This is a genomic window from Vallitalea guaymasensis (assembly GCF_018141425.1).
GTDB lineage: Bacteria > Bacillota > Clostridia > Lachnospirales > Vallitaleaceae > Vallitalea > Vallitalea guaymasensis.
The window spans coordinates 5,363,448-5,594,133 of record NZ_CP058561.1 but is presented as its reverse complement, the minus strand read 5'-3'; the positions used below and the strand labels follow the sequence as shown (position 1 = coordinate 5,594,133).

Sequence of the window (230,686 nt, the reverse complement as noted above, 5' to 3'; positions counted from 1 at the left end):
ACAGTAATTGGAGTTCCTCAGACTTTTGAATATTTTGATAAGATGCAGGATAGAATAGTGGATTTCATTACTAGAAATTCCAAGATAAGTAGAGATAGATTAAAACAGCTTATGTTAGATACTGGAAAATTAGCTAAAGATGTTGGAACAATAATTGTGGGAGAAGAAGCTGTTGAAGAAGGGATTATTGATGAATTAGGTGGCATAGACAAAGCTATAAAAAAACTATATGATATGATTGAAGAGAATAAAAAAGAAGGTGAAGAGTCCTAATGTATTATTCTATAATACCTTATGAGGAGTTATTTCCCACTACTGAAGATGATTTCAAATATGAAGAAGTGACATATGAAGGGAATACGGTTCAAGTATATAAAAAAGATGACAAATATATTGTAAAAAGAGTCATATCTACTGATTTAAAAGTATATCTTAATAAAGAACTAAGTCCTGGAAGTGAATTAAAAATGTAGCTATGCTTTATTCTTGGGTTGAAATAATATGGTAAAAGGGTTAAAATATAACATGCATAGGTATGAGGGGGATTTTTATGTCATTTTTTGAGGCAATTCTTATGGGAATTGTTCAAGGGGTAACTGAGTTTTTACCTATCAGCAGCTCTGGTCATTTGGCTATATCAAGACATATATTAGGCTTACAGCTGGATAACATTCTATTTGAGGTTTTACTACATATTGGAACACTCGTAGCAATTATTGCAGTTTATTATAAAGATGTCATTGATTTAATAGTCAGCGGGTTAGGATTAATAGGTCGTCTATTCAAATACATAATTATAAGTATAGGGAATTTGATTTACAAGAATAATAAGAAGGTTCCACAGATTATTGATAATGATAAGAAGAAATTCGTGATGCTTATCATTGTTGCCAGTATTCCCACAGCAATTATCGGATTAATATTAGAAGAAAAAATCATTGAATCTTTTGATATATTATTAGTTCCGGGAATCTGTTTGATTATTACTGGATTTTTACTATATTCAACTATAAAACTGAAATCAGGTACTAAGAAGGAAGGTAAGACTTCATATAAAGACGCTATAATAATAGGTACTTTTCAAGGATTCGCTGGACTTCCAGGTATATCACGCTCTGGTTCAACAATTGTTGCTTCGCTTCTTAGAGGGTTGAATAAAGAATTTGCTGTTAAATTTTCTTTTTTGATGTCCTTACCAGCAGTAATTGGAGCAATGATATTACAAATAAAAGATTTAGAGTGGGATACACTTTCTACTATTATAACAGCACCTTATGTGGTAGGAATGGCTGTATCTGCTTTTGTTGGATACATATGTATCAAATTTTTGATTAAGTTGATTAAACAGAATAAATTGCACTATTTCGCATATTATTGTTTTGTGATTGGCATAATCATAATAATTTCCCATTTTGTCTTATAGACAACAAGGGACTTGGTAATGATTTTAAGAGAATACTTAAGATTAGGGTACAAATAAACATAAAGAAGAGGGGGTAGTGATATGGCACCTAAGAAGAAAACATCTACTAAATCACCTAAGAAAAAGACATCTACTAAAAAAACTACAACAAAGAAAAAAGATGAAGAATTAATTTCCAATGATATAAAATACGAAATAATAGCTTTAACATTTTTTGCTTTTTCATTACTCATGTTTGTTAGTGTTTATTTTGATAAAGCAGGAGCATTAGGAAGAATCATTAATAATCTGTTCTTTGGATTATTTGGAGTAAGTGCGTATTTAATACCAATAATAATATTTTTGGCTTCATTTTTTAAAATATTTAATAAAGGAAATAAATTACTGAATAATCGAATATATCTAGGTTGTATTTTATTATTGACCATATCCATATTTGCACATGTTACACATATTAAAGGAGTGCAGATTTTAAAAGTAATTGGCTTAAAAGGGTTTTTACCAACCTTGGCTAATTATTACAAATTATCTACAACTAGAGTAGCAGGAGGATATTTAGGCGGATTGTTTGGTGATTTACTTATTTTATTTATTGGAAAGATAGGAACTTATATAGTACTTATTTTACTACTGATAATAATTATTATCCTATTAACTCAAAAATCTTTATTCAAATTTATCAAGAATATTGGTAAGAAAGTAAAAGACGGTAGTCAAAATGTAATTGAAAAATCAAGAGAAGCTAGAGAAAATATGATTGAAGAATATTCTAAATATGATGAAGAAGATGAAAAAGAAGATAATAATGAGAAGGTCAGTTTTCTCAGTAAGGTATCACTTAGCATTGATGATGAGCCAATAGAGAATTTTCTAGAAGAAGAAAAAGAAGTAGTACATAAACCTATTGAAGAAAAATATGTACCACAAAAAGAAGAAATTAAACAGGTTGAGGTAATTCAAGCTAAAGAACCTACTAAATCAATAGAATCAACAGATAAGACTATTGAAGAAGAAATTCAAAAAGATCAACCAGAAAATGTAGAATATAAATTCCCATCCATTGACTTATTAAAGAAAAATCCTTTGGGTGGTAATAAAGGTTCCAAAAGTGCAATTCTCAAAAATGCTGATAAGCTAGAGAAGACTCTTGAGAGTTTTGGTGTTAGAGCTAAAGTGCTAAATGTTAGTTGCGGTCCTACAGTAACCAGATATGAATTACAACCTGAACAAGGTGTAAAAGTTAGTAAAATAGTATCTTTGGCAGATGATATTGCATTGAATCTTGCGGCATCAGGTATAAGGATTGAAGCTCCTATCCCTGGTAAATCAGCAGTAGGTATTGAAGTACCTAATAAAGAAGTTAGTTCAGTATATTTACGAGAGGTTATAGATACAGAAGATTTCAAGCAATTTCCATCCAACGTTGCATTTGCTCTTGGTAAAGATATAGCAGGCAAAGTAATCGTTGCAGATATTGGACGTATGCCTCATATGTTGATTGCTGGTGCAACTGGTTCTGGTAAAAGTGTATGTATAAATACTTTGATTACAAGTATTATTTATAAATCAACTCCAGAACAGGTTAAGTTAGTAATGATTGATCCAAAAGTAGTTGAACTTAGTGTTTATAATGGCATTCCACATCTATTAATACCTGTTGTAACAGATCCTAAAAAAGCAGCAGGTGCACTTAACTGGGCAGTAAGTGAAATGTCAGATAGATATAAATTATTTGCTGCATCGAATGTAAGAGATGTAAAAGGTTATAATAAACTTGTAGCCAAAACTGGCGAAGGTTCCTCATTACCACATATCATAATTATAGTTGATGAATTGGCTGACTTGATGATGGTTGCTCCAAATGATGTTGAAGATGCAATTTGTAGGCTGGCGCAAATGGCAAGAGCCGCTGGTATACATCTGATCATTGCGACTCAAAGACCTTCTGTAGATGTAATTACAGGACTAATCAAAGCAAATATACCATCAAGAATAGCTTTTTCAGTATCTTCAGGTACTGATTCAAGAACTATCATTGATATGAATGGTGCAGAAAAACTCCTTGGTAAAGGTGATATGTTATTCTATCCTGTAGGAGTTCAAAAGCCTCTAAGGGTACAAGGAGCATTTATATCAGATAAAGAAGTTGAACATATTGTAGAATTCTTGAAAGAGAGCAGGAAAACCATTTATAATGATAAGATTATAAGTCAGATTTCATCTGACAAAGCTGTTCTTGGAAAACAAGACGATAAAGATGACTATTATAATGAAGCATTGGAATTAGTTATTGAAAAGCAGAAAGCTTCTGCTTCCATGATACAAAGACGATTCAGAGTTGGTTATAACAGAGCAGCTAGAATTGTTGACCAACTACATGAATCAGGTATAGTAGGTGGTGAGGAAGGAAGTAAACCTAGAAAAGTTTTAATAACAAAAGAAGAATATGAAGAAATGAAAAATCAAGTATCAGCAACATCAGAAGACGAGTAATAACTAAAAGTTATAAATATTTACTTTAATAATGACTAATTTTTATTAGAAGGAGAAATGGAAATGAAAACAGATATTCAAATAGCTAATGAAGCTAAAATGGAACCGATTAGTGTAATAGCTGGAAAATTAGGTATGACAGAAGATGACATTGAATTTTACGGTAAATATAAAGCTAAAGTAACTGATGAGTTATATAAAAAAGTAGAAAGTAATGAAGATGGAAAACTCATACTTGTAACAGCTATCAATCCAACTCCAGCTGGTGAAGGTAAAACAACTACAACAGTAGGTCTTGGTCAGGCTATGGGAGAATTGGGAAAGAATGCTATCATCGCACTTAGAGAACCTTCATTAGGTCCTTGTATGGGTATAAAAGGTGGTGCAGCTGGTGGTGGTTATGCACAAGTTGTACCTATGGAAGATATCAATTTACATTTTACTGGTGATATTCACGCTGTCAGTATTGCTCATAATTTATTGTCGGCGATGCTTGATAATCATCTGCAGCAAGGTAATACCTTGGGGATTGATCCAAGACAGATAGTATGGAAAAGAGTAGTTGATATGAATGATAGAGCTCTTAGAAGTATTGTTGTCGGTCTAGGTGGTAAAATGCAAGGAGTTCCAAGAGAAGATGGATTCATGATTACTGTTGCATCAGAAGTAATGGCTATATTATGTCTAGCTAGTGACTTAGAAGATCTTAAGAATAGATTAAGTAGAATCATAGTTGCCTATACATATAATGGTGACCCAGTGACTGCTGGTGATCTGAATGCACAAGGTGCTATGACAGCATTATTGAAAGATGCCATTAAACCTAATCTTGTTCAAACTCTAGAAAATACACCTGCTCTTATGCATGGTGGACCTTTTGCAAATATTGCTCATGGTTGCAATAGTATAAGAGCTACAAAATTGGCATTGAAGCTTGGTGATATTGTTATTACAGAAGCTGGATTTGGTGCTGATCTTGGAGCTGAAAAGTTTTTGGATATTAAATGTAGAAAGGGTAATCTTAAGCCAGATGCTATTGTTATTGTAGCAACTATAAGAGCGTTGAAGTATAATGGTGGAATAAGAAAACAAGAGCTTGGGACTGCTAATGTTTCGGCAGTAGAAAAAGGTTTTGTTAATCTAGAAAAACATATAGAGAATCTACAACAGTATAACGTACCTATTGTTGTTACCCTTAATTCATTTGTAACAGATTCCGATGAAGAAATTTCTCTAGTAAAAGAGAAATGCGAAGGTATGGGATGCGAATTTGCTATTTCAGAAGTTTGGGAAAAAGGTGGTAAAGGCGGTATAGAATTAGCTCAGAAAGTACTTGAGACACTAGAAACGAAACAAAGCAATTTTACACCTTTATATGATGAGAATGATAGTATAGAAGATAAAATCATGTGTGTAGCTACTAAGATATATGGAGCAAGCAATGTTAATTATACACCAAAAGCAAAGAAATCTATTAAGAAGATAATTGATATGGGACTTGATAAATTACCTGTTTGTATAGCAAAAACACAGTATTCATTTTCTGATAATGCTAAGTTATTAGGTAGACCAGAAGGTTTTGATATAACTGTTAGGGAAATTAACATATCAGCTGGAGCAGGTTTTATTGTAGCTATAACTGGAAATGTTATGACTATGCCAGGATTACCTAAAAAACCGGCAGCAGAAAATATTGATGTAGATGAGACTGGAAAGATAAGTGGATTATTCTAGACAAAGAGAAGAGGCTATGCCTCGTTTTCTGTAGGACTTTCCCATAAGATAAATAAGGAGGAATCACTAATGAATGCTATCATAATTGATGGAAAGAAAACATCCAAAGACATTAAGGATGAGCTTATTATAAAAGTAGAAGAATTGAAGAATAAGGGTGTAGAGCCTACTCTTGCAGTTGTTTTGGTTGGTAAAGACCCTGCTTCACAAGTTTATGTGAAGCATAAGAAGAAAGCTTGTGAATACGTTGGAATGAGATCTCTGGCTTATGAATTAGATGAAAAGACTACTGAAGAAGCACTTCTTGAGTTAATTAATGAATTGAATGACAGAGATGACGTACACGGAATTCTAGTTCAGTTGCCATTACCAAAACATATTGATGAAGAGAAGATTCTGTTGGCTATAGATCCATCAAAAGATGTAGACGGTTTTCATCCATATAGTGTAGGAAACCTTAGTATAGGCAGAGATGGTTTTGTTTCATGTACCCCAGCAGGTATTATAGAGCTGATTAAGAGGTATAATATAGAGATAGAAGGAAAAAATTGTGTAGTTATAGGAAGAAGTAATATTGTTGGTAAACCAGTATCCATGTTATTATTAAAAGAAAATGGTACTGTTACAATATGTCATTCTAGAACTAAAAACATTAAAGAGATATGTAAAAATGCTGATATATTAGTTGTTGCAATAGGTAGAGCCAACTTTGTTACAAAAGATTTTGTAAAAGAAGGTGCTACAGTTATTGATGTAGGAATGAATAGACTTGATAATGGTAAATTATGTGGAGATGTTAAATATGACGAATGTTCTGCAATAGCAGGTGCCATAACTCCTGTACCAGGTGGTGTTGGTCCTATGACAATAGCAATGCTTATGAGCAATTGCGTAAAATCAGCCAATAATATGTTAAAATAATAGTTATATTCTATGACAGAGATTAAATAACTTGAAGAAAAAGGAGTGTTCTTATTGAACATAAAAATTTCATTTATTTCACTTGGTTGTGATAAGAATCTTGTGGATAGTGAAGTCATGTTAGGATTATTAAGAGACAAGGGATATACATTAATAAATGATGAAACAGAAGCAGATGTTATAGTTGTAAATACATGTGGATTCATTCAAGATGCAAAAGAAGAGAGTATAGGCACAATCATAGAGATGGGGCAATACAAAGAAAATGGAAAATGTAAAGCTTTGATTGTAACAGGTTGTCTTGCTCAGAGATATCAAGATGAACTTATAAAAGAAATGCCTGAGATAGATGCTATTTTAGGAGTTTCTAATTACGACAAAGTGATTGAAGCAGTTGAATCAGTACTTGATAACAAGAAATATGTGGCTTTTGAAGATAACGACCATGTTCCTGAAGAATATATTAACAGAGTAATCAGTTCTACAGGGTATTCTGCTTATCTTAAAATTGCTGAAGGCTGCGATAATCATTGTACTTACTGTATTATTCCTAAAATCAGAGGAAAGATAAAAAGCAGAACAATGGAAAGTCTTATAGAAGAGACTAAGTATTTAGCGCAAAATGGTGTGAAAGAGTTAATACTGGTTGCTCAAGATACAACAAAATATGGTATTGACATTTATGGAGAAAAAAAATTACCAGCTTTACTGAGAGAGTTATGTAGGGTGGATGGTATTGAATGGATTAGATTATTATACTGTTATCCAGAAGAAATAACAGACGAATTAATTGAAGTAATGAGAGATGAAGAAAAAGTTCTTAATTATTTAGATATGCCTATTCAACATGCCAATAATGATATATTAAGAAGAATGGCAAGAAAAGGCACAAAAGAAATGATTACAGACGCCATATCTAAACTTAGAAAAGCAATACCGGATATTTGCCTTAGAACTACACTTATTACAGGTTTCCCTGGAGAGACTAGAGAACAATTTGAAGATATGAAAGAATTTGTACAAGATGTTAGATTTGATAGATTAGGAGTTTTTTCATATTCGCCGGAAGAAGGTACACCTGCTGCTTTATTTGAAGATCAGATAGATGATGATATAAAAGAAGCTAGAAAAGATGAAATAATGGCACTGCAGCAAGGGATATCCAAGTCTATTAACGAAGAGTTGGTAGGTAAAACCTATTCTGTCATTATTGAAGGATATATGCCAGAGGATAGAGTATACTGTGGAAGGACTTATCGTGATGCTCCTGATGTAGATGGCATGATATTTGTAAGTTGTCCTTATGAATTAATGTCGGGAGATATAATTAATGTTAGAGTTAGTTCATCTAATGAATATGATTTAATAGGAGAGATTATCAATGAATATAGCGAATAAGTTAACTTTGTTTCGTGTTATATTAATTCCATTTTTTTTATTGTCACTATATATAATTGAAGCACCATATGGCAATATCATAGGTGTCATAATATTTATAATAGCAAGTTTAACAGATTTTCTTGATGGACATTTAGCTAGATCAAGAAATCTAGTAACTGATTTTGGAAAATTCATGGACCCACTGGCTGATAAGTTATTAGTGGCATCAGCACTCATTTATCTAGTAGAAGTTAAAGAATTGGCTGCATGGATTGTTATAGTAATTATCGGTAGAGAATTCATAATCAGTGGAGTTCGCCTTGTTGCTGCCAATAAAGGTATTGTTATTGCAGCAGGATGGTGGGGAAAGATAAAAACCATGATTACAATGATTATGATTATAGTTATTCTATGTAATTTTAATTTTGAAGGTATAGTTGTTATTGAACAAATACTTATCTATGCATCTTTATTATTTACAGTAATATCTGCCCTTGATTATATAACAAAGAATATTAATATATTTAAGGAATAAATTTAATGCTTAAAGGAATTTTGAAAGGATGATACCATATGACTGCTGAAATAATAGCCATTGGAACAGAATTACTACTCGGAGATATTTTGAATACTAACGCAAGGTACTTATCAAGACAATTGGCAGATATGGGTATTTCTGTTTACTACCAATCAGTTGTAGGCGATAATGTTGATAGATTACAAGAAACAATAGAAAATGCTATGAATAGGACTAGCATCATTATCACAACTGGGGGGTTGGGGCCTACAACTGATGATTTATCTAAAGAAACTATTGCACAAGTGTTAGGTTTACCTCTTATTGAACACGAGGAATCCAAAAAGAGGATAGTTGATTTCTTCAAACAACGAGATATACCTATGACAGAAAATAATTTAAAACAGGCATATATACCAGAAGGGGCTATTGTTCTTGAAAATGATAATGGAACGGCTCCAGGATTTATTGTAAAAACAAAAAACAATATAATCATTGTATTACCTGGACCACCAAGTGAAATGGTACCCATGTTTGAAAAGGGAGTCAAAAAAGAATTGAAAAAGTTAAATGAAGGTGTTATTTTCTCAAGGACTTTAAAATTATGTGGTATAGGAGAAAGTACGGTTGCAAACATATTGCAAGACGTTATAGATAACCAAACCAATCCTACCATTGCTCCTTATGCAAAAGATGGAGAGGTTCATCTTAGGATAACAGCCAAGACCAATGAAGAATCAAAAGCTATCAAATTAATTGATGCTATGGAACAAAAAGTGGCTGATCATGTTGGAGAATATATATATACTACTGATGAAAAGACTCTTGAGGAAACAATTGTTCATATAATGAAGAATAAGAATCTGACTCTGTCTGTAGCTGAATCCTGTACTGGTGGACTGCTAAGCGGCAGAATCATTAATTGTTCTGGAGTTTCTGATGTATATAAGGAAGGATTTATTACTTACTCCAATGAAGCGAAAATGAAATATCTTGGGGTTAGAAAAGATACCCTTGAAGAATTTGGTGCAGTCAGTGAAGAAACAGCAAGGGAAATGGCAGAAGGACTAATTGACAAATGCGATACGTCTGCCTCTATATCCATTACAGGCATTGCAGGACCCACTGGAGGCACAGAAGAAAAGCCTATAGGACTTGTTTACATAGGGGTATCATATAAAGGTGTTACTACAGTCAAAAAGTGCAATTTTTACGGTAATAGACAGAAAATCAGAACGAGAGCTGTAGTAGAGAGCCTTATAATGTTATGGAACAAAATCAAATAGTGATATATCTAAATTAAGTCTATGATTAACATAGGCTTAATTTTAAACTATAAGAACTATATGGATTATTGAAATATTTGTAAAAAATGTATTGACGTAATTAAAATAATATATTATAATTATAAACGAACATAAGTTCGGTTTTTTAATTTGAAAGGGGGAACCTAGTTAATAGGGACTATATGAAAGATGATAAAAAAAGAGCGTTAGAGGCAGCGATATCCAATATTGAGAAGCAATATGGTAAAGGTTCCATAATGAAGTTAGGTGAATCCAGAGAGAATATGAACATTGAAACTATTCCTACAGGGTCACTTAGTTTAGATATAGCACTTGGTGCTGGAGGTATACCAAAAGGAAGAATCATTGAAGTTTATGGGCCAGAATCAAGTGGTAAAACAACTGTTGCATTACATATGGTAGCAGAAGCACAAAAAAAAGGTGGAATAGCTGGTTTTGTGGATGCTGAGCATGCATTAGACCCTGAGTATGCAAAAAAGATAGGTGTAGATATAGATAATTTATATATATCACAGCCAGACAATGGAGAACAAGCTCTTGAGATAACAGAAACAATGGTACGTTCTGGTGCAATTGATATTGTTATAGTGGACTCTGTTGCCGCCCTTGTACCAAGAGCAGAAATTGAAGGAGAAATGGGAGATTCTCATGTGGGGCTTCAAGCAAGACTTATGTCTCAAGCACTAAGAAAGCTGACAGCAGTAATAAACAGGTCAAAATGTGTTGTTATCTTCATTAATCAGTTGCGTGAAAAAGTTGGAGTAATGTTCGGTAATCCAGAAACTACAACTGGAGGTAGAGCGCTTAAGTTTTATTCATCAGTCAGACTTGATGTTAGAAGAATAGAAACACTGAAACAAAGTACTGATTTCATTGGAAATAGAGTTAGAGTAAAAGTAGTCAAAAATAAAATAGCGCCACCATTCAAAACAGCCGAATTTGATATAATGTTCGGAAAAGGTATATCAAAAGTAGGAGATATATTAGACTTGGCAACTCAAGAAAATATTGTTAATAAAAGCGGTGCTTGGTATTCTTATAATGAGACTAGATTAGGACAAGGTAGAGAAAATGCAAAACAATATTTAAGTGATAATACTGAATTATTGACGGAGATAGAGAATTTGGTAAGAAAGCATTTTGAGATACCAGTAGATGGAGAACAGGACACAAATAAAAAGAATAGCGAGCCTAAAAAAGAAAAAGAAACAACTGACACAAAAAAAGCTAAGAAGTAATTAGTTGTGTTTTATTAAATATACTTGATTGAATTATAATGATAGATGATAAGGGGCTTCTCATAATCCATTTTTACATCAATGTAGGTGTAAGGACAGTGACTATCTTACAACTTATTGATAGGCATGAAAATAGATTATAAGACAGCCTCTTTTTAAGGATAGATATATTATACTAATGTATCCTAAGAAAGGATATTTATGATTATTACAAATATTATTCAGAATAAAAGATTTAAAAATTATTATGATATATATATAGATGATGAATATTTGTTTTTTGTTACCTATAAGGAACTAAAGTTCTTGAAATTAAAAGAAAATGATTTGTTATCAGAAGAAATATTACACAAAATATATAGAGATTATGTATATCCTAGGGCTAAAAATAGGGCTTTTAGACTATTACAAAGAAGAGATATGCCTAAGAAAGAAATTATAAAAAAACTTAAAGAGACAGGTTATAATCAATATATAATTAATAAAGTTATTGAGTTTTTGGAAGAGTACAACTTTATTGATGATAGAAAATATACGGAAAAATACATAAATTATAACAAAACGAAGAAAAGTTTGAAACAAATCAATATAGAACTTATAAGAAAAGGCATATCAAAAGATATAGTTGAAGAATTTGCAGATTATACAGAAATTTGCGAAGAAGATATAGCATATAATTTGATTTATAAAAAATATAAAAATCTAGATACTATAGATAATAAAATCAAAAGAAGAATGATAAGTTATTTAATGAGAAAAGGTTATAATTATGGTTTAATTAGTAAAGTAATTAATCAATTTATACAAAATGAAAAGTTAACGAATACATAATAAATATGTAAAAAACGTTATGGAATATGTATATTATTTAAAAGAGTTTTCATTAAAACTTGACATAATATCTAAAACGTTATAAAATTTATATGTTATGGAAAATAACATCATGCACAATGAAAAATAAATAATGAGGAGGTGTTACCATTTGTTAGACGTTACTATAAATATAATATTACTAGTATTGTTAATACTTGTCGTTGCAGTTGTAGTTGGAGTAATAACTTTTAAGCTTGGTGTTTCTTATAGAAAGAAAGTGGCGGAATCACAATATGGATCAGCTGAACAAAAAGCTAGAAAAATTGTTGATGATGCTATAAAAGAAGCAGAATCTATTAAACGGGAAAGTCGTTTAGAGGTTAAAGAAGAAACTTATAAAATCAAAAGTGATCTAGATAAAGAAGTTAAAGAGCGAAGAAATGAATTACAACGCCTTGAGCGACGACTTCTTCAAAAAGAAGAATCTTTAGACAAAAAAGCTGAAAGCTTTGAAAGAAAAGAAAATCAGTTAACATCTAGAGAAGAACAATTAGCAAAAATAAAAGCAGAAGTATCTGAATTACAGAAAAAACATGTCAAAGAGTTAGAAAAAATTTCTGGCCTCACCTCCAATCAAGCAAAAGAATACCTTTTAAAATCTGTTGAAAATGAAGTCAAACATGAAACAGCAATTTTAATTAAAGAATTGGAAGTAAAAGCAAAAGAAGAGGTTAACAAAAAATCTAAAGAAATATTGGCGAATGTAATACAAAAATGCGCAGTTGACCATGTTGCCGAAACTACTGTATCAGTAGTACCTCTTCCAAGTGATGAAATGAAAGGAAGAATAATAGGTCGAGAAGGAAGAAACATTAGAACCTTGGAGACTTTAACAGGAATAGATCTTATTATTGATGATACGCCTGAAGCAGTTATACTTTCTGGATTTGATCCAATAAGAAGAGAAGTTGCAAGAATTGCACTTGAAAAATTAATTGTTGATGGAAGAATCCATCCTGCAAGAATTGAAGAAATGGTAGAAAAAGCAAGAAAAGAAGTTGAGAATATTATTCGTGAAGAAGGTGAAATGGCCACTTTCGACACAGGTGTTCATGGCTTACACCATGAATTAACGAGATTGTTAGGTAAGATGAAGTTTAGAACAAGTTATGGACAGAGTGTTTTAAAACATTCAATCGAGGTATCTCATTTAAGTGGATTAATTGCCGGTGAAATCGGAGTAGATGTAAGAGTAGCTAAACGTGCTGGTTTATTACATGATATTGGTAAATCAGTTGACCATGAAATGGAAGGTTCACATGTTTCCATAGGTGCAGACTTATGTAGGAAATATAAAGAATCAGATGTGATTGTCAATGCTGTTGAAGCACATCACGGTGATGTAGAACCTACTAGTCTAGTTGCTGTCATTGTACAAGCAGCTGATGCTATATCTGCTGCAAGACCAGGTGCACGACGTGAAACATTAGAAACATATATTAAGAGACTTCAACGTCTTGAAGAGATTGCTGATGAATTTAAAGGTGTCGATAAATCTTTTGCTATTCAAGCAGGTAGAGAAATTAGAATAATGGTTGTTCCTGATCAAACAAGTGATGAAGAAATGGTATTACTTGCAAGAGAAATTTCTAAGAAAATAGAGGATGAATTGGAATACCCAGGACAAATTAAAGTTAATGTTATAAGAGAAACAAGAGCAGTTGAATATGCTAAATAATAAAAAGCGTGAGAAATCACGCTTTTTTGTGTTTTAGTTAACTATTTTGTAGAAATTTTGTATTTGATATTAATTGAAAAAAATAAAAATTAATATTGTCCATAAAAATTGATTGAAAAAAAGGAAAACAGAATTTCTTATTGAATTAATAACTATAACCAAAAAAAGGGGGTCTTTTAGAGTGGAAGTTTTAAAAGTTGCTGCAAAATCTAATCCCAATTCGGTAGCTGGTGCTCTTGCTAATACTATCCGTGAACAAGGCGGTGCTGAATTACAAGCAATCGGGGCAGGCGCATTAAATCAAGCAATAAAAGCAATAATAATTGCAAGAGGATATGTGGCTCCATCGGGTATCGATTTAGTTTGTATTCCAGCTTTCACTGATATTGATATTAACGGAGAAGAAAGAACGGCGATTAAATTAATCGTTCAATCAAAAAATTAGTTTAAAAAGTGTGCATGTCACACTTTTCTTTTTTATTTCTTTTTAAGGATATAATTAAAATAATTAATCCTGTCATATGATATTCTATTTATTCTATTAAGTTTATCATAAATTCCTTGATTTTATAAGTTTTTAATGGTTTAATAGATTCGAATGAAGTAAAGCCTTACAACTTTACCATAATAATACAATATTATTCTTTACTGCTTCATAGCGATAAATTTCCATTAATCATTAACATATTCCAAAACCTTGAATTTATTTTCAAAAATGATGTATATAAATTAATACTAACACAAAAAATAATTGCAACTATAATTATGAAATGAAGATATTTATGATTGATATTGCAAAAATAAATGTTAAATGTTAATTTATATAAAAGAAAACATTAAAAAACGAATAAATTTAAAACAGAACTTGCAAAATTACATAAAATATATTACAATATGTTTAATGCAAAATGTAATAATAATAAAAGGGTGGTGTTTGTACATGATATTATCAAGTAAAGGTCTAGATATAAAACCTTCATCAACATTAGAAATAACAGCAAAGGCCAAGCAAATGAAAGCTGATGGAATAGATGTAGTAGGATTTGGTGCAGGCGAACCAGATTTTGATACACCGGATCATATAAAACAAGCTGCTATAGAGGCAATAAATGAAGGATTTACTAAATATACACCTGCTTCAGGTATACTTCCATTGAAAAAGGCTATATGCAAGAAGTTAGAAGCAGACAACAAGGTTTCATATAAACCAAGCCAAATTGTTGTAAGTAATGGAGCAAAGCATTCCTTAACTAACACATTTATGGCAATTTTAAATCCTGGTGATGAAGTTATTATACCAGCTCCATTCTGGTTGAGTTACGTTCAAATGGTTAAGATAGCTGATGGAGTACCAGTAGTAGTAAAGACAAGTAAAGAAAATAATTATAAAGCAACTATGGATGATCTAAAAAATGCATTAACTGATAAGACAAAAGCTATTTTAATTAATAGTCCAAGTAATCCAACAGGTATGGTGTATTCAGCGGAAGAGCTTAAACAAGTTGCTGAATTTGCAGTGGAGAATGATTTATTCGTCATATCCGATGAAATCTATGAAAAACTTATTTATGGTGATGAGAAGCATATAAGCATAGCTTCATTTAATGAAGATATCTATAATAGAACAATAATTATAAATGGTGTTTCTAAGAGTTATGCTATGACTGGCTGGAGAATTGGTTATGCAGCTGCTCCAGAACAAATAGCCAAAATTATGTCTAATATTCAAAGCCATGCTTCATCTAATCCAAACTCAATTGCTCAGAAAGCTGCTTTAGCTGCAATTAGTGGTTCACAAGAATGTGTGGATAAAATGAAAACTCAATTTGATAAAAGAAGAGAATATATGTATGATAGAGTATCCAAAATGCCATATGTATCTGCAATCAAACCTCAAGGTGCATTTTATGTTTTTGTTGATTTGGACAGTGCACTAGGAAAGAAATACAAAGGTGAAGTTATTGAAAATGCCAATATCTTTGCAAAGCTGTTGTTGGATAATGAAAAGGTTGCTGCAGTACCATGTACTGATTTTGGATATGACACTCATTTTAGACTATCTTATGCTATAGCTATGGAAAATATAGAAAAAGGTCTAGATAGAATAGAAAATTTCCTTAATAATTTACAATAAAGATAAGATTCTATATAAAAAGGGCAGTTTCAATTTTGAAACCGCTCTTTTGTTTTGGCTGTTTTTTGTGATAAAACAAACTTTTTACTTGCCTAACTTATGTTTTTATTTTATGATATAATAGGTTATGGAAAATATTTAATAATACATGCAAGATTCATTTTAAGAAGTAAAATATAGATTTAATTTATTTAGTGGATTAATTATATTAATAATATACTGAAAGGATGATATAGTTGTATAATGTTTATGAAACCCCATTAGGAGCTAGATATGCAAGTAAAGAAATGTTATATCTCTTTTCTCCAGACAAGAAATTCAAAACGTGGAGAAAGTTATGGATAGCACTTGCAGAAGCTGAAAAAGAGTTAGGTATTGATATTAGCGATGAGCAAATAAATGAATTAAAGAAGTTTAAGGATGATATTAATTATGATGTAGCAAAAGAAAGAGAAAAAATCGTTCGTCATGACGTTATGTCACATGTTTATGCCTATGGGTGCCAAGCACAGGCAGCTAAACCTATAATTCATTTAGGAGCCACTAGCTGTTATGTAGGAGATAATACAGATATAATAATTATGACAGAAGCACTAAAACTGATAAAAGATAAATTGGTCAACGTTATAGATAAATTAGCGAAATTCGCTATAGAATATAAAGATATGCCTACACTAGGATTTACTCATTATCAACCAGCTCAGTTAACTACTGTTGGTAAAAGAGCATGCTTATGGTTGGAAGATTTGCTAATGGATTATGAAGATGTTGAACATCAGTTGAATAAAGCTAAGCTCAGAGGGGTAAAAGGTACTACTGGTACTCAAGCAAGTTTCCTGAACCTTTTTGAAGGCAATCATGAAAAAGTTAAAGAATTAGACAAACTAGTTGCATCGAAATTAGGATATGATGATGCATTCCCTGTAACAGGACAAACTTATCCAAGAAAACTTGATTCTCAAATGTTGAATGTATTAAGTACCATTGCACAATCAGCATATAAATTCAGTAATGATATCAGATTATTACAGAATCTAAAGGAAATAGAAGAACCATTTGAAAAAAGTCAAATAGGCTCATCTGCTATGGCTTACAAAAGAAATCCTATGAGAAGCGAAAGGATATCATCTTTAGCTAGACATATCATATGTAATGCACTTAATCCAGCTATCACAGCTTCAACACAATGGTTTGAGAGAACTCTTGATGATAGTGCTAATAAAAGATTATCTGTTCCAGAAGCATTCTTGGCTACAGATGCAGTTTTAGAGATATTCATGAATGTAGTTGATGGTCTTGTAGTATATGATAAAGTAATTCATCAAAGAATCATGAGTGAGTTACCTTTTATGGCTACTGAAACTATTCTCATGGAAGGTGTAAAACGTGGTGGAGATAGACAAGAATTACATGAGAAGATAAGAGTATTATCTATGGAAGCTGGTAAACAGGTTAAGATGGAAGGTAAGAAAAATGACCTGATAGAGCGTATTTTAGCTGATGGAACATTTGGAATGAGTGAAGAGGAAATATTATCAATCTTACAACCAGAAAATTTCATTGGAAGAGCTCCAGAGCAAGTTGAAGATTTTATCGCTAACTATGTTAAAGCCATATTAGATCAAAACAAAGATATATTAGGAAAAACTGCTGAGTTAAGTGTTTAATACACTTATCTAATAGACAGATGAATGTACTAGTTCAATTATAAATAGCAGAATTAAATATTAATAGTATATGGAAAAGAGGATGGGTATGGGTAAAGTAGGATTTATTGGTACAGGAAATATGGGCTATGCTATGATGAAAGGAATTGTAGATAGTCTTAAGGATGTAGAATTATTATATACAGATGTTAATAAAAAAAGATTAGAAGAAATTAAGTCAGATATTGGATTTAATTATGTGAATAGTAATAGTGAGTGTGTGGAAAAATCAAAGTATATTGTATTAGCTGTTAAACCACAGTATTATACACAAGTACTTGATGATATTAAAGAAGTTATTACTAATCAGCATATAATTATATCTATAGCACCTGGTATTAAGATTGATGATCTAAAAAATAAACTTGGTAATGAAACAAAAATCGTTAGAGCTATGCCTAATACACCAGCTTTGGTAGGACAAGGCATGAGTGCTGTAAGTTTTTCTGATGATGATTATGCTACTGATGAGAAAGACATGGTAACTAGTATTTTCAAGTCTTTTGGTGAGATGGTAGAACTGCCAGAACATCTAATGAATGCAGTGGTAGCAGTGTCAGGAAGTTCACCAGCATATGTATATATGTTTATTGAAGCTATGGCGGATGCAGGAGTTTTATTTGGATTACCTAGGGATACATCATACAAATTGGCAGCTGGGGCTGTTCTTGGTTCAGCTAAGATGGTTTTAGAAACAGGTAAACATCCTGGAGAATTAAAGGATGCCGTATGTTCACCAGGTGGAACAACTATAGAAGCCGTATCAGAACTTGAAAAAAATGGTTTTAGAAGTGCTGTAATCGAGGCTATGAAGTCATGCTATAATAAAACCATGTCATTTTAGATTAAGTAAAGATTGAGAGATGAAACAAATGGATAAAAAAATCAAACGATTAGATAGAAAAGAAGTATTTAACGGAAAAAGAGTAAGATTAGTAATAGATAAACTAAAAATGCCTAATGACAAAGAAGTTAATTGGGAACTTATTACTCACCCTGGTGCAGCAGCAGTAATACCTGTTGATAATGATGGCAATGTAATCATGGTCAGACAATATAGAAACGCTGCAGATGAATATGTACTTGAAATTCCAGCTGGTGGAGTTGAAGAAGGCGAAGACCCTAGTATATGTGCTAAGAGAGAGTTGGAAGAAGAAACAGGTTATAAGTCTGATAACATCGAGTATCTATTAAAGTTTTACTCAAGCATCGGTATAACAGATGAGATGATAAGTATCTATGTAGCAACAGATTTGCAAGAATCACAACAGAATCTTGATGATGATGAATACGTAACTATTGAAAAATATAAGCTTGATGAATTGGTTGATATGATTTATTCAGGTCAGATAACAGATGGTAAAACCATATCAGGATTGTTAGCTTACAAATGCAAGTTAAATGATATGAAATAATAATATTAGATAATTTTGAAAAGTCTTAGATTGTTAATATAATTGGAATTATATTATTCTAAGACTTTTTTACTATATTCATAGATTTTATTAAAATTTTATTTTCTAAGTACAAGCACTCATATAATTAATTTTTTGCTCATATATTAGTTTATATACAGAATGATTATTCAATAAAAAATAAGAATGAAGATATCAATAAAGTTATATAAATTAAGGAGAGATTTGAGTGACTAATGTATTAGGAAGATATAGAAAGAAAATAAGCGTTTTTAAAATACAATTCATACTATTTTTGATAGCTATTGCAGTAGGGTCATTGTTTGCCAATAATCTAAATGGTAATCGGATTGAAGAATACAAGTTGCTGTCAGGCTATTTTATTACTAAATTTCCATCTAGTGATTATCTTAATATTGAATTATTCAAATTTATCATATGGAAAAGGATCAAGTTGATTCTTGGCATTTGGATACTTGGATTTACGTTTTTTGAGATTATAATAAATTATATTATAGTCATATATTTTGGCTTCAGTATTGGCTTTATATTTTCCATAGGACTTATGACTAACGGATTCAAAGGTTATTTGATGTACATAATACTTTTATTGCCTCAATACATATTTTATATTCCAGTTATGATATATCTCATAGTTAAAAGTACTAATTTCTGTTCTAATTTGTATAGTCATAGAAGTAGAACAAGAGGTTTTAATATAAATAAACAAATGTTTATAGAATATTTTTTTGTCCTTGTAATATGCATAATATTCACCATTGTAGGGGGTATCATGGAAACTTACGTAAACCCTCAATTAGTAAAATGGTACATTTCTGCCATAAATTTGTAAAAAATATTCGACTTTTGGAGTAAAATATATTATAATCAAATGTATATGAAGTACTGCAAAGGAAGAAAATAATGAGAGAAACAGTATCTAAGTTCTTAGACTATTTAAAAACTGAAAAGGGTTCATCCCAAAACACTATAGCATCCTATGAAAGGGATGTTAATAATTTGATTAACTACCTAGAATCCAATTCTTTGACCATTGGTAAAATAACTAATACTAATCTTAATTCTTATTTAATTAATTTAGAGAAGATGGGTAGAGCGCCATCAACAATATCTAGAAATGTTGCTTCAATCCATAGCTATTTTAGATATCTTTATAAAAATGATATGATAAAACAAGATCCTTCTAGTAATTTGCTGTCTCCAAAGATAGAAAAAAAATTACCGGAAGTATTAACTATGGAAGAAGTAGATATTTTATTAAGTCAGCCAAGTGATAATGACTGCAAAGGTATACGAGACAAGGCGATGTTGGAAGTTTTGTATGCAACGGGTATACGTGTATCTGAATTAATTAACTTAAAAAAAGATGATATTAATATTAACTTAGGTTATATTAAATGCAATGATAAGAAAAAAGAACGTATTATTCCAATGGGACAAGTATCCAAAGATGCTCTTTCCAATTATTTGGATCATGCAAGAGAGATAATGATAAAAGATCCAGGTGAGGACATCTTATTCGTTAGCTGCTTAGGTCATAAAATGAGCAGACAGGGATTTTGGAAGATAGTTAAATCATATGCAAATAAAGCTGGTATATACAAAAAGATTACACCGCATATACTTAGGCATTCTTTTGCTACACATCTTGTTGAAAACGGAGCGGATCTTCGTTCAGTACAAGAAATGTTAGGTCACTCGGATATATCTACTACTCAGATATATGCTAAGATGTCTAATAATAGATTAAAAGAAGTGTATTCAAAAGCTCATCCTAGAGCTTAGATATATGATTGATATATGATTATAGATATTACACATGGCTGCCAAAAGGCAGCCTTTTATTATGCCAAAAAAAGATTATTAAAAACAACTATATCTGCAATAATAATTATTAAAAAATTAGATATTACAGAATTATATAATATATTAAAATATTGCGTATTTCAGTTGATTATATATATATATGTTGTATAATAGAATATGTAATAATATATTGTGGATAAGGAGGAGAAAATAAAGAAAAATTAAATAATATAAATAATTACACCTATTATATATTGAATAATATATAGATGCTTACTAACATTGATGAATGCAGTAATATCGAAGCAAATATTAAAAATTACATAATGAAAATTTATTACTAGGAGGTTTAAAAGATGAAATTAAGAAAATATAAAAAAGTGATTAGTATTATGTTAGTAATAGGTATGGTATTCTCGCTTACATTGACCAGTTTTGCTTCTGAAGATTCAAGTATGTATGATGCCTTTAATTTTACTAATGGTTATGGATATGTTGGTATGGTTGGGGTAAGAGTAACAATAGGAGCAGAAGCGGATATTAACGTTAAAATGAGAGTTAGAACAGTAACTCAAGATCAAATAATAGACTTGATACAAGAATATAAAAGTTACTTTACTAACGAACAATATAATAAAATTATTAGTGATGAATCATATAGGGAAAACGGGAATGGTGCAAAACTTTTATGTTGCCTCTTAGAGACAAAATATGGTGATGGTTCTGATAACTGCTTTGCAAAAGTGAAAGATCAAGAAGTAAGGGCAGAAAATCCAGAAGATCAAGCTTTGTTAAGAGCAATCAAAGATTTGACTGAACAAGAATATATATTGTCAGGAAACCTTAAGGTTAAAGGCTTGAGCTATACACCTACAGAAGCCTGCTGTTTCGTAAAAGTAGCAAGAATAAGATTTAAAGATGGATCAACATTAAATGTAATTAACACAAACGGTACAATAGCTGAACCTGATGGAACTAGAGATAGTATTACAGGTTCAGATGAAAATACCCCATTAGACTTAATTCCTTTACATGAATAAAATAATCATCTTGATATAAAAGTAAGTCTCATTTAGTTAATATAATTTAAAAAGATCCAAGACAGAAAACAAATTGTTTTCAATCTTGGATTTTTCTCATTAAGCAATCAAACGATATCCATTTAAAAAACGATTCTGATATCCCTTATACTTGATAATAATCTATATATTTGATATGCTAATATAGTAACTGTTAGCTTTGAATAATTAGAAAAGAGGAACTATTATGTATAAGTTAGTTATACTTGATGCTGATGGAACACTGTTTAACTATGAAGAAGCTGAGAAATATGCATTAAGGGAGTCTTTCAAACTATTTTCTTTTGAAGGAGATATTTTAGGCATAAGTAATTGCTATAAAGAGATTAATTTGAATCTATGGTTAGAATTAGAAAAAGGCAATATAACTAAAGAAAAGTTAAGATACGAGAGATTCAGTAGATTATTCAAAAAATATAAGCTTGAATATGATGTCAATAAATTCAGTGACCAATATTTATTGAAATTAGGAGAAAGCAATTTTCTAATAGACGAAGCTGAAGAAGTATGTAAATATCTTAAAAATAAAGGTTATAAGATAATAATACTAACAAATGGAATAAAAAAAGTACAAGTATCAAGGCTAGAGAAATCTAATATAAAAGATTACATAGACAATATGATAGTTTCAGAAGAAGTAGGAGCTAATAAACCAGACCCAGTCATTTTTGACTATACATTCAATTTGATTGGTCATAACGATAAGAATAATGTAATCATGATAGGTGATTCTCTTACTGCTGACATCCAGGGAGGAATCAATCATGGAATTGATACATGCTGGGTCAACTTGAATAAAATAGAAAATACAACAAATATAATTCCAAAATACGAAATACATACTTTGGGAGAATTAACAACCATATTATAATCTTAAGTTCAGTTTCTATGGATTATTTAATCTTTAATTATAAATAACTGAGTTTATGAATAGATATTAGGCTAAATGTAAATATTTTTATAATAGAGATTAATATAAGGAGCTAAACGATGAATAAAGATATTTTAAAGAGGATACCAAAACATATAGGGATTATACCAGATGGTAATAGAAGATGGGCTGTAGGTCATAATATGGACAAAAAAGACGGGTATTTTTATGGCATAGACCCGGGATTCCAGCTATATGAAACAATGCTTGAGTATGGTGTAAAGGAAGCAACATTTTATGGTTTTACTCAGGATAATACAAAAAGACCATCTAATCAAAAAGCAGCATTCATAGAAGCATGTGTTAGTGCTGTTAATAACCTAGCCAATAGAGATGCCAATCTATTAATAGTGGGTAACAGTAAATCAGATGTATTTCCAAAAGAACTATTGAAATATGCTAATAAAAGAGTGAAATTCGGTAAAGGTCTTATGAACATTAATTTCCTTGTTAATTATGACTGGAAATGGGATTTGAATAATGGTATTAACAATATTGCTTCATCAGATATATCAAGAATAGACCTAATCATCAGATGGGGAGGCAGAAGACGTTTAAGTGGTTTTTTACCTGTACAATCAGTATATTCTGATATATATGTCATTGATGAGTATTGGCCTGATTTCAAGAAAGATCATTTTAAGGAAGCTCTTAGATGGTATCAAACAACAGATGTTACATTAGGCGGTTAATAAGGGAGGAGCAATGGAATTTTATTATAATTCTAGAAAGATTGAATATACCATCAAATATAGTAAGCGTAAAACGATTGCAATTCATATTGAACCTTCAAACAATATCATTGTAAAAGCTCCAATAGGTATGGATAGTAACAGGCTCAAGGAATTAGTGGAGAGCAAGGGTAAATGGATTTCTAACAAATTGAAAGAATCCAATGATTATAAGATACAAGAGAGGACTTATAAAAATGGTGAATTATTTTTATTTCTAGGTAAAGAATATCCATTAGAGCTGATAATAGATGAAACAGCTAGTGTTATGAGCGTAGAGATTATAAATAATTCACTTAGAATAATTACCAATACTGAAGATAAAGACAGTATAAAGAATCTATTAGAAGAATTTTATAAAAAGCAAACCAGAATAATTATTCAAGATAGAATAAAATATTACCAAAATTATTTTATTGTCAGACCTAATAATATTAGAATCAAGAAACAGAAAACTAGATGGGGAAGTTGTAGTTCATTGAAAAACCTGAATTTCAATCTAAAATTATCAATGGCTAAACTCTCTGTTATTGATTACATAGTAGTTCATGAGATGAGTCATTTGATACACCTTAATCATTCAAAAGACTTTTGGAACTTAGTAAAAAGTGTTTTACCTAATTATAGGGATGAAAAACATTGGTTAAAACATAATGGTAGAAGATTAACGTTAGATTAAATATAATATGACTGCATGAAATTGAAAGTGGGAAAGTTGAGTTAATTACAATAGAAAAGGGGAGTAACATAAATTATGATTAAAAAAAGAGGTTTAAGGATTATTTTAACTATTTTATTAGTTACGTGCTTAATTCCAGTAAGCATTTCTTCTAATGCAAAGGGTTTGTCTGGGTCAATAGAAGAATTTATAGAAACATATACCATATCTACTGAAGATGAAGATAAAAGCGAAGAGATACCTAGCATTGAATATGATAATAAATTATTTTTACCAATTCAGGATATAGCACGTATATTAGGTAAAAATATAATAACTAAGGGTCAAACAATTAAAATATCTGATGAAAACAAAGAACAAGATTTTACATTGAAAGATGGATTTTTACTACATGGTTTCTATGCCTTAAATTCATATGATCAGTTTGAGGAATTACGCAGAGGCAAGACACTTTCAAATTTTGACTCTCTATCTTTTGGATGGAGTAGGATAGATCAAGTTGGTGATGGGGTAGAATTAACCTTTGACGGTAGAGATTTTCGTATTCCAAATGCTTATGATGAGACACTTCATAAGGCAAATGATATACCTAAGCAGTTAATGATATTTGCTGATGATAGTAGCAATAGAAACGATTATTTCAAAGCTATTTTCAAAGATATGGATAATATAATTAGTCAAATAGCTGATACAGTCAATGGCAAAAATAATGTATATAAAAAATTAGCATTTGATGGGGTGACAATCGACTTTGAAACTGTTAACAAAGAAGATCAAGATTCATTTATAACTTTCCTTAAAAAATTAAGGACCAAACTTGGCAAGGATAAAACAATTTATGTAGCCATACCATCGGTTAAATACTATAGTTATTACAAGTACAAAGAAATTCTGGAAATAGTTAATTATGTAATACTTATGGAACATGATTTCGATATTAAAGTTAGACAAAGTACCTATAGTGATATAATTAAAAGTCCAGTTAGTCCAATTGCTCTTATAGAACAAGATATAAAGACATTGGTAGAAAAAGTAGGAGATAAATATAAGGATAAAATAGTATTACAGATTAGTTTCGGTAGTTCTCAATGGATCAGCAATAAAGATAATACATATAGAAGGGTAATGTCCTCACCATCTTACAATCTAATTTATGACCGTATTTGTAAGGAATTGGATAATAAGGTTAAAAAAGAAGATTTGCTATTTTATAATAAATTATATGATAACCCATATCTGATATACATTAATGATAAAAAAGAGAAAAACTATATTTGGTATGAAAACTGGGATAGTGTATTTGCTAAGATTAAATTAGCTAGTGATTATAACCTAGGTGGAATTTCCTTATGGAGATTAGGAACTGTTCCTAACTATTACAGCAAATATGGAAAAGAGGCTGGTTTTGATATCTGGTATAGAATAAGTAATTTATTTGACAAGTAAATATAAGTGTAAAAGAGATAACCTCTTAAGTAGATATCAATACTTAAGAGGTTTATTATTATTGTAATTTCTCCAACACCTTCTATTTTTTCAAGAGCATTTTTAATATGTTGCTTTTCAGTATCATTCCTTATTCCGTCTACATGAATATTCAGACTCTGCAAATTCATCAACCTTTCATTAAATTTATATCATTATTTTGGACTATATTGTAAATAATATACTTCTTTTTATGATGCTTAGTAATATCTTGCGCTCATGACAAGATATTACTAATATTATCTAAATACACAACAAAAATGTAACAAAAAATGCAAGATATTACTAAAGATTGAGGGCTGTTTTCTATAATTGGATGTTATAATTGAACAGAAAAATAAAGAGAAAGGAGATAAAAATGTTAAAAAGCAATAAAAACACAACTGTGAGAGGTTTCTTACAATCATTCTTAGCAAAGCAAGAAAGCAGCATTATCATTGCTACAGTAATTTACGCAGTTTTTGTAACCATGGTTAATGGTACATTCTTTACGTCAGGTAATATATTCAATATATTTCGTTCTACCGGTTTTACTCTAATAACAACAGTTGGTATGACATTTATATTAATTACAGCAGGTCTTGACCTTTCAGTAGGTTCAGTATTAGCCCTAGGAGGGGTAGTAACTGGATTAGCATTCAAAGCTGGAATGCCAGTTCCAATAGCAATATTAGCTGGACTATCGGTAGGGGCTGTAATTGGAGCTATCAATGGAGCAATTATTGTAAAAGCAGGTATTCCTCCACTTATTGTTACATTAGGTATGCAGTATGTAGCAAGAGGATTAGTTTCTGTAATTACTCAAGGAGTTCCTATATATCCTTTACCTGAAAGTTTTCAAAGATTGGAACAATCTAAGTTCCTTGGAATTTCCTTGGTTATATATGTAGCATTTATAATAGCTGTAATAGGTCATTTAATACTGAAAAGAACTGCATTTGGACGGTCAATATATGCAGTTGGAGGGAATACGGAAGCAGCACGTATATCTGGTATAAATACTAAGAAAGTCACTTTTAGTATTTACGTCATAACTTCTACATTGGCAGCACTTGCTGGGATTTTAATGGCAGCCAGATTAGGTTCTGCAGAGGCTGCAGCTGGTACAGGATATGAATTAACTGTTATCTGTGCATCTATTATTGGAGGTACATCTACTTTTGGAGGAATGGGTTCAATAATTGGAGCAACTGTGGGAGCTCTATTCATGGAAATATTAACTAATAGTTTGACTTTGATGAGGATTTCTGTCTATTGGCAAAATCTAGTTGTAGGTGTTATATTGATTCTTGCTGTATTACTAGACCAATATAAGAGAAATGCTATGTTAAGGAAATCAATTAAAAAGTGATGAAAGGGGCGTTTTGATTGTCACAACAAGATATTGTACTGTCAATGAAAAACATAACAAAGAGATTTACAGGCACAATCGCCCTTGATGATGTATCTATAAATCTTTATCGTAATGAGATATTAGCTGTAATGGGTGAAAATGGAGCAGGTAAATCAACACTAATGAAAGTTCTAAGTGGTTCTTATTCATGTAAAGAATATGAAGGTACAATTATATGTAATGGAGATGAGTGTAAATTTTATGCTACTCATGATTCTGAAAATGCTGGAATTGCTATGATTCATCAAGAATTGAATTTAGAACTTGATTTGAGTGTAGCTGAAAATATCATGCTTGGACGTTTGCCCAAGAATAATTTAGGCTTTATTGATTGGAAAAAGACTAAGGAATGTGCAAAAGAAGCACTAGACATGTTAAAAGCCAATATTGATGTCAACGTGACTGTTAGGAGTCTCAGTCCATCAATGCAGCAATTAGTCAGCATAGCAAGAGCCTTAGTAAGAAAACCAAAAATATTGATATTAGACGAACCTACATCAGTTCTTACTGAGGGCGAAACGAAAAACCTTATGGTTATATTAAGATCCTTGAAGAAACAAGGATTATCATGTATATATATTTCCCATAAATTAGCAGAAGTCTTTGAGTTGTGTGACAGGATAGATGTTATGAGAGATGGTCGTTATATAAATACATATTTCAAGAGTGAAGGTTACAATAGCGAAAACATAATAAGTGATATGATAGGCAGAAAACTGGATGTTATGTATCCTACTATTGAAAAGAGTATAGGGGAAGAAATTATGAGAGTAGAGAATTTTAAAGTACCTCACCCTTATGCTTATGGTAAAAATATTATTGAGGATGTAAGTTTTACCTTGAAAAAAGGAGAAATTGTAGGACTTGGAGGACTGGTAGGAGCAGGAAGGTCAGAATTGATTAATGCAATATTTGGTGTAATCCCTAAGATTCAAGGGAAAGTCTTTATGGAAGATAAAGAAATCAATATTAAGAATCCTTGGGATGCCAAATCATATGGAATAGGATTGCTGACAGAAGATAGAAAGAAAAATGGCTTTATATATTCAATGAGTATCAAAGAGAATATGACCTTAACTATTATAGATAAGTTGGTCAAAAAATTATTCATAGATAAAAGTGAGGAAAACAAGAAGGCTAAATCCTACTATGATGCACTACAAGTGAAAGCTCCTAATATGGATACTCTAATAACTTCATTATCAGGAGGTAACCAGCAAAAGGTTATATTGGCAAAATGGCTAATTACCAATCTGAAAGTTCTATTTCTTGATGAACCTACACGAGGAATAGATGTAGGTACCAAATCTGAAATATATAAGCTTATTGGTGACTTGGCTAAAAAAGGTATTAGCATAGTGATGATATCATCAGAATTACCAGAGCTCATAGAGATATGTGACAGAGTTATAGTACTAGCAAATGGTAGAGTCATGGAGGATATACCTAAGAAAGAGTTGAGCGAAGTAAGGATATTGAGATCTGCTTCCAATACTTAATATATTCTAAAAATAGCATATCCATGCTATAATATAAAAGCAAAGGAGAATTTAATTATGAAAAGATTTTTAGCGTTAATATTATCGTTGACTATGATAGTTGCAATGATGGGTGGTTGTAGTAAAAAGTCAGAAACAACATCTAAAGAGGAAGATAAGAATGACAATGAACTTTTCTTTGTTTATGTGTCTCCATTATTAGCACATCCAATTTGGCTTATAGCTAAAGAGGGATTCGATGCGGCAGTTGAAGAGCTTGGAATAAGAGGTGACTGGGTAGGACCACAAAACATATCACCAGAAGAGATGGCAAAACTTATTGAAACAGCCATTGCACAGAAAGCTGATGCAATAATAACACAAGGTCTAGTACCTACAGGACCTCTAAAACTAGCAGAAGAAGCAGGAATACCAGTACTGATTGTAGATTCAGATGTTCCTGATGCTGAGAAGTTAGCATATTTTGGTAAGGACGAGACTCGTCAAGCTGAACTTCTATTAGAAGCTGCCCAAAAGAAATATGGTAAAGATACGAAATTGAATATTGGAGTAATGGTTGCTGCACTTAACTATAAGATAGCACAAGATCAAATTAGTGCTATAGAAAAAGTATTTGAAAACCATCCTGGAGGATATAGTATAGTTAATAGAGCAGAATCCAAATCAGATAAAATGAAAGCAACAACAGAATGGCAAAATACATTCAAGGCATATCCAGAAATCAATGTAGCCATTAATCTAGCGGCGGAAGCAGGACCAGCATGTGCTAAAGTCGTACAAGAGATGGAGCTCTCAGACAAAGTGGCTGTATTTGGTGTTGATGATGTTGAAGAAACCCTTGACCTTGTCAAAACTGGTGAGATTGATGGAACTATAGTAACTTCATTTTATAATTATGGATACCAAGCAACCTATTGGTTATATCAACATGTAACAGAAGGTAAGACACCAGAGAATGTACATAATGATGCTGGTACTATAATAGTGACTAAAGAAAACGTAGATACATATGGTGATGCTCTTAGAGAAAAAGTTGATCTTAAATAATATATAGACTTAGATATAAGCAATAGACTTATAATTATCTTAAAACAATATTTGAGGTGATGGACATGAATGCAATTGTACATAAACTAAAATCAAGATTAAAGATATTTGATAGTATTAAGAATAAATTGATTCTGTATGTTACAATTGTATTCATTCTAGTAATAGGTAGTATCTTACTTGCAAACATCAATTTTAAAACATTTTTTGGAGAGTATAATAGTCTGTATAATAAGTACAATGCACTAAATAGCTTTTATAGTAATATCAATGAATCTACAGAGCATATTAAAAGCTATTATTATAACAAGGATAAAGAAGATCTGGATAAATATTTGGTTAATATTTCTATAGCTTCAAGAAAGATAAAGTATCTACAATCTACATCAGTAGATGAAGATACTAGATGGGAATATAAAAAGTTATCCAATATGCTTGATACATATAAAGAAAAAATAGATTTGGCTCTAGAAGATAGTTTTTCAAATAATATTGTTCATTATGAAACAATCGTTAATATCAATGAATTAATAAATAGAACTATGATAAAATATTACAATGTAATAATAGATGAGATGAATGCTAGTGGGGAAACTTTACAGGCTAATTGGCAGACCCAAAGATATACTACTTCAATTATTATATTGATAATAATTATTTTCTGTATTGTTTTTTCAATTCTTTTTATACGTGGAATCAACAAGCCTATAGGACAACTTGTCAGAGGTGTCAAAAAAATTCTTCGCGGTAATTACAATATTCCGAAAATCAAAGGTGGAGGAGAAGAAATCCAAATATTGGCTAACGCTTTTAATAAGATGGCTTCAAGTCTAGGATATTATGTTAGAGAAATGCAGGAAAAAGCAAAACTCCAAGGGCGATTGTTGGAACAAGAAAATGATAATCTAAAGATGCAGCATATAATAAGGGAAACAGAATTGCGTGCACTACAGAGTCAAATGAATCCACATTTTTTATTTAATACTCTAAGTATCATCAGCAAAATGGCTTATATTGAAAGTGCGCCTAAAACTTGTGAATTGATGGAAGCTACTACAGAATTACTTAGATACAATATTGATAAAAGTAGTAAGGTATCTGATCTTAATAGTGAAATCCAGTGCCTAAAGAACTATTTATATATACAACGCAAGCGATTTGGTGAAAGAATCAAATTTGAACTAGATTGTGAAAAAGACTTACCTAATGTGAAAATGCCTGCTCTAATCATTCAACCCATTGTTGAGAATGCTATTGTACATGGAGTTGACAACATGGTAAGTGATGGCTTGATAAGTATTAATATATTTATGGTTAAGGATGTTATTTGTATCAGTGTTGAAGATAATGGGATTGGAATTGATAGTGAAAAAATAGATAGTATTCTATCTTTTGAAAAAGATGATGAGGATAGTTCTGGAATTGGAGTAATCAATGTGAAAAAACGTCTGGAGATGTTTTTTGGCATGAAAAAGGTTTTTAATATTGAAAGTAGTTCTGGGTGCGGAACTGTTGTTACAATAAATTTACCATTAACTGCAAATTCGGAGGAATTATTGTCATGTATAAGATTATGATTGTTGATGATGAACCAATTGAAAGAGAAGCATTTGCGCTTGTTATAAAAAACAATATTACAGATTTGATTTTGGCAGGTAAGGCTTCTAATGGATTTGATGCTATTGAACTTAGTACAAAAATCAAACCTGATATAATTGTCATGGATATAAAGATGCCTGGACTTACAGGACTTGATGCTATCAAAGAGATCAAGAAAAAACTTCCTTTCGTTAAGTTTTTAATACTATCTTCATATAATGAATTTGAATATGCCCAACAAGCATTGAAGCTTGGAGCAGAAGATTTTATAGTAAAACCTGCAAAGATAAATGTTCTAGTTGATTCTATCAAGAATATTATCAATAAACTGGATAATGAACATGATAAAAGAAATGTTAATACTGTTTTGCAAAATAGAGTAGAAGCTATAAAACCTATTGTAGAAAATGACACTGTTTATACCATTATATCTGGTTGTAATGATAAAGAGCTTAATAAACTTCTAGGGTTCTTTGAAGTAAATCTGAGCAGTGGATTTTGTATGGCTGTAATTGGGAAAACCATAAGTGAAATGATGGTTAATAGAATAAGAAAGAGCCTATTAGGCATTGGTATCAAAAGCATTGGTGCTCATATAAACAGTATGATTATATTCTTTATCCCATGTTCTGATTACGAAAATGAAAATGAAAAAGAGAAATATATTAATGAAGTTGCTATGTATATTAAAAATACTATGGATGGTAGTGACATGAGGAAGCTTGTAATAGGCACAGGTAATGTCCATTATACCAGTGAAGGTCTAAAAGAATCTTATATTGAAGCTGTAGAAGCATTGAGAACAGCAGAAACACTGGATAAAGATTATATTCATTATGATAGTATAGATAAGAGTATAGTAACAAATAAAATAGATATTAATGATTGGTCAATAAAATTCTACGATAACATTTGCAAGGGAAATATTAAATCTACAATAAAAATGGTTGATACATTTTTAGGTGAATTATCTTCAACATATCAAAGTAATGAAACATCAATAAAAGATAAAGTATATAAATTAATGGTTTTATTGGATAAAAATCTGACAGATATTATAGGGAATAAGGAAGTAAGTTATGAACTAACGTCTATATTGGAAGAGATAACTGAACTATCGCATGCTAAGGAATTAAGGTATTGGATGATTATTCGTATGCAGAACTATATTGTTAAAATTAATGATACTAAGAATGTCACAAGCTCCAAGACTATAGTTTTAGAAGCTATAGAATTTATTAATAATAATTATGCCGAGAATATTACTTTGGATTATGTAGCGGAAAAACTGAAGATTAGTCCTTATTATCTAAGTAAAATACTTAAAAAGCATACTAACAAGAATTATACGGATATAGTTGCAGAGACACGTATCAATAAAGCGAAGGAAATGCTTTCTAATAGTCAATATAATATCAAGGAAATAACATATAAAACAGGATTCAATACCCAGAATTATTTTTCTAAGATATTTAGAAAGATAGTCGGAATAACTCCTACAGAATACAAAAATATGCAATATGAGAAAAACACGGAGGAATAGATATGAACGGATATGAGAGAATTATGAAAGTTCTCAATGGTGAAAAGCCTGATAGGGTTCCGATGATGTTGCATAATTTTATGTCAGCATCCAAAGAGTTTGGATATACCATGAAAGAATTTAGATCAGACCCTAGAGTAATATCAAAGGTATTTGTTGATGCGGCCATTAAATACGGATTGGATGGTATTTTGACAGACATAGATACTGCTATTGAGGCTCATGCTATGGGAGCATTAGTTGATTTTCCTGACGATGAACCAGCAAGAGTGATTGGACCAGCGGGTAAGGATTTCAATGAGATCTTTGCTAAGGTTACTCCTGAAAGGTTGATAGCTGATGAAAGGGTACAGATATATCTTGAGGCTATAAGACTTATGAGAAAACAAGTTGGTGGTGAAATACTTATACGAGGAAATGCTGACCAAGGACCTTATAGTCTAGCCATGTTAATCTATGGTATGGAAAGTTTCCTTATGGATTTGATGGATGAAGACAGACAAGAGTACATAATTAAGTTGATTGATAAATGTTATGATGTGCATTTGACTTTTCATAAGCTAATCAAAGATGCTGGAGCAGATATTACAAGTTTTGGTGACAGTTCATGTGGTCCCGATTTGATTTCTAGGGATATGTATATGACTTATGCTAATCCATATCATAGAAAGCTTAGAAATGACCTAATGGATGATAAGACAAAATGTATATGTCATATATGTGGTAATCTTGATAATATTTTACCTGATGTGGCTGATGTAAGATTTGCTGGTATCGAGGTTGATTATAAAACAAATAAAACAAGGGCACATGATATATTAAAAGGTAAATCGGTTATGTCTGGACCGATTGATCCATCAGGAGTTTTTGCTTTTGGTAATACCAGTACAGTAATTAGAGAAACTGAAAATGTTCTTGAGATTTTTAAAGACGGTAATATAATAATTGGGGCAGGATGTGCTTTACCAGATATCACATCAGAAGCTAATATCAGAGCTTTTGTGAATACTGTTAAGGAAAAAGGGAAGTATTAGTTAAATAAGGGGCTGTACCATAATACATTTCATCTTACGAATCTTAATATCAATAAAAATGTATTGTGAGACAGCCCCAATAAACTTATTCTATATTTTCTATGATGCTAATTACTTGTTTTTGGGAAAGACCTTGTTTTGAATATATAGAAAATGATTGATTGTTGTGTTTCCATGATGCTAGATGAATCTTGTCATCGTTACCTTTAATAGTGATATCATTATTATCTATTTGGATTTGTTTAACATTTTCATAATTTGTAAAATCACCACTAATATCTTCAGTACCTTCAGAAGTCCTATAATTTATTTTTTCTGAAGCAGTTTCATAGTCAATAGATAATATTGTATCATTTATTAATACTATATTAGAGAGAGTATACTCTTCAGGCATTTTAGCAGGCACCATAGCGTCATAGCCTAATTCTTCTATAGCAGTGGCTACATCATTATATTCAATATAAGGATTTGCAATTTTTGTAGGCTGATCTATATGTTCAATAATCTTTGGAACAGAAATACTTATGCTTAATACTAATGCAAAACAGGCAGCAACAAGACCAGATGCTATTTTCCAGTTGAAAAATCTTTTTGATACTTTTGCTTTCTTAGATTTTATTTTTTCTAATTCCAATTTATGAATTTTTTGTAATTCGTCTTTGCTCAGTTCCACAGAATATATCTCCATTTCATCTAGATACTCTAATAGATTATCATTTGAGTTAGTATCATTGTCTTTCATAGTGTTATACCCCTTTCTATAAGTTGTTTTTTTAGCTTTTGTTTTCCTCTGAAAAGCTTATTATCAACAGTTTTGATTGTTAATTGCAATCTGTTAGCTATATCTTTAACTCGTTCAAACAGGAAAAATCTTCTGATAAATATTTCTTTATCTGGTTCACCCATATTGCTTATAAGTTCTTGCAAAATGACTGAATCAGATTTTCTTGCTATTTCATCTTCTAAGGCTTCTTCAGATACAAAATCATTGTTCTGAATATAATCAGTTTGTTCACGCTTTAATTTATTATAACGATTAATTGCGGTGTTTCTTGCTATAGAAGCAATATAACCTTTTAATGCCCCTTTATTAAAGTCAATAGAATTAACATTTTTCCATAGACTAACAAAAGTATCTGCTATACATTCTTCTATATCTTCTACACGATTATGGAGTATCTTTATACATATCCCTTTAACAAGTCCACCATATTTTTTAGTAGCTTCGTATAAACCTTGTGAGGCATCAGTTTTTAGTAATAAAATTATAGTATTATCTTCCATTTTTTCTCCCTTCTAAAAGGCTTTATGTATATATACAATGGAAAAATTATTTTCACTCACTTATTTTAACAAAAAATCATGAATTTAAATATAAAAACTTAAATTCATGATTAATATTATTATCAAAGAGATGTTTTATAATCCATTACGTTAACATTTATATTACTAGATATTATTTTTGCCTAACCCAATATACCCATAAACCAATTGAAAATACCATTGAAAAATGTACCTATTGAATTCAAAACGGTTGTATTATTATCCTCAATTTCTTTATCTACAATATTAGGATTAGGAGCTAGAAGCATCCCGTTATCAGGAGCTTCCTCATAGAGTTCAAATATATCTTGTAATTCTTTATCATCAGCATAAGGGTCAGTTTCTGCTTCCAATTCATCAGCGTAAGGATTAGGAGCTAGAAGCATACCATTATCTGGAGCTTCTTCATATACTTTAAATATATCTTGTAAATCCTTGTCGTTAGCATAAGGATCTGTTTCTGCTGCAAAAGCTGAAGTTGATAGAGTCAGTGCCATAAGTCCTACTATTGTCATTCCTTTTAATTTACCTATTTTATTTTTCATTATTCATCATCCTTTTATTTTTTATTAAGACATAGTCAGTTAAAATATTCGTACGCAATATTTTGGGGTTAACTTTGCCTGTCATATAAATATACAATCCAAATGTAGTTTTCACTCACAATAAATTATAATAATTGACATTTTATAAATAAATTGTTAATCTGTATCACTAGAGGAGGATAATAATAGTATGAAAATATTAAAAGTAATACCACGTCAAAGTATTGGAAGAATTAAAATTGGAATGAATAGAGAAGAAGTCTATAGTATCTTGGGTATGCCTAAGAAGCAGGAAACAATTGAATGGATAGGTGATTATCATATTGAATATGATAACGATAAAGTAGTTTTTATTGAAGTACCTAACTCTATTGCAGATACTCATTTCGTACTTTTTAATGGAGTTGACCTTTTTGGTACAGAAGCAAAGTTGTTGGTTAAGTACATATCAGAGTATGGTAAATATGATGAAACAGATGAGGAACTAGGTTACTCCTATAGCTTTAAAACATTAGGGATAGGATTATGGAGACCTTCCATTTTTGAATATGAGATGATTAATAGCGAAGAATTTCAAGAATTAGATGAAGAAAATCAACTTGATGAGATTCAAAATTTATATTTTGAATCAGTTTGTGTTTTCCAAGAAAATTACTACGATTAAGATTGATAATTCTAAATCTACATTTTGACATTTTAGGAATATTGAGTAAAATATATTTATGAAGTAAAATATTGAAGATAAAAACACAGTTTTGGTTGGTAGTCCAAACGTATCTTATATGATATCAGTAACCTGCCCCCCCTGGGGTTGTCCATTCTTCATAATAATATTACAGGGGGAATTATCATGGAAATTAAGTTAACGGTATTATTTAAAGACTCTTTTTGGATAGGTATCTTTGAAGAAAATGTTGATGGTAACTATTCAGCATGCAAATATTTATTTGGAAGTGAACCAAAGGATTATGAAATCTATGATATTATATCAAGAGAGTTTTATAACTTAAACTTTTCTAGGCATATGAAAGATACAAAAAAATCATCTGATGCAAGTAAAAAAATAAGTCCTAAAAGGATGCAAAGACTAATAAAAAAGGAAATCAACGATGTAGGCATAGGCACAAAAGCTCAACGAGCCATCAACGCCGAAAGAGAGTCTAATAAAGTTCAGAGAAAAAAACTTTCTAAAGATAGAAAAGAAGAGCTTAAAAAAGTTAAATATGATAAAAAGCAACTTAAGAAGAAACAGAAAAAAAGAGGACATTAAACAAACAGAGGCAAATGATTATTAGTCATTTGCCTCTTGAATGTGTAGTTTTGATTTTTCCACAATTGCTAATTTATTGCCATTATCTATAACGTATTGAAAATTTTTATTTGCATCTTCTATATTACCTTCTTGCTTATTAATTAAGCCTAAGATATATAATAGAGATAGTTTTTGACGTTTGGAAAGATAAGGAGCTTTTAATATTAAAGATAATTTTTCTTTTGCATGTTGGTAATCTTCATTGGCATAATATCTCTCTATTATCACAATCTCAGTTGCAGTAACCAATCGTTTGTTAATTGGTGATAGTGTACTTATCTTATTATCAAATAATTCTTCAGCTTTTTCTTTTTCGCCTAACTCATAGTAACATCCTATTAGATTAATATAATAGACTAGTTGAATACCGTTTTTGGTTGATAGGCGTGATTTATCTACTGAATCTAAGATAGAGGCAGCTTCCTGGTATTTTCCTAAGCACATTAAACCAGCAGCTTCGTCAATATCAAAGAAAGTACTTACTCTTTTATTTCTTCCAGTTATTTTTCTTTGTTTAGCTGTTTGCGCCAAAAAGGCTTCAGGGTCACAATCTTCATCTAATAGATTGATTCTTTTCTTGTGTCTATAGAGACTTATTACAAGATATAAGGTCATTACTAAAATTACTGTTAATATCCATGCAATTAAAGGGTTTAATCCTGTCATTAGCAGTGCGATAATTATTATTATAGTAAATAGATAAAAAACTACATTGTACATGAATCTATTCATAATTGTCCTCCTTTAGTATATCAAAGTTGTAAGTAGGATTACATCATATTTTTATATTTTTTATGGGCTCTATATGCGTTAAAAAAACATAATATACTAGTAAAACCATTAAGTATTAGAACGGATTGCTGATTAGAAGATAATCACCTCTAGTGTATTTTATATTATTGAGGGGATAATAGCAATAAGAAATTTATGTATAAATAGTGTAATATTTTTTAATTAAAGACAGGTTCCTTTTTTTCTTATTATTTAATTATCTGTTAACATATGTCGGGAAATGTGTTATAATGTAGATTAAAATTACATTTAGTTAATATTTAAGGTTATTAAAAAATTAGGGTGAATAAAATGACATGTAACAATAATTCATTTAAGAATGAATTCAGCAATGTATTATTATTTCTATACTTTTTAGTTATTATTATAATATTAATATTACAAATACCTGAAGCAGGAACTATAGAAAAACTAATCTATTTATCAGGAGCAATTACAGGAGTAGCTATTAAAACAATTATTATATTTTTATATTGGTATACAATTATGCCAAAATATATTGATGATGATAATAAAATAAATATCGTAAAATTATCAGTAGGTATATTATTAGTTTTATTAGCTTTTTATGTATTTGATTTTAACTTTATTGTGACATTTATTATTTTATCTATAGTGATTATATTAAAAAAAGATTATCATATATTTAATTAGCTTTTTTACAAGTATTCATATTTATGTCAAAGGGGTAATGAAGTAATATTATTGTAAATTAAGATTAGTTAACTAGAGCATAGTTAAAAGTATATTTAGCCTATGAAAGGGGAATGGGTAATGAATGAAAAAAAGGTAGTAAAATACTCAAAAATTTTATTAGTACTATTTATAGTTGGAGTTATTTTAATATTATGTGCACCAGGGATAGGAGAAGGAATAGGAGAAAGTATTTTAAGTAAAAGTGGGAGTATGGATACTCAAAGATTTTATATGATTATTGAAGCTTACACATCCAGTTTTAGAACTGTTGGGGTAGTCTTATCTTTAATAGGTGGTGCAGGAACATTACTAAGTGGATATGTATTGTATAGAGAGAACAAAGATAAAAGCACTGATTAGTATATAAAAGCCCATATTTATTAATTATTATTAATATCGTTATATTTTTCTCCAATAAGGAAATAAGTTTAACTTACAAAATAGTAATATCAATAATAATTGTAGTATTAGGTATTATAGTTGGTTGCTTAAATGACTATTATGAAGGTCAAGGGTATACAAGAGGAATGGAATCAAGATTAAAAACATATGATTTGTTTTTTTGCATAAGCTTTCCAGCTTCATTAGTAGCATATATTATATATAAAATATACTTATATAATTTAAAGAAAAAAGGATACGGAAACGATGATTATAATAAAGAGGATTAAGCTTTTTCATATATACTAATATTAATTTACCCAATTATAGTTGGAAGGGGTGTATAATCATTTTAAATGATTTGTTATGGTTTATAGTATTTTATCCGATGTTACTTTTTATATATTATTTGACTAGACGAATAAAAATAAAATTAAAAGAGTTTTTAGGTATTACTATTATAAGTATAATATTATATTCGATTTATTTAATTCTATCGTATAACAATATGATTATATAAAAATATAATTAAACTTAGTTTACCTTTTCTTTTGTTAATTAAACTTAATATAGATGATAGAAAATTTTTTAACATTTAGTATTGATGACGATTATAAACCTAAGGTATATTCCTCATAAATTATAAGTGAATCTTTTAATATATAATGTAAACTGTATAAGGATATTACATATAATATATTATAATATGTCAAGAAAGGAAACAAGGCTCTAAATGTTTATTAATGAAATGAATAATCGTAATGAATTTCCTATGGATACAGTTACTTTAGTTGATCCATATGTAGTTCAAACTTTACAAACAGTAATTGGAAACAGAATACTCGTAGATACACTTAGAGGAGCTATTCAAGGAACGCTAGTTGATGTAAAACCAGATCATATAGTCTTAAAGGAACGGGAAGATGATCAACCTGTTTTTGTTCGTATTCAACAGATTGTCTTTGTAATGCCTATTTCTGAATAAAATCTCAACTTCAATTATTCATTAATATAAAAATAAAGATTAAGTATAATTTTGTAGAACAAGTCATAATGCTTGTTCTTTTTTGCGAATTCTATTACTAATAATTGACAGACTTTTTTACTAAAAAGGCATATACTTCTTATTGTATTAAATAATAAAAGGAGGAAAAAAATAATGAAAAAACAAGTATTTGCAAAACAAGTATTGATTTTATGCTTATTACTAGGAATTATGTTCACGCACGAAGGAGTTGTATATGCTGCTAATGCAAACGATGTTGATTGTTATGCTTATCAAAATGATAATGATATTGTAGCATCAATATCAGGTATAGGGGGCAAGGATTGCATCATTGCTATAAAATATTATGATGGAAATGATACATATTTAAAAACTAAAGCATACTATAGGGAACAAGTGGATAGATTTAAAATTTATGATAGAATACCTTGGAATGCAGACCATGCAATTGTTCAATTTTATTTAAATGAAGTTGAGGTAGGATATAGATATATACATTTAGATTAGAAATATAAATTGTATTTTAGAAAATAATCAAAAACATATAAAAATTGTGATTAAAAAAAGCCCCTAACCCTTATAAAATAAAGGTTTGGGGCTTCATATTATTCTTATCCAAAGTATCTATCAAGTAATCCCTTGAAAGCCATACCATGTCTAGCTTCATCTTTGCACATTTCATGAACTGTATCATGAATAGCATCATAGCCTAATTTTTTCGCTTTTGTTGCAATATCTTTTTTACCAGCGCAAGCACCATGTTCTGCATCAACTCTCATTTGAAGATTAGTTTTAGTGTCAGCTGTTACAACTTCACCTAATAATTCAGCAAACTTTGCTGCATGTTCTGCTTCTTCCCAAGCAATACGCTTGTAAGCTTCAGCAACTTCAGGATAACCTTCTCTATCTGCTTGTCTAGCCATAGCAAGATACATACCAACCTCAGTACATTCTCCTGTAAAATTCATTTTAAGACCTTCTAAGATCTCTGGGTCAACATCTTTAGCTACTCCAATTCTATGTTCATCAGCCCAAGTCATTTCTGTATCATCTTGTTCTACAAACTTACTAGCTGGTGCATTACATTGTGGACATTTCTCTGGTGCACTATCTCCTTCGTGAACATAACCGCAAATTGTACAAACATATTTTTTCATATCTAATATCCTCCTTGGAATTTATATTGATAATAATTGTTAGTGGATAATTATTATCTTATGGTAATATTATAACATAAAAAAATTGGTTGTCAATATAAAATAAAAAATAAATTTGAATATTTTTTTGCAGTAAGGGTAATATAATTTTGTGAGTAATTGTTACTCGCAATACTTGTAAGTGAATATTTGCCATTTTACATCATGATTTATGACAGAAGTCTTAAATGAAAGGTGTGGTTAGGGTGAAAGGACATTTATAAGTAATATATGATAGAGACTAGTAGCCGTTAGGTTACTAGTCTTTTGACTATGTAAATTTTAATATACTTAATTGACTATTATGGTCAATAGATATATAATTATATTAACATGTTAAAGGTATTTTGTGATATATAGGAGAGGTAATTATGTATGAAGCATTTAATAAGATTAAAAAAGAAAAACAAAATAAGATAATAAATAGTGCTATGGAAGAATTTAGTAAATATGGATATGAAAAAGCATCTACTAATAATATTGTAGCCAATGCTAATATTTCAAAAGGATTATTATTTCATTATTTTAGCAACAAACAAGGATTATTTGACTTCTTGATAAATTATAGTTTTGAAGTCATGATAAATGAAATTAATGAGAAAGTCAATTGGGAAGAAATGGACATATTTGATCGTTTGAAGGAGATTTTTATGATAAAGATGAAAGTATCCAGGAAATATCCACGTATTTTCCACTTTTTCAATATTATGTTAGAATACAAGAGTGTTGAAGAAATAATGAAAGAAGAGAGAGTAAGTAATCTATTATCAAAGATATACTTTCAAGATATTGATTATACAAAATTCATGGAAGATATTGATCCAGTAAAAGCTCTAAATATTATTAAATGGACTTTTGAAAAATATGGCGATGAAAATCTAAAAAAATTCCAGACAGATGGATTAATAGATTTTGATAAGATATCAACAGAAATAGATGAATACATCGATATTCTTAGATTAGCATTCTATAGATAGTTTTTTATAATGTTTTTAGGTAACATATTTAATATATCAGGCATAAACATGTATAAAATAGGTTAATGGGGGACTACTTGTGTGGGGTGTCGTAATTGGACTATTATTAATTTTCTATGCTTTATTTATCTTATATGTTAGTGTAAAAAGACCTGAACTAGTATGGGATACTTATAAAATAAAATATTTTAGAAGAATATTTGGTGAAAAAGGAGCAAGTGTATTCTTATTTATATGTTTTGTGATTATAGCAATCATAGGTATAGTGTTGCTAAATAAATAGTATTATATTATAAAAATGTTGGATATTTGATTTATTCCAGCATTTTTTATTGTAGTAAACTTTCTTACTACAAATTTGTTTAAACTATGTGGTGTAATACCTTTGGATATTGCTATGATATAGTTTTAAAAAAATTTTCATGATTATATATGAAAAATTTGGTATAATATACTATGGCAATGTTTTTTCTTTTGTATTAAAGTTTTCTAAAACATGTATTATCTCAATATGCTTTTTAATTAAAAAACAGACATGTGTCGTTTATAAGTCATTATCTGTATTATATAATTAATTTAGAGTAGATTTTATATCTACAATAGATGTTAAATAATATTTATAATTAATATAATAAGGAGGTTTTTATTATGATAAACAGAGTAATATGGATAATTTTAGACAGCGTAGGTATGGGTGAATTACCAGATGCAGACAAATTCGGTGACAGAGGAAGCAATACTATAGGTAATATTGCAAAACAACTAAAATTAGACGTGCCTAATATGAGAAAACTTGGACTAGCAAATATAGAAGGAATGGTTAATTTAGAAAAAGTAGAAGAGCCAGAAGGTGTTTATGGTAGGATCGGTGAATTATCTAACGGAAAAGATACAACTATTGGTCATTGGGAAATGGTTGGTATCTATTCTCCTATAGCGTTTCCAACTTATCCAGATGGATTTCCTGGGGAAGTCACTGATAAATTTGAAGCGTATGTTGGTAAAAAAATATTAGGTAATAAACCTGCTTCAGGAACTGCAATACTAGAGGAATTAGGTAAGGAACATATGGAAACAGGACGTCCTATAGTTTATACTTCAGCAGACAGTGTTTTTCAAATTGCAGCTCATGAAGATATAATACCAATAGAAAAATTGTATGATATGTGTAGAGAGGCTAGAAAAATATTATCTAATGAACATGCTGTTGCAAGAGTAATTGCTAGACCTTTTCTAGGTGAACCAGGATCATTTTATAGAACTGCTAATAGAAGAGACTTTTCTTTGGTACCACCAAAAGATACTTTACTTGATATTCTACAACAGAGTGGAAAAGATGTTATAGGAGTAGGTAAAATAGAAGATATCTTTTCAGGTAAAGGTATAACAGAAGCTATTCATACTAAAGATAATATGGATGGTGTGGACAAAACCATTGAATATATGAACAAGGATAACAAAGGCTTAATATTTACTAATTTAGTCGAGTTTGATTCTAAATGGGGACATAGAAATAATGTAGAGGGATATGCAAAAGGTTTGGAAGAGTTTGATATGAGACTTCCAGAGATTATTAAGAACATGAAAGATACAGATGTACTGATGATTAATGCTGATCACGGCTGTGATCCAACAACACCAAGTACAGATCATTCAAGAGAATATGTACCTTTCTTGGCTTATGGAAAAGAACTTAAGAATAATGCTGATTTAAAGACTAGAAAAACATTTTCAGATATTGGACAGACGATAGCAGAAATTTTAGATGTAAAACAACTTGAAATAGGTGAAAGTTTTTTAAAGGATATTAAAAGATAGTTAATTCATTAAATGTTAACTGCTACATTATGAACCAATTTTCGTCATAGAAGGGATGATGTAATCATGAGAATGTATGATATAATAGAAAAGAAAAAATTAGGTATGGTGCTTTCAGAGGATGAAATAAAATATTTTGTTAATGGTTATACAGAGGGGAAAATACCAGATTATCAAGTATCTGCACTATTGATGGCTATATATTTTAAAGGTATGAACGAGAAAGAAACATCAGTACTGACACTAGCTATGGCTAAAAGTGGCGAGATGCTAGACTTATCTGATATTGATGGAATAAAAGTTGATAAACACAGTACAGGCGGAGTAGGAGATAAAACTACTTTAGTCATTGCGCCAATGGTAGCAGCATTAGGAATTCCAGTTGCTAAGATGTCAGGTAGAGGTCTAGGTCATACAGGTGGAACCATTGATAAGCTTGAAGCATTTGATGGATTTAGTACAAAAGTTGAAAAAGACACTTTTGTTAATAATGTAAATAAAATTAAGATAGCAATAGCTGGTCAGACAGCTAATTTAGCTCCTGCCGATAAAAAGTTATATGCACTTAGGGATGTAACTGCAACAGTGGATAATATTTCATTGATTGCTAGTAGTATTATGAGTAAAAAGATTGCTTCTGGGGCAAATGCTATAGTTCTAGATGTTAAAACTGGTAGCGGTGCATTTATGAAAAAGGAAGAAGATGCTTTTGAACTTGCTAAGGAAATGGTGAATATCGGTACAGGATTAGATAGAGACGTAGCAGCTATTATATCAGATATGGATCAACCATTAGGAAGAGCAGTCGGTAATAGTTTGGAAGTCATAGAAGCCATAGAAACATTAAGAGGTAATGGACCAAAGGATTTACTTGAATTATGCTTAACACTTGGCAGTTTCATGGTTAAAGCTGCTGGAAAGACCAAAACAGCAGAAGAAGGAAGAAAATTACTGGAACAGACAATCAGTAGTGGTACAGCCATTGAAAAATTAAAAGAATTGGTTCGTGCACAAGGTGGAAATGAAGAGTTTGTTGATAATACAGATTTATTCAAAAAAGCTAGTATTACAGAGCCAATAAAAGCAGATAGATCAGGATATGTGAGTCACATTGAAGCAAATGAGATTGGCGTAGCCTCCATGATTCTTGGTGGTGGACGAGAAACAAAAGAAAGTATTATTGATCTTAGTGTCGGTATAGTCATTGAGAAAAAAGTAGGAGATAAAGTTTCAGAAGGTGATATTTTAGCATATATCCACGGAAACGACCAACAAAAAATTAAACTTGCAAAAGAAAAAGCTTTGACTGCATATGAGTTTTCAGATGGAAAACCAAAAGAGACTAAATTTATTAAGGGAATAATTACCAAAGATGGAATAATTACCAGTTAGAAAAAAGGTATAAATTTCTTCTAAAAGCTTACTCTAATAGTAAGATAATTGAACTATATATAGCAGTTCCTTTAGTAAAAGATTATGTGAGTAGAAGGAGTGAGCAATAAATGAAGAAAAGAATATTTTGTTATTTACTTTCTCTAGCTTTATTTATGGGAGGTACATTTAATGTATATGTACATGCTGAGGAAGAACCAAAAGACAAGTTAGAGTTAACAGCCAAATCAGCTATATTAATGGAACCAACAACAGGTAAAATATTATATGAAAAAAATTCCCATGAAAGATTAAGACCAGCAAGTATAACCAAAATCATGACATTACTATTAATGTATGAAGCTCTTGAGAATGGTAAAATAGGATGGGAAGATGAAGTAGTTGTAAGTGAACATGCTTCTAGTTTCGGGGGATCTACTATTTTCTTGGAAACTAATGAAGTTCAACCAGTAAAAGAATTAGCAAAAGGTATCGCTGTTGCTTCAGGTAACGATGCAGCAGTAGCTATGGCAGAGCATATAGCCGGAACAGAAGGCGAATTTGTTAATATGATGAATGCCAAAGCAAAAGAATTAGGTATGAAAGATACTAATTTCGTTAATGCATGCGGACTTGATGCAGATGGTCATTTAACTAGTGCATATGATATTGCAATAATGTCAAAAGAACTTACAACTAAATATCCACAGGTATATGATTTAACTAAAATATGGATGGATAAGATAGTTCATCAGAGAAAAGATGGAGAAGAAATAAGTGAGTTAACAAGTACCAACAAATTATTGAAATGGTATCCAGAATATGCTACTGGTTTGAAAACAGGTTCTACAAGTTTAGCTAAATACTGTTTATCTGGAACTGCCAACAAAGATGGCTTGAATTTGATAGCTGTTGTAATGGCAACCCCTAATCATAAAGAACGTTTTAGAGAAGTAATGAAGATGTTAGATTATGGATTTGCAAATTGCAAAATGTATAAGGATGCCATAAAAGATAAGACATTAGCTAATGTTCCAGTAAAAAAAGGAACACTTGATAGCATTGACTGTGTTGGAGCTGAAGATTTCAGTTGCATTTTAGATAGTAAAGAGCAGCAAGAAATAACTAATGATATTCAAGTAGAAGAATTTGTTGAAGCTCCTATTGCTATTGGTGATAAAATAGGGGAAATAGTGTATAAATGCGGTGAAAAAGAAGTAGGTAGAGTTGACCTAGTAGCTGCAAATGAAGTTCCTAAAGCTACATTAGGGTTTTATCTAGGTAAAATTCTAAAAATGTTTTTTCACTAAGAATCTAGCAATATTTCAAATAATAGTAAGGCTTTTCCTAATATATTCAATTATATTATGAAAAGCCTTTTTGGTTTATTTTTTGATTACCTCAATCAATCTAACTTCATTTAGCCTGATTGAACTTTCAAGGTGCAAGGAATCTTTGGTATATATATTATTAACACTAATCCTCATGTTTTCTTTGCTTTTAAGAAAGTTCATATCTTCTTTATCCATTTCTATTGGCGAACCCATGTTTAGCCATTCACTAAAGATACAACCATTCTCCTGATTTAACAGATAAGTCCTAACCTTATAATCTCCTTCCGTTAATTTTAAATTAACATAAACGATTGTAGAAATACTATTTGATGTTTTTTTTGAAAAAGAATTATAATTAAGGTCTTTGCTGTAATTAAACATATTACCTATTTCCTGGCTGTAATAATACAGGAGTATATAATATCTATCACGATTTTTAACCACAATATAATATTCTCCCTGGTCTATAATTTCACCTTTTACTTTATCTAATAAATAATATGTATTGTAGAGGGGCTTCTTAAGACCATTGAAAGTCAATAGACTATCTTTCCCACTAAATATTTTAGAATTAACCATAGGATCAATAAGTGGTACAATCAAGTTGGCGCTCTTATATATATGCAAATGATTATATACGAAATAATTAGAAATAAAACAAGTATCATATAGTTCATTTACAGTTCTATTTTGATATATGTATGTATGGATATGTCTGCTTTTCAGCCATTCCACAATCTCATTAATTGTCTTAGAATTTTTCCAATAGTATTTATCGTTAATCTCAATAGTTATAAAGTCAAGCTTAGAAAAATTATAATTGTCTAAAACATTCTCAGCTGTGAAATATTTATTTAGATTAATTAGAATGCCTATCTTAAGGTCTTTATAATTGTTTATCAACTTTTTGATAACATTATTATAAAGATTGATAAACTTATCATAATAAGCTGATTCACAACTTATCTCTAGCTTCCAGCTGCTCACTTGATATATCCCGAATTTTTCTAGGCAATGATTAATGAAAGTTTCTACAATAATGTTCCATTGCTTTAGGGTGTAAAACTTTTCATTATAAGAAAGCTTTATAAAAGGTCTTACCCCGGTATTAATTAGTAGTTCTAATAAATTATCTATATAAAACCAATTCAGACTCTTATCTTCATTCATGAAATTTATTGTTTTGTCAAAAATATTACCAAATCTAACATAATCAATATTAAGTTCGTTAGTTATAGCTTCAAGACTATTTTTTAGTATAGTATCCATACCATTGCTAGGGGTGCTGATTTGTAGTATATTCTCTTTTTGAAGGGTATCTATACTTCTATTGAGCATATTTACAGTAAGATAATATACTTGATTAAGGTTGCCTGATAAAAAATCTTTTGCCAGAAGTTGTATATAATTATGTAATATGGTTCTGCTATTAAAGGTGACAGATGTATTTTTTTTCTTGGGTGATATATCCGATAAATATTTTTTCCTAAAAGCACTAGGAGTCTCTTTATAAGTTTCTTTGAATAATTTTGTATAAGCTTTAACGCTGGAGAAACCATGTTCCAGAGCGATATCAATAATCATCTTATTTGAATTAAGTAAATCATTCATGGATTTATTGAGCCTAAAAAGATTAAGATACTTATTAAACCCTATACCAACCCTGTTTTTGAAAAACTTGGATAGATAGTGGATGCTTATGTATTCTTGCTCAGCAATTTGTGATAGTGTAAGTTTTTTATTATAATTCTTATTTATATTTTCAATAATTGATATTAATCTTTGCTGTGATCTGTCATTATGATTTCTTTCATTAATCATAGTTTTCTTAAAATTTCTTAGCAATAATTCAACTAGGGCTAAAGATTGTTTCAAAAGTTTTATCTGATATGTATTTTCTTTGTTTAACCTGTACCACATCATGATGACTAGATTTTCTTTTATGGTATTATAGGTGTTGGAATCTTTGTTTAACATAGTCGAATTCATATGAAAAACGACTTCCGTAAAACCTTGATAATATTTTTGATAGAAATAAGGGTCTAGTTGAAACACTAAGATTATTATATCGTCTCCTAAGGGAGTGATTTCGTGCATCTCATAACTGTTTATTAGAATAATATTGTCTTGATGAACGATGTAACTGGAATCTCTTATTTTAACGCGTACAGAACCTTTCAGCACAAATAGAATTTCTATTTCTTTATGCCAATTCATAGGATATACACGTTTGCTCTCATGTAAAAAAATACTAAAAGGTAAATTACCACTATGCTTAATAATTTCAAATTTCGTATTCATAATCAATCGCCTTCTTTATTAAATATATTAAATAATCATTTGACTAAATATTATGAACTCATATTAATAAATTTTTAGTAAATTAAAGTTCAAAAATAATACCTTATAATAATAAAAAAATCCTCCTTAATTATTGATATAATCAATATATAGCACCTATTTCTTAACTTAATAATCTTACCTTAATAGTATCTTTATCTTACTAAAAAGTCAATAATATATAGTGCAAAAAAAGTACATTATAGGGTATAATAATTGACATATGAATTATTGCTATTAAAAGTTGACAAAAAAAGGTTATCATTTAACCAAAATGAGCACCGAGAAAAAAGTCCAATGGTGTTAATCTATAGACATGAAATATGAAAGGAAATGGTATCTAATATGGAAAGCAAATTAAGGGTATTAGTAATAAATCCAGGGTCAACTTCTACAAAGATTGCAGTATTTGATAATGAGCAACAATTATTTGAAGAAACACTTAGACATTCTACAAAAGAACTTGAAGTATTTGATACAATATTAGACCAATATACATTCCGTAAAGATGCAATAATAAGTGCTCTTGAAAAAAGACAGATTGAATTATCTAGTTTAAGTACTATTGTAGGTAGGGGTGGAATTCTTAAGCCTATTGAAGGTGGTACATATCTATTGGAAGATAAGTTGATTGAAGCTCTAAGAGAAGGTGCTATTCAAAAAGGTCATGCATGTAATTTAGCAGGTCTTATTGCTAATGACATTGCTAAAGAGCTAGACATAAAAGCATATATGGTTGATCCACCTTGTGTAGATGAGATGGACGATGTTGCAAGAATTACAGGGTTAGAAGGTACTAGTAGAATTAGTATGTTCCATGCCCTTAATCAAAAGGCGGTTGCTAGAAGAGCTGCTAAAAAAATAGGAAAGAGATATGAAGAGTGTAATTTTATTATAGCACACGTAGGTGGAGGTATATCTGTTGGTGCACATAAAAAAGGAAGAGTAATAGATGTTAATAACGCACTGGATGGAGATGGACCATTTTCACCAGAACGATCAGGTGAATTACCTACAGGTGATTTGGTTGATTTGTGTTTCTCTGGGAAATATACCAAACAGCAAATCAAAAAGTTGTTAGCTGGTAAAGGTGGTATAGTTAGTTATCTTGGTGTAAATGATGTAAGAGTTGTTCAAGAGATGATAGAGAAAGGCAATGAAAAAGCAATTCTTATATATGAAGCAATGGTATATCAAGTTGCAAAAGCCATAGGAGCAATGGCCACTGTTTTAATGGGTGATTATGATATGATAATTCTAACTGGAGGTATTGCTTATTCAAAGATGTTCAGTGAAAAATTAAGGAAGAAAATTAATTTTTTAGGTGAATTTGAAGTTTTTCCAGGTGAAGATGAATTGATAGCCTTAGCAGAAGGTGGACTTCGTATACTTACAGGTGAAGAAACAGCAAAATTATTCAAATAAGCTATTGAATATTTGCAATAATCTATGTAAAATATAAAAATCAGTATAAAAAGGATTGGTTGGATGGTTTGTAAATTTGAAGATATAATGAAGTTAGCCAAAACAAAAGAACCTAAAGTGCTTTCGGTTGCTGTAGCTCAAGATATAGATGTTTTGATTTCTGTGAAGATGGCAATTGAAGAAGGAATAATTAAGGCTATTCTTGTAGGGGATAAAGAAGAGATACTCAAGATTGCAAAACAGATAGATTTTAATGTTGAAGATGTAGAGATAATTGATGAAAAGGATAAAGTAGAAGCATGCAATATCGCTGTAAAAAAGGTAACAGATAAAGAAGCTGATATGGTGATGAAAGGTATCATTGATACTGCTGTCATTTTAAAAGCTGTTTTGAACAAAGAAGCTAATCTAAGAACGGGTAGAGTATTAAGCCATGTTGGTGTTATGGATATACCGGGATATGAGAGGGTATTATTGATATCTGATGCAGCAATGAATATTGAACCAGACCTAATGACTAAAAAGCAGATAATTGACAATTCTGTTATTGTAGCTAGGAGCATAGGTATTAATGAACCCAAGGTTGCTATGTTATGTGCAAAAGAAAAAGTTAATGAAAAAATGCAAGCCACAGTTGATGCAAAAGAACTTGAAGAAATGAATAAAAGAGGGGAAATACATAATTGTATTGTAGGAGGTCCTCTAGCTCTGGATAATGCTGTATCAGTAGAAGCTGCTAATCATAAAAAAATTGATAACCCAGTTGCAGGAAAAGCAGATATTTTGATAGTGCCCTCTATTGAAGCAGGAAATGTATTATATAAATCATTGGTTTTCTTAGCTAATGCTAAAGCGGCTGGTGTTATAGTAGGTGCAAAGGTACCTATTGTTGTAACATCAAGAGCCGATACTGAAATATCTAAAATAAATTCTATCGCATTAGCTATGTTAATGACTTCTGAATAGCTTTGATTAAATAATTGAATAAACAGGTTGATGAAAAATGTTCTTACTTAGTAAGGACATTTTTTATGCTCAATTATTTGTCCAAACCTATAAAAAAATAAGTAATAAAATTAATAATATAATAATAAATTATAAAATAGTGTATCTATTTATGGAAAAAAATTGAAGTATATAATTAGTTATTATATTTTTTGAAATGTAAAATAATGTAGGTATAAATTACTATATATGGTAAAAAAGTGTATAATGTTCAATTAATGTAAATTAGTACTTAATACCTAAAAAGTCCTTTTTTTAATGACTAGTAGATGGTATAATAAATTTATTGAAAAAATATACTTATCATCATCTCACAAATAATACAAAATAATCAAAAAAGTACAATAACAAATAAAAATATATATTAATAAAATTCTTAGTTTGATAATATTTACTTATGTTTAATATGACACTTAAAAGATTGACAAAATAGTAATGATATTACAGAAAAATTAAAGGAGGAGAACTAATCATGAAGAAGTATAAGATTTTAAAACAAATGTTTACTGTTATACTTGTAATAGCGATTACAGTTACAGGAGTACCTATTAATTCTTATGCAAATGATGCTGAAACCAAAGCTCAGACCATTGATATTGAACAAGCTTTGAAGAATAAGACAGAAAATGATAATATTCCATCAGAGAATGAAAACATAAATAATACTAATGATAATGAATTAATGAAAGATAATCAAGAAGAAGAGGAAAATGAAGACGAATCAAGTGATGATGGAATAAACACTGAAGGAAATAATCAAAATCAAGAAAATCAGAATATTGATAAAGAAGAGGAACAAGTTTCTGATGAGAATAATGGTGAGAAAGTAGACGATACCCATGATTTTGATAATGATAATAGCAATGAAAATGTAGAAGAAAATATAGAAGGAAACAAAGATGATAATAGTGAAAATGGTAGTTTGAACAATGAAAGTGATGGAGACAATAAAAATGCAAATCTAGATAAAGAAGAAGATGACTTAGATAAATTAGATGAATCAAATAATAAAAAACAAGCTAATGAACTTTCTAGTGTAGTTATTAGTAATGTTGCAGGTAGAAGCAAAGTCAATATATACATTGGAAATGAATTTTATGAGCATTTAGATGGTGAAACATCTGATGATATGTTAATTATTGAACCAAAAGGAACAATAATCAGACTAGAAGCTATTGATTATCCAGGTGCTGACCCAACTCATATATTTAATTGTTGGTTTGTTCAATCACAATTAAGTAATACTTATATAACAGATAGTATTATTGAATTTAATATTGAAGACTATATAAAAGTAACACCATGGCATAATGCTAACCTAAAACCAGAAGAAAAAGAAGTAATAATCAGTGGAGATAGTGTGATAGAGATTCCTTATAAAAATGATGTTACTAAGAATTATACTGCAGAAGTATATGATGAATCTGGTGATATCATTGAAGATTCAACTATTACATGGTCTTTAAAAGATAAGTTGGTTGGAGTAAATATTAACCAAACAGGGGGAGTTACTGTTACTAGTGAAGCGACAGTTGGTAATTTCACTATAATAGCTATTACTCAAAATGGTACTAAAGGAGAAATGCAGATACAACTTAGTCCATATGCTATACCAGATGCTCCTAATTTAACAGCAGATGATATTAATAATATAATTACTGGTCAAGACGCAAATAGAGAAAATATGGAGTACACAATAGGGGATAGTGATAATTGGGAAACATATGATTCTGATAATCCTCCAGATTTAACAATGGATGTTGTTATTAAGCTTAGGTTTATTGGTACAGAAACAATACCACCAAGTAACATAACAACATTACAATTCAATTATAACTATATAGAAAATTTTAATGACGATAAAGAAATATATACTGACATTCAAAGTGATAATAGAGGATATTTAAGTGTAAAACATTATGATATCGCTAATGAATCACAAGTTGATGAAAATGATAGGGTTAAGATGTTTGGTGATGAAAGATACTCTGATTTCATTATTCAGACTCCTTTAGAATCAGCATATGGAGATTACTTTGATATGTATAACGAGAGCCAACAAGGTTCATTATATTTTGAAGCCAATTACAATAATAACTCTCATGAAGCTTTTGAAAAAGCTATAGTCATGTGGGGATATTTTGTGCCTGAAAAAACTGGTGAATATCAATTATATGCTTATTCAGATGATGGAATATATGGTTCTTTGACATTTGGAAATGAAGATAAAATATTTGTTAACAAATGGCAGTATCAATCACCTTCTACAAGAGGTAATGGGACAGTGTACCAGATGCAAGAAGGTAAGATATACCCAATATATATGAATTTCTTTGAGAACAGAAAAAGTCAATCTGCATTTAAATTACAAATGTCTTTTAATGGTAATACAATAGAAGATGTACCAGGTACTTATTTATATCCAAGTTCCAAAAACTTGGCTTATAATAATAATGTCCCTGTAATGGATATAAATGTAGAACCTGAGTCTACTATAATTAATATAGATGAAAATGATAGTATAACACTTAATGCGACAATAGAACCCGTAAACGCAACTAATAAAAATATAAATTGGTCTTCTAGCGATGATAGTATTGCAACTGTTGATTCTCATGGTAATGTAACACTTAATAAAGTTGGTGTTGTAACAATAACAGCTACAACAGAAGATGGAAATTATGAAGATAATTGTGTAATAACTATTAATTCAAATATTTCAGGAGACCCAGATGATTTCTTTTATGCAAGTGATAATAAAGGAACTTTGGTAAAATATTACCCATATAGGAATTCAAATAAAACAGATAAAATCGCTTCAAAAATAGATGATTATAGAGATATAGCAACTTTACCTGATGGAACTTTAGTAGGTGTAACCCAAAATGGTAATCTTTATAAAAACATTGAGTTGGGTATAGATGAAAGAGAAAAAATAGGACCTGGTTTTTATATTAATAACGAAGATAATCACTCCTATTTCAATGATTTTTATGGAGTAAATGCATTAACTTCGGATTCAAATGGTAATCTATATTATGTTGAAGAAGATTATGGAATTATTAGAAAGTATGATATTACGAATAATGAAATAACTGATGTTGTAGCTACAGGATTGTCTTCTGCAGGAGATATTGTTTTTCTTGATGCTAACACAATTTATTATACTGCTTATGATTATTGGAATTACTATTATCTAGTTAAAGTTAATATTACAACAAAGCAGGTCAGTCAAATTGCTCGGTTGTCAGGAATTCCTTATGGTATAGCATCGCTTAATAGCAAATTATTTGTAACTTATGCAAATAATAATAAAAGTTATGTTGATGTATATGACCCAGAAGGCAATAAGTTAAATGATAGATCTGAAAAAATCAATCATTTGAAAAAAGTATTTGGAGCTGCACAAGGAATTGGAAAAATAGTTTCTAATCCACCTGTTGCCAAAGATGTACGAATTGAAGGTAGTGCAAAAGTTGGAGAAGAATTTACAGGGTTATATACTTATGAGGATTCTGAAGGTGATGAAGAAGGTAATTCTAGGTATCAATGGTATAAATCAGAACGTGACTCAAGTAGTTATACACCAATCAATTATGCTACTACCAAGAAGTTATTAATAACTGAAGATTTAATTGGGTGTACTATAAAATTTGAAGTAACTCCAATAGCTAAGACAGGTACTTATCTTGAAGGTAATGCTGTAAGGTCAAATCCTACAGAAAAAGTTGTACCGCTACCTTTTAAATTAATAGGACCATATGATTATGATTATTTTTATTTAAACGATAGAAATGGAAAAATAATTAAATATTATCCTGAAAGCGATAATTATGAACAAGTTGCTCATACAAACAAAACATATTTAGATATTGCAAATTATAATGATGATATTATAGGGGTAAGGGACGGTAAATTATACAAGAATATAACTACTAACCCTATAAAGATAAAAGAGATTAGTGATAGTACAATAAATTCCCTTACTTATAATAATGGATTATATTACTATGTTGAAGGTACGAAGCTATATGCTTATAACCCAAATACTGAAACATTCTATGAGCTGAAAGATATTGGATATACATCTCAAGGCGATTTAGTAGCTTTTGAGGGTGATATGTATTTCTTGGCTGCTACAGGAAATGGATATTATACGAAGCTTATAAAAATTGATTTTGATAATAATTATTCTACATCTGTTATTGGTGAATACTATAGTGGATATTCTATGGGTATAGCTGCAGCAAATGATACTTTATTTGTTGGTTATAGTAATTTAGTTGCAAAAGTTAATTTACAAACGGGATATTTATATGATGAAACTAGAATAAGGGGACTAAATAATATATATGGCGCTGCTCAGGGTGGGTATGCAAATCCAGTTTCGTCGGAAGCAGGACTACAATCACTAGCACCAATAGATGAACCAACATTTAATTCTAGTACCACAAACTATATAAAATATTTAGAACCAGGTACAATAACTAGACCAGATGTTGTATATGAAACTATTGATAGTAATGCAACTGTAGAAGTTATTAAAGATAGTCAAACAGAAGTTGAAGGTATTACAACAGTAATTGTAACAGCAGAAGATAGAATAACAACTATGACGTATACAGTTGAGTTTATATTACATCATAGACCAGTAATTGAATTAAATGGTAATAAAATAGTAGTTGTTGATTACAATGGGTCATATACAGATGCAGGAGCAAAAGCTTTTGATATAGAAGATGATAATGATACATTAACCGAAAAGATTGAAACAACTGTTACTAAACCAAATGGAACAATAGTACCTTACGTAGATGGTATTATTGATACTAAAATTCCGGGTAATTATACAATACATTATAATGTAACAGATTCTACAGGTTATATGGCTGATGAAGTAACAAGAACAGTAGTAGTGATGGAAGATGAAGAAGCTCCAGTGATAACTCTAGTAGGAAATGCAACAGAAGAAGTTACCTACGGAGGAACGTATACAGATGCAGGAGCAACAGCCTACGATAATAGAGATGGAGATATAACAGATGATATAGTGGTAACTATAACTAAAGACGATAGCCTTGTAGATGAAGTATCTACAGTTATACATGGAACATATATCTATCACTACAATGTATCCGATGAAAAAGGCAACCAAGCCCAAGAAGTAACAAGAACAGTAGTAGTAAAAGAAGACGAAGAAGCTCCAGTAATAACTCTAGTAGGAAATGATAATGAAGAAGTGACATATGGAGGAACGTATGTAGATGAAGGAGCAACAGCCTTAGATAATAGAGACGGAGATATAACAGAAAAAATATTAGTAACTATAACTAAAGACGGTAGCCTTGTAGATGAAGTATCTACAGTCATGCCAGGAACATATATCTATCACTATAATGTATCTGATGAAAAAGGTAACGAGGCAGACGAAGTAACAAGAACAGTAGTAGTGAAGGAAGACGAAGAAGCTCCAGTAATAACCCTAGTAGGAAATGATTCAGAAGAAGTTACATATGGAGGAACGTATACAGATGCAGGAGCCACAGCCTATGATAATAGAGACGGAGATATAACAGAAGATATAGTAGTAACTATAACTAAAGAAGGTAGCCTTGTAGATGCAATATCTACAGTTGAGCCAGGAACATATATCTACCACTACAATGTAACTGATGAAAAAGGCAACCAAGCCCAAGAAGTGACACGAACAATAGTAGTAAAAGACGATGAAGAGGCTCCAGTGATAACTCTAGTAGGAAATGCTTCGGAAGAAGTAACCTACGGAGGAACGTATACAGATGCAGGAGCTACAGCTTATGACAATAGGGATGGAAATATAACAGATGATATAGTGGTAACTATAACCAAAGACGGTAGTACTATAGATGAAATATCTACAATTGATCCAGGAACATATATTTATCACTACAATGTAACTGATGAAAGAGGCAATCAAGCCCAAGAAGTGACAAGAACAGTAGTAGTAAAAGAAGATGAAGAAGCTCCAGTGATAACCCTAGTAGGAAATTCTTTGGAAGAAGTAACCTATGGAGAAGAATACAATGATGCAGGAGCAACAGCATTAGATAATAGAGATGGAGATATAAGTGAGAACATAGTAGTGACTATAACTAAGAACGGTGAAAATGTTGGTGAAGTATCTACAAATGAGCCAGGAACATATATCTACCACTACAATGTATCTGACGAAAAAGGCAACGAGGCAGATGAAGTAACAAGAACAGTAGTAGTGAAGGAAGATGAAGAAGCTCCAGTAATAACCCTAGTAGGAAATGATAATGAAGAAGTGACATATGGAGGAACGTATGTAGATGAAGGAGCCACAGCCTTAGATAATAGAGATGGAGATATAACAGAAAATATAGTAGTAACTATAACTAAAGACGGTAGCCTTGTAGATGCAATATCTACAAATGAGCCAGGAACATATATCTATCACTATAATGTATCCGATGAAAAAGGTAATGAAGCTAATGAAGTGACAAGAACAGTAGTAGTAAAAGATGATGAAGAAGCTCCAGTAATAACTTTAGTAGGAAATGATAATGAAGAAGTGACATATGGAGGAACGTATACAGATGCAGGAGCCACAGCCTATGATAATAGAGACGGAGATATAACAGAAGATATAGTAGTAACTATAACTAAAGAAGGTAGCCTTGTAGATGCAATATCTACAGTCATACCAGGAACATATATCTATCACTATAATGTATCCGATGAAAAAGGTAATCAAGCCCAAGAAGTGACAAGAACAGTAGTAGTAAAAGACGATGAAGAGGCTCCAGTAATAACTCTAGTAGGAAATGTTTCGGAAGAAGTAACCTACGGAGGAACGTATACAGATGCAGGAGCCACAGCATTAGATAATAGAGATGGAGATATAAGTGAGAACATAGTAGTGACTATAACTAAGAATGGTGAAAATGTTGGTGAAGTATCTACAAATGAGCCAGGAACATATATCTACCACTACAATGTATCCGATGAAAAAGGTAACGAGGCAGATGAAGTAACAAGAACAGTAGTAGTGAAGGAAGACGAAAAAGCTCCAGTAATAACTCTAGTAGGAAATGATAATGAAGAAGTAACCTATGGTGGAACGTATGTAGATGCAGGAGCAACAGCCTACGACAATAGAGACGGAGATATAACAGAAGATATAGTGGTGACTATAACTAAGAGTGGTGAAGTTGTAGATAAATTAACTACAAATGAGCCAGGAACATATATCTACCACTACAATGTATCTGACGAAAAAGGCAACGAGGCAGATGAAGTAACAAGAACAGTAGTAGTAAAAGACGATGAAGAGGCTCCAGTAATAACTCTAGTAGGAAATGTTTCGGAAGAAGTAACCTACGGAGGAACGTATACAGATGCAGGAGTCACAGCATTAGATAATAGAGATGGAGATATAAGTGAGAACATAGTAGTGACTATAACTAAGAACGGTGAAAATGTTGGTGAAGTATCTACAAATGAGCCAGGAACATATATCTATCACTACAATGTAACTGATGAAAAAGGCAATCAAGCCCAAGAAGTGATAAGAACAGTAGTAGTAAAAGACGATGAAGAAGCTCCGGTGATAACCCTAGTAGGAAATGCCTCAGAAGAAATAACATATGGAGGAACGTATGTAGATGCAGGAGCCACAGCCTACGATAATAGAGATGGAGATATAAGTGAGAACATAGTAGTGACTATAACTAAAGACGGTAGTCTTGTAGATGAAATATCTACAAATGAGCCAGGAACATATATCTATCACTACAATGTATCCGACGAAAAAGGTAACGAGGCTGATGAAGTAACAAGAACAATAGTAGTGAAGGAAGACGAAGAAGCTCCAGTAATAACCCTAACAGGAAATGATAATGAAGAAGTGACATATGGAGGAACGTATGTAGATGAAGGAGCAACAGCCTTAGATAATAGAGATGGAGATATAACAGAAAATATAGTAGTAACTATAACTAAAGACGGTAGCCTTGTAGATGCAATATCTACAAATGAGCCAGGAACATATATCTATCACTATAATGTATCCGATGAAAAAGGTAATGAAGCTAATGAGGTGACAAGAACAGTAGTAGTAAAAGATGATGAAGAAGCTCCAGTAATAACTTTAGTAGGAAATGATAATGAAGAAGTGACATATGGAGGAACGTATACAGATGCAGGAGCCACAGCCTATGATAATAGAGACGGAGATATAACAGAAGATATAGTAGTAACTATAACTAAAGAAGGTAGCCTTATAGATGCAATATCTACAGTCATACCAGGAACATATATCTATCACTATAATGTATCCGATGAAAAAGGTAATCAAGCCGAAGAAGTGATAAGAACAGTAATAGTAAAGGAAGATGAAGAAGCTCCAGTAATAACTCTAGTAGGAAATACCTCAGAAGAAATAACATACGGAGGAACGTATGTAGATGCAGGAGCCACAGCATTAGACAATAGAGATGGAGATATAACAGAAAATATAGTAGTGACTATAACTAAAAATGGAATAGAAGTTCCAAAGGTGGATGAAGAAGACCCAGGAACATATATCTATCACTACAATGTAACTGATGAAAAAGGTAACGAGGCAGATGAAGTAACAAGAACAGTAGTAGTGAAGGAAGATGAAGAAGCTCCAGTGATAACCCTAGTAGGAAATGCTTCGGAAGAAGTAACCTATGGAGGAGCGTATGTAGATGCAGGAGCAACAGCCTTAGATAATAGAGATGGAGATATAAGTGAGAACATAGTAGTGACTATAACTAAGAACGGTGAAAGTGTTGGTGAAGTATCTACAAATGAGCCAGGAACATATATCTACCACTACAATGTATCTGACGAAAAAGGCAACCAAGCCCAAGAAGTAACGAGAACGGTAGTAGTAAAAGAAGACGAAGAAGCGCCAGTAATAACTTTAGTAGGAAATGCTTCGGAAGAAGTTGCCTACGGAGGAACGTATGTAGATGCAGGAGCCACAGCTTATGATAATAGAGACGGAGATTTAACAGAAGATATAGTGGTGACTATAACTAAGAGTGGTGAAGTTGTAGATAAATTAATTACAAATGTGCCAGGAACATATATCTACCACTACAATGTATCCGACGAAAAAGGTAACGAAGCTGATGAAGTAACAAGAACAATAGTAGTGAAGGAAGACGAAGAAGCTCCAGTAATAACCCTAACAGGAAATGATAATGAAGAAGTAACCTATGGAGGAACGTATGTAGATGCAGGAGCCACAGCTTATGATAATAGAGACGGAGATATAACAGAAGATATAGTAGTGACTATAACTAAGAGTGGTGAAGTTGTAGATAAATTAATTACAAATGTGCCAGGAACATATATTTATCACTACAATGTAACCGATGAAAAAGGTAACGAGGCTCAAGAAGTAACAAGAACAGTAGTAGTGAAAGAAGATCAAAAAGCTCCAGTGATAACCCTAGTAGGAAATGCTTTGGAAGATGTAATCTATGGTGGAACGTATGTAGATGCAGGAGCCACAGCCTATGACAATAGAGATGGAGATATAACAGAAGATATAGTAGTGACTATAACTAAAGATGGTAGCCTTGTAGATGAAGTATCTACAGTCATGCCAGGAACATATATTTATCACTACAATGTAAGCGATGAAAAAGGTAACGAGGCTCAAGAAGTAACAAGAACAGTAGTAGTGAAAGAAGATCAAGAAGCTCCAGTGATAACCCTAGTAGGAAATGCTTCGGAAAAAGTAATCTATGGTGGAACGTATTTAGATGCAGGAGCCACAGCTTATGATAATAGAGATGGAGATATAACAGAGGATATAGTAGTAACTATAACTAAAGACGGCAGCCTTGTAGATGAAATATCTACAGTCATGCCAGGAATATATATCTACCGCTACAATGTATCTGACGAAAAAGGTAATGAAGCTGATGAAGTAACAAGAACAGTAGTAGTAAAAGAAGATGAAGAAGCTCCAGTGATAACCCTAGTAGGAAATGCTTCGGAAGAAGTAATCTATGGAGGAGCGTATGTAGATTCAGGAGCAACAGCATTAGATAATAGAAATGGAGATATAAGTGAGAACATAGTAGTGACTATAACTAAGAACGGTGAAAATGTTGGTGAAGTATCTACAAATGAGCCAGGAACATATATCTATCACTATAATGTATCAGATGAAAAAGGTAATGAAGCTGATGAAGTGACAAGAATAGTAATAGTAAAAGATGATGAAGAGGCTCCAGTAATAACTCTAGTAGGAAATGTTTCGGAAGAAGTAACCTATGGAGAAGAATACAATGATGCAGGAACAACAGCATTAGATAATAGAGATGGAGATATAAGTGAGAACATAGTAGTGACTATAACTAAAAATGGAATAGAAGTTCCAAAGGTGGATGAAGAAGAGCCAGGAACATATATCTATCACTACAATGTATCAGATGAAAAAGGCAATCAAGCTCAAGAAGTGATAAGAACAGTAGTAGTAAAAGACGATGAAGAAGCTCCAGCAATAACTCTAGTAGGAAATGTTTTGGAAGAAGTAACCTACGGAGGAATGTATACAGATGCAGGAGCTACAGCTTATGACAATAGAGACGGAGATATAAGTGAGAACATAGTAGTGACTATAACTAAAGACGGTAGTCTTGTAGATGAAATATCTACAATTGAGCCAGGAACATATATCTATCATTATAATGTATCTGACGAAAAAGGTAATGAAGCTAATGAAGTGACAAGAACAGTAGTAGTAAAAGAAGATGAAGAAGCTCCAATAATAACATTAGTAGGAAATGAGAGAGTTGAAGTAACTTATGGAGGAACGTATAAAGATGCAGGAGCAACAGCTTTAGACAATAAAGATGGAGATATAACAGAGAATATAGTAGTGACTATAACTAAAGATGGTAACCTTGTAGAAAGTATATCAACAAATGTATCAGGAACATATATCTATCATTACAATGTATCAGATGAAAAGGGTAATAAAGCCAACGAGATAACACGAATGGTAATTGTTAAGCAAAGACCAAGTTCAGGCGGAGGCGATACCCCTTCAGGTGGTGGCGATACCCCTTCTGGCGGAGGTGACAACCCATCAGGTGGAGATAATAATCCTTCAGATGGAGGAGACACAACTGATGATAATGAAGATGGAGACCTAGACGAAGAAATAATAATAGATGAACCTACAACACCATTAGGTGCCATAGAATTTTATGATCCTTATATTAAGGGATTTCCAGATGGTTCATTTAAACCTAAAAAAGCTGTTACAAGAGCAGAAGTAGCTGCAATGTTTGCGAGAATTCTAAAATTAGATACTGAAGAATCAGGAGATGCTAGCTATACTGATGTAACAAATGCTCATTGGGCATACAAGTACATTCAAGCGATAACCAAAATAGGTTTATTCAAAGGATATAATGATGGAACATTTAAACCAAATCAGGCTATAAAAAGAGCGGAAATAGCAGTTGTATTCTCAGCATATTGGGATTATGTTGGTGCAGAAGTAGAAGATGACGAAAGTATCTTTACAGATATTTCAGGACATTGGGCACAATCATATATAAATAAATTATATAATGCTGGAGTAGTAAAAGGCTTTGAAGACAAAACATTTAGACCTGATACTGATACTGCTAGAGAGCAAATAGTAATTATGATCAATAAGATTATAGCTAGACCTAAATTAGATGCAGTAAATCCTTCGTTTAGTGACGTATCTAATGACCATTGGGCGTATGGAGATATTGAAGCTGCATCAGTAAAATTTAACAAAGATGAAAATAATGAAGAAAAGAATCAAGATAGTGAAGATCAGCAATAAGACATAATATGAAATAGTAAATGAACAAAAAAATAATCATTTATTTTAAGGACTTAGTCAATAGGCTAAGTCCTTTTGGCGGTTAAATAAATTATATTATAAGCTTAAACTGGTAGTAAAAACGGTTTTAAATTATTATAATAAACAATTGACATACAAGTATTACAGGTGTAATATATAACTTAAGCAACTATTACATCTGTAATATTCCTAGAAAAGAAAGAGGATGATTATATGGAACAAAATACTCAAATATCAGGTGCAGAATGGAAAATAATGAATATACTTTGGTCGACTTCACCCCTTACAGCGAATGAAATAATTAATCATTTGGGTAATCATGTCAATTGGAATGATAGAACCATAAGAACATTAATAAATAGATTATTGAAAAAGCAAGCAATTTCATTTGATAAAAAGGGCAGAGAATACTTATATTACCCTATTGTTAACGAAGATGAATGTAAAAGAAAAGAAAACAAAAATTTCTTAAACCGTGTTTATAATGGCACTTTCAGCTTGATGTTTGCAAAATTTTTGGAAGATGAGGCATTTAGTAAGGATGAAATAAATGATTTGAAAAAGATTCTTAACGAAAAGACGGAAAAATAAGGAGGTTAGATATTGTTTAATTTACATGAGTTGACTATTCAAATATTTCATTCATCAATAATAATAAGTACTGTCATCTTGATTATTCTTAGCATAAAAACCATATTTAAAAATAGATTAGGAGCAATGTGGCATTATTCCATATGGTATATACTTATATTAAGGATGATGTTGATAGAATCTGTTGAAACCAGTTTTAGTTTTTTTAATATATATAATTACTTATTAAATAAGAAAAGCGATATTGCCATTATCACCAATGATACATTATTAGAACCTCTTGGAAATAGTAATATGCTTAATCAACCAACAAATATTTCAGGTGATTACGCAATATCTATGACACAGAATCAATTGACATTCTTATATGATAAAGGGACTATGGTTTGGTTAATAGGTGTTTTACTAATATCAATAATTATAATAGGTTATAATTTATACTTTAATTTTAGATTAAGAAGTAAATATGAAATTAATGTAGATGAAAATATAAAGATGATTGTGGAAGATTGCAAGCTAAAGATGAAGGTAGATAAAAAAATAGGTATTGCTGAAAGTAATTTGTTCAAAACACCCATATTGTTAGGTGTTCTTAAACCAATGTTAGTATTCCCAAAAGCTATCTTACAGGATTTAACATCAAAGGAATTGGAATATATTATCCTACACGAGTTAGCACATTATAAAAGAAAAGATATCATAAAGAATTGGATCTGTGTTATGTTACAGGTTATTCATTGGTTTAATCCATTGGTCAGCTATGCATTTTATAAAATGCGTCAGGATTGTGAAGTTGCTTGCGATGCATATGTCCTTTCTCATTTGGAATCACATGAATATAAGGATTATGGTAATACAATAATTACTATGATTGAAAAAATATCTTTTTCTTCATCTATCCCTGGAATAGTAGGATTTAGTAACAAAAAAACTAATATTAAAACTCGCATTCATAGTATTGTAGAATTTAGCAAGGAGAAAAAAACAACAAAAATCAAAAAAGCAATAGTTTTTGTAGTATTAGCATGTATCTTGTTAAGCAATAGACAGAGTGTAATGGGCTATGAAGAGTCAGAGTTACCTATAAATATAATAGATGAACACTTAAAAGAATATTTTGATAAATATGATGGGACATTTGTTATGTTAAATGAGAATGAAGACAATTATTACATTTATAATTCTTATAAGGCTCAACAGCGTATAGCACCATTGTCTACTTTTAAGATAGTTATTGCTGTAACGGCTCTTGAAGAGGGAATCATAAAAGACGGAATGTCAGAGTTGATATGGGATGGAACAAAATATCCTTATGATATATGGAACATGAATCACAACTTAAAAACAGGGATGAAATTTTCTGTTAATTGGTATTTTGAAAAGTTAAGTAGAGATATAGGTAAAGAAAAAATGACAGACGTGATTAAGAATATTAATTACGGTAATGAAGTTGGCTGGAGAGGGATAGAAAGTATTATAAATGGTAAATTAGCATTAAAGATTTCACCTATAGAACAAGTTGAATTTCTTAAAAAAATACATAATTACGAAATACCATTTAAGAAAGAAAACATAGATACGGTAAAAGAAGTTATAAAATTATCACAAAATGAGAATAGTGTTTTGGCTGGGAAAACAGGAACATTGATTTTAAATGAATATGAAATCAATGGGTGGTTTATTGGTTATGTAGAAAAAAATAATAACGTATACTATTTTGCCGTTAACATTGAAGGAGATAGTGATGCAAATGGTGTTAACGCTCGTAAAATAGCGCTAAAAATATTAAATGATAAAGGGATATACTAAGAATAATGAGGGAGAATTTTATATGAGAAAATATTTTGTATTAGTAATGATGATAGTAATAATGGTTACCCCTGGATGCAGTGCTAAAAAGGATGAATATATCTATAAGCTAGATATTGATAATGAAGTTAATATTGATGATAGTTTGACCATTAAAGAAATTAAGAAGGGTGTTTTAGTAGTAAATCATAAATTTCCATGGGATGGAAATTCTATGATTATTGAAATGAAAAATGGCGAAATAGCCCTGATTGATACACCTTATGAAAACGAAGCAACTAGAAAAATTATTGAGTGGGTCCGAGAACGAGCAGGTCAAGAGGTTAAATTTATAGAAATAAATACTGGTTTTCACTTTGACAATTTAGGTGGAAATAAATATCTTGCTGAACAAGATATTAAGATTATAGGAACATCAAAAACGGTAAATATGGTTAAAGAAAGAGGAGAAGATGCTAGAAAGCTTTTTTTAGATTGGCTAAAAGATCCTGAATTGAAAAAATATTATGATGTTTACACTAAACTTGAGTATATAGAGCCTACTGAAATAGTTAATATAGATATTGATGAGGAAATGGAAATTGTTTTTGGAGATGAAAAATTAGTACTTTATTATCCACAAGAATCCCATTCTCCTGACAACATTGTCGTTTATTACCCTAGTAAAAAAGTATTGTTTGGTGGTTGTATGGTGAAATCAGCTGAATCAGAAAACTTGGGTAATACAGCAGATGCAAATATTATGGGATGGTCAGAAAGCATAAAGAAATTAAAAAGAAAGTATAGTGAAAAAAGTGTTGATGTAATTGTTCCTGGTCATGGTGAAGTAGGCGATTATTCTTTGTTAGAAAATACTGAGAATCTATTAGAGCAATGAATCAGATTATCTTAGTGCTAACTATTGTTTATTAGATGTAATATATAAAGAAATATTTACCAAATTAACAATATGTGATATAATATCAATGAGAGGGTAGTCAAAGAGTCGGCAGTATTGACCGTATTATTCTGTAAATCGTAAAGCATATGAAAGTATGTGACACAAAGCTATAGGGTCTAAGGCTTAATTATAAGCTATGACAGCCAGTTACCAGAGGAAGACTTTGATTACCTAGTAGTCAAATCTTTTCTCGAAGCGGCAAATTCAGTGAAAGCTGAAGACGCAAAACTAAAGGGCCTAAGTCAATAATGATATGGCAGCCAGTTACCGAAAGAAGAGTTTTATTACTTTTCTTTCCCACGAATATGGCAAACCTATCGTGAGGTAGGGACGCAAAACTATAGGGTCTTCATATATGAAGATAGCCAGATGCCGAAGGGAGAGTTACAACTGAAAAAAATAGTATTAACTTTTATAGTTGCATTAATTTTTGTAGCATTAGCTGGGACAACCGCTTTTGCTAAGAGTGAAATTATAAAGGTCAATGCTGATAACGGCACAGTAAGTATCAATTATGATACTACTAATTATTCTGACTTAAAAGTTGTCGTGAAGAAGGGTTCGGATAAATATATCTATAACCTTAATTCTTCAAATGAAGAGCTACCATTACAAATGGGCAATGGTGAGTATACTGTAGGAATATATAAAAGAGCTGATGGTAACAAGTACAAATTGTTAACATCCAGTAAAGTACATAATGATACAACTAATAATACAGTATTCTTAGCAAGTGTTCAGAATGTACATTGGACAAGCAATTCAAATGCAGCTATTCTAGCTAAAGAACTAACTAAAGATGCCAAGACTGACAGAGAGAAAATAGAAGTTATATATAATTACATAATCGATAATGTTAAATATGATGATGAAAAAGCAAAGAATGTTAGTAGTAGATATTTACCTTCAACTAATGAAACGTTAGCTAGTAAAAAAGGAATATGCTACGATTATGCTTCTCTATTTGCAGTTATGCTTAGAAGCCTTAACATTCCTACAAAGCTTGTTCATGGCGATAGTAATTTCACTTCTGTCTATCATGCTTGGAATGAAGTGTTAGTTGATAACAATTGGATAGTTGTAGACACTACCATTGATGCAGCATATAAATCAGAAGGTGTAAAAGTTTCTTATGAAAAAGACCCTTCAGATTATAGTGCTAAAAAGGTATTTTAATAATGAATAATATTTGCTCCCTCTCAAAGTAATTTTGTAATTTTATACTCAGAGTTTAAATAAGTATTTTCATATGTCTCCATACATCTGGTAAATTTCTTTTTCCATATCATTTTTATAACGTATCATAAGTTCTATATCTCCTAATAATAATCTAGGATAAATCAAAGATTTTTCAAGTATTGCTTGAAATTATAACCAATTATTAGTACAATATCTTATAGAATGAAAAATGAGGTGTAAGACATGGAAGCAATAAAATTATTAATAGAAATAGCAATTAGTTTTGTCTGTGCAGTAATTGTAGTATGTGTTCATGAATATCCTAGAATTATTTGTTACAAGTATTTAGTTCATCCATTATATAAGAAGGAAACTAAAGTTTCATTTAATCCGCTAAAATATATGGATCCATTTGGAATAATCTCTTTTATGTTCTTAGGTGCTGGATGGCAGAAACCATTTAGTTTTAATACTGGTAGATTAAGAGATAAGAAAAAAGGTCTTATATCCATAACATTAATTGGTATATTATCTAATTTGCTGTTAATGGCAGTTTTAATACCTATTTTTGTTTCAACATTTCAGCAGAATTATTATGTGACTAAGTTTTTATTTATATTGATTCTTTTTAACTTAGCTATAGTTGTTGTGAATTTATTACCTGTACCACCATTTGATATGGTTAAAATAATTCAAGCTCTTAATCCACGTGCATACTTCAAATTTGTTCAATACGAGAAAGTTATTCAAGCTTTATTCATTTTATTCTTGGCTTCTGGATTTATTAGTACTCTAGTAAATATTATTATCAATAGTATTTTTAGTACTATGATAGTTAACGGGGTATAAGAAATAAAGAAAGGGTTTTTTAATTGAGTATTCCTGTAAAATTAGAAGTATTTGAAGGACCATTAGATTTATTGCTACATTTAATAGACAAAAACAAATTGAATATATATGATATACCTATTGTTATGATAACGGATCAGTTTTTGGAATATATCAAGAAGTTAGAAGAAAAAAATATGGAAATCATGAGTGAATTTATTGAAATGGCGGCTACATTAATAAATATTAAATCTAAAATGCTGTTGCCAATAGAAGATGAAGAGGAAGAGGAAACAGACCCTAGAGAAGAACTGATGAATAAACTCGTTGAGTACAAGAAGTTTAAATATATTAGAGATAAATTGAAAGTAAGGCAAATTGATGCTAAAAAAGTTATTTTCAAAGAACCTACAATACCAACAGAAGTTCTTAACTATGAAGAAAAAGTAGATACCAGTAAGTTACTATCAGATATAGACTTTTCTATGATTTATAATGTATTCCAATCTGTTATGAAAAAGCAATATAACAAAATAGATACTATAAGAAGTGATTTTGGTGAGATTGTTAGAGAAGAATATACTGTAAATGATAAAATAGATTATATAATTAATTTATCAAAACAGTACGAAACCATAAGTTTCAGAGATGTTCTTGAAACTCAATTATCCAAAGTAGAAATAATTGTTACATTTCTTGCAGTTTTGGAATTAATGAAGATGGGTAAAATATCAATCGTACAACGGGACCTATTTGATGATATCATTATAAAGTATACAGATTTAAATAATGATAATATAATATAATTAATCCTGAATGCCTAAATAACATAGAATATTTAGGATTTAGGATATATTTATGTAGATTGATTATATATATACTTAGAAATATAAGTTTGAACAGAGGGGAATAAAGATGCAACTATGTAAAATTGAAGCTATTATTGAATCTATATTATTTACTATGGGAGAAGCTGTTGAACTTGATAAGATAGCTGACGTTATAGAACAGGATAAAAACACAACTAAAAAGATAATGAATAATCTTATAGATAAATATGATAGTCCTGATAGGGGTATAACAATTATTGAAATTGATAATGCGTATCAGATGTGTACCAAAACAGAATATTACGATTATATAAGAAAAGTTAATAATAAAGCAAAGAATTATGTATTGACAGATGTATTGCTTGAAACTTTGTCAATAATTGCATATAAGCAACCTATCACTAAAGCAGAAGTTGAAAAAATAAGAGGTGTAAGTTCTGTGCATTGTATAAACAAACTCATAGACTATAATCTAGTCTGTGAAAAAGGTAGGATGGATGCACCAGGTAGACCTATAATATTTGGTACGACACAGGACTTCTTAAGAAATTTTGGATTTCAGTCCTTGAAGGAATTACCACTGATAGAAGAAGAAAAACTGTCAACTATACAAATTGAAGCACAAGAAGAAGTACAAAAAGAATTTAAAACAGAAGAGGAATAAAAATTTGGAATAAATTAATCATTTTTCTTATAAATTATTATAAGGAATTCTATAAGAAAGATGATTAAAATGAAGAAAATAACTAGTACAATAATATACATATTCATTATTGCAATAATGTTATCCGGTAATATTGCTTCGGCAGAAGATTGCAAAGATGAACCAAAAAAATTATATGCATACTCTGCTTTGTTGATGGATAAGAATACAGGAAGAGTATTATGGGAGAAAAAAGGCTTTGATGAAAGAGCTATGGCAAGTACAACTAAGATTATGACTTGTATTTTAGCTCTTGAGTCATGTGAACTTGATGAAATAGTAAAGGTAAGCAAAGAAGCATCAAAAGCCCCTAAGGTAAAATTGTATATTAGACCAGATGAAGAATATTATCTGGGAGATTTGTTACATGCGTTAATGTTGGTTTCATCTAATGATGTAGCAATTGCAATAGCCGAGCATGTAGCAGGTTCTACAGAAGAATTCTGTAAATTGATGACTAAGAAAGCGAAGCAGATTGGTGCTATAAATACATGTTATAAAACACCTAATGGTCTTGATGCGGATGGGCACTATACTACGGCATATGATTTAGCCCTTATAACAAGATATGCTCTTAATAATGAGACTTTTATGAAGCTTATCAATACACCATCTATAAGCTTTTGTGAAATAAAAGAGGGTAGGAACTTTAATATATCCAACAAAAATTCTTTTTTAAATATGTTTGATGGAGCTAATGGTGTAAAGACAGGTTACACTTCAAAAGCTGGTTATTGTTTTGTAGGTTCTGCTAAACGAGGAGATCTGGAATTAATATCTGTAGTACTAGCATCAGGTTGGCCTAATAATAGAACTTACCGATGGAACGATACTACAAAAATCATGAATTATGGATTTAATAATTATGAAACAAAAACAGTGTTGACCAATAATAAACATGTGTGTCAAGTTGGAGTAAAAAAAGGTATTGGAGAATCTATAGATGTTTTAACATCACAAGATGTTGATATAACGTTGTCAAAAGATGAAAAGGTATATATACTATATAATGTTAATCCTAATATAATAGCCCCGGTTAAAATTGGGCAAAATGTAGGTAATGCCGAAATATATGTTGATGGTAAACATTATCTTTCAGTACCACTCATAACCAATACAGAAGTTAAAAAGATTACTTACAAACACATATTCAATAAAGTACTTGAAAAATTTCTTTTGTTTTCATGTAACTAATAAATTTATATCTTTATGATTAATTGGATTGAGAAGGGAAAATAAATGGAAATTAGATTACAAAAATATTTGGCTGATGCAGGTATCGCCTCTAGAAGAAAATGTGAAAGTTATATAGTTGAAGGCAAAGTATCAGTTAATGGAAGAGTCGTTAAAGAACTTGGAAGCAAGATAGAACCAGATAAAGATATAGTAAAATATAATGGCAGAGTTGTTAAGAATAACTCTCACTTAATATATATTATGTTGAATAAACCTACTGGTTATATAACTAGTGTTTCAGATGAAAAAGGTAGAAAGACAGTAATGGACCTTATTGATATTAATACCAGAGTATACCCTATCGGTAGACTTGATTACAATACCAGCGGGTTATTACTTCTTACTAATGATGGAGATTTAACTTATAAATTGACTCATCCAAAACATGAAGTCGAGAAAAAATATATAGTAACTGTTAAAGGTGTACCTTCAGAAGAAAAACTAAATGAATTAAGGAAGGGAACTGATTTGGGAGTTTATAAGACATCTCACTCCAAAATTAGTGTTCTTCAAAGCAGTAAAGACAAAACAAAATTAAAAGTAGTAATTCATGAAGGTAAGAATCGACAGGTACGGAAAATGTTTGAACATATAGGTTGTCCCGTAATAAAACTTCAAAGAGCGGCTATTGGAAAGCTAAAAATAGACGGTTTATCTCAGGGTAAATATAGACATCTAAGTAAAGAAGAACTTAATTATATAAAAAAATTATAAGATTTATATATCCCCCCAAAGAAAATAAGATAAATGTCTTATTATGCTCTTTGGGGTTTAACATGTGGATTTTTAAAAGGAGGTGATTTAGATGTTTGAACCTAAAATAACTGATACTGTACAAGGAATTGTGAAAACATATATCAATGAGGGTGATACAGTTATAGATGCTACTATTGGAAATGGTTATGATACAGTTTTTTTAGCTGAGCAGGTAGGTATCAATGGACAAGTCTATGGCTTTGATATTCAAGATATTGCAATCAGGTCAACAAAAGAAAAATTAGATGAAAGAAAATTATTAAATAGGGTAACACTAATAAAGGACTCTCATGAATGTGTCAAAGATCATATTAAGAGTTCAGTAAAAGTTGCTATGTTCAATTTAGGTTATCTTCCAAGTGGAGATAAAGAAATAATTACTAAACCTGAGTCCACTATAAAGGCTATAAAAAATATGCTTGATATATTAGAGAAAAATGGTCTGATTTCAATTATTTCTTATTATGGACATGAAGGTGGTATAATAGAAAAAAATGAAGTGAATAAATATTTAGGAGAATTAAATAATAAGCAATATGACGTAATATCCATTGCTTATGAAAACAGGAAAATGAATGCTCCTATTATTTATTTAGTAAGGAAAAAATAGTTGCTTATTTCTTAAATACACTTGATATTTGCAACGAATTAATGTAAAATGATACTTGGTGAAGATTGCATTGTTTTACATAAACATAAAAATGGAGGGTTAATGCATGAGTATTCAAAACATGATCAATGAACTCACTAACCGTCGAAATGTTATTGAAACAGGTAGAGAAGAAGCAATTAGCAAGATACATGCTGATTCTAAATTGACGGCTAGAGAAAGAATTGAAGAACTACTTGACACTAATAGCTTTGTTGAGATTGGTGCGTTCGTTAAGCACCGTACAACTGATTTTAATTTAAGTGTTAAGGATACTCCAGCTGATGGCGTTGTAACTGGTTATGGTACTGTTGAAGGAAGATTAGTATACGTATATAGCCAAGACGTAACAGTGCTTGGTGGTGCATTAGGTGAAATGCATGCTAAGAAAATATGTGCTGTTTACGATATGGCTATGAAAATGGGAGCTCCAATCATTGCGTTACTTGATTCTGCAGGAGTTAGACTTCAAGAATCTACAGATGCACTAGATGGGTTCGGACAAATTTTCTTGAAGCAGACGCTAGCATCAGGAGTTGTACCACAAATTACAGCTGTTCTTGGTACATGTGGAGGAGGAGCTACACTTATTCCTTCTTTATCAGATTTCACATTCATGACTAAGAAAGCTACTAGTTTATTTGTTAATAGTCCTAATTCTTTAGATAGTAAAACTGAGACATTAGAAACTATAGCAAGTGCTGATTTCCATTCTAAAGAAACTGGCATTGTTGATTTTGTATGCGAAGATGAAAAAGATTTATTAGCAGAGTTAAGAAATTTTGTTAATTTATTACCTTCAAATAATTTTGAAGAAGCTCCAATATTTGATACAAATGATGATCTTAATAGAGTATCAAGCGAACTGAATGAAATTGCTCCAGAAGATTTAACTGCAGGAATTGATATGAAAGTAGTTATTTCTCAGATTGCTGATAATAATATGTTCGTTGAAACTAAAGCAAACTATGCAGTGTCAATGTTAACAGGCTTTATTAGATTAAATGGACAAACTGTAGGTGTATTAGCAAATCAAAGCGTTGAAAATGATGGTTTACTTACTTCTTCAGCTTGTGAAAAAGGAACTAAATTTATTGGATTTTGTGATTCTTTTAACATTCCAATTGTAACTTTAACTGATGTTGCTGGATACAATGCTACAGTAGCAGAAGAAAAGATAGGAATCTCAAAATTAGTATCAAAGTTACTTTGTGCTTTTGCAAGCGCAACAGTTCCAAAAGTAAATGTTGTTGTAGGCAGAGGTTACGGAACTGCTTATGTTGCTATGAATAGCAAACATATAGGTGCGGATTTTGTATATGCTTGGCCAAACAGTAAAGTATCTATGATGAATGCAGATTCAGCTGTTAGAATAATGTATGCTGATGAGTTAAGTAAAACTAGTATCTCTACTGAAGACATTAACAAAAAAACTGCAGAATATGAAGAGCTTCAAGCTAGTCCATATATGGCAGCAAGTAGAGGATATGTTGATGATATTATTGAACCAGCTGCTACAAGAAAGCGTGTTATAGTTGCATTAGAAATGCTTTATAGCAAAAGAGAATCAAGACCTGAAAAAAAACATGTAACTGTTTAAATGAGGTGAATTTAATATGAGTAACTTATCTGAAGGTGTAATTGCACTTATAAGTGGAATGGGAATAGTATTTGCAGTGCTTATACTGATTGCCTTAATTATATGGGCTTTCAAGTTCATTAAACAACCTGGTAAAAAAGAAGTTGTAGTTCCAGAACCACTTCCTGTACAAGCACCTGTAGAAGTGGAAGAAGAAACAGATGACTTAGAATTAGTCGCTGTTATTACTGCTGCTATTGCAGCATCTCTTAATACTACAACTGATAAATTGCAAGTAAAATCTTTTAGAAAAATAGGTTCAAATAGATCAAGATGGTAGTTTAGAGATAATTCAATGAAAACTTTTGTTAAAAATTGTTAGCAAATATTTGATAGGAGGATTTATCATGAGAAATTTTCAAGTTACTGTTAATGGTAATACATACGTAGTTGCTGTAGAGGAATTAGGAAACGGACAAGTTGCAACTCCTGTAGTATCAGCACCAAAAGCAGTACCTAATAAAGCAGCAGCGCCTGCAAAGAAACCAGCCGCAGCGTCAGCTCCAGCAGGAGCGACTAAAGTAACAGCTCCAATGCAAGGTAAAATTGTAGATGTAAAAGTATCTAATGGACAACAAGTCCAAGCAGGAGATGTACTTGCTATACTTGAAGCTATGAAGATGGAAAATGAAGTCGTAGCTCCAGCAGCTGGTACAGTTGCTTCAGTAAATGTTTCAGCAGGACAAAGCGTTGAGACAGGAGATTTAATCGTATCTCTAAACTAAGAATTAAACATAGTAGGGAGGTAACTCGATAATGGAATTTTGGAGTAGGCTTGGAGACGCTTTGTTAGGATTTGTTCAAGATACCGGTATTTACTGGATATTTGATAAATTTACAGCTGAAGAACAAGCTTGGCGAAATATAATTATGATAGTTGTTGCATTAACATTAATGTATCTAGCTATTAAAAAAGAATATGAACCATTATTATTATTACCAATTTCATTTGGTATGTTGTTAGTTAACTTGCCTTTAAGTGGAGTTATGAATGAACCTGTAGGAGATCAAATAGGTGGATTGCTTCATTACTTATATCAAGGAGACGAACTTGGTATATTCCCACCACTAATCTTTATGGGTGTAGGAGTTATGACAGATTTTGGACCATTATTAGCTAATCCTAAAAGTTTCTTACTAGGTGCAGCCGCTCAGTTCGGTATCTTTTTCGCATTCTTTGGAGCTTTAATTTTAGGATTCACACCTGAACAAGCAGCTTCTATAGGTATTATTGGTGGAGCTGATGGTCCAACAGCTATTTTCACAACGATACAGTTGGCTAAGGAGCTACTAGGTCCCATCGCAGTTGCTGCTTATTCGTATATGTCATTAGTACCTATTATTCAGCCACCAATTATGAAGGCTTTAACATCTAAAGAAGAACGTATGATTAAGATGGAACAATTAAGACCAGTATCACAATTAGAAAAGATATTATTCCCAATTGTTGTTACTATAGTAGTTATACTTATTTTACCATCAACAGCACCACTTATCGGTATGCTTATGTTCGGTAACCTTATAAAAGTTTCTGGTGTTACTGATAAACTTGCTGATACAGCGTCTAATGCACTTATGTATATTGTAACAATATTCTTAGGTATAACTGTTGGTGCTACAGCAAGTGCTGAAAAGTTTTTAACAGTGGATACTCTTAAAATATTAGCATTAGGATTAGTTGCATTTGCAATTGGTACTGCTACAGGTGTTGTATTTGGTAAAATCATGTGTAAACTATCAGGCGGTAAGATTAACCCATTAATCGGTGCTGCCGGTGTATCAGCTGTTCCTATGGCAGCTAGAGTTGTTCAAAAAGTAGGACAAAAAGAAAACCCAACAAACTTCTTATTAATGCATGCTATGGGACCTAACGTAGCAGGTGTTATTGGATCAGCAGTTGCTGCTGGGGTATTCTTAACATTATATAAATAATTAAGTGTATATATGTGAAATATTCACTTAGGTAGAAAGTCAATGATTATAGGAGGTTTAAGATATGGCTGTGAATAAAAGACCTGTAAAAATTACAGATACCATACTTAGAGACGCTCACCAATCACTAATAGCCACTAGAATGAAAACTGAAGATATGCTTCCTATTGTAGAGAAATTAGACAAAGTAGGATATCATTCAGTTGAATGTTGGGGTGGAGCAACATTTGATGCTTGCTTGCGTTTCCTTAAGGAAGATCCATGGGAGAGACTTAGAAAGCTAAGAGATGGATTTAAAAATACGAAATTACAAATGTTATTAAGAGGTCAAAATATCTTAGGATATAGACATTATGCAGATGATGTAGTTGAATATTTTGTTCAAAAGACTATTGCTAATGGTATAGATATTCTTCGTATATTCGATGCTTTAAATGACCCAAGGAATCTAAAAACTGCAATAGATGCAACTAAAAAAGAAGGCGGTCACGCTCAGATTGCTATTTCTTATACTCTAAGTGAAGTACATACATTAGAGTATTATGCAAAACTTGCAAAACAATTAGAAGATATGGGTGCCGACTCTATCTGTATTAAAGATATGGCTGGATTATTAGTTCCTTATTCAGCAACAGAATTAGTTAAAACATTAAAAGAGACTGTAAAAGTTCCAATTCAATTACATGCTCACTATACTAGTGGTGTTGCTGCAATGACTTATTTAAAAGCTGTTGAAGCTGGAGCAGATATCATTGATACTGCAATGTCACCATTCTCAATGGGAACAGCTCAACCTGCTACAGAAGTTATGGTTGAAACATTCAAAGGAACACCTTATGATACAGGATTCGATCAAGACCTATTATCAGAAATAGCTGATTATTTCAGACCACAAAGAGAAAAAGCTCTAGAAAGTGGATTGATGAATCCAAAAGTATTAGGTGTTAATATTAAAACATTATTATACCAAGTACCAGGTGGTATGTTATCTAACTTAGTATCACAACTTCAAAAACAAAATGCAGAAGACAAGTTCTATGACGTTCTTGAAGAAATACCAAGAGTTAGAGCTGATTATGGATATCCACCACTTGTTACACCTTCAAGTCAGATTGTAGGAACACAGGCTGTACTTAATGTACTTTCTGGTCAAAGATACAAGATGGTAACAAAAGAATCTAAAGCTTTAGTTAGAGGAGAATACGGAAGAACTCCTGTACCAATCAGTGATGAAATCAAGAAAATCATTATTGGTAATGAAAAACAAATAACTTGTCGTCCAGCTGATTTAATTAAGCCTGAGCTTAAGAAAATAGAATCTGAAATGACAAGATATAAACAACAAGATGAAGATGTTTTATCTTATGCCCTATTCTCACAAGTTGCTGAAGATTTCTTCAAATACAGAGAAGCACAGCAAACTAAAGTAGATCCTAATATGGCTGATAAGGATAATAAGGTATACCCTGTATAGATCTAATATAATAAAGCTGGTACCTTTTGGTACTGGTTTTATTTTTTTAGGAGAAGGATCAGGGTACATTTATTATTATCTTTGTAATTTTACTTTTTTTTATAAGCCATAAGTACTTTTGTATATGCATATTTTATTAATTAAAACATATTGTAAAATTATTTTTATTAATATATAATAATATTAATCCACAAAAAATAACAATGCTAGAATTCTATACAAGATATGGTGGTAATCAAGGATCAATAACAATATATTGTATAGAAAGTTATACAGAACTATTTTTTGTTAATTATTAAAACAATCTATAAAGTGATAAAAAGAAAATAATTCGTTATATTAAGTTATTGGTATAAAAATCTAGTACATAATATTTTTAATATCCATAAAAACTTTGATAGTGAATTAATAATGTTAGAGAGGTATTAATATGCATAGACAAAATGATTTGATGAAAAGGATTAATAATTCCTACCCAAAACTTAGTAAGGGGCAAAAATTATTAGCAAATTATATATTGGAACATTATGAGAAAGCAGTTTTTCTTACAGCAGCGAAGCTAGGTAAGATAGTTGGCGTTAGTGAGTCAACAGTAGTAAGATTTGCTAATGAACTTGGTTATGATGGTTATCCAAAACTACAAAGAGCCCTTGAAGAATTAGTTAAGACCAAATTGACTTCATTCCAAAGAGTTGAGGTGACATCAGATAGAATTGACAAAAATCATGTTCTAAAATCAGTTTTACAATCGGATGCAGAAAAGATTAAGCATACCTTAGAAGAAATTGATGAAGATATATTTAATGAAGCAACCAGCATGATACTAGGGGCTAGAAAAATCTATATACTAGGTGTAAGAAGTTGTGCTTCTTTAGCAGGTTTTTTAGGTTTTTACTTTAACCTAATATTTGATAATACCAAATTGATCCATACAAACAGTGTAAGTGAAATGTTTGAACAGATTTATAGAATTGGTCCAGAGGATGTAGTAATAGGAATAAGTTTTCCAAGATATTCAAAGCGTACTAAAAAAGCTATGGAATTCGCAAAAAATAGAGATGCACAGGTAATTGCTATAACTGATAGTTATTTATCACCATTGATACAATTTGCTGATTGTAGTCTTATAGCTAGAAGTGATATGGCTTCTTTCGTTGATTCATTAGTTGCGCCACTAAGCTTGATTAATGCACTGATAGTTGCATTATGTATTAAAAAGCAAGATGAAGTGTTAGACACATTAGAGAATCTAGAAAAAGTATGGAGTGAATATCAAGTTTACGATAATGAAGAAGATTATAATATGAATTACAATATACAATCAAAAAATAACACCGATATGTTAGAATAGCTAATATGTGAAAGGACTTGAATAAGTATTGAAAAAAGTTTTAGTAGTAGGAGGTGGACCATCAGGCATGATGGCAGCAATAATAGCTGCGAGAAATGGTTGTGAAGTCCACCTTTTTGAGAGAAATGAAAAATGTGGTAAAAAATTATATATAACAGGTAAAGGCAGATGTAATATTACTAATGCCACTGATGTAGAGGAATTACTTGAGAATGTTACTACTAATAGGAAATTTCTATATAGCGCATTTTATTCCTTTGATAGTTTTATGCTAATAGACTTTCTTAATGATATTGGCTTGAAAACTAAAATAGAAAGAGGTAATAGAGTTTTTCCTGTATCAGATAAATCATCTGATGTTATATCAGCTTTAACTAGAGAAATGAATAAATTAGGTGTAGTTATTCATCTTGGTTCAAGAGTAAAAGATATAAAAGTTGTTGAAAACAAGGCAAAAGGAATAGTACTTCATGATGGCAACTTAATTGAAGGTGATAGTGTTATAATAGCTACAGGTGGACTATCATATTCATCCACGGGATCAACCGGTGATGGATTCAAGTTTGCAGAAAAAGTAGATCATACAGTTAGTGATACACATCCTTCATTAGTGCCTTTAGTTACAAGAGAAAGTTTTATCAAAGAATTACAAGGACTATCTCTTAGGAATGTAAAGATCACTATAAAAGCAAATGGTAAAATTATATATGAAAATTTTGGAGAAATGTTATTTACCCATTTTGGAGTGACAGGACCTCTTATTTTATCTGCTAGCAGATATATTATACCTTATAAAGGTAAAGATATGACTTTATCAATAGATTTAAAACCTTCTCTTGATACTAAAAAACTTGATAATAGGATATTGAAGGATTTTAACAAATATATGCGAAAACAATTCAAAAACGCTTTAGATGATCTATTGCCAAAGAAATTAATACCTATTATTATAAAACTATCTGGTATTGATGAAGAAAAAAAGGTAGATCAAATTTCTAGAGAAGAAAGATTGAAATTAGTAGATTTAATAAAAAATTTAACCTGCCATATTATAGGGACAAGAGACTATAATGAAGCAATAATAACTTGTGGTGGAGTTAGTATAAAGGAAATTAATCCTATGACTATGGAATCAAAAAAAGTTGATGGATTGTATTTTATAGGAGAAGTTCTTGATCTTGATGCGTTAACTGGAGGTTTTAATTTGCAGATAGCATTTTCTACAGGGTATCTTGCGGGACTTGCTATAGGTGAAAGTGAGCTTTAAATATTATTATATAGGAGTGAAAAAATGGTTTCCATAAGAGGAGCAATTACAATTGACACTAATACTAGAGAAAATATTATTAATGATACAAAAACATTACTAAAAGACATATTAATTAGTAATAATATTAATAATGACCAAATAATATCTATCATTTTTTCAGCTACAAAAGATTTAACAGCTGCATATCCTGCTATTGGTGCTAGAGAACTAGGTATTGTCCATGCATCATTAATGTGTGTTAGCGAAATGTATGTAGAAAACAGTTTAGAGATGTGTATAAGGGTTATGGTGACTGCCCATATCCCAAAATCACAAAATGAAGTAAAACATATATATCTAAAAAAAGCCAAAAAGTTAAGACCTGATTTATTAGATAAGTAGAATTAAATAATTGACAATAAATTATTTTTTGCAAAATTAATTTACTAAGTTAACGTTGAAAAAGGTTTAAATACTAAGCAAAACTATAATAAAAGATAAATTAAGATATAAAATAATTATAATTTTATATCTTATTAATAAAACTTAGTATTGACAGTTTGAGAAATACAGTTTATAGTTTATTATTGGTGACAATATTATTATGGAGGGTAATGTTGTGGATATAATTAACATAGCAATTGATGGACCAGCTGGTGCAGGTAAAAGCACTATAGCCAAAAAGATTGCTAAGGAACTAGATATTATATATGTAGATACTGGTGCTATGTATAGAGCCTTTGGACTTTATTGTATTAGAAATAATATATCAAGTGACCAAAACGATATTATTAACAATATATTAGACGATATTGATATTAGTATCTGCTATATAGATGGCGAACAGCAGGTAATACTTAATGATGAGAATGTCAATCAATTTATTAGAGATGAAGAAGTAGGTAAAATGGCATCTGAAGTCTCAGTAAATAAAAATGTACGTCTTAAGCTTGTTGAACTGCAAAGAAACCTTGCAACCAAAAAAAGTATTGTTATGGATGGTAGAGACATAGGTACTTATGTGTTGCCTAATGCTACTAATAAAATTTATCTCAATGCAAGTGTTGAAACAAGAGCTAAGAGACGTCATAAAGAATTATTAGAAAAAGGTATATCTAGGGACTTGGAATCTATAAAAGATGAAATAGGTAAAAGAGATTATAGAGATATGAATAGAGAATTTGCTCCACTGAAAAAAGCTGATGATGCTATTGAAGTGGATACATCCAATCTATCTATTGATGAAGTGGTTAATAAAATCCTTAAAATGATAAATAATAATTATTAAATATTATTTGAGAGGAAGATACTAATGGAAGTAATAGTAGCAAAATCTGCCGGATTTTGTTTTGGTGTAGATAGAGCAGTAAAAAGTGTATATGATAATATTGATGACAAACCATTATATACATATGGACCAATAATTCATAATTTACAAGTAGTTGAAGAGTTGGAAGATAAAGGCATAAAAGTTGTAAATGATATAGAAGAACTTCTAAACCTACCTAAGGGTAAAGTTATTATAAGATCCCATGGTGTAGAAGAAAAAATATATAATTATATTAGAGACAATGGATTTTCTATTATTGATGCTACATGCCCTTATGTCAAGAAAATTCATCGTATAGTAAATGATTATAGTAAAAAGGGTGATACTATAATTATAATTGGTGATCCTAATCATCCAGAAGTTATTGGAATAAAAGGTTGGAGTTCATCAAAAGCAATTATTATAGAAAGTATAGAAGATGCTAAAAAGCTTCAATTACCCACAGATGAACATATTTGTATTGTTGCTCAAACAACACTTAATTATCTAAAATTCCAAGAAATAATTGAAATATTTTTAGATAAAGGGTATCATGTAGATATAAAAGATACAATATGTAGAGCAACAAGAGATAGGCAAGAAGAGGCTATACAGCTATCAGGTAGAGTAGATAAAATGCTGGTGATAGGTGGTAAGCATAGTTCTAATACTAGAAAGTTATACCAATTATGCAAGAATCAATGTGATAATACTTATCATATTGAAACTATAGAAGATTTGGAGTTGCTTGTTTTTAGTAAAAATGAGATAATAGGAATTACAGCTGGAGCTTCAACTCCAAAGAACATTATTCAGGAGGTTATTACACATGTCAGAAGTACAGAATGAAATTAGTTTTGAGGAAATGTTAGAACAATCCCTAAAATCAATTCACAGGGGAGAAATAGTTGAAGGGACAGTTATAGATGTTAATGATAATGAAGTTTTTGTTAATATTGGGTACAAGTCTGATGGTATCATACCTAAGAGCGAATACTCAAACTATCCTGAAGTTGAACTGAGAGATACTGTGAAACCAGGGGATAAGATTAAGGTTAAAGTTTTACGAGTAAATGATGGTGAAGGACAAGTATTACTTACTTATAAAAGAATACTTGCAGAACAAGGTCTTAGTAAGATTGAAGAATACTACAAGAATAAAGAGCATTTGACTGCAAAAGTATCACTAGTACTTGCAGGTGGCTTAGTAGCTATTGTTGATGAAGTTAGAATATTTATTCCTGCTTCTTTAGTATCAGATGAATATGTAGACAATTTAAGAGACTTCTTAGGTAAAGAAATCACATTTGTTATCAGTGAATTCAATCTTAAAAAAGGTAGAATAATTGGTAATAGAAAACAATTATTATTAGCTGATAGACAAAATAAAATAAAAGAATCAATGGAAAAAATTGAAGTTGGTATGGTAGTAACAGGAAATATTAAAAATGTAACAGATTATGGTGCATTTGTTAATATTGATGGTATCGATGGATTAATCCATATCTCACAAATGTCATGGGGAAGAGTTAAAAAGCCAAGTGATGTTGTTAAAGTAGGAGATAAAGTAAAAGTTAGAATAATAGGTATTGATACTGATAAGAATAAAGTATCCTTATCAATGAAATTTGATGAAGAAAATCCTTGGAATGATGCTGCTACTAAATACGCAATCAATAATGTAGTTGAAGGTGTTGTTGCAAGAATGACAGACTTCGGTGCTTTCATTGAATTAGAGCCAGGCGTAGATGCATTATTACATGTGTCACAAATAGCTAAAAAGCACGTTGAAAAACCATCTGATGAACTTAAAATAGGTCAAAAGATTACAGCTAAAGTATTAGACTTCAATCAAGAATCTAAAAAGATTAGTTTAAGTATCAAAGCTCTTGAAGATGACAAAACTAAAGAAGCTGATGCTAAGGATGTAAAAGAAGAAGTAAGTGCTGAAAAAACAGTTGAAGAAACAGAATAATAATATATAAGATAAAAAAAGCTGCAAAAAGTATTCTAGAGTATTTTTTGTAGTTTTCTTTATCATTTTACTTTTGACGAAATAAGTTTCGTTATTATAGCCTAATATAATAAAAAATGTATAATACATAGATTAAAAAATATATTTATAAAATATTGTATTTGACATAATAAAGGAGAAGGATAAAATAGTGATTGAAAATTATGAAGATTTTAAAGATGCCGTTTTTAGACTCTCTAAAATTGATTTAAACGCTTACAAAGAAAGACAAATGAAAAGGCGTATAGATTCATTAATAAGAAAAAATAATGCAGATAGTTATCAAGAATTTGTTGATATATTAAAAAAAGATAAAAAGATATATGAAGAATTCATTAACTACTTGACTATTAATGTATCAGAATTCTATAGGAATCCTACTCAATGGCAAGTTCTAGAAAGAGATATTTTACCTTATCTTATAGATAAATTTTCCGATAATCTAAAAATATGGAGTGCAGCTTGTTCAACAGGTGATGAGCCATATTCTTTAGCAATGGTATTAAGTAAATTTATTCCTCTAAACAAAATTAAAATTGTAGCTACTGATATTGATAAACAAGTATTGGAAAAGGCTAGAATGGGATTATACAAAGACAAAAGTTTAATAGGTCTACCTCAAGAATTCAAAACAAAGTTTTTCAGACAGATAGGCAGTTCATATCAAGTAACTGATGATATAAAAAAATGTATAGAATTTAAGCAATTAAACTTGTTAAAAGATAATTACCCAAGTAATTGTGATTTAATAGTATGCCGTAATGTTTTAATATATTTTACAGATGAAGCAAAAGATGGTATATATAAGAAATTCAATAATGCAATGAAAAAAGATGCAATTTTATTTGTTGGCAGTACAGAACAGATTATTCAATCTGCAACATATAAATTTACATCTCTAAAATCATTTTTTTATAAGAAAATTGATGAACTATAAGCTTTTAAGTATACTAGTACATATGTTATCTGTGAATGAAGTATTACTATGAATATCATCTTGCAGTTGTATATATTTGGTTTTATTTTTTTTAGATAAATAAAATATTTTTTCGTTTTTTACTATATAGGTATCAAGAAGAGGTATGAATATGCCTCTTTTCTTTATGTAGCAGGTTTCACTTGTAGCTTTTGATTTATTGGATTTATCTATGTATTTTGCCACATATTTATGAACTGCCTGATCCTCTGAATGTATATAATAATAATCTTTATAATTATCAAAGAAAAACTTTAATTCTTCATCAAGAAGCTGAATTTTTATTAATAATTCTGTATGATTTATATGTATATAATAATTATCAAAAGTAAAGCTATAATCAAATGGAATTTCTGTATTAGCAGTAAGATGTATAGTCATAATTAATTCACTGATATTAATATCATCAACTTTGTAAGCAATATTATTCTGTTTGAGATTGTTATATGTATCTACGTAATCAAGTATTTCAACTACTTTAATAAGTCCTATCAAATCTTCTTCGTTATGTAGTAATAAATTAGTCTTCTCCTTATCACTTTTTGATTTTGTAAAATCAATGTATTGCTGAATTAATTCTCCCCCTGTAAAGGTATCCTTTCTAAATATACCTAGATATTTTTCTATTGTTTTAAGTTTGCAGTTCTCAAGGTTCAATACATGTTTACATGGTCTGACTAATTTATATATGTCAACATTTTCTATATGAGATAGATTATTGTCTATTTTATATAATAGTGCCTTTTTAGTTATGAAAGGTATGTCAAATGAGGTGCCATTATAATGTATTATCCTTTTGAAATCATTACTGAATTTTATGAACTCATATAATACAGCATATTCGTCATTTTCATTTTCAGCTAGCCATTGAATTATCGTGGGCATTTCATTCACAAAATAGATACACCCAATTAGATATACTATGTTTCTTCTATATGAAAAACCAGTAGTTTCAATATCAAAGAATAACAGTTCATCAAGATTATCATATCTTCTTTTTAAAATATGGGTATCCATATCAATATTTTTATTTATTATTATCATAATTTCTCCTTATTAATGAGTCAGGATAATTCAGTATTTATAGTTATAGTATAAGCTAATTTTAATGTTTAATCAATTTATTATACCATGTTTAATTACTTCTGTATGTGGTATAATAGATAGAGCTTGTACACCTTTTAATTAATTCTCGCATATAATATATTAAGAAATTAGAAGGGGGGACAAGTTATGGAATACTCATATCTAGTACTGATACCGTTAATAGCTGGTATAGGTGAAACTATTAGACTAACAGGGGTTCCATGTAGGTATATACCATTTATCAACTTAGTTATTGGACTAGCTCTTGGTATGATATTATGTTCAACGAATTCAAAATCCTGTATAGTTATTGGTTTGTATACTGGACTTAGTGCATCTGGTTTAGTTAAATCTACAAGAGAATTAGGTAACTGTTTGAATGCTAGAAGTCCATGTAACAAAAAGGACAGGCATTATACCAAAAGAAGAAGAGACAACTATTTTGAAGAGATATTTAGAGAACTTGAAAAAGATTATCAATCTCATAATAATACAAACGATGAATTTGAAGATGATGATTAACTACTGTTGAAAAAATGTCTTATATTATGTAAAATACTAATATCGATAAAAAATAATAATTATTTATACCATAAAAAGAAAGTATATGTAGAATAATATTTAATAGACGGATAGTGGAGGAATGAAATGAATAAGAATCTAGACATATCACATGAAGAAAGTTTAAGGCAAAAACGAATAATGGACAAACTATCAAAGCAAATAAAAGGTAAAGGGTTAAAATATTATGTATCAACTTTTGGTTGCCAAATGAATGCCCATGATTCGGAAAAACTAAAAGGAATATTAGAACAAATAGGATATGTGCCTACTGAAGAAGAGAAGGATGCAGATTTTGTAATATATAATACATGTTGTGTTAGAGAAAATGCTGAATTGAAAGTGTATGGCAGACTTGGTTCATTAAAAAACAATAAAAAACATAAACCAGGAATGTTGATTGCCCTATGTGGTTGTATGATGCAACAGGATACTGTTATAAATGAGATTAAAAGAGCATATAAGCATGTGGATATTTTGTTTGGCACCCACAATTTATATAAATTAGCTGAGTTGATACAAACAAGACTGGATACTGGTAGAATGGTAATAGATATCTGGGAGAATTATAAAGAAATTGTAGAAGATCTACCAAGTATAAGAAAATTCAAATTCAAATCAAGTGTCAATGTAATGTTTGGCTGCAATAATTTCTGTACTTATTGTATAGTACCTTATGTAAGAGGAAGAGAAAGAAGCAGAAAACCCGAAGATATTATTAATGAAATAACAGACCTAGTTGATGATGGTGTAAAAGAGATTACATTACTTGGTCAAAATGTTAATTCTTATGGGAAAAGTTTGGACAAACCTCTTACTTTTGCTAAACTGATTCAAGAAATTGAGAAGATAGAAGGGCTTGAAAGAATAAGATTCATGACATCTCATCCCAAAGATTTGTCGGACGAGCTTATAGAAGTAATAAAAACTTCTAAAAAATTATGTGACCATATTCATCTACCATTTCAATCTGGAAGTACAAGTGTGCTAAAAAAGATGAATAGAAGATATACAAAAGATAGCTATCTTGAGTTGGTAAGTAAAATAAAAGAAGCACGTCCTGACGTTGCTCTTACTACTGATATAATTGTAGGTTTTCCAGGTGAGACAGAACAAGATTTTCTAGATACATTAGATGTAGTAAAAAAGGTTGAATTTGACAATGCTTTTACATTTTTATATTCTATAAGAACTGGTACACCTGCTGCAACTATGGAAAATCAGGTGCCTGAAAATGTTGCAAAAGAACGTTTTAACAGGCTTTTAGAAGTGCTTAATGAAATAGTATATAAGAAAAGTAAGGAAAAAGTGGGGAACACTTATGATGTTTTAGTGGAACAGATAAATAGACAAGATGATCATCTTGTATCTGGTAGGTTAGGAAGTAATCATCTAGTACATCTAAAAGGAAATAAAGATTTGATAGGTAAAATTGTACCTGTTAAAATAATAGAATCAAAAGGATATTATTTAATAGGAGAACAAATAAATTAAGAAAATGAAACTAATAGTTTTTAAATATATATAATGCTATAAAAAATTACTATAAGAAAAGAGGTTACTAATGAAGAATAAACTATCACCTATGATGCAGCAGTATATGGATCTAAAGGAACAATACGAAGATTGTATATTATTTTTTAGATTAGGTGATTTCTATGAGATGTTTTTTGAAGATGCAAAATTAGCATCAAGAGAATTAGGAATTACATTGACAGGTAGAGATTGTGGACAAGCAGATAGGGCTCCTATGTGTGGTGTCCCTCATCATTCATCTGAGAACTATATAAATAAATTAATAAAAAAAGGTTATAAAGTAGCTATATGTGAACAAGTTGAAGATCCAAAACAAGCAAAAGGCATTGTTAAACGAGATGTTGTTAGGATAGTCACTCCAGGTACTAACCTTAATATGCAATCCTTAGATGAATCTAAAAATAACTACTTAATGAGTATATTTGGTAATAAAGACAATTATGGAGTAGCTCTTGTAGATATTACAACAGGAGATTTTCTAGTAACAGAAGTAAATGAAAAAAGAAAACTTGTAGATGAGATAGGAAAATTTGTTCCTACTGAAATAATATGTAATAAAGATATTATAGTTTGTGAAGATTTCATTAGAGAATTAAAAGACAGATTTCATGTCTATATCAGCGAAGAAGAAGAATGGTATTTTGATTATGGTAGATGTGTTGGTAATATAAAAGAGCAATTTGGAGTTGGCACTATAGACGGATTAGGGATAAAAGAATTTAATCAAGGGGTATGTGCTGTTGGTTCATTATTAGAGTATTTATATAAAACTCAAAAAAGCAATATATCCCATATAACTAAACTAACACCATATCTTACTGACTCCTATATGATGGTTGACTTATCATCAAAGCGTAACCTGGAATTAGTTGAAACATTACGTGAAAAAGAGCGTAGGGGTTCTTTATTATGGGTTCTTGATAAAACGAAAACTGCAATGGGTTCCAGATTACTTAGAAAATGGATTGAACAGCCTTTACTATCAAAAACAAATATTGAAGATAGACTTGATGGGGTTGAAGAATTAAAAAACAAACCTATCATAAGTGAAGAATTGAAAGAGTTCTTGAACCCTATATATGACTTGGAAAGACTTATGAGTAAGATAAGTCTGAAAACAGCTAACTGTAGAGATTTAATAGCTTTTAAGACCTCTCTTGAAATGCTTCCATTTATAAAGAAATTGTTAAACGAATGCAATGCTGATTATATTACCAAGATAAAAGATACATTTGATGACTTAAGAGATATCTATGATTTGATAGATAAAGGAATAATTAATGACCCTCCTATATCTGTAAAAGATGGAGGCATAATAAAAGAATCTTATCATCCACAAGTTGATAAACTTAGAGAAGCAGGTACAAGAGGTAAGCAATGGATCGCTGAATTAGAAGCAAAAGAAAAAGAATTGACAGGTATCAAGAACCTTAAAATTAAATTCAATAAAGTATTTGGTTACTATATAGATGTAACAAAATCTTATTTGAATCTAGTGCCAGATAGATATGTAAGAAAACAGACGTTAGCTAATTCAGAGAGATACATAACTCCAGAATTAAAAGAAATGGAAAATACTATAATGGGAGCAGAAGAAAAAATAGTTGCTCTTGAGTATGAACTATTTGTAGAACTGCGAAACAAAGTAGCAAAAGAAGTTGAGCGAATTAAAGACACTGCATATAAGGTAGCTATACTTGATGTTATTACATCACTGGCAGATATAGCAATAAAATATAATTATGTACGACCTGTTTTAAGTAATGATGGTGCTATTGATATAAAAGATGGACGTCATCCTGTTGTGGAAAAAATGATGAACAATGAAATGTTCATAGCCAATGATACATATCTCAATAAAATGGATAGTAGATTTTCTATTATCACTGGTCCAAATATGGCAGGAAAATCAACCTATATGAGGCAGGTTGCTCTTATTGTCTTAATGGCGCAAATAGGCAGTTTTGTTCCAGCAGGTGAAGCTCATATAGGAATAGTAGACCGTATATTCACTAGAGTAGGAGCTTCTGATGATTTGGCTTCTGGACAAAGTACTTTTATGGTGGAAATGACAGAGGTAGCCAATATACTTAGAAATGCCACAAGCAACAGCTTACTTATTCTTGACGAAATAGGTAGAGGTACAAGTACTTTTGATGGTCTTAGTATTGCATGGTCTGTAGTTGAGTACATAGTTAATAAAAAGAAAATCGGAGCCAAGACATTATTTGCCACTCATTATCATGAACTTACAGAATTAGAAGGCAAGGTTGATGGCGTGCAGAATTATTGCATCTCCGTAAAAGAAAAAGGCGATGATATAATTTTCTTGCGTAAGATAATAAAAGGCAGTACAGATAATAGTTATGGTGTACAAGTAGCAAAACTTGCTGGTGTACCTTTGGATGTTATTGACAGAGCTAAGGTTCTTTTATCTGAATTAAGTAATGCAGATATTGCAAAAAATACTAAGATCGTGTGTAAAGATGCAGTGGAAGAAATAGCAACTGTGAAGGAAGAAGAAATAAATATTGAAGTTCCAATAGAACAGGAAAAAGAAGAGAAAACAGAACCGGTACAATTAGGATTATTTGATGTAATGGGTAATTACAATGAACTAATTGATGACTTGAAAAGTTTGAATATAGTAGAAATGACACCAATGGATGCATTGAATAAATTATATGAACTGCATAAAAAAGCCTTGACTTAGAAGGGAGTGTCATCATGTCTGAAATAAGATTGTTAGACCAAAATACTATTAATAAAATAGCAGCAGGTGAAGTAGTAGAAAGACCTTCTTCGGTTGTAAAGGAGTTGGTTGAGAATTCTATTGATGCTGGTGCAAGTGCTATAACAATTGAAATAAAAGAAGGTGGAATATCTTTTATACGTATCACAGATAATGGTAAAGGGATATCAAAAGAAGATATTCAGACTGCATTTATTAGACATTCAACAAGTAAAATCAAGTCCATAGAGGATTTAATAACCGTATCATCATTGGGATTTCGAGGTGAAGCACTTGCAAGTATAGCTGCAGTATCCCAAGTTGAAGTTATAACTAAGACATATGATGATATAACAGGTATAAGATACGTAATAGAAGGTGGTAGTGAAGTAAGTAAGGAAGAGATAGGATGCCCTGAGGGTACAACCATAATTATCAAGAATTTGTTTTATAATACTCCTGCTAGGCGAAAATTCCTGAAAAAGCCAGCAACAGAGGGAGCTTATATTAGTGAGTTTATTAATAAACTAGCCCTTGGTAATATAGGTATATCTTTTAAATTTATATATAATAATACTATAAAATTACATACTTCTGGAAATAATGTTCTTAAGGATTGTATTTTCAATATCTATGGTAAAGAAATAGTTAAAAACAGCGTTCCAATAGAAATTAATAATGACGAATTCAAAATTAAAGGTTTCATTGGAAAACCAAAGATAAGCAGAGCAATCAGGAATTATGAGAATTATTATATAAATGGTCGTTATATAAAAAGTAAAATCATTATGAAAGCAATAGAAGAAGGTTATAAAACTAAATTAACCGTCCATAGATTTCCATTTACAGCATTCTATATAACAATAAACCCTGAATTGATTGATGTAAATGTCCATCCAACAAAGATGGAGGTTAGATTCCACAATGAATCCATTATCTATGAAGCAATTAAAAGTGGTATTTACGAAGCACTAAGTAAAGTAGACCTAATTCCTGAGGTATCATTGAGCAATGGACAAAGAGAGATAAAAAAAGACAATATCAAGATAGATACTGCTATTCCAGAACCCTTTGAAAAAAATAGGTTAAATGAAATGAAAAAAACTTTAATAAAAGAGCAAACTAATAATTATGAACCTAATAGCAGTAGTCTTATAAATATTTTCAAAAAAAATTCTGAGATAACTAATAAAATAGTATCCCAGAATATAAACGACCAGAAACAGGAACAAGCTGATAAACATCCGAAAGATATTAAATCAATTCAGCAACCTAAAGTTATTAGTGATGACAGTATAAAAAAAGTAACAGATGAATCAAAGGCTATATCTGATAACAAACAGAATGAATTATCAGCAAAACCCAAATATGTTGCTGAACAAGCCTTGTTATTTGAGGATAAGAGTGTTAATGCTAAAACTGTCAAAAACTATAAGATAATAGGACAGCTATTTAATACTTATTGGATTGTAGAGCTTGAGAACAAATTCTATATTATTGACCAGCACGCAGCTCATGAAAGAGTGTTGTATGAGCGTTTAATGAATAAGCTGGAAAACTCAGATATAATGTCTCAAGGTCTTTTGCAGCCAATAATTATTCATGTATCTATAAGAGAGAAACAATTGATAGAGGATTATAAACAATTATTCATAGACTTAGGTTTTGAAATAGAAGAATTCGGTAAAGATGCTTATGCAATAAGAAGTGTACCTTATATATTTAATAAATCCTTAAGTTCTAATCAATTCATTGAGATATTAGATAGTCTTAATGAACATTATGATCCTGATAAATACAATGTAGTAAGAAATGATATAGCAACTATGGCATGTAAAGCAGCTGTAAAAGCTCATGATAAACTGTCGGTTCTAGAATATGAAAAGTTATTTGATGAGCTTCTTGAAATAGAAAATCCTTTTACATGTCCACACGGTAGACCAACTATCATTTCTATGACAAAATATGAACTAGAAAAGAAATTCAAGAGAATACAGTAATTAGGAGTGGATATATTGAGAAAACCTTTAATTGTTATAGCCGGACCTACAGCAGTTGGTAAGACTAGTTTATCGGTTAAACTGGCAAAGGAAATAGGTGGTGAAATAATCTCTGCTGATTCTATGCAAGTTTATAAGTATATGGACATAGGAACGGCAAAAGTCACAAAAGAAGAAACACAGGGTATAAAACACCATTTAATAGATGTACTAGAACCTGATGAGGAATTTAATATTAATATTTTCCAAAATTCAGCTAAGAAAAGTATAGAAGAAATTACACAAAATAAAAAAGTTCCTATCATGGTTGGCGGAACAGGTTTCTATATACAATCAATCATATATGACATTGATTTTGAGAACACTTGTAAAGATAATTCATATAGGGAACAACTTCAAAAGGAAGCAGCTCTATCAGGTAATGAATATGTACATGATAAACTGAAAGATATTGACCTTGTATCCTACAATAAGATTCATCCCAATAACTTGAAAAGAGTTATCAGGGCTTTGGAATATTATAAAGAAACTGGTAGACCAATATCAGTGCATAATGAAATAGAATCCAAGAAAGAATCACCTTATAACCTTCTTTTTTATGTTCTTGGCATGGATAGAGAACTATTATATGAAAGAATTGATAGAAGAGTAGATATAATGATTGAACAAGGATTAGTAGAAGAAGTCCAGAAATTAAAAGAAATGGGATATAGTGAAGATTTAGTGTCCATGAAAGGATTAGGATATAAAGAGATCTATGGATATCTTAATGGTGAATATGACCTAGATAGAGCAATCTACATCTTAAAACGTGATACCAGACATTTTGCAAAACGTCAGATTACGTGGTTTAAGAGAGAAAAAAACGTAAGATGGTTGAATGTGGATGATTACAATATGAATTTAGAATTAATTTCAAATAAAATGTTAAAAGATATTGAAGAATTAGGAATTATATAATACAATAGTAAGTGAGATGAAATAATTACCAAATACTAAAGATGTTAAATTATATAAATTAATTATTCTAATTAATAAAAAGTAATAAAATTTATTATATATATAATTTAAAAATACGATATCAATGGGGGCGAGTTTAAATGAGTAAACCAATTAATTTACAAGATTTGTTTTTAAATCAAGTAAGAAAAGACAAAACAACTGTAGTAGTATATTTGACAAATGGATTTCAACTAAAAGGACTAGTAAAAGGATTTGATAACTTTATAGTAATTCTTGAGACTGAAGGTAAACAACAAATGATATACAAACACGCTATATCAACTGTTATTCCTTCTAGAGAAGTATCCTTAACTGTTGAAGAATAAAGAGGTATAGATAAATGACTGATTTTTTACAGAAGATGTATCAGAAGCAAAATATCTCAGAAGAAGTTTATAACTATTGTAGCGAGATTGAAAAGAATTTAATAGATAGATTTAATCATGTTGATGAAATTGCTGAATACAATCAATTGAAAGTATTATCTGCTATGCGAGAGAATAGAGTCAGTGATATACATTTTGCTGCAACAACTGGATATGGTTATAATGATCTTGGGAGAGATACATTAGAAAGTGTATATGCTTCTGTATTTAATGCAGAAGCTGCTTTAGTGCGTCCACAATTAATTTCTGGTACACATGCACTGACTATAGCACTTTCTGCTAATCTAAGACCAGGTGATGAGATATTATCTCCTGTCGGTAAACCTTATGATACTCTTGAAGAAGTTATTGGTATAAGAGAAACAAATGGTTCTCTAAAAGAGTATGGTATTACTTACAGACAAGTAGACATGTTAGAAGATGGAAGTATTGATTATGAAGGAATAAAGAAAGCTATAAATGATAATACAAAACTAATCAGCATACAAAGGTCTAAGGGTTACGATACTAGACCAACCCTATCAGTAGATATAATAGGGGAGATTATCTCTTTTGTTAAGAGTATAAACAGTGACCTTATCTGTATGGTTGACAATTGTTATGGTGAGTTCGTTGAGAAAATCGAGCCTACAGATCTAGGAGCTGATATGATAGTAGGTTCTTTGATCAAGAATCCAGGAGGTGGACTTGCGCCTATTGGAGGTTATATTGTCGGTAAAGAAGCTTGTATTGAAAATTGTGCAGTTAGATTGACTGCACCGGGACTTGGTAAAGAAATAGGAGCGACCCTTGGTCTTAATCAACAATTCTTTCAAGGATTATTTATGTCGCCGCAAATAGTAGCAGGGGCTTTAAAGGGAGCAATATTCGCAGCTAATGTTTTTGAAAAGCTTGGATATGAAGTGATACCTGATTCTACAGAGAGTAGACATGATATTATACAAGCTATCAATTTAGGTTCACCAGAAGCTATTATTGCCTTTTGTCAGGGAATTCAAGCGGCAGCTCCTGTAGATAGCTTTGTGACACCTGAACCATGGGATATGCCAGGATATGATTCAGAAGTAATTATGGCAGCTGGAGCATTTGTACAAGGTTCTTCCATTGAGTTAAGTGCTGATGCACCTATAAAACCACCATATACAGTGTTTTTTCAAGGAGGTCTATCATGGCATCATGCAAAATTCGGTATAATGACAGCGCTTCAAAAAATGATAGATAATAAAAGTATAACATTAAAGTAACATAAACAAACTCATGACTTTTCAATTTTATTATATATTTTAGATTACCATTAAGTAGTCTTCATACATATTGAACGAATTGAAAAGTTTTTTTGAAACAAAAAATATGACATTGGGACGGTTCGTTTGACACATTTGATTGAGGGTTAAAAATAATTAAATAGGATGAAAGCTATGGCAAGAAAAATTGATAATAAAGTAAAAATAAATAATGTAAAATTGATTATAGATAGAAAAGTGACTGTAGAAGAAGTAGCTTATAAATTAGGTGTTAGTACTAATAATGTTCGTCATTGGTTAAAGGTGTATATCGGAAATCAGAAAAAGAAAAGAATGAGATTGATTGCGGGAATAGCATTATTACTTATTATTAGTGTTCCAATCATTCTTTTTACCATATTTCATAATAAAACAAAACCGGTGTCAGAACCTGTTGTACAAGACAAAGTGGCAGAAGAAACCACTGATGTAAAAACAAATACTGATAAAAAATCTATCTACAACGGTATGGGAAAAGTTTTTATCGATCCTGGTCATGGATTTTCTGATTCCGGTACTGAAGCACCTGAAGAATTTGGATTCAAGTTAACAGAAAGTGAAGTCGTTTTGAAGATTTCAAAAAGGGTAGTTGAGATTCTAGAAGCTAATGATTATGACGTAGTAATGTCAAGAACTGAGAATTATGATGAGAAGCAAGAAGACAAGCTTTATAAAATATCCTTAACCGAAAGAGTAAGATTAGCTAAGGAAAGTAAGGCTGATGTATTTATATCATTACATATAAACGCTTATGAAGAATCTAATAATGTTAATGGATATGATTTGTATTACTGCGAAAAAGATGATAAATATAATGAAGAAGCAGAAAAATTCGCTAATAAAATAACTGATAAATTCATTAAAAAAACAGGAATAGAAAAAATAAGAGTACATAAGGAACCAAGAAGAAGTTCATATCAAGTGACAAGACAAACAACAATGCCATCTTTACTATTTGAAATGGGTTATGCTACCAATAAGGAAGATGCGAAAAGATTATTGGATGATAAATTTCTAGAAAACATAGCCATGTCTATAGCAGAGGGAATCATGGGATATTTAACTGAAATATACTCTATGTAATTATACAATTTAATAAGAATATTACTGGTTTAATATATACATAAACAAGGATGACTCTACAAACAAGCGATATGTTTCGTTGATTCTTATATAGAATAAAGGTTATCCTTGTTTTTTCGTAACAAAATCTTAATCATATTTTAATGTTATTTATGTAAAATCTTAATTTAATTCCTGTAGAATTTAAGATGATTTGTTATAAAATTAGCTGAAATAAGCATTTATTTGGTAAAAATAATATATAAATTATAAAATTGAATGACAATGATAAAAATATGTATATATTGACGATACTTTAGTGGATATATACATTTTGAGGTAGTATATTAGAAAGAAGGTAAAAACATGGAAATTAATGAAAGTACCATAAAGGATTGTAAACTTAAGGTACATAATGTGGAAAAAGAAATAGCTAAAGGAATAATTGGACAAGAAAATATAATTAGACAAGTTCTTTTAGGAGTGCTGACTGGTGGAAATATTTTGCTTGAAGGTGTACCAGGGCTTGGAAAAACACAACTTGTCAAGACTTTAGCTAAGGTTATGAATCTGTCCTTTTCAAGAATTCAATTTACACCTGATTTGATGCCAGCTGATGTTGTTGGTACTAATATGTATGTGGAAGATAATCATGGAAAAGGACATTTTGAATATCAAAAAGGACCTGTATTCGCTAATTTATTACTAGCTGATGAAATCAACAGGGCTACACCAAAGACTCAATCAGCTATGTTAGAGGCAATGCAGGAGATGACAGTAACAGTTGGTAACAATACTTATGAATTGCCACAGCCATTTATGGTGCTTGCAACACAGAATCCAATTGAGATGGAAGGGACTTATCCTTTGCCAGAAGCACAATTAGATAGATTCATGTTCAAAGTATTAGTTGAATTTCCTAATCTAGATGAATTATCCAGAATAATGGATTTAACTGTAGACTGTATTGGTAATGAACCAGAGAAAATAATATCAAGTAGTGATATACTTAACATGAGGAAAATAATAAATGATATACCTGTTGCGAAATATGTTAAAGAATATGCATTAAGATTAGTAGTAGCAACCCATAGTGAATTACCTGATGCACCTGAAATAGCAAGGAAGTATCTTAAATATGGAGCAAGTCCACGTGCAGCACAAGCTATTCTAAAATCAGCTAAAGCAAATGCGCTACTTGAAGGAAGGTACAATGTATCTTTTGACGATATTAATTATGTTGCTCTTCCTTGTCTTAGACATCGTATTTTCTTGAACTTTGAAGCAATCAGTGATGGAATTAATAACGATGAGTTTATTAAAATGCTGATTAACGAAATAAAAGCTTAGGAAGCTGAGGAGTATTATGAACGAACAAATTTTTACATCAGACTTTATGAATAAGTTAGAAAAGTTATCTATAAGCGTAAAAAACATGGCAACATATGGTTTAGCAGGAAGCAGAAAATCAAAAGCAAAAGGTATGTCTGTAGAATTCTCTGATTATCGTGAATATGTACCTTCTGATGATTTTAGAAGAATAGATTGGAATGCTTATGGGAGGTTCAAAAAACTATATATTAAATTATTTATGGAAGAGAAAGAAGCTGTATTCAGGATTTTTATAGATAATAGCAAATCAATGTCATTTAATAATAAAAACATAACCTCTCTTCGGTTAGCTGCAGCTTTTACTTATATAACTCTAAATAATTTAGATAAAGTATTAATAAATCCTCTGATATCTAATGAAACAGGCATTTTTCTTGGACAAGGTAAAAACTCTTTTATGAAGCACATTAGTTACTTAGAAAATATTGATTTCAATAATCATGAAACCAGTTTTGCAGGACTAAAGAAAATGAATTTCAATGGTAGCGGGATTAGTATTATAATTTCTGATTTATTTACTAATGAAAATATAGAAGATGTTATAAAATTCTTAGCATTCAATAAGCAGCAGATACTGGTTTTACACATATTATCTGAGGAAGAAATGAATCCGAGAATTGATGGAAAACTAAAAATGGTAGATAGTGAAACGGGACAAGAAAAAAATCTCGTAATAACTCCAAGACTACTGAAAAAATATAAAGAGAATGTAAAAAGATTCAGTAATAATATTAATGATATATGCAGTAAATATGGTGCTACGTATGTTAATATTAAGTCAACTGATTCGATTGAAAAGATTATCTTGGAAGATTTAATAGGTACCTTTATTATGATATAAAATCTATATCATATTTAATACAAAGAGGATGTGTAATTAATATGAGGTTCAGTAATCCTTATGCTTTATGGGGTTTACTTCTGATTCCATTAGTAATTTTGATGTATATATTGAAGCAGAATTTTGAACAAAAAGAAATTTCAAGTACCTTCTTGTGGGAACTGGCTTCAAAGGAAGATGAAGTAAATACACCATGGCAAAAGTTGAAAAAAAATATACTAATGATATTACAAATAATAGTAATAATCATTATTACATTAGCATTGGCTAATCCGTATTTATATAAAAAGCAGGAAACTAACAATGTACAGATTATTGTCATGGATACTAGTGCTAGTATGAATGCAGAATACAAAGATGGGAAGACTAGATTAGATTATGCAAAGGAAATGGCAAAAGAAAAAATAGATGGATTATTAGATGGTACTCCAGTTACTATTATAACTATTGGAAACGATGTCAACATAAATGTGTCCAATGCTGTTTCCAAAGATACTATCAAAAAATCCATTAACAATATTAATCCAACCTATGGTTCTATGAAAATAGATGACAACATAGATTTTATATTCTCAATAGCCAAGAGCTATGAGGATTATGAGATATCCATAATATCTGATGAGATTAATAATAATGATAATATACACAACTATTTAGTTCAGTCAGAAGGTTCTAATGTAAGTATAGACAATATATCAACTTTCTTCTCAGAAGATTCATATGAAGTTCTTGCAAAAGTCACTAATAGATATAAAACGCCTGTAAAAATCCATTTGGACCTATATGACCAAAATGATACATGGCTAAAAGGCAGTGAGATAAACTTAGAATCATATGAAAGCAAGAATATATTATTTGATAATATCAACTGTGAAGGCAATTATATATATGGTCAAATAAAAGAAAAAGATTTAATAACAGCAGACAATAAAAGGTTTAATATATTAAATAAGAATGAGATAAAGAGAATCATTCTTGTATCAGAAGAGAATATTTTTATGGAAAAAGCAATTTTAGCATCTAATAGATACGAGTTGTATAAAACTAAGAATTCTGGTGTTACCAATGAGAAATATGATTTGTATATTTATGATAGTATAATACCTGATTCAATTCCAGATGAAGGCAATTTAATGTTTCTAAATATACCAAAGGTTGATGGATTATATGAAACTGATAGTGAAACCAGTAGTGGAATGGCAGCTTTCAGTGATGAAGATATTACGAGACATGTATTCAATGAAAATTTCATTGTGTCTGATTATAGAAAAATTTTACCTAATGAATATATAAAATCTATAGCTAATGTTGGTGAGGATAGTATTATAGCAACCGGTAATAAAAATGGTAGAAAATTTAATATTATGTCTTTTGATTTACATAATAGTGATTTTCCATTAAATATCAGTTTCCCTGTTCTTATAGATAATTTATTGGCAGATATATTAGGGAATGGTGTACAGATTGATGAGAATTATCATGCAGGAGAAAATATTTCTTTTGAACCTTTAAGTACTACTGAAAAAGCTTTTATATCTGATCCAAAAAATAATAAAGCTGAATTGGATGTGAATTTCCCTATAACTTATTATGATGATACTAAGGAATTGGGTGTGTATGAATTGATACAAGAGAATAATGAAAAAGAACAAAAGACAGATTATATAACTATAAATTATAATACTGATTCAGAATCAACTATTAAAGAGTATTCTGATGAGCTTGATGATAATGTATCAAATAAAATAGTCACAAGAAGCCGTAAAAAGACTGATTTCATGAGCCTGTTTATCATTCTTGCTATAATTGTTATGTTATATGAATGGAAAAAATATGTTATTGGCTAGAGGTGTAATTTATGAGGGTAGAGTTTGGAAGAACATGGATTTTGTTATTATTTCCAATATTGGTGTTTATAATATTTAGAATATCAAAGAATTATTATAGCAATAATTTTAAAAAGTATTTGACAGCGGTAACTAGATGTATAGTAATACTGTTTTTAATATTATCTTTAGCTGATATTTCTATTGTTAATACATCAAAAGAAACATCAACAATTTTCTTATCAGATGTATCAGAAAGTGTGTCAGAGAATAAAGAAGAAATTAAAGAATTTATTAGAAATGCTATAAAAGATAAAGGAAAAAATGATAGAGTTGGTTCAGTAATATTTGGAAAAGATGCTTCTTTGGATGTTAGTATTACTAAAGATTTCACATCAGATATATTAGAAACAGATGTTAATAAGTCTTATACTGACATTGAACAGGGTATCCTCAAAAGTATAGCATTAATTCCAAGGGACACAAATAAAAGAATTGTTTTATTAACAGATGGTAAAGAAAACAAAGGAAAAACAGAGAAATTAATTCAATCAATAAAAGATCAAGAAATTGAAATCAAAGTGAAGACCTTAGAATCAAAAGCTGCCAATGAGGTATATATTGATAATTTTTATGTTCCTCAAAAGGTAAATCTAGGAGAACAATTTCAGATTAACATGGATGTATTTTCTACCACCCATACTAATGCTAAGATAACTGTTATAGCTGATGGTGAAAAAATTATTACAGACAATATTAATCTTAGAAAAGGTTCCAATAATTATGTGTTAAAAGATACTGCAAAAAAGATGGGATTTGTAAGTTATGAGTTATTGATTGAACCTGAAGATGATAGATTGACAGTTAATAATACATACTCGGCGTTTACATTTGTTAAAAGCAGTCCAAAAGTACTTATAGTATATGATCAGGAAAAAGATGCTGAACAGATAGAGAAAATAACTAAGAGTATAGGACTAAACTATGATAAGATTAAAAGTGTACAAGTACCTGTTAATTTAGAGAATATGTTAAGATATAAGAGCATAATTCTATGTAATGTATCAGCAGATAATTTGAGTGAAGATTTTTTGAACAATATAGAATACTATGTTAAAGATTTCGGTGGAGGATTAGTTACTATTGGTGGTGAAAATTCTTACGCACTTGGTGGTTACTATAAGACTCCACTTGAAACAGTATTACCTGTTAACATGCATATGCGTGGTATAAAGGATAAACCTAATATGGCAATGATGCTTGTTATTGATAAATCAGGTAGTATGTCCGGTAGAAATCTAAGACTTGCCAAAGAAGCTGCTATGCGAACGGTTGAAGTATTGGAAGACAATGATGAAATTGGAGTAATAGCATTTGATGATAAACCTTACGAGATAGTCCAGTTACAAAAAGCTGAAGATAGAGATACTATCAATGAAAGTATCCTTAACATCAACGAAGGCGGAGGCACATCTATATTACCTGCTTTGAAAGACGCTTATAATAAGCTAAGTGAGAGTAAGGCTGAGATAAAGCATATTGTCTTGCTGACCGACGGACAAGCTGAACAAACAGGATATGAACCATTACTTGCTAATATGAATAACAATAAAATTACATTATCAACAGTAGGGGTTGGTGATGGAGCGGATACTAAGCTGTTATCATATTTAGCTGCTTCTGGCAATGGAAGAAATTATTTTACGAAAGATGGAAGGAATATACCTAGAATATTTGCTAAAGAAGCTTTTATGGCAACAAGGACATATCTTAACAATATAACATTTACACCAATAATGAACTCTTATCATAATATTCTAGCAGATATATATGATGAAGGATTACCCAAGTTGCAAGGATATATTGGGACTTCACCAAAGGATGCTGCGACAGTATTGCTGTCTAGCCCTGTAAATGATCCAATATTATCAGTTTGGCAGTATGGTCTGGGTAGAACTGCTGCTTGGTGTTCTGATTTGTCAGGTGAGTGGAGTGCACTTTACAATACTTGGGATAAGAATAATGTTTTCTGGCAGAATATTATCAATTATACTATTGAAAATTATTCTGATGAACCAATAGAGATCAATAGTACTTATGAAAATGGTGAAGTAAATATTACTCTTAATTCTTCTAACAAAGATTATTTATTAGATTCAACAGTACAAATGAAATCACCATCCAATAAATTAGTTAATGTTAATCTAGAACCAGTTAGAAAGGGAGTATATAAAGGAAAATTTATTCCAGACGAAGTAGGTTCTTACATGATGAAGGGAATTCAAAAAGATGGCGATGAAATTGTAGGTACTGGCTTAAGTGGCATCACTATACCTTATTCTGAAGAATATAAATTGATAGATAATAATAGTTTCATGGATTTTGTAGAAAAAATAGGAGGTAAGGTTATTAATGATCCTGATGAAGTATTCAGTGAAATTGATAATAAGGTGAAAACAAGCAAAAACATATCTAACATCTTATTAATAATTGTACTTATACTATGGATTGTTGATATAGCACTTAGAAGATTTAATATTGCATCAAAAATTAGTAAAATAACTATACCTTTTAAAAGACTAATGAGACTACTGGATAATAAAAAGGTTAAAGAAAACAAATCCCTTAAAGATAATATTGAAGATAATAAAAGTAACATTAAAAATGAAGAGAGATCATTGAATGAAAAAGAAATGAAGAATGGAAAAGACACCAAGAAGGATAAACCAAGAAATAACAAAACCAACAAATCTAATAAAGACAAGAAACCTAACTTGCTGGATACTTCAGAGTTACTTGGCAATACCAAAAGGAAACGATAGGGGAGAATGATGATGAAGAGGATAATAAGATTAATAGTATGTACGTTCTTGATTTTTATATCTGTAGAAGTTAATATTGAAACATGGGCTGAAGAATATAGAGATTTTGAGGTTGATGTAAACTATGGGTATGACAATATTTTTAAGTATAATGAGTACTTGCCTGTATCTGTTCATGTAAAAAATAATATAGATGATTTTGATGGCGATGTAGTATTACGTTATCATGTTAACAATAATAGTGATGGTGAATTAACCCAACGAGTTACCATAGAGAAGAATAATTCGAAAGTAATGAAATTTGTGATACCAAAGATTAGTGAAGAATTATCAATCATGAAAATAATATTTCGAAAAGATAACAAAGTCATATATGAGGAAAAGCTAACTATACCCTATACTCAGGGAATCTACAATAACCTAATGTTAGGGATTCTTACAGATGATTTTGATGAACTTAGTTATATTAATTCATCAAATGATTACGTAAAGGTTGAACTTAATGAACATAATTTTCCAAGTAATACTTTTGCCAGCAAGATTTTGGATATAATAGTTATTAACAATTTTGATTTATCCAAATTAAGTCAAGACCAACTGGATATATTGAAAAAATGGGTAAATGATGGTGGACATCTAGTAATTGGTTCTGGAGTCAATTATTCTAAGACTTTAACACTTTTACAAGATTTCATAGGAATCGATATGATTGATGGTGTCAAAGAAATTGATAGTGATATTCTGTATGATTATGTAGCAGAAGAAGCTAAAACAGATGATCACTCTTTACTAAGTATAGCATTAATTAATAGTGACAAATTGAAAAGTACAATTATAAGTGGGGATAACCATATAGTCTATAATATGAACAAAGGTAAAGGTAGGATTGATTTATTTACATTTGATTTGGGAATGGAACCAATGAAATCTTTTACACATAATAATAAATTTTTTGAGAAGTACTTTAAACAAGAATTTGAAGATATGAAAATTCTATTATCCAATAGCTATTATAATTATAATCGTACAAATAGTTTCTTAAATGTAATACCAGGACTTAAATTTCCTTCGTTGTGGTCAATAATAATAATAATTGGTATATACATTATATTGATTGGACCTGTTCTATACTTAGTGCTTAAGCGTAGGAAGAAAAGACATTTAATGTGGATTATGGTACCTGTAATATCTATAGTTTTTGTTGGTATCATGTATATTAGTGGTATGAACACTAGGCTTAAAGAACCAGTGACTCAAGTTGTCAACATATTGAATTTCTCTGAAAAAGGTGGTTCTTATAATAGCTTCGGAACTGTATTGAATACAGATAAATCAAAGCTGGATATAAAGTCCAATGATAGTCTATATATGATTCCATTAGAAAGCTATGACTATTATTCATTTAACCAGTCAAAAAATATGGGTATAAAAAATTATGAAGATTTTCCTGTAAGTTTCAACTGGAAATCTGGTCTTGAACCATCAATAGAATATTATAATTCTGATGTGTTCAGTAATAATAACTTTGAATTAGAGACTTCAAAGAATATTCCAGTGGAGAATAAGATTCAATTGGACTTATTATCTGAAGGAACTAAAATAATAGGTTCTATAACTAACAATTACGATTTTGGATTAAAAAATTGTGTAATATATTTTAAAAACAAAGTATATTTGATAGATGATCTGGGAACTAATGAAACAAAAAATATAGAAGACATGAAGACTAGGAATTATGAGTATTTTAGAGAATATTATTGGGATATTATTGATAGTATTGATAGCTCCTCCAATTTCAAAGAAAAAAATGATAGATACCAAGATTGCAGGATGACTGATTTTAATATGTATACTTATGAAGCGATAAATACTGAAGAAGCTATTTTTGTTGGATGGACAGATCAGAAATTCACTAATGGATTTCAAGTCAACGGTAAAAAAACTAAGAACTTTGAAAAGTCTATGATAAGTGTTATTGATACAGTTAACTATGTTAAAGGTTCTAATATCGTTCTTGAATTTGGTTCAGTCAGACCTTATATAAATAATTCACTCAGTAATAAAGTCATATACAGTCGTGACAAAGAGTTCAGCTATTATTATAAATTACCAACTGAAACAATAGATATTAATAAGATAAAATTCAGAAGAATAGCAAATATGAAAAATAAATATACTGAAGCTAAATTTTATATTGTTGGTACTGATAATGAAACATACCAAGAGTTTGATGATACTATTACTATAGAGGCTGAAGAGTTGGATAAATATATTAATAATAATGGAGAATTATTAATGGCAGTCATTCTATCTGAAGATGAAGGAGAAGTTGACATTCCTGAAATATATATAGAAGGGATTGGGAAATAATGTTAGAGATTAGAGGACTAAAGAAAAACTATAAAAAATTTACTGCTTTAAAAGGTATAGATTTAAAAGTGGAAAAAGGAGAGATATTTGGATTTATAGGTCCAAATGGTGCTGGTAAGACAACGACAATGAAAATTGCATGTGGACTTTTGAGTCCTACTTCTGGTGAAGTGTATGTCAATGGTATCAATGCTTTACAGAATATAAGGAGAGCTAAACAGTATATTGGTTACATGCCGGATTTCTTTGGAGTATATGATAATCTTAAGGTTACTGAGTATTTAGAATTCTATTCTTCAATTTATGGTATCAAAGGTAACGAGAGAAACAAAATGATTGAAGACCTACTAGAACTTGTTAGTCTAACTGATAAAGCAGATTTTTTTGTTGATAGCTTGTCAAGAGGTATGAAGCAAAAACTTTGTTTGGCAAGATGTCTGGTTCATAATCCTGAACTATTAGTTTTAGATGAACCTGCTTCTGGTATGGACCCTAGAGCTAGAGCAGATCTGAAAAGAATATTATGTACACTTATAGATATGGGAAAAACAGTTATCATCAGTTCACATATTTTATCTGAATTATCAGAAGTATGTACTTCCATAGGTATTATTAATAATGGAGAAATTGTTATTAGTGGAAATGTTGAAGAAGTAACAAACAAAGTATACAATAACAAGGTATTAGAGATTGAAGTCAGTGATTCTCCAGATAAGGCTGAGACAGTATTGAAGGAGATTGATTTTGTTCAAGATATCAATCCTATCGGAAACAAATTAGAAGTTTCCATTAATGGAGATAATGAGCAAATTAAGAAATTACTTAAGCTACTAGTTATAAGAGATGTTCCAATAATTACACTTAACAAGAAAACGCAAAACCTTGAAGACATATTCTTGAAAGTAACTAAAGAAGCTTAAATATTAATAATATCTATTTGGAAGGAATGAAATTATGAAATCAATTATACTAAAAGAAGCTAAGATAAAAATGAGAAGTTGGAAAAGTGTTGGTATGATAGTATCTTATGTTGCATTATTAGCATTTGGTGTTATTGTAATGTTAAGTAGTACTTTATACAGCGTATATAATAATAATCTAAGTGAAAATTATAGAAATATATATATGACAATTACTATTATACAGGTTTTAATGATATCTTTTATAGTACCAATCATTGCTTCAGGTTCAATATCTCAGGAAAGGGAAAAACAAACTTTGGATATACTTCTTAGTACTAATATGAGACCTATATCCATAATAATGGGAAAATTAATGACAACAGTAAGTGTTGTACTATTGTTAATAGTCACATCTTTACCTATTTTTTCGTTCATATTCTTGTTTGGAGGACTAAATATAACATCAATCTTGAGTATGGTAGCATTTTTTATAATCATCTCATTCTTTTTTGGTTCTCTAGGAGTGTTTTTTTCAACACTATTCAAGAAGACATTAACATCAATAGTACTAACATTCTTAGTTATGATGTTTTTGACTATAGGAACAATGCTGATACCTGTAATCTATACATATATGACAAGGGATTATTCTTATTTTGAGAATAATACTTTTTTCCTTTATTATATTAATCCAGGTATAACATTCTGGGCAGTATTATTACAGCAATTTGGTGGGATAGACAGGCTCACTGGTTACTTGAATGGGGTGACATTAAATGACAATATTACAATTATAAGTTGTTGTTTATATGTACTATTATCTGTAGGATTAAATTTCGCTTCAGCATATATCCTTAATCCTATAAAAAAGAAAAAAGGTATAGAAGAGGTCAGCTATGATTGATATTAATGAAAATATAATTAGTATTATCAAGAAAGTCAGAAGAAAAATTATATTTAAGATGTTAATAGAAAATGTTCTATTGAGCTTTACTGGTGGAGTTATTGCATGTATTGTACTTGCAATAATAGCTCATTTTACACCAATAACGTTTATATATATAAAATCAGCTTATATATTGATTTTTAGTATATTAATAGGAATGGTATACTCCATATTCAATATACCAGATAATAATTACACAGCAAAAATTATAGATGAAAAAGGTTTGAAAGAAAGGACAATAACTGCTCTTGAATTAATGGAAAGTAACAATCCATATGCAAAAATTGAGATAGAAGATGCTTATTCACATTTAAGGAAAATAAACTATAAAAAAATAATTTCCTTAAAACCTCCGACCAAAAAATTTGTGATGAGTGTGTCAATGGTTACTATTTTAATTATAATATTGGCAATTCCTAATAGGCATAGAAATATTGTGGAACAAAAAGAACGAATGTATATTGTTAAAGAAGAAGAGAAAGATGAAAGAGAGAAAATCAAGAAAGAAATAAAGAAAGATGTCTTTTTAACTGAGAAGGATAAAAAAGAACTTGAAAAAGAAATAGCAAAGCTTAATAAAGAGATATCAAATATTAATGATGAAAAAGAGTATAAGAAACAAGCTGAATCAAATAAAAAAATCATAGAGCACAAAAAAAATAAAGCCAAGGAAGAGAATTTTGAAAAATTAGCTAAGAAGATGTTGGGGAATAATAATTTACAGGAATTAGGAAAGGCTCTCAGTGATAAAGAATTTGATAAAGCCAAAGAAGAAATAGATAAATTGATTGAAGAAGCGAAAAAAATGAGTGATAAAGAATATAATGATATGCTTGCTGGTTTATCAGATAAGTTGGCAGGACTTGACATCAATCAATTACAAGAGGCTCTAGGTGATCTGGCTAATGAAATGGAAATGACAAACATAACACTGTCAAATAGCCAATATGCTTCCTCTAATAGCAATAATAGTAATTCAGGTAAATCTCAAAATAATAATCAAAGTTCTGGTACAGGGTCTAATAGTGGGCAGAATGGACAAGGGAGTGGACAGGGTAACTCACAAGGCAACGGACAGGGTAGCGGACAAGGGAATCAACAAGGTAATGGACAAGGTAACGGAAATGGTAATGGAAAAGGACAGGGAAGAGGTAAAGGAAGTGCCAATTCCGAAACAGATAATGAATCTATAGATGCTTCTACAGAGGATAAGAATATTAATGGTAAACGTGGAAATAAAGATGATTCCCAGATTCAAATGACAAAAGAAGGAATATCCATAGGAGGAGAGAAAGTGCCATATGTTCAGGTAATTGGTGAATATGAGAGTAAAGCCTATGAATCAATGAATACATCAGATATTCCTAAAGGAATGCAAGAAGTAGTAAAAGAATATTTTTCAGGACTTAATTGAGTTATATAAAATAATTGACACCAAGTATGTCAATTATTTTTTTTTGCCTTTTATATCATATTTTTATAAATTATTCTACTTTATTGTAAATACAAAATTTCTTTTTTTTAGTATACTTCTTTTAAGCAATACACATATAACATTTTAAGGAGGTTGAAATGTGAAAGATATACTGGAATTTTCAGGTATAACAAAATACTTTCCTGGAGTTAAAGCGTTGGATAATGTAAGTTTTAAAGCCAACAGTGGAGAAGTACTTGCATTTCTTGGAGAAAATGGAGCTGGTAAATCAACTCTTTTAAAAATTTTGAATGGTGATTTTCAGCCTACTAGTGGCAAATACATATTAAATGGAGAAGCGAAACATTTTAAATCACCAAAAGAAGCCATAGATGAAGGTATAAGCATCATATACCAAGAGCGTCAAATTGTACTGGATATAAGTGTTGCAGAAAATATATTTCTAGGACAGCAGCCAATCAAGAAAAACGGATTGATTGATTATAAAAAATTATACCAAGATGCTAAAAAAATAATTGATGAATTTGGTCTAAATATAGACCCAAGAGCAAAAGTTAGAAATATCAGTATTGCACATCAACAAATGGTTGAAATAATGAAGGCATATAGCCGAGATCTTAAGGTCATTGCATTTGATGAACCCACTGCTAGTTTATCTGATAGTGAGATAGAAATCCTTTTTGAAATAATCAATAAGCTGAAAAAAGAGAATAAGATAATTATTTATGTCTCGCACAGAATGAAAGAACTTGAAAGAATAGCAGACAAAGTAGTCGTATTCAAAGATGGTAAATTCGTAGATCTAGTTAAACGAAATGATGTGACTAATAACGATTTGATTACTATGATGGTAGGAAGAGATCTAGGAGATATATTTAACGAATTGGATAGAAGTAAAAGTTACGGAGATACAATATTAGAGGTCAATAAACTGACAACTAACGATGTAAGTGATGTATCTTTCTCTCTAAGGGAAGGAGAAATACTTGGATTCGCAGGACTTGTGGGTGCTGGAAGAACGGAAGTAATGAGAGCTATTTTTGGAGCTGACAAAGTTAATAGCGGGAAAATCATGTTGGAGAATAAAGAAGTCAATAGTAAATCACCAAAACAAGCTATCAAGAAAGGTATTGTTCTATGTCCAGAGGATAGAAAACTTCAAGGTATTCTACCTAACTTGTCTGTAGGATATAACATCAGTATTGCAGTACTTGATAATATTATAAATAAAATTGGCTTTATCAATAATAAAAAGGAAAATGTTCTAGTTAAGGATAGTATTAATACTTTTAATATTAAAACTCCTAATGCCACTAAGAAGATTGTTGAATTAAGTGGTGGTAATCAGCAAAAAGCTATTGTTGCCAGATGGTTGGCGACTAATCCAAAGGTACTCATATTAGATGAACCTACCAAAGGTATTGATGTAGGTGCAAAAGCAGAATTTTATAAACTAATATGTGATTGTGCTAAAAATGGTATGGGTGTCATTCTGATATCTTCTGAACTTCCAGAAGTAATAGGATTAAGTGACAGGATTATCGTTATGAAAGATGGATATATAACAGGTGAAGTAATGAGAGAAGAGGCGACAGAAGAAAAAATTCTTGCCTATGCGATGTTAGAAGGAGAGGTTAATTAAAATGAATAAACAAAAATTAAAGACATTAAGAGAAAAGATACCTAGCGATAGAATAGGATTATTGATAGCATTAATAGTTATGATTGCAGTATTTTCTTTCTTCAACAAACATTTCTTTTCGTATAAAAATATGATAAATATACTTATTGCAGCTTCTTTGACAGGATTGGTTGCAGTAGGTGAAACATATTTGGTTATTGCAGGGTTAGTTGACTTATCTGCAGGTTCAGTAGCTGCATTTGGTAGTGTTTTGGCTGCAGTAGTTCTAAGTTCAACAGGTAATGTTTTTGTTACAGTGTTAATTGTTGTGCTTGCAGGAATACTAATTGGTATTTTTAATGCTGTTACAGTCAATTCTTTGAAATTAGAACCATTCATTGCAACTCTTGCATCAATGTCTATAGTTAGAGGTTTAGCATATATAATATGTAATGGAAAACCTGTCTTCATAACTAATAATAGTTTTCTTAAGTTAGGAAGCCAAAGGATATTCGGTATTCCAGTACCAGTTATAATATTAATAATTTCTTTTATAATATTTGGTATTATTTTATCAAAAACTAGATTCGGAAGAAGTATTTATGTCGTTGGAGGTAACAAAGAAGCTGCTAGATTAGCTGGATTAAACCCTAAAAGAATTACTTTGATTCTATATATGGTTAATGGAGCATTAGCTGCATTAGGAGGGGCTTTACTAGCTGCTAGAATGAATTCAGGGCAACCTGCAGCAAGTGTAGGTTTGGAATTTGATGCTATCACAGCAGCTGTATTAGGTGGAACAGCATTCTCTGGTGGAGTGGGAACAATTTTCGGTACTGTCCTAGGTGTATTTATACTACAAGGATTCAACACGGGTCTTATAATGTTGAATGTACCAACTTTCTGGCAGTATGTAGCAAGAGGTTTATTGTTATTGATTGCATTGACATTCGACTTCCTTAGAAAGAGAAGAAGAGATAAAAAGATATTAGAGAGCAGCATGGCAAATAGTTAATAATCATGTGATATAGATAAGGAGGTATATGCAATGAACAGAAGAGAGAATCTATTATCACTACTTAAAAGACAAGGGTATGATGAAGTACCTGTAGAATTTCTTTTATGTCCAGATTTAGAGAAATTATTCAGGAAGAAAACTGATTACATAGGGAATTACATGGAATATTTCAACATGCCTTGGAAGTATGTAGATGATATGAAACTTATTGATAATGATACTGATAAATACTTGAAGTATTTTGATTCATTGAAACCAGGCTCCAAGATTGATTATTGGGGTGTTGGACATGAACCAGGTAGTGAAGCAGCAAAGCATATGACATATATGAGAAATCCTCTAAAGCAAATAACTAGTATGGAAGAACTTGAGAATTATCCATTTCCTGACTTTTCATCTGCTAATAATGACCACCAAAAAAAGCAGGTTGAACAGATTCGCGAAGCAGGTCTAGCAGCTGTTGGTAATATGCAGATGACCATATGGGAAGCTTCTTGGTATATAAGAGGTATGGAAGAATTAATGATGGATATGATGTTTGAAGATGAGAAAGCAGTTTATCTCTTGGATAAGATATCTGAAATCAATCTAATAAGAGCAAAGTCATTTGTAAATGCTGGAGTAGATATTTTGTTTATCGGTGATGATATAGGAATGCAGAGAAGTATCATGATGAGTGAAGATTTGTATGTGACTTGGCTAAAACCAAGACTAAAGAATTTAATCAGTGAAGTGAAAAAGATTAATAAAGATCTTATTGTTTTTTATCATTCTTGTGGTTTCATAACTCCTTTTATACCACATCTAATAGATGCAGGAGTTGATGTACTTAATCCAATTCAGCCTGAATGTATGGACTTCAAGGATATCCATTCAGAGTTTGGAGATAAATTATCTTTCCATGGTACAATAGGTACACAATCTACGATGCCATTTGGTACTCCAGAGGATGTTAGAAAGGAGGTATTCAGAAATCTTGAGATAGCAGGAGATAAAGGTGGATTATTGGTAGCACCAACACATCTGTTGGAGCCTGAAGTACCTTGGGAGAATATAATTGCTTATGTACAGGCTTGTAAAGATTTTTTGAAATAGATAGTAGAAAATAGTAAATATATGTATAATATAAAAAAGTGGAGGTATTTATTATGAAGAAAATATTAAGTTTGTTAATAGCTACAACATTGATGATTAGTTTATTTGTTGGATGTTCTAAGGATGAAAAAAATGATACAAAGAAAGATGATAATAAACCAGTAGCTGAAAAGAATGATGATAAAAAAGAAGCTGACAAGAAAGATGATAAAGACGATAAAATAGTTATAGCAGGAATCTACAAAGCCGGTGACCAGGTTTGGTTTATAGATGAAGGTGCAGCTGCGGAAGAAATGTGTAAAAAAATGGGTGTAGATGAATTCATTTATATTGATGCAAAAATGAATCCAGAAACATATCTACAAGCTATTGATAATGTCATTGCTCAGGAAGTAGATGGAGTTCTGACATGTATACCGGATCAGCAACTAAGTCAAGTAACTGTAAACAAATTGAAAGAAGCAGGTATTCCTGTTATTGCAGCTGATGATGCATTACAAGATGAAGATGGTAACAAATTAGCACCATGGGTAGGTATTAGCGCTTACAATATCGGAGCAGCTAATGGTGAATGGATGGCTAAGTATGCAATAGATAATGGACTAGATAAAGATGAAGAAGCAGGATTACTTCTTTTGACTATGGATACTGTATCTAGTTGTGTTCCTAGAACTGAAGGAGAGTATGACAAATTCACTGAGAATATTTCTGATTTCCCTGAAGACAAGATTTACCGTGCAGATTATAATGGTGAGACTGATAAAGGATTTGCAGCAGCTTCAAGTGTAATCACAGCTAATCCTCAAATCAAGAAATGGATGGTAATGGCAGCTAATGACGAAGGAGCTGTTGGTGGAGTTAGAGCTTTAGAGCAAGCAGGTTTGGACAAAGACTCTTGTGTAATAGGTTTAGGTGCATATCTAGCAAAAGGTGAATTCAAGAAAGAGTATTCTGCTATGAAAGCAGCTACATATTTTTCAGCACAGGCTGTTGGTGGTGATTCTGCAAAATTCTTAATTGACCATATAAAAAATGGTACAGAAATACCTATGGAACACGCAGTTGACGCTATAATAGTAACCAAAGATAATTATAAAGAGGTTATGGGTAAATATGCAGAGTAAAATGTGCTAATAATGGTATTTTTTATAACGGGTGTTCATCACCCGTTTTTTTGAATTATGTGGTATAATATGTTTATTAACCTATGATTCATTATTACTAATTAAGAATGGAGCACATAATATTGAAAATAAAATTAGTCAATTTATATAGGAATAGTAGTATTCTCTATAAGATAATGTTCAATTATATTATTATAATATTACTTACTGTTATAACTTTAAGTTGGTTAAATTTTAATAGAGTCAGTAAATCTCTTGAAGAAGTTACTAATGACCATACTTTACAGATGGTTAAACAAGTACAAAATAGTATTGAGTTCTATATAAGTAATATGGAAAAAACAATAAATTATATTTCTAATGATAAATCTCTTCTACAATATGTAAATCAAAGCTATACCACTGATGGTGAAAAGAAAATATTAGAAGATGATATTCTCTATCTATTTAACAATTATTCAAAAACGGAATTGGATATTTCTGGTATATTATTTATTGATACTTATGGCAATTATATCAGTAATAATATGAAAAAGATTGAAACCACTCCTCTTAATAATGATTTCTGGTATAAAAAAGCTGTTGATAACCCTAACGAAATACATTTATTCAGTAAACCCATTGGAAGAAATGTGAGAAGTATATATGATTATTATAGTGCGGATAATGTTATATCAATTGTAAAAGCAGTCAAAGATTCAAAAGAGAACTTCAAAGGAGTTATTATGATTGATATGAAATTATCAGTAGTTGAGGATATTATTGATAATGTAGTGTTAGGAAAAAGTGGTTTTCTATATGTAGCGGATAACAAAGGAGACGTAGTATATGCTCCAGTCAATAAAATAGTTTATAGAATACATCCTTCCATAACACAAGACATGCAGCCACAAAATAATCTACATACGATAGATAATAAAAATTATCAGATTCTAAAAAATTATTCTAACTATACCGGATACAATGTCATAGGCATATTTCCTACAGATGAAACAATGAGTATAATCATTGAGGTCATCATGTATATAATTCTATATGGTATTTTAATAATAATCCTTGCAATCATTCTATCAGGCTTAATAACAAGATCTTTAACAAAACCAATAAGTAAATTAAGAAAATTAATGGCAGAAGCTGAAAATGGACAGCTTGATGTGAGATTTGAAAGCAAGTATAATGATGAGATCGGTAAGTTAGGTAAAAGCTTCAATAAGATGATTGAATCAATAAAAAATCTTATTAATATAGTTTATATTGAACAACGAAAAAAAAGAAAAGCTGAATTAAGAGCATTTCAAGCTCAGATTAAACCTCACTTTTTATATAATACATTGGATACCATTAATTGGATGGCACAAGATTATGAGGCAGATGATATATCTGAAATAGTAACTTCCCTAACTAATCTATTCCGAATCAGTCTTAGTAAAGGTAAAGAAATAATTACGTTAAAAGATGAAATCAAACATGTTGAAAGTTACTTAACCATTCAAATGGCACGTTATGAGGATAAATTTGACTATACTATAGATTATGATGAATCATTATTGGAATCAAGAGTGATTAAACTAATAATACAACCTATTGTAGAAAATGCTATCTATCATGGTATCAAAGAATGTGAGCATAAAGGTCACATTTCCATTAAAATAATTAAAATAGATAAGAAAATATGCTTTATTATTAAAGATAATGGAATAGGGATAGATAAAGAAACAATTAATGAGATGAATGACCTGTTAAATAAAGTTAGAGACAAAACAGGCAAATATGGAATCGGTATGTTTAATGTAAATGAAAGATTGAAGTTAAGTTTTGGTGAAGATTATGGTATAAAAATAGAGAGTATCAAAGGACACGGTACTACAATTAAAATATTGCATCCAATTATACAAGATTAAAGGGAGGGCTTTTGGTGTATAAACTTTTAATTGCAGATGATGAACCTAAGATTAGACGAGGATTAAGTAAACTAAAATGGGAAGAACTTGGTGTTGAAGTTGTAGGAGAAGCTGAAAATGGTAAAGTAGCTCTACAATTAGCAAAAGAACTTAGTCCAGATATTATGTTTGTAGATATATGTATGCCTTTTATAGGAGGGTTAGAATTAATTACTCAGATAAAAGAAATCTTACCTAACTGTATAATAATAATCATATCAGGTTATGATGAATTTGAATATGCGAAAAAAGCACTGACTCTTAAGATATTCGATTATGTTCTAAAACCAGTAAATAGAAAAGAATTAATGGAAACAGTAAAAAGAGCATTAGTAGCCTTGGAACAAAATCTTAAAAATAATCAATATATCAATTGGGCTAAATATCAAGTTCACAAGAATAAAAATACTATCTTACAGCAATTTTTAAGCGATTGGTTGAATGGTAGAATCTCAAGTGATAAAGTTTATAATCAACTTAATTTATTAAACATTGATTATAGCAAAATAAATCTATTATTTTTAGTTAAGCCCTTAGAAATTGAAAACAAGGATACAGTGAAATTGGAAAGGGATCTATTGAATTTTTGCTTAGAAAATATTTTACAAGAAATATTAGCTGAATATAATCAAGCATTGATTTTTCATGAAAACGATGTTGTGGTAGTACTATTACCTATGACACAGGAAGATGAGATATTAAATATTGAAAAGAGTATCAAGATGACTATTAGTAAATATCTAGGTAGAGAAGTAGTGACACTTTATCAAAAACTTAATGATGATTTTCTGGAGTTACCAGATTATTATAAAAATCTGTATAAACAACTTATTGCAAATATTGAATATACACCTATAGTTCAGCTGGCAAAATGTTATATAGAAAAAAAATATTATGACCAAGATTTAAGTCTGATTGAAGTTTCAAAAGAACTTAATGTAAGTGCAGCTTATCTAAGCAGGTTAATAAAAAAAGAGACTGGGATGTCTTTTAAAGAATATTTAACTAAAATACGTATCAGTAAAGCAATTGATTTCATGAATAACCCAACGATAAAGTTATATGAGATTGCTGAGAATGTTGGATATAGCACACAGCATTATTTCAGTTCAGCATTCAAAAAAATAACTGGGGTTTCACCTACTGTTTATAGACATGGGAAGGATGAAGGCATTTGAAAAGATTAAAATTCAGTTATCACATTTTAATATTGATACCTATAATCATAATTGCATTTTTTATAATCAATTCTTTGACAAGTAAGAGTTCTAAAGATCCTCAGATTGATTATTTAATTGGAATGTCGCATCCTAATCTAAGTGAAGAATGGCAAATACTGGTTAATGAACAAATGAAAAATGAAGCAGAAAAAATAGATAACCTTAGTGTTATATTCACTAATGCTGGTTCTAGCACATATAAACAAGTAAAAGATATAAATATGTTAATGGATTATGGCATTGATCTGCTTATTATTACTGTAAATGATGCTAATGTTCTAGGACCATTAATAAGTGAAATAAATAAAAAAATTCCAGTCATAGTTTTAGATAGAGATGTGAGTAATTATGATTTTACTCTGTATATTGGTCCTGACTATTATTCTCTAGGGAAAAAAGCAGGTGAAAGAGTAGTAAGTCTTCTTGGTAAAGATGGAGGAAAGGTTATTGAAGTTAGAGGACCTATAGAAGAACCTTCAGTTGTTGAATTAAGTCATGGATTTGACTATATAATCAATCAACATCCTAATATTAATATTTTAACAAGCATTTCTAGTGAATGGTTAACAAGTCAAACAGAAGAAAGAATGAATAAACTACTGAAAAAAATTAATGATTTCGATATAGTATTTGCCCATAATAATGCTATGGCATTAGGAGCTTATTATGCGTCCAAGACCGAGAATTTAGATATTAAGCTTATTGGTGTATCAGGTTTGATGTCCAATAAATATAGAGCATACTTAGAAGAAGGAATATTGGATACAACTTTTCTATGTCCTATAGGAGGAAAAGAGTCAATTGATTATGCGATAGATATCTTGAATGGAGAAAATGATATTCCAAGAAAGATTATCCTTAATACTATACCTATAACCAAAGAAAATATGAATGGTATAGAGAGTGAGCCCATCAAGAGAGAATCTATCAAACTGGGGTATATTGACTCGTATACCTCTGATAGCTTTAATTTAGAAACTACTTATACTGCATTTGAGAAAGAAAAGATAGAGTTGATATATAGAAATATTAATTCCAATCTATCTATTAAACAGCAGCATGCGGAACAACTAGAGGCTATTAAAAAACTTATTGATAATGATGTTGACATGATTGCTATATCCCCTGTTGTTAGTTCAGGCTGGGATAAAGTGCTTAATTTAGCAAAACAAAAGAATATCCCTGTAATATTTTTAAATAATATGGTGAATTCAAAGGAGAATCTATGGACAACATATGTTGGTTCTGATTATTATGACCAAGGAAAATTAGCTGCTAGTTATCTTGTAAATAATGTTTATAATATGAAAAATGATATAGTTATAGCTGAGATAAGAGGTCATAACAAGTCTGCATCAACCATCCAGAGAACGGAAGGTTTCAATCAAGTTATTAATGGTTATTCTAGAATCAATGTAAAATATAGAGTAGATACTGATTTATCATTTGAAGAAGCATATAAACAGATGACACGTATACTAGGTGATGATAAGGTCAATGTAGTATTTACACATGAAGAAGATATATCTTATGGTGCATTGAAAGCAATTAAGGATCATGGTTTGACTATAGGAAAAGATATAATTATGGTTACGACATGTAATTCAGTTGATATATCAATGAATAATCATGATATAAGCTGTTTAGTTCAATCTTATCCTGTTACACAAAGCCAATTAATTAAAGTAGTCAGAGATTACATGAATGGTATATCACCTAAAAAGGTCATAAATAAAGATAAATTAGTTATAGAAGATAAATAATATTTCTTAATATATATAAATACAATTTTTGTTTATTGCATATTAGGAAATATTATGATATATTTGTAGGTGACAAGACACATGTAAAGTCATTTAAATGACTAAGCTATAGAAAAGGTGATATTATGAAAGAAAATTTGAAAGCAAAATTGATTGAATTGAAGAAAGAAAAGAATGCAGTCATTCTAGCCCATAATTATCAACTGGATGAAATACAAGAAGTTGCCGATTACATAGGAGATTCTTTAGCGTTATCAAAGATAGCTATGAGTGTAAAGGAAGATGTAATAGTCTTCTGCGGTGTCAAATTCATGGCTGAAACTGCAAAGATACTTTCACCTGATAAAAAAGTGATACTGCCTGTAATAGAAGCAGGATGTCCTATGGCTGATATGGTAACAGCTGAAGAATTACGTAATGTAAAAAAGGATTATCCAGAAGCTGCTGTAGTATGTTATGTCAATTCATCAGCAGAAGTAAAAGCTGAGAGTGATATATGCTGTACTTCATCAAATGCAATAAATGTTGTTGATAGCATTAAATCCGATCAAATATTATTTGTACCAGATCAAAACCTGGGATCATATGTTGCAGAGCAAATAAAGGATAAAGAAGTGATTCTGTGGCAGGGTTTTTGTATTGTACATAATAGAGTAACTAGCCAAAATCTACTACATATAAAAGAAAAATACCAATTTGCTCCTGTATTGGTACACCCTGAATGTAGACCTGAGATTGTAGAACAAGCTGATTTTATAGGTAGTACCTCAGAGATAATAAGAGAAGTCAAGAAACTAAAAGACAAAAAGATTATTATAGGAACGGAAAAAGGCATTTTATATACCCTGAAAAAACAAAATCCTGATAAAGACTTCATATTATTATCAGAGAAGTTAACTTGCATGAATATGAAAAAAACAACGCTAAAAGATGTAATTTCCTCTTTAGAAAATGAAACTAATATTATTGAGGTGGATGAGAGCGTAAGAAAAAAAGCATATGATGCTCTAAAAAAAATGATTTTATTATAGATTGTAGGTGAAAGAATGAGAGAATATATAATTCCTTTTGATACGAATAATACACCTAAAGAATATACTGATGTAGTTATAGTTGGTTGTGGGATAGCTGGGTTGTATACAGCCTTGATGTTACCTTCTGATATAGATGTTACAATAGTTGCAAAGGAACCTTATAAAGAAACAAATTCATATTTGGCTCAAGGAGGAATAGCTGCGCCTTGTGATAAGTTTAATGATACCAAAGAAATGTTTTTTAATGATACCATGGTATGTGGTAGAGGCGAATCTGATACGGAAGCTGTTAATATACTGGTTAATGAAGCCATGGATAACATAATACAGTTAGAAAAATTAGGAGTCAAATTTGATAAAGATGATAATGGATTCCTATTGGGAAAAGAAGGTGCTCATAGTGTATCAAGGATTGTCAGGTCAGGAGACTCTACAGGAAAATCTGTTATGGAAGCCCTATATCATCTGGCTAAAAGCAGAGAAAATATTAATATTAGAGAAAATATATTTGTGATAGATATACTGACATATGCTAATAAGAGTACAGGTATTCTGATATTGGATGATGGAAGGGTAAAATCAATCTTTTCAAAGTATACTATTATCAATACAGGTGGAATAGGTAATTTGTTTGAACAGACCACTAATGCCAAAGGTATTAATGGAGATGGTATTGCTATGATACTACGTGCTAACGGAATTGTCAGGAATATGTCATATCTGCAATTCCATCCCACTGTGTTTTACAATAATAGTTCTTTAAAACAAAGTTTCCTTATATCAGAAGCAGTAAGAGGCGAAGGAGCTTTATTGTATAATGAAAGAGGAGAACGTTTTATGGAGAAAGTACATCCAATGAAAGAACTGGCTCCTAGAGATATAGTTTCATTAGCCATAATGCAGCAAATCAAAAAACAAATAACACCCTGTGTATATCTGGATATAACTCATTGGAATGAAGAAGCTCTAAAATTACGTTTTCCAACCATTTTTGGATTCTGTCAAAGAAATAATATAAATATGGCAGAGAACTTAGTACCGGTTGCTCCTAGGATGCATTATTTTATGGGAGGAATAAAGGTGGATATCAACGGAAAGACTTCAATAAAAAATCTATATGCTTGTGGGGAATGTTCATGCACAGGTGTTCATGGTAAAAATAGATTAGCCAGTAACTCTCTATTAGAAGCAATAGTTTTTGGAAGAAGGATAGCAAGGAATATCAAGGAAAATATTTATGATATCATAGATAATGATAAGGATATTAGAATAGTTAATGTAGATAGTTCTTATAAAATTATGGAAGATGAGCATACAATAGCAAAATGGATGGGACAGTATTTTGGCATTGATAGGACTATTGCTAAGGTTAAGCAACTTGAAAATAAGATTAACAAGGCTTACTGTAATGCTAAAAAAACTAATATTATATGTAGGGAAGAAATTGAAAAAGTAAATATGATTTCAGTGATAAAAGCAATCATAAACGATGATCTGAATAAAAAGATAACTAAAAAAACAAACTTGAATTAATAGTTGATACATAACAAGGAGGATATAATGGTTTTACAGCATAAACTTGATGAAATAATTATTAACGCCCTAGAGGAAGATATGAATTATGGTGACATAACTACTGATACACTAATAAGTGATGACCAAAAAAGTAATGCTATATTAATTGCTAAAGACAGTGGCATTATTGCTGGATGTGAAGTGTTTTCTAGAGTTTTTTACTTGATGGATAAGGAGGTTGTAATAGATTTTCATAGAAAAGATGGAGATCTTCTTGAACAGAAAGATATTATTGCTCATATTTTTGGTCCTACAAAAAGTATACTCAAATGTGAGAGAACGGCACTTAATATAATACAAAAACTTTCAGGAATTGCTACGATGACTAATAGTTTTGTTAATAACACTAATAATATGCCTGTAAGAATTGTTGATACAAGAAAAACAACACCTGGTCTAAGGGCATTAGAAAAATATGCTGTTAGGGTAGGTGGAGGTTATAACCATAGATTTAATTTATCTGATGCAGTCATGATAAAAGACAATCACATTAAAGCTGTAGGCAGTATAAAAAAAGCTGTAGAAATTGCCAAAGCCAAAATTCCTCATACAATGAAAGTTGAAATAGAAGTAGAAAATCTAGATGGATTAAAAGAAGCTCTTAACGCAGAAGCTGATATTATAATGTTGGATAATATGACTATAGACATGATGAAAGAAGCGGTTTCCATTGCAAAAGGGAAAGCTCTATTAGAAGCCTCTGGGAATGTAGATTTAGATAGAGTAAAAGAAATAGCTGAAACTGGTGTAGATATAATATCAGTAGGTGCATTAACCCATTCAGTAAAGGCTATGGATATTAGTATGAAATTTTGCTGAGATTAGAAATTTAATAGCTATATGAATAATCAACAAAAAGCAATAGTTTCAAATGCTTTTTGTTGATTTGTAATGTTAGAGAGATTATAATGTTACTCCAGTTTTAAAGATGGATATTTCTTTGAAATAGTTTTTTTCATTGTTGACTTTTTTACCTGAGGCTACATCAATTATATAATCAATAAGATCTTCTAAAACATCTTCCATAGTCCTATCATCTATCAAGTTTCCAGCATTAAAATCAATCCAATGAGGTTTTTTATTATATAATTCTGAATTAGTGGAGATTTTAATAGTTGGTATGAAACTGCCAAAAGGTGTACCTCTACCTGTTGTGAAAATTACCATTTGACATCCACTGGAACCTAGAGCTGTGGTAGCAACTAAATCATTACCAGGTGCGGAAAGAATATTTAAACCACTTGATTTAATGATATCTCCATAATCAAGTACATCAGTTACTGGTGCATTTCCACCTTTTTGAATGCATCCCAAAGATTTATCTTCAAGTGTAGAGATACCACCTGCTTTATTACCAGGAGAAGGATTTTCATATATAGGCTGATCAAAGCTTAAGTAGTATTTTTTGTATCCATTGATTAAGTTGACCATGTCATCAAAAGTTTTTTTATTAACTGTACGATTCATTAAAATGGTTTCTGCTCCAAACATCTCAGGTACTTCAGTTAGAACAGTGGTACCTCCATTAGCCACTAGATAATCAGATAATTCGCCTACTAATGGATTAGCTGTAATTCCTGAAAGACCATCAGAACCACCACATTTCAGACCAATAGTCAAATCGGAAATGGGCATAGGCATTCTTTTGTCTTGTTTCATTGTTTCATATAATTCTTCTAAAAGGCTGACCCCTTCTTCAATTTCATCTTCAACCTCTTGAATTGTTAAAAATTTAATTCTGTTATTGTCATGTGGTAATAAGTTCTTCTTGAATTCTTCAATAGTGTTATTCTCGCATCCAAGACCTAGTACAAGTACACCACCAGCATTTGGGTGTACAGCCAAATCTCTTAATATATTTGCGGTGTTTTTATGGTCTTGACCTAATTGAGAGCAGCCAAAAGGATGTTTCCATATACATATATCATCAATTAATAGAGTATCATTGCTTTTTTTGAAAGTATTAACTATCATTTCAGCTGTTCCATTAACACATCCAACTGTTGGGATTATCCAAAGTTCATTTCTTATACCTACTTTACTATTAAATCTTTTATAACCATTAAAGGTTTTGCTCTCAACTTTTTTGTCCATAGTTACTGTAGTTGGCTCATATGAATAATTGATAGTTCCAGCTAAGTTGGTTTTCAGATTATTTATGTGTACATGAGAGCCACTGTGAATATTTTTAGTGGCTTTTCCAATAGGGTATCCATATTTAATTATATTTTCTCCTGCTGCTAATTCCTTAATAGAGATTTTATGACCTTTTGGAACATTACTTAGTAGTGTAATATTCCATTCATCTTCACACAGATTCTTGCCTTTGGGCAAATCTTTTAAAGCTACTATTACATTATCCTTTTTATTTATATGTATGAAGTCTTTCATCACAGCACCTCTTTTATAGCTTCTTGCATACCTTGTCTATCTATTATCTCAAGATAATAGGCTACCAATTCTTTTAAACCGTTAATTCGGGTTAGATCTATATCCCAATAAGCTTTATTGGATAAGATTGTAGATGCAATAATTTCGTAGGAATCTTCTTGGGAAGCCTTATAGGTATTCCAAAGATTACTGAAATTAGCTAGAATATCTTTATCATCATTAAGGGGAATGATTTCTCCATCAATATTACCTTTGTAAAAATATATTAAACTAGCTAATGAAAATACAAGTTTTTGTGGAAGTTCATTTTTATCTTCTATATATGATAATAGAGACGGTAATACCCTTGTTTTATATTTTGAAATTGAATTCAATGCTATACTTATCAAGTAGTGTTGGATATATGGATTTTTAAAACGGTCAATTACTGCATTTGCAAAATTATCTAGTTCTGCTTTGGGTAAAGATAAAGTTGGTATAATTTCATCAAAAATAGTATCTGTGATATATTGACCTATGGATTCATCCATAACACTATCTCTTACTGTTCTTAATCCATATAAGTAGGATACTGGAACTAATGAAGTATGAGCACCATTAAGTATCCTTACTTTGCGGGTTCTATATAAAGTCATATCATTCACAAATTTTACGTTCAGATTGATTAAATCAGCAGGGAATTCTTTTTTTACCCAGCTAGGGGCTTCAATAACCCAAAGATGAAAGTATTCACCTTCTACAACAAGCCTATCAATATAACCTAGTTTCTTGTTGATTTCTTCAATACGATCTCTGGGATAACCAGGTACGATACGGTCAACAAGTGTATTGCAGAATTCATTATGATTAATAATCCATTCCTTGAAGCTATCTTCCAGTTTCCAAATGTCTATTAGTTCCAGGATGATTTGTTTTAATTTGTCACCGTTACGATTAATTAGTTCACAGGGCATTATTATCATACCTTTATTGATATCTCCTTCAAAATGTTTAAAACGGTGATGAAGCCATTTCGTAAGCTTTCCAGGAAATGATTTTTGTATACCAGCATATTCATCTTCTGGTTCTAGGTAGATACCAGATTCTGTAGTATTGGATATAATAAAACGCATATCTTTATTTTTGGCTGTTTCCAAGTAATCATTATAGTCTGTGTATGGATTGATACCTCTGCTTATGGAAGATATAACCTCACATGAACTGATTTGTTTTCCTTCATTAATACCTTGTAAAAATAACGTATATAATCCATTTTGTTCATTTAGCGTAGATACAAGACCTTCTTCTATCGGTTGGACAACTACTATAGATCCATTGAATATGTCATCTTGGTTCATTTTATGTATAATCCAATCAGCAAATGCTCTTAAAAAATTACCTTCTCCAAATTGCAATACTCTCTCTTTATACTTAGTGGTACTAATTGTTTCTTTTGAAAGATTCATCAGTGGTTCCTCCTCTAATTCATTTAAGTCTATTTTAAGAGGTGATAGCAACAAATACAGCTTATATTTTGCTTTATTGATATATAAATACGCAAATATTGCTTTACTATATATATTTTATTATATATACTTATAATAAGTTTAATGTACTTAGAAGTAATATTGTATAGAATATCAGTTTGTTATTTTAATTATCATAAACTATAATGAAAAGGAATAAGAGATGTGAATAATTTTGAGATACCTATTTTATTTGATGAAAAGATATTTTATGAATTTAATAATAGCGATAGATTCTTATCTTTATCTTACAATAAGATTGCTGGCAGCAAGAGGATGTTTGTTCCTCATTTCCATACATTCTATGAAGTCTATTATCTTAAGGAAGGAAGCGCTAATTATCTGATAGAAGGTGAACTATTAAGTGTTAAAGCTGGAGATGTTTTATTGATAAAACCTTATTTGTTGCATAAGACACTTTATCCTGATAGCTCTAAGAATGTTAGATATCTGATAAGTTTTAATGAAGCTTATTTTAACTATTTGCCTGAAGATGATATTAGCTGGTTTTTGCAAATTTTTAGGCAATCTTGTCCAATAATTAGATTAGATACAGATACAAAAAGGAAATGGGATCAGAAACTACAAATAATTAAGATGGAAGCAAAGGAAAAAAGAAGTGGTTATAATTTTAGAATACATTCTATAATGCAAGAATTATTTCTTACTATTAATGATAAAGATAATTCAAAACCAATAATAAATCAAAATTTAACTACTACAGAACAAAAGATTCTTGAGGTAATAGGTTATATCCATAGTCATTATGAAGAAAAATTAACCCTACAATTACTAGCAGAAAGATTCTATATCAGTTCTTACTATTTATCTCATAGATTCAAGTATATTACTGGTTATACTTTGATTGAATATATTCAACTGATACGAATAAAAAAAGCACAGGAACTATTAGAAACAACCAAGCTAAGAACAATAGATATATGTGAAAATTGTGGATTCGGTAGCATATCACAATTCAATAGAGTTTTTAAAAAGGTGTGTGGCATATCACCTGGTAAATATAGAAGAACCATTAAATGATATGATTACTTTAATCCATTATATACTTTGGACAAGTTCAAACGAATAGAAAAGTGAATTATAACATAAATAATAAGGAGGCATTAAAATGTTATATGCGCCTGTAAATACCCTTCTTTTTTAAATGCTAAAAAGAAGGGAGAAAATGATAAAAATTGAATAATCATTTAAAAACAGATACTTTAACAATCAAAGAAATTAATAAAATGGCAATACCCCTTATATTTAATTCGGTAATTGGTATGTTAATAGGACTTATAGATACAGCTATGATAGGAAGAATATCACTAGATGCTTTTGGAGCTGTTGGATTAATTAGTACAACCATTAACAGTATTACTGGAGTGTTAGGGGCTATCGCAATAGCGTTCAATATAGCTGGAGCTAAAAACAAAGGTGAAGGAAATACTAAAGGGTTAATAGATAACTTTTTATCGGGTATTTTAACCAGTATAATCATAGGATTATCAATATGGTTTATATTATTGGGATTTGGGAATAGATTACTTCAAATGATTTTTGGATTAGAAGATGTAATATTGCAAGAATCTATTTCTTACATGAATCTGTTTGGCATAACCATTTGTTTGAATATGATACTGTTCATGTTTTCATCATTATTTAAAATAATTAATACAACTAAATATTTGTTTATTGGTAATATAACAGCTACTATAACTAATGTAATACTTAATTATATATTAATCTTCGGTAAATTAGGATTTGAGCCTATGGGAGTTAGAGGAGCAGGTATTGCATCAGTTATATCATTGGTATTAAATATAGTAATATATATTAGTATCATATATATAAAGAAGTTATTGATAGTTAATGATATCTTATCCATTGATAAAATGATAAAAAATGGAATCATATTATTAAAAAATTCTTTGGCTTTGTTGGGTCAAGAAATATTGGAATCCACAATATTAGTGATATGTATTAATGCCATATTATCACGTATAGGAGTATTGGAATTATCTATTTATACATTGTTGTCAAGTATAGTCAGTATCGTGTTAATGCCAATGTATTCTTATGCTTCAACAGCATTAACTCTTGTTAGTAAAAATTATAGTCAAAAACAATATGGGAGAATGCTTTTAATACCTAAATATTCATTAAAATTGGCTATGATATTCTGTATTAGTCTTTCTGCTATATTAATAATTTTTAAAGTAAATGTAGTAACGTTAATAACCAACGATTACAAGTTAATAAGTTATAGTCTTCAGTATTTTATAATTGCATTGTGTTCTTGTTTATTTAGCATACCTAATAATATATATAAATATAGTTTGCAAGGTATTGGGGATGATAAATGGGTGTTGCTTAATGCAGCAGTAATCAATGTTATAGGCATAGGATTTATTTGGTTTTTAAGTATAGCATTAGAAATGGGTATTTATGGAGTTTATATTGGCATTACGTTCAATTATATTATATTAAGTTTTAGTAATAACTATAGATTTAACCATAGAATTGTTTTATATTCAGAAAAAAGTATCTAGAACCGTATTTATCCATACTATTGATTGTATCATATAATAATTACTTATTCATAAATGTTTAATATGACATACTGATGTCATATTAAACATTGTATAATGGATATATGATAAACATACTAATCAAGGAGGATAAATAATGGATTTTATAACTTTGACAAGCAATAACATTGAAGATGAGCATATATGTTGTGCAATTTCAGATAAAAAATCAATTGAAGGATATAAAGCCAAGAAAAAGTGGTTAGCAGAACAGATTGATAAAGGATATGTCTTTACTAAACTTGATGTTAGAGGTAAAGTATTTATTGAATACTGTCCTTCAGAGATTGCTTTTTTGCCAATAATAGCTGATGGCTATATGGTTATTAACTGTTTTTGGGTATCAGGTAAATATAAAGGATGCGGCTATGGTAAAAAACTGTTAGATAAATGTATACAGGATAGCAGGGAAAAAAACAAAAAGGGAATAGTGGTACTTTGCAGTGATAAAAAAAGACCTTTTGTTTCAGATAAAAAATTTTTTGTTAAACATGGTTTTCAGGTCATTGATACAGCACATCCTTATTTTGAATTACTATATTTAACTTTAGATGATAATGCCGATAAACCCAAATTTATTGGGACAGCAAAAGAAGGTAGATGTGATGATAATGGTGGATTCAAAGTATATTACTCCAATCAATGTCCGTATATGAATTATTATATAAATCTACAAAGGAATATTAGCCAAGAACATGGTATAAAATATGAGACAATACTTATTGATAGTAAAGAAGAAGCAAGAAAATGTCCATCACCATTTACAATTTATTCTTTATTTTATAGAGGCAAATTTATAACTCAAGAATTAACAGCTGAGAAAAAGTTCACTAAAATTATTGAAGAACTAGAGGGAAAATAAAATGGATTTTGTACAAGCTAGAACAATTATAACTAAGACTAAAAAACCTGATTATTGGTTTGGTTATGAATACAATATGAATATATATAGAGGCTGTAATCATGGGTGTATCTATTGTGATTCTAGAAGCGAATGTTATCATATTGAAAATTTCAGTGAAGTAAAGGCTAAAGAAAATGCATTAGAAATTATTAGAGATCAATTAAGGAGAAAAGTTAAAAAGGGAGTAATAGGTTGTGGAGGGATGAGTGACCCCTATAATCCTTATGAAAAGGATATGTTACTTACTAGAAATGCTCTAGAATTAATAAATGCATATGGTTTTGGTATAGTAATAGCCACAAAAAGTTCTTTGATAACTAGAGATATAGATGTTATACAAGATATAAATAGGCATTCTCCAGTATGTATGATACTGACTATAACAACTGCTGATGATGATTTAAGTAAGATAATTGAACCTAATGTTAATGTATCGTCAAAAAGATTTGAGGCACTAGCGACCCTAGCTGATAATGGTATATATACTGGAATTCTTCTAATGCCAGTTTTACCCTATATTAACGATACTGAAGAAAATATTAAATCAATTGTTGATAGGGCACATGAAGCAGGAGTAAAATTCATATATCCTTATTTTGGTGTGACATTACGACAGAATCAAAGGTGTTATTACTATGATAAGTTAGATGAACATTTTCCAGGTATAAAGGAAAAATATATTGAACAATATGGTAATAGATATAGGTGCAGCAGCAGTAATTATAAAAAGTTATGGAATGTATTTCAAAAATCTTGTAAGGATTATAATATATTATATAGGATGAGTGATATTATTAGTGCTTACAAAGCTAATTCTAGGCAGGTTCAGCTTAGCTTATTTGATTATTGATTATAAGCTACCATAACAGGGGAGGAACTATGGAAAGGTTTTTAATAGGCCATTTTGGAATATTTGATGAAGATAAACAAGAGAGAGATTTCAGAGAAGGATTTTATGGTGTAGAAGCATGTATGATTGATAAGGAAGAGGATATAGATAGATTGATTAAAGCATCTCATGAGGAAAATTTTAATGTATGTGTTCATTTCCCTTTGAGAAGCGGTAAATGGAAATTCAGAGATCCTCAATTCATGTCAAATGATATGAATAATAAAAAAGATTCCTATGAATATGTGGAAGAGGAAATAACATATATATGTGAGAAATTTGACCCTCATTATATTTTATTTCATTATCCTAAACCTGTTATTCTAGATCCTCAGGTGGATTGGAGTAATTGGAGGTTTGCAGATGAGTCTGAATATGTATATGATTCTGAGTATACTTATGATGAGTTTGTGTGTCAAACACAAGAGTTATTTAAGTATCTATCTACTAAGGCTAAAGAATTAGATTTTATTCCAGTTCTAGAATTTGATGCACTTAATAAATATGTTGTTGAAAATAATATTTTAACAGAATTATTGGATAGATATCCTTCAATAAGGTTATGTCTAGATATTGCTAGATTACATTTACAGGATATAATGGATAATAATTTTGACCCTTACCCTATAATAGAGAAGTATGCAAAGTATGCAGAAGTCATTCATCTATCTAATGGTCGATTATGTGATAACAGGAATAATAACCATTATCCCGCATTACCCGAATTAAAGACTAGTGATGGTTGGGCAGATGTAAGAAAATATTTTAGGTTGATAAATGAATATAACAAGGATTATAAAGTATTATTTGAACATAGATCAGATAAAATAAGTGATGAACAATTAGAAAACTGTTATAGATGGGTCGAGCAATTGACGAATCAATATTAAAATTAATTGATTTTAATAATATTTGTTAAATTTCCTTATTATTGGTAAAATATATATAGAAGATTTTTTACAATGTTATTCTTAAATTATCATTATTATAATGACAATAACTAACTTGGAATATCTTACATCGTAGTATAAATTTATAGGGAGTAGTTATCATGCTACATTTTTCTAAGTATAAAAATCTAATATTAATTATTACTTTTATTTTATTGGACCAGATTATAAAGATATTAATAAACACTTATTGGATTGATAATTATTATGATATAAGTAATAAAATAGCTATTAAACCAATGTTAAATAAAGATTACTCATATGTGAATAGCACTTTTGGTATTGATATGAGTTTGCAGACTCATATCATATTAATAAGTTTAGTTCTATTGGTTTTAATCATAATCTACAAATATATATTGGCTAATAACACTAACCTAAGATTATTGGTACTAGGATTGAATCTATTAATTGCAGGATGTATTTGTTCCTTATCTGATAAATTTTTATGGGCTGGAAGTTTGGATTATATCTGTGTAAAAGGTTTACTGGTATTGGATTTGAAAGATATATATTTGATTGTTGCTGAAATTATACTTATTATTTGGATAATTATTAAGCGTGACTTGGTTTTTAGATTAAATATAAGAGATATAATTAGATTTGTTGGAGATGAATGGGCAAATTATAGAATGAAAAACGTTATTAAGCATAGAAAAATTAAATCAAATGGCAAATGATTTTATAATATATAATGAAAGGAAGCGCACTAGAATGAGGTTATCAGAATTACCCAATATAGGAAAAACACTTGAAAAGGAATTAAATGATATTGGCATACAAACTGCCGAAGAATTAAAGGAGATTGGTAGTATTGATGCTATAATCAGATTAAGCATACATGGTGACACCTGTTACAATAAACTCTATGCTCTCGAAGGAGCAATAAAGGATGTTAGATGGCACCAATTACCTAAAGAGTATAGACAAGAATTAAAAGGTAAATATGATCAGTTAAAAAAATAATATCATTTTACAGTTTTTATAAAGGGTAGTATTGACAAAAGTAGGGCATTTAATTATAATTTTAAAAAGAGAAATGTGTACCTCGTAAGAAAACGAGGATTTTTTTTTAATAGCTGAATGGAGGAAAAAGAAACAATGAAAAAGTACGGTTTAAACGAACTTAGGAAAATGTATCTTGAATTTTTTGAAAGCAAAAATCATCTTAAAATGAACAGTTTTCCATTAGTTCCTAAAAACGATAAAAGTTTATTATTAATAAATGCAGGTATGACACCATTAAAACCTTATTTTACTGGTCAGGAAGTACCACCAAGTAAAAGAGTTACTACTTGTCAAAAATGTATTCGTACAGGTGATATAGAGAATGTAGGAAAAACTCAGAGACATGGTACTTTTTTTGAAATGCTTGGTAATTTCTCATTTGGTGATTATTTTAAAGAAGAAGCTATAGAGTGGGCATGGGAATTTGTTACAAAAGTACTTGAATTACCAGAAGACAAATTATATGTATCTATCTATTTGGAAGATGATGAAGCAGAAAAAATATGGCATGAAAAAATTGGTTTGCCTAAGGATAGAATAATACGATTAGGAAAAGAAGATAACTTCTGGGAGCATGGTACAGGTCCATGTGGTCCATGTTCAGAGATTCATTATGATCGTGGCGTGGAACATGGTTGCGGTTCACCAGATTGTAAAGTAGGTTGTGACTGTGACAGATTCATGGAATTCTGGAATCTAGTATTTACTCAATTTGAAAAAACTGAAGACGGTCAGTATGTTCCTCTTGATTTCCCTAATATAGATACAGGAATGGGGCTTGAAAGACTTGCTCTTCTAATGCAGGAGGTAGATTCAATATTTGATATAGATACAATACAGGCTTTATTACAAAAAGTTTGTGATATGGCTAATGTCAAATATAAGGAAGACCCACAGAATGATATTTCCATAAGACTTATAACTGATCATATTCGTTCAGTAAGTTTTATGATATCTGATGGTATATTGCCATCTAACGAGGGCAGAGGATATGTTCTTAGAAGATTATTAAGAAGAGCGGCTAGACATGGTAAACTTTTAGGTATAGAAGGCAAATTCTTAGCTAAGCTATGTGAAACAGTTATTGAAGTTTCAAAAGAAGCTTATCCTGAATTAGAAGAAAAGAAAGATTATATTACTAAGATAATAACTGTAGAAGAAGATAGATTCAATGAAACAATAGACCAAGGTCTAGGTATATTGAAAACTTATATTGATGAATTAGAAAAAGAAGGCAATAAGAAGCTATCAGGAGAAAAAGCATTCAAATTATATGATACTTACGGTTTTCCTATTGATTTAACAAAAGAGATTCTTGAAGAAAGTAATCTACTTGTTGATGAAGATGGTTTTAATGAAGAGATGGATAAACAAAAAACAAGAGCACGTGAAGCAAGAGCTGAAAGTAATTATATGGGTGCAGAAGAAACTGTATATAATAAATTAGATGCTTCATTGGAATCAAAATTTGTTGGATATGACAATATTAAATATAGTTCTATGGTAAAAGTCTTAACTAATGAAAAAGAAATTATCAATGTATTAAAGGAAGGTACAAAAGGAACTATATTCGTTGAAGAGACACCATTTTATGCTACTAGTGGTGGACAAATGGCTGATATAGGGTACATCACAACTAAAACAGGTAAATTTGAAGTTGAAGATGTAGTTAAGTTAATGGGAAATAAAATAGGTCATGTAGGAGTAGTTGTAGAAGGAAAAATTGAAGTTAATCAAGAAGCAGAGTTGATTGTTGATGAAATTAATCGTAGAGCTACAGCCAAAAATCATAGTGCTACTCACTTATTGCAAAAAGCGTTAAGAAATGTATTAGGAAATCATGTTGAACAGGCTGGTTCCCATGTAACTCATGATAAGCTGCGTTTTGACTTTACTCATTTTCAACCATTGACAGATGATGAAATAAGACGTGTAGAAGAAGAAGTCAACTCAAAGATCATGGAAGGACTTAATATAATTACGAAAGAAATGTCTATTGAGGAAGCTAAAAAGCTAGGAGCTATGGCATTATTTGGAGAAAAATACGGTTCAACGGTTAGAGTAGTAAACATGGATGACTACAGTGTTGAATTATGTGGTGGTACACATATATCAAATACTTCAGAAGCTGGAACATTCAAGATTGTTTCTGAAACAGGAGTTGCTGCTGGTGTTAGAAGAATAGAAGCCTTAACATCTAATAACGCTATCAACTACTATAAGAATTTAGAAGCGTTAATAAAAGATTTTTCTAGATTACTGAAAGCTGAACCTTCTATGCTAATTAAGAAGACAGAACAGTTAATGGAAGATAATAAGAAAGTTAAACAAGAAAACGAAAAATTGAAAGCAAAACTTTCAAAAGGCGCTGCTGATGATCTATTGAATAATGTTGTAGATATAGATGGAGTTAAACTGTTAGCTGCAAATATTGAAGATCAAGATATGAATGGATTAAGAAATCTTGGAGACAGCTTGAAGCAAAAACTTGGTGAAGGTGTAATAGTATTAACAACATCCAAGGGAAGCAAAGTTAATTTGGTTGTTATGGCAACTGACGAAGCTATTAAAAAAGGAGCACATGCAGGTAACTTAATTAGAGAAGTAGCAGGTGTTGTTGGTGGCGGTGGTGGTGGCCGTCCAAATATGGCACAAGCAGGCGGTAAAAATCCTGAAAAGATAGAAGAAGCTTTAGAAAAAGCTAAAGATGTATTGAAAACTCAAATAAAATGATATACTTGATAAAGTAGATAGAGCCTAGTATAGATCAAATAAATATACTAGGCTTTACTTTAAAGTAGGTAGTATGTTTATTAGTTAAATATTAATAATATTAAATCTGCACAAATGAATTTTTAATATACATAATGGAATGAAGGGATATTCATGAAGATAAGAAAAATTAGTATGGTTATAATTGTAGCAATGTTGCTTAGCGGTTGTTCCAGTAATTCATATATTGTAAAATATGATAATGATAAGATTGCATCCAGAATCAATGTAGATATAGTAGAAAATATGATAGATGAATCTTTAGTAAATCATAAGATTAGTAATGTGACATTAACAGCTGTTGGCGATATAATGTTTCACAAGTGGCAGCTATACAGAGGTTATGATAAAGAAACTGATAGCTTCGATTTTACTAACTCATTTAGATATGTAGAAGATTATCTAAAAGATTCTGATTATACAATTGGTAATCTTGAGACTACATTAGCTGGAAGAAATAAAGGCAGAAATGTTAGACCTGAGAATGCATATAAAGGTTATCATGGTTTTCCATGTTTCAACACCCCTGAAATATTAGCATATAATATGAAAAATGCTGGTTTTGATTTATTGTCTACAGCTAATAATCATTCTTTGGATAGTAAGCCAGAAGGGGTTATATCTACTTTGGATTTTCTAGATGAGCAAGGTCTGGCACATGTAGGAACCTATAGGAATGAAGAAGAAGCCAGTGAAATATTCACTACTGATATAAATGATATGAAGTTTACGTTTTTAGCGTATACATATGGGACCAATGGATTTGATGTACCAAAGGATAAACCTTATCTGATTAATACTTTAGATATGTATGATAGAGATAAAATTGATGACATGATATCAGAGGTCAAAAGGGCTGATGAAACAGGCGTTGATTTTGTTGTGACAATAATTCATTTTGGTAATGAATATTTTGATTATCCAAATTCCCATCAAAAAAACATTGTGGATAAATTATTCGAGGCTGGAGCAGATGTTATTATTGGTAGCCATCCTCATGTCTTGCAGCCCTTGGAGATTAGGGATATTAAGTGTGATGATGGTTCTACAAGAAAAGGTGTGGTAATCTATTCTTTAGGTAATTTCTTATCATCACAGAGATATACAAAACAATATCCATCACAGACAGATGTAAGTGTTATAATGGATATCAATTTTGAAAAGATAGATAATCATAGAGCAGAGATAAAAAGTATTTCCTTTGTCCCAACTTGTACTTTCAGAAACTCAAGAGAATTGGCAGTACTGCCAGTAGATGAGATTCTAGACAACATGGATTCATATAATCTGGATATAAACGAATATGGTATAAATAGACTTGAATATGCAAGAGCTAACACAATTAAACATATATTAACCTATACCGATAAAGATTATATTTATAATAACTATAAGTACACTATTTCTTTGGATTAACAGGATTTTGGTAAATATTGATTTATATTATATATATAATAACTATTAAGTTTTCAAAAAACATATTGACGTATTTCTATAATATGATATAATCTAATATAGTGCTAGATAATTAATACCCCAATAGTTGTGAGGTAAGGCACAAATTGCAACTGGAGGGAGGTAGGAGTTGGCTATGTCAAACATTGTTATTAAAGAAAATGAAACCCTAGATAGTGCACTCAGAAGATTTAAAAGAAGTTGCGCAAAAGCAGGGATTATGCAGGAAATTCGTAAGAGAGAACATTATGAAAAACCTAGCGTAAAACGTAAAAAGAAATCCGAAGCTGCTAGAAAACGCAAATTCTAAGTTAAACTTATATTGAGGATGATTTTATGTCATTAAAAGTTCAATTATTGCAGGATATGAAATCTGCAATGAAAGAAAAAGACACTTTACGTAAAAACACTATTCAGCTAGTCCGCTCAGCCATTCTTCAGGAAGAAAAAGACAATCACGTAGAATTATCTGATGATGATGTTATTAAGATAATATCAAGTCAGGTAAAGAAGAGAAAGTCGAGCCTTCCTGAATATGAAAAAAGTGGCCGAACAGATTTAGTTGATGACTTAAAAGTAGAGATTAATATTTTGATGTCTTATTTACCCGAACAGTTATCGGATGAAGAATTAACTTCTATAGTTGAAAAAACTATCGAAGAAGTTGGTGCTTCCTCAATGAAGGATATGGGTAAAGTAATGTCTGCTATAATACCAAAGGTACAAGGTAAAGCAGATAATAAAAAGGTAAGTGAAATAATAAGAAATATCTTAAAATAAAGCTGTTGATTTATCAACAGCTTTTTTAGTGCATTTTTTTACTAATCAATCTTATTGTTTTTTAATTCAACTTATAGAATATTAGATATATAATAAACATATTTATGTATAAAGGAGGGGAATATGAGTTGGAGGATACCCTTCAACAAGGTGAGAGGATGAATGACAATTAGTAAAAAGAAAAAAGAGAAAAATAATGATAAAAAATTTCATATAGCAGAAATATTAGAAGTGCCCAGAGATGTAGCACTTGGGGATTCAATTATAACTCTTACTGGAAAACGGGAGATGCTTATTGAGAATTATAAAGGGATAGTGGAATATGACGAACAATTTTTAAAGGTGAAAACCAAAAATGGATTAATAGAATTAGAGGGTAATCATTTCTTAATTACATATCTTACAGATGAAGAAATCAAGATAACTGGTCAAATAAAAAAAATCAAGTATTAGGATTAAGTGGGTAATATAAAAAATTAAAAGAGGAAGAAGGGTGACATTTGCTTCTTGAAATATGGAAATATCTAAGAGGCTATGTTATTATAAATGTAAGTGGTTTTTCACCTGAGAGATTTATCAACCTATGCGCTAATAGAGGTATATATATATGGAATGTCAAAAGTGTTAATAATGGGTTTAATCTTTATATTAGTGCAAAAGGTTTCAAATTAATACGTCCACTAGTTAAAAAAACAGGATGTAAGGTGAGAATAACCAAGAAAATAGGTTTGCCTTTTAGATTTCTAATCTTTAGGAAAAGAAAGATATTCCTATTTGGAATGATCATTTGTATGGCAATAGTCTTTTTGTTATCTTTATTTATATGGAAAATTGATATTGAAGGTAATTCTATGTATACAGATGAACATCTTATTAAATTTCTTAATACTCAGTCACATTTTGTTGGGATGTGGAAAAAAGATGTTAAGTGTAGTGAATTAGAAAAAATCTTACTTAAGAATTACGGTAATATCAATTGGGTAACTTGCGAGATGACAGGAACAAAATTACTTATTCAAATTGAAGAGGGTCGAAATAATATTAAAATTGAAGATTTAAGTAAGTCTTGTGATATTCTATCTAATAAAAAGGGTGTTATAGTTTCTATTGTAACCAGAACAGGTTCTCCTAAGGTAGTAAAAGGAGATGTTGTAGAAGAAGGGGATGTACTGGTTTCAGGAACATTAGAAATAAAAGAATTAGAAGAAATCAAAGCAATTGAATTTACTCATTCTGATGCTGACATATATATGAAAACCATTTATCCGTATCATGATGAAGTTAATTTGAAGTATGTCAATAAGATATATACGAATAATAAGAAGAAAGATAATGCATTAAAAATATTAAATTTTAAAATAAATTTATTAAAACCTAGAATTAAATATAGTAATTATGATAAAATAACCACATGTGATGAAATTTGTTTATTCGACAACTTTTATTTGCCAATAAGTACTCACAAAACGTCTTATGAAGAATACAAACTAATAGAAGAAACTTATACAAATGAACAAGCAACCAATATAATAAATGAAAACATGACAAGGTATTTAAAAGAACTGGAAGATTCTAAGAAGCAAATAGTCAATAATGAAATTGAAATTATTGAATCGGCTGATAAAATAGTTGCAGATGGAATCATAGTAGTAATTGAAAAAATAGGTGAAAAAAAATACTTTGATGAAAATGAGCGGAGGCAAGGATATGAAGAATACTTTAGAGAAGACGATTCAAATACCCCATGAAATAATTGTGAATGTATTTGGACAGTATGATAATAATATTAAGATTATAGAAAAAAAATTAGGCGTTAATATCATAAATAGAGACAATGAGGTTAAGATAATTGGCGAACAGAAGTCTGTTAATATAGCAAATAGAGTAATCAAACAATTAATAGATACTGCCAATAAGGATATAGAAATAACAGAGCAAAATGTTGATTATACATTGGCGTTATGTGAAAAGCAAAAAGAAGAAGAGATGAGTAAATTAAATGATGACCTGATATGTGTAACCCCAGGAGGTAAACACATAAGACCTAAGACATTAGGTCAAAAAAAATATATTGATCTAATTAGAAAGAAAATGATTGTATTTGGTATTGGTCCAGCTGGTACAGGAAAAACTTATTTGGCAATGGCTAATGCTATAACTGCATTCAAGAACAATGAAGTGAATAGGATCATTCTTACTAGACCAGCAATAGAAGCTGGGGAAAAATTGGGATTCTTACCTGGTGACTTGCAAAGTAAGATAGACCCTTATTTAAGACCTCTATATGATGCTCTATATGAAATTATGGGAGCTGATACATTCTTAAAAAACATGGAGAAAGGTCTGATAGAAGTAGCTCCCTTGGCTTATATGAGAGGAAGAACCCTTGATAACAGTTTTATAGTATTAGATGAAGCTCAGAACACTACACCTGCTCAGATGAAAATGTTTTTAACAAGAATAGGATTCAATTCAAAAGCAGTCATCACAGGTGATGTAACACAGAAGGATTTACCAGGGGGTCAAAAATCCGGATTGGAAGTAGCTTCTAGAATACTTAAGAATATCAATGATATAGGAATAGCTAATTTGACTAGTAAAGATGTTGTAAGGCATCCATTAGTTCAAAAAATAATAAACGCTTATGAAAATTATGAGAACAAAAATACTAAACGATAAGATGGGGGAGAGATATGAAAACCAAAGAGAATCATAGGTCAAAGATAAGTTTGTTGATAACTTTTCTAGCAATATTCGCGGTATTAGCTACAATAGTATCAACTGTAATAGCATTAGGTAGTAGTGATTTCTTTATTAAACTGAGCGTAGGCTGTTTTGTAATTCTATTGTTTGCAATGTTATATGTATATATATACTTTTTTAATAAAGATTTGTTTAAGCATAAAAATAGAATATTACTTTATACTTGTATTTATATAATACTGATGATTGTTGTAGTTTCCATGAATAGACTGCCTTATCTTCTTATACCAATTCCGATAGCTGGTATGCTGATAGCTATTATGATTGATAACAGATTAGGAATTATGACAAATATTTTATTGACTATAGTAGGTTTACTGGTAAGTGGTAACGGTATAGAGTTCTTTCTGTTCTATACAATTTCCGGTACACTATCTTGCCTAGTGATAACCCAGGCTAAGAAAAGAAACAAGATTGTTTTCGTATCAGGGTATTTATGTATTGTTAATATAATTTTGGTAGTGCTTATAAACCTTTATCAGAACGGTAGTTTTTCTGATTTTAATGTTACTGACTTATTTTATGGCGTTCTCAATTCCATATTCTCAGTAATAATAACTATAGGTAGTTTGCCTTTATGGGAGACATTATTTGATGTTTCTACTCCATTAAAATTACTAGAATTAACTAACTCAGATCAAAAACTGATACAAAGATTATTGTTAGAGGCTCCAGGTACATATCATCATAGTCAAATGGTATCTAATTTAGCTGAAACAGCAGCTAATGATATAGGTGCAGATGCATTATTGGCTAGAACAGGAGCTCTATACCATGATATAGGTAAATTAAAGAATCCTATGTATTTTACAGAGAATCAGGATGGCGTTAATCCTCATGATGAATTAGACCCTGCTGCAAGTGCTGAGATAATAATTAATCATGTAGAATATGGAGTTAAGCTTGCAATAGAAAATCATCTGCCAAAAACAGTTAGAAGTATTATTAAGCAGCATCAAGGGGATACTTTAGTTAAATACTTTTATTTTAAAGCAAAAGATAATAGTGATGGTTTTGATGTTGATGAAAATGACTTCAAATATTCTGGACCAAAACCACAAACAAATGAAGCTGCTATAATCATGTTAGCTGATTGTACAGAAGCTTATATAAGGTCTTTACCAGAAAACAAAAGAAATCTATCGAATATTGAAAAATGTATAGAAGAGATTATAAACAATAAATTTGCTGAAGGGCAATTGAACGAATGTAATCTGAAAATAAAAGAACTACCTATTATTGGCAATTCTTTCATGAAGGTGTATAATGGATTATACCATGAAAGGGTAAAATATCCAGATAACAAAGTAGGAGGAAATGAAGTTGTCGATAATAATAAATAATGATACCGAACAAAACTTTAGTAAAGAATATGCAGATATAATAAATAAGGTAATTGCTGTCTCATTGGACCAAGAAAAATGCCCATATGAAATAGAAGTAAGCGTAACAATAACCAATAACGAAGAAATAAGAAAAATCAATAGAGAACATAGAGATATGGACAAGCCGACAGATGTATTATCCTTTCCATTAATAGATTTTACTAAGCCAAGTGAATTCGATGATATTGATGAAGATAATGACGAATGGTTTGACCTTGATACAGGAGAGCTTATGTTAGGTGATATAATAATATCCCTTGAGAGAGCTTATGAACAAGCTAAGGAATATGGACATTCAATCGAAAGAGAAATTGGGTTTTTAACAGCTCATAGCATGTTACATTTAATGGGGTATGACCATATAATAAATGAGGAAGAACAAGTTATGAATGCAAAACAACAACAAATCTTAAATGAAGTAGGTCTTAAACGATGAAAAACAGACATTTAACCGATAGTTTTAGATGCGCCTTTAGAGGTATATTTCAGGCATTTAAAACTGAGCGAAATTTTAAACTTCATGTTTTAGCAACGATTATTGTATTGTTGCTAGCTTGGTATTTTAATTTTACCAAGTGGGAATATATAATACTTGTTATAACCATACTCATTGTTATGATAACTGAATTGTTGAACACTGCTGTGGAGTATACAGTAGATTTAGTATGCGGTAACAAATATAATCAATTAGGCAAATATGCAAAAGATATTGCTGCTGGTGCAACTTTATTAGCTGCTTTTGGTGCAGTGATCATTGGATGTATATTGTTTATACCTAAAATATGATATATATTTTATAAATATAGGTTTGGAATTTAATTTTACTAAAGAAGGGTATGAAATAAAATGAATAAAGTACTGAATAAAGTAATGATAAAAGCAATTATACTGGTAATGATTTTAACAATGTCCACAGTAACAGGTTGCAAGAAGAAAGTATCTGATACTAGTGTAAATGAAGATAACCAGGCTGAAACCAATATAACAGATAGTGAAGAACAAGAAAACAATGATACAACAGATATTGAGGATAATGAGGAACCACAAGAAGTAGAAGAAGTAGTGAACAACCATGAAGGTGAGGTAATTAATACTTTAACTGGTCAATGGATAAGTGAGGAAGCAGCAAATAGAAGACCCATTGGGATAATGATAAACAACCTGAAAGCTGCAATGCCTCAAAGTGGTATTGCACAGGCTGATATAGTATATGAAACACTTGTTGAAGGTGGTATTACAAGGTTATATGCTATTTTTAGAGATTTTGATGCAGAAAAAATTGGTCCAGTCAGAAGTGCTAGGCATTACTACTTGGATTTTGCTTTTGACCATGATGCCATTTATGTTCATTACGGCAAAAGTACTTATGCGAAGGATAAGTTCAAAGAATGGAACTCTCCTCATATGGATGGACTATCAGGTTTGGATGCAGTTATGTGTTATCAAGACCCTACAAGAGTTAGACCACATAGTACATATACAAGTTATGATAAATTATTGAAAGCATGGAAACAAGTAGGTTATAGAGAAACAAATAAAGAAGACTTTGAAGCCAAATTCAAGTTTTCAGAAGAAGAAATCAATCTAACTTCAGATATGGAAGCTACCTATATAGATCTACCATATTCTCATTATGAGCAAAAACCATGGTTTGAATATAATGAAGAAGATAATTTATATTATAGATTCCAATTTGGTGGTAAGCATATAGATAGAGAAACTGATGAACAATTGAAATATAAGAATATCATAATACAATTTGCAAACATATGGACAATAAAAGGTGATAAATATGGCTGCATGAATATGACACTAGTGACTTCAGGTGAAGGATATTATATCACTAATGGAAAAGCTCAGAAAATAACTTGGAAGAAACCATCTCACTATAAACCAACATTGTATTATAATGAGAATGGTGAAGAAATAAAATTAAACAAAGGCAAGACTTGGGTATCAGTATTTCCTAAGAATAGAAAAAGTAAAATTACTTTTACTAAATAAATTCTAAGTTTAAGTTAATGTATGAAAGGATATGATATTGTATGAATTATAGCGAATTAGTTAATGAAGCTATGAAAGCTAAAGAAATGGCATATGTTCCATACTCAAAATTCAAAGTAGGAGCTGCTGTTGTTACAAAAGGTGGCAAAATATATACTGGATGTAATATAGAAAATGCTTCATTTGGTGCAACAAATTGTGCTGAAAGGACTGCGCTATTTAAGGCGGTATCAGAAGGAGATAGAGAATTTGATGCTATTGCAGTAGTTAGTTCAAGTGGAGATTTCACACCTCCATGTGGTATCTGTAGACAGGTACTAGCTGAATTAATGCCAGAAGGTAAAATTATCTTAGCCAACAATGATGGAGAGACTAGAGAATACATGGTTGAAGATTTATTACCTGTAAGATTTGAATTATAACTATAATTTTTGATCATTATTAATAAGATTGATATAAAAGCTATAGTATTAGTCAACAATATAAGCTGATACTATAGCTTCGTTTATTTTAATAATTACATAACTTATATAAATTATAATGTAAACTTAATTTGAAAAATGTAAAATTATAGTATAAAATATATTAGATATATTTTTTTTTGAGGTGTAAAGATGAATAGTTTGAAGCAAAAGAGAAAAGGCAAGAATTTAGCAGTGCAGGGTGCAATACTAGCTTCTGCTGGTATAATAGTAAGGCTAATCGGATTTGCTTATCGTATTCCATTAGTAAATACAATAGGTGAGGAAGGTATCGGATGCTATAGTAAGGCATTTGATATATACTCATTTGGATTGATTATATCATCCTATGGACTTCCATCTGCTGTATCTAAGCTTGTATCTGCTAGGATGGCTGTAAAAAAATATAAAGAAGCCCATAAGATATTTATATCTGCATTATGTATAGCACTTCTTATTGGGTTGATATCAGCAAGTATAATGTTTTTTGGTTCGTCATTATTGGCTGATCTGGTTTATAGTGAAAAATCTAAACATGCTATTAGGGCTCTATCACCAACATTACTTATTTTCTCAATCATGGCTGTTTTGAGAGGATATTTCCAAGGTATGAATACAATGATACCTACAGCTATATCACAAGTCATAGAACAGATTTTTAATGCTATTTTTAGTATAGTTCTAGCTAGTATATTATTTACTAGGGGTTATGAATGGGGAGCTGCTGGTGGAACATTAGGAACAGGAATTGGTGCTTTTGCAGGATTATTGACCTTGATTGGTATTTATTTCATGTCAAGAAAATTATTCTTAAAAAGAGTTCGTAAAGATACTAATTCCGATTCAAGTATTACTCATTTCAGTTTTGGAAAACTGGTTGTTTTGACTTCAGTACCTATTATAATTGGAAGTGCAACTTTTCATTTTACTAACTTAGTAGATATGTTTATGTTTAATGATGCTCTTCGTTTCCACAATTATACCCAAGAAATGTCAGATACTTTATACGGTATACTAAATGGTAAATATAAGATTATTATTACTTTACCAGTATCCATTGCATCAGCATTAGCTGCTGCTACAATACCAAGTATTACTACATCAATAGTATTGAAAGATAAAAAGCAGATTAAAAGAAAAATAAATATGGCTATTAGATTTACCATGTTCATAGCAATTCCATCATGTGTAGGTATATTTATATTATCAGAACCTATAATAAGAATGCTATTTGGTATCAGCAATCTTGAAAAAGCTTCATTGTTGCTTAAAATAGGTTCAATTTCAGTTGTGTTTTTTGCTTTATCAACAATATCCATTGGGGTTTTACAAGGAATGGATAGATTAAGAGTACCTGTAATAAGTGCTGTGAAATCATTACTTATCAAAGTTGTTTTCAATGTAATACTTTTATATGTATTTGATACTAACCTAATAGGAGCAGTAGTCACTAATATTATATTTGCATTTAGTTCAGCGTTCTTTAATATGAGAGCTATCAAGAAATATACAAGAATGAAATTTGATATAAAGAAAACGTATGTAATCCCTACTATTTCTGCACTAGTAATGGGGCTAAGCTGTAATATTGTCTATACTTTATTTGGCGCAATGAGAATAGGCAATACAATTTCCACATTGATATCAATTTTAGTAGGAGCATGTGTATATCTAATATTGTTAATAAAACTAAAAGGTTTGGATAAAGAGGAATTATATTCAGTACCTAAGGGTGAATCACTAATTAGATTATTAACTAAGATGAGATTATTGAAATAATCTATTTTATAGAAAAATTCTTAAAAAATGTATAAAATTAATACTTATTGTAAATACTTATACCAAAAATACTCGTAAGGAGTGATTTTGGTGAGAAGTAAGAAAATATTTGTTATAGCTTCGGTAATTTGTATTATTGCTATAAGTATTATTGCAGTAAATAGATTTTATGGATACATTTTCAAAGATGATATTACGGATAAACAAGATGATGAAATAGTACTTGATAATAACATAGAAAAAGATAATATAAAGAATAAGGTTTTTGAAGATAATAGAGAAGACTTAATTTCAGGAGATAATTATTTAGACATTAAAGAGAAAATAACTGATATCGAACCAATAGCAAGCAGTAATAATAATGAGGATGTAATTTCTGTAGATACTGTGAAAGAGCCTAAGATCATGTCTTCAACACGTATAGAATATCAAAATTATTATACGTTAGATGATAAATTAGAAATTGAAAAAGAGATTGAACCACCATACTATATGATAAATCTGACTAGAGAACAAATGGAGGAGTTTTATCCTGAATTTCAATTAATAGCTTTTTCTCCAGAAAAGGTTATACTGAGAAGAATAATCGAGGATCGTTCTGATAAGTATTATATTATTAAAAGACATAATACCAATATTGGAGTATTTCATGATTACAGAGATAAAGGTGAAGACATCGAACTAGATGAATATCTACGAGATACAATTGACATACCAGTCAATGATTTGGTTTGGGAAGAACAGGAAAAGCTCAATAATGGAATCATTGTATATGGTGAAGAGGAACTGTCACAAAGTCTAAAGAAATTATGGCAGTTATACAGATTGAACCAAAGTGGTAAATATATTCTAAAAGAATACAACGGTGTCATGGGAGTATTTTACGATTATAAACAAGACGAAAAATACTCATCTGATTTAAAACAAGATAAACTGAATAATCTATTAAAAGACTATTTAAGAAAAGTTATTGAAACGCCTGTTAGCGGTTTGGAAGAAGAATTGATGAATAAGTTAAAAGAAGGAATAACTGTTAATAGTGAAGTTGAGCTTATAAGGTTATTAGAAAATTATACAAGTTAATTACAGGAATCATTCATGAATTTTTACTATAAAGAAGGTCTATGAGAATTATAATTATGGACTTTCTTTTTTATATTATAGGAGAAGGATGAAAGTTTACAGTAATTGTTAATTATGATACACTAATCTATATTAACAACATTAAGAGTATTTTTTTGCTGGTCGGGAATGTGGTCATGCTTATTAGAATTAATAAAATCTATTAGGAGAAGGTGTTTTAATGATTTATGTAAATAATAACAATGAATTTCATCTTACAACATCAAATACTAGTTATATCATAAAAGTATTAGAGTCCAATCACTTATCACATTTATATTATGGACGTAAAATAAGAAACAGGGATGATTTTAGTAATTTATATCATAATTATGTAACACCAGTTGGCAACGAGACTAATTATAGTAAAAAACATGAACATTATTCTTTGAATACCACTACATTGGAGTTATCAACTTATGGTAAGTCTGATTATAGAGAGCCTTCATTACATATAGAGTTTAGTGATAATTCAAGAGTAAGTGATTTTCTATTTCATTCATATAAAATATATGAAGGTAAAAAAGATATAGAGGGATTACCACATACTTTTCAGAACGAGGACACTGTTACGTCATTGGAGATTAAGTTATATGACCAAGTGATGGATGTATATGTATTATTACAGTATTCTGTTTTTTATGATAGAGATGTCATTACAAGAAGTATAAAAATTATTAATGGTGAATCAGGTAGGATTAAAATTGTTAAGGCAATGAGTTTTAATATTGATTTTGATAATTGTGATTACGATTTAATAACTCTTGAAGGAAAATGGATCAGAGAAAAGCATATACAAAAACAAAGACTTAATAAAGGAGTATACTATATTAATTCAAAAAAATTCACTTCAAGTTCAGATCTCAATCCTTTTATGTGTTTATCAGAGGCTGATACTACAGAAGACAATGGTTCCTGTTATGGTTTTTCTTTATTATACAGTGGCAATCATCAAGGGTTATCAGAAGTTAGTCCTCATAATCAAACTAGGGTACAGATGGGAATTAATCCATTTGATTTCAGCTGGCTGTTAGATAAAAAAGAGGAATTTCAAACTCCTGAAGTGATAATGACTTATTCAAAAAATGGAATAGGAGGTATGAGCAGGAATTTTCATGATGTAATTAATCATAATCTAATACCGGTGAGATGGCAATTCAGAAAAAGACCTCTTTTAGCTAATAGTTGGGAAGCAGCATATTTTGATTTTAATGAGAAGAAGTTGTTAAGACTTGCAAAAACTGCAAAAGAACTTGGCATGGAATTATTTGTACTAGACGATGGTTGGTTCAAAGGACGTAATGATGATACAACTAGTTTGGGGGATTGGGTTGAAGATAGAAAGAAGCTACCTAATGGCCTTGAAGGTCTTAGTAATAAAATTAATGAAATGGGATTAGGGTTTGGATTATGGGTAGAACCTGAAATGATATCACAAGAGAGTGATTTGTATAAAAGACATCCAAGTTGGGCTATAAAACTTGAAAATAGAGAACCATCACTTGGAAGAAATCAATTAATGCTGGATATGGCTAATCCTAATGTAATAAATTATTTATATAAACAACTTAGCAGCGTTTTCAGACGGGGAAAGGTCAAGTATGTAAAATGGGATATGAATAGGTGTGTAACTGATGTTTATTCTTCATATCTACCAAAACATAGACAAAAGGAATTGGCACATAGATACGTGTTGGGATTATACAATTTACTGAATAGATTGAAAACGGATTTTGAGGATATATTATTTGAAAGTTGTGCTAGTGGTGGTAATAGGTATGATTTAGGAATGTTATATTATATGCCCCAAACATGGGCAAGTGATAATACTGACCCTGGTGAAAGAATGAATATTCAATATGGTTCATCGTTAATTTATCCACTAAGTACCCTTGGAGCTCATGTTGGTTCTAATCCTTCACATCAAGTATTGAGACAAAACAGTATTGAATCAAGATTCAACGTGGCTTGTTTTGGATTATTGGGTTATGAACTTAATTTGAATAATCTTTCTAACTTTGAGAAAAAGGCTATTAAAAAACAAGTGGAGTTTTATAAGAAACATAGAAAGTTATTACAGTATGGTACATTCTATAGAATTAAATCACCATTTGAAACAAATTATGCCATATGGATGGTAGTTTCTAAGGATAAAGAAGAAGCCATTGTAGGCTATTATCAAAAACTGCAAGAAAGCAACAAAAGTTTGGAAACCATTAAATTAAAAGGTTTAGAAGAACAGTACATGTATCATCTGGAATCAAGGGCACAATTTATGAATATAGAGAGATTTGGTGAATTAATCAATGATTATGTACCTTTTAATGTGAAGACCAACGGGGTAAGAGGAATTATACATAAAACAATATCTGATAATTATATGTACAAAAATGATGTTCAAAAGGTAAATGAGTATGGTGATAGCTTGATGTATGCTGGATTAAAGCCTTTACAACAATTCAATGGAGCTGGATTTGGTGATCAGGTAAGATATATTGGAGACTTTGGTTCAAGAATTTACTACTTAAAAAAAGTTGAAGTCATGGAAGAATAATACATTGTTTATAAAATATCCTTGCATTCATATAATAAATAACTTAAAATAGTTTTATTATATGATGTGAGGTTTTTTTATGGCTAAAAATAAGATTGTTATTATTGGTGGTGGAGCTTCAGGGTTAGTTGCAGCAATTGTCGCAGCAAGAAATGGAGCAAAAGTTACCATCTTAGAAAGAAAAGATAGAATTGGGAAAAAAATACTGGCTACAGGGAATGGTAGATGTAATCTAACCAACATGCACTGTTCTAGTAAATATTTTCATGGTGGAGATAAGGATTTCATTACAAATATATTAGAGCAATTTGATGTAAATAAAACACTGGAGTTTTTTAGTGAATTAGGTATATATCCTATTAATGTTGATAGTGGAAAAGTTTATCCTAATTCATTACAAGCAAGCTCGGTATTGGATGTACTAAGACTTGAAGTAGATAGATTGAAAATAAATATAGAATGCAATGCTGAAGTTACTAAGATTGAGAGAAGTAATAACTTTGTCGTATATACAAAGGATAAAAAATATTATGGTAATAAAATCATTATAGCAGCAGGAGGGAAATCTTCTCCTGACCTAGGCTCTAATGGTAGCGGATTTACATTAGCTAAATCTCTTGGACATACTATTAAAAAGCCCATACCTTCTTTGGTTCAGCTTAAGTCTGGTGCTGATTTCTTGAAACAAATAAAAGGTGTCAAAATAAATGCTTTGGCTAAAATAATAGATGAGAATAATGAAATAATGCGGAAAGAATACGGAGAAATATTGTTTACAGATTATGGTATATCAGGTCCACCTATTTTACAAATTAGTAGAATTGCTTCTGATTATCTTAATGATAATAAGAGAGTTAGTGTAGATATTGATTTCTTTCATGACTTATCAGAAAAGGAATTGGATCAAATTTTGCTTAAGAGGTTGACTTCTATGCCTAATAAAACTATTCAAGAGAATTTTATAGGTTTCATTAACAAAAGATTAATCAATATAATTATAAAAGAAGCGGGAATAGCAATGAATAAAAAATCTGCTGACATTAAAAAAGAAGAAAGAAATAAGCTTGTATCTATTTTAAAAAAATTCTCATTGATTATAACTGGAACCAATCAATGGAATCAATCACAAGTGACTGCAGGTGGTATCATAACAAGTGAAATAGATGAGGTTACTCTAGAATCAAAGAAAGTTAAAGATGTATATCTTGCAGGAGAGGTTATAGATGTAGATGGTGATTGTGGAGGGTATAATTTGCAATGGGCTTGGAGTTCGGGGGTTGTTGCAGGTATGAATGCTAGTAACTAACAGTCGCTTAGACGGTATAGGAGGAATATTTCGTCAGCTAATTAAACGTCCATGTTCATTAAATAATAAAAAGACATCGAGTCTTATTATTATTTCTGACAGTCCAGTTGGGCTGCCAGATTAAATGCTGAGTTCGCCGTCCATGGCTCACTGCTCCATATTCCCCCTATACCATCTAAGCTCTGTATTCCATGTATATGAATTAGTGGTAATTTATTGATAAGTTTTATAGAAAATTAAGTCATGAAAGGATAAGTTAGATGTTACGACTACAGCAAGTTAAGTTTGGTCTTGATCATAATGAAAATGATATTTATAGAAGAATAAGGAAAGAATTAAAGATAAATGAGGATGTTAAGTTTTCTTATAGGATTGTGAAGAAATCTATTGATGCTAGGAAAAAGAATGATATAAAGATAGTTTATACTTTTGATATAAAGATTGATAATGAAGATAAAATATTGGCTAAGAAAGGGAATCGTTCTCTTTGCTTTGTTAACAACAAGAAATATGAATTTCCTAATAGAGATGCTAGTTTTGTGGATAGACCAATAATAGTTGGATCTGGTCCTGCAGGACTTTTTTGTGGGCTAGTTTTGGCTGAGAATGGCTATGAGCCTATTATCCTTGAGAGAGGGCAGGATATGGATAATCGTGTGAAGGATGTGGAGCGATTTATAGCTACAAATGAGCTTTCTACCAAGTCTAATATTCAATTCGGTGAAGGTGGAGCTGGAACTTTTTCGGATGGAAAGTTAAATACTATGGTTAAGGATAAATTTCTTAGAAATAGAAAAGTACTAGAGGAATTTGTTGAATGTGGAGCTCCTGAAGAGATATTATACTATAATAAGCCTCATATTGGTACTGATTATCTTAGGAAAGTCGTAAAAAACATTAGAAAGAAAATTATTGATTTAGGTGGAGAGGTAAGATTCAACAATCAAGTTACATCTTTGTTAGTTGATGAAGGTTGTATAGCTGGAGTAGTTGTTAATGATACAAGTGAGATAAAGTCTAGGAATGTTATTCTTGCAATAGGACATAGTGCAAGAGATACGTTTACCATGTTAAAGGATAATAATATACTTATTGAAAAGAAACCATTTGCTATTGGGCTTAGGATTGAGCATCCTCAAGATTTAATTAACAGGTCACAATATGGAAATAGTTATGAACATAAGAACTTACCAGTTGCTGATTATAAATTAACACATCATTGTAATAATGGAAGAGGAGTATATTCATTCTGTATGTGTCCAGGAGGGTATGTTGTCAATGCTAGTTCAGAAGAGGGTAGAGTTGTTACTAATGGTATGAGTAATTTTCTAAGAAATGCTAATAATGCTAATAGCGCACTCTTGGTCAATATAACTCCAGAAGATTTTTTTGAGGATGATGTACTTGCAGGTGTGGCTTTTCAAAGAAAATGGGAAGAATTAGCTTATATTGCAGGAGGCAGCAATTATAATATTCCTGTTCAGCAATCAGTAGATTTCATGAATAATAAAATATCAACAAACATTGGTGATGTTCATCCTTCCTTAGGTGATAAAGCAACCCTTTCTAATCTTAATGATTGTTTACCTAATTATGTTTGTGATGCCATAAAAGAGGGGATTAAAGCTTTTGATAAGAAAATCAAGGGATTTGGAAGAGAAGACGCTATTTTATCAGGGGTTGAAACCAGATCTTCTTCGCCTATAAGAATTATTAGAGATAAGGATTACGAAAGTAATATAAGAGGATTATATCCTTGTGGAGAAGGTGCAGGTTATGCAGGTGGTATCATGTCAGCTGCTATGGATGGAATTAAAGTTGCTGAAGCTGTAACAAATAGGACTATAAATAAATAGTTGATAAAAGGTGCTGTCGGATACATTTTTGGAGACGACAGCACCTTTTAATTTTAACGTTTTAATTTAATTCAATGTTGTCAGTGATATAATAACTGTACCCTTTTTTTGTATAGTATCTAGAGATTTTTTTGCGCAATTTTTTGTTGGAGGTATATTCAATAATATATACATTTACACCATTTTCATTAAGTCTATCAATGTGATTTAATAAGAAATCACAATCTTCTTTATCGTTTTCAATCAATTCATTATTATCAAAGTCAATTTTACTGAAAATAGATTCATGGTTAACACCATAAACCAAATTAGAAACATCAATATCATTATCTAGGGATTCATTGAAAAATTCATATCCACCATTAGCAATAAGAGGTAGATTATATTGTTTGTTCAGACGTGTTATTATATCCAACAAAGCATTATATACCTCGTCATTATTATATACATAATAATTATCCAAATTATCTAGGAAAAAACCGTCAATACCTTTATTACACAAATCTTTGGCAAGAACATCTACAATGTAATTACGGCATTCTTCGTTGGTCAAATCCAGCCATTTTTCTTCAGGCCAATTTTCATAATCATCTAAAGTCATATCTTTAAAATAATTATAATAGGGGCGAAAATCTTCGATTGATCCAATATTAAGATAGCTGTATACCTTAACATTTTCTTTATGTAGAGTTGATATCTGTTCATTATCATAATAGAAAGCATCAATAACAATTTCATCAAAATCAATAAAATCATTCAATGATTCGGGAGAAGAACCAATGAAAACTCCATAGGAATTATTAAACAGTGTGCTAGTTGAAATACAATATAGGAAACATGGAATCACTAATATTAGGGATAATAATCTTGTCATATAAACATATCCTTTCGTTTTTATTACGTGAAGCTTTCATAAAACCCTAAGAAACATCAAAAAACGACGAAATTAATTTACAAAAAAAGTTTACAATGATATAATACATTATAATTATTAATATTATAATAGATTTAAAAACAATTAAGAACAAAAATAAAATATCTAAATAGTTAACAATAACAACTTATATTTATTTTAACAGAATAATAATTATTGTTAAAGTCTTTTTATCAAATATATTCTAAGTAATTGTCTTTATAATATTAAAAGCTAAGGAAGTGTTTCATGAAAACATCAGGAAAAGTGTTAATAACTGGAGGATATGGATTTATTGGTTCTCATGTAGCTGAAAGATTCAATAAAGAAGGTTATAAAGTTTATATAATAGATGACTTGTCATCTGGTAGGGCAGACAATATTACAATAAAACACAAAGGATTCAATTTGGATATAATTGATCAAAAGTGCGAAGAAATATTTAGAAGCAATAGATTTGATGTTGTTGTTCATCTTGCTGCAGTAACAGAGAGTCATGAGCTTAACGAGTCATTAAATGAATACACAAAGTCTAATGTTCTTGGTTTATCAAATATATTGGAGCTTTCATCAAAATATAACGTATCTAAGGTTATATTTGCCTCTTCAGTAGATGTATATGGTGATAAAGGTAATGGACCATATACTGAGGAAATGAAAGTCATGCCACACACTTCTCTTGGTATAAGTAAAGAAGCAGGAGAAGGATATTGCAATTATTATAGTAAACGGTATAACCTTGAAACAGTAATTCTTAGAATATCTAATGTATATGGTCCAAGACAGCCAAAACAAAATGGAACATTATCAAATATTTTACAAAAAGTTTCAGATGATGATACAAATTTAGTTATAAATGATAAAGGTTATGAAACAAGGGATTATATTTATGTTGAAGATGTAGCTTTTGCCATTTATGAATGTGCTATAAGAAAATGCCAAGGCACATTTAACTTGTCTACCAATACAGAAAATAGTCTTAATGATATTATGAAGTATCTAAAGAAAGTTATGAATATTGATAATGTAACTTATATAGACTCTGTCAAAAACATTGGTCAACATAGGTTAGATAATTCATTATTGATTAATACAGTAAATTGGGAACCCAAGTATTCTTTGGAAGAAGGCTTGAGAAAGACTTTGGTTTGGAATAAAATCCATAATGATGGAGCAGAGGATATTACTGAAACAGAGGTAGATAATACAGAAAAAAACAGTCATAAAATATTACCCTATCTTGAAAATTTGATAGGATTTATGATTGTTGCTGTTTTTTCTTATATGCAGCTATTGCATGAAAATACAGCGTACAGTTATAACTGGGATTATAAGCTTATTTATATTATACTAATTGGAATTGTTTATGGTATAAAACAAGTAAGTATTGCAATAGCTCTAAGCTGTTCATTGCAGATAGTATTGTATTTATATACTGGTAGAGATATTATTTCATTTTTTTATAATGTGGATAATATCGCTCATCTATCAATTTATATACTTATTGGCCTTATTATAGGTTATGTTATTGATCGTAAAAACAGAGATATAAGATTTAGTAATGAGGCATATGATCAGTCAATTGAAGATTATTCTTTTCTTAATCAAATATATGACCGTATTCTCATACAGAAAAACAAATTGGAAAATCAAATTATTGATTCCAATGATAGCTTTGCCAAGATATATGAAACTACAGCAAAATTGGAAAGTGTTGAAGTAGAGGATATATATACAGGAGCTATCAATGTAATTGAGAAAATAATGAAAACAGATAGAGTCACTTTATATATATTAGACAATACAAAAAATTTTATGAGGTTAGTAGCCAAGTCAAAAAAACTGGGTAAAAGTATTCCAGTTTCTGTTAAAGTCAGCGATTATACCGAAATACAAGATGTTATTGAGAGTAAAAGTGTTTATGTTAATCGGAAACTCAAACCTAATATACCTATTCTTGTTTCACCCGTATATGATAATGAAGATGTAGTTGGTATCGTATCAATACATGATGTTGAATTTGAAGAATTATCGTTATACTATGAGAATCTATTTCATGTAGTTATGAGACTTATTTCCAGTTCATTATCAAGAGCTTATCGTTATAAAGAAGATACAAGATATATAAGATACAAAGAGGATACTAGATTTCTTCAAGGAGAAGCTTTTTACAATTTATTAAAAAGTAAGGAAAAAGCTCGAAAAAGTTTTGAAATAGATTATATGGTATTAACAGTAGATTATTCTATAGATAAGGCAGATGAAGATTATTATAAGTTATTGTCAGGTAGACTTAGTAAAGTTGTTAGAGAAACGGATTATTTATGTATGGATGAAGATGATAATATCTATATCCTGTTATCCAATATTGACCAAGAGGATGCTGGGCTTGTTATAGAGAGGTTTAGGAAGAATGGTATATATGTAACTATTGTTGAAAGCGAAAAACTCTTAAGTGCATAACCATATACCCTTATGATGAGAAGTAAAATAATATGTTACAAAGGAATGGTTATATGAATAATTTGGATTTCATAAATTACAAATACTATATTATAATTTATACATGTATTTGTATCATATATAGTTTGTGTTTTTATAAAAAAAGTCGTCAAATGGTATTTATAAGATTTGTAATAACGATGGTTCTTCCTATTTTAGGATTTGTTTTTCTTTTAGTAATTGATATAGGTCTTAAGAGTAAAGGTAAAGAACATGATTTTGATTTTAATCAGATATTTTCTTCAAGCAAATATTCTATTTTTGATTTGAATAATAAAAGAGATATTGTTCCAATACAAGAAGCTCTTCTTCTCAATGATAATATAGTAAAAAGAGATTTAGTCATTAATATGGTTAAAGATAAAAGATTAAATAATGTCAATGGGCTAAAACTGGCTTTGCAAGATGAAGATACAGAAACCAGCCATTATGCAGCAAGTGCAATCATGCAGATCAAGAGTGAATTTGAAAATAAGATAAAAGAGATATCTGTTAAATATGCACAAAATAACAATGACAGTGAATTAATAAAAGAGTATATCAACATTTTAAAAGATTATATAGATAGCGGTCTTATGGAAAAACAAATGGAAATAAGGCTTAAAAATGATTATTCAAAATTGTTAGCACAGATTATTAATTTAGGTATAAAAGAGAAAGATTACTATATAATGAAAATTAATATAGATTTGGATATGGAAGATTATCAGCAAGCCAGGTACTTCTGTAATTTGTTTCTAGATAAATTTGAAAAGCTGGAAGACCCATATCTCCTATATATGAAATTGTATTATAGACTTAAAGATTACAATATGTTGAATAAGAAGATGGAAGAACTAGTAGAGCTTCCAATCAGCTTATCAAATGAAGCACTGAATAAAATTAGATTCTGGACGGCGATGACTTAATGAAAAATAAAACAGTTATTTACATTATTATAATTTTAATAGGTATCATAGGTATTGCATACGGAGGTATGCACTCAGGGTATGTTCTGAAACTAATAAAGAACGTTAATGAGTATAATAAGATAGAGAATTATGCATTACTTAATTCTCAACATATTAACGATATCGAAAAAGAACTTTTTGAAAAACATCTAATAATCTATGATGAAAATTCAGCTGGTGGTCAGTTAGTAAAAGATAATGTAATAAAAGCATATGAGTATATGAAAAAAGATTACGACCTAATAGAAGTAAAAGATGTAAAAACTATTAATCAAAGTTACGAAACAATAGTGGTAACATCTTTGGAAGAGGAGACTTTTTCATCCTTTGAGGATTTGGAAAGGTATGTAGCCAATGGAGGAAATGCATTTATAGTATACCATTCCACTACGGATAGTTTTATTAATGCAATCTTTGGCATTGAAGAAATAGGTGAAACAGTTGAATCAGACGGTATACTATTAAAAGATAACCTGCTTATTAAGAGTGATGGTTATAGAGTTAATAATAATACTATTACTAATTCCATGAGAGAAGTTACACTAAGTCAAGCCGCAACTGTTTACGCAGAGACAGCTGATTCTATACCTTTTATATGGGATATGGATTATAAGAATGGCAAGTTCATGATTTATAATGGGACGTCCTTGGAAGCTAAAGAAAACAGAGGTTTACTGACAGGTGCTTTAGGACTATTGGTAGATGACTATATTTATCCTATTCTCAATGCTAAAATTTGTTATATCGATGACTTTCCATCTCCAGTACCTAGTGGGTTTGATGAAAATATATACCGGGACTATGGACTTACAATTGAAGAATTCTACAAAAGAGTCTGGTGGAGTGATATATTAAAAGGTGCCAAGTTATATGATGTCAAATATACAGGAGTCATCATAGAAACTTATAATGAAGATGTTAAGCCTCCGTTTGAAACAGCAAGTTATGATACAAAAAATAATTTAATTATGTATGGAAGAGAATTGTTAAAAAATGATGGAGAGCTTGGTTTTCACGGTTATAATCATCAATCTTTCGCACCAGAAGGTTTTATAAAAGAAGACTTGGGGTATAACTTTTGGGAAAGTACAGAAGACATGATGGGAGCATTGAAGGAGATTAATCGTTATTCCAAGGAAGTCTTTCCGTATTATAATTTCAAAGTCTATGTACCGCCATCAAACATATTACATCCTATGGGAAGAGCAGCTATTAAGGAAGCTGTTCCAAGTATTAATATTTTAGCTAGTTTATACCTTGCTGGTGAAGAATCTGATGCTTATGTTCAAGAGTTTGAGATTGCTAAGGATCAAATGATTGAATTACCACGTATAACATATGATTACATCAATGAGGAAGGTGAAGATTGGTCTATATATACAACAATTAATTTCTTCGGAGTATTTTCACATTTCATTCATCCTGATGATATTTTGGATCCAAACAGAAATATGGGATATTCATGGGAGGAAATGAAAGAACAATATAATGAAATGTTAAAAGATATAAAAGATAATTATGGATGGCTAAGAAGTATGACTGCTTCACAAGCAGCAGAAGAATTAAAAAAGTACTTACAATGTGATGTGAAATTTGTTAAGAATGAAAATGGGATATATGGTTTTATGACAAATTTCAGAAAAGATATGTATTTCATATTGCGTACAGAAAAAGAAATAAAGAAAACAGTTAGTTGCACAGTGTCCGAAATTGATAATAATATATATCTTGTTCATACATTAGAGCCTGAATTCGCTGTGAAATTCTAAATAATAAATTGAATTAAATAGATGCTAAGAACAGTATTCGACTTATAAAATCAAGGAAAACATATTGAACTTATTGAAAAATAGTATGGATTAGTATTATTAAAGGAAAGAAAGGATGGATAATATGAGGATATGTCTAATTACAGAGGGAAGTTATCCTTATGTTATAGGTGGAGTTTCATCGTGGGTCAATGCATTGATAGGTAATTTTCCACAGCATGAATTCATTCTTTATTGTATTGGTGCTAAAGAGGCAGATAGAGGTAAATATTTATATGATATTCATGATAATACTACAGAAATTAGAGAAATCTTTCTAGATGAATTTTTAAAAGAAAAAGGTAAGTATGGAAAAAGATATAAAATAAATGCTATGCATACGAAAATCATATCTGATATGTTATGTGGAGAAAATATTGATTGGCATGAATTTTTTATATGCATCAGGAATATAGGTTTCAAAAATGTATCAGAATTTTTTATGAGTAAGAGTTTTTTTGATATTATAAAACAGGTTTATGATAATAAATATGCTCATATGCCATTTACTGAATATTTTTGGACTATAAGATCAATGTTACTACCTTTGTTCAATCTACTTGTGCAAGATATACCAAAAGCTGATATCTACCATAGTGTTGCAACTGGTTATGCGGGTATCATTGCAAGTTTGGGAAGTGCTTTATATAATAAACCTTTTCTATTAACAGAACACGGCATTTATTCAAGGGAAAGGGAAGAAGAAATAATCAAGGCTGATTGGGTGAAAGGTTATCTAAAAGATATTTGGATTGATTTTTTCAATCTATTGGGTAACTGTTCTTATGATTGTGCTTGTAAAGTAGTTAGTTTGTTTGAAAAAAATAGACAGATTGAAATAGATATTGGTTGTGATAAAGAAAAAACAATGATTATTCATAATGGTATTGATGTAAATAAATATAAGGATATTACTCAAAAACAACCAGATGATGAATATATAAACATAGGAGCAATTATTAGGGTTGTACCTATAAAAGATATTAAGACAATGATAGAAGCGTTCTCTTATGTTAAAAGACAAATAAGTAATGCACGTTTCTATATTATGGGACCAATAGACGAAGATCCGGAATATTATGAGGAATGTCAGAGTTTAGTTGATGTACTTGAAGTTGAAAATATTATATTTACTGGCAGAGTTAATATAAAAGACTACCTTGGCAAGATGGACATTCTTGTATTAACCAGTATAAGTGAAGGGCAGCCTTTAGCTATACTTGAAGGCTTGGCATGTAAGAAACCATTTGTCACCACCAATGTAGGCAGCTGCAAAGAGCTTTTATATGGAAATGATGAGGATAGTTATGGATTAGCAGGATTGGTAGTGCCAGTAATGGATTATGAAGAGATTGGAAAAGCAGTTGTCAAACTATGTATTAATGAAGAACTTAGAGAACAAATGGGACAAAATGGATATGAACGGGTATCAAATTTTTATACCCATGATATGTTTATTGATCAGTATGATAAATTATATAATAGGTTGGTGGAAGAATGGCAGGAATAGGGTTTCAACTGAAGAAACTGTTTAGTGACAAAGGATATTTATATAAACTTAGAGCATATTTTTTCTCAACCATTGTTACAACAGGACCGATTATTATGTGTACATGCCTTATTGTGTTTATACAACTGTTTATGAATGTAGTTAAGCTACCTTATATACAAAAACAATTGATTATAGGGTCAATAGTATATCCTTTTGTTTTTTCACAGATTATTACCAGTGTTTTCTCTATGGTCATAACAAGGTATGTATCCGATTTATTATATAAAAAAGAATATAATAAGATAAATGCTTCTTTTATGGGGGTTATAACTCTTTCGTTAATTATTGGAGGAGTTTTGGGATTTGCCTTTTATGCAAGATCTCCTCTTCATATTAGATATAAGATTCCACCTTATATTCTATTTATGGAACTTATTATCCTATGGTTACAGACAGTGTACTTGTCTGCTTTTAGGGATTATATGAGAATTGTTAAGGGATTCCTATATGGAATTTTAATTATTGTAATAACTATCTATATTTGTCTTAGTGTACTGCAGTTGGACGTGACCATGTCCATATTGATTGGGATGGACGTAGGTTTTTTTGTGATAGTATCCATGTTGACATATTATATCATCAAATATTTTAATAAACTTGGTAAGGATTATTTTGTATTCATTAAATATATAGATAAATATGCTTCATTAATATATATTTCATTTTTTTATACATTGGGTATATATGGACATAATTTTTTGTTTTGGAGAAGTAATCTAGGTGTAACTATTTTTGAAACATATGTCTTTGCACCAGTATATGATGTAGCTGTCTTCTATGCTTTTCTAACGGTATTACCAGCTACGGTTATATTTGTTGTCAATGTAGAGACATCTTTTTACGATAGGTATAAGGAGTACTATAGTCTAATTACCACAAATGGTAATGGTATGAAAATTTCAAAAGCAAGAGATAAAATGATTTATGTTCTCTGGCAGGAGATAAGAAAATTAATTGAAATACAGTTTTTTATATCTCTTCTTTGTATGATTTTAGGAAATATCTTCCTCCCTTATGTGGGTGTTACAGGTTTATCATTGAATATTTTCATTATATTATCATTAGGTTCATTTTGCTGTTTTATGATGTTTTTTATTATGCTTATCCTGTTATATTTTGAAGATAGAAAAGGTGCCGCAATGGTTATATCCTTTTTCTTTATTGGGAACATTCTATTGACTCAGGTTTCCATAAGGTTAGGGGAGGTCTATTATGGTTTTGGGTTTTTTATTGCATCCATATTGGGATTTGCAATAGCAGTAACAAGATTAACCAACTATTTGAATGAAATTGATTATCATACATTTTGTTCACAGCCAGTAATAGCAAGAGAGAATTCTGGTGTATTTCATAGGATTGTAAAAGTATTATATAAAGATGATACAGAAGAATAATCAATATCTATGAGAATAAAACAAAAAGGGGAGCTTAGCTTGAAAATAAAAAGATATATTCCTTTTATTCTATTATGTGTAGTTTTTGCTATTTCTTTATTCATGTTATTCAATGGGGATAATTATAAGGATGATAGTATGAGTGCTGATAATAGTGAATTAAATAAAGATTCCATACTTTCACAGGAGGAAGTTGATTCTATTAAGCCTCCTGTACCACCTAGTAAGCTAGTAATTGAAGAGCAGGTTATGGGGATTAGATTGTCATGGGAATCTATTCAAGATGTATCAGCTTATGAGATTAAAATTAATGATGAACAAATTGTAAGTACAAGTACTAATGAATATATCCATGAAGGCATTAAGCCAGGTGTTCAGTATACATATAGTATAAGATCCATTGATAAATATGGTATTGGTAAGTGGAGCAAATCAATAACTGGCATACCAAAAAAGCCGGAAAAAATAATTCTCAGTGAAAAGATAGAGATGGATGGGTCTATAATGGATTGGGAAGGCATTGATCCTTTATATTCAAATGAACAGATAGGTATTACTGTTGTTTATGATAATGATAACATGTATATGTTGGTGCAAGGGGAACAAATGCAAGACGGACACTGTTTTTATATTGATCGTGATAGTAATGAGAATACAGGTTATAATCAAACTGGTTGGATAGGTACAGGCGTAGAATTTATGTTATGTGATTCTACATTATATCAGTATAAAGGAAAAGGCTCAGATTGGTTATGGGATGACATAGCAGAAATTGATTATTTTATAGGCAACAATATAGCAGAATTCATAATTCCACTTGCTAGTATGGGTATTTCTCATGTTGGAGATATAAGAATGGGATATTCACTTGGAGAGAATACTTATATACCTGATAAGAGCAAGGAAATGTTTTTTGTCAGTCAAGAGATCTTATATGATTTATCAGCTATACAGCCACCTGTCTTATTAGGTAAAGAAATCACAGCTTCCAAAGTTATAATCAGATTTCAAGGTGTGGACAAGGCTGAAGGGTATGAAATAGAAGTTGATAATCAGATTATTAATCTTGGAGAAGATAATTTTTATAGACATACAGGACTTGAGCCAGGAAGCCGTCATACATATCGTATAAGGGCAAAATCAAGTGAAAGAAATAGTCTATGGAGTAAGAAATGGGTGTTGCAAACAAAATCTATGAACCCTTTACCTGGGAAGATAAAGGTTGATGGAAAGGTCAATGATTGGACATATCTATATAAAGAATTGGCTAATGATAAACTACCTAGTGGTATTTATACTGCATGGAGTAATAATTCTCTTGGACTTTTAGTGGTTAATCCGAATATGGGTAATGAGGATATCATTTATATTGATAGTGGTAATGAAAATAGTCTTGGATACAAATCACTACCATGGAATTATCCTAAAGCAGATTATCTCATTGATGGAGAAACAATCAGTAGATATATAGGTAATGGTAGTGATTGGAAATGGTCTCCCATAGGAGAAGTGTCTATTGTTAAGACAAAAGAAATACTAGAAGTTAAAATAGACATATCACTATTTGATTTCAAACAACCTCGTGAGATTGGATTAGGTTTCATGATAGATGATAGTAACTGTATACCAGCTGAAGGAAAAGACATGATAGCAGGATATAAAGTATTAACAGATACTGCTCAACAGTTATATAGTCCAGAACATGTAGAGTTTTTTTCAGGGTCTAGAAGTATTGATGTGAAGTGGGAACCTGTTTATGGAGCACAAAAGTACGAAATGGAAGTTAATGGCAAGATAATTAGTACTAGTCAAAAAAGTGAATATAAACATATAGGATTAGTTCCAAATACTACGTATTCGTATAGAATAAGGGCTATTAATGATGATGTAATGAGTTCATGGAGTAAACCATTCACAAGGAAGACATTGGCTGACAATGTAAAGATTAATGTTGATGGTAGGAACGAAGATTGGAATGAACTTATGTTAAGTGCTTATGATGATAAAAATAACATAAAACTCTATACGTTACAAGATAAAAAAGGTTTGTACTTTCTTATACAAGGAGAGAAATTGAACGGTGAAAGCAATATTTATTTGGATATTGATGGAAGTAGTACTGGTTATAATGTATTAGAATGGCAACAGTCAGGCGCAGATTACTTGTTATATGATAACTATGTTTCAAGGTATACAGGTAATGGAGAAAATTGGTCTTGGAAAGATATTGGGGAAGCTAATATCATTTCAGATAGTAATATGATAGAAGGATATATAGATTTTCAGTTACTGGATAATAGCAATAAGAATGAATTAAAGATTGGGTTTATTAATAATGATGTCATATATTTGCCTTCAGCTTTACAAGGAATGATTACGGCTAATCATGTTGGGGCAGTATACCAAGATTTAGAAACACCTTCATCCCTAGTTGTTCAACCTACAATTGATTATATTTCCTTAAATTGGGAAGGGGTAAAAGGAGCTACTTCTTATGAGATTGAAATAAACAATAAAATTATTTCTGTTGATTCAACTAGCTATAAGGATATGGACATCCAAACAGGAAAAGAGTACTCATATCGTATTCGAAGCAAGAATTCTTATACAATTAGCGGTTGGAGTGAGAAAGTCACGAAGAAATTGATAGCTTCAGAACCACATATTAAACTTGATGGTTTAACAACTGATTGGATTGGTATAGAACCAGTTGCAGATAATGAAATATTTAGTTTGTATGCTTACATTGATAAGTACTATTTGAATATCATGGTACAGGAAAAAGAAGTGAGTAAGGAGAATTATATCTATATTGATGTGGACAATGATAATAAGACAGGATATAGGAATTCTAATTGGGCAGATTGTGGAGTAGATTATGTGGTGATTAACGGATATCTTCATAAGTATATAGGTGATGGGGAGAATTGGTCATTTGAATATATACGAGAGATAACTGGTATTAAAAAAGACAATGTCTATGAGATAAAATTGGTTAAAGGTTATATTGGTATGAAGAATTCTGATGCAATAAAATTAGGATATAGCGATAATGTAGATAAGAATATACCAAAAGAAGGTAGTGAGATGGTAGTCGTCAATAAGTGGGAATAACTGGAAAAGAGAGGATTTACCTCTCTTTTTCAGTGTTAGAATTATTGATTTAATAATCAATTAAAATTATAGATCGTAGATTTTGCTGTATTTATCTTCTAGATAATCAATAAAATACTTGGCATTAAGTGGTTCTCCAGTTGCTTTTTCTATTATCTCACTTGGAGTTAATAATTTTCCATATTTATGGACGTTTTCTTTTAACCATTCTCTGATATTTTCTAAATTACCTTGCTTAAGGTCTTTTTCAAAATCTATTGTTTCCTTCATCTTATTGGCAAATTGAGAAGCATAAGCATTACCAAGTGCATATGATGGGAAATAGCCGAATAGTCCTTCTGACCAATGCACATCCTGCAAAATACCTTCAGCATCATTTTGTGGAGTTAATCCCATATATTCTTCATATTTCTTATTCCATATTTCTGGTAAATCACTTACTAGTATCTTATTCTCAAATAGTAATTTTTCTATTTCATATCTAATCATAATATGAAGTGAATAAGTAAGTTCGTCTGCATCAGTTCTGACTAAAGAAAGCTCAGATTTATTAGCGGCTTCATAAAGGTCTTCAGAGGTAACATCTTTAAAATGTTCTGGAAAAGCCTCTTTTATAATTGGATATAGATATTCTATGTAAGAGTGAGATCTTCCAACTATATTTTCAAAAAAACGAGACTGAGATTCATGTATACCCATGGAAGTACCAGTACCAAGTGATGTGAAATTCAATTCTTCACCAATATTCTGTTCATATATGGCATGACCACCTTCATGTAATGTACTAAACAGTGCTGGTAAAAGATTATTTTCAAAGTAATGAGTTGTTATCCTAACATCATTTCTATTGAAATTAGTAGTAAATGGATGTTGACTTTCAGCCATCATACCAGAATCCATATTGAATCCTAGTGATTTCAATAATTTTTTATTAAGTGCTTCTTGTTCTTTGGTTGGGTATGTTTTCTTTATAAAATCATCGTTGATTGTAACTTTTGATTCTTTGATTCTAGCAACTAGAGGTACAATAGAATTCTTGAGTTCACTAAAGAATTCATCTAAATCATCAGTGGTCAATCCTTTTTCATAATCGTCTAATAAAGTATTGTAAGGGTGTTTAGTGTAACCTCTGTATTCAATAAATTTCTTACTGAATTCAATAACTTTTTCAAGATGTGGAGCAAATATAGAAAAATCACTTTTAATTTTAGCGTCTTCCCAAGCAGCACTAGCTTTAGCTTGGACTTCTGTATATTCTGTAACTATCTCAACAGGTATTTTTGCTATTTTGTCATATTCATTACGAAACTCTTCTGCTTTACGAAGTGTTACATACTCAAGTTCATTTTTATTATCCTCTAATAGAGATAGAAGTTCATTTAATTCATCATTTACAAGAGTTTTATAGTATTCACCTGTTAATATAGATAAAGTTTTAGCTCTTCCTTCAACACTGTTTTTTGGTGCTCCAGTTGCAGCATCCCATTGTATAAGAGCAAGTGCATGCTCAATAGCGTGTAGTTTGTCATCAGCTTCATTAAGTTTACTAATGGCTGTTTTAATATCCATACGATATCACCTCTCAGATTATTATTTGGAACCTAATTTTTCCATAAGCCTATTATAACAATAAAATAAATATAATGGAACTTATTTTCCTTGATTATTTTAACATTGTCATGTAAAATAGAAGAAGTTTATTACTGTAATATAGTAAAAACTATATGAAGTACTATTTACTTAATAAAATACATAAATCACATAAAACACTTAAAAATATAAGGTGGAATATATAATGACTGTACGAGAAAGATTGAAAGACAAGAAAAAGGTAATAGTTAAAGTTGGGTCATCATCATTAACTTATGAAGAAACAGGTGAAATAAATTATTTTAGATTGGAAAGATTGATTAGAGAGATAACTGATCTAAAAAACATGGGAAAAGATGTAATACTGGTTACATCAGGTGCTATTGCTGTAGGAACTAAAACAATGAATTTACCTAGCAGACCTAATTGCTTAGAGGAAAAACAAGCTGTAGCAGCAGTAGGACAGGCTAATTTGATGATGATCTATCAGAAGATATTTAGTGAATATAATCAAAATGTAGCTCAGATTCTTATAACTAAAAATCTAATTGACCAACCTGTTAGAAGACAAAACGCACAAAACACACTTAATGCGTTATTAAAAATGGGTGCAATCCCTATTGTCAATGAAAATGATACTGTAGCTACAGAAGAGATTGTTTATGGAGATAATGATACATTATCAGCTATCGTGAGTAAGCTTGTAAGGGCTGATTTATTAATCTTATTATCTGATATTGATGGGTTATATGAAGAAGACCCAAGAAAGAATAATGATGCCAAACTTATTACTGAAGTATCCGAGATAACAGACGATGTACAGCATATGGCAGGTGGTGCAGGTTCAGTTGTTGGAACAGGCGGTATGGCTACCAAAATAGCTGCTGCTAAGATAGCTACAAGCAATGGAATAGATATGGTTATAGCTAATGCCAGTGTTGATAATGTTATTGAAAAAATAGTATATGGAGAACAGGTAGGTACATTATTTATAGCAAAATAAGATAATAATTCAACTTTCCCACATCAACATTGCAAACCAAACCTATAACCTTAAATTTACCTGTATTAAATTAAAGGTGGGAAAGTTGAGATAATAAAAAAACCTTGAAAATAATAGGATTTTCAAGGTTTTTGTGTATGTTTTTTTAATTTTTTTAACTGGTTTTATCAATTAAATTATTAATTGATTTTACAGCTATTTTATTGGATATATCAATTACCGGTATATTTTTTTCTTTGATTTGGCTCATTAAATTATCAATAATGGAATTAACGATTTTAGCATCCTTTTCACTGACTTTTTGAGCATTCTCTAACTCCATTTTCCATTCACTTTCCAGCTTGGTATAAAATTTACCTATATCATCAAATTTCTTTAATTTAGCTAAATTCTTAATCTTATATAAGTAATATTTTAACTTGATTAAGCCAGCTTTTTTATCGTTTTCTTCCAATGTTAGTATATAGCTACAGTATTTATACAGATCAGATGCTTTATTTTGAATAGCTAGGTCATTATCTGTAGTAACTAATTCAGGATAGTTTTTCAATAATTCTTCTTGTGGAAGTATAATCTCTTCTGATGGCTCAGATTCTGACTTACCAGAACTTGACTCACTTTCAGAGCTACTTGAAGAGTCATCACTGCTTTCTTCACTTTCACTTGAACCGCTGGACTTAGAACTATCTTCACCTTGTGATCCAGATGATTCTTCTTTGCCGCCACCTTCTGATGCCATCTGAGTCAATAATTTTATCTGGCTTTTTTCAACATCTATAGCAACTTTTTGTATTTTTTGCTTATCAGCTTCATCAGATATATTTTTACTTAACTCATTAATCAAAGCTTTGAAATCAACTGCATTTTCATCATTATCAGTAATATAGTATATTCCTACTTCGTTGGCTTTCTCATGAAAATCCATTAATTCATCATAACATTTAATATAGTCTTTCTTTTCTAAAAGATTAATTATCTCATCAGTAATATTGACTAGTTGATATTTTAATGACTTATTCACAAGGGTTGAATTAGCCTTTTCATCTTTTTGTTCACTATTTGAACAACTAGTTGAAATCATTATAAATATTAATAAAGTTATCATTATTTTTTTTATCATATTATTCACTCCAAAGTAATGAAATATTGTTGGACTAAACTTATTATTTGATATTAACCTCGAAAAAATACAAATATAGTTGAAAAAAAAATAAAATAATTTATAATAATTATTATCAATTCATATATTTATAGATTTTTTTAAGAAACAACTTGATTAGTTACCTATTAGAGATTAGAATAGATGTAATAAGCACATAACTGTAATATGACTATTTTGTGATATAAGAATGACAGGAGGAAAATATGGAAAAGAAAAAAATTGACCGTATAAATGAACTTTATAAAAAAAATAAAATCGAAGGACTTACTGATGAAGAAAAGATTGAACAATCACTCCTTAGAGAAGAGTATCTAAATGCTGTAAGAAAAAATTTCAAGAGTACTATGAATACAATAAAGCTAAAAGATGAAAAAGGCAATATTACTCCGTTAAAGCCTAAAAACAAGAGATGATTAAAAAAGAAATAAGAGAAAGCTATTTAGATAAAAGAAGTAAAATGTCTAAGGATGATGTTATTAATAAAAGCAAGTCAATATATAATAAAATAATAAATAGCAGAGTATACAAAGAATGTTATGATCTATTCATATATGTAAGTAACTTCAATGAAGTAGATACTCTAGAAATAATAAAAAAAGCTTGGGATGATAATAAATTAGTTGCAGTTCCAAAAGTTGAAGAGAAGGGCATTATCAAATTTTACTATATTAACTCGATGAAGGATTTGAAAAGAGGTAAATTCAACATATTGGAACCAAAAACTTTGATTGAAGGTGTACCAACAGGGAAATCCTTATTCGTTATGCCTGGTGTAGCTTTTGATAAATCTAAAAATAGAATTGGTTTTGGTGGAGGCTATTATGATAGATATCTATTCAAGTTTAGAAAAGCATTTAATATAGTAGCTATATGTTATGATTATCAGCTATTGGATAGTGTTCCATCCGATGTTTATGATGTAAAGCCAGATTATATTTTTACTGAATCCCAAGAGATTTAAATAAGAAAAAAATACGTCATAAAAATACTAGACTATAATAATTTAAGAGGTGAATAGACATGGAAGAATTAAATATCAAAGGGCAAAGAGCCAAAAAAGCCAGTTATGTTTTATCTGGACTTTCTTCAATTGATAAAAACAAAGGCTTGAAGGCTGTTGCTGATGCTTTATTATTAAATGAAAAAGCTATCATTGAGGCTAATAAGATTGATGTGCTTAATGCAGAGAAAAATGGTATAAAAGGTTCTTTGGTCGACAGATTGACTCTTGATTCTAAACGCATAAAATCTATGGCTGAAGGAATTGAACAGATTATTCAATTAGATGACCCTATTGGTGAAGTAATGTGGATGAAAAAGAGACCTAATGATTTGGAGATAGGTAAAAAAATAGTACCACTTGGAGTTATTGGAATAATATATGAGGCAAGACCAAATGTTACGGTAGATGCTTTTGCTTTATGTTTTAAAACAGGAAATGCAGTAATCCTAAGAGGTGGTAAAGAAGCAATAAATTCTAATCTTAAGATTATTGAGATTATTAAAAATGCACTTGTCAGTGCAGATATGCCAAGTGATGCTGTATCACTTATAGAAGATACCAGCAGAGAGACAGCTACAAATATGATGAGACTCAATGAATATCTTGATGTCTTAATTCCTAGAGGTGGTGCAGGATTAATTCAAGCAGTTGTAAACAACAGCACTGTTCCTGTAATAGAAACAGGTGTAGGTAATTGCCATATCTTTGTTGATAAGGAAGCTAATCTAGAAATGGCAAAAGATATTCTTGTTAATGCAAAAACTCAAAGACCAGGAGTATGTAATGCATGTGAAAGCCTTGTGGTTCATGGTGATGTAGCAAAAGAATTTTTACCTATGGCTTGTAAGGCTCTAAGAGAACATAATGTAACTATTGTAGGGGATAATATTGCAAAATCTATAGTAACGGATATTGAAGAAGCTTCTGAAGAAGATTATAGAACAGAGTACTTGGATTACAAGATATCCGTAAAAGTAGTTAATGACATTGATGAAGCAATTAATCATATTAATAAAAATAATACTAAGCATTCAGAATCAATCATTACAGAAAACTATACTAATGCCAGAAGATTTTTGAATGAAATAGATGCCGCCGCAGTATATGTGAATGCATCTACCAGGTTCACAGATGGCTTTGAATTTGGTTTTGGTGCAGAGATAGGTATAAGTACACAAAAACTTCATGCAAGAGGTCCTATGGGGCTTAGAGAGCTTACAACTACCAAGTATGTGATCTATGGTAATGGACAAGTAAGAAATTGATAAGGTAATTTTCATATAGGTAAAAAAAGGGCGATTCATAACAATATTTTTAATATTTATTATGAAATCGCCTTTTATTTTTTATTATTCATCGTCCTCATTGCTATCTTCTTCTTCAATCAAATGCATAAATGTCTTGGATACTATATCAAATTCATCGTCATCTTCAATGTTTGCAAGTTCAACGTCTTCGTCGTTTGAGGAAGAATATCTATAAAGTAGAACGTCATCTTCGTCTTCTGGAAGTAAAGCAATATATTCTTTTTCATTTGCTTCAAAGACACCTAATACTAGACATTCAATATTTTCGTCATTATCCAAAGTTAATGTTATAGTCTCATGGTGGTGTTCATGTTCGTGGTTACAACAATCATCTTCGTGGTCATGGCAATGGCAATCTTCATGTTTTGAAGTATTGTCATGGTTACAATTACAATCATGGTTATTTTCTTTATTCATTATAATTCTCCTGTCCATATAATTATTACTAATTATATTTTGTTTTTTTACTTAGCATTCACTATCAAAAATAAATGCCAGGTATCATACTAAAAAAGTTTAATATTAATTGGTTGAATCTACCTAATTATTATATTACATATATACTCATAATTAAAGCAAAAAATTATAACATATTATTAAAAGATAATTACGAATATTAAACTTTATTATCTATATTTTTCCCCTCTAATGAAAAATTATCCTTATCAAATATATTATAGAATCAAATTATCTTCTACTATTTACTATATAATTAAAATATCCTAGTATATACAAATAAGATAAAAAAATATATAATGAAATAAGTTATAAAAAATGTTCTATGATTATAACAAGTAAGGAGGGCTAAAAATGGAGAAACAATGGTTACAATGGGCTAAAGAATTACAGGCAATATCACAATCAGGTCTGGCATATTCAAAAAATGAATTTGATATTGAAAGATTCCAGAGAATAAGAGAAATCAGTGTTGAAATAATGAGTGAATATACCCAGATCAGTAATACAAAAATCAGGTCACTTTTTGCTAATGAAACAGGTTATCAAACTCCTAAAATAGATGTTAGAGCTGTTATATTCAACAATAACAAGATATTAATGGTTAAAGAGAAGAAGGACAATAAATGGTCACTACCCGGAGGATATGCTGATATAGACCTTAGTGTATCGGAAAATGCTAAAAAAGAATCTATGGAAGAAGCTGGAGCTGTAGTATCACCAAAACGTATTATAGCTGTTCTTGACAGGAATAAATATGTCGATGATGATTACCCTTATTCCATATATAAAATATTTGTTGAATGTGATTATATTGAAGGGGAGTACATAAATAACATAGAGACTTGTGAGGCTGAATTCTTTGATTCTGATAATTTACCCCAGTTATCTCTAGGCAGGAATACCAAAGAACAGATTGAGATGTGTTTTAAGGCTAGAGAAAAGGAACTGTTAGAGCCTATATTTGACTAAAGATACGGAGGATTTAATAAATGGGAGATTACATACACGAACTGAGAAAAGAGGTTGGGAATAGACCTATAATCTTAAGTACAGCAGGAGCTGTATTGATTGATGGTAATGACCGGTTCTTAATGCAGTATAGATGTGATAATGACACATGGGGGTTACCTGGTGGCGCAATAGAATTAGGAGAAACAGTAGAAGATGCAGCAATAAGAGAAGTTTTTGAAGAAACTGGTTTAACAGCGTCTGATTTAAAATTATTCAATATATATTCTGGACCTGATCAACACTATATATACCCTAATGGAGACGAAGTATATATGGTTTGTATCACTTATTATACTAGAACTTATGAAGGTGAAATCAAAATAGATGGTATTGAAACAAAAGACATAAAATTCTTTGATGTAAATGACTTGCCAGATAAGATAAGTCCACCAATCAAATGTGTTGTAGAAGATATTATATATAAGATAAACAATAAATTAGTTTAAAAAGTAAGATGTGTGGTATATCAGTTATATTCCACACATCCATTATGAGTAATAGATTCAAAAATGACATAATCATCTTTTAATAATTTGACTTTGATTTTTGCTGACATACTTTCTATGATTTTTCGGTTCATGTTGCCATTTTTAGGTGCTATAAGTATGTTATTATCACTGCACATACTTCTGATTTCCAATTTATAATTACCTTGGGACAATTCTATGTGCAGATTATTTTTGGAACAAAGAAGTTTTGTGATTTTTGCTTTTAGATAAGTTGCAAATCTATATTCTTTTCCTGCTACATACAATATGCATATCAATCCTGTGAAAGTCTTACTGATAAATGGAATGGATGCTATTGAACACATTAAGCAAGTATCTTTTACATTAAAGGTATTGGAATGTACCCAAATCCATCTTTTGGGGAAAGAAGTACCAAAGTCTTTTTCCAAATAACCTGTACCGTTATTAAAATCTATAGTCCTATCATTTATTTTCATATACCCTTTCAGAGAATGAGACAAACTTATTATACTGTGGAAACACTCCATGAATGGAATATATCTATAATAACCCATTATGGTAGGCAGTTTAATATTTCTCTCTATATTAGTGAAATCCCCAAAAACAATTTTACCTTTAATTTTACAATCATTATGGTCAATGTTTATTATCATTTTTGAATCTGAAAAAACACAGTTACTAATATTAAGTACAAATGGCTTGTCAGAATAGGAAAATGATTTTATGGCGAATGGGATGTATAAGGGCAGATTATTGGAATTATCGATAAATTGGATGAATGCATGGCGTTTGTACTTAGAAGTACTAGTTGAAATTCCTGGAATAAAAGCACATGAGTACTTGTTGTTGGCATCTACACATTTATAATACCAGCCTTCAAAATAATTCTGTTTTTCAATATTACCTTGCAAACATACAGGGTTACACATTTTATATATTTTATTCTTTTTCATAATCATACTCAGTATCCAATTCTATTTTTTTCAAATCTCTGTTGGCAGGTCCATCAATGAATGTTCCATCATAGTTGAATCTGGAACCATGACAAGGACAATCCCATGTTTTTTCAGCATCATTGAATTGTACTTTACATTTCATATGTGGACAGGTAGTATCTAGTAGATATAATCTATTATTTTCATCACGATATGCACCAATGGTTATATTATCTACCTTTATAACTTTACCTTCAGTGGGTTTTAAGTTTTCTATTTCTTCTTTACTGTTTTTGAATCTGCTTGCAATAAATTCTCCACTAGTATTAACTGAATCTGCAAACATGTTTCTTAAACTATCAAGAGTAAAAGAGCGGGATGGATTAAATACATCTTTCCAAGGATTGGTTCCCTCGGTTATTAAGTCTTTGATGATCATTGCTGCAACTGTACCATTGGTCATACCCCATTTTCCATATCCTGTCCCTACGAAAATATTATCGTAATCATTAGATAAAAGACCAATGTAAGGTACTTTGTCTATAGTAATATAATCCTGCGCAAGCCATTTGTAATCTATAGAAACATCGTTGTATAATTTATTAATATAGTCCATTAAAATTGTGAAATTATAATTCTCATCTTCACTTTGACCTGTTTTATGAGATTGTCCACCTATAAATAATAACCTGTCATTATGAGTGTCCAGATATCTGAAAGACCGTGTATCCCTATCACAACTAATATACATACCATTTTTTAGTTTTGTATGACCTGAAGCACCAACAACATATGAGGTATAAGGGGACATCTTAGCAAAATATAAATGACCTTTTGAATAAAAGGGATAATGAGTTGCTATAACAATGTTTTTGGCAGTTATGGTATTAGAGGTAGTTGTAACAATATTATTTTTAGGCTCAATATTTATGGCTTGAGTATTTTCATAGATAGTTCCTCCATTTTCCTCAAAAATACGAGCAAGTTCTAATATATATTTTCTTGGATGGAATTGGGCTTGATTCAAGAATCTTATTCCACCTTCTATACCAAATGGAAGATCAGTCAAATCAACATATTCTGCTGGTAATCCAAGACTAAGTGCCGCTACCAGTTCTTTGTTTATCATTATTACATTGTCTTTATCAGTAGTATATACATAAGAAGGTTCAATACATAAGTCGCAATCAATATCATATTTTTTGACTGTATCAATAATAAATCTTATGGCTTGCTGATTAGCATCTGCATATTGTTTCGCAAGTTTTTTACCAAAAGTATCTATAAGATAGGAGTATATAAGATTATGCCCAGATGTTATTTTACCAGTTGTATGTCCTGTTGTTCCTAGACATATTTTGTTTTTTTCTATTATAATGGTTTTGAGACCTTGCTGTTGTAATAGGAGACCAGTAGTTATTCCAGTGATACCACCTCCAATTACAACACAATCTACAGAAATATCCTCTTCTAGAGTAGGATAATTAGTTGAAGGTGTTGATTTGATCCAATATGAGTCAGATTCGTACAATTGCAATACCTCCTTAATGTGAAATATAAGTTTTTTATATAGATATATTATAGTTATTACCAAGTAGCTAACTGGTTAGTCATAATCCGGGCAGCTAAAATATTAGAGAAAGATTTTAGTAAAACTTGTAATAGGTGGCAAAATCAAGTATAATAGGAACAAACGTTCTAACATATTATTGTAAAAGTAGGTGAGGGATTGATATCGTACATAAAAGGAACATTAGAATTTGTTGGTGATGATTTTATAATTATAGAATCACAGAGTATAGGATATGAAATAAAGATTTCAATGTCTGCAATACAGGATTTACCTTGTATCGGTGAGAATATTAAAATGCATACGTATTTATATGTTCGAGAAGACGCCATGTTATTATATGGTTTCATAACAAGAGATGACTTGGAAGTATTCAAGAAACTGATAACAGTTAATGGTATAGGGCCTAAGGGTGCACTTGGAGTATTATCTACGATTACTCCTGATGAATTAAGATTTGCTGTTATAGCAGATGATGTGAAGACTATATCAAAGGCACCAGGAATAGGCAAGAAAACAGCTCAAAAACTCATATTGGAACTTAAGGATAAATTAAAATTAAAAGATTATAGTGATAGTGTAGGTGCAGAAATAGAAGGTAACAGTCAGTTAGCTTTAACTTCTAATGCTAAAAATGATGCTATAGCCGCTTTGGTAAGCCTTGGTTATACAAGTACTGAAGCAGTAAAAGCAGTAAGAACGCTTGAGATAACAGAAACAACTACAGCAGAGAATATTATCAAAGGTGCATTAGGGAAGTTAGCAAGCTTTTAATCATGCTGTTAAAGGAGTAAATTAATAATGGAAAAAAGAATTATTACAACAGAACTGATGGATGAAGATTTGAAGATAGAGCAAAACCTAAGACCAAAATTGTTATCAGATTATATTGGACAGGCAAAAGCAAAAGAGAACATGAAGGTTTTTATTGAAGCAGCTAAGCTGAGAGAAGAACCTCTTGATCACGTATTATTATATGGTCCTCCAGGATTAGGTAAAACAACGTTGTCCAATATCATAGCAAATGAGATGGGAGTAAATCTAAAAATCACTTCAGGTCCTGCAATAGAGAAGCCTGGAGATATGGCAGCTATACTTAATAATCTTCAAGAAGGAGATATACTTTTTATAGATGAAATACATAGACTGAATAGACAGGTAGAGGAAGTTATGTACCCTGCTATGGAGGATTTTGTTATTGATATAGTTATAGGTAAAGGTCCATCTGCAAGGTCAATAAGACTTGATTTGCCTAGATTCACCTTGGTAGGAGCAACTACGCGTATAGGACTTTTAACATCACCTTTAAGAGATAGATTTGGTGTTATCAATAAATTGGAGTTCTATACCTTAGATGAATTAACAGACATTGTAAAAAGGTCAGCCTGTGTCTTAGGTATAGATATTGATGAAAAAGGGGCTGTGGAAATAGCAAGAAGGTCTAGGGGTACACCTAGACTTGCTAATAGATTGCTAAAACGTGTTAGAGATTTTGCCCAAGTCAAATACAAAGGTGATATAACTAAAGAAGTAGCTGATTATGCGCTTGATCTACTAGATGTTGATAAAAGCGGTTTGGATAAAAACGATAGGAAGATGTTACTTGCTATGATAGAAAAATATAATGGAGGACCTGTAGGTCTAGATACTCTTGCAGCAACCATTGGTGAGGAGTCAGGGACAGTTGAAGATGTTTATGAACCTTATCTGATACAGCTTGGTTATATTAATAGAACTCCCAGAGGCAGGACGGTTACGTCACTATGTTATAAACATTTTGGAATAGATTGTAGTAATGATTATACCAATGATAACTAACTATTGACAATTTCTTCCAATAATATTAAACTATACATAGTGTTAAATATGAAATTTATTTATATATGGGGGGAACATTATGGATAGAGAATTACAGTTGCTAAGTCAGATTAGCAATAATGAACATGTGACCCAAAGACAATTAGCTAAAGATTTAGGTTTATCCCTTGGTTCTATCAATGGGATTCTACAGGATATGATTAATAAAGGATATATCAATGTACAGCAGATTAACTCCAGAGCTCTAAAATACATAATAACTCCTTTAGGTAAAAAAGCAAAGGATCTAAAAACATACGATGAAGTGGTAGTGAGTTATAAGATGATTAGCAAGGTTCGTCAGATGACTAAGAAAATTATTGAAGAACAGATAGAAAAAGGGTACTACCATTTTTATCTGTACGGACAGCATGATGAAGTATATAAAATAGTCAAGATGAGTATTATTGAAGCAAAAAGATTGCATAATGTAACCTATAGTGAGATAGAAACGCTATCAGAAGCTGATGATACAAATGGTATCGTGATTACTTGGAATAATGATGATGGGGTGACAACAGATAACAACCTAGTACTTAATGTCTTAAGTGACGTAGTATAGTTTTATATTATATATGAATAATAATTGTGTTATAATAACATAAGGAACTATATATGCTTAGAAACAATAATTCTTAATTGTCAATTATTGTTTCTTTGTGTTATAATAGCATTAATTATAATTAAAAGTTTTAACATTAAGTAGCCGTACTAAATGTTGCATAGAATATTTATAGTATATTGGTTATGCTAATAATGGAACAAGCTTTAATAAGTAGTAAAGGGGGTCTAGTATGTCACCAAAGAATAATACAAAAGTAATAATTGGTGGTAATGTATATACATTATCTGGGGACGAGAGCGAAGAATATATTCAAAGAGTGGCTCTTTATATCAATAATAAACTAGATGAACTAAAGGCTTCGGAGAACGGACAATTTCTTAATACTAGATTAATGTCTATATTATTAGCAATCAATATTGCTGATGATTATTTTAAGGCAAAAGAAGGTACTGTAAATCTAGAAAAATCTTTTAAATTAAAAGATGAACTGATACTAGAAAAAGAACGTGAGATTGAGAGATTACAAGAAACAATACATAAATTAGAAGCTGATAAGAACGAACTAATTGAACGGGCAGACAGATTAGAAGAAGACATGGAAAATTATAAGGCAGAACTAGATGAATACATAGAAACATTTGATTTAGAAAACGGGTAGTAATATAATGTATATTACTACTTTTGTTTTACACAAGAAAGTAAATAATGATTGCGGTTTCAACAATAAGAAATTAGATAGCCGCATTATAGGTTTAGTATATAGAGAAAGGTGAAATTTATGAACGATAAACCAGAATTATTATCACCAGCAGGTTCATTTGAAAGTATGATTGCAGCAATTAATGCTGGTTGTGATGCTGTTTATGTTGGAGGTAAGCAATTTAGTGCTAGAGCATATGCTTCTAACTTTGATACAGAAGAATTAATAAAAGCTATAAAGTATTGCCATCTAAGAGGTGTAAAGATATATGTAACTGTTAATACTCTATTTAAGGACAAAGAGATAGAGGAGCTTATTAATTATATTAATATTATTTATGAAGCAGGAGTTGACGCTTTAATCATACAAGATTTTGGCATATGTAAACTCATTAGAGATAGATTTAGGGATTTAGAGATACATGCAAGTACTCAAATGACAATTCATAACCTGCAAGGAGTAAAATACCTTAATGAATTAGGTTTCAAACGAGTTGTATTAAGTAGAGAATCAAGTCTGAAAGAAATAAAATATATTACCAGCAATACTGACACAGAAATTGAATGTTTTATTCATGGAGCATTGTGTTATTCATATTCAGGTCAATGCTTAATGAGTAGTATTTTAGGCGGTAGAAGTGGAAATAGGGGAAGATGTGCAGGAACATGCAGATTACCTTATGCACTATATGAAAAAGATGAAAAGATGAATCATTCAGGAGGCAAGTATTTACTAAGTCCAAAAGATATTGCTACTATTGATCTATTACCTGAATTGATTAATGCTGGAATAACATCTTTTAAAATTGAAGGTAGGATGAAAAGCCCAGAATATGTAGCTTCTGTCACATCAGTATATAGAAAATATATAGATAGATATTATGAAAATCCTAATGGTTATAATGTAGATAAAAGAGATATGGAATTACTTCTTGAAATATACAATAGAGGTGGCTTCTCTACAGGGTATTACAATAATAAATCAGATATAATGTCAATGAAAAAGCCTAATAACCAAGGTGCTTATATAGGAAAAGTTACTAATGTTAATAAAAAAAGCAGAACAATAGAAATAAAATTAAATGGTAAAGTGAATAAAGGTGATAAATTAGAGATATGGACAGGTAATGAACCTTTCCCTTCTGTTACTATCAAAAAGCCATCAGATAGTGCTAATATCACTCTAAAAGACTATAACAAATATATCCTTCCAGGTAATTTGGTTTATAGGGTAAAAAATAAACAGACTTATGATGACATAGGTAATAATATCATCAAAGTAAATAAAAAGTTAGAGGTGGAAGGTAATTTAAAAGTTAATGAAGGCAAAGTAATTGAATTGGAATTGAATTATAACAATTTTAATATTAGAGAATCAGGATGCATTGCTGAAAAAGCTAAAAATCAATCCCTTACTCAAGAAAGAATAATTAAACAGATCAAAAAAACTGGGGATTTTCCATTTGAATTAGTAATGAAGAATGTAAACATTGATGATAATATATTCATTCCTATCAGTGAGATCAATAAACTTAGAAGAAATGCTTTAGAGAACCTAGAACAAATGATTTTGGATTCATATAGAAGAGAACCTAAAAAATTACCTGATTATAAGATTGACAAAAAAACAGTGAAGATGCCTAAGTGTAATGTAAATGTTTTAATCAGGAATATGGAACAATTAGAAGCCATAAAAGATTTTAATGTAAAAGATATATACATTGAAAGTGAACTAATAGAGATAGAAGATATCAAGAGAATGATTGATATGTGTAGAAATTATAATGCAAATATATTTATAGCTCTGCCAAGAATATTTGATGAAACTATCCAAAAGAGATACATGACGAAATATAAACAAATGGAAAAATTAGATATTAAGGGCTATTTGATTAGAACATACGGTGAAATGTATTTGCTGAAAGGTACCAACAAACAAATTATCATTGATTATAACATGAACATTATTAACAATGAAACAATATCTGCTTGGAAAAAAGAAGGGGCATCACGTATAACATTGTCACCTGAACTACACAATAGAGAAATCAGCGATTTAGACACAAGTCAATCCGAAATAATGGTTTATGGATATCTTCCGCTAATGGTATCAAAGCAATGTGTTGTAAATAATACTAGTAATAATAAGAAGTTATGTTATAATAATAAAAAATATTATTTAAAGGATAGATATGGTAAAAAGTTTCTAGTAGATAGAAGATGTATTAATTGTATTAATGTTATTTATAACTCAAGTCCATTAATATTATTAGACCAATTAGACAAAGTTAATGATTTAGGTATCAGTAATCTAAGATTAGAATTCACTAGTGAAAGTAAAGAACAGATAGTTAAGATCATGAAATTATTTTTTAGTATTATATGTAACGTTAAACAATATGACAGAGAAAGCATACTTGATAATCTTGGTGTAGAAGAATTTAATAGAGGTCATTTTTTAAGAGGTATAGAGTAGGTGGGAACATATGTTCGAGATAATAATTAATATTACTAGATTTATATTTATATTATTAGCAATATATTTTACTTATCTATGTTATAAATTATATAGATGCAAATATAAAGCAGTTAATAATAAAAAGAATAAATCTATGACACAGGGGTCAAATGAAAACTTTTATTTAAAAAATCAAAGAATAACATTATTGATAACACATTTTCTTGGTTTCATGATATTAATTGGTGCATCTGATAAACATAAACTGGATTTATTGATTTTATATGTAGAGCAAGTTATGTTTTTTATGATAATCTGGTTCTTGTTAAAGAAATTATATACTGAGTATAACTATTTATTATGGAATACTTCCTTATATCTAATATCCATATCCTTTATAATATTAGCAAGGATAGATTACAATGTTGGGTATAGACAATTTCTTATGGCTATACTTGGATATCTATTTGCTATAATAGTACCTATATTTATTGACAGGTTCACTTTTCTTGATAAGTTGGAGTGGGTTTATATTGGTATTTCAATAATATTTCTTGTTATAGTTAACTTTGTAGGTACTGAAAAACATGGAGCTACCAACTGGATATTGATTGGAGATTTTAGCTTTCAACCATCAGAAATAATAAAAATACTGTTTATTCTATTTTTAGCTGCTTACATGAGAAAAAGAGATAAGATTATTCATGTGGTGATTGCAGCGATACCATCATTGATACTAATAATTTTACTAGTGTATCAAAAAGATTTAGGAACCGCTTTAATATTTTTTATAATATTTATTTCGGTTATTTATATATCTACTAATAAACCTTTTTATTTTTTAGGAGGTCTTTCAGGGGGAATTGTAGGTTCATTCATAGCTTATAAATATTATTCTCATGTAAGGGACAGAGTTGAAGCTTGGATTAATCCTTGGGCTGATATTGATAGAAAAGGATATCAGATAGCTCAATCATTATTTGCAATAGGTGCTGGAGGTTTTTTTGGTAAAGGATTGACAAAAGGTATGCCAAAAGTTATACCAGCTGTTGAAACAGATATAATATTTGCAGCTATCTGCGAAGAATTCGGTAATATATTTTCAATATTATTAATTATAATAATGGCTTTATTTTTCTTAAGTGGTATCAAGATTGCTAAAGGTACAAAGGATAACTTCTATTTATTATTGGCAAGTGGGATAAGCTGTACGTTTGCATTTCAGATGTTCTTAATACTTGCAGGTGTAACCAAGCTTATACCTCTTACAGGAGTTACTTTACCTTTTGTAAGTTCAGGAGGTACTTCATTAACAATGTCAATAATAATGTTAGGTATCTTGGAAGGTATTCACATTAAGAATCAAAAGGGTGAAACAAATGAAAAGAAAAAAAGAACAAGTAAACAGAAAAGATAATAAAAGTTTAAATAATATTTCATATATATTCATAGGACTTTTTGTAATATTAATCGTGAACATCATCAAATTTGTTTATGTTGATAGTACAAATGTAGTCATTAATTCTTACAATCCTCGTATTGAAGAATTGGAACAGAATATAGTTAGAGGTAAGATATTAGATACTAACAAAAAAGTCTTAGCTGAAACTATGGTAGATGGTGATAAGTCATATAGAATATATCCTTACGAAAATATATTTTCACATATTGTAGGTTATTCCCATCAAGGAAAAACAGGTATAGAGGCTCTGGTGAATTATGATTTACTGAAATCCAATGTGGGGATAATAGAAAAAACCGTACAGTCAATATCTAAGAAAAAAAGTGTTGGTGATAATGTTGTTACTACTTTAGATGCCGATCTACAAAAGAAGGCTTATGAATTATTAGGCAATAGAAAAGGTGCAATAGTAGCCATAGAGCCATCAACTGGGAAAATACTTTGTATGGTTTCCAAGCCTGATTTTAACCCTAATTATATTGAGAGTAATTGGACTAAGTTAAATAATGATGAAGAAAATTCTCCACTATTGAATAAGGCTACTCATGGCTTGTATCCACCAGGTTCTACATTTAAAATAGTTACTGCTTTAGCATTTATAAGAGAAAATCCTGGTTGGAAGGATTATACCTATACTTGCAATGGTAAAGACGTATTTGAAGGAACTACAATTCATTGTTATTCAAATACAAAGCATGGAAAAGAAAATTTGGAAAAAGCATTTAAGATGTCATGTAATACAGCATTTGCTCATATAGGAACTAATTTAGATATGAACAATTATAGAAATGTTGCAAATGATTTATTGTTTGATACGTTACTCCCTTATCCATTACATTTTAGAACCAGTAGATTTAAACTAAGTGAAGAATCTGCTGTGAAAGAGATAGCAGAAACAGCCATAGGACAAGGTGAAACAGAAGTAACTCCATTCCATAATGCACTAATAACTTCTGCTATAGCTAATGGTGGTATATTAATGAAGCCCTATCTTATTGATAGTGTTGAAAATGCTAATGGAAAATTAATAACTAAAAATCTGCCAGAATTCTATTCTGAACTTATGAGTGTAGAAGAAGCAGGTATAATAAAAGAGTTCATGAAAAAGGTTGTAAGTGAAGGTACTGGTAAGACATCCGCTGTCCAAGGTATTGATGTTGCTGGAAAAACAGGTTCTGCTGAAGTATCAGGGAAAAAACCTCATGCATGGTATGTAGGATTTGCACCAGCTGATAATCCTCAGATAGCTGTATCCGTAATAGTTGAAAACTCTGGAACAAGCACGAAATATGCAGCACCAATAGCAAAACAGCTTTTTGAACTATATATCAATAAATAATAGTTATACGAACCCCTATAATTATAATCAAGTTATAGTTATGGTAATATATAAGTATGGTAGTTAAAAATATACAGTTGAAAAAAGTTTGAAAAAATTGTATACTTTTTAAGACGAGACATTTTATTTGAAAAATGTTAAGATGAATTACCCAAAAGCTAGGAGGCATTTATATGATTGAAGCAGTTAGTTGTGGCGGGGTGGTAATTCATAAAGGTAAGATATTATTACTTTATCAACATAAATACGAAGGCTGGGTATTACCCAAAGGTACTGTTGAAGACCAAGAAGAATATAATGATACAGCTATAAGAGAAGTACGTGAAGAAGCTTCCGTTAAAGCAAATATTATAAAATATGTTGGGAAAAGTCAATATTCCTTTATGATTGCCAATGATACGGTTGTTAAGGATGTACACTGGTATCTAATGAAGGCCTATAGCTATTATAGCAGACCACAAAGAGAAGAATTCTTTACGGATTCTGGGTATTACAAATATCATGAAGCTTACCATTTACTAAAATTCAGCAACGAGAAACAAATATTAGAACAAGCCTATAATGATTACTTGGATTTGAAAAAATGCAACATGTGGGGAAATAAAAAGTACATCTAGGGAAAGCCAGATCATAATTAGTCTACTTTATTTATTAAAGTAGGCTTTATTATTGGAGTATAACCACTTTTTTTATTAATTGATTTTATATATGTTATAATATATTTTAAAGTAGATAATAAGGGTCTAGTAACATTTTTCTGAGGATAGGAGATATAAGTAATGAAAGAAAAGATTTTATTGGTGGATGATGAAAAAGAAATTGCTGATTTGATAGAATTGTATCTAAAAAATGAGGGATATACAATTTACAAATTCTATAATGGAAATGATGCACTCAATTGCATAGAAACAGAAAAATTGGATTTGGCTATATTGGATGTAATGCTTCCTGATACAGATGGTTTTACAATTTGTAAAAAGATCAGAGAAAAATATTTTTATCCTATCATCCTATTAACTGCCAAAGTAGAAGATATTGATAAGATTATGGGATTGACAATAGGGGCGGATGATTATATAACCAAACCTTTTAACCCTTTGGAGGTTGTGGCAAGAGTCAAAACCCAGTTAAGAAGGTATATGTTGTATAATCATACTGATTCAGACGATATTGATGAATGTACTAATAGATATGATATAAGAGGTATGGTAATTAATAAAGACACTCATAAATGTACATATCTAGGGAAGTCTTTATCTCTGACTCCTATAGAATTCTCTATTCTTTGGCATCTATGCGAAAATAAAGGTAAAGTTGTTTCTTCTGAGGAATTGTTTGAAGCAGTATGGGGTCAGAAATATCTGGATAACAACAATACTGTTATGGCTCATATAGGACGTCTTAGAGAAAAGATGAATGAACCTTCAAGAAAACCAAAATTCATAAAAACTGTATGGGGGGTTGGCTATCAAATTGAATAATAGATTGAAAAATTTCAAACGCAGATTTTCTATTAGGTTCTTAATAAATTTTATTACTGCAGTAGGTATATATACAATTGCTTTATTGGCGGTATATTTTGTTGGTAGAGAAATATGTTCCGTGATTATTTGGCAAAGTGATTCTGTACTTTATAGATTACTTAAGCTTACAGATAGTGTTGTTTTCCTAATTTTCATCTGGAGTATAGGCTTTATTATTTTGTTTATAATTTATTGGGTCAAAGTAATTGGCTATCTAGAGAAGATTATTCAAGCTACAGAAACTATTTACACTTCAAAAGATGAATTGATAGAACTTCCAGCTGAACTGAATGAAGTTGAAAAACAAATGAATGAAATAAGATTTAACTTAAGAAAAAATGAACGTGCTGCAAGAGAAGCAGAGCAAAGAAAAAATGACCTTGTCATCTATTTGGCTCATGATTTGAAAACACCACTTACATCAGTTATCGGGTATCTAACTCTTCTAAGAGATGAACAGCAGATATCAGAAGAGCTTCGTATGAAATATCTTTCTATTTCTTTGGATAAAGCAGAACGTTTAGAAGATCTTATCAACGAATTTTTTGAGATCACCCGTTTTAATCTTACAAACCTTACTTTGGATATTAGTAGAGTTAATCTTAATCGTATGATGGAGCAGATTACTTATGAATTTAAACCAATGTTTGAAGAAAAACATTTGAAATGCTCTTTAAAGATAACGTCAGATATTAATATCAGGTTTGATGTCAATAAGATGCAGCGTGTATTTGATAACCTAATTCGTAATGCCATAAATTACAGCTTTGAAAATAGTACAATAGAAATATCAGTTACACAATTAGAAGATAGCGTACAACTTAGCTTCCATAATCAGGGGAATACAATTCCAAAAGAAAAATTAAACAGGATTTTTGAACAATTCTACAGGTTAGATACATCTCGTACTACCAAAACAGGTGGTGCTGGTTTAGGACTTGCTATAGCAAAAGAAATAATAGAGCTTCATAAAGGAACTATAAGTGCATTCAGTGAAAATGAAATAACTAGGTTTGAAGTTATGATTCCAAATTCTTTGTAGGAAAATCGTAAGAATTTCTTTATAAAATAATAAGAATATCTTTATATAATATTTAAGAAGAGCATTCTATGTTTTAGTATAATTATTACTAAATTAGAATGCTCTTTGTCTTTAGTACTGCTATTGGGCAAAGAAGTATTTTAGGAATGCATGTGCCAGAACATGTGTATTTTATTATTATTCAAATAGCTAAGAAGGAGACAAAAAAATGATGAAGAAAAAAATAGCAATTTTATTTGGAGGATATTCAACAGAATATAACGTATCTTTACAATCTGCCAATTCAATCATTAGAAATATCAATGATGAAATATATGAAAAAGTACTTATAGGAATTACAAGAGAAGGGAACTGGTTCAGATATTATGGCACAACAAACAACATACTGAATGATACATGGTATCTAAATGAAGATGAATGTGTGCCTGTTGTCATTTCACCTAATCGTAATCTGGGCGGGATTATTGAATTAATAGGAAGTACTAATAAATTTACAAAAATTGATGCTGCATTTCCTGTATTACATGGAAAAAACGGTGAAGATGGTACTGTTCAAGGATTGATTGAGTTAGCAGGAATACCACTTATAGGGTGTGATACACTTAGTTCTGCTTTGTGCATGAATAAGGATATTGCTCATAAACTTGCTAAAGAAGCAGGTATATCTATACCCGAAGGAATTGTCATCTCAAGTATGGAGAATGATAAGTCTTTGAAGAAAAAAACAGAACATCTCAACTATCCTTTATTTGTGAAACCTCTCAAAGCAGGTTCATCTTTCGGTATTACAAAAGTAAATGATAGGGCGAATCTGTTAGAAGCAGTTAATCTTGCATTTGAACACGATGATCAAGTAATAATAGAAGAAAACATTAATGGCTTTGAAGTAGGGTGTGCAATATTAGGAAATGATGAACTAATGGTAGGAGAAATAGATGAAATTGAATTAAGTCATGGATTTTTTGATAATATTGAAAAGTACTCTTTAGAAAGTTCAAAAATCCATTTGCCAGCACGGATAGATAAAGAAACGACAGTTCGTGTAAAGGAAACAGCAAAGCTGATTTATAGAACATTAGGTTGTAAAGGATTTGCAAGAGTAGATATGTTTATAGATGATGACAAGATAATCTTCAACGAAGTTAATACAATACCAGGATTCACTTCTCACAGCCGCTATCCAAATATGATGAAAGGCATCGGGTTGTCATTTAGCAGCATCTTAGACAAACTGATTGAATTAGGGGTGGAATAATGGAAACTATTACTTTGAATAAAAAAGATATATACACTGGTAATTTAATTCTTGTCAACAAACTCTATCCCTTAAAAAATAGCAGAGAAGAAAATAAATTATCTCTAGTACCATTAAATCATCAATATAAGGATACACTTCTTGAGATGAAGACAGCAAACATGTTGGAGCATCTTGTGAATGATCTGAAATGTGACGAAGACATAGTTCCTGTAAGTGGTTACCGTTCATATGAGGAGCAGAAAAATATATATGTAGATTCATTAGAGAATAATGGCAAGGATTTTACAGAGAAATTTGTTGCTGTTCCCAACCATAGCGAACATCAAACTGGATTAGCAATAGATTTAGCGCTAAAACAAGATAATATTGATTTTATTTGCCCTAACTTCCCATATGACGGTATATGCAATGTCTTTCGTCAAAAGGGACTTGATTATGGATTTGTGGAACGTTATGAAAAGGGTAAAGAAGCTATTACTGGGATTGCTCATGAACCATGGCATTTTCGTTTTGTAGGTTATCCACATTCTAAGATAATGAATGAATACGGATTATCTCTGGAGGAGTACATAGATTTTATTAAACAATTCCAATATGAAAACCGTTTTAAAATAAAATCAGGTAATAAAACTATAGAGATATTTTATGAAAATATGTCTTCTCAATTGAAAACCATAGACTTACCAGATAAAGTATGCCATCTCATATCAGGTAATAATGTGGATGGTTTTATAATTACTTTGTGGGGGAATAATTTATGAATAGAAGAGAATATGCAGGAATAGATTATTTTAGGATTATTGCAGCTGCTTTAGTAGTAGCTGTTCATACATCCCCATTATTGATGATTAATGAAACTGGAAATTTTGTATTAACCCGTGTAATAGCTCGAGTAGCAGTTCCGTTTTTCTTTATGACATCAGGTTTCTTTTTGTTTTCTGATAGTAGAATGAATAAAGAAAAGTTGTATAGTTTTCTAAGAAAGACTGGTTTGTTATACTTGGTTTCCATTATTATATATATTCCTATCAACATATATAATGGCTACTTCCAGCAAAAATCTCTGCTCCCTAATATATTGAAAGACATATTTTTTGACGGTACAATATATCATCTATGGTATATACCTGCATCAATGTTAGGGGCAGTCATTGCATATTATTTAGTAAAAAAATTAGGATATCATAAAGCTTTTATAATTGCTTTGTTATTATATGTAATAGGACTTATGGGCGACAGTTACTTTGGAGTCATCCAATCATCTGAGATATTAAAATCTTTCTATGATAAGTTGTTTTCATTTTCCAGTTATACCCGTAATGGTCTGTTTTTTGCTCCCATATTCTTTGTTCTTGGTGGTATTATTGCTAGACAACGAAAACAATATTCAGTTAATCTATGTCTTATAGGATTATTAAGCTCAATTATCTTAATGACAGTGGAAGGGCTAATTCTTCATAGCTTAGAATTACAGAGACACGATAGTATGTATATTACATTATTGCCTTGTATGTTTTTCTTATATCAACTTCTTATTCAATGGAAAGGGCATTCATTAACCATTCTTAGGAAGAGTGCAATGATTATTTATATAATTCATCCAATGATGATAATATTTGTTCGTCTAGTAGGTAAGCTAACAAATCTACAAGGGATATTGATTGATAATAATCTTATTCACTATTTTGTAGTGTTGATATGTTCTAGTGTAGCAGCTATAGTAATAGCTAGAATATTAAAAAAAAAGACTGTAGAAGGTTATAAACAATTTAAATCAATCAAGTATAAAGATAGAGCATGGATTGAAGTGGACTTGGATAATTTGAAGCATAATGTTGATACTTTACAAACAATCATTTCGGAGGAATGTCAAATAATGGCTGTTATCAAAGCGGATGCTTATGGTCATGGTGCAGTAAAAGTGGCAAGCTTTTTAAATGAACAGGGGATAAAGTCATTTGCAGTGGCAACCATTGATGAAGGTATACTTCTTCGAAAAAAAGGTATCAAAGATGATATTTTAATTTTAGGTTACACTGATCCATCAAGAATAGGTCATCTTATACAATATAATCTAACACAAACAATAATAGATTATGATTATGCTAAAAGGTTAAATGATTATGGGCATTCTATAAAAGTGCATATTAAAATAGATACTGGAATGCACAGAATGGGAGAAAATGCAAATAAAGTAGAGAAGATAATTAAAATATTTCAATTTGATAATCTGGAAGTTTGTGGTATCTATACTCATTTGTGTGTTGCTGATAGCAGGGATAAAGAAGACATTATATTTACTGAGAGACAAATAAAATCTTTTTACTCATTACTGGATAATCTGGAGAATAATAATATCATATTACCGAAAGTCCATATTCAAAGCAGTTACGGACTTCTTAATTATCCTGAGGTACACTGTGATTATGTTAGATTGGGAATCGCTATATATGGTGCAGTAGATTCAATTGGAGATAAAACCAAGATTCAACCTGACCTGCGTCCCGTTCTATCTCTGAAAGCAAGAGTTGCATTAATTAGGGAGATCGCTGCAGGTGAAAGCGTTAGTTATGGCAGAACTTTTACTGCTGATGATGACTGTAGAATTGCAGTAATTCCAATAGGTTATGCAGATGGTTTTCCAAGGAATCTTTCTTGTGAATGTGGTAGTGCATTAATACATGGTCATCGTGTACCTATTATTGGTAAAATCTGTATGGATCAGTTGATTATAGATATAACTAATGTTCCAGAAGTCAAACAAGGTGACATTGTAACCCTGATTGGAATTGACGGAAGAGAAAAGATATATGCTACAGAAGTAGCTGATGATTCTAAAAGCATTGCTAATGAAATATTAAGCAGGTTAAGTTATAGATTAAAAAAAATATATATTTGATTTTTATTAATAGCAAAGATGATGAGTATGTAAAAATCAAGTAAGGAGATTTTAATATGTATAATTTTATGGAAATAGAAAAGGAACAACTGAATAATTTTAATATGGATTCTAAAGGACATATTTTTCAAACATCCTATTGGGCTGATGTAAAAGAAGAATGGGATGCAAAATTCTTTGGAGGGTATGATGACAATGGAAATCTTGTACTGACATGCGTAATCCTCATAAGAAAAATCCCTTATCTTAATAAGAGTATGGGTTATATCCCTAGAGGTTTTCAGTGTGATTACAGTAATAAAAAACTAGTTACTGAGTTTACTGATTTCATGAGAAGATACGGTAAGAAGAATAATATTGCTTTTATATCTATAGACCCAGATATCCATATACATGAAAATGAGGACTTGAATGATTTTGGTAATGAAGTGAAAGATATGTTAATTGATATAGGATATAAAAATAAAAACACGAAGAACTTTGAGAATATACAACCTAATTATGTGTTTAGACTTTATTTTGATATGAAAAAGGAGTTAAGTGAAAGAAAAAAAGATATTTTTGATGCTTTTTCCAAAAAGACAAAATATAATATCAAAATTGCTGAAAAACGTGGTCTTACTGTAGAGGTATATGATAAAGAAAACATTACTGATGACATAATTGATATCTTCCATAAAAAAATGTTGATTACAGGTCAAAGAGATAAATTCATAACAAGGAATAGGGATTATTTTAAAAAAATGATTGAAAAAATCTATCCTTATTGCAGATTGTATATGGTGAAATACAATTATGATTTAGATTCCAATAGAATAAAGAGTAATCTTAATACCCAGTTAAAGAATATGAGTAAATTGGAAAATAGGAAAAATAATATTGTAGATACCTTAGAGATCACAAGTGATAAAGATGAGATAAAAAAGAATAATAAAAAACTGCTGGATTTGGAGAAAAGAATAGCAGATAGCCAAAGGCAAATAGAAGGTTTTAACCAAAGACTACAAAGTATAGCAGAATATGAAGAGAAAACTGACGTTTATATAGCAGGTGCCATATATCTATATTATGGAGGGAAAGGATGGTATTCATATGGTGCCTCTGACAATGAGCTTCGTGATACGATGCCTAATTACCTGATGCAGTGGAAGATGATAGAAGATACTATGGATTTGGATTGTTACATGTATGACTTTAGAGGTGTTTCGGGAGATTTAGATTCCAATAATCCTCTTTACGGACTTTATAAATTTAAAAAGGGTTTTAACGGGGATTTTGTAGAATTTATTGGGGAGTTTGATTTAGTAATAAATAATTTTGTGTATAAGCTATTTCGTTTTGTATTACCTAGATTTAAGAGAATAAGGTCTAGGCTTAAGAATAAGAGTAAGTAATATAAGTTATAAGAAGCTTATTTCCAGTTGGGAGTAAGCTTTTAAAATTTGACAAAATATTTTAAAACAAGTTATAATATAATTACATACATATAATTTGACCAAATAATTTGATTAACTATATTATTTATGGAAAGAAGTGAAAAAGTGAAAAGTATTTATGAAGAGTTGATACATATGAAAGAAAACGGTGAAGCTTGTGTCATGGTTACTGTGGTTGAGATGACAGGGAGTACTCCGGTAACAGTAGGAAAGAAAATGTTGGTGGGAGAAAGCGGTACGGCCATGGGAACTGTTGGAGGTGGTGCATTAGAATATTTGGCAAAACAAAGGTGTAAGGATTTAATTGGTAAAAGAGAAAGTAAACTAGAAAAATATATACTTAATGAAGGTAAGATCCAAGAAGAAGGAACGACTGTATTACCAATGGCTTGTGGTGGAAGAGTAACCCTTTTTTATGAATATATCGGTGCTAACAAAGTCTACATTTTTGGAGCAGGACATGTAGGACAAGCTCTGACCAACTTGCTATACAAGATGAATTTTTATATTACTGTTATAGATGATCGTAAGGAAATATATGAAACTATTCAAAATGCCCATAGAAAAGTGGAGGTTTCGTATGTGGATTTTATAGAAAAAGAAAAGTTAAGTGAAAATAGTTTCATTGTGGTATGTACTCCATCACATAATAATGATTTCAATGTTCTCAACAAAGTACTTGAATTGGATTTGAAACCAAAATATATTGGGATGCTTTGTTCACAAGTCAAGTTAAAAGCTTTCCTTAAAAAGATAAATGAAAAACATGGTAAAGTTGATTTGTCAAACATGTATTCACCCATTGGTCTAGATATAGGAGGTTGTTCTCCAGAGGAAATAGCAGTATCTATAGCAGCAGAGATACTGGCAATTAGTTATGATAAAAAAGGACATAAGCATCTCAGGAATAATGAATTATTGGATAATCAGATCTGATGTTATGAAAAAGGTGCTGCCTACGGAAGGAAATGCTCATGATTAATGTAATTACAGGACCTATTAATTCTGGTAAAACAAGTAAAATGATTAAGTCATATGAACGGATTCAAAAAGGTGATGGATTTGTTTCCATTAAAAATATGGAAAGAGATAAAGTACATAGTTATGAAATAATGCAATTATCTAATAGAAAAAAACAACTTTTTATTCTAAGAGAAGATTATTTAACCAAAGATTGGTGTGAGTCATACAAGATGGGACATTACAGTTTCTCAACACCTGTCTTGGAGCATATAGAAAATACTATAAGAGAACTAATAAAATCTAGAGTAACACCAATCTATTTAGATGAGATTGGGCGTCTTGAATTACAGAATAAATGCTTTCATAAAATACTAGTAGAGTTATTGAATAGTGAATGTGAGCTTTATATTACAGTTAGAGAAGATTTTTTGGATGACCTAATAAATAAATATAATCTAACAGGCAAAATTAATGTAATATATGTATAAGAGAGGATAAAAAAGTGAATCTTTTAAATGCATTAGAATTAGACGTACAAGGTAATAATATAATTTCTATAGTTGGAGCTGGTGGAAAAACTACAACTATGTATAGACTAGGAAATGAATTAAAGGAACTTGACAGGAAAGTATTATTGACCACAACAACTGCAATTTATTATCCCATGTCAAATGAATACGATAACTTGATTATCTCAAATAACCTAGAACAGCTAATATTAGAGTCTAAGAGATTATCAAGAGGCACCATTACTATGATAGGTAAAAACATCTTTCATGATAATAATAAATTAAAAGGTATAGAAAAAGAGTGGGTGAAACCTCTATTTAATCAAGGTGATTATGATTTCCTTGTAATAGAAGCTGATGGAGCAAAAAGAAAGTCCATAAAAGCACCAACATGGTATGAGCCAGTAATAGCAAACTGTTCAACTTTGGTAGTCGGCTGCATTGGTTTAGACATTATAGGAAAGAGAATAGATGAGAACTGGGTACATAGAGCAAATATTTTTTCAAGGGTAGTAGGTAAAGAGATTGGTGACATCATTGATTATGAAACCATATCCAGATTAATTATTTCCAGAGAAGGTTTATTCAAAGGATGCAAGAACCATTCTAAAAAGGTGGTTCTACTAAATAAAGTACGTGATGATGAACAATTATTTTATGCCCAAAAATTGGGAGAAAAAATTATTAAAGATGGTGTGAACATCTCAAGGGTAATTATTGGAAATGTAAATATGGAAAATCCAATAATCAAGATTGTGGAGTGATAATTTTGGTAACAGCTATTATCTTGGCAGCAGGTTTTTCTAGAAGATTTGGCAAAGAAAAATTATTGATGAAATTAGATGGTAAACCTATGATTACTCATGTAATAGAAACAATAATTAAGAGTGATTTTAAAGAAATTATACTTGTTTATCAAAATGAAGAAATAAAGAAAATTGCTGAAAATTATAATGTAAAACATGTTTATAACCAATCATCAATAACAGGTATGAGCAGTTCACTAAAATGTGCTATCATGGAAGCTTCTGAAACAGATGCATATATGTTTATCAATGGAGACCAGCCTTTTGTTGATTCCCAAGTCATTGAAGAGTTGATAACAACATTCAATAATAGAAAAGAAAGTATTATCGTTCCAAGATATGATGGTGAAAGAGGTAATCCAGTAATCTTCGGTTCAAATTGGAAAGATGATTTTCTTAGAATTACTGGAGATATTGGGGGAAGGAATATAATCAAAGACAATAAAGAGGAAGTCTATTATTTAGATATATCTGAAAGCAAATGGGGGTTGGACATTGACACCAAAGAAGATTATTTAATTATTAAGGAGTTGACTGATAATGAATAGAGGGTTAGTTGTAGTAAGAGGAGGAGGAGATATTGCAAGTGGAACTATACATAGGCTTACAAAATGTGGGTTCAGAGTTGTAGTACTAGAGATAGATAAACCAACTGTTATAAGAAGAACAGTTTCATTTGCAAATGCATTATTTGATAAGGAAATAACTATAGAAGGTATTAAGGCTATTAGAACAGATGATATTAACCATGTTGATGATTATTTGAATAAGAGTATCATTCCAATTCTAGTTGATGAAACAGGTAAGAGTATTGATACTTTAAAACCAGATATTGTGATAGATGCAATATTAGCTAAGAAGAATTTGGGTACCAATATGGAGATGGCACCTATTGTCATAGGCTTAGGTCCAGGATTTACAGCAGGCAAAGATGTACATGCTGTCATTGAGACAAATAGAGGACATGATCTAGGTAAAGTAATCTACACTGGGAAGCCACAAAAGAATACTGGTATTCCAGGAAATATAGAAGGATACACCCATGAGAGGGTTATACGTTCTTCCAATGAAGGTATTGTAAGTACCAAAGCAAGTATAGGTGATATAGTCAATAAAGGTGATTGTATAGGATATGTTGATGAATTACCTATATTAGCTCCTTTAGATGGAGTAATACGAGGATTGATAAAAAGTGGTTTGCACGTTACTAAGAATTTTAAGATAGGAGATGTGGACCCTAGAGGTAAAGTTGATCATTGTTTTACTATATCAGATAAGGCAAGAGCTGTAGCTGGCGGAGTTTTGGAAGCTATATTGACTATGCATAAATAAATAAGTACATATAAATCTTATACACTTGGTTACAATCATAAATCAGTATATATAATTCTGTGTATAATAATTAGTAAATATATTAAATAATCTCCATCCTTAATTAAATGAGATAAAGGATGGAGATTTTATATTATTTCTTTTTCTTACTATAAGGAGTATTGACAAGAGGTAAACTAGTTCTAAATTCATTATCGTAGTTGTAATATGCATTGGATACTGCTGGTGCTGTAACTATAGAACAAATTTCTCCGATTCCTTTTGCACCATGTGCCAACCCCTCATGCTTTTTGCCAATAATTATGGGTTTGATTTCTGGAACCTTATTAGCCTTGAACAGTCCCAATGTACCGAATTTAGCAGTAGGTCTGCAATTATCTAAAGGATAATCTTCTGTTAGTGCATATCCCAGACTCATCACGGTTCCGCCTTCAATCTGTCCTTCAATGGATTTTGGATTAATTGGAGTTCCAACATCGTGGCAGGCTACAATTCTTTTTATAGTTCCATCATCATTTAATACTACGACATGTGTAGCATAACCATATGTAACATGACTGTAAGGATGCTCTTTATCAGAACCTAATGGATCAGTTACACAGGTGTATTCCCCATAGTATTCTTTACCCTCTAATTCTGATAATGATTTATCTTCTAGATCATTCTGTAATTTGGTTGCGGCTATCCTTGCAGCTTCTCCAGTAAAAACTGTTTGTCGAGAGGCAGTAGAATTGCCAGAATCAGGAGTCAAATAGGTGTCAGGAGTACTATGTACAATATTATCAGGTGATATATTGATGACTTGGCAAATCATTTGAGTGATAACTGTTGCCAGCCCTTGACCAACACAGGCTGCGCTTGTATGAGTATATATCTTATTGTCTTTAATTATCAATCTGCATCTGCCTGTATCAGGGACACCAACCCCAAGTCCTGCATTTTTCATAGCACAAGCAATACCTACATGTTTTTCCTTATCAAAATCTTCTTTAACAGCTTCTAATGTTTCAGCACAAGCTGTATATTCATCAGCAACCTGACCATTAGGAAGTATCTGACCTGGTCTTATTGCATTTCTATACCGTATTTCCCAAGGTGATATTCCAACTAACTTTGCTAGTTGGTTAATGTTATTTTCTGTAGCAAAACAGCTTTGAGTAACTCCAAAACCCCTAAAAGCACCGCCAGGTGGGTTATTAGTATATACTGCTTTTCCTAATATATCAACATCTTGATAATTATATGGTCCAGCGGCATGAGTACATGCCCTTTGGAGCACAGGTCCTCCTAGTGATGCATAAGCACCTGTGTCAGATATGATGGTAGCTTTCATAGCGGTGAAATAACCATTCTCATCACAAGCTGTCGTAAAATCCATTTCCATTGCATGACGTTTAGGGTGTACTAGTATACTTTCTTTTCGTGTAAATGAAACTTTTACAGGTCTATGAGTTTTATATGCTAGTATAGCCGCAAGATGTTGAACTGTCATATCTTCTTTTCCACCAAATGCACCGCCTACTATTTTACTGATGACTCTTACTTTATCTTTATCTAAGCCTACGGCTTCTGTACATTCTCTGTGTGTCTGGTAGATACCCTGATCAGCACAATAAATTGTTATCTTACCATCTTTTTCAGGAACAGCAACTGCACTTTCTGGCTCTAAAAAGGCATGTTCTGTAAAAGGAGTACTATAATGGTTAGTTACAACATATTTTGAATTCTTGATTCTTTCATCTGCATTTCCTCTAACTAGGTGTTCTACGGATAAGATATTACCGTTTTCATGAATTAGAGGAGCGTCGTCAGCTAAAGCTTCTGCTGGACATGTAACAGGTTTTAGTTCTTCATATTCTATATCAACCAGTGATTTTGCTTGTTCTAGAATTTCTTTTGTTTCTGCAGCAATCAGCACTATTGCATCCCCTAAGCATCTTGTCTGGCTTCCTTCTGGTATAAGTATATCCCAATCTTTCTTTAGATGACCAATCTTAGGTGAGCCTGGTAAATCTTTTGCAGTAATCACTGATATGACACCTTCCAGATTTTCAGCTTCATCAGTATTGATTTTTTTAACAATTGCACGGGGATATTTGCTTCTTAGACAGCTTCCATATATCATACCGTCAATACGCATGTCATCTACATATTCTGCTTCACCAAGTACTTTTGAGATGGCATCAACTCTATGCATATTTTCTCCAACAAGACCAGTGAAAGAACATTCTGGTATATTAGTATTTTCTCTTAATAATTTTGCAGCTAATTCTATTGCTTTTACTATCTTTACATAACCTGTACATCTGCATATATTGTTTTTTATTGCCTCTCTTATTTGTTCTTCATTAGGGTCAGGTACTTTATCTATCAATCCTTTTGCACTAATAACCATACCAGGAGTACAAAAACCACATTGGACAGCACCAGCTTCTTTGAAGGCATAGCTGTATACATTCTTTTCTCTTTCTGAAAAACCTTCTACAGTTAATATATCTTTTCCATTCAACTTATCAGTCCATAAAACACATGACTTAGTTGCTTTACCGTCAACCAGTACCATACATGCTCCACATGAACCTTCCATACATCCATTTTTAACGGAAGTAAGATTTAATGTATCTCTTAGATAATTGATCAATTTCTGTTTCTTTGGTACAAAAACACGTTGTCCATTAACAATAAAATCTGACATCGAAATCACCTCATTAGAAAACTATATTTTTCATTTACAGTGGTTATTATGTTTTTAATATCTGCAGGTAGTGTATTATGATCGTTGTTAAGGTCAATCTTCAGTATCTCATCATTAAGCCTAATTCTGCATTCACTTCCATTGTTATTACACATATAGAATCCTTGGTTCTTACTTTCTAAGAAATCTTTTTCTGTATTGAAAAGGGTGAATTTATCTTTATATGGTGCACTATCATATGGACAGAATACTTCGCAGTTACCACATTCGTTACATAAGCTGTCTATATGTATAATCTGTGACATGGACTTGCCAGGAACAGTGATTGAGATATTAGCCCTATTAGGACATACATCAACGCATGTTTCACACACCATATTACATTCAAGACATCTCTTACTTTCATTTTTTATATCATCAAATTTTTCAATAGTACCTTTTTTAACATAGGCATCTTCCATGTTTTGTTTATTAAAGTAAGTACCAAACCCTTTATCTTTTATATTTTCCTTATCCATAATAGATAAAGAGGATTTTATTGAATCAGCAATAGATTCTACAACTGTTGATGGACCACGAAGGGCATCACCTACAACATAGACATTTTCAATATTTGATTCGCATGTTTCTTCATTTACTATTACATTATTATTTTCTACCTTAATTCCATTAGATTGGAATAAGCAGGTATCAGTATTTTGACCGATAGCAGAGATAATTGAATCTGCATGAATGTTAACTATATTTCCTGTTTTTATTGGTTTGCGTCTGCCTGAATTATCAATTTCTCCTAGCTTCATTTCTTCACAACATAATTTACCTTTTTTGAATTTAGCAGGGGAGAGTAGTTCTTTGATTATTACACCATCCTCAGTAGCTAACAGCAATTCTTCTTCATCGGCAGGCATATATTTTTTGGTTCTTCTGTAAATTAGATATACATTATTAACTCCTTCAACTCTTTTTGCAGCTCTTGCTGTATCCATAGCGGTGTTACCTCCACCAATTACAACGACATCTTTACCTAATTCATATTCTTTGTTTCCATTTTTTATGTTCTCTAGAAAATCTAGTGCATCAATAGGATTCCCGTTTTCTAATCTTAGATTTACAGGATTCCAAGCACCAACAGCTAGTAATATATATTTATATCCTTTTTCTTTCAATTCTTCAATATTATTTTGTTCATGGTCTAATTTTACTTCAATACCCATTTTCTTAATAAGTTCAATATCTTTTTGGATGGAATCTGATGATATTCTGAATTCTGGTATTACGTGTTTTACAATACCACCTAGGGATTTTCTTTTTTCGAATATAGTTACATTCATGCCACATCTACCAAGAAAATATCCTGCTGCCAATCCTGCTGGACCTCCTCCTATTACGGCTACTTTTGTATGAGACTTTGTAATAGGTGAACTTAACTCATTCATAATATCATTATATGCTGCTTTTGCCGCTTCCAATTTCACGTCACGTATCTTAATGTATTCTTCATAAAAATTACGGGTACATTTAGTTGTACATGGATGACTGCATATAGTACCAGTTATGAAGGGAAGAGGATTTCTATCAATGATTACTTTTAGTGCATCTTTGTATTTGCCTTTACCCATTAGATTAATATAAGTAGGTATTTCTTGGTTAATGGGACAGCCTAATTTACAAGGAGATATAAAACAATCAACTAGAGGAACTTTTTTATTGATTTTATTATTATGTAAAGGTTTTATTGGCTTTCTATAATAAGGATCAATTACAGCATTTTCTTTTAATTCTTTTATAGCTGATGGACTGATTCTAGCGTAATTATCAGGGTTTAGATTTCTTAATTTATCAGCTAATTGTATACAGCGTTCATATCCACCATTCTTTAGTAGGGTAGTAGCAATAGTTATTGGCCATATTCCTGCTTCAGCAATTTTATCTATGTTATATGCATCAGCACCACCAGAGTAAGAAATCTTAAGGTTACCGTTGAAAGATTCCGCTAATTTGTAGGCAAGAGCTATTGAAAGAGGATATAATGAACGTCCTGACATATACATTTCTTCACCAGGGAGTTCATCATGAGCTATTTTTACTGGAAAAGTATTAGTTAGCTTAACTCCAAAAGTCAAGTTGTTCTTAGTAGCCATTTGTAATAGACGTTTAATCATTGGTACAGCATCTTCATATTGTAAATCATCCTTAAAATGAAAATCATCAAATACTAAATAATCATAACCCATTTCATCTAGAGTTTTACGCGCATAATCATAACCAAGTAGAGTAGGATTACATTTTACAAAAGTATTCAAATGCTTTTCTTCCAATAGATATGAAGCTATACGTTCTATTTCTTCAGGAGGACATCCGTGAAGGGTTGATAAAGTAATGGAAGTACATATATTAGGGGAGATATTTTGAACAAATTCCTTATCTATATTTTTGAATCTATTTATATTTTTTAAAGTATATTCTTTACATTGGAGCCAAATAGGAGAGGAAGAAGCGTCTTTCAAACCTTCAATGAAAGCATCAATTTTAGGAGAAGATATACCTTCAAAATCATATCCTACACTCATATTGAAGATAAAGCCGTTTTCATCACCGAAGCCATATTCTTTTGATAACAACTTAAGAATAAACCACGCTTTAACATATTCTTCTAAGGCTTGTTCTACTGTTAGCTCTGTTGACCACTCAACGTTATAACCTTCATCTCTTGCATTAATACAGGGTTTATTTACACATAAATCTTCACCATCTAAGGTCTGTACAGTTTTTAATTCAAAAAATCTGCATCCAGCTACATATGAAGCAATAATATTTTGTGTAAGTTGAGTATGTGGACCTGCAGCTGGACCAAAAGGAACTTCCATATGTTCACCAAATAAATCAATTTTATCTTTACTATCAATATGTACAAATTTTCTTACTCCAAATATTGTTCCCAATCTACTATATTCATCTATTATCCATTCTATAATATTCTCAAATGGAATAGGATACATTCTATCGCTCATTTTTCACACCCCTAATAAAATTTTTTCCATAAATCTGTTGACAGTTCTCTTGCTTTTGCAAATATACTAGCTTCATCTATATTTAGAAGTTCTCTATCTTTCATCAGTAACTTACCATTTATCATAGTTGTTTTTACGTTACGACCATTCATGCCAAATAGGATATGGCTATTGACATTATTTTCATCAAGTGGGGTGAATGGGTCATAGTCTAATACGATTACATCAGCATATGAATCTTTTTTAAGTATTCCCAGTGGTTTTTCATAAAAACGATTAGCTATTTCTGAATTATTATCAAATAACATCTTGGGAACTTCTGCCCATGCTACAGAAGGATTGTTATTATGATGTTTATGTAAAATGTTAGCTACTTTCATGGATTCCAGCATATCACTGGTATAACCATCTGTCCCAAGTCCAAGAACAATATCTTTATCCATTATTTTTAATATAGGAGTACAACCAACAGCATTACCCATATTGGACTCAGGATTGTGAACAACCATGGTTTCAGTTTCTTTCAGAATGTCCATCTCCAATGGATTTATATGAATACAATGAATGGCAAGAGTTTTTGAACCAAGTATATTCATATCATATAAACGGTTGACCACACGTTTATTGTGTTTATTCAAAGAATCATACAGATCTTCGATACCTTCTGCTAGATGGATATGATATCCTGTATCAGCTGGCATATTCTCTGCTATATAGTATAGAGTTTCATTGGAAAGAGTAAATGAAGCATGTAATCCCATCATACCTTTTTGCATATTGCTGGTATCTTGTTTTGCAGAGTTAATAAAATTAATATTCTCTTTAACTGCTTGAACCATTTCATTTTTGCCATTTCTATCTGATACCTCATAGCAAAGACAAGTACGTAATCCTAATTCATGTGCCACACCTGATATCTCAAATAAACTTCCAGTTGTCGCACCATAGCTTGCATGATGATCAAATACAGTTGTTACACCATTCTTGATACAATCTATATAAGTTACATAAGCACTATACTTAACATCTTCCAGGGTCAGATGTTTATCAATTTTCCACCACATACCTTCTAGAATATCTGAAAACTTTTTAGGATGATAACCTTTCAAGGATAACCCTCTAGCAAAAGAACTATAGATATGATGATGTGTATTAATAAGACCTGGCATAATCAATCCTTGATTTGCATCAATAAATTCTTCATTTGGATATTTTTCTCTCATATCTTTAGTGGTTCCCAAATCGTAGATAAGATTATCTTTCACACATAGACAGCCATCTTCAATAAATGGATTATCACCATCTCTGGTTATCAATTTCCCATTACCCAATAAAATCATATAAACCCTCCTTATAATACCATTAATTATATTAAGATTATTTAGAATATGACTTAATAATATAATACTTATCATGTTAGTTATTAAATTATATTAATTAAATCATATGAAATAACTAATTATATTAAATATATAATATGTGACATAATACTTATATATTAGCTAACTATCTATAAAATATATAATGTATATGTGAGTAATATTATATTAACAGACTACCACCAATAGTAGCAAAAGTCAAAGAAATTAAAAATATTTTTGTAAAATAAAAATATTTTTGCAAAAATCATTGAATAATTAAATTTATGGTGATATACTAAAATTATAAAAATAATAAATCATGATAACCAATAAAATAAAGTAACTTTTGAAAGGATTTTGTAATGGATAATAATGTTAATTTGGATTTTTTAAAACGGCTGGCTAAAGGCATAGTGCATCACTTCGGAAAGAATTGTGAAGTAGTCATACATGATTTGAAATCCGATACCTTACAAAAGACCATTATAGAGATTGAAAATGGTCACGTTACCAACAGGAAAATTGGAGATGGTGCATCCCATATAGTACTAGACACAATAACTAACGAAGAAGACAAATTAGAAGATTCTATAGGTTATTTAACAAAAAGTCATGACGGAAGAATATTAAAATCAAGCAGTATATATATCAGAGATGAAGATGATGAGCCTATAGGAATCTTTTGTATTAACTATGATATTACAGAACTTACTATTGCAGAAAACTCCATAAAAAGTTTACTCGAATCAAAGGAAGAGAAAAAAGAAGTAGAAGAGATTCCGCAGAATGTAAATGATTTATTAGATAACTTAATTGAACAATCAGTTAAGTTGATTGGGAAACCTGTGGCATTAATGAGTAAAGAGGATAAGATAAAGTCCATTCAATACTTAAATGATGCTGGTGCTTTTCTAATAACAAAGTCAGGTGATAAGATATCAAAATATTTTGGGATATCAAAATACAGTATATATAATTACATAGATGTTAAAAGATAATCACTATAATTAATCTCAGTAAAATATTTTGAGAATTAATCAAATAAATTTAAACTTGAGGAGGTTTTTATTAATGGATTTTAATGAGGTAAAAAAGAAAGCTAATGAGTATGAAAAACAGATGACTAGATTTTTAAGGGATTTGATTGCAATACCTGGCGAAAGTTGTCGGGAAGAGAAGGTTATCAAACGTATTGAAAAAGAGATGAAAGCTGTTGGATTCGAGGAAGTTAGAATTGATAAAATGGGTAATATTCTTGGATTTATGGGTAGTGGAGAAACTTTGATTGCTTATGATGCACATATAGATACTGTAGGACTTGGTGAAATGAGCAATTGGAATTTTGACCCTTATGAAGGTTATGAAAATGATGAAGAAATAGGTGGCAGAGGTTCTTCAGATCAATTAGGCGGGATAGTATCTAGTGTTTATGGTGCTAAGATCATGAAAGATCTAGGATTGATAGATGATAAATACAAAGTATTGGTAACTGGAACAGTGCAAGAAGAGGACTGCGATGGATTGTGCTGGCAGTACATAATCAATGAAGACAAGATGAAACCTGAATTTGTTGTAATTACTGAACCAACTAACGGTAATATCTATAGAGGACATAGAGGACGAATGGAAATTCGTGTAGAAGTTAAGGGTGTATCTTGTCATGGTTCAGCTCCAGAACGTGGAGATAATGCAATATACAAAATGGCTGAGATTATAGAAGAAGTAAAAGGACTTAATGAAAGATTGCATTATGATGAATTTCTAGGAAAGGGAACTCTTGCTGTATCAGAAATCTTTTTTAATTCTCCATCAAGATGTGCAGTTGCAGATATGTGTGCCATATCTATAGATAGACGTTTGACAGATGGAGAAACCTACGAATCAGCTCTAGATGAAATTAGACAGTTATCAAAAGTAAAAGAGTATGAAGCTGTGGTAATTATGTATAAATATACTAGACCAAGCTGGACTGATCTTACTTATCCAACAGACTGTTATTTTCCTACATGGGTAATACCAGAAGATGCTTCTCCTACAAAGGCAATGGTAAAAGCTTATGAAGGAATGTTTGGTAAACCAAAAGTTGATAAATGGACATTTTCTACAAATGGAGTTTCCATAATGGGTAGATACAATATTCCATGTATAGGATTCGGACCAGGTAAAGAAGAGGAAGCTCATGCACCTAATGAAAAAACTTGGAAAGCTGATTTAGTTAGATGTGCTGCTGTATATGCTGCTTTACCAACTATGTACCTTGAAGAATCTAAATAATTAAATAGACCGTGAAAGGGAGAATAAGATGAGAGATATTAATAATTATATTGATAAGTTGAAAAAGTTGAATTTTAGTGACATGTACAATAATGATTTCATTTTAACATGGGAAAAGACAAGGGATGAATTAGAAGCTGTATTCACTGTAGCTGATACTCTCCGTTATCTAAGGGAAGAGAATATTTCAACACGAATATTTGATAGTGGACTTGGTATATCATTATTTAGAGATAATTCTACCAGAACAAGGTTTAGTTTTTCTTCAGCTTGTAATCTGTTGGGATTGGAAGTACAAGACCTTGAAGAAGGCAAATCACAGATAGCACATGGGGAAACAGTTAGGGAAACAGCTAATATGATTTCTTTTATGGCTGATGTAATTGGTATTCGTGATGACATGTATATAGGAAAAGGCAATAAGTACATACGTGATTTTTCTAAGTATGTGAGACAAGGTAATGAAGATGGAGTATTAGAACAAAGACCTACACTAGTCAATTTACAATGTGATATTGATCATCCAACTCAAACAATGGCTGATATGCTTCATCTAATTCATCATTTCAATGGAATAGAAAATCTAAAAGGTAAAAAAATAGCAATGACTTGGGCTTATTCACCATCTTATGGGAAACCACTTTCGGTTCCTCAAGGAATAGTCGGATTAATGACTCGTATGGGTATGGATGTAGTATTAGCTCATCCAGAAGGATATGAAATAATGTCAGATGTTGAAGAGGTAGCTAAACGAAATGCCCAAGAATCAGGTGGAACATTCACAAAAACCAATTCCATGGAAGAAGCATTCAAAGATGCTGATATCGTTTATCCAAAAAGCTGGGCACCTTTCGCTGCTATGGAAAAGCGTACCAATCTATATGGTATGGGAGATATGAATGGTATAGAAAGACTTGAAAAAGAACTATTAGCTAGAAACAAGGAGCACATAGATTGGCAATGTACAGAAGAATTAATGAATATGACCAAGGACAAGAAGGCTCTTTATATGCACTGTTTACCAGCTGATATAACAAGTATAAGTTGTAAAACTGGTGAAGTTGCTGCTTCAGTATTTAATAGATATCGTATTCCTCTATATAAACAAGCAAGTTATAAACCTTATGTTATTGCTGCAATGATACTGCTTAGTAAAGTTAAAAATCCCGCTGAATTATTTACTAACCTATATAATAATCCTAAGAAACGAAAATTTGATTAATTTCTATAATAAAGTTGCATTCAAGGAGGGAAAAATGAGTATTGGAAAAAGTGTTAAAAGAGTAGATGCTTTTGAAAAAGTCACAGGACGGGCACAATACACCGATGACATTCCATTGAATGATGTCCTTGTTGCAAAAGTACTCCATAGTACCATAGCAAATGGATTGGTTAAGGGAATAGATATAAAAGAAGCGTCAAAACTTTCAGGAGTAGTAAAGATAGTAACTTGTTTTGATGTTCCTGATATAACATTTCCAACATCGGGGCATCCTTTGTCACTTGACATACACCATGCAGATATTGCAGATAGGAAACTGCTTAATAGAAGAGTTAGATACTATGGTGATGATATAGCGGCAGTAATAGCCAAAGATGATGTAACAGCTTCAAGAGCTCTTAAATTAATCAAAGTCGAATATGAAGAATATGAGCCCTTAATGTCTATAGAAGCGTCTTTGGAAGAAGGTTCAAGACCTATTCATGATAATTTTCCTGATAATATCCTTACTCATTCTAATTATCAAATAGGTGATTATGAAGAAGCAATAAAAGAAGAAGGTCTAATTACTTTTGAAGGTGAGTACATAACTCCAATGGTTAAGCATTGTCACATGGAAGCACCAATTTCATATGCTTATGCTGAGTCAGGGAGAATGGTAGTAGTGACCTCTACCCAAATTCCACATATCATTAGAAGAATAGTTGGGCAAGCGTTGGGAATTGGCTGGGGAAAAGTTAGAATTGTAAAACCTTATATTGGAGGAGGTTTTGGTGATAAGCAAGATGCACTTTATGAACCTCTTAATGCTTATCTTTCAAAATCAGTAGGTGGAAGATGTGTAAAACTTGATATAACAAGAGAGGAATCATTTGTTAATACACGTGTTCGTCATGCTATGAAGATAAGAATTAAAAGTCATGTAAGACCTAATGGAAGATTCGTAGCAAGGGAGATTGAAGTCTATAGTAACAAAGGTGCATATGCTTCCCACGGTCATAGTATAACTTCTAAAGCAGGTAATGCTTGTAAACAGATATATAATGATGAGAAAGCAATCAAGGGAGATATGTATAGTGTATTTACAAATATGCCAGTTGCAGGAGCCATGAGAGCTTATGGTATTCCACAAATTACTTTTGCTCTAGAATCCCATATTGATGAAATAGCCAGAGGACTTAATCTTGATCATATTGATATTAGAAAACTTAATATGATGAAACCTGATTTCGAAGACAATGGTATTAAGTGTCATAGCTACGGACTTCTAAAATGTATTGAAGAAGGGAAAAAATATATTGATTGGGATAAGAAGATAGAGGAATATAAAAATCAAACAGGACTGGTACGTAAAGGTGTAGGGATGGCTATATTCAGTTATGCTACAGGGGTTTACCCTATATTATTGGAAACAGCTTCTTGTAGAATTGTTCTTAATCAGGATGGTACTGTTCAATTACAAATGGGAGCCACTGAAATAGGTCAAGGCGCTGATACGATATTCAGTCAGATGGTAGCAGAAGTGCTTGATATTCCTACTAGAAATGTACATATAATAAGTAATCAGGATACTGATATAACACCTTATGATTCTGGTGCTTATGCTTCAAGACAATCGTATGTATCAGGAATGGCTGCTAAAAAAGCTGCACTTGTCTTAAAAGAAAAAATAATAAAACATGCTAATTTCATGTTGAAGTTACCAGTGGGTAATATCGATTTGAAGGATAATATGGTCGTTAATAAAGAAAACGGTGATATTTTAGCTTCTTTAGAAGAAGTTGCAACACATGCATTTTATAATACAGAAAAATCTGTTCACATTACAGCTGATATAACTAACCAATGCAGATCTAATACTTTTTCTTTTGGAGTATGTTTTGCTGATGTTGAAGTAGATATGGCTGTAGGTAAAATCAAAGTCAATAGAGTAATAAATGTCCATGATTGCGGTAAAGTCCTCAATCCTGATCTTGCCGCAGCTCAAGTACATGGTGGAATGAGTATGAGCTTGGGATATGGTTTAAGTGAACAATTATTGTTTAACGAAAAAACAGGTAAACCACTCAATAATAATCTACTGGATTATAAGTTGCCAACAGTAATGGATACACCTCACTTAGAGGCTCAGTTTGTTGATACATATGATGTATCCGGTCCATTCGGAAATAAAGCGCTAGGAGAACCACCTGCAATTCCTGTTGCTCCTGCTGTAAGAAATGCAGTATATCATGCTACTGGTGTTAATTTTAATACTTTACCATTAACACCACAAAGACTTGTTGAAAGATTTATTAAGGAGAATCTAATATAAAAGCTTGGTCAAAGTATTCTAATTACTTGCCTTACCCTGAGAAGCGGTCGGTCTGCGTAATAAGAACACTTTAACCTTCGTTCTTTAGTGAGTTGGATAATAATTTTGGAGGGAGAATTAAGATGTATGATATAGAGAATATATATCAGGCTACTTCTGTAAAGGATGCCATAGAGCAGTTATTGGCGAAACCAGATGCTTTGATTATTGCAGGTGGAAGTGACATACTCATAAAGATACATAATGGTAAATTATCTGGTTGTTCGCTGGTAAGTATTTATGGATTAGATGAACTTAGAGGAATATCTATAGATGATGATGGAAGGATAAAGATAGGTCCTCTTACAAGTTTTTCACATATAACTAATGATGAAATAATAAAGAAACATATACCTGTCTTAGGAGAAGCTGTTGACCAAGTTGGAGGCCCTCAAATAAGGAATATAGGAACTATTGGAGGAAACATATCAAACGGAGTCACTAGTGCTGACAGTGCATCAACTTTGTTTGCACTTAATGCTCAGCTAGAAATCACAGGCATAGATGGAAAAAGAATCATTCCCATATCAGACTATTATATAGGACCTGGAAAAGTAGTGTTGAAACAAGGAGAAATACTTACTGCAATATATATAACAAAAGAAAATTATCAAGGGTTTACAGGTTGTTATATAAAATATGCTATGCGTAATGCAATGGATATTGCAACACTGGGTTGTTCTGTTACATGTAAACTAAGTGAGGATAAAACAAAGATTAAAGATGTACACTTGGCATATGGTGTTGCCGGTCCTGTTCCAATGAGATGTCCAGAAACAGAAAAATTAATTATAGATATGGAAATATCTGATGAAATGTTTGAAAAGTTTGGGGCGATGGCAATGGAGGAGGTAAATCCTCGTGATTCTTGGAGAGCTTCTAAAACACTTAGGCTCCAACTTGCCAAAGAATTAAGTAAACGTGCTCTGAAGCAAGCAATAATTAAATCTGGAGGGGTATTATAATGGCTAATGTAGAATTGAACTTTATTGTAAATGATGAACCTAGAAATATTATAATAGATGACCGAGATTCTCTTGCAGATGTACTTAGAAATAAGCTTCATCTAACAAGTGTGAAAAAAGGCTGTGAAGTTGGAGAGTGTGGCGCTTGTACTGTACTTATCAATGGAGAGACTTTTGATTCATGTATTTATTTGGCTATATGGGCTGAAGGTAAAGAAATACGTACACTTGAAGGTCTGATGGATGAAGATGGCAATATATCTGATATACAGCAAGCTTTTATAGATGAAGCAGCTGTCCAATGTGGTTTTTGTACACCAGGATTCATAATGTCAGCAATGCCTATTTTAGAAAGTGATAAAGAGTTCACAAGAGAAGAGATTAAGAAACATCTGTCAGGTAATCTATGTCGATGTACAGGATATGAAAATATAATAAATGCAATAGAAAACGTGAAGAAAAGCCGTATGAATAACCAAAATATATAATATAGGAGGTATTATCATGGAGAGTAAATATAATGTAATCGATCTAACTGTTAATGAAGAAAGGCTTAAAAATGTAGTTAAGAGGGCTAAGGAAAGAGGTATTATCATTCCTACTTTAGCTCAATTAAAAGATCCAAGTCTTATACCAGATGATATAAAAGAAAAACTCAAAGATGTTGGTCTATGGGATCTTAATCCATTGAATCTTTTTAGGATTGGATGGCATAATGATACGAAAGAAATGGGTGGCTTATATAAGGATGTCAATTATTTATGTATACCTAGTGAAATTTCTGGTGTAAAAGCTAAGATAATAGCCTTATGCGGTAAATGGTTTCCAACAGGTTCACACAAGGTTGGAGCTGCATTTGGATGTCTTGTACCTAGACTTGTGACAGGACAATTTGACCCAACTAAACAAAAAGCTGTCTGGCCATCAACTGGTAACTATTGTAGAGGTGGTGCTTATGATTCAGCTCTTCTAGCTTGTGATTCCATTGCAATATTACCAGAAGGCATGAGTAATGAAAGATTCGAATGGTTGAAAAATGTAGCTGGTGATACAATTGCTACTCCAGGAAGTGAAAGTAATGTAAAAGAAATATTTGACAAGTGTTGGGAATTAAGAAATTCAGGTGAAGACCTAATGATTTTCAACCAATTCGATGAATTCGGAAACTATCTATGGCATCATGAAGTAACTGGTAAAGCTATTGAAGAAATACTTGATGTTGAAATGAATGAAAATAGTAGATTCAGAGGGTATATTAGTGCCACTGGTTCTGGTGGAACAATCGCAGCAGGTGATTATCTCAAGAAAAAATATCCAAACCTCAAAATTGCAGCCAGTGAAGCATTACAATGCCCAACAATATTTTTGAATGGTTATGGAGAACATAGAATAGAGGGTATTGGCGACAAACATATACCATGGATCCATAATATCAAGAATACAGATGCAGTTACAGCTATAGATGACGAAGCTACAATGAACTGGATAAGGATGTTTAATGAACCAGAAGGTCAGAAAGTATTAAAGGACAATGGTGTAAGTGATGAGATTATAGAACAATTGAACCTTGTAGGAATCTCAGGTGCCGCTAATATAATATCTGCAATAAAATTCGCTAAATACTTTGAGTTAACAGAAGATGATATTCTCGTTACTGTGTTGACTGATTCAATAGATATGTATAAGAGTAGATTAGTAGAGCTTAATGAAGAAAGAGGAGATTTTACTTCATGTGATGCTTATGGTGTAATGGAAAGATATTTTAAAGGCATTAATACTGATTACTTCAAAGAATTGAATTATAGAGAAAGAAGAACCGTTCATAATCTTAAGTATTATACTTGGATAGAACAACAAGGAAAAACATATGATGAAATATTAGAACAGTGGTATAGCGATGATTATTGGGCTAATATAACCAAACAAGTGGATAGACTGGATGAATTGATTGAGGAATTCAATGAAAGAGTAAGACAATGTGAATAAAAAAAAGAAGGTATGTCTATGTATGATTTAGGTATAATTAATGGTAATTTGTATATTGATGGAAAATATGAAAAACTGAATTTATATATCACCAATGAAAAAATAGCAAAGATATCTAATGAAACTTATGAATGTAAAGAGAGCTATGATGCAGAAAACAAAAAAGTATTTCCTGGATTTATTGATCCACATGTTCATTTTGAATTGAATGTAGGTAAATATACATCATGTGATGATTTTTACACAGGTTCTGTAAGTGCAGCTTATGGAGGTATAACTACTATCATTGATTTTCTGGATCCTATAGCTACTGGAATTGAAGTGGAAAAAGCTCTTAATACAAGAAAGAAATTAGCTGAAAAAAGTGTCATTGATTATTCTTTTCATGTAACTATTAGAAATCCAATCGATGAGATTGATAATATTGTAGATGAAATGAGAAGATTACAGATACCAACTGTAAAACTATTTACTACATATTCTGAATCAGATAGAAGAACCTATGATAAAGAAATAACTAAACTTCTTGGATTAACAAAAGAAAATAATATTTTGGTTTTAGCACATATAGAAAATGATGATCTAATAGATAGAAATCCTGCTTTTAAGGTTAAAGATCTACCTAAAAGCAGATGTTCAGAATCTGAACTAAAAGAAGCATTGAAGTTAGCTTCTTTTACTAAAGATTTTAATGGAAGGTTATATATGGTTCACCTAAGTAGTGGTAATACATTAAAAGCACTAGTTGAGTATTACCCTGATATACTTAACAAAGATTTTTTTGTTGAGAGCTGTCCTCATTATTTTAATTTTTCTTCTAATGAATATTCAGAAGAAAATGGATTTCTATATGTGATGGCACCACCACTTAGAACTGAGGAAGAACGTGAATTATTAAGAGCTAATTTTGATTATATTAATACTATTGGTACAGACCATTGTCCTTTTAGCAGTGAAGAGAAAAACAAGGATAAATTATCTAATGTACCAATGGGTATTGGTTCGGTGGAACATTCATTCAATATCATGTATAGCATTTACAAAGATAAAGTCATTGATAAAATGACCATAGGTCCTGCTAAAATACATGGACTATATCCTAAGAAAGGTATATTAGCAGTGGGTTCAGATGCAGATATAGTTATTTATGATCCTTTATCAACATATATAATAGGTGAAGACAATTCTACTTGTGATTATAACATTTATGCTGGTAAAGAAATAAAAGGTAGGATTGAATCTACAATCAGTAGAGGAAAGTTCATTATAAAAAATAATGAATTTATCGGTGGTAAAGGTAAATACTTAACTAGAAAGATATTATATTAAATGGTCAACTGTTTCTGAAGGAGGTAGTTATGTCAATTGTTGAAAAGGTAAAAGTAGCTAGAGGTGACAAAAAAGCTGAATTTGTTCTTAAGAACTGTAGGATTGTCAATGTTTTCAACAGTAAAATAGAAAGAGCAGATATTGCTATAGAAGATGGAGTCATTGTTGGAATAGGTGAGTATGAAGGTATAAAAGAAGTTGATGCATTAGATAGATATGTTTGTCCAGGATTTATTGATGGGCATGTTCATATTGAATCTTCCATGCTTACACCTCCAAGGTTTGCAAAACTTGTTATGCCACAAGGAACTACAACCGTTATTGAAGACCCTCACGAAATAGCAAATGTATGCGGACTGGACGGCATAGATTTTATGCTTAAGGCTAGTGAAAAAATACCACTTGATGTTTATGTCATGTTGCCATCTTGTGTTCCATCAACAGAATTTGAAAACTCAGGTGCTGTATTATTAGCTAAGGACTTGAAGAAAATGAAGGATAGAAAGAATATATTGGGATTAGGCGAGGTAATGAATTATCCTGGTGTAATTTCTTGTAATAAATCAGTATATGAAAAACTTGATTTGATGAGAGATGGAATAATTGATGGTCATGCACCTGGTGTTATGGGTAAGAGATTAAATGCATATGTAACTGCTGGTGTAATGACAGACCATGAATGTACTAGAGTAGAGGAATTAGAAGAAAAAGTGTCCAAAGGTATGTATGTCCATATTAGAGAAGGGTCAGCTACAAGAAATCTAAAAGATCTCATAGTTGGTGTCACACCAGAAAATAGTCACAGAATACTATTTTGTACAGATGATAAACAACCTTATGATATAGAAAAAGAAGGTCATATTAATTATAACGTAAGATTGGCTATTGAAAATGGTATTAACCCTATTATGGCTATTAAGATGGCTACAATCAATACTGCACAATGTTATGGACTGAAAAATAAAGGTGCTGTAGCACCTGGTTATGATGCAGACCTAATAATACTTAATGATGACTTAAGTGAAATTAGTATTGGTGAAGTATTCAAAAAGGGACAATTAGTAGCTAAAGACGGAGAAGCTTTATTTGATATAGAAACAATTGAGGATTCTCGTGTCTTGAATACAGTCAACTTGGATAATATTGATAATATAACTTTTGATATACCTCTAAAATCATCCATTGTTAAAGTGATTCAGTTAATAGAGCATAATATCATTACTAAGAGTGTAATCCGTAAGGTGGATGTTGAAAATAATAACTTCAAATATAACAGTAAGCTTGATATCTTAAAATTAGCAGTTGTTGAGAGACACAAAGGAACTGGTAATGTGGGACTGGGATTAGTGGAAGGTTATGGACTAAAAGGTGGTGCTGTTGCACTAACCATTGCTCACGATTCTCATAATATCATAGTGGTTGGAGATAATGACGAAGATATGAGAGTTGCTATCAAAGAGTTAAAAAGGGTTAATGGTGGTATTACAATATGTGCCAATGGTTCAGTGTTACAGACTTTACCTCTTGAAGTGGGAGGACTTATGACTAATTCTTCCGTAGAAATTGTTGGAAATAAAGTAAAGGAAATGACTAAGATAGCTTGTGAAAAGGGTATCAACACTAATATTGATCCTTTTCTTACATTAGCATTTCTAGCTTTACCAGTTATACCAGAGTTAAAGTTAACTGATTGTGGATTGTTTAATGTAGATGAATTCTCTTTTGTAGATATTGAGGAATAGAACTATAATATGATATTTATACGGAGGTGAGATTGAACTATGAAATTTGTCAAAAATTATAGATGTACACTTTGTGGTAGAGAATATAGTAAAGATGAGAAAATATATACTTGTCCTGAATGTGGTGAAAAAGGTATACTAGATGTGGAATATGATTATGAAGGATTGAAAAAGATTCTAACCAAGTCATATTTTGAACACAATAGAGACTATACCATGTGGAGATATAAAGATGTCATGTCTATAAGAGAAGAAGATATAGATAAGACACTCAAGGTTGGATGGACACCTTTATATAGGTCCAATAACTTAGAAGAAAAGATTGGTATCAAGGAATTATATATAAAAGATGAAGGATTAAATCCAACAGCTTCATTAAAAGATAGAGCTTCAGCTGTTGCTGTAATTAAGGCATTAGAGAATAATGCTGATACTATTGCGTGTAGCTCTACTGGTAATGCAGCTTCCTCTTTGGCGGGTAATGCGGCTAGGTTAGGACTTTCTACTGTGATTTTTGTTCCTGAGAGAGCACCACAAGGTAAGTTAGCACAGTTATTAATATATGGAGCAAAAGTGATTTCTGTTAAAGGTGATTATAGAGAAACTTTTAACCTATCTAAAGAAGCTATTGACCATTGGGGTTGGTATAATCGTAATGCAGCTATAAATCCTCATTTGGTAGAAGGCAAAAAGACTGTAGCTATTGAAATTGCAGAACAGTTAGGATGGCAAGTTCCTGATTGGGTAGCAGTATCTGTAGGAGATGGTTGTACTATTGGAGGGGTATATAGAGGATTCTACGATTTATTGAATATTGGATTAATAAATAGGATTCCTAAGATATTAGGTGTTCAAGCAAAAGGGTGCTGCCCATTTTATACAGCTTATACAGAAAATGAACCTCTTAAACCCACAGATGAAAATACTATTGCTGACAGCATATCTGTTGGTATACCAAGGAATCCTGTTAAAGCTATGAGAGCTGTGGAGGATTCAAAAGGTACATGGATAACCGTATCTGATGAAGCTATACTTGAAGCCATGAAGACTCTTGGATCATCTGAAGGTATATTTGGTGAACCAGCAGGTGTAGCAGGTTTAGCTGGTGTTTTTAAAGCTGTCAAAGAAGGTATTATCACTAAGGATGAAACAGTTTCTGTAATTATTACAGGTAATGGATTAAAAGATGTAAAAAATGCTCTTAAGGCTGCCGGAGATAAAATTGAATGTAAACCTGATATTGAACAATTAAAAAGATATTTGACATAAATTTCAATTATACTATTGTAAGTTAAAAGCAAATATAGGAGGTGTGATATGGCTAAGTTAAAGGCAATAAAGGGTCATATCATTTATACTAAGGTAAAAGATTGTTTTGAGATACACGAAAATAGTTACATAGTTATTGATGATAAAAAGATTGTAGGCATTTATAATGAATTACCTGATATATACAAAGATGTAGCAATCATTGATTACGGTTACAATTCAATTATAATTCCATCATTTATTGATTTGCATATACACGCACCTCAATATCTGCAAATGGGAATTGGTCTGGATCTTGAATTGATTGAATGGTTGGACCAGTATACTTTTAAATACGAAGCACTATTTTCCGATGTGAATTATGCTAAGAAGTTATATCCTAGATTTGTAGATGCTCTTTATAGAGAAGGAACATTACGTTCTTGTATTTTTGCAACTATACATAATGAAAGTAATAATGTATTGATAGATGAATTAAAGAAGAAGAAATTATCAGCATATGTGGGAAAAGTGAATATGAATCAGAATGCACCTGATGACCTTTTACAATCTACAGAATGCTCTATAGAAGAGACAAAAAGATTTATTGAAGACAGCAATAATACAGGAGATTCAATTAAACCTATAATAACTCCTAGATTTGCACCATGTTGCACTAGTGAATTACTTGAAGAACTTGGTGAGTTGTCTATAGAAAAACAACTTCCAGTTCAAACTCATCTATCTGAAAACAAAAAAGAAGTGGAGTGGGTTAAGTCATTATTTCCAAATAACAAGAATTATTCTGATGTTTATAAAAGGCATCAGCTATATGGTAATCAAAAAACCATACTGGCTCATTCAATTTATTTGACTAATGAAGAAGTTGAGATGGCTAGTAAAGAAAAAAATGTCTATCTAGTCCATTGTCCCAGTTCAAATAGCAATTTATCAAGTGGTATAATGCCAGTAACATACTATTTGGATAAAGGTATCAATGTTGGGTTAGGAACAGATGTTGGTGCTGGTAACAAATTAAGTATGGCTGATGTGATTACAAATGCTATACAGTATTCTAAGATAAGACATGTATATAATGAAGAAGAACGAGTACTTAGTCTTTCTGAATCATTTTTCTTAGCAACCAAGATGAACGGTAGTTTCTTTGGAAAAGTTGGTAGTTTTGAAAAAGATTATTATTTTGATGCTTTGATTATAAGAGACCCAGATCCTCTTACAAGTTGTCTAAGTCCTTTAGAGAGGTTACAGAGATTTTTATATTGTGGAAGCTCTAATAGTATTGTTGAACGTTATTTGGAAGGTGAAATCATTTAAAATAAGAAATGTAATTTGAATAATAAAATATTGATAATAGAAATGACGGTAACTGGGTTTGGCTACCGTCATTTTTTTAATTCTACAAATTCTTAATTTAGCATACTTGCCTAGAATTTTGTGGTTTTAAGTTCTATTATTGCTTAATTAACAAATTCAATTGATGTAACATTTCTGAGTCCAGGGAGCAACATATAATCGTTACGAGTTCCTGTAACTAGAATCTTGCGTCCTAAAGCGTTTGAATTTTTTAATGGACTGAATTCGTTTCTCATACTTGACTCTAGTTTAACAGCTATAGTTGTAGCTTGTGGGTCATTGGTATCAGCAACTTTCACAGCATAGATACCGTTAAGGTCAGAAACAATATAACCAGTAAGAGTAACTTCAGTACCGTTTGACTCATTAAGTGCCTCTGCAACAGTCAAAGCACTTGGATTGCCAGAATCAACAAACTCAATAGATGTAACATTTTTAAGTCCAGGAAGCAACATATAGTCATTACGAGTACCAGTCACCAAAATCTTACGTCCTAAGGCATCAGGATTATTAAGAGGACTGAATTCATCTCTCATATTGGATTCCAGTTTAACAGCTATAGTTGTAGCTTGTGAATCATTGGTATCAGCAACTTTCACAGCATAGATACCGTTAAGGTCAGAAACGATATAACCGGTAAGAGTAACTTCAGTACCATTAGATTCATTAAGTGCTTCTGCAACAGTTAGTGCTGAAGGTTGTGGATTACTATTTATTGTAGTTGTTTGACCATCTACCACATCATATGTTCCAGTATAATCATTTTTCAGGACACCATCAGAACCGTATAATGATAATGTTATACCAGTATCTTCTTTAACTGCAATATTGACTTGACCAGAAGCATCAATCATTGCAGTGCCTAGGATAACACCGTTTTTGGATGCTGCTACTATTTCGCCTGTATTTCCGGATATTGAGCCTTGTAGATAACCATAACCAGTTGATAAGCCTGTAACAGTTTTTGTATCTTTATTAGAACCATTTACTTTAATTCGTATTTTTATTGGTGGATTTGCAACTGAAACTATCCTAGCAGTAACTGCAGATGGTAATGGAACAGGAACAGCATTATATCCCGATGAAGTCCATGAGCCATTTAGATATAGCTGCCCTTGCTGGTTTCCACCATCTTGATAAGCACCAAATAATGGATTGGAAGCATCCCCAGTTATAGATATGGCAAAAGGTTCATTTTCATAAACATATGCAGGATATAGAGCAAATGAAGCAGAGTCAGTTGATCCGCCTGTTGAAGGATAAGGTGCACCAAAAGAACCATCTGCAAAAGTATCTGTATCCCATGGATCATATCCTCCTGATGGATTAGTCCAAGGTTCAGCTTGTTGCTGGTTGGTTTCAATGGCTATCATTGGATTAGGAGTAGGTATACCAGCGGCATGATTAACACCATCAAATCCTACATAATTTTCTGGAGTTGCAAGCCAATTAACGATATTAATACTTAATGTTGCGGCATGTCCAGTATCGTTCCAACCTGGCCATGTGGATTTTGTGGATCCATCATTTTCACGTAAGTATTTTGGAGTAGAATCTTCAATAGGAGAAGAGTCACCAATGAAAGCGGCTTTTCCTAAACTTGGTTTAGATATAGCAACATATGCTCCTTCATCTTCACCACCAAAATATAAACCGGTATCTGCAGCATGAGACCACGCTGTAGGATTATCTGTAGATGAAAAGTATACTATACCTTTTGCTTTGCTACCGTCAACAATAGATAAAGTAGCACCAGCAGCCATAAGTATAGGGGATACTCCTGTAGTTATTCCTTCTGAATATGTAGAGGACTTTATTTCAGAAACACCGCTCAAACAATCAATAGCATTGAATCTAAATCTCAAGCCAAATGTTTTTGCTAACCATCCTGCATTAGCTAAACCAGGATTTCTCATATCTCCGTATTCTGTGCTCATATTATATGCAATATCAGTTGATCTATTATATCCATTATAAACTTCGGTTGAATCCCATGTATTAAGATTTCTATCTGCATTATAATGGTCTCCAATAAGATATATTCCTTTTCCAGAATCTACAAATTGTTCTAGAGCATCATATTCAGATATCATAAGAGGTCTATTAGGTTCTGCCATAACAAAAACATCAGCATCTTTTATAGAGTCATAAGTGATAACACATTCATTAAGAGCCACATTACCAGGTTGTCTATCATCATAAAATCGTATGACTCCATCATTATTTTTATCAATGCCTCTATATTCTCTTACGGTGTAACCCTCATTTACTAATGCATCTGCAAAACTTGAAAATGCACCGTCCATAACCCAATCAGCACTACCAGAAGTACCGCCATGTGATGTATCAAATAGTACTAATTTTCCGTTATCATTAGTAGGGGAAGGTATTTTTTCTGGGATAACATTATTCCAAGTATACGGTGTAGTTGTAGAACCAGATGCTAATGTATCAAGGGTTTGATTAGGAATGAGATAAGATGTCAATAGAAGTGATAGAACTAGTACCCAAAGAAGTTTTGTGAGTTTAGAAAAATGCTTTAACATAAAACTAAAACCTCCTTAATTTGATATGGATTTCTAAATATACGACATTTTATTAAATCATTAGACAATTTGGTATTGAATTTTAATGAACATTGTCTATATATTTTATTATACAACAAATTAGACATATATGCAATTTTGTAATACAAAAAATATAATTTATTGACTTCCTTGTAGATGAAATTTATAATTACTAATGGAGTATTATAACGTATATGAGGAGGTTGCGGAAACATGTATAAAACTAAAAATTTATATAATAGTATGTTACTGATAATTATCATATTGACTATAGTATTATTAACACTAGTAGCATGTAGCGATAATAATAAGGGGAGTTTAGATGAATCTAATAATGATAAAGAGTCTTTACAAGTTGAGAGCAGTGAAGTAATTGACAAGAAAATTACAATGGAAACTAATAGTAAATCAAATGATGAAAATAGTGATTTAATAACGTTGGATAAACAAGATGTGAAACACATTGTTAAAGATAATAAAAGGATTACTAGATATTATGAACTATCTAATACTAATGTTAATAATATTGATAGTATTTCTATAGAGAAGGATAGATTTATAATAAAATCCACTAATATAGACCAAAATAAAATTGAACTAATCAATGAAACTTGTGGTGATGAAAACAGAATATCCTTTACTAAACAAATAAGCAATGACAAAAGTATATTTTTTGCTGGATATTATAATATAGGGATTAATTCAAAAGAAGGAATAAAAGTCTATTCAATGTATGCAGATGATGAAATCAATCTATACGAACGATTATTAAGTTTTGATCTGACGAATGCTGTTGGAAAGAAATTAATTAATTTTGATGATTTGTATTTTTTGGGGTATGAAGAAAATAATTTTACATATTTAATCTCTTTTAAACCTTATGATACTAACCAATATAAAATGTCATTGCAAGGAGATATCTTGGAGATTAAGAAATTGGTGGATGGTAATTTCATTATAATAACACAGAGTAAAAATGAACTCATATTTAACCTGATAAATGAAAAATGTGAATTGATAAAAGCTACAAAATTGGATTTGGATGATAAATTAGAATATAAAGGTATTACACAAAATGCTTATAATAGTCTTCATCTGTATCTTAACTATAAGAATAAGAATGAAAGCCAGATTATAAATATTTATATTAATGATATGGATGTAAATACTCAATATGCTGTTCCATATAAATTTGAACAAATTTTAGATGTAGATAATACATATATATTCATAGTCGATGATCAATCTGGAAACAAAAGTTTAGTTGTATGTGATAGAAATTATACTGTTCTAGATGAAATTGATTTTGGTATTGATAAACTCAGTACAATTAGTAATCTTAAATTTCATAAAACTTATGATGTCCCCCAAGCTTTTATAACAGGAGTGGTAGAATATAATAATAAAAGTTATTTCATAAAAATAGAATTGAATAAGATGGAAGATTACAAAACATTGATTATTCCATCAAAAAGCCAACGAATCAATATTGATAAAGATAACCATATTTATTACACTTCAGGTATTAATTCAAATGATGGATTTGCATTTATTAATTTCAATACTAAAACAAGTATTGATGTTATATCTGATTCGCCATATTTCATTTTAGAAAACGGGCTTTATCGTAATATTAATAATTTAATAACTAAAATCAAAGATATAGATCTTAGTAATAATGGTTTAAAAGCATTTAAAATTGGAGACGACTGTTATTGCTTCTATAATCATGGTGAATATCTTTTTACAAATAGTTTACAGGATAATAAAAATGTTGAAAAATTTTATGATTCAGTTTTAATAAATAGCTTACCACCAAAAAGCATATATATTGATAAGTCCAATAATGAAGCATTGATTAAAGATGAAATACATTTATACACTTTGAGTTATGATAACAATAAAAAAATTATTTGTAATAATATTAATGAATTAGGATTAAATGGTGAAGAAATATATAAGGAAAATTCTATCATCCTAATTTATGATGAAAATTCAATATTCAGCTATGATAAGATGAATAACAAATTGATAAAATCTGATTTTAGCGAACCTATTAGCTGGTTTAAATTATATTTCAGTGATAATGATATTATCATATATTCTAGTAATAATGTATATAAATATAGTGCTAATACACAAAAATTAACAAAGGTAAATATTCCTGACAATGATAGTTCACCCTACATTAGAGAAGAAAATGGTTATTTAAGGGTTGGTAATTATTATTATGATACTGTAGATGGTATTTTAAAATCTTATAGATTAATTGAACCTAAGAAATTTAATGGTGCTATTGATAACAAATATTATTATCCTACATTAAATTTTGAGATGGAAAACACTTCGCCTAATGAAATTACCTTGTACTCAACTCCTTTTATAAATTATAGTATAGGGAATAAGAAAATAAAACTTATAGATTATAATACTAAAGAAGGGATAACATATATACTTGAATATGAAAGTAATAATCTTTATAAAATAAAAAATAATACTTTGATGAAAATATCCAATGAAAATATTAGGAATTATGATATTTCAAAAGATTACCTTGCATATACTTCAAACTTGATAAATGAAAATTTATATTTAAAGAATCTTATAAATAATAAACGAGACATAATTTATTCTGGTTCAGTACTAGATATTGGTATATGTAAAGAAAATGTGTATTTTCTAGACATAGATGATAATAATATATATCATTATAATGTTAATAACAAAGCAAGCAAACAGTTAACTAAAACTAATGATGTCAAAAAAATATATTATACAGACGAATACATCATTTATCAGGAGCCAGATAAATTTTACATTATGGATAAAGATAATTTTGAGTTTATTGATTCTATGGAAGGTAATATAATGGTTATAGATGATGATAAGAATAGAATATATTATGATAATTTTGTGCTTACATTAGTTTATGACCTTGACTCAAACATTAATGAAGTATATTCTACTACTAATTTAGATTGTGATGGATTGCTTAATGATAAATTAATAGGAGAAGTATATTATGATGGACCAGGTGGAATTGGAGTTATAAATAAAGGTGATTTTGATTTTTATAAAGATGGAAATAAAGATTATAAAATCAATGCAAAATATTCTATATCTGATATAGGAGTTATGTACGGGTTAGCGTATTATATATTTGAAAATGATACTCTGAAGTATCATAAACTTGTCGATTATAATAATTATGTAGAGGATGAGGGTAAAATCTATCTTTATTATGATGATGATAATATTTATTATAAATGGAAAGAATCATATTCTAGTGAAGATTATATATGGGTTCAATATAATATCTCCACTGGTAATAAACAATCGGTAGAAACAATTGATAAAACTAATTTAAATGTCGTTTCAGGAGTGCCTAGGGGTGCTTAAGAAAAATTAAAAATAAGGTGCTAGGCTATTAAATAAGCTCTTAGCACCTTTTATTTAATCTTAAGAACACTTTTTTGTAAAAAGTTCTTATCACAGTTTTCTATAGTCTTAATATTAGGAGCAATAGCATATAGAAAAACTGTACATTTCTTTTCAGAGAGATATTTCATATAGATCCTGCTTTTGAACTTAGTAACTGGAAAATCCTGCTTACCAGAATATTTTGATGGTGGTTTTCCGTATTGGATATAAGCTTGATAATTCTCCTTATATCTATGATTATGTCCATGAGTCATTACTGTAGCATCAATAACAGACCAATTATTATAACCAATATAAGTATCTACTTGGTTAATACTATCTATTTTATAATCAGAAATAGGATTATTTAATCCAAAGCCTCCCAGTACTAGTTCATTAATATCATAAGTACCTGGAAGCAAGGCTTCTTCTATATTGATATCTCCATTATCAAGAAATCCAAATTTATGATTTTCCCTATCTGCTTCTTGTACAAAATAGGCCCCATAAAAAGCACCATAATAATTGGAATCAGGATTATATAACATTGAGGCTCCATTTAGATATTCAAAAGCACCAAAGTTATATAATACCGTAAAATTCATTTTTCTATCCATAAAAGATGAAAAACCTTCATTATCATTGAATGTCATAACAAAAGGATACCAGTCTTTTTCACTAGTAGCTAGACCGCCTGGCATATTTATATCTATGTTCAATTCTTTGATAAAGCTATCTTTTTCACAAATATAGCTATAGATTTTCATGACGGATATACTTTTGATGTATTGAAAAAAAGGACTGATTATAAATAAAATGATTATTAGACATATTATTGTTTTTTTAATTATTGGCTTCAAAATTAATCTCCTCATAATAAAAATCTTTTATGTCTTTGATAGATTGGTAAGTTTTCTGTTATAATATTAGTATAGACAAAAAAACGCCTATTAATGAATAATCATAAATTGACGTTTTTTATAAGTGCGGATGGAGGGACTCGAACCCTCACGATGTTACCACCGGTAGATTTTGAGTCTACTGCGTCTGCCATTCCGCCACATCCGCTTGTTCACCTGACGCTCATAAATATTACCACATGTTTAAGAAAAAATCAACATGTTTTTTGAAAAAATTACAAGTTTAAAAATTCTGTTAATATTAAACACCTAGAAAAAAATAACTTTACATATTCAGGATTTTTGTTAGAATATGTGTAACAATAATATTTTATATTAATGATTAGAACAATAAAACATGTTACAATATGATTGCATTAGATTACATTACAAATGAAAAAAGGTTTCAATGAGAGGAGGTACAACCTTAAAATGCTACATGATATGGAAAAAACCATTATTAAAAAGGCAAAAAAAGGAGATAAAGATGCATTTGAAAAATTAATCATAAAATATGAGAAGAGAGTCTATAATATTGCTTACCAAATGTTTGGTAATGAACATGATGCTAATGATATGGCACAAGAAGTTTTTATAAAAATTTATAAATCATTGGATAAGTTCAATTTCAAATCTTCTTTTTCTACTTGGATACATAGAATTACTGTTAATACTTGTATTGATGAATATAGAAAAAAGAAAAAAAATAATAAGGTTGAATCTATGGATGAATCCATGGAACAACAAGATGGAGTGATACATAAACAATTTGTTGATAAAGGATTGACTCCAGAAGAGAAAGTAATCAAAAATGAAAATATCTTATTTATTAGGGAATCTATAAATGAATTAAAAGAGGAACATAAAATGATTATTATACTAAGAGACATAAAAGGGTATTCCTACGATGATATTGCGGATATATTAGGCATATCTATAGGAACAGTAAAATCGCGTATATCCAGAGCAAGGTTGAGTCTAAAAAAAATAATTATAGAAAAAAAGGAACAAAATAAAAATGCTTACGTCTAATTAAGTGAAAGGAGGGCTAAAAAATGGATTGTAGTAAAGTTCAAGAAATGATGTCGTTATACATTGACGACCAATTATCTAAAGAAGAAAGAAAATTGTTTGAAGAACATATCGCAAGTTGCGAACAATGCAAAGAAGAACTTGATTTTCTTCAAACAATGATTAATAATGTTAATGATATAAATGAAGAGAAAGAGCTACCAACAGATTTTCATAAAAATCTAATGGTTAAGATAGATAGCACAAATTTAACTGATATACAAGCTGAAAATAGAATAAATAGACTTAACAGATTTACGAAATATTATACAGCCGTAGCAGCAGTTTTTGTTATTGTATTAGTATTTGGGTTTATCGGTAAAACTAATATTAACAGAATAACTGATGACAAATTACAATATGACGTTAACACAGAATCCATCAAAGAAGATAGTATGGATAAAGATACAAGAGATGAAGCAACAAAAGATGAAGCAACAAAAGATGAAGCAACAAAAGAAGCAGCACCTGTTAAACAAATAGCTACTTCAGATCATGATAAAGAAGCGGCTCCTAAAGAAGAGTTTGGAAGCAAATCTTTCAAAAATGATCCTGTTGCTAAAAATGAAAATAAATCAGATGAAACAGCTGCAACTGAAGATGATCTAGGCACATTTGAATTTCAAGAAGCTGAAAATGGAGAGCGTATATCTGAAAGTGCTAACAGGTCTGAAAAATCAGAGAAGCCTGATTTATACAAAGAAAACATTGAGCCAGATAATGGTATACAGGGTATCACTAAAGAGGATAATGGAGATTTAAAAGATGAGAAATCCAATAAAATGGATAAAAATATAAAAGATGAAGCAACAAAAGAAACAACACCTGTTAAGCAAATACCTACTTCAGATTATGGTGATAAAGAAGCGACTCCTAAAGAAGAGTTAGGAAGCAAATCTTTTAAGAATGAACCTGGTGCTAAAAATGAAAATGAATCAGATGAAGCAACGACAACTGAAGATGATTTAGATACATTCGAATTTCAGGCTGCTGAAAATGGAGATGGTGTATCCGAAGGTGCTAATGGGTCTGAAGAAAATTCAGAGAACCCTGCTTTATACAAAGAAAACATTGAGCCAGATAATGGTATACAGGGTATTACTAAAGATGATAAAGCAGATTTAATAGATGATGAACCCAATAATATGGATAAAGATAATAAGCAATTAGATAAAGGCGAACAAATTAATACTGAGTTTAGCGAATCAAAAAGCAATAATAGCCCTACAGTGACCTTTGATAGTCAAGTAGAAATTACTACAACAGAATCTGAACCTGAATCTAATAAAAGTAACAATGAATGGAATACTGAGTGGATAATTATAATAGGTATTATCATTATACTGATTATTCCATTGATCTATATAAAAATACAAAAAAATAAATTAAATAGATAATTAAAAAAGCAAAGGATAATTATTCTTTGCTTTTTTAATTCATATTCATTGTTAATTGGGTATTCATTTGTTATAATAACTTATAGTATTATTCTAGAAGTTTTACCTAGATAAGTTAAAATTTAACTAATGTATCTTAATGGATGCAAAATAAAAGTAAGGATGAATAGATTATGAGTAAAGATAAAGTACTATTAGTTGATGGAAATAGTATTATGAATAGAGCTTATTATGGATTACCTTTGTTATCTAATTCAGAAGGTATTTATACTAATGCTGTCTTAGGTTTTGTAAATATACTATTAAAAGTAATCAAAGATGAAAGTGCAACACATATCGGCATTGCATTTGATCTTAAAGCACCTACATTCCGACATGAAAAATATAAAGAATATAAGGGCAATAGAAAAGGTATGCCAGATGAGTTAGGAATGCAAATGCCTATAATCAAAGATGTATTAAGAGCCATGAATATTAATATTTATGAGGTTGAAGGCTATGAAGCTGATGATGTACTTGGAACATTAGCAAATAAGAGCGAGAAATCAGGTTGTGAAACAACTGTATTATCTGGAGATAGGGATTTATTGCAGTTGGCAACTAAAAAAGTTAAAATTAGTATTCCAAAGACTAAAAAAGGGACTACTACAACTGAAAACTATTTTGATGAAGATGTTATTGCTCTTTATGGAGTTACTCCTACAGAATTTATTGATTTGAAAGGGCTAATGGGTGATTCATCGGACAATATTCCAGGGGTTCCTGGAATCGGTGAAAAAACAGCAATTAAGATTATCACTAATTATCATTCAATAGAAGAAGCTTATAATCATATTGATGAATTAAAGCCACCTAGAGCATCAAAAAATCTAAAAGAAAATTATGAACTTGCAATTTTAAGTAAGGAATTAGCTACTATCTGTGTAGATTGTGAAATAGACTTTGAAAAAGATAGTTTGAAGATAGATAACATATTTAATGAAGAGACATATACCATATTCAAAAAGTTGGAATTCAAACGTTTATTGGAAAAATTTGATTCTTCTATAGGTAGTAATGATGAAAATAACTCACTATCGGTAATCCATCATTCCATATCTACAAAAGATGAATTAGACAAGCTTGTTCCTAAGATCTCCAATGAAAAAACATTAGCATATTATATTGTGACTGAGAATCATAAAATTATCGGTATTAGTATTGCTTATAATGAACAGGAATCATATTTTATTAAATGCAGTGATGAACTTGATAGTTCATATGTCCTTGAAACCATAAAAAGTATTTTTGAAAATAAAAATATTAAGAAGATTACTCATGGATTGAAGGATGATCTTCACATATTTAGTGAGTATAATATAAAATGTGAAAATATATGTTTTGATACATTTGTTGGAGCTTATACTATCAATCCAACAAAAGATACTTACGATATAGATGATATTGCTAAAGAATACCTGGGGATTATTATTAAATCAGAAGAAGAGCTATTAGGGAAAGGTAGAAATAAGATTTCATATTTAGACCTACCTGAGGAAGAGTTCACTAATTATTGTTCTTTATTAGCAGCGATTATCTATCATAGTTATGAAAAGATAGATGACATGATTGATGAGCTTAACATGCATCAATTGTTTTATGATATTGAAATGCCATTAATCTATGTCTTATTTGATATGGAGTTTTATGGTATCAAAGTTGACTCTGTATTGTTACATGAATACTCGGACAAGTTGGGCAAAATTATAGATTTGCTTGAAAGTGAGATCTATGAATTAGCTGGAGAAGAATTTAATATTAAATCCCCCAAACAACTTGGTGTTATCTTATTTGAAAAATTGGAACTGCCTATTATCAAGAAAACCAAGACAGGTTATTCTACTGCTGCAGAGGTATTGGATAAATTGAGAGGTGAGCATCCAATAATTGATAAGATTAGTGAGTATAGACAACTTACTAAGTTAAAATCTACCTATGCAGATGGATTATTTGATTATATAGGCAAAGAGGATTCAAGAATTCATTCTACCTTTAAACAAACTATTACATCAACAGGTAGAATCAGCTCTATAGAACCTAATCTTCAAAACATACCAATACGAATGGATATTGGCAGAGAGATAAGAAAGGTATTTGTACCAAGAGAGGATTATGTTTTTATTGATGCGGATTATTCTCAGATAGAATTACGTTTGTTAGCACATCTATCAGAAGATGAAACGTTGATTGAAGCTTATAACAATCATCAAGATATTCATAGATTGACAGCATCACAAGTTTTTCATATTCCTTTTGAAGAAGTAACCAATTTGCAAAGAAGTAATGCAAAAGCTGTTAACTTTGGAATTGTATATGGGATAGGAGCATTTAGTTTAAGTCAAGATCTCCATATTACAAGAAAAGAAGCACAAGAATATATAGATAAATATTTTAAAAAGTACCCAAGTGTAAAGATATACCTTGATAATTGTATAAGGTTTGCTAAGAATAGAGGGTATTCCCTAACAATGCTTAATAGGAGAAGACCAATTCCAGAACTTAATTCCAGTAATTTCATGCAACGTGCCTTTGGTGAGAGAATCGCTATGAATACACCTATACAAGGTAGTGCCGCTGATGTTATTAAAATTGCTATGATTAATATTAGCAATAAGCTAAAATCAGAAAAACTTCGTTCAAGATTAATTCTTCAAATACACGATGAATTATTAATAGAAGCACACAGGGATGAGGTTGAATTAGTAAAAAAATATTTAGTAGAAGAAATGGAAAATGCAGTTGATATAAGTGTAAAATTAGAAGTTGATATGAATATGGGAATGACTTGGTATGATACGAAATAATATTTTTCCCTAATTATGTATTAATTTGCAAAAATTTCTAATATGTAGTAAGATTACATGAATTAAAATTTGTATAATCTTGGAGTTGATTGAATGAAAATTATTGGAGTAATCGGCGGTTGTGGAAGCGGCAAATCAGAAGTATCTAATCTATTTAAAAATAGATTTAACGCATATATCATTGATGCCGATGAGATTGCACATAATGTTATTAGTAAAGATAGCAAAGCATATAAAAAGATTGTAAATCATTTCGGAAAGCATATTTTGGATGATAATGGCAATATTAATAGAAGTAAGCTAGGAAAGTTAGTTTTTGCTGATGAAAAAGAATTAAAGCATTTAACAGAAATAACTCATCCATATATAAATGAGGATATAACGAATATTATCAACAAATTGAAAAATGAAAATAAATATTCTTATATCGTCTTAGAAATAACTGCCTTAGGCGAAGGTGAAATATATTCCTTGATAGATGAATATTGGTATATCTATTGTGATATTGATGTTCGTATTGAGAGGTTGTTGAAATATAGAAACATTTCTACTGAATCAGCTATGAATATAATTAGCAAACAATTATCAGATGAAGAATTCAGAAAATATGCTGATGTGATAATTGATAATAGTAATACACTAGATATTACTTATGATCAGATGAAAAAATATTTAGACTAGTCAACAGGAGGAATAATAATGAAAAAATTATCTTTAATTATGCTATTGATATTATGTTTTTCCCTATTAAGCGGGTGTACTAAAACAACAGATAAAGATGCTATAGAAAATACACAAGTAAATCAACAAGACGAAAAAGAGAAAGTGGTTGAAGCTACTCCAGAATTTGGTGGAGAATTAAAATTGTTAATGAGAGATCCATCTACGCTTAATCCATTACTTAATACTGATAGAACTGTAGATCAGGTATTGAAGCTAGTATTTGATTCTTTATTTGAATTAGATGATAAAGAAAAGCCGGTTCCTAATCTTGTGGATTCATATCAATTATCAGATTCTGGAACTACCATTACTATTACTTTAAAGAAGAATGTTTTATTTCATGATGGAGAAGAATTACATTCTGATGATGTTATCTACACAATAGAAACTCTAAAAGCTGCACCTGAAGATTCAATATATAAAAATAATGTTAAAAACTATAAGAGAGCTTCTGCAGTGGATCAATATACTTTTAAAATTTATTTTGACCAACCATTTGCATTTTCTTTATATACCATGAATTTTCCTATAATACCTAAACATCATTATAAATCAAACGAAGATAATAGTATGAGACCAATTGGTACAGGAGCTTATGCATTTGCTGACTTTACTACAATGAAAGAACTTAATCTTACAGCCAATGAAAATTGGTATAATGGTGAAGTGTATGTAGAAAAAATAAAAGGCATAATAACTAGGGATAAAAATAATGATTCAGATGCTTTTAACCAAAACATCGTTGATATAATAAATCCAACAAAATTTGATTGGCAAGACTATGCAGAGACCGAAGGAGTTTCTTTGACAGAGTATCCAACATATTATTATACATTTTTAGGATTTAATTTTAATAATACATTATTAAATGATAAGAATATCAGAAAGTCTATAGCTTATGCAATTGATAGGAAAGATATCATAAAAAATGAATTCTTAGACCATGCTTATATAACTGAATATCCAATACATCCAAAATCATGGCTGAATGAAAGTGAATCTGTTACTTATGAGAAAGATACTGATAAATCAAAAGAATTAATTGCTGCAGCTGGTTATGCTGATGCTAATGGAGAAGAACAAAAACCTAGTTTAAGGTTATTAGTTAATAGCGAGAATCCTCTTAGACTAAGAATTGCGAATAAGATCAAAGAATCTTTAGAGAATGTTGGTTTCATTATAAATATTGATTTGGTTGATAATGTAACATATAACCAAAAAATAGTTAACAAAGATTTTGACCTATTATTAGGGGAATGGAAATTATCAGTAGTGCCTGATTTTACATTTGCTTTCCATTCATCTCAAATTGAAAATGGTAGTAATTTTATTTCTTATAATAATCCAGATATGGATAGAGTTTTAGAAACTATTTTTGGAAGTATTAACGATAATGATATATTAAGTTCTACTAATGAATTTAAAAATTTATTTGCAGATGAATTGCCTTACTTCAGCTTGTTTTTCAGAACATCTGCAATCATTTCTAAGGATAGAGTTAAAGGAAGCTTGAATCCTTCAATCTATAATAATTATAAAGGAATAAAAGATTTATATATTTCTAAATGATAAATTTAATACTAGTGTATGGCAGGGGATTATTTTCAAAAAGAATCTAATCCTCTTTTGTTAAAAAAAGTATAAAAGTCTAGATTTTTTCTATTTATGTGTTATTATATATTATGTATATGTATGCAATCGATTGATTCAAATAGTAATTAAGA

184 protein-coding genes, 1 tRNA gene and 3 riboswitches (1 of these 188 running past the window's edge) are annotated in these 230,686 nt (G+C 30.6%); of the genes, 164 read left to right on the top strand and 21 right to left on the bottom strand.

What is annotated here, in order from left to right; translation table 11 throughout:
• The 30 genes from HYG85_RS24130 to HYG85_RS23985 form a co-directional block, all read left to right on the top strand.
• On the top strand, positions 1-273 hold the 3' portion of the coding sequence (locus tag HYG85_RS24130) for a ClpP family protease (protein WP_212691759.1). 441 nt of this gene lie to the left of the window's left edge; 273 of the gene's 714 nt are visible here — the last part of the coding sequence; its start codon lies off the left edge, out of view; it ends in the stop codon at positions 271-273.
• Positions 273-473: a YlzJ-like family protein gene (locus tag HYG85_RS24125; RefSeq protein WP_113674824.1), complete on the top strand. Its 201-nt coding sequence runs from the start codon at positions 273-275 to the stop codon at positions 471-473. Before HYG85_RS24130 ends, HYG85_RS24125 begins: the two co-directional genes overlap by 1 nt.
• Before the next feature lie 77 nt (positions 474-550).
• The gene (locus tag HYG85_RS24120; RefSeq protein WP_212691758.1) at positions 551-1,423 is read left to right on the top strand and encodes an undecaprenyl-diphosphate phosphatase; all 873 of its coding nucleotides are present in this window, start codon (positions 551-553) and stop codon (positions 1,421-1,423) included.
• 81 nt (positions 1,424-1,504) lie between these two features.
• Entirely contained in the window at positions 1,505-3,916 is a 2,412-nt protein-coding gene (locus tag HYG85_RS24115) for an FtsK/SpoIIIE family DNA translocase (RefSeq protein WP_212691757.1), read from the top strand.
• A gap of 63 nt (positions 3,917-3,979) precedes the next feature.
• Positions 3,980-5,650: a formate--tetrahydrofolate ligase gene (locus HYG85_RS24110; RefSeq protein WP_212691756.1), complete on the top strand. Its 1,671-nt coding sequence runs from the start codon at positions 3,980-3,982 to the stop codon at positions 5,648-5,650.
• A gap of 69 nt (positions 5,651-5,719) precedes the next feature.
• A complete protein-coding gene (gene folD / locus HYG85_RS24105; RefSeq protein WP_212691755.1) occupies positions 5,720-6,571 on the top strand; it encodes a bifunctional methylenetetrahydrofolate dehydrogenase/methenyltetrahydrofolate cyclohydrolase FolD in 852 nt (283 codons plus the stop codon).
• A 60-nt stretch (positions 6,572-6,631) separates the two neighbouring features.
• Positions 6,632-7,969 (top strand): 30S ribosomal protein S12 methylthiotransferase RimO, encoded by a 1,338-nt coding sequence (gene rimO, locus HYG85_RS24100; RefSeq protein WP_113675669.1) that lies wholly within the window; start codon positions 6,632-6,634, stop codon positions 7,967-7,969.
• A complete protein-coding gene (pgsA, locus tag HYG85_RS24095; RefSeq protein WP_212691754.1) occupies positions 7,953-8,486 on the top strand; it encodes a CDP-diacylglycerol--glycerol-3-phosphate 3-phosphatidyltransferase in 534 nt (177 codons plus the stop codon). The genes rimO and pgsA overlap by 17 nt, the downstream gene beginning before the upstream one ends.
• A 38-nt stretch (positions 8,487-8,524) precedes the next feature.
• Entirely contained in the window at positions 8,525-9,754 is a 1,230-nt protein-coding gene (locus HYG85_RS24090; protein ID WP_212691753.1) for a competence/damage-inducible protein A, read from the top strand.
• A gap of 182 nt (positions 9,755-9,936) precedes the next feature.
• Positions 9,937-11,013, top strand: a complete 1,077-nt coding sequence (gene recA, locus HYG85_RS24085; protein WP_212691752.1) for a recombinase RecA — start codon at positions 9,937-9,939, stop codon at positions 11,011-11,013.
• Positions 11,014-11,214: 201 nt separating this feature from the next.
• The gene (locus HYG85_RS24080) at positions 11,215-11,844 is read left to right on the top strand and encodes a regulatory protein RecX (protein WP_212691751.1); all 630 of its coding nucleotides are present in this window, start codon (positions 11,215-11,217) and stop codon (positions 11,842-11,844) included.
• A 133-nt stretch (positions 11,845-11,977) separates the two neighbouring features.
• A complete protein-coding gene (gene rny / locus HYG85_RS24075; RefSeq protein ID WP_212691750.1) occupies positions 11,978-13,564 on the top strand; it encodes a ribonuclease Y in 1,587 nt (528 codons plus the stop codon).
• Positions 13,565-13,745: 181 nt separating this feature from the next.
• The gene (locus tag HYG85_RS24070; RefSeq protein WP_113674834.1) at positions 13,746-14,009 is read left to right on the top strand and encodes a stage V sporulation protein S; all 264 of its coding nucleotides are present in this window, start codon (positions 13,746-13,748) and stop codon (positions 14,007-14,009) included.
• A 495-nt stretch (positions 14,010-14,504) separates the two neighbouring features.
• The gene (locus HYG85_RS24065; RefSeq protein WP_212691749.1) at positions 14,505-15,698 is read left to right on the top strand and encodes a pyridoxal phosphate-dependent aminotransferase; all 1,194 of its coding nucleotides are present in this window, start codon (positions 14,505-14,507) and stop codon (positions 15,696-15,698) included.
• 236 nt (positions 15,699-15,934) lie between these two features.
• Entirely contained in the window at positions 15,935-17,365 is a 1,431-nt protein-coding gene (gene purB, locus HYG85_RS24060; RefSeq protein WP_113674836.1) for an adenylosuccinate lyase, read from the top strand.
• A gap of 88 nt (positions 17,366-17,453) precedes the next feature.
• Positions 17,454-18,248 carry a pyrroline-5-carboxylate reductase gene (proC, locus tag HYG85_RS24055; RefSeq protein ID WP_212691748.1) on the top strand — a complete coding sequence of 265 codons (795 nt, stop codon included), beginning with the start codon at positions 17,454-17,456 and terminating at the stop codon, positions 18,246-18,248.
• Positions 18,249-18,276: 28 nt separating this feature from the next.
• Positions 18,277-18,819, top strand: coding sequence for an NUDIX hydrolase (locus HYG85_RS24050; RefSeq protein WP_212691747.1), 543 nt, complete (start codon positions 18,277-18,279; stop codon positions 18,817-18,819).
• A gap of 229 nt (positions 18,820-19,048) precedes the next feature.
• Positions 19,049-19,672 carry a stage II sporulation protein M gene (locus HYG85_RS24045; RefSeq protein WP_113674839.1) on the top strand — a complete coding sequence of 208 codons (624 nt, stop codon included), beginning with the start codon at positions 19,049-19,051 and terminating at the stop codon, positions 19,670-19,672.
• A gap of 71 nt (positions 19,673-19,743) precedes the next feature.
• Positions 19,744-20,625 carry a site-specific tyrosine recombinase XerD gene (gene xerD, locus HYG85_RS24040; protein WP_113674840.1) on the top strand — a complete coding sequence of 294 codons (882 nt, stop codon included), beginning with the start codon at positions 19,744-19,746 and terminating at the stop codon, positions 20,623-20,625.
• A 377-nt stretch (positions 20,626-21,002) separates the two neighbouring features.
• Positions 21,003-21,686 carry a hypothetical protein gene (locus tag HYG85_RS24035; protein ID WP_212691746.1) on the top strand — a complete coding sequence of 228 codons (684 nt, stop codon included), beginning with the start codon at positions 21,003-21,005 and terminating at the stop codon, positions 21,684-21,686.
• A gap of 226 nt (positions 21,687-21,912) precedes the next feature.
• Positions 21,913-22,596: a YjjG family noncanonical pyrimidine nucleotidase gene (locus HYG85_RS24030; protein ID WP_212691745.1), complete on the top strand. Its 684-nt coding sequence runs from the start codon at positions 21,913-21,915 to the stop codon at positions 22,594-22,596.
• A 119-nt stretch (positions 22,597-22,715) separates the two neighbouring features.
• Complete coding sequence (locus HYG85_RS24025; RefSeq protein WP_113674843.1) at positions 22,716-23,348, top strand: undecaprenyl diphosphate synthase family protein; 633 nt, start codon at positions 22,716-22,718, stop codon at positions 23,346-23,348.
• Between the two features lie 13 nt (positions 23,349-23,361).
• A complete protein-coding gene (locus tag HYG85_RS24020; protein WP_212691744.1) occupies positions 23,362-24,066 on the top strand; it encodes a M48 family metallopeptidase in 705 nt (234 codons plus the stop codon).
• 75 nt (positions 24,067-24,141) lie between these two features.
• Positions 24,142-25,512, top strand: a complete 1,371-nt coding sequence (locus tag HYG85_RS24015) for a glycosyl hydrolase family 18 protein (protein WP_212691743.1) — start codon at positions 24,142-24,144, stop codon at positions 25,510-25,512.
• Between the two features lie 397 nt (positions 25,513-25,909).
• Positions 25,910-26,902, top strand: coding sequence for an ABC transporter permease (locus HYG85_RS24010; RefSeq protein ID WP_113674847.1), 993 nt, complete (start codon positions 25,910-25,912; stop codon positions 26,900-26,902).
• 17 nt (positions 26,903-26,919) lie between these two features.
• Positions 26,920-28,443: a sugar ABC transporter ATP-binding protein gene (locus HYG85_RS24005; RefSeq protein ID WP_244971258.1), complete on the top strand. Its 1,524-nt coding sequence runs from the start codon at positions 26,920-26,922 to the stop codon at positions 28,441-28,443.
• A 57-nt stretch (positions 28,444-28,500) separates the two neighbouring features.
• A complete protein-coding gene (locus HYG85_RS24000) occupies positions 28,501-29,490 on the top strand; it encodes a substrate-binding domain-containing protein (RefSeq protein ID WP_113674848.1) in 990 nt (329 codons plus the stop codon).
• Positions 29,491-29,555: 65 nt separating this feature from the next.
• Complete coding sequence (locus tag HYG85_RS23995) at positions 29,556-31,067, top strand: sensor histidine kinase (protein WP_212691742.1); 1,512 nt, start codon at positions 29,556-29,558, stop codon at positions 31,065-31,067.
• The gene (locus tag HYG85_RS23990) at positions 31,052-32,632 is read left to right on the top strand and encodes a response regulator (protein WP_212691741.1); all 1,581 of its coding nucleotides are present in this window, start codon (positions 31,052-31,054) and stop codon (positions 32,630-32,632) included. Before HYG85_RS23995 ends, HYG85_RS23990 begins: the two co-directional genes overlap by 16 nt.
• 2 nt (positions 32,633-32,634) lie before the next feature.
• Positions 32,635-33,666, top strand: a complete 1,032-nt coding sequence (locus HYG85_RS23985; protein WP_212691740.1) for a uroporphyrinogen decarboxylase family protein — start codon at positions 32,635-32,637, stop codon at positions 33,664-33,666.
• Between the two features lie 85 nt (positions 33,667-33,751).
• On the opposite strand, the gene HYG85_RS23980 is transcribed toward HYG85_RS23985, so the two are convergent.
• From HYG85_RS23980 to HYG85_RS23970, 3 genes are all read right to left on the bottom strand, one after another.
• A complete protein-coding gene (locus HYG85_RS23980) occupies positions 33,752-34,408 on the bottom strand; it encodes a DUF4367 domain-containing protein (protein WP_212691739.1) in 657 nt (218 codons plus the stop codon).
• On the bottom strand, positions 34,405-34,950 hold the full coding sequence (locus HYG85_RS23975; RefSeq protein ID WP_212691738.1) for a sigma-70 family RNA polymerase sigma factor: 546 nt from the start codon (positions 34,948-34,950) through the stop codon (positions 34,405-34,407). Before HYG85_RS23975 ends, HYG85_RS23980 begins: the two co-directional genes overlap by 4 nt.
• A gap of 182 nt (positions 34,951-35,132) precedes the next feature.
• Positions 35,133-35,534: a hypothetical protein gene (locus tag HYG85_RS23970; protein ID WP_212691737.1), complete on the bottom strand. Its 402-nt coding sequence runs from the start codon at positions 35,532-35,534 to the stop codon at positions 35,133-35,135.
• A gap of 190 nt (positions 35,535-35,724) precedes the next feature.
• Between HYG85_RS23970 and HYG85_RS23965 the strand changes: the two genes are divergently transcribed.
• Positions 35,725-36,198 carry a hypothetical protein gene (locus tag HYG85_RS23965; RefSeq protein ID WP_212691736.1) on the top strand — a complete coding sequence of 158 codons (474 nt, stop codon included), beginning with the start codon at positions 35,725-35,727 and terminating at the stop codon, positions 36,196-36,198.
• A 186-nt stretch (positions 36,199-36,384) separates the two neighbouring features.
• Positions 36,385-36,804 (top strand): YjdF family protein, encoded by a 420-nt coding sequence (locus tag HYG85_RS23960; protein ID WP_113674856.1) that lies wholly within the window; start codon positions 36,385-36,387, stop codon positions 36,802-36,804.
• 21 nt (positions 36,805-36,825) lie between these two features.
• Here the strand turns inward: HYG85_RS23960 and HYG85_RS23955 are convergent, their stop codons facing one another.
• Positions 36,826-37,578 carry a hypothetical protein gene (locus tag HYG85_RS23955; protein ID WP_212691735.1) on the bottom strand — a complete coding sequence of 251 codons (753 nt, stop codon included), beginning with the start codon at positions 37,576-37,578 and terminating at the stop codon, positions 36,826-36,828.
• 351 nt (positions 37,579-37,929) lie between these two features.
• On the opposite strand from HYG85_RS23955, the gene HYG85_RS23950 reads away from it, so the two are divergent.
• The 4 genes from HYG85_RS23950 to HYG85_RS23935 all read left to right on the top strand — a co-directional run bounded on the left by HYG85_RS23950 (position 37,930) and on the right by HYG85_RS23935 (position 40,228).
• Positions 37,930-38,292: a hypothetical protein gene (locus tag HYG85_RS23950; protein ID WP_212691734.1), complete on the top strand. Its 363-nt coding sequence runs from the start codon at positions 37,930-37,932 to the stop codon at positions 38,290-38,292.
• Positions 38,293-38,412: 120 nt separating this feature from the next.
• Entirely contained in the window at positions 38,413-38,694 is a 282-nt protein-coding gene (locus HYG85_RS23945) for a hypothetical protein (protein ID WP_212691733.1), read from the top strand.
• Positions 38,695-39,463: 769 nt separating this feature from the next.
• Positions 39,464-39,700: a DUF2642 domain-containing protein gene (locus tag HYG85_RS23940; protein ID WP_193774687.1), complete on the top strand. Its 237-nt coding sequence runs from the start codon at positions 39,464-39,466 to the stop codon at positions 39,698-39,700.
• Positions 39,701-39,874: 174 nt separating this feature from the next.
• Positions 39,875-40,228, top strand: a complete 354-nt coding sequence (locus tag HYG85_RS23935) for a hypothetical protein (RefSeq protein ID WP_212691732.1) — start codon at positions 39,875-39,877, stop codon at positions 40,226-40,228.
• Between the two features lie 104 nt (positions 40,229-40,332).
• Here HYG85_RS23935 and HYG85_RS23930 read toward each other — a convergent pair whose 3' ends face one another.
• Positions 40,333-40,878 carry an NADH peroxidase gene (locus tag HYG85_RS23930; RefSeq protein ID WP_212691731.1) on the bottom strand — a complete coding sequence of 182 codons (546 nt, stop codon included), beginning with the start codon at positions 40,876-40,878 and terminating at the stop codon, positions 40,333-40,335.
• Between the two features lie 410 nt (positions 40,879-41,288).
• On the opposite strand from HYG85_RS23930, the gene HYG85_RS23925 reads away from it, so the two are divergent.
• From HYG85_RS23925 to HYG85_RS23905, 5 genes are all read left to right on the top strand, one after another.
• Positions 41,289-41,894 carry a TetR/AcrR family transcriptional regulator gene (locus tag HYG85_RS23925; RefSeq protein WP_212691730.1) on the top strand — a complete coding sequence of 202 codons (606 nt, stop codon included), beginning with the start codon at positions 41,289-41,291 and terminating at the stop codon, positions 41,892-41,894.
• A 79-nt stretch (positions 41,895-41,973) separates the two neighbouring features.
• On the top strand, positions 41,974-42,177 hold the full coding sequence (locus HYG85_RS23920) for a hypothetical protein (protein WP_212691729.1): 204 nt from the start codon (positions 41,974-41,976) through the stop codon (positions 42,175-42,177).
• Positions 42,178-42,545: 368 nt separating this feature from the next.
• Entirely contained in the window at positions 42,546-43,712 is a 1,167-nt protein-coding gene (locus tag HYG85_RS23915; protein WP_408647997.1) for a phosphopentomutase, read from the top strand.
• A gap of 66 nt (positions 43,713-43,778) precedes the next feature.
• Positions 43,779-45,104 carry a pyrimidine-nucleoside phosphorylase gene (locus HYG85_RS23910; protein WP_212691727.1) on the top strand — a complete coding sequence of 442 codons (1,326 nt, stop codon included), beginning with the start codon at positions 43,779-43,781 and terminating at the stop codon, positions 45,102-45,104.
• A gap of 110 nt (positions 45,105-45,214) precedes the next feature.
• Positions 45,215-46,393 carry a D-alanyl-D-alanine carboxypeptidase family protein gene (locus HYG85_RS23905; protein ID WP_212691726.1) on the top strand — a complete coding sequence of 393 codons (1,179 nt, stop codon included), beginning with the start codon at positions 45,215-45,217 and terminating at the stop codon, positions 46,391-46,393.
• A 75-nt stretch (positions 46,394-46,468) separates the two neighbouring features.
• Here HYG85_RS23905 and HYG85_RS23900 read toward each other — a convergent pair whose 3' ends face one another.
• Entirely contained in the window at positions 46,469-48,718 is a 2,250-nt protein-coding gene (locus HYG85_RS23900) for a helix-turn-helix domain-containing protein (protein ID WP_212691725.1), read from the bottom strand.
• Positions 48,719-49,102: 384 nt separating this feature from the next.
• Here HYG85_RS23900 and buk point away from each other — a divergent pair, with 384 nt between their 5' ends.
• From buk to HYG85_RS23775, 25 genes are all read left to right on the top strand, one after another.
• A complete protein-coding gene (buk, locus tag HYG85_RS23895; RefSeq protein ID WP_212691724.1) occupies positions 49,103-50,182 on the top strand; it encodes a butyrate kinase in 1,080 nt (359 codons plus the stop codon).
• Positions 50,183-50,245: 63 nt separating this feature from the next.
• Positions 50,246-51,148 (top strand): phosphate butyryltransferase, encoded by a 903-nt coding sequence (locus HYG85_RS23890; protein WP_212691723.1) that lies wholly within the window; start codon positions 50,246-50,248, stop codon positions 51,146-51,148.
• A gap of 511 nt (positions 51,149-51,659) precedes the next feature.
• Entirely contained in the window at positions 51,660-63,059 is an 11,400-nt protein-coding gene (locus HYG85_RS23885; protein WP_212691722.1) for a DUF4073 domain-containing protein, read from the top strand.
• A gap of 234 nt (positions 63,060-63,293) precedes the next feature.
• Entirely contained in the window at positions 63,294-63,671 is a 378-nt protein-coding gene (locus tag HYG85_RS23880; protein ID WP_113674871.1) for a BlaI/MecI/CopY family transcriptional regulator, read from the top strand.
• A 12-nt stretch (positions 63,672-63,683) separates the two neighbouring features.
• Entirely contained in the window at positions 63,684-65,480 is a 1,797-nt protein-coding gene (locus HYG85_RS23875; RefSeq protein ID WP_212691721.1) for a BlaR1 family beta-lactam sensor/signal transducer, read from the top strand.
• 22 nt (positions 65,481-65,502) lie between these two features.
• The gene (locus HYG85_RS23870; RefSeq protein ID WP_212691720.1) at positions 65,503-66,357 is read left to right on the top strand and encodes an MBL fold metallo-hydrolase; all 855 of its coding nucleotides are present in this window, start codon (positions 65,503-65,505) and stop codon (positions 66,355-66,357) included.
• A 129-nt stretch (positions 66,358-66,486) separates the two neighbouring features.
• A riboswitch (cyclic di-GMP riboswitch) is annotated at positions 66,487-66,575 on the top strand.
• A 32-nt stretch (positions 66,576-66,607) separates the two neighbouring features.
• Positions 66,608-66,692: riboswitch (cyclic di-GMP riboswitch) on the top strand.
• 25 nt (positions 66,693-66,717) lie between these two features.
• Positions 66,718-66,797, top strand: a riboswitch (cyclic di-GMP riboswitch).
• Complete coding sequence (locus HYG85_RS23865) at positions 66,790-67,596, top strand: transglutaminase-like domain-containing protein (protein ID WP_212691719.1); 807 nt, start codon at positions 66,790-66,792, stop codon at positions 67,594-67,596. It overlaps the preceding riboswitch by 8 nt.
• A 246-nt stretch (positions 67,597-67,842) precedes the next feature.
• Entirely contained in the window at positions 67,843-68,448 is a 606-nt protein-coding gene (locus tag HYG85_RS23860) for a site-2 protease family protein (RefSeq protein ID WP_212691718.1), read from the top strand.
• Between the two features lie 23 nt (positions 68,449-68,471).
• Positions 68,472-69,233, top strand: coding sequence for a segregation and condensation protein A (locus tag HYG85_RS23855; protein WP_212691717.1), 762 nt, complete (start codon positions 68,472-68,474; stop codon positions 69,231-69,233).
• A 109-nt stretch (positions 69,234-69,342) separates the two neighbouring features.
• A complete protein-coding gene (scpB, locus tag HYG85_RS23850) occupies positions 69,343-69,921 on the top strand; it encodes an SMC-Scp complex subunit ScpB (RefSeq protein ID WP_113674877.1) in 579 nt (192 codons plus the stop codon).
• Between the two features lie 69 nt (positions 69,922-69,990).
• The gene (locus tag HYG85_RS23845; RefSeq protein ID WP_212691716.1) at positions 69,991-71,154 is read left to right on the top strand and encodes a D-alanyl-D-alanine carboxypeptidase family protein; all 1,164 of its coding nucleotides are present in this window, start codon (positions 69,991-69,993) and stop codon (positions 71,152-71,154) included.
• Positions 71,155-71,199: 45 nt separating this feature from the next.
• Entirely contained in the window at positions 71,200-71,910 is a 711-nt protein-coding gene (locus HYG85_RS23840; RefSeq protein ID WP_113674879.1) for a pseudouridine synthase, read from the top strand.
• Between the two features lie 91 nt (positions 71,911-72,001).
• A complete protein-coding gene (locus tag HYG85_RS23835) occupies positions 72,002-72,562 on the top strand; it encodes a tRNA (mnm(5)s(2)U34)-methyltransferase (protein ID WP_212691715.1) in 561 nt (186 codons plus the stop codon).
• Between the two features lie 187 nt (positions 72,563-72,749).
• Entirely contained in the window at positions 72,750-74,201 is a 1,452-nt protein-coding gene (locus HYG85_RS23830) for an acyl-CoA carboxylase subunit beta (protein ID WP_334300193.1), read from the top strand.
• A gap of 16 nt (positions 74,202-74,217) precedes the next feature.
• A complete protein-coding gene (locus tag HYG85_RS23825) occupies positions 74,218-74,520 on the top strand; it encodes an OadG family protein (RefSeq protein ID WP_113674881.1) in 303 nt (100 codons plus the stop codon).
• 67 nt (positions 74,521-74,587) lie between these two features.
• Positions 74,588-74,965 (top strand): biotin/lipoyl-containing protein, encoded by a 378-nt coding sequence (locus HYG85_RS23820; protein ID WP_212691714.1) that lies wholly within the window; start codon positions 74,588-74,590, stop codon positions 74,963-74,965.
• A 31-nt stretch (positions 74,966-74,996) separates the two neighbouring features.
• Positions 74,997-76,172, top strand: a complete 1,176-nt coding sequence (locus tag HYG85_RS23815; protein ID WP_193774690.1) for a sodium ion-translocating decarboxylase subunit beta — start codon at positions 74,997-74,999, stop codon at positions 76,170-76,172.
• A gap of 64 nt (positions 76,173-76,236) precedes the next feature.
• Complete coding sequence (locus tag HYG85_RS23810) at positions 76,237-77,646, top strand: oxaloacetate decarboxylase subunit alpha (protein WP_212691713.1); 1,410 nt, start codon at positions 76,237-76,239, stop codon at positions 77,644-77,646.
• A gap of 430 nt (positions 77,647-78,076) precedes the next feature.
• The gene (locus tag HYG85_RS23805; protein ID WP_113674884.1) at positions 78,077-78,997 is read left to right on the top strand and encodes a MurR/RpiR family transcriptional regulator; all 921 of its coding nucleotides are present in this window, start codon (positions 78,077-78,079) and stop codon (positions 78,995-78,997) included.
• A 28-nt stretch (positions 78,998-79,025) separates the two neighbouring features.
• Complete coding sequence (locus HYG85_RS23800; protein ID WP_212691712.1) at positions 79,026-80,264, top strand: BaiN/RdsA family NAD(P)/FAD-dependent oxidoreductase; 1,239 nt, start codon at positions 79,026-79,028, stop codon at positions 80,262-80,264.
• A 24-nt stretch (positions 80,265-80,288) separates the two neighbouring features.
• Complete coding sequence (aroH, locus tag HYG85_RS23795) at positions 80,289-80,648, top strand: chorismate mutase (protein ID WP_113674886.1); 360 nt, start codon at positions 80,289-80,291, stop codon at positions 80,646-80,648.
• A gap of 217 nt (positions 80,649-80,865) precedes the next feature.
• Complete coding sequence (gene cmk / locus HYG85_RS23790) at positions 80,866-81,534, top strand: (d)CMP kinase (protein WP_244971256.1); 669 nt, start codon at positions 80,866-80,868, stop codon at positions 81,532-81,534.
• A gap of 24 nt (positions 81,535-81,558) precedes the next feature.
• Positions 81,559-82,404, top strand: coding sequence for a 4-hydroxy-3-methylbut-2-enyl diphosphate reductase (gene ispH / locus HYG85_RS23785; RefSeq protein ID WP_212691710.1), 846 nt, complete (start codon positions 81,559-81,561; stop codon positions 82,402-82,404).
• The gene (gene rpsA / locus HYG85_RS23780; protein WP_113674889.1) at positions 82,385-83,530 is read left to right on the top strand and encodes a 30S ribosomal protein S1; all 1,146 of its coding nucleotides are present in this window, start codon (positions 82,385-82,387) and stop codon (positions 83,528-83,530) included. The genes ispH and rpsA overlap by 20 nt, the downstream gene beginning before the upstream one ends.
• A 190-nt stretch (positions 83,531-83,720) precedes the next feature.
• On the top strand, positions 83,721-84,506 hold the full coding sequence (locus HYG85_RS23775; RefSeq protein ID WP_113674890.1) for a CheR family methyltransferase: 786 nt from the start codon (positions 83,721-83,723) through the stop codon (positions 84,504-84,506).
• Here HYG85_RS23775 and HYG85_RS23770 read toward each other — a convergent pair.
• The gene (locus tag HYG85_RS23770; RefSeq protein WP_212691709.1) at positions 84,501-85,589 is read right to left on the bottom strand and encodes a ribonuclease H-like domain-containing protein; all 1,089 of its coding nucleotides are present in this window, start codon (positions 85,587-85,589) and stop codon (positions 84,501-84,503) included. The two genes, HYG85_RS23775 and HYG85_RS23770, sit on opposite strands and share 6 nt — an antisense overlap.
• Positions 85,590-85,778: 189 nt before the next feature.
• Between HYG85_RS23770 and HYG85_RS23765 the strand changes: the two genes are divergently transcribed.
• The 26 genes from HYG85_RS23765 to nadC all read left to right on the top strand — a co-directional run bounded on the left by HYG85_RS23765 (position 85,779) and on the right by nadC (position 121,935).
• Entirely contained in the window at positions 85,779-86,153 is a 375-nt protein-coding gene (locus tag HYG85_RS23765; protein ID WP_212691708.1) for a hypothetical protein, read from the top strand.
• 126 nt (positions 86,154-86,279) lie between these two features.
• Complete coding sequence (gene miaB / locus HYG85_RS23760) at positions 86,280-87,686, top strand: tRNA (N6-isopentenyl adenosine(37)-C2)-methylthiotransferase MiaB (protein WP_212691707.1); 1,407 nt, start codon at positions 86,280-86,282, stop codon at positions 87,684-87,686.
• 70 nt (positions 87,687-87,756) lie between these two features.
• Entirely contained in the window at positions 87,757-90,441 is a 2,685-nt protein-coding gene (gene mutS, locus HYG85_RS23755) for a DNA mismatch repair protein MutS (protein WP_244971255.1), read from the top strand.
• 14 nt (positions 90,442-90,455) lie between these two features.
• The gene (gene mutL / locus HYG85_RS23750; RefSeq protein ID WP_212691706.1) at positions 90,456-92,459 is read left to right on the top strand and encodes a DNA mismatch repair endonuclease MutL; all 2,004 of its coding nucleotides are present in this window, start codon (positions 90,456-90,458) and stop codon (positions 92,457-92,459) included.
• Positions 92,460-92,465: 6 nt separating this feature from the next.
• Positions 92,466-93,419, top strand: a complete 954-nt coding sequence (gene miaA / locus HYG85_RS23745; RefSeq protein ID WP_334293895.1) for a tRNA (adenosine(37)-N6)-dimethylallyltransferase MiaA — start codon at positions 92,466-92,468, stop codon at positions 93,417-93,419.
• A 140-nt stretch (positions 93,420-93,559) separates the two neighbouring features.
• Positions 93,560-93,787, top strand: a complete 228-nt coding sequence (gene hfq / locus HYG85_RS23740; RefSeq protein WP_113674896.1) for an RNA chaperone Hfq — start codon at positions 93,560-93,562, stop codon at positions 93,785-93,787.
• A gap of 14 nt (positions 93,788-93,801) precedes the next feature.
• Entirely contained in the window at positions 93,802-95,091 is a 1,290-nt protein-coding gene (locus tag HYG85_RS23735) for a methionine gamma-lyase family protein (RefSeq protein WP_212691705.1), read from the top strand.
• Positions 95,092-95,265: 174 nt separating this feature from the next.
• Positions 95,266-96,213, top strand: coding sequence for an N-acetylmuramoyl-L-alanine amidase family protein (locus HYG85_RS23730; protein WP_212691704.1), 948 nt, complete (start codon positions 95,266-95,268; stop codon positions 96,211-96,213).
• A 345-nt stretch (positions 96,214-96,558) separates the two neighbouring features.
• The gene (locus HYG85_RS23725) at positions 96,559-97,542 is read left to right on the top strand and encodes an AAA family ATPase (protein ID WP_212691703.1); all 984 of its coding nucleotides are present in this window, start codon (positions 96,559-96,561) and stop codon (positions 97,540-97,542) included.
• A 16-nt stretch (positions 97,543-97,558) separates the two neighbouring features.
• Complete coding sequence (locus tag HYG85_RS23720) at positions 97,559-98,425, top strand: DUF58 domain-containing protein (protein WP_212691702.1); 867 nt, start codon at positions 97,559-97,561, stop codon at positions 98,423-98,425.
• Between the two features lie 41 nt (positions 98,426-98,466).
• On the top strand, positions 98,467-100,272 hold the full coding sequence (locus HYG85_RS23715) for a vWA domain-containing protein (RefSeq protein WP_212691701.1): 1,806 nt from the start codon (positions 98,467-98,469) through the stop codon (positions 100,270-100,272).
• A gap of 11 nt (positions 100,273-100,283) precedes the next feature.
• Positions 100,284-103,073: a VWA domain-containing protein gene (locus tag HYG85_RS23710; protein ID WP_212691700.1), complete on the top strand. Its 2,790-nt coding sequence runs from the start codon at positions 100,284-100,286 to the stop codon at positions 103,071-103,073.
• Between the two features lie 12 nt (positions 103,074-103,085).
• Positions 103,086-105,443: a hypothetical protein gene (locus tag HYG85_RS23705; RefSeq protein ID WP_212691699.1), complete on the top strand. Its 2,358-nt coding sequence runs from the start codon at positions 103,086-103,088 to the stop codon at positions 105,441-105,443.
• Positions 105,443-106,363 (top strand): ABC transporter ATP-binding protein, encoded by a 921-nt coding sequence (locus tag HYG85_RS23700; protein ID WP_113674904.1) that lies wholly within the window; start codon positions 105,443-105,445, stop codon positions 106,361-106,363. The genes HYG85_RS23705 and HYG85_RS23700 overlap by 1 nt, the downstream gene beginning before the upstream one ends.
• A gap of 34 nt (positions 106,364-106,397) precedes the next feature.
• Positions 106,398-107,249, top strand: a complete 852-nt coding sequence (locus HYG85_RS23695) for an ABC transporter permease (RefSeq protein ID WP_212691698.1) — start codon at positions 106,398-106,400, stop codon at positions 107,247-107,249.
• Positions 107,242-108,705 (top strand): hypothetical protein, encoded by a 1,464-nt coding sequence (locus HYG85_RS23690; RefSeq protein ID WP_212691697.1) that lies wholly within the window; start codon positions 107,242-107,244, stop codon positions 108,703-108,705. The genes HYG85_RS23695 and HYG85_RS23690 overlap by 8 nt, the downstream gene beginning before the upstream one ends.
• Before the next feature lie 160 nt (positions 108,706-108,865).
• The gene (locus tag HYG85_RS23685; protein ID WP_212691696.1) at positions 108,866-110,368 is read left to right on the top strand and encodes a sugar ABC transporter ATP-binding protein; all 1,503 of its coding nucleotides are present in this window, start codon (positions 108,866-108,868) and stop codon (positions 110,366-110,368) included.
• A gap of 1 nt (position 110,369) precedes the next feature.
• The gene (locus HYG85_RS23680; RefSeq protein ID WP_113674908.1) at positions 110,370-111,362 is read left to right on the top strand and encodes an ABC transporter permease; all 993 of its coding nucleotides are present in this window, start codon (positions 110,370-110,372) and stop codon (positions 111,360-111,362) included.
• A gap of 33 nt (positions 111,363-111,395) precedes the next feature.
• Positions 111,396-112,460, top strand: coding sequence for a uroporphyrinogen decarboxylase family protein (locus HYG85_RS23675; protein ID WP_113674909.1), 1,065 nt, complete (start codon positions 111,396-111,398; stop codon positions 112,458-112,460).
• 53 nt (positions 112,461-112,513) lie between these two features.
• The gene (locus HYG85_RS23670; protein ID WP_113674910.1) at positions 112,514-113,584 is read left to right on the top strand and encodes an arabinose ABC transporter substrate-binding protein; all 1,071 of its coding nucleotides are present in this window, start codon (positions 112,514-112,516) and stop codon (positions 113,582-113,584) included.
• 122 nt (positions 113,585-113,706) lie between these two features.
• The gene (locus tag HYG85_RS23665) at positions 113,707-115,485 is read left to right on the top strand and encodes a sensor histidine kinase (protein ID WP_212691695.1); all 1,779 of its coding nucleotides are present in this window, start codon (positions 113,707-113,709) and stop codon (positions 115,483-115,485) included.
• A 14-nt stretch (positions 115,486-115,499) separates the two neighbouring features.
• Positions 115,500-116,702: a response regulator transcription factor gene (locus HYG85_RS23660; protein WP_212691694.1), complete on the top strand. Its 1,203-nt coding sequence runs from the start codon at positions 115,500-115,502 to the stop codon at positions 116,700-116,702.
• The gene (locus HYG85_RS23655; protein WP_212691693.1) at positions 116,699-118,507 is read left to right on the top strand and encodes a substrate-binding domain-containing protein; all 1,809 of its coding nucleotides are present in this window, start codon (positions 116,699-116,701) and stop codon (positions 118,505-118,507) included. The genes HYG85_RS23660 and HYG85_RS23655 overlap by 4 nt, the downstream gene beginning before the upstream one ends.
• Before the next feature lie 125 nt (positions 118,508-118,632).
• Positions 118,633-119,538, top strand: coding sequence for a quinolinate synthase NadA (nadA, locus tag HYG85_RS23650; RefSeq protein WP_212691692.1), 906 nt, complete (start codon positions 118,633-118,635; stop codon positions 119,536-119,538).
• Between the two features lie 15 nt (positions 119,539-119,553).
• A complete protein-coding gene (locus HYG85_RS23645; protein WP_212691691.1) occupies positions 119,554-121,074 on the top strand; it encodes an L-aspartate oxidase in 1,521 nt (506 codons plus the stop codon).
• A gap of 27 nt (positions 121,075-121,101) precedes the next feature.
• Positions 121,102-121,935 carry a carboxylating nicotinate-nucleotide diphosphorylase gene (gene nadC, locus HYG85_RS23640; RefSeq protein ID WP_212691690.1) on the top strand — a complete coding sequence of 278 codons (834 nt, stop codon included), beginning with the start codon at positions 121,102-121,104 and terminating at the stop codon, positions 121,933-121,935.
• An 84-nt stretch (positions 121,936-122,019) separates the two neighbouring features.
• Here nadC and HYG85_RS23635 read toward each other — a convergent pair whose 3' ends face one another.
• Together HYG85_RS23635 and HYG85_RS23630 are read right to left on the bottom strand one after the other, a co-directional pair.
• Positions 122,020-123,507 carry a UxaA family hydrolase gene (locus tag HYG85_RS23635; RefSeq protein ID WP_212691689.1) on the bottom strand — a complete coding sequence of 496 codons (1,488 nt, stop codon included), beginning with the start codon at positions 123,505-123,507 and terminating at the stop codon, positions 122,020-122,022.
• Positions 123,507-124,952 carry a tagaturonate reductase gene (locus HYG85_RS23630; protein WP_212691688.1) on the bottom strand — a complete coding sequence of 482 codons (1,446 nt, stop codon included), beginning with the start codon at positions 124,950-124,952 and terminating at the stop codon, positions 123,507-123,509. Before HYG85_RS23630 ends, HYG85_RS23635 begins: the two co-directional genes overlap by 1 nt.
• A gap of 225 nt (positions 124,953-125,177) precedes the next feature.
• Between HYG85_RS23630 and HYG85_RS23625 the strand changes: the two genes are divergently transcribed.
• The 24 genes from HYG85_RS23625 to HYG85_RS23510 all read left to right on the top strand — a co-directional run bounded on the left by HYG85_RS23625 (position 125,178) and on the right by HYG85_RS23510 (position 151,591).
• Entirely contained in the window at positions 125,178-126,053 is an 876-nt protein-coding gene (locus HYG85_RS23625) for an AraC family transcriptional regulator (RefSeq protein ID WP_212691687.1), read from the top strand.
• Positions 126,054-126,208: 155 nt separating this feature from the next.
• Positions 126,209-127,564 (top strand): MATE family efflux transporter, encoded by a 1,356-nt coding sequence (locus HYG85_RS23620; protein WP_212691686.1) that lies wholly within the window; start codon positions 126,209-126,211, stop codon positions 127,562-127,564.
• A gap of 136 nt (positions 127,565-127,700) precedes the next feature.
• Positions 127,701-128,465, top strand: a complete 765-nt coding sequence (locus HYG85_RS23615; protein ID WP_212691685.1) for an N-acetyltransferase — start codon at positions 127,701-127,703, stop codon at positions 128,463-128,465.
• A gap of 1 nt (position 128,466) precedes the next feature.
• Entirely contained in the window at positions 128,467-129,357 is an 891-nt protein-coding gene (locus HYG85_RS23610; protein ID WP_212691684.1) for an SPL family radical SAM protein, read from the top strand.
• A 29-nt stretch (positions 129,358-129,386) separates the two neighbouring features.
• The gene (locus HYG85_RS23605) at positions 129,387-130,286 is read left to right on the top strand and encodes a sugar phosphate isomerase/epimerase (protein WP_212691683.1); all 900 of its coding nucleotides are present in this window, start codon (positions 129,387-129,389) and stop codon (positions 130,284-130,286) included.
• 161 nt (positions 130,287-130,447) lie between these two features.
• Positions 130,448-131,026 (top strand): signal peptidase II, encoded by a 579-nt coding sequence (locus HYG85_RS23600; RefSeq protein ID WP_212691682.1) that lies wholly within the window; start codon positions 130,448-130,450, stop codon positions 131,024-131,026.
• Positions 131,027-131,060: 34 nt separating this feature from the next.
• The gene (locus HYG85_RS23595) at positions 131,061-131,312 is read left to right on the top strand and encodes a TfoX/Sxy family protein (RefSeq protein ID WP_113674928.1); all 252 of its coding nucleotides are present in this window, start codon (positions 131,061-131,063) and stop codon (positions 131,310-131,312) included.
• Between the two features lie 135 nt (positions 131,313-131,447).
• Positions 131,448-134,087: an alanine--tRNA ligase gene (gene alaS / locus HYG85_RS23590; protein WP_212691681.1), complete on the top strand. Its 2,640-nt coding sequence runs from the start codon at positions 131,448-131,450 to the stop codon at positions 134,085-134,087.
• Positions 134,088-134,240: 153 nt separating this feature from the next.
• Positions 134,241-135,542, top strand: a complete 1,302-nt coding sequence (locus tag HYG85_RS23585) for a CapA family protein (RefSeq protein ID WP_212691680.1) — start codon at positions 134,241-134,243, stop codon at positions 135,540-135,542.
• Between the two features lie 175 nt (positions 135,543-135,717).
• Entirely contained in the window at positions 135,718-135,891 is a 174-nt protein-coding gene (gene rpsU, locus HYG85_RS23580) for a 30S ribosomal protein S21 (RefSeq protein WP_113675675.1), read from the top strand.
• A 26-nt stretch (positions 135,892-135,917) separates the two neighbouring features.
• On the top strand, positions 135,918-136,361 hold the full coding sequence (locus HYG85_RS23575) for a GatB/YqeY domain-containing protein (RefSeq protein ID WP_212691679.1): 444 nt from the start codon (positions 135,918-135,920) through the stop codon (positions 136,359-136,361).
• Between the two features lie 162 nt (positions 136,362-136,523).
• Positions 136,524-136,814: a YabP/YqfC family sporulation protein gene (locus HYG85_RS23570; RefSeq protein WP_113674932.1), complete on the top strand. Its 291-nt coding sequence runs from the start codon at positions 136,524-136,526 to the stop codon at positions 136,812-136,814.
• Positions 136,815-136,861: 47 nt separating this feature from the next.
• The gene (yqfD, locus tag HYG85_RS23565) at positions 136,862-138,109 is read left to right on the top strand and encodes a sporulation protein YqfD (RefSeq protein WP_212691678.1); all 1,248 of its coding nucleotides are present in this window, start codon (positions 136,862-136,864) and stop codon (positions 138,107-138,109) included.
• Entirely contained in the window at positions 138,069-139,040 is a 972-nt protein-coding gene (locus HYG85_RS23560) for a PhoH family protein (RefSeq protein ID WP_113674934.1), read from the top strand. The genes yqfD and HYG85_RS23560 overlap by 41 nt, the downstream gene beginning before the upstream one ends.
• A 14-nt stretch (positions 139,041-139,054) precedes the next feature.
• Entirely contained in the window at positions 139,055-140,467 is a 1,413-nt protein-coding gene (locus HYG85_RS23555; protein ID WP_212691677.1) for an HD family phosphohydrolase, read from the top strand.
• Positions 140,448-140,945 carry an rRNA maturation RNase YbeY gene (gene ybeY / locus HYG85_RS23550; protein WP_244971254.1) on the top strand — a complete coding sequence of 166 codons (498 nt, stop codon included), beginning with the start codon at positions 140,448-140,450 and terminating at the stop codon, positions 140,943-140,945. The genes HYG85_RS23555 and ybeY overlap by 20 nt, the downstream gene beginning before the upstream one ends.
• On the top strand, positions 140,942-141,295 hold the full coding sequence (locus HYG85_RS23545; protein ID WP_113674937.1) for a diacylglycerol kinase: 354 nt from the start codon (positions 140,942-140,944) through the stop codon (positions 141,293-141,295). The genes ybeY and HYG85_RS23545 overlap by 4 nt, the downstream gene beginning before the upstream one ends.
• Before the next feature lie 60 nt (positions 141,296-141,355).
• Positions 141,356-142,513 (top strand): DUF3048 domain-containing protein, encoded by a 1,158-nt coding sequence (locus tag HYG85_RS23540; RefSeq protein ID WP_212691675.1) that lies wholly within the window; start codon positions 141,356-141,358, stop codon positions 142,511-142,513.
• Positions 142,514-142,554: 41 nt separating this feature from the next.
• Positions 142,555-142,935, top strand: coding sequence for a cytidine deaminase (locus HYG85_RS23535; RefSeq protein ID WP_113674939.1), 381 nt, complete (start codon positions 142,555-142,557; stop codon positions 142,933-142,935).
• Between the two features lie 192 nt (positions 142,936-143,127).
• Positions 143,128-144,753 (top strand): putative polysaccharide biosynthesis protein, encoded by a 1,626-nt coding sequence (locus tag HYG85_RS23530; RefSeq protein WP_113674940.1) that lies wholly within the window; start codon positions 143,128-143,130, stop codon positions 144,751-144,753.
• A 90-nt stretch (positions 144,754-144,843) separates the two neighbouring features.
• The gene (locus HYG85_RS23525; protein ID WP_212691674.1) at positions 144,844-145,836 is read left to right on the top strand and encodes a hypothetical protein; all 993 of its coding nucleotides are present in this window, start codon (positions 144,844-144,846) and stop codon (positions 145,834-145,836) included.
• 220 nt (positions 145,837-146,056) lie between these two features.
• A complete protein-coding gene (locus tag HYG85_RS23520) occupies positions 146,057-148,429 on the top strand; it encodes an alpha-galactosidase (RefSeq protein ID WP_212691673.1) in 2,373 nt (790 codons plus the stop codon).
• A gap of 79 nt (positions 148,430-148,508) precedes the next feature.
• Complete coding sequence (locus HYG85_RS23515) at positions 148,509-149,735, top strand: BaiN/RdsA family NAD(P)/FAD-dependent oxidoreductase (protein ID WP_212691672.1); 1,227 nt, start codon at positions 148,509-148,511, stop codon at positions 149,733-149,735.
• Positions 149,736-149,995: 260 nt separating this feature from the next.
• The gene (locus tag HYG85_RS23510) at positions 149,996-151,591 is read left to right on the top strand and encodes an NAD(P)/FAD-dependent oxidoreductase (RefSeq protein ID WP_212691671.1); all 1,596 of its coding nucleotides are present in this window, start codon (positions 149,996-149,998) and stop codon (positions 151,589-151,591) included.
• Between the two features lie 61 nt (positions 151,592-151,652).
• Here the strand turns inward: HYG85_RS23510 and HYG85_RS23505 are convergent, their stop codons facing one another.
• On the bottom strand, positions 151,653-152,465 hold the full coding sequence (locus HYG85_RS23505; protein WP_212691670.1) for an endo alpha-1,4 polygalactosaminidase: 813 nt from the start codon (positions 152,463-152,465) through the stop codon (positions 151,653-151,655).
• Positions 152,466-152,753: 288 nt separating this feature from the next.
• Here HYG85_RS23505 and HYG85_RS23500 point away from each other — a divergent pair, with 288 nt between their 5' ends.
• From HYG85_RS23500 to HYG85_RS23475, 6 genes are all read left to right on the top strand, one after another.
• Entirely contained in the window at positions 152,754-154,967 is a 2,214-nt protein-coding gene (locus HYG85_RS23500; RefSeq protein ID WP_212691669.1) for an NAD-dependent epimerase/dehydratase family protein, read from the top strand.
• Between the two features lie 152 nt (positions 154,968-155,119).
• The gene (locus tag HYG85_RS23495) at positions 155,120-155,914 is read left to right on the top strand and encodes a hypothetical protein (RefSeq protein WP_212691668.1); all 795 of its coding nucleotides are present in this window, start codon (positions 155,120-155,122) and stop codon (positions 155,912-155,914) included.
• A complete protein-coding gene (locus HYG85_RS23490) occupies positions 155,914-157,725 on the top strand; it encodes a DUF2194 domain-containing protein (RefSeq protein WP_212691667.1) in 1,812 nt (603 codons plus the stop codon). The genes HYG85_RS23495 and HYG85_RS23490 overlap by 1 nt, the downstream gene beginning before the upstream one ends.
• Before the next feature lie 124 nt (positions 157,726-157,849).
• Positions 157,850-159,274 (top strand): GT4 family glycosyltransferase PelF, encoded by a 1,425-nt coding sequence (pelF, locus tag HYG85_RS23485; protein WP_212691666.1) that lies wholly within the window; start codon positions 157,850-157,852, stop codon positions 159,272-159,274.
• Positions 159,262-160,710, top strand: a complete 1,449-nt coding sequence (gene pelG / locus HYG85_RS23480) for an exopolysaccharide Pel transporter PelG (protein WP_212691665.1) — start codon at positions 159,262-159,264, stop codon at positions 160,708-160,710. Before pelF ends, pelG begins: the two co-directional genes overlap by 13 nt.
• 39 nt (positions 160,711-160,749) lie before the next feature.
• Positions 160,750-163,824, top strand: coding sequence for a fibronectin type III domain-containing protein (locus tag HYG85_RS23475; protein WP_212691664.1), 3,075 nt, complete (start codon positions 160,750-160,752; stop codon positions 163,822-163,824).
• Between the two features lie 66 nt (positions 163,825-163,890).
• Here the strand turns inward: HYG85_RS23475 and HYG85_RS23470 are convergent, their stop codons facing one another.
• A complete protein-coding gene (locus tag HYG85_RS23470; protein WP_212691663.1) occupies positions 163,891-165,393 on the bottom strand; it encodes a carboxypeptidase M32 in 1,503 nt (500 codons plus the stop codon).
• A gap of 226 nt (positions 165,394-165,619) precedes the next feature.
• Here HYG85_RS23470 and proB point away from each other — a divergent pair, with 226 nt between their 5' ends.
• Positions 165,620-166,417 (top strand): glutamate 5-kinase, encoded by a 798-nt coding sequence (proB, locus tag HYG85_RS23465; protein ID WP_212691662.1) that lies wholly within the window; start codon positions 165,620-165,622, stop codon positions 166,415-166,417.
• Between the two features lie 154 nt (positions 166,418-166,571).
• Here proB and HYG85_RS23460 read toward each other — a convergent pair whose 3' ends face one another.
• On the bottom strand, positions 166,572-167,537 hold the full coding sequence (locus HYG85_RS23460) for a hypothetical protein (protein WP_212691661.1): 966 nt from the start codon (positions 167,535-167,537) through the stop codon (positions 166,572-166,574).
• 245 nt (positions 167,538-167,782) lie between these two features.
• Between HYG85_RS23460 and HYG85_RS23455 the strand changes: the two genes are divergently transcribed.
• From HYG85_RS23455 to HYG85_RS23445, 3 genes are read left to right on the top strand one after another with little or no spacing between them, the layout of a single operon-like run.
• Positions 167,783-167,992 carry a DUF896 domain-containing protein gene (locus tag HYG85_RS23455; protein ID WP_113674955.1) on the top strand — a complete coding sequence of 70 codons (210 nt, stop codon included), beginning with the start codon at positions 167,783-167,785 and terminating at the stop codon, positions 167,990-167,992.
• Positions 167,989-168,540: a 5-formyltetrahydrofolate cyclo-ligase gene (locus HYG85_RS23450; protein WP_212691660.1), complete on the top strand. Its 552-nt coding sequence runs from the start codon at positions 167,989-167,991 to the stop codon at positions 168,538-168,540. The genes HYG85_RS23455 and HYG85_RS23450 overlap by 4 nt, the downstream gene beginning before the upstream one ends.
• A 59-nt stretch (positions 168,541-168,599) precedes the next feature.
• Complete coding sequence (locus tag HYG85_RS23445; RefSeq protein WP_212691659.1) at positions 168,600-169,847, top strand: glutamate-5-semialdehyde dehydrogenase; 1,248 nt, start codon at positions 168,600-168,602, stop codon at positions 169,845-169,847.
• A gap of 84 nt (positions 169,848-169,931) precedes the next feature.
• Here the strand turns inward: HYG85_RS23445 and HYG85_RS23440 are convergent, their stop codons facing one another.
• Positions 169,932-170,306, bottom strand: a complete 375-nt coding sequence (locus tag HYG85_RS23440; RefSeq protein ID WP_113674958.1) for a DUF1292 domain-containing protein — start codon at positions 170,304-170,306, stop codon at positions 169,932-169,934.
• A gap of 393 nt (positions 170,307-170,699) precedes the next feature.
• Here HYG85_RS23440 and HYG85_RS23435 point away from each other — a divergent pair, with 393 nt between their 5' ends.
• Both HYG85_RS23435 and HYG85_RS23430 read left to right on the top strand, forming a co-directional pair.
• Complete coding sequence (locus HYG85_RS23435; protein WP_212691658.1) at positions 170,700-171,317, top strand: NUDIX hydrolase; 618 nt, start codon at positions 170,700-170,702, stop codon at positions 171,315-171,317.
• Positions 171,318-171,337: 20 nt separating this feature from the next.
• Complete coding sequence (locus HYG85_RS23430) at positions 171,338-171,805, top strand: NUDIX hydrolase (protein ID WP_212691657.1); 468 nt, start codon at positions 171,338-171,340, stop codon at positions 171,803-171,805.
• A 20-nt stretch (positions 171,806-171,825) separates the two neighbouring features.
• On the opposite strand, the gene HYG85_RS23425 is transcribed toward HYG85_RS23430, so the two are convergent.
• Positions 171,826-172,782, bottom strand: coding sequence for a tocopherol cyclase family protein (locus HYG85_RS23425; RefSeq protein ID WP_212691656.1), 957 nt, complete (start codon positions 172,780-172,782; stop codon positions 171,826-171,828).
• On the bottom strand, positions 172,769-174,295 hold the full coding sequence (locus tag HYG85_RS23420; RefSeq protein WP_212691655.1) for an FAD-dependent oxidoreductase: 1,527 nt from the start codon (positions 174,293-174,295) through the stop codon (positions 172,769-172,771). Before HYG85_RS23420 ends, HYG85_RS23425 begins: the two co-directional genes overlap by 14 nt.
• 198 nt (positions 174,296-174,493) lie before the next feature.
• On the opposite strand from HYG85_RS23420, the gene ruvA reads away from it, so the two are divergent.
• The 19 genes from ruvA (at position 174,494) to yqeB (ending at position 194,482) form a co-directional block, all read left to right on the top strand.
• On the top strand, positions 174,494-175,108 hold the full coding sequence (ruvA, locus tag HYG85_RS23415; RefSeq protein WP_212691654.1) for a Holliday junction branch migration protein RuvA: 615 nt from the start codon (positions 174,494-174,496) through the stop codon (positions 175,106-175,108).
• Positions 175,109-175,135: 27 nt separating this feature from the next.
• Complete coding sequence (gene ruvB / locus HYG85_RS23410; protein ID WP_113674963.1) at positions 175,136-176,152, top strand: Holliday junction branch migration DNA helicase RuvB; 1,017 nt, start codon at positions 175,136-175,138, stop codon at positions 176,150-176,152.
• A gap of 79 nt (positions 176,153-176,231) precedes the next feature.
• Positions 176,232-176,753, top strand: coding sequence for a winged helix-turn-helix transcriptional regulator (locus tag HYG85_RS23405; RefSeq protein WP_113674964.1), 522 nt, complete (start codon positions 176,232-176,234; stop codon positions 176,751-176,753).
• 232 nt (positions 176,754-176,985) lie between these two features.
• Entirely contained in the window at positions 176,986-177,414 is a 429-nt protein-coding gene (gene zapA / locus HYG85_RS23400) for a cell division protein ZapA (protein ID WP_113674965.1), read from the top strand.
• A 120-nt stretch (positions 177,415-177,534) separates the two neighbouring features.
• Positions 177,535-179,931, top strand: a complete 2,397-nt coding sequence (locus tag HYG85_RS23395; protein ID WP_212691653.1) for a DUF3656 domain-containing U32 family peptidase — start codon at positions 177,535-177,537, stop codon at positions 179,929-179,931.
• A 10-nt stretch (positions 179,932-179,941) separates the two neighbouring features.
• The gene (locus tag HYG85_RS23390; RefSeq protein WP_212691652.1) at positions 179,942-181,330 is read left to right on the top strand and encodes an FtsW/RodA/SpoVE family cell cycle protein; all 1,389 of its coding nucleotides are present in this window, start codon (positions 179,942-179,944) and stop codon (positions 181,328-181,330) included.
• On the top strand, positions 181,293-182,714 hold the full coding sequence (locus HYG85_RS23385; protein ID WP_212691651.1) for a peptidoglycan D,D-transpeptidase FtsI family protein: 1,422 nt from the start codon (positions 181,293-181,295) through the stop codon (positions 182,712-182,714). The genes HYG85_RS23390 and HYG85_RS23385 overlap by 38 nt, the downstream gene beginning before the upstream one ends.
• A 173-nt stretch (positions 182,715-182,887) precedes the next feature.
• Positions 182,888-183,331, top strand: coding sequence for an NUDIX hydrolase (locus HYG85_RS23380; protein ID WP_113674969.1), 444 nt, complete (start codon positions 182,888-182,890; stop codon positions 183,329-183,331).
• A gap of 162 nt (positions 183,332-183,493) precedes the next feature.
• Entirely contained in the window at positions 183,494-184,195 is a 702-nt protein-coding gene (gene vanR / locus HYG85_RS23375) for a VanR-ABDEGLN family response regulator transcription factor (protein ID WP_212691650.1), read from the top strand.
• The gene (gene vanS, locus HYG85_RS23370) at positions 184,188-185,279 is read left to right on the top strand and encodes a vancomycin resistance histidine kinase VanS (protein ID WP_408647976.1); all 1,092 of its coding nucleotides are present in this window, start codon (positions 184,188-184,190) and stop codon (positions 185,277-185,279) included. Before vanR ends, vanS begins: the two co-directional genes overlap by 8 nt.
• Before the next feature lie 208 nt (positions 185,280-185,487).
• Positions 185,488-186,534 carry a D-alanine--D-serine ligase VanG gene (gene vanG, locus HYG85_RS23365; protein ID WP_212691648.1) on the top strand — a complete coding sequence of 349 codons (1,047 nt, stop codon included), beginning with the start codon at positions 185,488-185,490 and terminating at the stop codon, positions 186,532-186,534.
• A complete protein-coding gene (locus HYG85_RS23360) occupies positions 186,534-187,298 on the top strand; it encodes a D-alanyl-D-alanine carboxypeptidase family protein (protein WP_212691647.1) in 765 nt (254 codons plus the stop codon). The genes vanG and HYG85_RS23360 overlap by 1 nt, the downstream gene beginning before the upstream one ends.
• Positions 187,295-189,436, top strand: a complete 2,142-nt coding sequence (vanT, locus tag HYG85_RS23355; RefSeq protein WP_212691646.1) for a serine racemase VanT catalytic subunit — start codon at positions 187,295-187,297, stop codon at positions 189,434-189,436. Before HYG85_RS23360 ends, vanT begins: the two co-directional genes overlap by 4 nt.
• A 56-nt stretch (positions 189,437-189,492) precedes the next feature.
• Complete coding sequence (locus HYG85_RS23350; RefSeq protein WP_212691645.1) at positions 189,493-190,830, top strand: peptidoglycan bridge formation glycyltransferase FemA/FemB family protein; 1,338 nt, start codon at positions 189,493-189,495, stop codon at positions 190,828-190,830.
• A 147-nt stretch (positions 190,831-190,977) separates the two neighbouring features.
• Positions 190,978-191,808 carry an XdhC family protein gene (locus HYG85_RS23345; RefSeq protein ID WP_212691644.1) on the top strand — a complete coding sequence of 277 codons (831 nt, stop codon included), beginning with the start codon at positions 190,978-190,980 and terminating at the stop codon, positions 191,806-191,808.
• 38 nt (positions 191,809-191,846) lie between these two features.
• A complete protein-coding gene (locus HYG85_RS23340; protein ID WP_212691643.1) occupies positions 191,847-192,323 on the top strand; it encodes a nucleoside-triphosphatase in 477 nt (158 codons plus the stop codon).
• A 14-nt stretch (positions 192,324-192,337) separates the two neighbouring features.
• On the top strand, positions 192,338-193,108 hold the full coding sequence (gene yqeC / locus HYG85_RS23335) for a selenium cofactor biosynthesis protein YqeC (RefSeq protein WP_212691642.1): 771 nt from the start codon (positions 192,338-192,340) through the stop codon (positions 193,106-193,108).
• Between the two features lie 5 nt (positions 193,109-193,113).
• A complete protein-coding gene (gene mocA, locus HYG85_RS23330; protein WP_212691641.1) occupies positions 193,114-193,698 on the top strand; it encodes a molybdenum cofactor cytidylyltransferase in 585 nt (194 codons plus the stop codon).
• Positions 193,691-194,482, top strand: coding sequence for a selenium-dependent molybdenum cofactor biosynthesis protein YqeB (yqeB, locus tag HYG85_RS23325; protein WP_212691640.1), 792 nt, complete (start codon positions 193,691-193,693; stop codon positions 194,480-194,482). Before mocA ends, yqeB begins: the two co-directional genes overlap by 8 nt.
• Before the next feature lie 133 nt (positions 194,483-194,615).
• Here the strand turns inward: yqeB and xdh are convergent, their stop codons facing one another.
• The 3 genes from xdh to ssnA are packed head-to-tail and all read right to left on the bottom strand — an operon-like array spanning position 194,616 to position 201,528.
• Entirely contained in the window at positions 194,616-197,177 is a 2,562-nt protein-coding gene (gene xdh, locus HYG85_RS23320) for a selenium-dependent xanthine dehydrogenase (RefSeq protein ID WP_212691639.1), read from the bottom strand.
• Between the two features lie 5 nt (positions 197,178-197,182).
• On the bottom strand, positions 197,183-200,188 hold the full coding sequence (gene ygfK / locus HYG85_RS23315) for a putative selenate reductase subunit YgfK (protein ID WP_212691638.1): 3,006 nt from the start codon (positions 200,186-200,188) through the stop codon (positions 197,183-197,185).
• A gap of 11 nt (positions 200,189-200,199) precedes the next feature.
• Entirely contained in the window at positions 200,200-201,528 is a 1,329-nt protein-coding gene (gene ssnA, locus HYG85_RS23310) for a putative aminohydrolase SsnA (RefSeq protein ID WP_212691637.1), read from the bottom strand.
• A 383-nt stretch (positions 201,529-201,911) separates the two neighbouring features.
• On the opposite strand from ssnA, the gene HYG85_RS23305 reads away from it, so the two are divergent.
• The 11 genes from HYG85_RS23305 to HYG85_RS23255 all read left to right on the top strand — a co-directional run bounded on the left by HYG85_RS23305 (position 201,912) and on the right by HYG85_RS23255 (position 216,003).
• A complete protein-coding gene (locus tag HYG85_RS23305) occupies positions 201,912-202,547 on the top strand; it encodes a helix-turn-helix transcriptional regulator (RefSeq protein ID WP_212691636.1) in 636 nt (211 codons plus the stop codon).
• A 73-nt stretch (positions 202,548-202,620) separates the two neighbouring features.
• Complete coding sequence (locus HYG85_RS23300) at positions 202,621-203,823, top strand: YgeY family selenium metabolism-linked hydrolase (protein WP_212691635.1); 1,203 nt, start codon at positions 202,621-202,623, stop codon at positions 203,821-203,823.
• A gap of 28 nt (positions 203,824-203,851) precedes the next feature.
• On the top strand, positions 203,852-205,045 hold the full coding sequence (ygeW, locus tag HYG85_RS23295) for a knotted carbamoyltransferase YgeW (protein ID WP_212691634.1): 1,194 nt from the start codon (positions 203,852-203,854) through the stop codon (positions 205,043-205,045).
• 34 nt (positions 205,046-205,079) lie between these two features.
• Complete coding sequence (gene xdhA, locus HYG85_RS23290; RefSeq protein WP_212691633.1) at positions 205,080-207,359, top strand: xanthine dehydrogenase subunit XdhA; 2,280 nt, start codon at positions 205,080-205,082, stop codon at positions 207,357-207,359.
• Between the two features lie 122 nt (positions 207,360-207,481).
• Complete coding sequence (gene xdhB / locus HYG85_RS23285) at positions 207,482-208,363, top strand: xanthine dehydrogenase subunit XdhB (RefSeq protein WP_212691632.1); 882 nt, start codon at positions 207,482-207,484, stop codon at positions 208,361-208,363.
• Positions 208,363-208,851: a xanthine dehydrogenase subunit XdhC gene (xdhC, locus tag HYG85_RS23280; RefSeq protein ID WP_113674988.1), complete on the top strand. Its 489-nt coding sequence runs from the start codon at positions 208,363-208,365 to the stop codon at positions 208,849-208,851. The genes xdhB and xdhC overlap by 1 nt, the downstream gene beginning before the upstream one ends.
• A gap of 16 nt (positions 208,852-208,867) precedes the next feature.
• Positions 208,868-210,349: a pyridoxal-phosphate dependent enzyme gene (locus HYG85_RS23275; RefSeq protein ID WP_212691631.1), complete on the top strand. Its 1,482-nt coding sequence runs from the start codon at positions 208,868-208,870 to the stop codon at positions 210,347-210,349.
• A gap of 18 nt (positions 210,350-210,367) precedes the next feature.
• On the top strand, positions 210,368-211,678 hold the full coding sequence (locus tag HYG85_RS23270) for a dihydroorotase (protein ID WP_212691630.1): 1,311 nt from the start codon (positions 210,368-210,370) through the stop codon (positions 211,676-211,678).
• A 29-nt stretch (positions 211,679-211,707) separates the two neighbouring features.
• Positions 211,708-213,420, top strand: coding sequence for an adenine deaminase (gene ade / locus HYG85_RS23265; RefSeq protein WP_212691629.1), 1,713 nt, complete (start codon positions 211,708-211,710; stop codon positions 213,418-213,420).
• Positions 213,421-213,459: 39 nt separating this feature from the next.
• A complete protein-coding gene (gene thrC / locus HYG85_RS23260; protein WP_212691628.1) occupies positions 213,460-214,689 on the top strand; it encodes a threonine synthase in 1,230 nt (409 codons plus the stop codon).
• Positions 214,690-214,737: 48 nt separating this feature from the next.
• Positions 214,738-216,003, top strand: coding sequence for an amidohydrolase family protein (locus HYG85_RS23255; RefSeq protein WP_212691627.1), 1,266 nt, complete (start codon positions 214,738-214,740; stop codon positions 216,001-216,003).
• A gap of 143 nt (positions 216,004-216,146) precedes the next feature.
• Here the strand turns inward: HYG85_RS23255 and HYG85_RS23250 are convergent, their stop codons facing one another.
• Positions 216,147-218,588: a DUF6359 domain-containing protein gene (locus HYG85_RS23250; RefSeq protein WP_212691626.1), complete on the bottom strand. Its 2,442-nt coding sequence runs from the start codon at positions 218,586-218,588 to the stop codon at positions 216,147-216,149.
• A gap of 234 nt (positions 218,589-218,822) precedes the next feature.
• Here HYG85_RS23250 and HYG85_RS23245 point away from each other — a divergent pair, with 234 nt between their 5' ends.
• Positions 218,823-222,008: a hypothetical protein gene (locus tag HYG85_RS23245; RefSeq protein WP_212691625.1), complete on the top strand. Its 3,186-nt coding sequence runs from the start codon at positions 218,823-218,825 to the stop codon at positions 222,006-222,008.
• 50 nt (positions 222,009-222,058) lie between these two features.
• Here HYG85_RS23245 and HYG85_RS23240 read toward each other — a convergent pair whose 3' ends face one another.
• Together HYG85_RS23240 and HYG85_RS23235 are read right to left on the bottom strand one after the other, a co-directional pair.
• On the bottom strand, positions 222,059-222,889 hold the full coding sequence (locus tag HYG85_RS23240; protein ID WP_212691624.1) for a hypothetical protein: 831 nt from the start codon (positions 222,887-222,889) through the stop codon (positions 222,059-222,061).
• A 125-nt stretch (positions 222,890-223,014) separates the two neighbouring features.
• Positions 223,015-223,097: transfer RNA gene (locus HYG85_RS23235), tRNA-Leu, on the bottom strand.
• Positions 223,098-223,360: 263 nt separating this feature from the next.
• Between HYG85_RS23235 and HYG85_RS23230 the strand changes: the two genes are divergently transcribed.
• The 5 genes from HYG85_RS23230 to HYG85_RS23210 all read left to right on the top strand — a co-directional run bounded on the left by HYG85_RS23230 (position 223,361) and on the right by HYG85_RS23210 (position 230,531).
• On the top strand, positions 223,361-223,960 hold the full coding sequence (locus HYG85_RS23230) for an RNA polymerase sigma factor (RefSeq protein WP_244971252.1): 600 nt from the start codon (positions 223,361-223,363) through the stop codon (positions 223,958-223,960).
• A gap of 23 nt (positions 223,961-223,983) precedes the next feature.
• The gene (locus HYG85_RS23225; protein ID WP_212691623.1) at positions 223,984-225,396 is read left to right on the top strand and encodes an anti-sigma factor family protein; all 1,413 of its coding nucleotides are present in this window, start codon (positions 223,984-223,986) and stop codon (positions 225,394-225,396) included.
• Between the two features lie 173 nt (positions 225,397-225,569).
• Entirely contained in the window at positions 225,570-228,239 is a 2,670-nt protein-coding gene (polA, locus tag HYG85_RS23220) for a DNA polymerase I (protein ID WP_212691622.1), read from the top strand.
• 93 nt (positions 228,240-228,332) lie between these two features.
• Positions 228,333-228,920: a dephospho-CoA kinase gene (gene coaE, locus HYG85_RS23215; RefSeq protein WP_212691621.1), complete on the top strand. Its 588-nt coding sequence runs from the start codon at positions 228,333-228,335 to the stop codon at positions 228,918-228,920.
• 18 nt (positions 228,921-228,938) lie between these two features.
• Complete coding sequence (locus HYG85_RS23210) at positions 228,939-230,531, top strand: peptide ABC transporter substrate-binding protein (protein WP_212691620.1); 1,593 nt, start codon at positions 228,939-228,941, stop codon at positions 230,529-230,531.
• Positions 230,532-230,686: the final 155 nt, after the last annotated feature.

Bases quoted from the DNA above. Each gene is read 5' to 3' on its own strand.
- HYG85_RS24015 (WP_212691743.1), top strand. From the start codon at position 24,142: ATGATTAAAAAAAGAGGTTTAAGGATTATTTTAACTATTTTATTAGTT.
- folD (WP_212691755.1), top strand. From the start codon at position 5,720: ATGAATGCTATCATAATTGATGGAAAGAAAACATCCAAAGACATTAAG.
- HYG85_RS23255 (WP_212691627.1), top strand. From the start codon at position 214,738: ATGGCTAAGTTAAAGGCAATAAAGGGTCATATCATTTATACTAAGGTA.
- HYG85_RS23935 (WP_212691732.1), top strand. From the start codon at position 39,875: ATGAAAAAACAAGTATTTGCAAAACAAGTATTGATTTTATGCTTATTA.
- HYG85_RS23960 (WP_113674856.1), top strand. From the start codon at position 36,385: ATGGAAATTAAGTTAACGGTATTATTTAAAGACTCTTTTTGGATAGGT.
- HYG85_RS23860 (WP_212691718.1), top strand. From the start codon at position 67,843: ATGGAAGCAATAAAATTATTAATAGAAATAGCAATTAGTTTTGTCTGT.
- recA (WP_212691752.1), top strand. From the start codon at position 9,937: ATGAAAGATGATAAAAAAAGAGCGTTAGAGGCAGCGATATCCAATATT.
- HYG85_RS23695 (WP_212691698.1), top strand. From the start codon at position 106,398: ATGAAATCAATTATACTAAAAGAAGCTAAGATAAAAATGAGAAGTTGG.
- HYG85_RS23865 (WP_212691719.1), top strand. From the start codon at position 66,790: ATGCCGAAGGGAGAGTTACAACTGAAAAAAATAGTATTAACTTTTATA.
- HYG85_RS23555 (WP_212691677.1), top strand. From the start codon at position 139,055: ATGAAAACCAAAGAGAATCATAGGTCAAAGATAAGTTTGTTGATAACT.
- HYG85_RS23900 (WP_212691725.1), bottom strand. From the start codon at position 48,718: ATGAATACGAAATTTGAAATTATTAAGCATAGTGGTAATTTACCTTTT.
- HYG85_RS24115 (WP_212691757.1), top strand. From the start codon at position 1,505: ATGGCACCTAAGAAGAAAACATCTACTAAATCACCTAAGAAAAAGACA.
- HYG85_RS23455 (WP_113674955.1), top strand. From the start codon at position 167,783: ATGGAAAAGAAAAAAATTGACCGTATAAATGAACTTTATAAAAAAAAT.
- HYG85_RS23995 (WP_212691742.1), top strand. From the start codon at position 29,556: ATGAATGCAATTGTACATAAACTAAAATCAAGATTAAAGATATTTGAT.
- HYG85_RS23535 (WP_113674939.1), top strand. From the start codon at position 142,555: ATGAATTATAGCGAATTAGTTAATGAAGCTATGAAAGCTAAAGAAATG.
- HYG85_RS23600 (WP_212691682.1), top strand. From the start codon at position 130,448: ATGCTACATTTTTCTAAGTATAAAAATCTAATATTAATTATTACTTTT.
- HYG85_RS23700 (WP_113674904.1), top strand. From the start codon at position 105,443: ATGTTAGAGATTAGAGGACTAAAGAAAAACTATAAAAAATTTACTGCT.
- HYG85_RS23880 (WP_113674871.1), top strand. From the start codon at position 63,294: ATGGAACAAAATACTCAAATATCAGGTGCAGAATGGAAAATAATGAAT.
- HYG85_RS23730 (WP_212691704.1), top strand. From the start codon at position 95,266: ATGGCAAGAAAAATTGATAATAAAGTAAAAATAAATAATGTAAAATTG.
- HYG85_RS24065 (WP_212691749.1), top strand. From the start codon at position 14,505: ATGATATTATCAAGTAAAGGTCTAGATATAAAACCTTCATCAACATTA.
- HYG85_RS24030 (WP_212691745.1), top strand. From the start codon at position 21,913: ATGTATAAGTTAGTTATACTTGATGCTGATGGAACACTGTTTAACTAT.
- zapA (WP_113674965.1), top strand. From the start codon at position 176,986: ATGTCACCAAAGAATAATACAAAAGTAATAATTGGTGGTAATGTATAT.
- HYG85_RS23385 (WP_212691651.1), top strand. From the start codon at position 181,293: ATGAAAAGAAAAAAAGAACAAGTAAACAGAAAAGATAATAAAAGTTTA.
- HYG85_RS23980 (WP_212691739.1), bottom strand. From the start codon at position 34,408: ATGAAAGACAATGATACTAACTCAAATGATAATCTATTAGAGTATCTA.
- HYG85_RS23615 (WP_212691685.1), top strand. From the start codon at position 127,701: ATGGATTTTATAACTTTGACAAGCAATAACATTGAAGATGAGCATATA.
- HYG85_RS24125 (WP_113674824.1), top strand. From the start codon at position 273: ATGTATTATTCTATAATACCTTATGAGGAGTTATTTCCCACTACTGAA.
- HYG85_RS23845 (WP_212691716.1), top strand. From the start codon at position 69,991: ATGAAGAAAATAACTAGTACAATAATATACATATTCATTATTGCAATA.
- HYG85_RS23810 (WP_212691713.1), top strand. From the start codon at position 76,237: ATGGCTGTGAATAAAAGACCTGTAAAAATTACAGATACCATACTTAGA.
- HYG85_RS23510 (WP_212691671.1), top strand. From the start codon at position 149,996: ATGTTACGACTACAGCAAGTTAAGTTTGGTCTTGATCATAATGAAAAT.
- HYG85_RS23670 (WP_113674910.1), top strand. From the start codon at position 112,514: ATGAAGAAAATATTAAGTTTGTTAATAGCTACAACATTGATGATTAGT.
- mutL (WP_212691706.1), top strand. From the start codon at position 90,456: ATGTCTGAAATAAGATTGTTAGACCAAAATACTATTAATAAAATAGCA.
- HYG85_RS24020 (WP_212691744.1), top strand. From the start codon at position 23,362: ATGGAATTTTATTATAATTCTAGAAAGATTGAATATACCATCAAATAT.
- HYG85_RS23575 (WP_212691679.1), top strand. From the start codon at position 135,918: ATGTCATTAAAAGTTCAATTATTGCAGGATATGAAATCTGCAATGAAA.
- HYG85_RS23540 (WP_212691675.1), top strand. From the start codon at position 141,356: ATGAATAAAGTACTGAATAAAGTAATGATAAAAGCAATTATACTGGTA.
- proB (WP_212691662.1), top strand. From the start codon at position 165,620: ATGACTGTACGAGAAAGATTGAAAGACAAGAAAAAGGTAATAGTTAAA.
- HYG85_RS23430 (WP_212691657.1), top strand. From the start codon at position 171,338: ATGGGAGATTACATACACGAACTGAGAAAAGAGGTTGGGAATAGACCT.
- aroH (WP_113674886.1), top strand. From the start codon at position 80,289: ATGGTTTCCATAAGAGGAGCAATTACAATTGACACTAATACTAGAGAA.
- HYG85_RS23710 (WP_212691700.1), top strand. From the start codon at position 100,284: ATGAGGGTAGAGTTTGGAAGAACATGGATTTTGTTATTATTTCCAATA.
- HYG85_RS23230 (WP_244971252.1), top strand. From the start codon at position 223,361: ATGCTACATGATATGGAAAAAACCATTATTAAAAAGGCAAAAAAAGGA.
- HYG85_RS23770 (WP_212691709.1), bottom strand. From the start codon at position 85,589: ATGATAATAATAAATAAAAATATTGATATGGATACCCATATTTTAAAA.
- HYG85_RS24120 (WP_212691758.1), top strand. From the start codon at position 551: ATGTCATTTTTTGAGGCAATTCTTATGGGAATTGTTCAAGGGGTAACT.
- HYG85_RS24090 (WP_212691753.1), top strand. From the start codon at position 8,525: ATGACTGCTGAAATAATAGCCATTGGAACAGAATTACTACTCGGAGAT.
- HYG85_RS23645 (WP_212691691.1), top strand. From the start codon at position 119,554: ATGAGAGAATATATAATTCCTTTTGATACGAATAATACACCTAAAGAA.
- HYG85_RS23305 (WP_212691636.1), top strand. From the start codon at position 201,912: ATGGATAATAATGTTAATTTGGATTTTTTAAAACGGCTGGCTAAAGGC.
- HYG85_RS23340 (WP_212691643.1), top strand. From the start codon at position 191,847: ATGATTAATGTAATTACAGGACCTATTAATTCTGGTAAAACAAGTAAA.
- scpB (WP_113674877.1), top strand. From the start codon at position 69,343: ATGCAACTATGTAAAATTGAAGCTATTATTGAATCTATATTATTTACT.
- HYG85_RS23675 (WP_113674909.1), top strand. From the start codon at position 111,396: ATGAACAGAAGAGAGAATCTATTATCACTACTTAAAAGACAAGGGTAT.
- HYG85_RS23725 (WP_212691703.1), top strand. From the start codon at position 96,559: ATGGAAATTAATGAAAGTACCATAAAGGATTGTAAACTTAAGGTACAT.
- HYG85_RS23595 (WP_113674928.1), top strand. From the start codon at position 131,061: ATGAGGTTATCAGAATTACCCAATATAGGAAAAACACTTGAAAAGGAA.
- HYG85_RS23715 (WP_212691701.1), top strand. From the start codon at position 98,467: ATGAGGTTCAGTAATCCTTATGCTTTATGGGGTTTACTTCTGATTCCA.
- yqeB (WP_212691640.1), top strand. From the start codon at position 193,691: ATGAATAGAGGGTTAGTTGTAGTAAGAGGAGGAGGAGATATTGCAAGT.
- pelG (WP_212691665.1), top strand. From the start codon at position 159,262: ATGGCAGGAATAGGGTTTCAACTGAAGAAACTGTTTAGTGACAAAGGA.
- rpsU (WP_113675675.1), top strand. From the start codon at position 135,718: ATGTCAAACATTGTTATTAAAGAAAATGAAACCCTAGATAGTGCACTC.
- HYG85_RS23460 (WP_212691661.1), bottom strand. From the start codon at position 167,537: ATGATAAAAAAAATAATGATAACTTTATTAATATTTATAATGATTTCA.
- HYG85_RS23210 (WP_212691620.1), top strand. From the start codon at position 228,939: ATGAAAAAATTATCTTTAATTATGCTATTGATATTATGTTTTTCCCTA.
- HYG85_RS24000 (WP_113674848.1), top strand. From the start codon at position 28,501: ATGAAAAGATTTTTAGCGTTAATATTATCGTTGACTATGATAGTTGCA.
- HYG85_RS23720 (WP_212691702.1), top strand. From the start codon at position 97,559: ATGAACGAACAAATTTTTACATCAGACTTTATGAATAAGTTAGAAAAG.
- coaE (WP_212691621.1), top strand. From the start codon at position 228,333: ATGAAAATTATTGGAGTAATCGGCGGTTGTGGAAGCGGCAAATCAGAA.
- proC (WP_212691748.1), top strand. From the start codon at position 17,454: ATGGGTAAAGTAGGATTTATTGGTACAGGAAATATGGGCTATGCTATG.
- HYG85_RS23495 (WP_212691668.1), top strand. From the start codon at position 155,120: ATGGTATTTATAAGATTTGTAATAACGATGGTTCTTCCTATTTTAGGA.
- HYG85_RS23225 (WP_212691623.1), top strand. From the start codon at position 223,984: ATGGATTGTAGTAAAGTTCAAGAAATGATGTCGTTATACATTGACGAC.
- xdhB (WP_212691632.1), top strand. From the start codon at position 207,482: ATGTATGATATAGAGAATATATATCAGGCTACTTCTGTAAAGGATGCC.
- HYG85_RS23440 (WP_113674958.1), bottom strand. From the start codon at position 170,306: ATGAATAAAGAAAATAACCATGATTGTAATTGTAACCATGACAATACT.
- HYG85_RS23630 (WP_212691688.1), bottom strand. From the start codon at position 124,952: ATGAATCTTTCAAAAGAAACAATTAGTACCACTAAGTATAAAGAGAGA.
- HYG85_RS24050 (WP_212691747.1), top strand. From the start codon at position 18,277: ATGGATAAAAAAATCAAACGATTAGATAGAAAAGAAGTATTTAACGGA.
- HYG85_RS23820 (WP_212691714.1), top strand. From the start codon at position 74,588: ATGAGAAATTTTCAAGTTACTGTTAATGGTAATACATACGTAGTTGCT.
- HYG85_RS23390 (WP_212691652.1), top strand. From the start codon at position 179,942: ATGTTCGAGATAATAATTAATATTACTAGATTTATATTTATATTATTA.
- HYG85_RS23585 (WP_212691680.1), top strand. From the start codon at position 134,241: ATGAAGATAAGAAAAATTAGTATGGTTATAATTGTAGCAATGTTGCTT.
- thrC (WP_212691628.1), top strand. From the start codon at position 213,460: ATGAAATTTGTCAAAAATTATAGATGTACACTTTGTGGTAGAGAATAT.
- nadC (WP_212691690.1), top strand. From the start codon at position 121,102: ATGGTTTTACAGCATAAACTTGATGAAATAATTATTAACGCCCTAGAG.
- HYG85_RS23520 (WP_212691673.1), top strand. From the start codon at position 146,057: ATGATTTATGTAAATAATAACAATGAATTTCATCTTACAACATCAAAT.
- HYG85_RS23970 (WP_212691737.1), bottom strand. From the start codon at position 35,534: ATGAAAAATAAAATAGGTAAATTAAAAGGAATGACAATAGTAGGACTT.
- rpsA (WP_113674889.1), top strand. From the start codon at position 82,385: ATGTCAGAAGTACAGAATGAAATTAGTTTTGAGGAAATGTTAGAACAA.
- HYG85_RS23680 (WP_113674908.1), top strand. From the start codon at position 110,370: ATGAATAAACAAAAATTAAAGACATTAAGAGAAAAGATACCTAGCGAT.
- ispH (WP_212691710.1), top strand. From the start codon at position 81,559: ATGGAAGTAATAGTAGCAAAATCTGCCGGATTTTGTTTTGGTGTAGAT.
- HYG85_RS23490 (WP_212691667.1), top strand. From the start codon at position 155,914: ATGAAAAATAAAACAGTTATTTACATTATTATAATTTTAATAGGTATC.
- HYG85_RS23955 (WP_212691735.1), bottom strand. From the start codon at position 37,578: ATGAATAGATTCATGTACAATGTAGTTTTTTATCTATTTACTATAATA.
- HYG85_RS23570 (WP_113674932.1), top strand. From the start codon at position 136,524: ATGACAATTAGTAAAAAGAAAAAAGAGAAAAATAATGATAAAAAATTT.
- vanR (WP_212691650.1), top strand. From the start codon at position 183,494: ATGAAAGAAAAGATTTTATTGGTGGATGATGAAAAAGAAATTGCTGAT.
- HYG85_RS23990 (WP_212691741.1), top strand. From the start codon at position 31,052: ATGTATAAGATTATGATTGTTGATGATGAACCAATTGAAAGAGAAGCA.
- HYG85_RS23445 (WP_212691659.1), top strand. From the start codon at position 168,600: ATGGAAGAATTAAATATCAAAGGGCAAAGAGCCAAAAAAGCCAGTTAT.
- polA (WP_212691622.1), top strand. From the start codon at position 225,570: ATGAGTAAAGATAAAGTACTATTAGTTGATGGAAATAGTATTATGAAT.
- HYG85_RS23470 (WP_212691663.1), bottom strand. From the start codon at position 165,393: ATGGATATTAAAACAGCCATTAGTAAACTTAATGAAGCTGATGACAAA.
- HYG85_RS23605 (WP_212691683.1), top strand. From the start codon at position 129,387: ATGGAAAGGTTTTTAATAGGCCATTTTGGAATATTTGATGAAGATAAA.
- HYG85_RS23890 (WP_212691723.1), top strand. From the start codon at position 50,246: ATGGTTTGTAAATTTGAAGATATAATGAAGTTAGCCAAAACAAAAGAA.
- hfq (WP_113674896.1), top strand. From the start codon at position 93,560: ATGAGTAAACCAATTAATTTACAAGATTTGTTTTTAAATCAAGTAAGA.
- buk (WP_212691724.1), top strand. From the start codon at position 49,103: ATGGAAAGCAAATTAAGGGTATTAGTAATAAATCCAGGGTCAACTTCT.
- HYG85_RS23735 (WP_212691705.1), top strand. From the start codon at position 93,802: ATGACTGATTTTTTACAGAAGATGTATCAGAAGCAAAATATCTCAGAA.
- alaS (WP_212691681.1), top strand. From the start codon at position 131,448: ATGAAAAAGTACGGTTTAAACGAACTTAGGAAAATGTATCTTGAATTT.
- HYG85_RS23705 (WP_212691699.1), top strand. From the start codon at position 103,086: ATGAAGAGGATAATAAGATTAATAGTATGTACGTTCTTGATTTTTATA.
- vanT (WP_212691646.1), top strand. From the start codon at position 187,295: ATGAATAGAAGAGAATATGCAGGAATAGATTATTTTAGGATTATTGCA.
- HYG85_RS23435 (WP_212691658.1), top strand. From the start codon at position 170,700: ATGGAGAAACAATGGTTACAATGGGCTAAAGAATTACAGGCAATATCA.
- ygfK (WP_212691638.1), bottom strand. From the start codon at position 200,188: ATGAGCGATAGAATGTATCCTATTCCATTTGAGAATATTATAGAATGG.
- xdhC (WP_113674988.1), top strand. From the start codon at position 208,363: ATGGCTAATGTAGAATTGAACTTTATTGTAAATGATGAACCTAGAAAT.
- ruvB (WP_113674963.1), top strand. From the start codon at position 175,136: ATGGAAAAAAGAATTATTACAACAGAACTGATGGATGAAGATTTGAAG.
- pgsA (WP_212691754.1), top strand. From the start codon at position 7,953: ATGAATATAGCGAATAAGTTAACTTTGTTTCGTGTTATATTAATTCCA.
- HYG85_RS23505 (WP_212691670.1), bottom strand. From the start codon at position 152,465: ATGACAAGATTATTATCCCTAATATTAGTGATTCCATGTTTCCTATAT.
- HYG85_RS23965 (WP_212691736.1), top strand. From the start codon at position 35,725: ATGAAAATATTAAAAGTAATACCACGTCAAAGTATTGGAAGAATTAAA.
- HYG85_RS23765 (WP_212691708.1), top strand. From the start codon at position 85,779: ATGGAATACTCATATCTAGTACTGATACCGTTAATAGCTGGTATAGGT.
- HYG85_RS23840 (WP_113674879.1), top strand. From the start codon at position 71,200: ATGGAAATTAGATTACAAAAATATTTGGCTGATGCAGGTATCGCCTCT.
- HYG85_RS23380 (WP_113674969.1), top strand. From the start codon at position 182,888: ATGATTGAAGCAGTTAGTTGTGGCGGGGTGGTAATTCATAAAGGTAAG.
- HYG85_RS23560 (WP_113674934.1), top strand. From the start codon at position 138,069: ATGAAGAATACTTTAGAGAAGACGATTCAAATACCCCATGAAATAATT.
- HYG85_RS23835 (WP_212691715.1), top strand. From the start codon at position 72,002: ATGTTTGAACCTAAAATAACTGATACTGTACAAGGAATTGTGAAAACA.
- xdhA (WP_212691633.1), top strand. From the start codon at position 205,080: ATGAGTATTGGAAAAAGTGTTAAAAGAGTAGATGCTTTTGAAAAAGTC.
- HYG85_RS24010 (WP_113674847.1), top strand. From the start codon at position 25,910: ATGTTAAAAAGCAATAAAAACACAACTGTGAGAGGTTTCTTACAATCA.
- HYG85_RS23270 (WP_212691630.1), top strand. From the start codon at position 210,368: ATGTATGATTTAGGTATAATTAATGGTAATTTGTATATTGATGGAAAA.
- HYG85_RS23870 (WP_212691720.1), top strand. From the start codon at position 65,503: ATGAGAAAATATTTTGTATTAGTAATGATGATAGTAATAATGGTTACC.
- HYG85_RS23905 (WP_212691726.1), top strand. From the start codon at position 45,215: ATGAAGAAAAGAATATTTTGTTATTTACTTTCTCTAGCTTTATTTATG.
- HYG85_RS23925 (WP_212691730.1), top strand. From the start codon at position 41,289: ATGTATGAAGCATTTAATAAGATTAAAAAAGAAAAACAAAATAAGATA.
- vanG (WP_212691648.1), top strand. From the start codon at position 185,488: ATGATGAAGAAAAAAATAGCAATTTTATTTGGAGGATATTCAACAGAA.
- HYG85_RS23350 (WP_212691645.1), top strand. From the start codon at position 189,493: ATGTATAATTTTATGGAAATAGAAAAGGAACAACTGAATAATTTTAAT.
- ssnA (WP_212691637.1), bottom strand. From the start codon at position 201,528: ATGATTTTATTGGGTAATGGGAAATTGATAACCAGAGATGGTGATAAT.
- HYG85_RS23950 (WP_212691734.1), top strand. From the start codon at position 37,930: ATGACATGTAACAATAATTCATTTAAGAATGAATTCAGCAATGTATTA.
- HYG85_RS23545 (WP_113674937.1), top strand. From the start codon at position 140,942: ATGAAAAACAGACATTTAACCGATAGTTTTAGATGCGCCTTTAGAGGT.
- HYG85_RS24025 (WP_113674843.1), top strand. From the start codon at position 22,716: ATGAATAAAGATATTTTAAAGAGGATACCAAAACATATAGGGATTATA.
- HYG85_RS23690 (WP_212691697.1), top strand. From the start codon at position 107,242: ATGATTGATATTAATGAAAATATAATTAGTATTATCAAGAAAGTCAGA.
- HYG85_RS23815 (WP_193774690.1), top strand. From the start codon at position 74,997: ATGGAATTTTGGAGTAGGCTTGGAGACGCTTTGTTAGGATTTGTTCAA.
- HYG85_RS23275 (WP_212691631.1), top strand. From the start codon at position 208,868: ATGGAGAGTAAATATAATGTAATCGATCTAACTGTTAATGAAGAAAGG.
- HYG85_RS23610 (WP_212691684.1), top strand. From the start codon at position 128,467: ATGGATTTTGTACAAGCTAGAACAATTATAACTAAGACTAAAAAACCT.
- pelF (WP_212691666.1), top strand. From the start codon at position 157,850: ATGAGGATATGTCTAATTACAGAGGGAAGTTATCCTTATGTTATAGGT.
- HYG85_RS23635 (WP_212691689.1), bottom strand. From the start codon at position 123,507: ATGAAAGACTTCATACATATAAATAAAAAGGATAATGTAATAGTAGCT.
- mutS (WP_244971255.1), top strand. From the start codon at position 87,757: ATGAAGAATAAACTATCACCTATGATGCAGCAGTATATGGATCTAAAG.
- HYG85_RS23825 (WP_113674881.1), top strand. From the start codon at position 74,218: ATGAGTAACTTATCTGAAGGTGTAATTGCACTTATAAGTGGAATGGGA.
- HYG85_RS23245 (WP_212691625.1), top strand. From the start codon at position 218,823: ATGTATAAAACTAAAAATTTATATAATAGTATGTTACTGATAATTATC.
- xerD (WP_113674840.1), top strand. From the start codon at position 19,744: ATGAGAGAAACAGTATCTAAGTTCTTAGACTATTTAAAAACTGAAAAG.
- HYG85_RS23515 (WP_212691672.1), top strand. From the start codon at position 148,509: ATGGCTAAAAATAAGATTGTTATTATTGGTGGTGGAGCTTCAGGGTTA.
- HYG85_RS23425 (WP_212691656.1), bottom strand. From the start codon at position 172,782: ATGAAAAAGAATAAAATATATAAAATGTGTAACCCTGTATGTTTGCAA.
- HYG85_RS23405 (WP_113674964.1), top strand. From the start codon at position 176,232: ATGGATAGAGAATTACAGTTGCTAAGTCAGATTAGCAATAATGAACAT.
- ygeW (WP_212691634.1), top strand. From the start codon at position 203,852: ATGAGAGATATTAATAATTATATTGATAAGTTGAAAAAGTTGAATTTT.
- HYG85_RS24110 (WP_212691756.1), top strand. From the start codon at position 3,980: ATGAAAACAGATATTCAAATAGCTAATGAAGCTAAAATGGAACCGATT.
- HYG85_RS23500 (WP_212691669.1), top strand. From the start codon at position 152,754: ATGAAAACATCAGGAAAAGTGTTAATAACTGGAGGATATGGATTTATT.
- HYG85_RS23530 (WP_113674940.1), top strand. From the start codon at position 143,128: ATGAATAGTTTGAAGCAAAAGAGAAAAGGCAAGAATTTAGCAGTGCAG.
- rny (WP_212691750.1), top strand. From the start codon at position 11,978: ATGAGGAGGTGTTACCATTTGTTAGACGTTACTATAAATATAATATTA.
- xdh (WP_212691639.1), bottom strand. From the start codon at position 197,177: ATGTCAGATTTTATTGTTAATGGACAACGTGTTTTTGTACCAAAGAAA.
- HYG85_RS23945 (WP_212691733.1), top strand. From the start codon at position 38,413: ATGAATGAAAAAAAGGTAGTAAAATACTCAAAAATTTTATTAGTACTA.
- HYG85_RS23975 (WP_212691738.1), bottom strand. From the start codon at position 34,950: ATGGAAGATAATACTATAATTTTATTACTAAAAACTGATGCCTCACAA.
- HYG85_RS23885 (WP_212691722.1), top strand. From the start codon at position 51,660: ATGAAGAAGTATAAGATTTTAAAACAAATGTTTACTGTTATACTTGTA.
- HYG85_RS23300 (WP_212691635.1), top strand. From the start codon at position 202,621: ATGGATTTTAATGAGGTAAAAAAGAAAGCTAATGAGTATGAAAAACAG.
- HYG85_RS23395 (WP_212691653.1), top strand. From the start codon at position 177,535: ATGAACGATAAACCAGAATTATTATCACCAGCAGGTTCATTTGAAAGT.
- HYG85_RS23985 (WP_212691740.1), top strand. From the start codon at position 32,635: ATGAACGGATATGAGAGAATTATGAAAGTTCTCAATGGTGAAAAGCCT.
- miaB (WP_212691707.1), top strand. From the start codon at position 86,280: ATGAATAAGAATCTAGACATATCACATGAAGAAAGTTTAAGGCAAAAA.
- HYG85_RS24080 (WP_212691751.1), top strand. From the start codon at position 11,215: ATGATTATTACAAATATTATTCAGAATAAAAGATTTAAAAATTATTAT.
- HYG85_RS23940 (WP_193774687.1), top strand. From the start codon at position 39,464: ATGAATAATCGTAATGAATTTCCTATGGATACAGTTACTTTAGTTGAT.
- nadA (WP_212691692.1), top strand. From the start codon at position 118,633: ATGAAAGAAAATTTGAAAGCAAAATTGATTGAATTGAAGAAAGAAAAG.
- HYG85_RS24035 (WP_212691746.1), top strand. From the start codon at position 21,003: ATGAAATTAAGAAAATATAAAAAAGTGATTAGTATTATGTTAGTAATA.
- HYG85_RS23930 (WP_212691731.1), bottom strand. From the start codon at position 40,878: ATGAAAAAATATGTTTGTACAATTTGCGGTTATGTTCACGAAGGAGAT.
- HYG85_RS23250 (WP_212691626.1), bottom strand. From the start codon at position 218,588: ATGTTAAAGCATTTTTCTAAACTCACAAAACTTCTTTGGGTACTAGTT.
- ade (WP_212691629.1), top strand. From the start codon at position 211,708: ATGTCAATTGTTGAAAAGGTAAAAGTAGCTAGAGGTGACAAAAAAGCT.
- HYG85_RS23805 (WP_113674884.1), top strand. From the start codon at position 78,077: ATGCATAGACAAAATGATTTGATGAAAAGGATTAATAATTCCTACCCA.
- HYG85_RS23450 (WP_212691660.1), top strand. From the start codon at position 167,989: ATGATTAAAAAAGAAATAAGAGAAAGCTATTTAGATAAAAGAAGTAAA.
- HYG85_RS23910 (WP_212691727.1), top strand. From the start codon at position 43,779: ATGAGAATGTATGATATAATAGAAAAGAAAAAATTAGGTATGGTGCTT.
- HYG85_RS23360 (WP_212691647.1), top strand. From the start codon at position 186,534: ATGGAAACTATTACTTTGAATAAAAAAGATATATACACTGGTAATTTA.